Source organism: Methylobacterium thuringiense (assembly GCF_022179645.1).
GTDB lineage: Bacteria > Pseudomonadota > Alphaproteobacteria > Rhizobiales > Beijerinckiaceae > Methylobacterium > Methylobacterium thuringiense.
Map to the genome: position 1 here is coordinate 1 of NZ_BPRA01000006.1, position 226466 is coordinate 226466.

The following is a 226466-nucleotide window of genomic DNA, read 5'->3' on the forward strand; positions in this document are numbered from 1 at the left end:
GGCCCGATCGGGCCCCTTCATCGTTCAAGCTGCCGGCCGCCACTGGCCTGGTTTTACTCCGCCACAGCGGCCTGGAATTGGTCCGCCCTTTACAAGAGCCGGACAGCGAGAACGCCGAAGATGCTCGCGCCGAAGCAGAAAGCGCCGCTCTGCGAGCCGTGGACGCCGCGGCAACCCTGCAGGCCGCGATACTCGGGTAGCGCGTAGCGGGCGGTAGCGCGGTCGATCGCTGTTCGCTTCTCGGTTTGACCCTTAGTGGAAGTCCGGGATGTCCGGTTTTGGGCAGGGGCTAAGTAGCTTGCGGCTTCGAGCTTGGCTGAGAGATGCAGGTTCGAACAGGACGGGATCTACTCCCTCCAGCAACAGGTCGACGATTTCGAGACCGCAACCTTGCCAAGGTTGGGGTCGAGGGTTCGAATCCCTTCGCCCGCTCCAGTTTCTCTTTTGAGACGAACGATTTAGAGGCCACCTCCGGGTGGCCTTCGTCGTTTTCGTTGCTTGCGGAAGCAGATCGGAAGCAGTCGATGACGTGGCCGCTATCGATCGACGACAACGTGCCCTCACTGCACTCCGCACTCGAGACGTAGGATCACGGCATGCCGATCAGAGCGCTCAACGACCGCAAGAAGCTGTCGAGCGATTTCAACGAGGCCAACGATGCCTTCATCGACGAGGTGTTGGGCGCGCTTCAGGCCGGCCGGATCCCCGTCGACCTTGCCCGTGCCTACCTCGCGCATCCCGTCGCGATGATGCACTCGGAGGGCGCCCAGGCCGTCGCCGGCTATTTCGACCGGATGCTGGCGCAGCGCCCGAACATCGATTGGACGCCGGGGGAGTAGGTGCTGGGTGGGCCTACAGGGGGCGCTAAGTCTCACATCTGCCGCCACCGCCCCGGTCGAGCACCTGAAGGCGAAGGGAAATTTGAAGTGAGCAACGTTCGATTGGTCACCGCGACCGCCCTGTTGTTGATCGGCCTGCCGATCGGTGAGGCCACGACTGCTTCAGCGGGTCCGGCTCAGTCTTACCAGTTCCGTGAGAAGCGTTTCAGCAACACCTGTCGCCCACCACTGAAGTTTGCCGCTGGTGCTTGCGTGCGCAGGTGCCCAGCCGGCTTCCAGGACAACGGCGGTTACTGCCGTCAGCGTTCGATGCGGTATTAATCTAGGGGGCCATTTTCCGTCTCACCGCCCCTCCGCCCTATTCAAACCGCAGCGCCGCGATCCGCTCTGTCTGCTTCGCGGAGGCGGCGAGTTTGGTGTCGCGTATTACCGGCTAGACTCGGACCATGGCGTGGGCGGCCAAGACGATTTGGCTTTCGGCGGAGGTGGCGGCAGTGGCATCCAGTGGGTCGCGCCCAGCAGGATGAGCGTTCCGCTGTCCATCTCCCAAAAGACCTCTCCCGGGCGATTGATGTAGCGGCCGATGCCGTTCACTTTCTCGCCGCTCGCGACAAGAACGCGAGTGCCGTCCCTAGGCGCGGTCTTGATCGGCTGCCAGATGCCGAATGCTGGCGCTTCGGTCATGAGGAGGGTTCCAGGGCCGCGGGCGGCTCAGGCAGGTCGCGCCAGTGCGTCGGACGGTTGTCTTCGATAACAACGACCTCGCGGTTCGCCAAGGAGACGCTCAATCGCATCCGCGCCTTGCTGCTACCCAAAGAGTCGATCAGTGGGTTTGTGAAGATGGCCGTTGAAGCTGTGGTGGGCAAGCGAGAGCGCGCCGCCCGCAAGCCGAAGGACTGACGCCTCGTGAGCATCTACTGCTTTTTCAAGGATTTCGGCGGCCCGCTTGCAACGGTTATCGGCACTATAGCGGCCGTGACTGTTACGAGTATTTTCGCTCACAGTCAGGCCACAACGGCCGAAGCTCAGGCGCGGACGGCAAGCAACAAGCTAAAATTTGATTTATTTAATCTGCGCTTTGCGGCCTATTCTTCAGCTTAAAAGGTATCTCAGGCGGCGCTCTATCAGCCGCCTTTCGATGAGGATACGTGGAGAAGCTGGCGCCAAGCGTCAATAGCGATTGAAGAGAGTGAATTCTTTTTCAACAAGGACAATCATCAACGCCTCAAGAAAATTCTCGGTTTGCCCAACAACTTGATTGCAATGGACGAAGCTCACAAACGGCGCAATGCGAATTACCCAGGATTTGATAAATCTATTGAAGAGCTAGACCGTATCCGAAGCGATTTGCTTTCTTTGACGGCGTCTATGCCTCATGAATTCTCCGACGACCTCAGCCTCGCTTTCCCTGCGGAGGCCATCAAGTCCTAGCCCGATTGACTCTTCGTTAACTCCCCTCCGCCTATCAAACCTCAAGCGAGGACAGCCTCCCGCTCTCACTTTAGCCCCGCAGCTTCACGGCTCGCGGGGTTTTTCGTGCTCGGGCTGATTTGGTGCAACGGGGGCTTCGGCCTCGCGCGCCAGCCGAGCTGCTTTCAATCGCACGGTGGTCTCGTCGCGACGCTTCTGCTCATCGCCGACTTCGGCCCAAACCTCGTCGGCGGATTTCTGGCGGTCAGCTCGCTTGGCAAGCTTGGTATCGAATCGATCCAGATGCCTGCGGGGGTCCAGCGCCATTGGTCGTCCTACGGGTTCAACGCGCCGCTTCGTACCTCACATTGGAATAGAAGGCGCAGCGTCAATTTCGCCCGCCTTTCCGCAGATCCACGCATCAATCCAACCCTATGAAGGAAATGCATCCAGGGTGCTCAGTGTCGGATATCGCACCGAGATGCCGGTGCGCGCAAAAGGCAGGCAGAGATAGCGTGCATATGCATTAGCAATGGTGGCCAATCTTCAGCCGGGGCGGCGAGCCGTACGGCTGGATGAACAGGCTGTCTGCCGTGCCCCATTACTTTTTCGATATTCATGACGGCATTCACGTCATTGACGAGATTGGCCAGGATCTTCCTGGCCTAGAAGCCGCCAAGGCAGAGGCCATAAGAGTTGCCGGGGGCTTCGCGACGAGGCCGGCCATGATGGGCGGGGATGGCGGCGCGTTGATCGTCGTTATCCGCGATGGTCCGGACTCGGTAGTGGTGAACGTGCGCCTGGTGTTCAATATCGAACAGCCGCCGAAGCAGCGTGAGCGAGTGCCGGTTACGCCGGCCGCATAGGTCTCCCGTAAGCAGCCGATGAGGCGACTAATGTCCGCATCGTATGAGGAGCCTTGGCGACCAGCGAACTACCGGGCGGTGCTATTGCGGGCGGATGGTTCGGTCGTTTTTACCAGCAATTTGAATGCTGCCGACGACGACGAAGCCCTCGGCTTTGCGCAGGCTATGGTGGATGGGCATGCCGTCGAGCTGTGGGATGGCCTGCGCTTCATCGAGCATTTCCCTTCAATCGACTGAAGCTGGCTGCACAATACCGTTGCACCGGCCTTATGGAGCAAATGCACCAAGGGCCGGACGTCTGATGCGCGATGGGCTATGGTCCGTACTCCAACTGCATTGCGCGCAATCTAACGGCAGGGCATAGCGCTCTCGCATGCTCAAGCTTTGTGAGGTGCTGATTCGCCGAACAGGTTTACGCCATGCCGCAGCAGACTGAGATCGAATACGGCCCATTGCCGGGCAGCAATAGCGCCGAGCGCCCGAGCTACCGGGTCGTGCTTTTTGATCGGAATGGTCGAGTGCATTCGATCACTCCACTGCTGGTGACTGAAGACGCTTCGGCTAAAATGTCTGCTTGCCGTATGGCTAATGGATTAAGCGCCGAACTCTGGGACGGCCTTCGCTACATCGATCGATACGACGGCACGGAATAAGCTCACCCTGCCTGCACCGGCCCATGCAGAGTCTGCCGGTTAGGTTGTGCGTCGGGTCAGTCGGCTACCTCACAGAAACTTCACAGCACGTACGCGATTGTATCGCGATGCCACGCTATTTTCTGCACATCCGCGAAGGGGCGGAGCTGATAGAGGACGCGGAAGGAATGGAGCTTCCAAGCCTCGAAGCCGCCAGGGCAGAGGCGCTTGAAAGCGCACGCTGCATCCTGGCTGATAGGGTACGTAACGGGCGACCGATCGGCCGTGGGACGGTAGAGGTCACTGACGAAACGGGAGCGGTGCTCGCCTATCTTCCCTTGCGTGCCGCGCTGGATCTGTCGTGAGCGCCTAGGCCGGCAGGGCCGAGACTCGACGTGGATTTACTTGCTATTTTTTGCCACCACTAATGCCACTGCTACCATAATTTGGTATGCCGCGAACATCTTTATTATTTGTCGACCGCGGGATCGGTGCATTACGCTGTGCAGCTATTCCAGTTGCTAAGGGCAACGCAGCAGTTGCAAAATCTAGCAATCCTTTAACTCCCGAAGCAGCCGCGCCCAAGGTATCAGCTTCATCCGAAACTGATGTTGTACTTTGGATAGGCTCGGATTGAGTTGAGGGTAGCAGCGTTCCGTCACGCCGTATTCCTTGCCCGCTATCCGAACTCATATAGCTATCGTAAGCGTCCTGATCACTGCGATTCACGCGAGAAGGCTTGCTGGGAAGCACAGGTGCGGCTGCCGCTCTCCTTCGCGAACGCACTGGCTCGTCACTTTCGGTGCGACCATAATTATAACTGGCTACAGCAGTGCTCTGACCATCGTCATCGTCTGGAACCTCGAAGCTATAGCTCGACTCGCATTTGTAGGATCTATCTTCTTGCTTATAGCAATTTTGTTCTATATTTCTTAAATCAACGCCTTTAGGCGCCTGCCTTTTAGCCAAGTTATATGCAATAATCTTTGCTTTAGGCTCAATTACCGACTCTCCTTGTGAGTTGATCACCCGCTCAAATGCAGCGGATGGACCAGCCATGGCGACTAGGAGATAAGCAAAGCCGCTAAATATTACTGAACATCGAATTTTTAACATATCGAGTTTCCTGGCTCTCTCATAATCTAATGGAGAAACGAAGCCTTTCGACTTCAATTGCTGTCGTCGACCCTAGAACCAGCTTTACAAATTAGTGTTTGATTGCGGCAGCGAAGGAAAATTTATATCGCTACAGCGACTGGTATTGGTCATAACTTATACAAAATCTCACCGTCGAATCTGTGATCAAAGAGACACGCTCGGCAGCAGAATGAGTTTGTGCACCCGCGCCTAAGACTTGGGTCTGGCTCTAATTCCAATGCCGGCGACGGCGTTCACAAGCTCATGTCACCGCATCAGGAGGCGAGTGACCTCGACGCAGCCGTGCGCTTCGCCCTCAACTGGGCTAAGGACCGTCGCAGCATCGAGGGCGATCCGTCCGATCGCTCGCCCTGGCCGCTCGACATCGTCCAGAGCCAGAAGCCTTTCTATCCTCAGCCGGAGGTCGCGCTCTACCATCTCGATGACGTTCAGCCAGACGAATGGGCGAAGAGCTAAGCGATGCCCTGGTGGGCGTAGTCGCCTGGGATGGCGCATCTGGTTTGACACCAGGTGGTCGTAAAGTTCGAATTCCGGGTGGGGGATTCGAACCGATGGAGCTGGATGAACAATGGCTGCACTGACACCCGATCGCGAACTTCAGTTCTCTCCCCTTGGCGGCCGTGTGACCCAACAAGGCATCACGGTCATCGTCTTTATCTACCGATTTGCTGATGCTCCGAACGATCCGTGGCAGCTTGAGGTCGTCGACCACGACGGCGGCTCAACGGTCTGGGATGAGACTTTCACGACCGACGACGACGCTCTCGCCGCTTTCGCCCAGGCTGCTCAAGTGAATGGCATCGGTGCATTTGCCGAGTTGGAAGCCGATAAGAAGCACTAGCTGGCTCACCGAGCACGTGAAGGCGAAAGGCTATCTAAAATGAAGCGCATGCTGGTCGGCCTGATACTCGGCTTCATCCTCGTGCCGGCGATCGGCCACGCTGATCCGGCGCAAGACGAGAAGAGAGACGAGAAGGTTGTGGGTCTCGCCCGCGTTGTCTGCGCCCAGGCCGGCATCGTCCTTCACTGCGGCAAGCTCTACACGCTGGACGATCGGCTTTCCGAGGGGTTGGCGCGGACCGCCCGCCAAACACTCGATCGAGCGCTTGGGCCACAGCCGGCGGCCAATCTCATCAGTGACGAAAGCGATCGGGTGTCACGCGAGATCGCGGATGTGGGCGAGGATCAATGGTGCGCCGATCAGCGCGACATCTTGAACGCCGACGGTGCGAAGGTATTCGTAGATTGAAACTATCAGCTGATGAGACCGCCGGTTAAGAGCGTGTCGCCACCGTGAAGGCCCCGAGGGGGCAAACTGAGGAACGTGTTTTGGCTGACAACCAGAGCAAAGAGCGAATGACGGCCGAGGCAGCATTCGCCAAAACGCAGGGTCGTGCCGGCGGCCGCGCCGCCGAGCCAACGGCCAGCCCCGCGGATCAGAATACGGCTCGTCTTAAAGCTGCACGCCTCGAACGAGATGCCTCGAACGAGCACCTGAAGGCGAAGGGCTATCTGAAGTAGGCCGCGCTCGGCCGCAGCCCCGAGCTATCGCGAGCCCGACCGACGACATGCAACCACATTGACGCCAGCGGGCCGTAAGGTCGGCAAGGCTCTATCATTGAGCTGCACTAGTAAGCCTGTACCAGTGAGCCGTGCGAAAGAGCGTGCTAATGCACCCACTGGCAAAGGGCCGACAGAAATAAAAAGCACGGGGGTAGCGCCATGCCTCGATATTTTTTTGAGTATTACAACGATCGCGCTGTGGAATTTGACGAGACCGGCAGCGAATGCGCGGATCGCTATGAGATCGAACAAACTGCCAAGCAACGATTGCTGGGGTTCCTCGCAAGGCATTCCGGCAAGCCGACACCGTTTTGCATAGCGGTCTTTGCCGCTTGCGGCACCGTCGTGATGACAGCGACTGGCATGGCTCCAGACGAGTTGCGCGAGTTCTGGCGCTAGGCGTTTCTCGATTGCGGTAAAATCCGGACGCACCAGTTGATTGCCGTCAAACTGATGGCAAACTCACCCGCGATCAAACGGCGGGTTCGATCTGGCTTACGCATCGAAGTTGAAGGGCAGCCGCGATGTGGCGGCGCGATGGATCGTATTGTCGGCGCGGCTGCAAGTCCGATTCCCAACGCACGCGAACGGCTCCTTTAAGCCACCCGTGGGCGCTCATGATGATTCCGCCATTCTCTTCATAAACAACAACGGTAGAGGGAAGACTTTCTGCGCCGCGAACTGCCTGTCTCGTACAGGCTTCTTCGATTAGCATGAGAGCATGCCGCTCAATCTCGGAGCGGTCTTTGCACTCCAAATCTTCATCTTCCCACTCGGCATCATCGCCTTCATTCACATCGAATATATATCTATACATAATTAAGTTCACCTAAAATGACAAATTACGGCGCGGCTTGCACATGAGCATTTCGGATTAATGAATCCACAGCGGATAGTGATTTTCAAGGGCCAAAAATACCATAAGTAGTTCAATTTCCCGGGAAACTTAGATGTGAGCCATCAAACGAGATTAGATCGGACTGCTGTATAATAGCGGATGTTTTGCCGGCGTCTTTCCGAGACCGCCGAATATGTCCCCTTCAATGCTAGGTGGGCGCCCGTGCCTGTCAGACATTCGGTCGGACTGCATTGTCTCAGGCTCACGCCGACGATTTCCGCGCCGCTCCGCGGCAACGCGAGCTTGAAGCAGCGCCTCACAGCGCACGAGCCATACCAACCGATAGGTAGACGTCACGAAACCAAACAGTCTAAGAGAAATGTCGCATACCCGACTGTTGTGCGATCTTGCATCCGGAAGACGGTCCCATGCCTCGCTACTTTTTCGATGTGAACGACGGCGCTGAACTGCAGGACGACGTTGGGCGGGTCTTAGAAAGCGGCGCACCCCTTCGAGCTGAAGCTATCCGCACTGTCGCGCTGCTTTTGGCCGCCGAAGCCGACAACGCCAAAGACACCGCATTGGTCCTTAGCGTGCGGGACGCAAATGGCGCTATTCCGCTGAAGGTGCGGATGGCCTGTCATGTTGAGGAAACTTAGCGCTTGTTTTCATCAGTTCTATCAGAGTCATTTCCAGCAAAGTCCTAAGGCGAAAGCTGCCACGATGCCCCAAGGCATCTTTAGCTTGCTGGATTAGTTCTCCTATTTTCTGAGCGTCTGCCTGCTCACTCGACATTTCCAGCCCCGCCAGCGCTCATAAGATGACCACCCGTGAAACGGGCTGAATCATTACGGTCGAGGCGGGGAAAAGTTTCTAGATTTTGGAATAATCAGCCTGCGTCAGAATCGTAGGTCGAATGAATGCTTAATATGTCTCCCTACTAGTAGGTCGACTAAGACCTACTACCGTGTAGAGTTGGGCTATGTCCGAGGCTCGGGGTATTCCACCCAACGGTATGGAGTAGGAGCTTTTTAACTTGAGAGAATTTGCTACCTAATACCGTTCTGGCGGAATTGGGTAGTAAACTCAACTAGGGTAGGAGGCGAGACAGCAGAATCCCATAGCCTTCCGTGACAATTGCACCAAGGCTTCGCAATTTGAGCTAGCCGCCCTAATTCAGTAGTATTGCTGGCCGTATCCCAGGCGCTCGCGACAAGAGACAGATGTGCTCCCGCCTGAAGACCGGATTCGCGCATTGCCTCACTATTATTTTGACATCCACGACGGCATTCACATTACCGACAGCCTGGGCCAGACGTTGCCCGACCTTGAGGCGGCCAAGACAGAAGCAACGCGGATTGCCAGCGGTTTCGCAGCACGCACCGCAATGCTCGGCAGTGATGGCGGCGCGCTTAACGTTATCACTTGGACCGCGCCCGGCGTAGTTGTGATGAAGGTCCGGCTCGTTTTCAACATAGAGATACCACGATAGCCGATTGATCGGCGCGCAGAGTATCCGAACGAAAGAGCCCCGCGAGCGAAGACCGCTGCGGTGCAATGGTGCCTTGAGAGACGCGGCAAATTGCCAAGCCTTGGACGCATGCCATGCAAGACAGCCATGCGCGAAACTAATATGGATTAATGGAGTTGGCCGACCGTGCAGGTCTACGCGCCTGAAGGTTCAGAGCCATGGTGTAACGATGCCGCGCTACTTCTTCGACGTGAACGACGGCACCGAGCATCGCGATGAAATCGGACGCGAACTGAAAGGCTGCGCGGACATGAAATCTGAAGCCCTGCGCGTCATTGCGGCGCTCTTGGCCGCGGAAGCCGAGGATGCCAAAGACGCAATGCTCGTCTTGAGTGTCCGCATTGCGACTGGCGCTATCACTTTGAAGGTTCGGATGGCGTGTCAAGTTGAAGAGATTTAATTACTTCTCTCTGTAGCTCTATAAGAATCATTTCGATCAAGACATGAAGGCGGAAACTACCGCCTTCACCAAGGCAGTTTCTTGCTTGCTGGATAAGGAACAGCGTTTCTTCAGCATCGTTTGGTGGCACTGGCATATATGCCTCGCTGATCCAGCTAACTGTTACCCACCAGGGTCTGCAAAGTCCTTATGGGCCAAAGTGGCAAAAAAGTTGCCATTTTTCTGGAACGGCAACGAGTTTTGTATGGCAGCCGACGGTTCGCAAATACGTTGCTAGCTCGGACGATCCGTGTTGGTTCTGGCGCTAGGCGTTTATCGCGTGCAGCGTCTGCCGGTTAGGTTGGGCGTCGGGTCGGTCGGCTATCTCACAGAAACCTCACAGCCCGTTCGCGATTGTATCGCGATGTCACGCTATTTTTTGCACATCCGCGAAGGGGCGGAGCCGATAGAGGACGCGGACGGGATCGAATTGCCGGACCTCAATGCTGCAAGGGCAGAGGCCCTAGAAGGCGCACGCTGCATCCTGGCTGACAGAGTTCGCAACGGGCGCCCGATTGGACGCTGAACGGTAGAGGTCACCGACGAAACGGGAGCGGTGCTCGCCTATCTTCCGCTGCGCGCTGCGCTGGATCTGACGTGAGCGCCTAGGCCGGCAGTGCTGTGAGATGCCCGACGGCCGTCTTGGTCAAAGATGACTGAGATACCCGAGTTACTCGCAAAGGTCAGCCAGTCTGAAGGGACGACGAGTAGAGTGACTGCAGGAGCGCGGCTCCCAACCGCGGGCCCAAAGGACGCGGACGCTACCAGTGGCCCAGCCATGGGCGCTCATGACGATCTCGCCGTCCTCTTCGTAGACAACGACAGTTGACGGGAGACTTCCGCTACCGCGAGCGGCCTGCCGTGCGCCGGCCTCCTCAATCAGTCTCCGGGCATGTTGCTCAATATCGGCCCGACTGCCGCATTCGAAGTCTTCGTCATTCCACTCGGAAGAGTCGCCTTCGTTCACGTCAAAAATGTATCGAGGCATGGACGTTTCCGCAGCAGTAGCTGAAAAATGATGCAATTTCACCCACCGAAATCTGAATTTCTTTTCTGAAAGATGCCCGATGTTATTAAAAGATTGGTAAGCAAACAAATTGGGAAAAATACCGAAGGTAAAGTCACCCTCCTAACTTCCAAGTGAGATCAAGTCGGCCTATTGTGTAGATGTCGACGATTCGCCGCCGACCTTCCGCGCCCGCTATACCTGACCCCCTCATGGTAGAGGCGGGCGCGGACTGCAGCCCTCGTACCTTGGCTGGTAAGCAACTTCTAGGCTTACGAACCGGCGCTGAGCCACATTACCGGGGCGATGCAAGTCGCCTGCTGCCGCACAAAATTTTAACTGGCCGCCAGCGCTCATGTCGGGGCGTTTTCTGCATGCTTGCAGCCCGCCGCGCCGACGCCGTCAGTCACTCGTTTCCAGTCCAGACAGCAGCTATCCCAGGCTGTCCCTGTTTGGAGATGTGTATGTTCACGCACGTCATGATCGGCAGCAACGACCTGGAGCAGGCCAAAGGATTCTACGACGCCACGTTTGTCGCGCTGGGAGGCGATCCCGGCGTGATGGATGCTCGCGGTCGGCTGATCTATGCCCACGAGGGCGGACGGCTGATGATCACGAAGCCGATAGACGGGAATCCAGCCACTGCAGCGAACGGTGGGACGATTGGCATTGTCGCTGCAAGCCGCGACCATGTTCTTGCGTGGCACATGGCCGGCACCAAGCATGGTGGTACAGCGATTGAGAGCCCGCCCGCAGAGCGCCCAAATCGATCTTTCGTCGCTTACCTTCGCGATCCCGATGGAAACAAGCTCACTGCACGGACCTTGCCCACGAAGTGACGCGAGCCTCCGTCCCGCGCGGAGCCGGTCATGCTCGCACGGTGCTACGGTTCCGTAGCGTCTGCAGAGCGGTATCAATCTCTGATGGGGTAACGATCGCAGATCGCCTCATCAGCCCTCCGGTCGGGCTGGACTGAAGCCTTCTCGCTTTGCGGCTCGACGATGCCCGGCTGGGCGTCGAACTGCTGTCTTGTCCGATCCGGCCGCTGCCATGCAGGTTGGGATCTCGCTCTCGATAGTCGATGTGACGCAGAGCCGGTTGGCGCAGCACCATGTCACCCCTTCGATCCGATCTAGCACCGGACCCGAGCGGCATCGGCAGTCATTGCCGTGTGAGCGATCTGGCTCACGGAAGACGTCACGATGGATGGGTCTGCAACGATCGCTGATGGCATGCTCGGCCGCCCGCACGTTCGAGTTGAGGGGCGTTCCAAGGTCACGGGAACGGCAGTCTATTCCTCCGATACCCGCGAAGGGCCCGTGGCTCACGCCGCGCTCGTCACCAGTGCCATCGCGAAGGGACGCATCTCCGGTTTCGACCTCACTGCGGCTGAGAGCGTCCCAGGCGTTCTTGGCATCTTCACACATCGCGACTTCGCCGGGGCCGTCGCTCCTGTGGCGCACCTCATGGACGGCGGCTACGCCAACAGTTCGCATCGACCGCTGTCGTCGGACCGCGTCGCCTATGCCGGTCAGATCGTGGCGCTTGTCATCGGGCGGACGCTTGAGGTTGCCGAACAGGCCGCTGCACTGGTTGCTGTGAGCTATGCGGCCGAGCCGGCGTCCGGGACCTTCGATGATCCCGGCGCCGAGACCGTGCGGCTCGCCGATCTCAAACAGCATCACGAGGAGGTATCAGTCGGCGATCCCGAGGCGGCCTGGACAGCAGCAGCTGCACAGGTTGCAGCGCGCTACGAGACCCCGATCCAGCATCACAACCCGATCGAGTTGTTCACCACCCGCTGCGCCTGGGATGGCGAGAGGCTGACCGTGCATGAACCGACCCGCTACATCGGCGCCGTCCAGCACGGGCTCGCCGCACAGCTCGGCATGGACCCAATGAACATTCGGGTGGTCTCGGGTCTGATCGGTGGGCACTTCGGATCGAAGTTTGCCCTGTCTCAGCACACCGCTCTGGTCGCGCTCGCGGCGAAGCGCCTGGGCCGCGCGGTCTCGCTGGTGCCGACGCGTCGCCAATGCTTCACCATCGCGAACTACCGACCGGAATCGCGCCACGACATCCGGCTGGCCGCCGACCGCGACGGGCGGTTCACGGCCCTCGTCCATGAGGCGGAGGTCGTAACGTCGCGCTTCGACCCTTTCATGATGGAGGGGACGGATGTCACAGCCAGCCTTTATGCCTGCCCGGCGATCCGCACCGAGGAGCGGGCGGTCCGGGTCGATCGCAACACCCCAGGTCCGATGCGAGCGCCACCGGAGGTGCCCTACCTGTTCGCCCTCGAATCCGCCGTCGACGAGATGGCGTTGCTGCTTGGCGTCGATCCGATCGAACTGCGCCGACGCAACGACACGGCTCGAGACCCGGTGACGGACAAGCCGTTTTCGAGCCGGCCGCTAATGGCCTGCTTCGATGCGGGTGCAGCCGCCTTCGGCTGGGAACGTCGCTCGATAGAGCCCAGGTCGCTACGCGATGGGCCCTGGCAAGTCGGTCTCGGCTGCGCATCGTCCGTGCGGCCGGTGAAGTCCGCCGCGGCGACAATGCGGCTGCGATTGCTCCCGGACGGCTCCGTGGAGGTTGCGACCGCCCATCACGAGATCGGCAACGGCATCACCACGCTGCTCGCCATGGGCGTCAGCGAATGGCTGGGCGTGCCGGTCGGGCGCGTAAGGGTGCTGCTCGGCGATAGCGATCTGCCGCCGTCGAGCCTCTCGGGGGGATCCAGCACCACAACGAGCTTGATGAGCACGCTAGCGCTCGGCTGTGATCAGCTCCGGACTAGGCTCGCGCAGGCGGCGACCGCTACGGGATGGTCGTTCGAAGGCTACGATCCGAACGGCCTGCGGGTCTCTGAAGGCCGGCTGCTGGCAGAAGATGGCCGCGCCGTGCCGCTCGGCGAAGCGGCTGCCCTGGTCGGACCTGCCGGTGCAGAGACCCTCGCCGAGTTCGTGCCGGCTGGCGCACCGGAGAAGGCGCTCGAATCGTTGCGCGCCGGGCGAATCGGCCTGTCCCTCGGCGGCGATGCCCTGTCCTGGGGCTTCGGGGCACAGTTCGCGGAGGTGCACGTCCATGGCGAGACCGGCGAGATCCGGGTCGCGCGTCTGACAGGGGCTTTTGCAGCAGGTCGGGTTCTCAACCCGCTCACCGCTAGAAGTCAGCTCGTCGGCGGCATGATCTGGGGGCTCGGCTCGGCGTTGCTCGAGGAGACCGTCCTTGACGGCGCGACCTACCGGAACGCGGACCTTGCCGAGTATCTCGTTCCCACTTCGGCGGACGTCGAGGCGGTCGAGGCCGTGCTCGTGCCGGACCCAGACGAGATCGTGAACCCGCTCGGCGTGAAGGGCCTCGGCGAGCTCGGCATCATCGGGGTCAACGCAGCCATCGCCAATGCCGTGCATCATGCCACCGGGCGCCGCATTCGCAGCCTTCCGATCCGGGTCGAGGATATGATCTAACAACCTACTGCTTTGCTCGACGGCGCCCGTCATCCGACGGCCATGCACCGGCCCTTCGTCGCCTCAGTGTTCCTCAGCGCATCGGCGAAGGCGGGTGCGGCACTCACGGCACCCGGCTTGTTCGAACCTCGGACCAGCGGCTGCGGTTGTGCAGCCATGTCCGATCAAACCCCCACGTCCGCCTCCGACCAGATCATCGATGCGCGTCGCCGCGAGATGGCGATCGAGCATCTGCTGTTCGGCACGATCCGATTTGTTGCGCAGCGCCACCCCGATCTGCTGGATGATCTCGACGGCAGCCTCGACCACCTCTGGGACAAGGCCCACGGCGAGGAGAAGGACGACGAGGCGGTGCGGGACATCGCTCGGCGCTTCCTCGGGAGCCTGCGGGCCGAACGCTAACATGGGCCGGCCGAGCCGGGCGATCGGGGCGCAATGCGAAGCAGCCAGACGACATGAGCGCACGCAGGGTGCTGGTGGTCGGCGCGTCCCGTGGCCTCGGCCTCGGGCTCGTCGCCAGGTTTCTCGAACGCGACTGGGACGTCACCGCCACCGTGCGCCGACCGTCCGCTGCCCTGGCGAATTTAGCTGCCAGGGGGCGTCTACGGATCGAGGCGGGGGTGGACATCGACGACGACGAGGCCGTGACGGCACTGCGGGTGGCCCTCGCGGATGCGCCGGACTTCGATATCGTCTTCGTTGTGGCAGGGGTCGCCACGCAAGCCGGCACACCGGTCACCGCCCTACCGCGCGCGGTAGCCGGCGCGATGTTCCAGACGAACGCCATCAGCCCGATCCGTTTCGCCGAAGCGTTTCAGAAACGCGTCGCACCCGGTGGGCTCATCGTCCTGATGACATCGAAGCTCGGCTCAGTGTCGCTGAACCGCGGCGGCGGTTGGGGCGGCTACCGAGCGAGCAAGGCGGCACTCAACACCGTTGCCCGCTCGTTCGTGGGCCAGCATCCGAAAGCGCACTGGGGTGTCCTGCTGATGCATCCCGGATGGGTTCGCACGGATCTCGGTGGCCGACGGGCGACACTCGACGTCGAGACCAGCGCTCGGGGCATCGTCGCCGTTCTGGAAGGCCACCTTGGGCAGTCCGGATGTGTCTTTCTCGACTACGCGGGACAGCCGGTTCCTTGGTAAGCCGAGGACCCGAGACCGGATGCACCTGCTTCGTCTTCGTCATTCGTTGGCTATGTTGCTCCTCGCCCTCGCGCTGTGTCTGCCCTGCTGCATCTTGCTTCTGACGGCTCTGCTACGGTTCCGGTAGGCCCAGGATCACACGATGCTCACCCTCTCCTCGATCCTCGCGCGCAGTATCCTGATGATTGCAGCCGTTGGCGGTCTCACGGTCCTTGCAGACGGAGCTGTGCGGTCTCAGCTCGAGCGGGCCGTGCGAGGCAATATGATGTCCACGGAGCCCAGTCCGGTGCCGGTGCACGTCGTTCGGCGGGACGACCACTACGTCATAAAGGGTCTCGACCGCGCCCGTCTCAACGCCACCGTGTTGATGGTCGGAGTCGAGGCAGCGGAGTAGTCGCGTAGGGGGCAGCGAACTCGACGGGTTTCAGGCCCTGCCGTTTGGCCTCAACTTCACGTAGATCGGGTAATCGGCAGGGTCCATTTCTTCGTGCCTCACAGCATTGCCAGCGCCTCGCGCCGTTCCTTCTTGGTCAGCAATGCCTCGCAGGTCCGAAGCCGATCGCGAGCGACATCAGGCGCTCTGGCGGCCCAGTCGATTCCGTAGCGCCGCGTGAGCGCCCGGTAGACGAAAGCGGCCTTCTCCTTCGTGTCAATCACGTCGGTGTTCACCGCGTTCAGTGCAGGAGCGAGTTTGTCGATCACGATCTCACCACTCTCTCAAAAGGACCCAGTGGCTATAGCTTGGCATCCTGCTGCCAGCTTTGAGAACTCCCACATGTCGACAGTGGCCGCCATGCTCGACTGTCGTGTCAGTCATCCTAAGGTTTATCGCGTTTGAACGCCCCACAAACCCTTCCGCCCCGCGTAAGCCTGAGCCCGGCCGAGATCCGTTCGATCCTGTTCGGCTTGATCGCGGCGATGCTGCTCGCGGCCCTCGACCAGACGATCGTCGCCACGGCCATGCCGACCATCGGGCGGGAACTCGGTGACGCAGAGAACCTGCCCTGGATCGTGACCGCCTATTTGCTGGCGTCGACGGCCGTGACGCCCCTCTACGGCAAGCTGAGCGACATTCACGGGCGACGCGTCATGCTGCTGATCGCCATCGCGATCTTCAGCATCGGTTCGCTAGCCTGCGCGCTTGCCCCGACGATGGTGACCCTAGCGCTGGCTCGAGGCCTCCAGGGCGCCGGCGGCGGTGGCCTGATCGCCCTGGCCCAGACCATCCTGGCCGACATTCTCTCGCCGAAGGAGCGGGCGCGCTATCAGGTCTATGTGGCGAGCGTCTTCGTGGTCTCGTCGCTCGCCGGTCCCCTGCTTGGCGGCTTCCTCGCCCAGCACCTGCACTGGTCCGCGATTTTCTGGATCAATCTGCCGATCGGCGTCGTCGCCTACCTTCTCACCAATTCGAAGCTGAAGCTTCTGCCCCGCAACGAGCGCCAGCATCGGTTGGACTATCTGGGAGCCGTCCTGCTCGTGCTGGGATCGAGCGGTCTGATGCTGGCATTGAACTGGGGCGGCGTGCGCTATCCCTGGGTTTCGGCGCCCGTCCTGGGATTGCTCGTGCTGTCCGCGCTCATCAGCGCCGGCTTCGTGGTGCGCCTGCTCACGGTCTCGGAGCCGTTGATCCCTCTGGACGTGTTGAAGGACCAGGTGGTCTACAGCGCGACGCTCAGTGCCTGCTTTGCGATGGGAACGCTGATCGGGCTCACGATCTATGTGCCGATCTTCCTCGAGGGTGTGATCGGGCTCAACCCGAGCCAGTCCGGCATGGCGATGGTGCCGCTCATGGTCGGCACGGTGATCGGCGCCACGCTGTCGAGCCGATCGATGATGTATTTCAAGCACTACAAGCGCGCGCCCCTCGCGATGATGGCGACGAGCCTCGCCTGCTGCATGATCATCGCGGCTCAAGGGGACAGGCTGCCGCTCTGGCTCATGGAAGGGCTGTTCGTACTCCTGTCCATCGGTATCGGCACGGTTCTGCCGCTCTCGACCATCGCCATCCAGAACACCGTGGAGCGTCATCAGCTCGGTATCGCCACCGCAGCGATGAACTTCTTCCGGTCGCTGGGGGGCGCGCTGATCGTCGCCGTCTTCGGCACGATCGTGCTTGGCAGCACAATGGGAGGCGACGTCGGGGCGGGGCACGACATCGGGAGCCTGATACACGGCACGAACGCCGCCCTCCTCGCCGGAGCCTTCCGCTGGGTATTTCTGGCAGCGAGCGTCGGCCTCCTTCTGGCCCTCGGCTTTCTCGCTGCGATGGAAGAGCGTCCCCTGCAGTCCTCACTTTGAGCGTAGCTGATCAGCGTAGCGCAATCGCGCCTTAGCCAATCAGGATCTGCGGGATGTCCTTAAGCTCGACGTTTCTTGTCAGATGCCGATGCGACCAAGCCCGGGAAGCTTGAGGCCGGGACGGCGGAAATCGAGGCCTGCAACCGCTCCAATGATGTTAAATTCCAGCCCTTCAATCCAGCCGATCGTCAGCCCGAAATAGCCGCCGAGATTGACCCGAAAGCCAGTCCTTGACGGAGTCGAGCCGATTCAGCGGCCGTCATAGGGGTAGTCCTTGCCGATCGCTGTCGCCGGCAGGCTCGCCCGCATCTCGGGCACTGAACTCATCACCGCGGCCACGAACGTGTTCGAGTTCGGGCCCGGGCAGAGCTGATAGTCGTCGATCTTGAAATAGCGGTAGTAGGCGATGGTCGCCTTCATCGACGGCAGCATCCGTGAAGACCACGTCCGGCGCGCTACCGAACCAGTGCCCGTCCGGGACGAACCGGTCGATCCAAATCGGCATGCCTCAAGCCGTGTATTCAAATCGCTGATAGGCGCGATCGTCGGCGCCCTTCACGACGATCCAACTGTGACTGACGTTGATGCCGCGCCAGCTTACGGTTCGAGCCGAAAACACCCGCACGTCGGCCTCGGGATGCTTCGCTGCAGGCGGCAGCAGCCCTGCACTCGACCGATCAGCCGTTCGCCAATCGGCGATGTCATTCCTCAGATAATAGAAAGCCGCCGACGCAGCGATTGGGGCAAGAAACACGAGCACGAAGGCGAGCAGGGCAAAATGGAACACGCGGGTCTCATACGGGGCAGGCAGGAGCCGCATAAATCTAGGATCTGCCGCCAAATTCGAGCAGAGCGGTGCGGCGTCAGGTGCCACGGCCTTCGCCATCTAGGACGATCATAGCCGCATCGATGGCATCGAGCTCGACCCCGACGCCCGATCTGATCACGGGTCGACGGAGGATGTCGACGATCTCACCAGCGGGTCGAGCCTGATACGCAACGCGGCTCTTAAGTAAGGATACCGGCTGCTAGTTAGCGCGGGCTCAATGCCCCACCGCCAATCGGTCCCGAAATCGGAAGCACATGCGTCGAAGACAGCCAGGAACGTCCTGTCCCGACAACGGTTTCCATGTGTGGCCTCGAGGAAATATACATTGTCGGTCAAGACTGGCGCAGCTCTATTTGCTCTGGCGACGACTATTGCGTCGCCCATGGCGGCTTTCGGCCAGGGTGGCGGCGGCCCTGGCTGCACCAATCTTCCAGAATATAACCGAGCCCTTGGTGCCCTACAGGGCATGACGAGCGCCTGCGATATGACCTTGGAGGAAGCCTGTCGGATCGTTGCAGCCAGAGGCACCCCAGCCGCGGCGTGCCAGCAGATTGCGCTGAAGCATTCTAAGCGGCGGCGAGGATCCGGCCTCTCATCACAGTGACCAACGACCCCAGGTCCCTCACGGCCAAGTTTGGCGCATTTGCTCCTGGCGGCCGGATTCGTCCGCGCCAGAGATCCACAGTTCGCTCGGCGATCTCGCATCCTTCCGCTTTCGATCATTCGTGCGACTTGAGACCAATGCCGAACGCGCACACCGATGCGGTCGGTTCGAGCTTGTCGCGCTCGGCTTCGCGCCTCGGGATAAATGTGGGGACCGTACGCCTTGAGCATGTGCGAGGCATCGTCTTCAGCGGCCTGCCGGCGTCGCTCAGGGTTTCCGAGGTCAGAAAGCCAACGGCACTGCCGCGTCGGCCATTTCACGCCCCGTCGCTCTTCTTGCCCTTCGCCACGACATTCAGCGCGCCATCGGGCAGCGGCCGTTGAAGCGCTGAGGCTTCGGACCAATCGGCGCGGAGCCAAGCGTCGCGCTCCTCGTCCGTGGTCAGGATCGCCGGCATGGCCTTCGGGTGGATCTCGCCGACCTCCGCGTTCGGATCGGTCGTCAGGAAGGCGTAGAGGTCGTCGGTGGTCTCGCCGTCCTTGAGCTTGCGAACGGACGTCCAGCCTTCGAGCTTGATCCCTGCGAAACAGGCCAAGGGCCGGCCTTCACTGAGCGCGAACCAGATGTCGCCGCCGGCCGCCTTGTTGTGCTCCGAGAACGACGTCAGCAGTACGAGGCAGCGGTGTTCCGGTGAGAGCCAGCGCCGCCAGTGCGGCGACTTGGTGTTGCGGACGTTGGTGACGCCCGGATCAGTCTTCTTGTCCTTCAACGCGAACTTCGGCGAAGGCATGCCCCAACGGTACATCGAGAGGGCGCGCTTGCCGTCGAGCACGTGCACGATCGGCGCCGCGTAGTTCGGGAAGATGCCGGGCAGCGAGGGCAGGTTGCCGGTGCGATCGGTCTCGACCTTGAAAAGGTCGCGGATCGCGGCTTGGCCCTTGGTCAGGCTGTAGAGATTGCACATCTCGGCACTATTCTGTCGCGGCGACCATCGTCGAGCCGGCACGTTACCGAATGCTGCATGAGAGACCCCAATGACAACCGATCCGCGCGAAGCCGGGCCGAAGCCCCCCTACCCGGGCGACCAGCAGCAGCCGCGGCCCGGTCTGTCTTCCAAAATGACGCCGGCGCCTGACCACGGCGAGACGAGCTATGTCGGCAAGGGGCTGCTCATCGGGCGCGTGGCCCTCATCACCGGCGGCGATTCCGGCATCGGTCGGGCGGTGGCCATTGCCTATGCGCGGGAGGGCGCCGACATCGCGATCTCCTACCTCGACGCTGAGCAATCCGACGCCGAGGAGACGCGGCACTGGGTCGAGAAAGCCGGACGGCGGGCGCTGCTGGTGCCGGGCGATCTGCGAAGTGAGTCGCATTGCCGGGTTATCGTCGAACGAACCGTCGCGGAACTCGGTGGTCTCGACATCCTCGTCAACAACGCCGCGGCGCAGACAGTCAACGAGAGTCTCGACGACGTCACCAGCGAGGATCTGGAGGGCGCCTTCCGGGCGAACGTCTTCGCGATGTACTACCTCGCCCAGGCCGCGGTGCCGCACATGAAGCCGGGTTCGGCAATCGTGAATTCCACGAGCCAGCAGGCCAAGATCGCCGACAAGACGATGCTGATCTATGCCGCCACCAAAGGCGCGATCGCGAGCCTGACCATTGGCCTGTCGAACCTACTGGCGCCTAAGGGCATCCGGGTGAACTGTGTCGCGCCCGGCCCGATCTGGACACCAATTCAGCCGATTGTGAAATCCCCCGAGCAGCTCGAAACCCTGGGCTCCGACACGGCCCTCGGCCGCGCCGGTCAGCCGGCGGAGCTCGCCCCGGCTTACGTGCTGCTGGCGTCGCGCGAGGGCAGCTACATGAGCGGCGCGCTGATACCGGTAACCGGCGGCACGCCGATGCTTTGACGGGTAGGTTTTACGTGGGGAGGGTCAGGCTGGATCGTCAGGCAATGGCAACCGGCAGCTCGCCGATCTGCGTCGTGTAGCGCGGCGTCCGCATCTCGAACTTCGTCGACCACCCCGTGCGGGTTCGCTCCAGTCCCACACGCGCGGGCACGACAGCTCCGCGGCCGAAGCGGGCGTTGCAGGCGTCCAGTGCCGCCATCAGGGCGGCACCCTGTTCGCGGTCCAGTTGGCCGATCAGCGCCCGTTGGCTTGCGACCAGAGGCACGAGGTCCACGGTGATGACGCCGGCCTTGCTGTAGCGCCAGGGCGGATCGCCCTGCGGGCGCCACGTCTTCGCAATGCCGTGCAGCGCCGCCTTGATCAGCACGAGGCTGTCGTTCGACGCCTCGGGTAGCGTCACCACCGTCGAGACCGAGCGCTGCGGGTGGTCACGGTCGTGCTCGGAGGTATGGAAGAAGACGGTGACGTGGTCAGTGCCGAGACCCTCGCGACGGAGCTTCTCGCCAAGCCGCGTCGCATGGGCGGAGACCGCCTGCGCCAGGCTGGCCCGATCCTCGACCCGGCTGCCGAATGAGCGGGTGACGGCGCAACCCTTACGCTGGGCCGGCATCAGGCCGAGCGGCAGGCAAGACACGCCGCGCAGCTCGTGGATGATGCGCTCGCCCACCACCGTCATCGCCTTGCGCACTGGCCGGGGATCCAGGTCACGCAGGTCCGCCACGGTATCGACGCCCATGGCCTCGAGCTTCGCGAGCGAAGCCCGGCCGATGCCCCAGACCTCACCGACATGGATCCGGCCGAGCCAATGCGCATAAGCGTCCGGGTCCGTCAGGTCGCAGACGCCGTCGAGCGGCGCGATCGACTTCGCGATGTGGTTGGCGAGCTTGGCCAGCGTTTTGGTGGGGCCGATGCCGACACAGGTCGGTATGCCGGTCCAGGCCCGCACCGTCGCTCGGAGATCTCGAGCGAGTTCGACGCGGCGGTCGGGGCGCACGTCGGTGAGGTCGAGGAAGCTCTCGTCGATTGAGTAGATCTCGATGGCCGAAGCGAACCCTCGGTAGACCGCATTGGTGCGGGCGCTCATATCGCCGTAGAGCGTGTAGTTCGAGGAGAAGACGCGAACGCCCTGTGCCCGGCAGAGGTCGCGGATCTTGAAGTAGGGATCGCCCATCTTGATCCCGAGGGCCTTGGCCTCGGCGGTGCGGGCGATGGCGCAGCCATCGTTGTTGGACAGCACAATCACGGGGAGGCCGGCGAGCTTCGGGTCGAACGTCCGCTCGCAGGAGCAGTAGAAGCTGTTGCCGTCGATCAGCGCGATGGCACGCCCGCCGCCCGACTTGTCGTCAAGGCGCGGTTTCGGCTGGGTCACGACAGCCGCCCACGCGCCAAGTGCCAACGGATCGAGAAGCGCAGTACGCCCCAGATCTCCACCTCGCCGTACTCATCGACGCCGAAGGCCGGCATGTCCGGGTTGTCGAAGTCCAGCCGGGCGCCATTGCCCACGATCCGGTAGCGCTTGCACGAGAGCTGCCCGTCGACCACCGCGACGACGACGCTGCCGTTCTCGGCCCGCAGGCTGCGGTCGATGCACGCCAGATCGCGGTCGTGGATGCCGGCACCGCGCATCGAATCACCCCGGATCTGCATTAGAAAGGTCGCCGGCGGGTTCGGTACCAACCAGCGCGGCAGCTCCAGCGCCCCTTCAATAAAATCGTCGGCAGGGCTCGGAAAGCCGGCGCATAGCGCTTGCCCGATCACGGGCACCCGAACCGCGTCAGAGCTTCCGAGGATCAGTTCGTCGACCGCAAGCGGACTCACTCGGCCGTGCCTGCCGCCTTGGACACGCTACCGCGGATGTAGCCGTACGAGATGAGCCGGTCGCGCTGCGCGGTCCGGCGCTCAACCTCACTGAGATCTGTCAGCGCATCTTGGACGGCTTGGACCAATGCCGCCCAGGTGTCGCCGCGCGCGGCCCGCCGGTAGGCGAGCGCGATCGTCTCGGCTTCTGTGAGCCGGATCTCCACAGGCGGTTCATGGGGGTGGGCGTGCATCGCGGCTCTTGCTCTGAATAGAACATAACATGAACAATCCTATCGCGGACGCGCGGTTCGACGGTGGCGGCCAAGTTCGAGACCGTGACGGTGGACGCCTGTGGAGCGCGGAGTAAAGCATCAATGCCGACGCGGCTTTACCGCTTCCACTGTACCGACGGCCATGACCTGGTCGCCGATCTGCGGGGCAAGCGGCTGCCGACGGTGGCGCTCGTGCGCATGCATGCCGAGAGGGTGGCGCTCAAGCTCATGCGAGGAGGCGGGAAGCTGGACTGGTCGGCGTGGCAGGTCGACGTCTATGACGCGACGGGCCGACCGGTGACGTCGAAGCCGTTCACGGATTTACTTCGGTGAGTGGAGGCTTGTGGACCCGGTGTGCCGAAGGGGGCGAAGACCGGACGGTACCCGGTCTTGGATCAGCTACCGCCCTCGTGACGGTTCGGGCGGATCGCACATGCCGACTTGGCCGACTTCAACGTCTGGGACATCGCGGCTAAGGCCTCGGTCCGGAAGGCCATCGTCCGTCAAAAAGGCAGCAGCAACCCCGATCGGCAAGGTCAAGAATCGTCCAAAGCCGGCCCGCGCGTCGCGTCCAATCCAGCGCTTGTGCCGGCCAATGGACCGACTGGGACCACAGTCCCCGTGCGGGCGGCCTCATAGATCGCCTCCATCAAAATCTGATCCTGCAGACCCTCCTCACCGGGCGTACGCGGCCGGCGGTCCTTGAGAATGCACTCGGCCATGTGGTCGAGTTCAAGGGCGAACTGATTCTGCGGTGCGATGACGACCTCATCTCGCTGCCCGCGCTTGCCCTCTCGGTGCGAAACCACCAGCCGCTGCCCTCGATAGGCGAAGGCGTTCTCGAGATCGATGTCGCTCTTCTCGGTATGCACCTGGAGACGCCGACTCTCGTAGACTCCGTAGCTCGTCGTGCACTGGGCAATGGCGCCGGAAAGAAAGCGCAGGGTGAAGACAACGCTCTCCTCGACTTCGGCAAAGCGGCGCTCGCCCTCGGGCGAATAGGTCTGAGCCTGCACCGAAACCGGCTCCTCGCCGAGCAGCGCCCGCACACCGTTGAGGCAGTAGAGGCCGATATCCGGCAGTGCGCCCCCGCCCGAGAGCGCGCGCTTCAAGCGCCATTGCTCTGGCAGACCCGAGGTTTGGCCGTTGAACGCCTGGATCAGTCGGACCCGGCCCAATTCGCCAGATCGCGACAATCGCGCAACCTCACGATTGTAGGGTTCATATTGACAGCGATAGGCGATCATCAGCCGACGTCCCGCACGTGTGCAGGCCTCGACCATGTCGCGGGCCTCGGCCGACGAAGTCGCCATCGGTTTTTCGCAAAGTACGTGCTTGCCGGCGCCGGCTGCGGCGATAACCTGATCACGGTGCAGGGAGTTCGGGGTGACAATGTAGACAGCCTGGACCGTCGCATTTGCCTTGAGACGATCCCACTCCTCGTAGCTGTAGATCGCCTCGGCGCCGATGCCGTACTGGGCGGCGACGAGCCGCGCCTTCTCGGGCGAGCCCGATACGAGGGCCACCGCACGCGCGGACTTTGCAGCAGCAAACGCCGGAAGAATCTCTTCGAGCGTCAGCCGGCCAAGGCCTACGATGGCGAAGCCGACCCGCTTGTCTGGTGGCATCGGGGCCGGAGGCGGTGGTGGCGGCGTGTCGCCCTCGCCCCGCCAGTTCGGAAATTGGATGCGGCCGCCCTGAACCGCGCCCGTGTCCGCCGGGATGCTGGGGCCCGTTGCGCTGGCGGCGGGGCCTGAAATGCTCAGCGCCGCACCGGTGACGACCGCTCCGCCCGTCTGGAGCAGGTTGCGTCGCGAAAATCGTCTGTCTTCGTGCAAAGTATGCCTCGTCGCGCAGCCTGAACGGCGTTCGAGGAACCGCACTCTTCAGGTACAGTTCCTCGAACGCCGTCACGACGGGGGCCAATGACGGAAGGCATGACACGTGTTGACGGCCTCGAATGGACGGAAAGTCCGTAAGAGAGAGGCGAGATCGTCTGCGATGCGACCGGGGCCTCATCGTCGTGCGCAACGAGGCGTCACTGTCGGATTTGAGGCCGAGCCGGCCCTGACTTTCTGCGATCCCGCAGGAGACGGAAACTTAATGTGAGCGGCGGACCCGGCCGGCCGTCAGCAGCATCGTCGCCGCTGACCGAGAACGTAGATCAGCCGGTAAGACACCCCCCGGTGGAGGATCGGACATGACTCATCCCCGTGCCCCCATCCTAACATCGCCCCTCACGCCCCACTGGGCATCGCCTCCGCGACACCCTCGAACACCGCGACGACAGCCCGCGCATTGGCCTCACGAATCGCTTCCGCATCGGCCGCGTCGGCGTCCGGAATGACAACCTCGCCCATCTGCTCGCTGAGGCTCTGCCCGAGCGAGCGCACCCGCTCCGGCGACAGCCCGCTTTGCCCGAACACCAACACCGCTAGCGTCTGCACGAGCACTTGCTGAGCCGATGCCTCGGCAAGCTGCGCCACCACTTCCTGTTTGATCGCCATCAGCCCCTCCCACCCTTAGGCGTGGCCATGCCCGATCCATCCTCGTCCTGGCAATCGAACGATCCGTGCGGCTCGGCGCGAAAAATGATCGCGTAAGCTGAAGCCGTCGGCCGCCACTTCATGCACGTGCCTCAGCCGGCAGCGTCTCAGTTCCGCGCCGCCATCAAGTCGTGAGACAGAACGGCGAGCTTGCCGATCAGGCTGGTGACGTCGGAGCCCGTACTCGACCATTGGGTCCCGATCGCCGCTCCATCCGTCGACACGGAGACGATCGCCACAGAGCGCACCTTGCCTTCCCGTGCCAGCGCAAGCTGATCCTGAAGCACTGCGATCACCGAGGCGGTCGACTCGTCAGCCGCCGCCGAGACGGCCCGGGGGCGGAACGGCAGAACTGCTGCGTTCTTGGATCGATCGTTCATGCCGGCGACTTCCGCTGCGTCTATCGAGACAGTGGCAGTGCACGATGCGTAGGCGCACAGTGTGGCAGCTTATCCGTATCCAACCTTCAGCTGCGTCGACGATCGGTGCGCCCCGCACGGTTCAACGGACGTGCGGCATCACTGAACTCGGTCCAAGGATCAGTCCATATAGCGCGTAGGCGACTGGCGAGTGTCTCGACGGTGAACCGTCCACCCGAGCCAAGCGACGGCAACTCGTCCCAGGTCACCGGCACCGACACCGGCGCACCGGGCCGGGCGCGTGTCGAGAAGGCGGAAACGGCCGTCGCGCCCCGCTGATTCCGGAGATAGTCGAGGAAGATCCGGCCCGGCCGCGCGGATTTGGCCACCGTGGCGACGTAGAGGTCGGGGGCATCCTTCGCAATCTCCGTCGCCAGACGCTTGCTGAATGCCCTTGCCTCCGCCCAGCTAGCTTCGGGCTCGATCGGCACGACGACATGCAGACCCTTGCCGCCGGTCGTTTTCACGAACGCGGCGAAGCCTAGCGCGTGAAGGCGCTTCCTGACCTCGTTGGCGCCGGTGACGAGTTGCTCCCAGCCGACGCCGTCCCCGGGGTCGAGGTCGAACACGAGCCGATCCGGCTTATCGGGATCGACCGCAGTCGCGCCCCAGGGATGGATCTCGAGGACGCTCGACTAAACCAGGGCCATGAGCCCGTCTCGGTCCCTGATCACTACGACGTTCTCGGAGCCGGCCTTCACGGTGTAGAGGTGGCTCGCATCCATGCCGGCCCAGCCGCGCTTCTGGTAGAAGCAGGAGCCGATGCCCTCGGGGCAGCGCAGCAGCGAGAGCGGGCGGTCTACGACGTGCGGCAGAATGTGATCGGCGATCTCCGCATAGAACTCGAACAGCCCCTGCTTCGTCAGACCGACGTCGTTCCACAGCACTCGGTCCGGATGAGTCAGCGTGACGTCGCTTGTCGGGCCGGTCTTCGAACAGGACCTGGACGGCCTGGGGGCGTCACCGCGGATCACCGCCTGCGGGTTCACGTCGGGGCGTAGCGTCTTGAACGAGGCGTGGCGCACCTGACCGTCGCCAGTCCAGCCGCGAAGGGTCACCTCGCAGACGAGCGTCGGCTCGACCCACTTGGCATTCCGCCTGGCGAGCGGCGGAAGGGCCTCGCAAAATGGCGCAGCCTCGGCCCGCAACGGATCAAGTTGTTTCCACAGCGCGCGCGAGACGGCGTTCGTAAATCCCGTCCCGACCCGCCCGACATGGACGAGGTCGTTGCCGTCATAGACGCCGAGGATGAGCGAACCGACCGCGCGCGGCGCGGAGGTCGACGGCATGTAGCCGGCGATCACGAATTCCTGCGAGGACGTGCACTTCACCTTGCGCCAGTAATCGCTCCGCCCGGATCGGTACGGTGCACTCGCCTTCTTGGCGATGATGCCCTCCAGGCCGAGCCGGCAGGCATGCCGGGCCATGGCCTCGCCATCCGCGTCGAGATGCTCGCTGAACCGGACGCGGCTCTCCGGGCCGGCATCGTCGACCGCCTGCTGAAGCAAGGCCTTTCGCTCGGTAAGAGCCAGGGTGCGAAGGTCGCGTCCATCGAGGTAGAGCAGGTCGAAGGCGTAGAAGACGGCCTGACCGATATCCCCGGTGGTCAAGGCCTGTTGGAGCGCCGAGAAGCTCGAGATGCCGCTCGCCGTTTCGACCACGATCTCGCCGTCGATCAGGGCGGAAAGCAGCTTCAGGGCCTTGAGCGCCTGCGCGATCGGCTTGAACTTCGCGGTCCAGTCCAGCCCGGAACGGGTCAACAGCTTGACCTTGCCACCATCGATGCGCGCCTGCATCCGGTAGCCGTCGTGCTTGATCTCGAACAGCCAGTCCTTCCCGCTCGGTGCAGCCTGGACCAGCGTCGCGAGGGCCGGCTCGACGAAGGGCGGGAGGATGCCTTTCCGGCCCGGGGTTGATGTCGTCGCCTTCTGCTTCGAAGGCCGTTTCGATGCGACGCGTTCACGCGCGGCGTGGTCAGCTCTGATCGTCCCGGTGGCGGCGAGATCCTTGTTCGTCCGGCCCGACAGCACCGACGTGTCGTGCTCGCCGAGGATGTCGCCGTCACCGGCGCCGCGGGCGTGCTCGTCATCGGCCTTCATCAGGAGCCAGGGCTCCTTCTTGTCGCTGCCGCGGCCCTTCATGCGCACGAGATGCCAGCGGCCCTTCAGGCGCTCGCCCTGCAGATCGAACTCCAGGTGACCCTTCGCGAGCGCCGCGGCGAGGTCGCCGACCGGTTTCCAGTGACCAGTATCCCAGACGATCATTGTGCCGCCGCCGTACTGGCCCTTCGGGATCGCTCCCTCCCAGCCGAGATAGTCGATCGGGTGGTCTTCGGTTTGGACGGAAAGACGCTTGTCGCCGGGCACGAGGCTCGGCCCGCGGGTCACCGCCCAGCTCTTGAGGACACCGTCGATTTCGAGGCGGAGGTCGTAGTGCAGGCGCCGGGCGTCGTGCTTCTGGACGACGAAGCGCGCCTTCTTGATGCGGCGGCCGCGACGTCCACTCGGCTCCGCTGAGACGGCGAAATCGCGTTTCGCGCGATAGGAATCGAGGAGCTTGGCCATCGTTGTGGAAGAACCGCGGCCCCCATTCGCAGTTCCGTCAGCATGGCTTCAAGCCGGACATCGATCGGCTTTCTCCAAGTTATCCACAGCATCGAATCCTAAGGAACGAGTCGAACGAGACTCCGGTTGAGTCGCAAGATCGCCGACGATTCGGCTGTATGCCTGTCGATCGCGTCAATACTTCGTCAAGAACTGGAGAAATCGGTGGCTGCTCGCGCAAATTGGAAAGGCCACCTGCGTTTGTCCTTGGTCTCCTGCTCCGTCGGCTTGTATCCGGCGGTGAGCTCCTCGTCTCATCTCAAGTGTCATACGATCAATCGCGAAACGGGAAACCGGATCAAGCAGCTCATCGTCGACTCCGTCACGGACGAGCCCGTCGACCGCGAGGACCAGATCAAGGGCTGCGAAGTCGCCAAGGATGACTTGGTCCCGGTCGAGGCCGACGAACTCGACGAGATCGCGCTCGAGAGCACGCACACGATCAACATCGAAGCGTTCTGCCAGCGCGACGAGGTCGATGAACGCTACCTCGACCGCCCCTACTATCTCGCCGCCGAGGATAAGATCTCCCGCGAAGCCTTCGCCGTCATCCGCGATGCGATGAAGAAGAAGGGCATGGCCGGGCTCGGCCGCCTCGTCATCTACAAGCGCGAGCGCATCGTGTTGCTGGAGCCCTACGGCAAAGGCCTGCTCGCGACGTTGCTGCGCTATCAGGACGAGATCCGGTCCCCCACCGCGTATTTCGAGGATATGCCCGACGGCAATACGACCGACGAGATGAGATCCCTCGCCGAGGAGTTGATCGATCGGGCGACCAAGAAATTCGATCCAACCAAGTTTGAGGATCGCTACGAAGGCGCGCTCATCGCCCTGGTGCAGGGGAAGGCGACGAAGCCCGCGAAGGGTCAGAAGGGCAGCGGGACAAAGTCTCGGCCGCAGAAGTCCGGCAACGTCGTGAGCCTGATGGAGGCCCTGAAGCGCAGCATCGATTCCGAGAAAACGAGCAAACCAGCGAAGGCGGCGACCGGCAAGGCCGCACCAGCCAAGCGGTCCACATCCAAGTCGACCGGTCGCGCCACGAAGACCACCGGCCGGAAGGCGCGGAAGGCGGCATGATAATCTCAAAAGCGGCTCCCGAACGCGCGCTCGTGTTGGTGGCCAACGCCGACCAGCGCGATCAAGCCTGCGCGCGCCTCAGCCGAGACGGCTATGAGGTTCTGGGCTTTGCCGACTGCGAAAACGCGGTTGCTTGGCTGGAAGAGGAAACGCCGACGATTGCGGTGATCGACGGAGACCTCATGCCGGGCTGCAGCGGCGTACTCAACGTCCTCGGCGAGCGCGGCGTTCTCCTGGTGTAGACGTGGGAGCAGACGCGCCGGGCGAGCTACGCCGCCCAACTGATGGGCTGCTCACGGCAAACCATTGCCGCCCGCCGAACCGTAGACCTGAGCCGTGTCGTAGCTGCCTTCTGCGGAGGCGAGCTGCAGCTAGATCCCGGCGAGTTCCACCAGCTGTCCCAGCCGGCCGAACCGCGTCTGGGCGTCGAACTTTCCGATTTTCTCTATCGAGGCGCCGCCTGATACCTGGAGCGGCGTTCAGATCGGCCCCGGCGCAACCCCGTTCACCCGAATCCCCTTCTGCGCCAGTTGCTTGCCTAGGAAGCACACGAAGTTCGTCGTCGCGGCTTTGGTCTGCGCGTAGGCGTAAAGGTCCGGTGTCGGGTCAGTAGCCTGCTCGGACGTGCTCGCGATAATTGTCGAGCCGGGTTTGCCCCGCGAAACGCCCCACTCGAAGCGGATCGAGGTCATCGGCGGGATCAAGCCCACGACTGTCGCTGGGACCATGCCAGCATCGCCTTGAGCGAAGACACGGCCGCGCCACAGTCTGTCGTCTCGCGCGCTGATATGTGCCAGTCCCCGGAATGCGCTTGTCCGCCGGCACGGTCGCTCATAGCTCCCGACCATGACCGCGATTCCCTTCGACAACAGCTACGTCCGCTTGCCGGACCACTTCTTCGCCCGCCGTGCCCCGACTCCGGTCGCAGCCCCACGCCTGATCCACTTGAACCGCGCCCTGGCGGCTAACCTCGGCATCGACCCGGATTGGCTCGCCGGCCCCGCCGGGGTGGGAACGCTCGCGGGAAACGAAATCCCGGACGGCGCCGAGCCGATCGCCACGGCCTATGCCGGGCACCAGTTCGGCAACTTCGTGCCGCAGCTTGGCGACGGGCGTGCCGTCCTGCTCGGCGAGGTCGTCGATCATGACGGGCGGCGGCGCGACGTCCAGCTCAAGGGCTCGGGTCCGACCGCGTTCTCCCGCCGCGGCGACGGCCGGGCGGCGCTCGGGCCGGTGCTGCGCGAGTACCTCGTGAGTGAGGCCATGGCCGCGCTCGGCATCCCCACCACCCGGGCGCTGGCGGCGGTCGCCACCGGCGAGCCCGTCCTACGCGAGACCCGGCTGCCCGGGGCCGTGCTCGCCCGCGTGGCGGCCAGCCACATCCGGGTCGGCACCTTCCAGTATTTCGCCGCCCGGGGCGACACCGAGGCGGTGCGGGCGCTCGCTGACCACGCCCTCGCCCGGCACGATCCCGAAGCATCCTCCGCGGAGCACCCCTACCGGGCGCTGCTCGACGGCGTCGTCGCCCGTCAGGCCGACCTCGTGGCGGCCTGGCTTCTCGTCGGCTTCGTCCACGGGGTGATGAATACCGACAACATGTCGGTTGCCGGCGAGACGATCGACTACGGCCCCTGCGCTTTCCTCGACGCGTACGACCCGCGCACCAGCTTCAGCTCGATCGACGCGCACGGACGCTACGCTTACGACCAGCAGCCGGGGATCGCCCTGTGGAACCTGACCCGTCTTGCCGAGACCTTAGTGCCCCTATTGGCCGATGACGAGGTGGCGGCGGTCGAGGCGGCCGAGACGGCGCTCGCCGGGTTCAGGCCGCGCTTCGAGGCGGCCTATCACGGCGGTCTCGCGCGCAAGCTCGGGCTGTCCGGAGATCGGGACGGCGACACCGCGCTCGCGGAGGACCTGCTGGCGCGCATGGCGGACAACCGGGCGGACTTCACTCTGACCTTCCGCCGCCTGTGCGATGCGGCCGAGCGACCGGAAGCAGACGCCGGGGTGCGCGACCTCTTCGTCGACCCGACCGCGTACGACGCCTGGGCCGTGCGCTGGCGGGAGCGGTTGGCCGAGGGGGGACGGAACCCCGTGGCGACGGCGGCGGCGATGCGCGCGGTCAACCCGGCCTTCATTCCACGCAACCACCGCGTCGAGGCGATGATCTCGGCGGCGGTCGAGCGCGGCGACTTCGGCCCGTTTGAGGAGCTGTCGGCGGTGCTGTCTCGGGCCTACGACGACCAGCCGGACTACGCCCGCTACGCCGAGGCGCCCAAGGGCGGCGGGGCGGGCTACCGCACATTCTGTGGCACGTGACCGTGCGCCGGTATCTGCATCACCCGGCGATCGTCACCCGGCCCTGTTCCCCGGAAACCAGTTCCCGTGGAAGCCCGGCGGGATCCGGTGCTGGAGATGAACCGTGGCGACAGGCGGCGCCTCGAAGGTCCGCGCGTCGAGCACGGTGAAGTCCGTGGTGTCGCGCGCGGTGTCGATGACGAGCCCGACGAGCCAGCCCTCGTCCTCGCCGGCCTCCGGCCCCGCCGGCACGAACACGAATTCTCCCGGGACGCGGTCGGCGCCGAATTCGTGCACGCGCCGCTCCCCCCTTGCTAAGTCGTGCTTGTAAATCTGCGTCGCGCCGACGAGTTGCGTGTTGCCGTCGGCGGGGATCGAGACCGAGTAGACGTAGCGGTGCGGCCTCCCGAAGCGTCGCTCGTCGATCCGTGGGAACTCCTGCGCCGCGGGGTCGATCACCCGCCGGTCGACCCGCCCCGTCGCGAGGTCTGCGGTCCAGCGCTCTAATCGGCCGGGCGCGTCGAGGCCGCCGCCGGGCCTGGTGAACACCGTTTCGTAAGCGACGACGTCGAGAACCACCCGCCCGTCCGCGTCGTCGAAGGCGTTGGCGACGTGGAAGACGAAACACGGCTCGACCGCACACCACACAATGTCGGCGGCCGTGCCGTGCCGGGGGAGCAGGCCGACGCGGGCTTGGTGGGTGAGGTTCCATCGAAACGGGAAGCGGTGGCCGGCGAGCAGCGCCCGCATCGAGAAGGTGAGAGGCAGGTCCAGCACGACCGCGAAACGCGCCGTCATCGCACAGTCGTGGATGCAGGGTCCGTGCTCGACCGGGATCGGCACGGCGCGCACGACCCGGCCCGCGGGTGAGAGGACGACGTGGCGGACGCTGTCCCAGACGCGGCCGTCGTAGGCGACGGCATGCGTCTCCCCGGTCTCCGGGTCGCGGTGTGGGTGCCCGGTGAAGGCGCCGGTGAGTGTGCCATCGAACGGGTCGTAGCGCTGCGTTTCCAGGTCCTCCGACAGCGCGACGGGGTAGCTGCCGGCCTCGACCACCGCGAAGGTACGACCGCCGATCTCGACGACATTGGTGTTGACGGTGTCATCGCCCCGTCGCGGCCCTGGGGCGGCGGGTCGGCCGAGCGCCGCGGAGGCCGCGCGCGAGCCGATCCAGCGGTTGCGGTACCACAGGGCCTTGCCGTCCTCGATGCAGAGACCGTGCACCATGCCGTCGCCCAGGAACCAGTCGTGGCCGCGCGTCGTCGGGCGGGCGGGGTTGGCGCCCATCTTGAGGTAGCGCCCGTCGAGCCCCTCCGGGATCTTCCCGGTCACTGGCAGATCCCGCAGTGTTACCTCCTCGCGCATCGGTGTATGTACGCCAACGACGAAGGGGTGCTGCGTCCCCGGCAGACGAAGTCGGTTGCAGGCCGCTACCAGCGAGACGAGGCCCTCGGCGGCTGCACGCAGGGTCCACTCGGAGGGATTCGGCATCGGTTGTGTTCTCGGGGCGCTGCGGGCGAGGGCCGTCGTGAAGCGGGGCGCTCCCGGCCCGCGGACGATGACAACGGCCTTACTCACGTGGGTCAAATCGGCGGTCTGGCCGACAATGTATCTTCCAACGTCGACCCAGGCGATCAGACCGTTGCACCACGTCGACGGGTTAATCAGCCCCGGTAGCGGCGCGCGGCGATGGCTCGGCCAGGGCGCGGGCGTCTTCAATGAGCGAGTAAGGACTTCCCTCAGGGCATCTCCCCCGTGACCCGAACCTGCGCACCGCCGAACACGACGGCCTGGCGCAACGGCGGCCGCGACAAGCCGTAGATCAGGCGTGGTTCTGCCGGTGCGCTGACTGCATCCAGCGCGGCGCGATGCTCCGGGGAGAGTACGAGATCCAGCGCGGCGATGTTGTCGGCCACCTGCGCCGGCCGACTTACCCCCATCAGCGTGGAGGCCACACCGGATCGCCCGACGACCCAAGCGAGCGCGACGCGCGCCGGCGATTGCCCGACCGCCTCCGCCACCCGTCGCACCCCCTCGACGATGTCCCAGTTGCGCGGGGTGAACAGGCTGTCGCCGAACGGGTTGGCCCCGTCGAGTCGCTTGTCGTTGGCGGGGCGCGCCTCGCCTGACTTCGCCGCGTCTTTCGGCAGGCCGCCGGCACGGGGACCGGCAGCCTCCACCGTCGCGCGGTCGTACTTGCCGCTCAGAAGCCCGTAGGCGAGCGGTGACCACGGCACCACACCCATGCCGAACTCGGCGGCGAGCGGGACGTGCTCGTCCTCCACCTCCCGGTTCACCAGCGCGTAGAAGTACTGCAACGCGATCGGCCCCGGCAGGCCGCGCAGGGCGGCCAGTGTCGCGAGCTTGGCGACGTACCACGCGGGCGTGTTCGAGAGACCCCAGTACCGGACCTTCCCGGCGCGCACGAGACCGGCCATGGTCTCGAGCAACTCCTCGGCCGGCGTGATCCCGTCCCAGACGTGCACCCAGTAGAGATCGACATAGTCCGTCCGCAGGCGGCGCAGCGAGCCGTCCAGCGCCGTATGGACATGCTTGGCACCGTTGCCGCCTTCGTGCGGCCCCTTGCCCGTGGCGAAGCCCGACTTTGTCGCGAGGACGATCAGGTCGCGCAGGCCGCGCTCGCCGATGAAGCGGCCGAGCATCGCCTCACCCTGACCGCCCGCATACACATCGGCCGTGTCCACGAAGTTGCCGCCCTGCTCAAGGTAGGCGTCGAACACGGCGCGGCTGCCGGTCTCGTCCAGCCCCCAGCGCGCGGTGCCGAAGGTCATGGTGCCGAGCGCGAGCGGACTGACCGCAAGGCCGGAGCGGCCGAGCGTGCGGTAATGCGTGAGGTCCATTATTGAATATCCCTGCTGATACCGCACAGGGTAGCGCTGCCGATCGTTGAGGATTAGCCCCAAACATCGGCAAGGGCTTGTGAGCGGAGTTCAGGAATGCGACGGGGCACGCTCAAAGGGTCGACACCGGACCGCTGCCTATCAGCAAGTGAATGTCCGCTTCCGGCCGGTGGGTTGGTGTCCGCTCATGGCGCAACGGCGAAGGGCCTTATCAGATGCGTCGTAAACCTACGGTCGTGGCTTGCTTCCGACCAGTTAGAGGCTTTCAAGCGATCGCCTAAACCGTTAGTTTTTGCATATGGGCCTCGGCGTTTTTATCCATCGTCCTGATTCGGTCTACGATGACAGCCCGGCCGAGCGCTACCAGTTCCCCCAGCAGTACTTGACCCGCGTCCAAGCCTGTCTTGGCGACTGGATCGTCTACTACGAGCCACGCAAAATCACAGGCACACGCGGATATTTCGCGATTGCAAGAGTCCAGGATGTCATCCCAGATCCTTCGGCTGCGGGCATATTCATCGCAGTCATTGAGCCAGGCAGCTACCTGGATTTCGCGCGTCCTGTGCCGTTTGCTGATGAAAATGGTGTCCTGGAGCGAGGCGTTCTGAACGAGCAGGGCCGGATCTCGGGACGTGCGCAGTCCGCTGTTCGACCGATCTCACCGGCTGATTTTGATCGTATCCTCAGCCTCGGCCTGAACGAACGACATGCTGTGCTGCCGCGAGAAGACGAGCGAATCGCTGATCCCGGTTTTGTTGAGCAGCAAGCGCCCTTCGCATTCGAACAGGTGCGGGAGCGTGTGGCCTTCATCACCTCGCGGATCATCCGAGATCGCGTTTTCCGACGGGTTGTTCTCGGTGCCTACGATGAGCGTTGTGCGCTGACGGGACTGAAGTTGTTGAATGGCGGTGGGCGCGCCGAGGTCGCTGCTGCCCATATCCGGCCTGTCGAAGCGAGCGGTCCGGACATCGTCAGCAACGGCATTGCCTTATCCGGTACCGCGCATTGGATGTTCGATCGCGGCCTGATCACCCTGTCTGACGGCCTCGAGATCCTGATTTCGCGTCAGGCGAACGACCCCGATGGGATCCGCGGTTTCATCAATCGGACCGGTCGAGCCTTCACACCCTTGAGGCCGCACGACAGACCGCATCCGCATTTCCTCGGCTGGCACAGGGAAAACTGCTTCAAGCAATGAAATCAATACGGAAGCGCCAGCTTGAGAGAGGAAGCTGGCATTCTGAGCCGGCGCCACGCGCCACCGTCCTCGATTCCTCGTCGCGACCCACTCTGTAACCACCGTGTAACCACGGCCCTCAAAGAGGCTTACGAGCGGCATTCAAGGAATCGAAAAGCCTTGTCTTTCGAAGGGGATAGAGTTCTAGGGCGTCACATATGTCGCGACCGCGACCCCTGCAATGACAATGACTTACACGGACCTCAGCCACGAAGGATCCTACCGAAGGTCAACAAAGCCCTGATTTTGGCTGCCTTCCGTCAGCAAAGTTCCTACCGATGAATGGGCTGAGACGGCCCTAGGTGCCCGAGCCAGGCTTCGCTCCCAAGGGAGCCTGCCCGCAGAGATCAAGAGCCCGCTTGGCGTCTCCCGCTGCATGCGATGGCGGTCACTTGTACGCTGGGACCTCTATCGGTTGAAATGTGCAGGCCGTTCTTCTAAGCCCGGTACGGGGATGGAGTCCCCCGTACAACCGCCCTGATGGCTGATGACTCCTATCGCTAAACTCTGCGGTAGGAGTGCGCTTTGCGTCATCTACAAGCCTGCGGCCAGGACTGGCTTTCGTGCCAGATGCGACCCGTCCCCCATGAGAGGGTCGAGCTGCCGCACCGGGGGCAGCGGTCATGAACCTCGCCACCATTCCCTTCGGCAGCGATGCGCCGCAAGAAGTCAACGTGCTGATCGAGGTGCCTGTAGGCGGCTCGCCCATCAAGTACGAGTTGGACAAAGCATCAGGTGCGTTGTTCGTCGACCGTTTCCTCTACACGCCGATGTTTTACCCCGGGAACTACGGATTCATTCCGAACACGCTTTCGGAGGACGGCGACCCCTGTGACGTTCTCGTGGCCAACACGCGCGCAATCATACCGGGCGCCGTGCTTGCCGTACGGCCCGTCGGCGTCCTGCTCATGGAGGACGAGCACGGCCCCGACGAAAAGATCGTCGCCGTTCCCGCCATGCGGCTGAGCCGTCGGTACGACCACGTTCAGGACTACACGGACGTGCCGGAGGTGACCCGGATGCAAATCCAGCACTTCTTCGAGCACTATAAGGATCTCGAACCCGGTAAGTGGACCAGGATCTCCGGTTGGGGCGATGCGGGAACGGCCAGGAAGCTGATCGATCAAGCACGTTCCCGGTTCCTGTCACGGGCGGAAAGGCCATGAGGGACATGGCTCCCGCGCCACGACGCCGGCTCGTGCTGATGCGTCACGGTGAAAGCGAGGCGAATTCGGCGGGCCTGTTCACAGGACGGCTCGACCCGCCCCTGACGTTCGACGGCGGCGCGGAGGCCGATGCGGTCGGCCGCTACCTGATGGAAAAAGGCTGCCGCATCGATTTCGCAATATCGTCTCCCCTGCTTCGTACGGTCGACAGCTGCAGGCGCGTGCTGGCCGCCGCCGGAATGTCCGACGTCCGCATGCGGCTTTGCTCCGGTATCGTCGAACGCGATTACGGGGATCTCAGCGGGCTGAGTAGGGCGAGCGCCTCCATCCGGTGGGGTGCCGACCAAGTCGACCGGTGGCGCCGGTCCTACACCGCGGTCCCCCCGGGTGGTGAAAGCCTCCGCGATACGGTTTCCAGGGTCGTCCCGGCCTACCTTCGCGAGATCCTTCCCTGCGCCATGCGGGGCACGACGCTCGTGGTCGGGCACGGCAATTCGCTGCGCGCGCTGATCATGGCCCTTGAGGACCTCACCCCGGAGCAGATCGAGGACCTCGAACTGCCACCGGCGGGGATCCGGTCCTACGACCTCGCGGACGACACGACCATCGTCGTGTCCGGGCCCCTTGGCGAAGCGGCCCCGGCGCGGGTCGCGACCGGGCACTGAGCAAGCGTCGTCGTTCGGCGGGCCGCGTCGGCTCCCGATGGCCGCCCAAGAAGGCAAGACGACGATGCTTCGAAAATCCCATCCGAGAACTCGGGCCCGGCCGTCGGTGGCCCTCATCCCCCCGCTCATCCCAGGAGACAATCCCATGTCGGAAGCCACGTTGATCAAGCATCTGACCGCGCTCGAAATCCTCGATAGCCGAGGACATCCAACCCTGCAGGTCACCGTAATACTGGAGAGCGGCATCCATGCGACGGCGTCGGTGCCGTCCGGGGCTTCGACCGGCCTTCACGAAGCCGCCGAGTTGCGCGATGGGGGTGCCCCCCACGGAGGCCGAGGCGTCCGCAAGGCGGTCAGCCTCGTCGAGGGCGAGATCGCGGATGCGTTGAGAGGTGTCGATGTTACCGGCCAAGCCGGGGTCGATCAGAGGCTGATCGACCTCGACGGCACCCAGAACAAGTCTCGGCTAGGCTCCAACAGCATCCTGGGTACGTCGATGGCGGTCGCCCGGGCCGCCGCCCGGTGTCGTCGGCAACCGCTCTACGCGTCCCTCGGAGGCGATAGGGCAACGTTGCTTCCCATGCCGTGCATGAACGTCCTGAACGGCGGCAAGCACGCGGACAGCTCCTTGGACTTCCAGGAGTTCATGATCGTGCCCGTCGGCGCTCCGAGCTTCCGGGAGGCGCTCCGATACGGAGCCGAGGTCTATGCGGCCCTGCGTTCGCTGCTCCAGCAGCGCAACCTGTCGACATCGGTCGGGGACGAAGGCGGTTTCGCGCCACGCCTGGACGGGAACGAGGCGGCATGCGCGCTCATCGTGGAGGCCACCGAACGCGCCGGATATCGTCCCGGCCGCGACATCGCCATTGCACTCGATCCGGCGGCCTCGTCGTTCGCCACGGCGGACGGCTATGCATTGGACCGCTCCGGGGGCGGCACGTTGGATCGGGCGGCCCTCCTTCGCCTGTACGACCGATGGCTCGGCCTGTGGCCCATCGTGTCCATCGAGGATGGCTTCGCCGAGGAGGATTGGGACGGGTTCGTCGCCCAGACCAGCACGCAGGGAGACCGCATCCAGATCGTCGGCGACGACCTGCTGGTGACCAACCCGCGCTTCATCGAGAGGGGCATCGCGGCCCGGGCGGCCAACGCGGCCCTCATCAAGCCCAACCAGATCGGCACCGTCACCGAAACCATCGCCGCGATCAGGCTTTGCCAGGAGGCCGGCTGGGGCACGATGATGTCTCACCGGTCGGGTGAAACCACGGATTCCTTCATTGCGGACCTCGCGGTCGGACTGGGCTGCGGGCAGATCAAGGCCGGTGCCCCCTGCCGCGGCGAGCGATTGGCGAAGTACAACCGCCTCCTTGCAATCGAGGCCGAGCTCGGTGCCCTGGCGCGCTTCGGGAACCCGTTCAGGCCCCGATAAACCGACTTCCAATCGTAAGGAACGGAGGCCGCCGAAGAGCTGGTCCTCGGCATCGCGTAGGCCCCTGAGGCGGGGGCCGACCTTGCGCTTGCGGGGCTTCGCGAAACCCGGCCGCGACGGTCGTGGTCCCGACGCCGGCATCAAGGCTCGGCATCACGTAGGATCGGCTGGAGTTGCCTGATCGCGCTATCGATCCCGATCAGGCAAATCACGGCCCGCCGAAGGCAATTACATTGTCCTTGAACGCGCTTGTCGGCTTTGGCGGTGCCGTCGATGCAGCCTATCGCACGGCCTGCGACCAATCCGTCGGATAGTCGAACACGCCGCCCCATAGTCCGGCACGCCGCCCCCAGGCATGGTCGCGCGCCTGCCTGTACGACGCGGGAGCGTCCCCGGCGGGCATCGCGTAGCCATGGCTGATCATCCAATCGCCGAGATCGGCTTGACCGACCTGACACATCACCTTTGCCGGCCGATCATTCGGGCGTTCCCGCCGTTCGCAGATAAGCGCTTCCGACCCGATGCGCGCCGTCAGCTCGGCGCTGACCTGCCGGCCGCAGGCATATGGCGCCTCGCGGGCATCCCAACATGTCGCATCCGATGCGGGCGTGACGATCCCGAACAGCGTCACCGGAACACCGTCGATCACTAGGGAGGATCCGTCGATGACCGTCGCGCGCCCCTTGAGGAGATCTCCCCCACTTGCGCCGCCCGCCGCGACCGCCGGACTTGCGGCCGAAACCACGACCAGCACGAGGCCGGGTAGTCGGGTTCGGTTCGTGCGTGGAACGGTTGGAGCAAAGTACAGTATGGCGCCGGCGAGCGCGCCGGCCAGGACGACGACGTAGGCGAGGGGCATGGGGCGACGCGGCTCCGCAAGCGACGAGTATGCGGAGCGTTCTGCCGGATCACGAACCCGCCGCCCTGACTGATCCTGTCAGCCTCCCTTCAGGGGCACCCACCCGAAGTACCCGTTCCCAAACCCTCGCGCGGCGATGTCGCCTTCGTCCCACCTCCCATTCGGATGCGGCGGTTCCGTAATCGGCCGAACTCGGTCGAACCGTAGGATCCGGCACGATGTCAGCTTGCGGGCAGACGGAAAAATGGCCTGGAGGGCGAGGCCGCTCCGAGCGTGGGCGGCACGAGGCGTCAGGTTCCTCAACCTATACGCGGCGAACGGCGCCCACTGAGGCGCTGGTCGTCAGCATGGCGTAAGCCCTCAGGGCGGGGCTGACCTTGCGTTTGCGGGGTTCCGCAGGCGCCCAGCCGAGCCGGTCCTGGTCGCGGCGCCGGCGCTCTAGCTCGGCATCGGGCACGACCAGCTGGATGCGCCGGTTCGGAATGTCGATCTCGATTCGGTCTCCGGTTTCGGCAAGCCCGATCAGGCCTCCCTCCGCAGCCTCCGGCGACACGTGCCCGATCGACAGTCCGGACGACCCGCCCGAGAAGCGACCGTCGGTGACCAGGGCGCAGGCCTTTCCGAGTCCCTTCGATTTCAGGTAGCTCGTCGGGTAGAGCATTTCCTGCATGCCCGGCCCGCCGCGTGGCCCCTCGTAGCGGATCAGCACGACCTCCCCGGCCGCGACGCGGCCGTTGAGGATGCCGTCGACGGCCGCGTCCTGGCTCTCGAAGACGTGGGCGGTGCCCGAGAACGTCAGTACGCTGGCATCGACGCCGGCCGTCTTCACGATGCAACCGTCCTCGGCCAGGTTGCCGTAGAGGACCGCGAGGCCCCCATCCCGGGAATAGGCATGCGCCGCATCGCGGATCACGCCCCCCTCGCGGTCGACGTCGAGCTCGTCCCAACGGGCCGCCTGGCTGAACGCCGTCTGCGTGGGCACGCCGCCAGGCGCCGCCCGGTAGAAGCGATGCACGGTGTCGCTGTCGGTCCGGCGCACGTCCCAGCGCTCCAAGGCATCGTGCAATGTCTCCGCGTGGACGCTGCCGACCCCCGTGTTCAGTAGGCTAGCCCTGGCGAGTTCGCCGAGGATGGCCATGATCCCACCGGCCCTATGGATGTCCTCCATGTGGACGTTCGGAACCGCCGGCGCGACCTTGCAGAGCACGGGCACGCGTCGCGAGAGCCGGTCGATGTCGGCCATCGTGAACGCGACCTCCGCCTCGTGCGCCGCCGCTAGCAGGTGCAGCACCGTGTTGGTCGACCCGCCCATGGCGATGTCCAGCGTCATCGCGTTCTCGAACGCCGCGAACGTGGCGATGCTTCGCGGCAGGACGCCGACGTCGTCCTGTTCGTAGTACCGTCGCGCCAGGTCCACGATCAGATGCCCCGCCTCGACGAAGAGGCGGCGACGGTCGGCGTGGGTCGCCAGCATCGAACCGTTGCCGGGCAGCGACAGGCCGAGCGCCTCGGTAAGGCAGTTCATCGAGTTGGCCGTGAACATGCCCGAGCACGAACCGCATGTCGGACACGCCGAGCGCTCGATCACCGCGACGTCCTCGTCCGAGACCCGGTCGTCCGCCGCGGCCACCATCGCATCGACCAGGTCGAACTTGCGTGTGACGCCGTGCATCTCGACCTTGCCGGCCTCCATCGGGCCACCGGAGACGAACACGGCCGGGATATTCAGGCGCAGGGCCGCCATCAGCATGCCGGGGGTGATCTTGTCGCAATTCGAGATGCAGACCATCGCGTCGGCGCAGTGGGCGTTGACCATGTACTCGACGGAGTCGGCGATGAGCTCCCGGGACGGCAGGGAGTAGAGCATCCCGTCGTGGCCCATGGCGATGCCGTCGTCGACGGCGATGGTATTGAACTCCTTCGCGACGCCGCCGGCCTGCTCGATCTCGCGCGCGACCAGCTGCCCGAGGTCCTTCAGGTGCACGTGGCCAGGGACGAACTGCGTGAAAGAGTTCACCACGGCGATGATCGGCTTGCCGAAGTCGGCATCCTTCATGCCGGTCGCGCGCCAGAGGCCGCGGGCCCCGGCCATGTTGCGGCCGTGTGTGGTGGTGCGGGAGCGATAGGCGGGCATGTCAATACGACGGGGTTGGCGAGAGGGTGAACCGCCCGGATGCCCGAGCGATGCGGAGGGCCTCATTGCGATGGGAAGGGACCGGTCCATAGCGAAGGACGGCCGCGACGACCACCGTCACGGGGGGCGACCACCCGGGTGACGGCCGTGGCATCCCGGATAGGCGCGACCGCCGGCTCGATACACGAAGGCGGCGACCCCCTTTGGGTTGGCCTACGCCGTCGACGGCATCCGGAGGTACGATCCCTCCGGATGCCGTCGAGCGGGAATGTCGCCTTCCAATACGAACTCTGCGGATACGTTGTTGGCCAAACGAATGCCGGCGCGGTCTCCCGCGCCGGCATCGTCTCAAGCGTTAATGCCGGTCGGCAGGTTACTGGTTGCCGGGCAGCGAGAACACCGTGAGCTGGCCGCCGAGGTTGGTGTAGCTCGACAGGGCCGCGTAGCCGCCGACGGCGCCGAGGCCGGCGTTCGGGTCGGTCAGGCCGGCCGCGAGGCCGATGCCGGCCCAGCCGCCGACGCCCGACAGGATGCCGATGAACTGCTTGCCCTTGTGCTCGTAGGTCATCACGTTGCCGATGATGCCCGACGGGGTCTTGAACTTGTAAAGTTCCTTACCCGTCTTGGCGTCGACGGCCTTCAGGTAGCCTTCGAGCGTGCCGTAGAAGACGATGTCGCCGGCCGTGGCAAGCGCGCCGCCCCAAGCGGAGAACTGCTCCGGATCGGACCACACGATCTTCCCCTTCACGCCGTCCCAGGCGATGAAGTTGCCCATGCCGCCATGGCTGTTCGGCGCAGGATACATCGACAGGGTTGCGCCGACATAGGGCTGACCCGGGGTGTAGGAGACCTTGAAGGGCTCGTAGTCCATGCAGACGTGGTTGGTCGGCACGTAGAACAGGTTCGTCTTCGGCGAGTAGGCCGCAGGCTGCTGGTCCTTGGAGCCGAGGGCCGCCGGGCAGATGCCCTTGGAGTTGACGTCCTCGCCGTTCTGCTCCGTCGAGTATTTGGCGACGCCTTCCGGGCGCCCCGTCTTCATGTCGACCTTGGTGGCCCAGTTCACGGCCGGATCGAACTTCTCGGCGACGAGCAGTGCGCCGTTCTCGCGGTTCAGCGTGTAGCCGAAGCCGTTGCGGTCGAAGTGGGTCAGCAGCGGCGTCTCCTTGCCGTCGACCTTCTGGTCCGTGAGGATCATCTCGTTGATGCCGTCGAAGTCCCACTCGTCGTGGGGCGTCATCTGGTAGACCCACTTGGCGACGCCGGTATCGACGTCACGTGCCCAGACTGTCATGGACCACTTGTTGTCGCCCGGGCGCTGCTTGGGGTTCCAGGTCGAGGGGTTGCCCGAGCCGTAGTACATCAGGTTGAGCTTCGGATCGTAGGAGTACCAGCCCCAGGTGCAGCCGCCGCCGGTCTTCCACTGGTCGCCTTCCCAGGTCTTCAGCGACGAGTCCTTTCCGACGGGCTGGCCCAGAGAGGTGGTCTTCTCCGGGTCGATCAGCATCTCGTTGTCCGGACCCATGGAGTAGCCACGCCAGACCTGCTTGCCATCCTTCAGGTTGTAGGCCGTGACGTGGCACCGAACGCCGAACTCACCACCGGACACGCCGACGATGACCTTGTCCTTCACCGGCAGCACGGTGGCGGTGTTGGTCGCGCCCTTCGAGGGGTCGTCGTTCTTGACCGACCAGTTGACCTTTCCGGTCTTCGCGTCGAGCGAGACGACGGTGGTGTCGGCCTGGTGCAGGATGATCGCGCCGTCGGCGTAGGCAAGGCCACGATTGACCGTGTCGCAGCACATCACCGGGATCACGGCCGGATCCTGCTTGGGCTCGTACTTCCAGACGATCTTCGACTGCTGGTCGAGGTCGAGGGCGTAGACGATGTTCGGGAAGGGCGTATGCACGTACATCATGTTGCCGATGACGAGCGGCGCACCCTCGTGGCCACGCAGGACGCCGGTGGAGAAGGTCCAGGCGACCTGGAGGTTCTTGACGTTCTTGGAGTTGATCTGATCGAGGGTCGAATAGCGCTGGTTGGTGTAGTCCTTACCCGGGAACGCCCATTGCTTGTCGTCCTTCATCATCTGCTGCAGCCCGTCGTTGGCGGCAGCCGGCAGCATCGTGGCGGCGTAAGCCACGGATGCCAATAAGAGCATCTTCCTCATAGGTGTTCCTCCGCAGCGATCCCGGCCGCCTGATCGTTCTCGCCAAGTCGGCTTCGTCGCGTTGCACTTCCGATCTTTCGACCGGTTCAGGCCGTCGGTCCGTGCGCGATGCCGAACCGATGATGATCCTGTGCCGAGTACCGTTCGGGCAGACGGCAAGATCACCGGCGCAATTGATAGCCCCACTCCAAATAAACACAATAAGATTTTTCTAAGTGCGGCACTTTTTCCAGTATGCGTAAAACATATATATAATATAGGCATGCCAATGCATCCCGAATAATCCTTAGATTAATCAGGGTAAGAGCAATACTGTTTAAAAAAATGAAAGGAAATTGGTTTTTTTCTCAGAATTTCTCATCAGTTTGATGATTGACTCTGAAGCTTTCCAGTTTATCTTTCACCTTGTTTGCGACTGACTGATCTTAGTCATTTCATGGCGACAATATTGCCGCTCTCAAGAAGTTGCCATGAGGCAAGACGAGATCGTTGGCGGAGTCGAAAGACTCCGCCTTTTTTTGACCGGTACTGATTCGGGTTCAGCTCAAAGCTGATCCCATGCGCGGCGATCCGGGCATGGGTTGCGGGCGTCAGAACTCGGGGGAGGAATGGATCATGGGCTACGGCTCACGTTTGACCCCCTCGCGAGGGCTGTTGACGATGGTGAGCGTGCCGGAGAGGGGATGGACAAAAACAGCCCTACCCGCGCCGGAGGCGCTCGGTAGAAGCTATCGTCCAGGTCGTAGGGACCTGGCAGTTGTCGGGGAGCTTCATCCCCATCCCACGTTGGGGAACGTGAACTAATCCGTCGATGGCGTCAATCGCGACGGCGAGGCGTCTTCGAGAGTTCAGCGGTATGGCGACAAGCGAGGGCCGGAAGTCCATGGGGCGGCAGCCGATTTCGGTCCTGGTCCAACGGCGCTGGGCGTCCAGGCGGCCCTTCGGGGATTATTCCGACGAGGCCTTGCATCGAAAGCTGGAGACCGAGGCGTTGAAGCCCTGGGCCCAGATCCTGGCAAGGAGGGAGCTCAAGTCGCGAACGGAACAGTCCGGACTACCCACCCACCACCGCCTGCGACAGGAATTGGCCGCCCTCTCCGGCGACGGCGGAGGCGACGATGCCGTCCAGGTCAATGGAGGGTATGTTTCTCAGGACGCCGGTGGCACCGAGCGCTAGGCTCAGCCCGCCAACGAGGCCTATTCCCATCAGGACGCCTAGGACGGCGGTTGGTGCCGCGCCCCCGGGAGCCGTGGCGGGCGGAGCCGCCAGCACTCCCAATCCTTCGAACGGCAGCGCCCGGCCGGACATGACGTATCCGACCGTATGGAGGGGCTGGATCAAGCTCGCCCTGGCCTGGAGCGGGAGCGCGCGATCATCGCAACGTGCGATCCCGTCGACGGAGAAGTAGGTGAACCGTCGCCTGGTCCGAAAAGAAGCAATGCGGACACCCCGTCGAACCAGCGGAGAACGACTGGAGACTGTACGCCCTGAAGCCCCGCCGATAGCCCCGCGACGGCTAGCACGCCCAGGGCTGAGCCGGACGCCGCGCTGCGCCAGCCGAACCGGAAGGCCATCGCCGTGAGGATGGTGACGCCGGTGAGGACGGCGGCGAATTTCGCCTGGAAGGCCAGGACGGCCATGACAGGTTCGCCACGGGCATCGTGGTCAGCCCCGGTAGGCGACGAGCGCCGCCCCGGCTGCGATGAACGCAACGCCCACCCAGTTGGGAAGCGACAACCGTTCGCCGAGGAAGATGACGCCGAAGATCGCGACGAGGACGACGCTCAGCTTGTCGATCGGCGCGACCCGCGCCGCGTCGCCGAGCTTCAGAGCCCGGAAATAGCAGAGCCACGAACCGCCGGTGGCGAGGCCCGAGAGCACCAGGAAGACATAGCTGCGTGCGGATACGGATTCGAGCGGTTGCCACTGGCCGGTCCCGAGCAGGATGGCTCCGAGCGTACAGAGGATCACGACGGTGCGGATGAAGGTGGCGAAATCCGAGTTGACGTTCGCGATGCCGACTTGGCGAACACCGCGGTCAGCGCTGCGAAGGCGGCCGAGAGCAGCGCCCAGAATTGCCAGGAAACCAGGAGCGGCCTCAAGCGCCGCCTCCATCCAGCATGCTCCGCAGAATGGCCAGGGCGGCGAAGAGCGCCGCTACGGACAGTATGACCGAGGCGAGGACGTAGGCCACGGCCGCGCCCAGCTCACCCCGCTCGTAGAGCAGCGCGGTTTCGAGGGAGAATGCCGAGAAGGTGGTGAAGCCCCCGAGGATGCCCGTCGTCAGGAACAGCCTCCACTGCTGCGGCAGACCAGAACGGAGGGCGAAATACTCGGCGACGAGGCCCATGAGGAAGGAGCCGAGCACGTTGATGCCCAGCGTGCCGTACGGAAACGTGCCCGATCCGAGGAGACGCAGGGCGGCCAGGTTGACGCCATGTCGGAACGCACCGCCGATCCCGGCCCCGAGAAACACGATCAAGAAACCCACGTATTCACCTCACATCGTTCGTTTGCGGGCTGGATCCCGTCGGTACGTCCTCGCCACGTTTCCGGAGCCGGCCAGCATCCGTCCAGCGCGGCGGCGTCCAGCTGCCACCGACACATCATCCGGCCGGTACGTCGGTCGGATATCGGACGCCCGGATACAGGCGGCCCGGACCGACCGGGAGGGTCGGGAGTACGGCCGTCCCCATGACGTGGACCATCGTCCACCGATCCGGTCTGGTGCGCGTCGGTAGGGCGGCCAGGGTCAGGAACATGATCGTCGACATGGCGGCGTGACCGCTCGGGAAGCTCGCGGCGGATATCCGGACGGAAGAACGGATGTGCGGACGTGGCCGGTCGAAGGTCGGTTTGAGCAGGATGCCGATGACCGCGCCACCGAGTGCGGCGGCGACCGTCAGGATGGCGGCGGCGCGGGCGAGGAGCAGGTAGCCGACCACGGCAGCAAACCCGAAGCCGAGGAAGCCGAAGCTTCCGAGCGCGGCCATGTCACGCGCCAATTCTCCGAGCCAGGGCGGTCCGATGGGATTGGGGGGATCGCTGCGGGACCGAAATGCCGTGAGCGCCGCCGGGTCGAAGCCGGCGGTCACCGCCAGTGGCACCCCTCCGGCCAGCAGGCCGAAACCGAGGGTCGGGGCCGCGACGACGAACGAGGCGGCGACGGAGTCGTTTCCTTCCCCAGCCACCTGGGCCGGGCACCGGACGAACGGGAACTTGCAAGGTCTGGCCGCCATCTTGCCCTTCGTCATACGACCGGAAGGCAACGAAAATCCCGCCTATGCGGCGGGTGGCGTCTGGGCGCACTCCCACCGCGGCGAGGTCATTCGCGACCTCTCGCAGCAGGAGCCATCAGCCTCCGTGGAGGCGGTTGTCGGGGAGCTCCATCCCCATCGCGGTTCCAGGACCTAGCTCAGGGAGCGGTCGGACGTCAAAACCTTTCCCCCGCATACCGCGGTCCCCGAGCCCGCGTCCGGTTGCGGCTTCGTGTCGGCCGGTTTGACACTGGTTCTGGAAATCCAACACGCGGTACCCGTCCCGGACGTCCCGGACGTCCCGGACGTCCCGGCAGGGTGGAAAGCGGCCTCGGCAGGGTGCACCCCTTGAGTGGCGAGCTGACCCAAGCCGGGGTCATCGCGTCCGGGTGACAATCGGCTCATAAGGCATCATCACTGGCTTCGGTCCCGGCCGCCAGTGCCTGAGAGCAGCGAGCGCTCCCGCCCTGATCACGCGGAGAACGTCTGTGTCTGACAGCAGACCTTTGGCTATCCTCATCGCAGAGGCTGACCAACTCGTGAGTATGGTCACCGCCGACATGCTGACGGATGTTGGTTATCAGGCCATGGAGGTCAGCACCGCCGCCGAGGCCCTGGCGGTGCTTCGAGGACCGACCACTGTGCGCATGCTGATCACGGGGCGCAGCATTGTGGGCGATGGTGTTGCCCTCGCCCACCTCGTCCACCACCGTTGGCCCGGTGTCGGCATCATTGTCACCTCGGGCGCCGGAGCCGAGCTTAAGCGCGAGTTGCCGCCGGGTACGCGCTTGCTCAGAAAGCCGTACAGGTTTGCGGACCTGATCCATGAGGTGGAAGCCGGCCTCGCACAGGTACGGGACGAGCCCGCGCCAGCGCCCGTATTGCCGGTCGGCGTACCGCCCCATAGGGGACTGGACCTGGGCCACGGCGTGGGCGCCATTGCCGCTCCCTCGACCGAGCCGGACAAGACGTGATCTCTGTCTCCACGACGATTGGTCCGTTTCCCCAACCGGCGGGACGAGTCTGGTGAGCTTGGCGTCCTGATCGACAGACCCAAGGCACAAGGGTCCGCCATGGGCCGCGGGCGGCCCCTCCTGGCAGGTATCAAGCGTCGGAGTCCGACCGCTAGTGCTCAAAATCTGACGGATGGAACCCATGGCCTGGGTCCGCAGCCGACCCTTCTAGGACCCTCGGAAGGTCCGGTTTCAGGCTCTGGATGCGATCGGCGTGTCTAGCGGCACCATGAGTGCGATCTGGATCGTTCTGGGCACCATCCTGGTCGCCGCGCTCGTCGCTCTCGCCCCCGCAATGCGCTGATTCCTGACGAAGGCAACTGCGTTTCATCGATATGATCGATGACAATGTTCATATCGTTCTGTTGGATTGAACTGCGTGGATGAGGAATTGTGGCTCTTGAGTTCTGGAGTCGTCCGATGATCCCCACCACGCCAACCCGCTTCGCAATGATCTCCGCGGGAGCTCGCGCCATTCTGCCGGGCCTTGCGCTCTGCATCGCGGTGACCGCCATAGCCCTGGCGCTGGAGGCGGCGGAAGAAGAAGCCTTCGGCCGTGCCTGGCTCGAAGCCCTGGTGCTGGCGATCCTGCTCGGGAGCGCGATCCGCACCGCCTGGACTCCGTCGCAGCGGTTCTTCCCCGGCATCGCCTTCGGGGCGAAGACCGTTCTGGAGATCGCTGTCGTGCTGTTGGGGGCGTCGCTCAGCCTCGCGACGATCCTCGCCGCCGGTCCGGGCCTACTCTTCGGCATCGCCGGCGTCGTCGTGGTCGCGATCCTGTCGAGCTACGGCATCGGCCGGGCGCTCGGGCTGCATCCGCGCATGGCGATCCTCGTCGCATGCGGGAACTCGATCTGCGGGAATTCGGCCATCGCGGCGACTGCGCCGGTGATCGGCGCCGATGGCGAGGACGTCGCTTCGTCCATCGCCTTCACGGCGGTGTTGGGCGTGCTCGTCGTTCTCGGTCTACCCCTGCTGGTTCCGCTGCTCGGTCTCTCGCCGATGCAGTACGGGGTGCTCGCCGGACTCACCGTTTATGCGGTTCCCCAGGTGCTTGCCGCCACCGCGCCGGTCGCGGCGCTCAGCGTCCAGGTCGGGACGCTGGTCAAGCTGGTGCGCGTGCTGATGCTCGGCCCGGTGGTGCTGGCGCTCTCCCTCAGCGCGAGCCGGCTGCGCGAGGAGACGGACGCGGCCGCACCTCGCGTCACGGCTGGCGACCGGCCGGCCGCCGGCCGTCTCGCGATCCACCGGCTCGTGCCATGGTTCATCCTGGCCTTCCTGGCGGTCGCCGGCCTGCGCTCGGCCGGACTGATCCCGGCCGTCGCTCTCAAGCCGATCTCGCAGACGGCCAACCTCCTCACTATCGTCTCGATGGCCGCGCTCGGCCTGGGGGTCGACGTGCGCAGCGTCGCCAAGGCCGGTGCCCGTGTGACCCTGGCGGTGGTCGCCTCGCTCCTCGCCCTTGGCGCTGTCAGCCTCGGCCTGATCCGCGTGCTCGGCCTCGCCTGAACCTATCGGCTAGGGCGAAGCCGGATCAGGCCCCGGCAAGGCAGGGCGAGACGAAGAGCTCACCGCGATAGGCCCCGCGCAAGGTGCGCACGGACACGACCAGCCAGAGCAGGGTCAGCAAGCCGACGAGGCCCGCTCCGAGCCAGGCGAAGCCGCTCAACTCCGTCACTTCGCCGATCCGCAGGGTCGCCAGGGCATAGACCCCGAGGGGGAAAATGTAGCCCCACCAGCCGAGGTTGAACGGAACGCCGGCGCGTAGGTAGCGCACGGTGACGGCGAGCGAGAGCAGGAACCACCAGGCACCGTAGCCCCAGAGGATCAGCGCGCCGATCAGGCCCGTGATCCGGAGGATCTCGGGCGCACCGGCAAAACCGCCCGCCGCGAGGATCGGGCCACCGGCCTGCCCCAGCACGAGCAGGCCGAGCGCCCCGGTTCCGAGCGGACCGAGGGAGAGCCAGCTTGATGCGGCCATCTCTCGCGGCGGCAGGTTGTGGAGCGCCATGCGCAGCACCAGGATCGCCAGGATGCTCAGCGCGAGCGGCACCGAGACGCCCCAGAGCACGAAGCTCGTGACGATGACGGCGAGTTGCTGGCTCTCGCCGCTCAGGGCCGGCGCGAGCAGGCCACCGGAGACGGCCACGACCTCGGCGGTCACCACCGGCAGGAGCCACACGGCCGTCATCTGGTCGATGCGGTGCTCCTGGCGAGTGAACATCAGGTAGGGGATCGCCACGGCACAGATCAGGGCGAGCGCCACGTCGAACCACCACAGCGGCAGGGCAATGCGGATAGTCTCGGCGCCGAGATAGGGCGGCCCGAAGATCAGCAGCCCGTTCAGCAGCGTCGCCAGCGCCATCGGGATCGCCCCGAAGAACATCGACACCGTCGAGTGCCCGAAGATGCGCCGGGCGCCGTCGAAGAAGAAGATCCAGCGCGCCCCGTAGAGCAGGCAGAACGCGGCGAAGAGAATGACGGAGCCGAGCCAGAGACCGAGCGGGACCGGGGCCAACAGGGCATGCGTCGTGGGCAGACGGTCGAGGGCCAGGGCGACCACACCGGTGCCCATCACCACCGTGAACCAGTTCGGCGTGAACTGCCGGATCACGTCGCGCGGATGCTGGAGGCGCGAGAGCGGCTTCAGGCCGGTGCTGATCGCTAGCAGACTGGACTCGGACACGGGGCGCGCTTCCGGGCTTCGAGGAGAGGTAGGACGGGCTCTAGCACAACGCCGCATCGCGCGTCGTCGCGATGGACAGCGGCTCGAACGCCACGATAAAACATCGAAAGAAACGATGAGAATAAGCTAATCAAACTATTGGAATGAATGGTTTCCGGCCGCTACCTTCTCGTCATCCCGAACCGACGTGACGACCCCACCAGAAGGATATCGACCATGACCCGTACCATCGCTGCCCTCGCTCTTGCCGCTTTCGCCCTCGTTGGAATGACGGGCCTCTCGCAGGCCCAGGGTCTCCGCGCTCCGCAGGCCCGCTCCATCAGCAGCCCATCCGCACTGGTCTACGGCGACACCGATGGCGCCAACGCCAAGAACCCGGCGCTTCCGGCCTACGCGCGTGGCCGCGGCCAGGAAACCGGTGGCCCGGCGCGCCAGCTGATCGGCCGCTGAGAGCGCCACCCCAGCCGCCGGCCACATGTCCGGCGGCACGAGAGGCATGAACCACCCGCTCGACAGGAGATCGATCATGACCCGACCCACCATCGAGACCATCGACGAGGCCCGGCAGGGCGAGACCAGCGGCCATATGCGCTGGGTCCTGTTCTGGACGGTCGCGCTGACCATCGCCGCCATCTGCACCGCCTGGCTGGCGATCATTTGACCGGTCGCGGATCGTCGATGGAGATCGAAAATCTCCCGATGATCTATATCGTAGATCGTTGTGATCTTCAGCTGTCGTTGGATGGAATAATCGTCTCACCGTAGTATCTCGTCCTGAGGAGGACGCCTCCTCGCCATGATGTCCGGGACCGACGATTCGAATTTGCGATGGCGAAACCGAACCATCGTGCTTGACGCCAATTCCATCCGCCGCCGGCGAGGCCGAATCCCAACGACCGGCCGACGTGGCCCAACAGACGATTTTAGGGAGACATCATGCGCCACCTGCACGAACCGATGAACCGCCGCCTTGTCCTGGGTGGGCTCGGGCTCGGCAGCCTCGGCGCCGCAATGCCGGCCTGGGCTGCAGGCTCGGTGAAGCTTCCGCTGCCCGGCGGCCCAGACGAGCGGGCGCTGACCACCGCATTTCCGGGCAAGGGCGAGATGATCCTCCAGCGCACCCATCCGCCGCTGCTGGAGACGCCGTTCTCGGTGTTCGACGAGGGCGTGTTCACCCCCAACGACCGCTTCTATGTGCGGTGGCACTGGGCCTCGATCCCGACCGAGGTCGATGCCGACGCCTTCCGGCTCAAGGTCCACGGGCATGTCGACAAGGAACTCTCGCTCTCGCTGGACGCCATCGCCAGCCTGCCGCGCTTCGAGATCGCTGCGGTGAACCAGTGCTCGGGCAATTCCCGTGGGTTGTTCGAGCCGCGGGTGCCCGGCGCGCAATGGGCCAACGGCTCGATGGGCAACGCCAGATGGACGGGCGTGCGCCTCAAGGACGTGCTCGCAAAGGCCGGCATCAAGCCCGGCGCCGTGCAGGTGCGCTTCGACGGCCTCGACGCGCCGGTGGTCGACGATGCCCCGGACTTCAAGAAGTCGCTCGATCTCGACCACGCCAACAATGGGGAGGTGATGATCGCCTACGCCATGAACGGCGAGCAGCTGCCGCTGCTCAACGGCTTCCCGCTCCGCCTCGTGGTGCCGGGCTGGTACTCGACCTACTGGGTCAAGATGCTCTCCGACATCGAGGTGCTGGACAAGCCAGACGACCAATACTGGATGAAGACCGCCTACCGCATCCCGGACGTGCCGGGCGCCAACATCAAGCCAGGTCAGACCGGCTTCAAGACGGTGCCGATCAACAGGATGGTGCCGCGCTCCTTCGTCACCAACCTTCAGGACGGCGCCAAGGTGGCGGCCGGATCGCCGGTGGCGTTGCGCGGCATCGCCTTCGGCGGCGATTGCGGGGTGAAGGCTGTCGAGTTCTCCGGAGACGGCGGGGCGACGTGGTTCCCGGCGCAGCTCGGCACGGACGAGGGTCCCTACAGCTTCCGCCGCTTCGACGGCAGCCTGCCGGCGCTGGCCGCCGGGACCCACACGGTCAGGGTCCGCTGCACCAACACCAACGGCGTCGCCCAGGGCATGGACCGGGTCTGGAACGCGGCCGGCTTCATGCAGAACGGCATCGAGGCCGTGTCCTTCCAGGCCGCTTGAGGAGAACAGCCATGACCCTTATCCGCCCTGCGGCCCTGATCGCCACGCTCATTCTGTCTCCTCTGATGGCGCTCGCAGCGCCGGCTCCCGAGCCGATGCGCTTTACCTCGCAATCCATCGAGATGCCGACCTCCGACCGGATCTTCCCCGACGGGCCGGGGGTGGAGGCGGTCAACAACAACTGCCTCGCCTGTCACTCGGCCGGGATGGTTTTGACCCAGCCCAAGCTCTCGAAAACGCAATGGACCGAGACCGTGAACAAGATGGTCCACGTCTACAAGGCGCCGATCGATCAGGCCGACGTGCAGACCATCGTCGACTACCTCACGGCGTTGAAGCCCACGCCTTGAGGCCGGATCCTGTCGGGGGATCAACCGGGCCGGGTGCCTTCTCGGCTTCCGGTGCGTTCTCGATGTCGCTACGTCACAAACGATGGACAAAGACCCCATGCTCGGCCTGTTCCAGCGCAAGGACCGCCTCATCGTCCACGGCGAGGCGCCCTACAACGCCGAGCCGCGGCTCGATCGCCTGCGGGCGTCCTTCCTCACCGACCAGGCCGACTTCTACGTCCGCAGCCACGGCAACATCCCGGACATCGACGCCGACGACTACCGGTTGACCGTCGACGGGATGGTCGCCACGCCGCTCGAACTCTCGCTGGCGGATCTCAAGGAACGCTTCGCGCCCGTCACCGTCACGGCGGTGATGCAATGCGCGGGCAACCGCCGGGCCGACATGCTGGCTGTGGCCCCGGTTTCCGGCGACCCGTGGGCGCCCGGCGCCATCGGCAATGCGGAATGGACCGGGGTGCGGCTCGCCGACGTGTTGCAGGCCGCCGGATGCGAGGCTGGCGAAGAGCGTCATGTCGCCTTCGAGAGCCACGACCGGATCGCGGAGTCGGACACACGCTTCGGCGCCTCGATCCCGTTGGCCAAGGCGCTGGCACCCGAGACGCTGCTTGCCTTCGCGATGAACGGCGAGGCGCTCGCCCCCGAGCACGGTCACCCCTTGCGCGTGGTGGTGCCGGGCTTTGCCGGCATCCGCAGCCCGAAATGGCTTGCCCGCATCACGGTGCAGGATCAGCCCTCCGACAACCCGATGCAGGCCGACGACTACAAGCTGTTTCCGCCCGACGTGACGGCCGAGACCGCCGACCCGGCCGCTGGCCACACCATCGAGGCGATGCCGCTCAACAGCGCGATCTGCGAGCCCGCCCGCGGCGCAGCCCTGAAAGCCGGTCGGCACTCGATCCGCGGCTACGCCATCGCCAGCGACCGCGCCGTCGCCCGGGTCGACGTCTCGCCCGATGGCGGCCGTAGCTGGGCCCAGGCCCGGATCGAGCACGACAGGCGCGCTCCCTTCGCCTGGACCTTCTGGGAGATCGACCTCGATCTCGGCACAGGCGAGCATGAAGTCGCGGTGCGCGCCTGGGATTCCGCCGGCCAGACCCAGCCGGCCGCTCCCGACGATACCTGGAACTACAAAGGCTATCTCAGCGCGGCCTGGCACCGGGTGCGGGTCACCGTCGCCTGAGCCCCAGCCCCAGCGCTCAGGTCCAGAGCAGAGCGGTCGCGGCGAAGCCCGAGATCGCGATCAGCAGGATGGCGATGCCGACGGTTAGGACACGCGGCATCATCGGGATCTCGGCCCCCGCGAGGCGCGTGCGGATGGCCCGGTCGCGCCAGGCCGCCCCAGCGAACGAGGCCAATGCGCAAACGATCAGCGTCAGCGAGAGCACCTTCAGCGGCCAGACCGGTAGCACCTCTCGCAGAAAGCGCTGCGCGGCGAGGCCGCCGCCGAGGAAGGCGAGCCCGGTCCTCAGCCATGCCGCGAAGGTCCGCTCGGCGGCGAGCACCGTCCGGTCCTCGGCGAGCTTCACGCGCGGATCGTCGGGCGCGATGTCGCTCATCGGGGCGGCATCCCAATGAGATCGAGGAGCGCGTCGGCGACCCGGCTGCGATAGCGCTCCTTGTGACGTAGCACCCGGAACGGCCGCGTCGGCAGCGCGAAAGCAGCCTCGACCAGGGTTCCGGCCCGCAGAGATGCAGCGACCACGGTCTGCGACAGCATGGCGGCACCACCTCCGGCCTCGACCGCCGCGCGGACGGCCTCGTTGGAGGGCAGTTCGAGCATCACCTTCAGCCGGGCCGGTGCGACTCCGACTGCGGCGAGTGCATCCTCGAAGACCGAGCGCGTTCCAGACCCCGCCTCTCGCAGGACCCACTCGGCCTCCGCCAGATCCTCGGGCGAGAGCGCCCCGGCGGCTGCGAAGGGATGATCCGGCGCGACCACGAGGACGAGCTGGTCCTTGGCGACAGTGGTGCTCGCCAGCGTGGGATCCTCGACGCCGCCCTCGACGAAGCCGAGTTCGGCGATGCCCTCGCGTACGGCATGGGCCGCCTCGGCGGTGTTGCCCACCGATAGACGAACCACGATCTCCGGATGGGCCCGGCGGAAGGCGACGAGGTGCCGGGGCAGCCAGTCGCTGGCGGTGGTCTGGCTGGCGAACAGCGATAGCGTCCCGCGGCGCAGGCCGCTCAGATCGGCCAGCACCAGTTCGGCGGCCTCGGCTCGCGCGAGTACGGCCCGGGCCTCGATCAGGAAGACGCGGCCGGCCTCGGTCAGCTCGATCCCCCGCCCGACCCGGTGGAACAGCTTCGTCGCGTGCCGCCCCTCTATGTTGCCGATCGCGGTGCTGACGGCCGACTGCACGAGGTTCAGCGCCTCGGCCGCCCGCGTCACGTGTTCGCGCTCGGCCACGGCGACGAAGATGCGGAGCTGGTCGAGGGTCATGGCGCAGCCGATCCGGCGGGGCGGGCGGGCGCGAGCCCGCGCACCTGTGCATCCACAGCCTCGGCGACGCCGAGGAGGCGCGCCTCCGGCGTCCGCGCCGTGACGACATAGGCCATGCCGGCATCGATCCAGGAGAAGGCGGCGACGTCCCCCTCGCGGGCGAAACGGAAAATCGTGCGGCCCGCATCTGTGCCGGCACGGCTGTAGAGCGTCAGCCGGGTGCCCTTGTCGTCGTCGTACATCAGCAGTGCCGCCGGCTCCGAGCCCGCCGGCAGCAGGCGACCACCCATCAGGCGAAAGCCGAGCCCGCGCAGGTCCGGTGCCACGAGGCGGCGGCCGAGCCGCTGGGACAGCCATTGCACCAAGTGAGGCATCTCATTGGCACGGACCTCGACGGGATGAACGGTTTCCGAGACGAAGGTCCTGAAGGCCGCCACCGCATCCTGCGTCGCCGGCTCCGCCGCCAGCAGGATCGGGGCGGACGGATGAACGAGACCGCGCCCGATCCAGCCGGCGCCGGCTCCGAGGGTCAGGAACACCAGCGCTGCCGCTGCGAACGGACGCCAGCGCGCGACACGGAAGGCGTTCGGCCGCGTCAGGTTGGCAACGCGCAAGCGGGCCGGGATCGGCTCGTCGGCGACCGGCGCGAGCCGGGCGAGCAATTGCTCGCGCATCGCCCGGTCGGCGGCGATCCGGCCGGCAGCCTCGGGATGCTCGGCGAGCCAGGCCTCGACCATCGCACGGCGCGGCGTATCCAGCCGGCCGTCGACGAACGCATGCAGATCGTCCTCGCCCACCGGCCGCGGATCGGGCCCGCTCATTTTACCCTCCGCAGAAAGCCGGTCCGGCCGGTCTCGAGGAAGCCGCGCATCCGCTCCCGCGCCCGGCTCAGGCGCGACATGATCGTTCCAACCGGCACCCCGAGGACGCTCGCCGCCTCGGCATAGGACAGATCCTCCACCGCGACGAGAAGCAGGACCGAGCGCTGCTCCTCTGGCAGGGTGTCGAGCCCGGCCAGGATGTCGCGCAGCCCGAGGCCCGAAGCCGGATCGGCGCTCGTGTCCGGCACCTGGTCCAACAGGTCCGGCCCAGCCCGCGGCGCGGCGCGCTTCGTCCGGCGCAGGCCGGCGAGAAACAGGTTGCGCTGGATCGTGAACAGCCAGGCCCGCAGGTCGCCGTCGCACCGGCGTTGCGACCAGCCGGCGAGCGCCCTCTCCAGGGTGTCCTGAACCAGGTCGTCGGCGGCCTCGCGCTCGCGCAGCAGGGCATGGGCGTAGCGCCGCAAGCCCGGAATCTGCGGCTCGATCAACGCGGCGATCTCGTCCAAGCGCTCTCCCTTTGCAACGGCCCCTGTCGCGAGAGAGATGCCGGCGCCACGCATCTATTCCCTCGCACGATCCGAATTCGCGATCACGGACGCGGGACCGGATTTTTTTGCAAGGTCGCGGAATGAAAAGTCGCGGGCGGCATCTCTCCTTTCGAACACCGGCAATCGAGGTTTGGAGCGATCATGCGCGGAGCACAGGCATCCCTGGCGACCATCGCCTTGATCGCGACGGGGCTCGTCGGCGGATCGATGATGCGCCCGAGCCGGGCCGAGCCGGCACCGATGGCCGACAAGGCCGGCTTCGACGCGCTGATGCGCGAGTCCATGGAACGGATGCATGCCGAGATGGCGGTGCCGCCCTCCACCGATCCCGACCGCGATTTCGCGGCGATGATGATCCCGCATCACCAGGGCGCGGTCGACATGGCCAAGGCCGAACTCGCCTATGGCCAAGACCCGGTCCTGCGCCGGCTCGCGCAGGGGATCATCGTCGAGCAGCAGCAGGAGATCGAAGTCATGCGCCGGGCGCTCGCCGAGAGGCCGCCCGCAACGCCCGGCGCCGCGCCGTCGGCCGCCCACAGCCATCACCACTGACCGGCGGCCTACCCGCCCACCAAACAGGTATGAAGTTGCGATGAGACAGATCCTCCTGCCCACGCTGACGATGCTTCTGCTCGCAGGGACGGCGCTCGCCGGCCAAGCTCCGGGACCGGCCTCGGCGCCGGACGTGCCGGTCAGCGCGAAGGACCGGTTCTACACCTCCGACCAGTTCTCCAACACGGTCTCGGTGATCGACCCGGCCGCGAACTCCCTCCTCGGTGTGATCAAGCTTGGCGATCCGACGCCGATGAACCTGAGCCCGCTCTACAAGGGCCAGCTGCTCGTCCACGGCATGGGCTTCTCGCCCGACCGCAAAACCCTGCTCGCGGTCTCGATCGGCTCGAACTCCGTAAGCTTCATCGACACGGCGACGAATGCGGTGCGCCACACCAGCTATGTCGGCCGCTCGCCGCACGAGGCTTTCTTTACGCCGGACGGCAAGGAGGTCTGGGTCAGCGTGCGCGGCGAGGACTATCTCGCGGTGCTCGATGCCAGCACCGGCAAGGAGACCGGCCGCATCGCGGTTCCGAACGGGCCGGGCATGACGATTTTCTCGCCGGACGGACAATACGGCTACGTCTGCTCCAGCTTCAGCCCCGAGACCGTGGTGATCGATACCAAGACCCACGCCATCGTTGGCCGCGTGAAGCAGGAGAGCCCGTTCTGCCCCGACATCGCCGCGACGCCGGATGGCGAGCAGGTCTGGTTCACCCTCAAGGATGTCGGCCGCACTCAGGTGTTTGAGGCCAAACCGCCGTTCAAAGCCCTGAAGACCATTGAGACCGGACCGATCACCAACCACGTCAACATCGTGCGCACCAAAACCGGCCAGTTCGCCTACGTCACCATCGGCGGCCTGAACTTGGTCAAGGTGTTCCGCACAGATGACTTCTCGCAGATGGCGACCATCCCAACCGGGGCCCTGCCTCACGGACTCTGGCCCTCAGGCGATGGCAGCCGCGTCTATGTCGGCCTTGAGAATGCCGACAAGGCCGCGGTGATCGACACCGCTACCAACACGGTCGTCGCCGAGGTGCCGATTGGACAGGGCCCCCAGGGCGTTGCCTATGTGCCGAACGCCGTGCCGGAGGGCGACGGCCGGCAGAATCTCCAGCCTCTTGGCGCCGCGGGCAAGACCAGCGCGCTGACGCTGAACGGCACGGACGGAAAGCCGGCGACGCAGATCACCCTGTTCGACCAGGGCGTTCTCCAGACGCTGCAGGCCGCCGTCACCGGTCTCCCGGCGAAAATGCCGTTCGTGCTCGCGCTGTCCGACGATCCGAAGGGTGCGGGTATGATCGAGCCGCTGGCCGCCTTCATGACCAATCCGGCCGGCGCTGCCATCGTCAACGCCATCGGCCCGATCCGTCAGGTGATCCGCACCGATGCCGGTACGGGCCGCCGCTACTTGGTGGTGGCCGAAGGCAAGCCCGGCGAACTCGGCGGCGTCGTGCAGGTGCAGACCAAAGACTGATCAGGCGGCGTCGCGGATCGGGAGGGCGTAAATCCAAGTGTCGACCGAACCTCCCATACGGCTCCGGCCCCCGAGACCGCCGGACCCGCCGCCGCATCCTACCGTGCCCGAGGCGCGCAACGCCCCGGACGCGTCACGGTAAGACCACCGCTCAGCCGAACCATCCGCCGGTCCGGCGTGCCCGAAGCCGGTACATGGCTTTGTCGGGTGCGTGTACGACGACGTGTCGGGTGCAGGACCGGGCCGTCGGTCAACTCGTGCCCCAGCGCCGAGCATTGATCAGGATGCCGGGTTCGTCCCGGCCCAACTCGCGGCCGTCGATCAGGGCTTCGAGCGCCGCGGTGGCCTCGTCCCAGGTCAGGTAGGCTTGGGCCTCGGAGAGATCGGGTCCGTAGGTGCCGTCCGCCGCCCGATAGTAGATCGCCCCGTCATGGCTGACGTAGATGTGGAACTCGTCGGGTGTCGATTGCCTCGTCTCGCTCATGGGTACGCCTCCGCTTGGGTGGGGGAACTCGATCCCGCCGGTGGGTCCGGTCGGGGCGACCGGCCTGATCGGTCCGGCAGCTGCGCCCGGGACCGACGCCTCGGGGGGAAGGCGCTTCGAAACAGTTCAGTCGCGGCCGCGACCTGGGCGAGGAGGTCCGGCCAGGACTTCGGTTCTGGCAGTCGTGGCATGGGGATGCGAAGGGTGGCCCGCAGCCGACCCTCGCATTGCCGGACGTGGAGCCTGCCCTCCGTCGCCGCGTGGGCGAATCGGATCTGGGCGTCGAGTCCGCTTCCCCTGGCGCAATACCGGGACAGGTCGAGGACGACGGCTTGCTCCGCCCCGTGGATGGTCACGTACAGGGCGAGGTCGCCCGCCGTGCTGATGAGTGCGAGCCGCCCGGCCCGGCCGTTTCTCCGGAAGGAGCCGATCCTGCCGAGCTCTTGCAGCAGGGCCGCCTCGAAGGCCCTGGCGCCTCCGCCCTCCGGCGCGTCGGGATCGTGTGGGAGCCCGAGCACCGTCCGTGCACTCGCCCGGTCGACCATGTAGGCGGCGTAGCCGTCGGCCAGGGTCAGGCGCCTCACGGTGACGCCGAGATCCTCCAGGCGGCGCCCCGTCCTCCGGTCCCCGGCCTTGAGGCCGAGTGCGTCCCGATAGGTCTCCGCCGCAGCCCAGGTCGCCCGGAAGCCGGCGACGGAACGGGGCTCGACCCTCCGTGTCCCGGACGGGGCGGGTGCGATCAGGCCGGCATCCAGCAAGGCGTCGACCGTCCCGACCTGGCATCCGATGAGGCTGGCGGCGTCGTACCGGCTGATCGACGCGGGTGCGCGCCTGGGCGGGTTCTCCGCGGCGACGGCCTCGGGCGTGCCGGACTGCGCCCGTTCCGGCAGGAGCAGGTCTCCGACCTTGGGGCCGAGCCGGGGGATCGAGGCGCCGCCCTCGTCGAGCAGACGGGTGATGAGCCTGGCCGGATCGCGCCGATGCGTCCTCTCCAGCGTCGCGAGCCGCACCAGTCCGTCCGGTGCGGCCGCGACCGGCGTCGAGGCCGACAGGAGCCGCCGGGCGAGCGCCGCCACGTCCTCCGGCCTGAAGTGATCCTTGTGGCGCCACCGCCCGATTCCGGCGAACGGCTGCAGCAGGCCCGCCCCCACCAGGCCGTCGACGAGGCTTCGGGCAACCCCGAGCGATGCGGCCGCACCATCGCGGTCGACGAGGGTCAGGACGGTCCTTCGGACGAGGTCGGTCTCCTTCGCGAGCAGCATGAGGTAGCGGTTGCGCATGTGCTTTTCCGGCTCGGCATGGATGCCGAGCGCCTGCGAGACGCGTCGCAGCCTGCCCACCGGAAGCCCGAGTTCGGAGGCGAGGCGGGCGAGGGGAACCCATCCCTCGGCGCGATCCGGCTCGTTGCCCCGCCGCCCGTGCTCCGAACGGTTGCGCTCGACCAGGACGCGGTCGAGCAACCCCTCGAAGAGTTCGCCGTGCGATCCTCGCTCTTCCCTCCAAAGCGCGTCGGGGATCCAGCCGAAGCAGGATTTCTTGACGCGGCCGGCGTCGGTCCCGACCCGCGCGTCGGCGACCGAATGCAGGAGGGCGAGCGCGCCCGGGACGCCACGCACGGCGACGGCGTAGCCGACGCGCATCACGTCCACCACGCCCTTGGAGCCATCGACGTCCAGGGCGGGGCGGGACCGCTCCTCGCCCCAGAGCGCGATCCGACCCAGCAGGCGGATCGCGTCGAGGGCATCGCCGAGGGTCGCGAGCCGGTCGAGGATGGGAACGCCCTCGGCTTCGACGGCTCCCAGGCGGCCTAGGATATAGGCCTCGACCGACGACCTCGGACGCTCCCGTCGCGGTATGCCGAAGCGCGCCAGCGCCAGGCCCGAGGGCGAGCGTTCGAACGACGGCGACCACCAGGGAAGCGGACGGCCGTTCCCGTCGCGGTCGAGGAGGTCGAGGTCGTGGTGGGGGCAGCGCCGGAAGTCCGGCAGGTCCCACCAGGTGCGGTGGTAGGCGTCCTCGGCGAGGCAGGCCGGGCAGAAGCGACGTAGGTCGATCTGCCATTGGCGCCGGCGGACGACCTGGCCCATGAGCGTGACGCCGTCGGGCGAGACCGTCGGCGTGGCGTGCACGAGCGCCTCGTGTCCCTCGAACGGGATGGACAGCGCGAATTCCAGGCATTCGTGGGGTTGCGGGTGGCGGCCGTTGAGCCCGTGGCCGATCAGCATAGTGCGGACGCTCGACCTGTGATTGAGGCCGGCATGCCGCACGACGAAGCCATGCGCGGGCTCGCCGGGCCGGGGACTCCTCCAGGTGGGCAGGGGCGGCTGGTCGGGATGGTAGGGGTCGCAAAAGGTCGCCACCGGTCAGCCCCCCGCGCCGGCGGACGCGCGATCCGCACTCGGGCCGGAAGGTTGCGGACGCGCGAGGGCGCTGGCCCGGGGGGCGGTCGACATGGCGTCCCGGAAGGGGCTGAACGTCATGCCGACCGGCCGGATGCGGCTCCAGACCAGGTCGCAGTGGTCCGTCGTGATCCGCGGCGATCCGTCGTTGAGCGCCTCGCAGCCCGCGGCGAATACGAAGTCCTTCAGTCCGCCGATGATCCCGTCGGTGACCCAATAGAGGGAGTGGGCGAAGCCTTGCTTCCCGAGGCCAGATTTCTCCAGGAACGGCAGGCGGTCGTCGATGTAGTCACAGAGCAGTCGGAAGACGCCGCGTTCCTCCTTGTTCTCCCACTCGTACGGCGTGACGATGAAGTGGGGGAGCAGGCCCCGCCCCTTGAGCTGGCGGTCGGATTCCATCATCCGGTAGGTCTCGACGAGGCCCGCCGCGACGACGTTGAGCGTGCGCAGGTTCAGGATCTTGCGCACGACGCCGTTGCATTGCTGCACGGCCCTGGAGTCCGCCTTCACGAACGCTTCCTGGTATTCGTCCAGGATCAGCAGCTGGACCTCCTGCTCGCGCAGGGCGTTCAGCACGGATGCCTCGACGTCGTCCTCCCGGACCGTGGGATCGCGGCCGGCGTTGAGCGCGACCGCGATCCTGTCGAGCATGCTGCGGCGGCGGCAGCCGATGGGCATGTCGACGTAGACCACGGGGCGCAGCAGGCCGTCCTTGCCCCGTACGACGGGGTACCGGTCGGCGTAGCGTTCCAGGGCGTGGCTCTTCCCGGTGCGGGGGTCGCCGGCCAGGGCGAAGAGGGAGCCGACGTCATGGACGCCGCCGTTCACCGGCATGTGGAAACGGGCGATGGCGTCGGTCGTCTGCTGGAACCTGTCGTGGTCGACGAACAGGTTCTTGAGGATGTTCTGGCGTTCGGCGGGAGGCTTGCCGGCACGTTCCGCGCGAACCTGGGCGTCCTTGTCACTCATCGCTGCTGCTCCATTGCTTCAGTGCCCTCAGGACGGCGAGGTCGTCCTCGGCATCCTCACCGTCGATGTCGGTCAGGGGAGGCGACACCTCCTTCGGGACGGGCTCCGACGTGGGTTCGGGAGGCATCGGCCCGACCCCGTCGAGGACGGGAGCCGCGGGACGGCCGGATCCCCTCGCGACCGTCAGCGGATCGAGGTGGGCCGCGGCCGTGGCGGCCATCTCGGGGGCCTGCCCCGTACGGACCTCGCTCGCGAGGCGCCGTACGCCGTCGTTGTGGATGAACCGGGCGAGCCGGCGCCGCGTGCGCTGCCGGTCGGGATTGGCTCGGGCCTTGGCGGCAGCCTCCCCGAGCATGTCCATCGCCCGCATCAGGCCGTCGAAGTCGAAGGCTCCCTTGACCATCCGGCGCGCCTCCACGACGGCAAGGTCGTGGTTGTGGCGGTGACGCCCCTCGGCATAGGCGCGGTGGGCCGGGCAGGCTGGGACGACGAGGATGCGTCCGTCGGGATCGTAGGGGTCGACGACGTAGAGACGGCCGAGATCGGACGGGTCCCGGACGCACTTGTACCGGCTGCCGCTGCCGTTCTCCCGCGCGTTCCTGTGCTTGGGATTATTGACGAGGGCGATCAGCGCGGCGCCCTCGTAGGTGATGTAGTCCCAGGTGATGCCGTCGTTCTGGATCGTGCGGAGCTCCCATTCGCCGCACAGCGCGATGAACAGCTCGGGTGGCGGCAGCGGACCGCTCGGATGCCGGCTTGCCTTCTCGTTCCAGACCCGCAGCGGAACGTCGCCCATGCCGCGCAATAGACCCAGCCCCTTCGAGACATGGGCGTTGGCGACCTCGCAGATGAAGAAGGTCAGGAGGGCATCGAACTCGGAAACGCGGACCTTGGCCCGATCCAGCCTTTCCTGGTCGACTTCCCTCCTGTCGACGACGTTCGAGAGGGTCGTGCCCGGGAGGAGGTGGACGAGCCCGGTGTTGAGGAACCCGAAGAAGCGCTCCAGCGCGCCCTTCATCCAGGGGCTGCGGGCATGGAACCTGGGCTTGTTGATCTTCAGCTCGCGGGCGGCCGACTCGATGTCGTCGCCGATGAAGTGCAGGGCGTTGTCGACCCAGAGGTTCTCGATCCGGCCGAAGCACGGCCACGGCCGGCGCACGGCCGGGTACCGCCCCATGTCCTTGGGGTACATGGCGTGCCGCAGCCCGGCGACGAAGCTGGCGTAGCTCGGCGCCTCGTAGCCGAGACCGTAGCCGATCACCATGCCCGTCGCGCGGTCGCGGAACACGATCAGGTCCGGCCGGCCGAGGACGAGGTCGGTCTCGTCGTCGACCAGGAGGAGGTCGAGGGTGCAGTGGTCGACCTCGACGTCCTCGTAGGGCCGGTCCGGCAGGGCCTGCCGGGCATAGGTCCGGTCCATCCTGGCCGCATAGGCCGAGCCCATCCGGTAGTAGTCGCGCGTATATCGGTCGACGGTGTTGCACCGGCGCCCGAAGGTGCTGGCCGAAGGCGTCTCGATCAACGCGAGCTCCTCCGACGGCATGTGCCGGCCCAGCTTGCGCTTATAGGCCTTCACCCTCGCGACGACCTTGGCGTAGGCCATCTTCTTCGACATCTTCGGGCTGAGCCATCGCCGGATGCCGCTTTCGAGCGCGACCTCGCCCACGTGGCCGAAGTGGGAGCGCCTGTTGCCCTTGTGATTGTGGCGCTCGACCAGGCACGCGAGGCCGTGGACGTCGCCGAGCGCCATCCACCGGTCGAACCAGTCGAGCACCGTGGTGAAGTGGGGAGCCCTGTCCCCCGCGAGCGCGGCGGCCCTCGCGATGATCGGCACCAGGGCCTTGGATCGCCTGAAGGCCCAGCAGCCCCTCGGTTCCTCGCCGTCGAGGCAGCCCCTGATGCAGGCGTTGACATAGGCGAGCTTGCGCCTGGCCTCGGCTTCCTGCTCGGGCGTCATCTGCAGGCGGTTCGGGAGCGGGCCGCGCGGGTTCCCGACCAACGACGGCGCGCTGATGAACCGCGCCGCCCCGGTGGACGACATGAAGGCGAGCTTCATGTCGGTCAGGAAGATGACGTCCTTGTCGGCGACCTGCAGGAACTGCAGCTTGCCGTCGAGGCGCCGCTCGAATTCGGCCGTGCGCCCGGAGATGGTCAGCACGTCCCCCTTTCGGAGGTCGAACCGCAGCGTCGCGGACTCGGTTTCGGTCTCGCGGGGATCGAGCGGGGACTGGCTGCCCGGGGGGATGCGGAAGGGTGCATTCACGGCTGGGCGTTCTCCAGGATGGCCGTTCCGAAATTGAAGGGCTTGGCGAGGTCGAGCCGCACCTCGCCCGACAGGGCGAGGTTCATCACCGCCGAGTAGGCGCGGCACTCCGGTGGTCGGTCGACGAGGCCGGCCTTCCGGACCACGGCGGCGATCGTCGTGGGCAGCCCGAGTTCGACCAGGGACCGCCGCACGCGGGCCATGGCCTCGTGGTCGGGTGCGATGAATCGGTGCCGCTCCATGATGCGGCTGTTGTCGAGCCTGGGCTGCGCGCGGATCTCGTGCTCGGTGATGACGACGAACGCGACGCCGTGGTCGATGCGGTACGCTTCCCGGATGTGGGCTTCCTTGAACGTCCAGCCCGGGAGCGTGGCGAGGTAGGCGGCCTTCGCGTCGATCACGACGACCTCGCCCGACCGATACCGGCAGACGACGTCGGGCGTGTATTGGTGCTTGGCGAAGCCGCCCTTGCCGTCGGGCACGAAGAATTCGAGCGTATGTGGTTCGACGGCGTAGTGGGCGATGGCCGGGTTGGCGCCGAGCAGGGTCCGCAGGTCGCGTTCGTTCAGGGAGCGGAAGGGCGACCTTCCGAGGGCCTTGTGGTCGGCGCCGTCGCCGCCGATGGCGCGCAGCGCGTTGCGGCGCGGCACGGGGCGGACGACGGGCGCGCCGGGGAACAGCCCGAGGTTCGCGGGATCGGCCGATGACTTCTTGCGATGGGGTGGGTCGGTGTCGCTCACGCATGTCTCCGAAGGTGAGGGCAGACCGTGCCGGGGCCGCCGGCACGGAAGGCGAGGTCGGGTCGCGACGATCAGGCGAGCGGACCGCGCCGGATGCCGGTGTCGCCGCCGAAGGGCCGGTCGAGGTCGAGGCCGATCTCGCCGGCCAGTGCGGGGCCGAAGAGGCAGCGCAGGGCTCGCCCGGCGCCACCGCTCACCGGGAGGCGGGCCCGGCGGCGCAACTTCTCCACCGTCGTCGGCAGTCCGAGCAGGGCGAGGGCGTCCCGGACCTTTTCGACGTCGCGCGTCCGCTCGTCCTCGACCCGGTGCCGCAGCATCGCGCGTCGGTTCTCGCGCGCCGACTTGGCGAACGTGAGCGTCTCCGTGAGGACGACGAACTTCACGCCCTGCTCACGGTAGGCTCGCCGCAGGCTGCGCTCGGTCGCCTGCCACGCGGGTTCCGCGCGGTCCCACGTGAAGCGGAACGCATAGGCGACGACGCCCCGGTCCCGGCACAGCGCCACCGCATCCGGCACGAACCGCAGCCAGGCGTCCCCGACCCGGTAGCCGAGCGTGTGTGCCCTCGGCACGACCCGGGTCAGGGTCGGATCGCACAGCAGGCCGAGCAGGCCGGCGGCCTCCAGGGCGCTCGTACTGACGTAGGCGCCTCCAGGCAGCTTGGGCGAACGCAGCGATTCCGGCACGAGCGTCCGAATTCGGGGAGCCGGCACGGGGGACGGGGCGTCGCCGAGGCCGAGATCCGCCGGCACGACGAAGGATCGGGGCAGGCCCGATGGCTCCGGATCGAGCGCGATCATCAGCGCGGCCCGGCTGACGGCGACGGTGGTGGTGGCGATGGCGTTCATGGGTGTCTTCCCTCAGCGGATTGCGATGACGTCGGCGTCGATGACGGCACCGGTCGCGGGATCGACCCGGACGCGGATCCAAGGGCGGCGGAGCACGCCTGCATGGGACACCAGGATGTCCAGGCGCTCGTCCTCGGCGTGCGGTTCGCACCCCTCCGCGTCGAACGCGTCGGGTTGCCAGCAATCGGCCGTGGGCTGGTTCGAAACTGAGGTTAACCGTCTCATGACAAAGCTCTCCCGTTGGGCCGCGACGGCATCCCGTCCGGCTTGTGGTCTCGACTTCGTCGGGCTAGGTTTGAGGGCGTGCGAGATTGCCCAAGGCGGTATGCCGGAGGCCTGCGCCAGGCCCGAATTCTGGCGCGTGCATCCCGGCACCGAGGCTGCCGACTGGCGTTCGGTCATCGACCGAGCGTCATGCGAAGGCCCGGAGTGCTGTCGTCCCGGTCGGATTGGGGCGGCTATGGAAACGCTGCGTTGGGACTGCGCGGGACTTCCCAGTTCCGTTGCGATGGGGGCGCAGTCGTTGCAGCGCTGCGTCCCCATTTCCCTTCACCCCGATCCGACCGGTGAGCACCCCCTTTCATGAGCCGGCCCCGGGACAGGGCCGGCGTTGGTCGTGTCGGGTCGGGCCGCGGCCGGTCGGGACGGTCGCCCTCCTGCCGGGCCCGGCAGGGAGAGCGACGCCTTCGCGGCATGCGGGACCAGCCCGGCAGGTAGCGACTGCCTTACGGGAGAGACCGCGAGGTCTCGTTCCGGGCGCTATCGGTGGTTGCGGAGTATGGAAGGGCCAGGGTCGCGCTTAGGCGGGCAGCCTCTGGAGACTGCCGGCCCGGGCGCTGGGGCCCGTCCGTATCCGCTCGCACGCGAGCGCGTATTTGGCAGTCGTTTCCATGGCTATAATGTAGTCCAACTGACGGTATTTGTCACGCACTGCAAAGCTTTGGCTCGATAAAACATCGGCTTTCCATGGTGCTTTGGTTAACGCCGTCCTTGCAGAAATTTGCTTCCTGGCCTCGGTATCGTTCTTTCCCAGATCTCTACAATTGTCTTGATTGAATTAGGTCCATCGATATATTTTCGGGGTGCTGTCATGATGTTCCCCGAAGCAACGCGTCGGGGCTCTTCGAGAGGCAGATCGGCATTGGCCGGTCGGATGCCTTCCAGTCGTCGAGGAACCTGGCGAGGTGCGGCCGGTGGGAGCCCTCCGAGTGCAGGTACCTCACGAGGTCCCCCATGGAGGCGTCGTGGCCCCGCTCGTCGGACCGGCCGCTCGACAGGCAGAAGCGATAGTAGAGGCCGAGGGTGTTCAGGACATCGGTCTCGCAGTAGGCGCGGACGCGCCCGGCCTGGCCTTGGGCCAGTAGCGCCTCCACGTTCGAGCCATGCTCGCCGCCCTTGCCGGGCAGGCCCATGGCGAGCGCCATCTCGTCGAGTCCCATCCTGGCCGCGGCGCCGTGATGGGACATCAGGTCCATGACGTCGGCGTGGTGATCCTGGTCGTAGCGCTTGCCGTAGCCGGACCAGCGGTCGCCCCTCAGGTGGTAGGCCCCGGTCGGGATGCCATGGATGAAGGCGCGGGTGAGCAGCACCGGCACGTCGAACGACCTGCCGTTCCAGGTGACGAGCCGGTAGGAGCCGGCGGCGAAGAAGCGCCAGAATCCTTCGAGGAGTTTTCGCTCGGTCCACCCGGGTTCGCCGCCGCTCCTGCAGGTCTCGATGGCGTAGCTTTCGAGGCCCGTCTCCGGATCCTTGTCGATCCGCGCGACTGCGAATGCGATCGACACGATCTCGTGCCAGGCCGGCTTCGGGAACTTCTGGCGGTCCCAGTCGCGCGGAAGGAGGGCCTCGTCAGGCACCGACTCGATGTCGAGGCAGAGAAGCTTGGTCGGCCGTGCCGGCGGCGGGGTCCGCAGAGGGGGACGGCGGCCCGTCGTCGCCCTGGCCTTGCTGGCGAACGGCATCTCGGATTGCGTCTCGGCGTCCATTCTCAAGCTTCCACGATGAGGGCCGGGTCGAAGGTGGACGCGCGCCGCGGGCGGTCGCGCGGATTGGCGACCACCCGGGTCCTGCCGATCCGGTAGTCGACCGGGTCGGCGACGTGCCCGTGGGCCCAGAGGGTCGGGCCGCTCCAGGCCGTCATCACGTCCTCCAAGTCCGAGGCCTGCGCGGCGGAGATCCATTCCTCGTAGGCCTCGGCCCCCGGTCCGGTCAGGACGGAGCGCCGCGATGGCGCGTGGTGCGTGACGACGGCCGCGCGGTCGCCGGGCCTGACGTCCCCGACGAGGGCGACCGGCGACAGGCCGAAGCCCTCGGCGGCGACCTTCACCGAGGCGAGGCAGTCCTCGATGAAGGCGCGGCTCCGGGCATGGGACCCGGCCGCATCGTGCGGCAGGTGCCGCGCGCGCGAAAGGTTGATGCGACGGCAGTCGTGGTGGCCATGGCGGGCGTATCCGCGGGCGAGGGAGGCGCGTTTGCGTCCGTGCAGGCTCCAGTCCGTCCAGAGGGTGGCGCCGATCAGGTGGACGCCGACGCCGGCCGCGTCCTCGAAGCGCACGGCTGCGTCCGAGAGCAGCGTGATGCCGAGCTCGGCCGCGAGCGAGCGGCCGCGGTCCAGGGCCTCGCCGCGCGGGACCCCGTCCCAGAACTCGGCGTTTCCCGGCACCAGGACGACCGGACGCCCGGCGCGTCGTTCGCCGAGGGCGTCTGCGAGCCAGAGCAGCGACCGGTGCAGGCTGTTCGAGAGATTGCCCGCCGCGACCAGGACGTCGAAGCCGGGCAGCGCTTCGGGCAGCTCGAAGGGGGACCTGTCGATCCGCAGGTCGCTCAGCAGCAGGATGCGAAGGCCCGGGCACCGGTGGCCGTGCATGGAAGGCAGCGGGTCGGCGGGGTGGACGGGAACGGCGACGTTCATCATCGGCGGTCTCCGCTTGCCCCGGCGATCAGCCGGCGAAGCTCGTCGCCGTCCACGATCCTGTTCCTGACCAGCCGTTCCGCGACGTCCTCGACGACGTCCCGGAACCGGGAGATCAGGCGTTCGGCCTCGGAGTGCAGGCGGTGCAGGTCGGCCTCGACCGCCGCCCGCAGGACGGAGTCTTGCCGCAGGCCACCCGCCACCTCCGACGGCTGCCCCAGGTAGACGAGGCCCTGCCCGAGCCCGAGCGAACCGTGCAGGCCGGCCAGGAGGGCGCTGGCCCGGGCGAGGTCGGAGTCGGCGGATCCTCCGGATCCGCCGCACGCCTCGCCCAGGATCACGACCTCGGCGGCGCGGCCGCAGAGAAGCGATACGACGAGGCGCTCGACGTCGTCCCGGAGCGGCATGATCGGGAGCCGCGGGCGCATCGCGGTCGACCCGCCGTTGCCGTTCCTGGCGATGATGTCGACCTGGATGACGGCGCCTGCGCCGACCACCTGTGCGCCGAGGCCGTGACCCGCCTCGTGGATGGCGCCGCGGCGGATCTCGGCGTCGGTCCGCGTATCGGGCGGGGCGACGCACCGGAGCAGATCGTCCAGGGCCAAAGGCCGCCCGGCGGTTTGAGCCCGTGACCGAGCCTCCTTGACCCAGCCTTCGACCTCGGCGCCGGTGGCCCCGAGCCCGAGCTCGCCCAAGGTGCGAAGGTCGGCGCCGGGCAGGTCCGACCCGAGATGCTGGCGCGCGATGCCCGAGATCGCCTCCGCGCCTGGGCGGCCGATCTGGATCACGCGGGTCAGGCGACCGGGTCGGATCAGGGCCGTGTCGAGCCGGTTTGCGTAGTTCGTCGCGCCGATCAGGCAGACCTTGGCGTCGGGATCGTTGTTGAGGCGGTCAATTCTGAGAAGAATATGCGTACAGACAGGGTTCCACCACGAACGAGATCGATCATCCAGCGAATTTCTATCCGGGATACTGTCAATTTCATCCAAAAATAACAGTGATGGAGACGTATAGCGAGCCTGATCGAAGACAAGATCGATGTGCTTCAATACGCCATCCAGATATCCATTGGAGGACGTGAACCACGATGAGACCGAGCTGATGGTCAACGGCAGTTTCGCCGCCTTGGCCAGCGCCCGCACCATGGTGGATTTTCCAAGTCCCGGCTCGCTTGCTAGGACCGCGCATCGGTCGGCCGGGAACGCGGTGCCGTTGCGGCGCCAGTCCTCGATCCCGCGCAGGAGTCTCGTTCCCCATTCGTGCGCCGCGCCGAAACCGAGCAGCGACGCGAACGGCGGGGCCGTGGCCACGGCGGGGTCGATCACGGTCTTCGCCCGCGAGGCGGCCGCGAGGCGTTCGAGGCTGGCCTTCGACGTTCCCCTGATGCAGGCCGCGAGGTCCCAGTAGGACAGGCCGGCCGCGGCGCCGTCGGGAAGGTCGCGTACGGCTCGACCCGTGACGGCGCGGATGACCTGTCCGACCAGCTTGTTGTCCGGCGGCTCGATCCTGACGTTGATGTCGGCGGATGAGAGGGCTGACGGCAGGTAGGCATGGCAGTCCTGCGAGACGCCCAGCACCGCGCCGCCCTGGCCGACGGTCCTCGCGACCTTGTCGTTGCCGCGTGAGGGCATGTCTTCCCTGGAGCCGGTCCGCGCGAAGACCGCATCCCAGGGCCTCAGGCGTTCGCAGGCGCTACGGATGGCGTCGACCCATTCCGCCGCGGGGACCTGTACGACAAGAACATTGTTCGGATCGCGCGCGATCCGCCGCCTCTGCGCGGGCGTGAGCGCGGCTTCCAGGGCAAGCCGGGCAAGGGCTGCGGAGGCCGTCTCCCGCAGGGGGCGCCCTCCACCGACCGTGGCCTCCTCGTCGGTATCCTCGCGGAAGAAGGCTAGGTCGGATCTCATGGTGCTCCTGTCGTCCGATGGGGCTGGGGGCGGGGTCGCGGCGGCTTCGGGTGCCGATCTCGAAGCGGGGGAGGTGATCGGAGGCGGGACTCCCGCCGCCGCATCCAAGCGGTTCGGTCCGATCCGATGGTCTGGGGGAGTTCCGGCCGTGCCCGTGTCACCGGAGGTCCGGTCGCCCGGTCCGGACGGGGGCTTCGAGGATCGAGGCGAAGTCCGGGCTCGGCGGATCGCCCGGGCCGGCCGATGCGACCGTGTCGGCGACCGCGACGACATCGACGCCTTTGCACGGCGCCGATTGCGGCGGCCGCGCAGGGCGGGCGAGGTCCCGATGCGGGCCGGACAGGAACGGGATCCTCACGTTGGGCAGCTCCCTGGGCTTCGCGACCTTCGCTGGCTCCCGGTCGGCCTGGGCCTGCCGTCACCACGGCGGTCGAGCCTTCCCGTGGCGTGGTCGAGGACGAGGATGGCGGCCGGGTCCCGTGCCGCGGCGTGGAGGAGGAGCCGGCTCATCGCGACGTCGGTCGCGAGCGAGCACGGCTGCCCCCGAGGGAGGCAGTCGATGGCGACGGCGATTGCCGCGGCGGCGTCGCCGCGGAGAGCCTCCGGCCAGCGGCGATGGTGCAGCAGGGGGGAGCCGGCGAGGGCGACCCGCACCCGTGCCAGCGCGGCCGGGCCGAGACGCCCCGGATTTGCGCGACGCCACGTTGTCAGCGCAGGGACGCCTGTCTTCCCCCTTCCGCTACCGGCCGCGTCCATCCCATGCCTCCCGCTTCGGTCAAGGCTTCGCCGGCCCGGTCGCGCGGGTGGTCGATGCCGGGTTGTTTGGGCTTCAGTGCCGCGAGCGTCCGTCACGCCGGTCGGCGCGATGGCCGAGCAGGTAGTATCGGGACAGTGTCCTGGCCCAGGTCTCGCCGTCCGAGGCGTAGAGGTCGCTCGTGGTGATGTGGCTACCGTCAGGAAGGACCGGATGCGCGAAGACGGTGCCCGAGACGACTCGGACTGACCGTTTGTCTACCGTCCAGTCCTCCAGCCGCGGTGCGCCGGCCAGGTCGTCGTCGGTGGGCTTGGTACCCTCCGCGATCCCGGCGACCTCGTCGGCGAGTTCGTGGAGGCGTTCGCCGGCGTCGCGCTCGTCGGGCAGGGTGTTCCGTCCGGTCGTTTCCAAGAGGAACCGTGCGAAGGTCTCGGGGTCGGCATGCGACGCTTCCGGCATCGCGGCCACCATCCGCAGCGCGGCGGCGATGGCAAGCCCCGCGCTCAGGGTGCGGGTGGTTCGGTCCCCGTCGGCGACGCGCTGGGCATCCCGCCGTCCGAGGGCCGGAAGGGCCGCCGGCAGGATCCGGCTCGGCTGCCGCGCGGCCAGCGCGGCGGCCTGGAGCCCGACGTTGCGGCCGAGGGCCGCCACCGTGGCGGAATTCCCACCGCCCCCGCAGGCGAGCAGCCAGGGTGGCGCGACCGGTCGGAGGCCGGCGTCGGCCCTGGCCGGAAGCGATGCGATCATCGTGGCGGCCTCGTATTCGGAAAAGGCGCTCGTTCCGACCGTGGCGACCGCTACGTCGATCCGGGCCAGGACGCCTGCGTCACGCAGGCCGGCGGGAGGTAGATCGAGGATGACCTGCGCATCGGTGGACGTGGCTCCGGGCAGTTCCCCGTCAAGCGCAGGGCCGATGGCATTCGCGTCCTCGATGCGGCGTTCCACGACGGTCAGCAACTCGGAGACGACGCTTCGCAGGGGGAACTGGGCCTCGTCCGGTAGCGTGAGGCGTAAAAGGGTCACCGGCTTTCCGATGACGGTGAACGCGTCCGCCACGATCAGGGCGGCGTGGGCGGCATCGGCGCGCGCGGAGAGGCCGAAGAAGGCATGGATCAAGCGCTTCCTCCGTAGGCAGACGGGCACGCCGGACCGAAGGGAGAAACTCCCGAGCGGTCGGCGTGAGGTCGATTGTGTGAAGGACCGAATTATAGCGCAAAAACCTGCAGAATTGCAATAGATTGGTCAGTTAGGCAAATGAATCAGTGAATCATGGTTAATTTTATACAGCTTCACGTCTGCGGCCGCCGTGCTGTCGTCAGCAGAAGCGGGCGTCGTCGTCTTCCTCGTGCAGCAGTCGAAGGGCGACTGCCATGGTCGTGCGAAGGCTGACCGAGGCGTCGTCGGCATCGAATTCCTCGTCCAGCAGGCCGGTCAGCGATGCTTCTTCGTCGTCTGGGAAGTCCGAGGCAGCCGTGACCGGATCGGCGGCGATGCCGCGCCGGGAACGGTCCCGGGCCAGTACGGAGGGGTGGCGGCGTCCGAACCTTGGCTGTTCGGCGAGGCGGAAAGGGGCCGGGTTCGGCCTGGGGGTGGCGTTGCGTTTGTTCATGGCGGAGATCCTTCAGCGTCCGGCCGTGTAGGCACAGTGTGGTTCGTGGATCGCGGCGGAGGACGCGGGCCGGCGATGGACGGAGCTGCGGGTGCCTCGGGCCTGCGTACGTCGGCGGCCAAGGCTGTTCATCCGCCGACTGGGCGCAGATGTCGGAGGACCGTCGGCGAGGTCTGTGGCCAGATCGAGCAGATCGTCCCTCAGGCCCGACGCGTGGATCCCGGATGCGGACCAGGCTCCGGGCGGGGCCAGGAGTTCCGCGACTTCCGCCGGGTCGACGGCGTCCGCGTAAGGGTCCTCGGCGGCGATGCGCAGGGCGGCGGCGAGGCCGAAGGCGAGCCGATGCAGGCGGCCGCAGTGGCAGCCGGCGCGTAGGGAGACGGATTCCCTCAGGGTCAGCGGCGTTGGCGTGCCGGGTAGTCGGCGGATGGTAGCGTCGGTAGCGGCGTCCGGACCGGCCAGGAGCCAGGCCGGAGCGACCGGTGGCCTCGATTGGCGTGCGTCGAAGGCGACGGCACGCCGTGCGATGGCCTGGCAGACGGGGCTGGGTCCCGCCGTGACGACGGCCAGATCCATGCGGGCGCGCAGGACGACGTCATGGATGCGGGCGAGCGGGAAGGCGACCATGAGGTCGCGCCCGTCGACCCTGGCCGCATCGAGGAGGGCCGGGATGGAGCCAAGCACGTTTCCCGAACCGCAGGCGACTTCAGGCTCGCCTGGGCGATGTCGGTTGAAGGCCGTATTGGCGAGGAGGGCGGCTTGTGCGCCCGATCTGTCGTCTGAGAAGAACCCGATACGCATGGTTGAACCCCGGATTGGTCCACTGGTTTTCCAGTAAAGATAGTATACCCCATGGGGGTATATTTACTCAAGATGGTGGGGCGGATCACCAAGACCGGTGGTCAACGATTCCCTGGGCTCGGCATTAGGATCCTCGCGAGGGATAGCCCTGAACGGGGCTCCGGGGCTCCGGGGCGGCTTGGGCTGGTTGCTGGCGGCTGTGAAAGCGTGACTCCTTGGGCCATAGTAACGGATAACGTGATCCGTGATGCGTTACCTTCGGCGCCGGAATCGTTAACCTTGTTCCGTAAGGTTTCGTTATTCGAGGTGGGGCGCCGTCGCGGGATGGACGATGCAGACGAACATCAGGCGGGCAGCACCGCGGATGCGGCGCGACAGGTGTCTCGGTTGCGGCGCATCGAGGGACAGGTCCGCGGACTTCAGCAGATGGTCGAGGCTGGTCGGTCCTGCCCGGACGTGACGGCCCAGGTCGACGCGGTGATCGGTGCGCTGCGCCGGGTTCGGTCGGACCTGATCCGCGGTCACCTTCAGGGCGCGGTCAGGGCGGCCGTCGCCGGAGACCTATCCGCCGACGAGCGGCGTCGCCTGGCGGACGAGCTGGACGCTATGGTGTCCAAGGTCGTCTGATGCGGGATTGGAGATCAGGCGGTGGCTGCGACGAGGCGCGGACGGGCAAATCCTGCGACGGAAGCCGACGTCGGGGCGCCGTGTAGGCACCGATCAGGCGTAACGCTTCCGAACGTCTGGGTGCCGGCGGTGGTCAGGTAGCACGATCTTCAGAACCTCCATGGATGATGGCCTGGAAGCGTACGGGGCGCGGGTCATGGTCGACAGGGCTGAAGTCTTCAAGGAAGCCGACAGGCTGCGCGCCCAGCGCGGCAAGGAGGCCGTCCGGGTCTCGGTTCGCCGCGTCCGAGAGCGTTTGACCAGGGGCGGATCGTTCAGCGACGTCGCCCCGGTGCTTGCGGACTGGAAGGCGTCCCGCAACTACCAGCCCGTCATCGAACTGATGGAACTGCCGATTGCCTTGCAGAGGCGCCTCGGCGAGTTCGGCAAGCTGGTGCTGGACGAGGTCCAGGCGAATGAGAGCAAGATCCGGGATCAGGAGCGGGCGAACCTGGACATCGAGCGCAGGTCCTACCAGGACCTGCTCGACGAGGCGTCGCTGACGGTCGACGCGCTGGAGGCGCGGGTTTCGGAGCTGACCGCGGAGGTGGGGCGCCTGCGAAGGTCTGGCGCCACCGAGGCGGGGGCGGTCGAGGGGGCGAGGGTCGGAGCCCCCAAGCCGGTGGAGAAGCCCTCGAAGTTCGGCCAGTTCGTGGGCGCGCTGCACGCCCGCGGCCTGGAGCGGAAGGCTACGGTCACCGAGCAGGACGACTTCTGGCAGGCGGTGGAGGCCGAGGCGCTGGCCTTGATGCGCTTGCGCGGGCCCATGTATGCCGGGGACATCTACGTGGCCCTGCCGCGTCATTTGAGCGAGCGGGGAATGCAGGTCGAGATGCCGTTGTCGGTCGGATGGCTGCGGTACCGTCTTCGTGCCGCCGCCGCGGCGGGGGCAGGGTTCGTCGAACGGGAACTGCGCTTCTTCCCGGTCGATGGGGCCGGTTCCGATCAGGCGGCCGGGTCCGAGACGGGGAAGAAACCCTTGCGGCCACCCGTTCCCTGACGTCCGACGAACGTCGTCACGCGCGCCGCGTCCCCGAGGTCGAAGGGCGGCGCGTCGTTCTCAATGACGATGAACTGAGCCGTCTCGGCGAGACCGAGGAGGTGCCTGTAGAAGTGGGCGTTCAGCCCGCTCTCGGCGACCTGCCTCTCGTCGGCGCCGACGGCGCCGTACCGCGATGTCAGGGCATCCCGGTAGCTGAGCAGGGGGCTGTCGAGGGCGATGATGCCGGGATGGGGAAGGTCCTTCGACCTGCAGTGCAGCAGCACGCCGATCTTGAAGGCGGCGTTCATCAGGGCCCGCACGCCCTTGCCGTTCGCGCGCCGGTCCTTGCCGTTGATGAGGATGTCGTGGCTGCCGGGATCGAACGACACGGTCGGCAGCCCTGGGAACCGCCAGGCATGGAGGACGGACTGGATCGTCGTGGCCAGTTCGTGGCCGACGACGCCGCCGATGCCGACGCTCACCGACCCCCTCGCCACGGCGGTTGGCTTGAAGGCGGCAAGACGGGAACGTCGGGCCCGCAGGGCCTCGATGGACTGCAGATGGGCCAGCCCCCGGCGAGCCTCGTGCCGGGCGCGGTCAAGGCTTTCGTAGGCGAGGCGGCTGGACGCCTCCAGCGGCTTGGTCGCCTCGATGGCCTTTCCGAGCTGCGCCACCTCGGCGGCGAGCCGTTCCGCACGCCTCGACAGTCCCGCCCGTTCCGCCTCCAGCGAGGCCACCGCCTTCCGGAGGTCTGAGCGTTCGAGCCTGATCTTGGCGATCTCGGCGCGCGTCGCCTCCTGCGTCACCTCGATCTCGTCGAATCCGTGGGCGTGCCGCTGGTCGTCGGGGTCGGCTCCGCAGAGCGGGCACGTCCGGCGCGCGCCGACCAGCAGCGCGGCGCCGCCTTCCTCAAGGGCCTGTAGCCTCGCGACGTCGCTCTCGTACACGGCATCGAGCAAGGCGAACCGGTCCAGGGTGATCGCGATGTCGGAGCGGCGCTCCTGCGCCTCCGTCGCTGTCTCGACCGCCGCCCTTCGATCCCTCCGGAGTTCGTCGAGCCGAAGCTGATGCGCGGACAGGGTTTGCTGGAGCCCCCCGATGCTGTCCGCGATGCGCTCTTCCTGGCCTTCCAGGTCCGCACTGTCCGGCCAACGCCGGGCGAGCTCGTCCTCGGCCGCGGCTATCATGTCGTCGATCAGCTCGATCTTGCCGAGGTTGGCCGTCCTCTGCGCGTCGGTGCTGCGCGTCGTCTGCTTGGCGCTGTCGTCGACGCCCGTGACGATGAACTTGAGGACGTTCCTGTCGAAGGTATCGCCGCTCTGGGCCGAGATCCGGGTCGGGCTCCACTCGCCCATCATGTTCGTCTCTTCGGTGAACACATACGGCGCGAAATGGCGGAACGTGAACGAGCTCTTCTCGGAATTCTGGTTCCGCGCGATCCTTCGGTCGACCACGTCGAGTTCCGACAGGAGGAAGCTGGAGAGGCTTTCCCCCTTCGCACGATGGTCGGCGGCGAGGGTTCGCGCGGGCTCGGCGTCGGGATCATGTGCGATCCCGGCCTCGTACGATCCGAACGCCCCGCCCGAGACCGACCGGACGAGCGTGACGCGCCCGCTCTTGGGCAGGTCGATTTCCAGCCACGCCCTCTCGTAGCCTTGGATCTCCTCGATGTCCGGCAGAGGGGAGCCGGCGCCCGTCATGAAGTCCAGTGCCTTCATGATGAAGGTCTTGCCGGCGTTCGACGCGCCCCAGACGACGTTGACGCCGGGGACGAAGCCGATCTCGGCCAAGGGGACGCGCGGTCCCGTCAAGGACAGCCGCCTCAGGACGAAGCGCGGTGGATCGGACGCGGTCATCCGAGCCGGACCCCGCCGTCGACGGGCCCGAACGCCTCGTTCCAATCGCCGATGTGGTCGCGCATGCGCGCCTTGAAGCTTGCCTTGTCGGTCAGCCTGATCTCGCACGCGATCCATCTGGCGCAGGCCTTCAACCGCTCGGAATACGGCGTCTCCAGGAGCTCGACGTAGGACGCCGCCTCGTCGGACGCGCGGTAGAGGATCCCTTGCGGAACGCTGTCCTGGCATACGAGGTGGCATCGCCGCATCAGATCCAGGCTCCGCTCGACCAGGCGCCTTCGGACCAGGAGCTCGCCCTTCCGTCCCGGGACCTCGGGGTGGAGGCTGGGCGGCCCTCCGACGTCGGCGGTGTGGACGACGACGTGGTCCAGCAGCACCATCTCGGACAGGTCGACGCGCTCCGGGCGCAGGTGTTCGAGGACGACCACCGCCCTGATGCCGGCCTCAAGCGGGGAGTTGAACAGGCGGCCGAACGTATCGACGCTCACGGCACCCACTTCATCTGCCCCTCGTTGGCGAGGTGGTGGCACATGCCCTGCCGGACGGGAACCCGTGCGAGCTTCCCCAGGATCGCGCTCGGCATCGTGGCGGCGTGCCGCATGACGGCGGCGACGCGGTCGAGCCGGCTCTGATGGACCTGCCGGTAGACCTCGATGACGCCATGGTAGATCTCGGCCTCGAAATCCCGGAGCGCCTCGACGGACGTGTTGTCCCGGTGGAACAGCCTGAACGACCTCGCGTCGAAGAACCGCGTCCGCTGCTCGCGGAGGTGGTCGCCGTGCTCGCCGTCCGCCAGCACCGCGTCCGCCGTCGCGAAGGGGGCACCCCTGGCCTCGCCGTAGACCCGGCGTAGCTGATCGACGTATTCCATCTCCTCGGCCAGCAGAACGGCGGGGACGCTGCCCGCCGGTGCGTCGCCGGGAGGTTCCTTGAGGACCATGGTCAGGGCGGTGCGGGCGGCGGGGTGCTTGGCAAGCCCGGTTGCCGAGAGGTGGCTGATCGAGCCGAAGTCGTAGGCATCGATCAGGGTGCGGAGGGCCGGCGAGAGCGGTATCCGCCGCCGCCGCGTGATCGACCCGGCGCAATGCTGGTCCCACTGCGCGATCAGCACCGCCTTCAGGTCGGAGGGATTGAAGATCAGGTCCTGCAGCGGGCCGGCGACGCCGCGGGGAGCGACGAAGAAGTACCGCTCCGGCAGGGTCCGGTAGGCTCCCTCCCGGTGGTGGTGGAACACCTTGCCGAGTTCCGATAGGGCCTCGGGCACCCCGAGGGCGCTGCGAAGCGTCTTCCGCTTGCATTGGTAAAGGTGCCAGGGTCCCTCGTGCTTCACCGGGGTCATGAAACCGATGACGTCACGGCCCTTGTCGTTAGCCTTGCCGATGCGCTCGACGAGGTGGTAGCCGGCGCCGAGCCGCTCGCACCAAAGCTCGACGAACTCCTCCAGCTCGTCGTCGTCGAGTTCCTTGAGGCGAATGGCGACGCTGGTCACGCGACCCGTGCCCGTCCTTCGAGGGGAGGTGGGGAGGATCGGCGACGTGCCGGTGCCTGGCCACGCCGCGACCATACCCCGTGCGGTCGGCGCGGCCAAGGTTGTACGGCGTCCGGATGCCGCCCGATGCACCGCTCTCCCGCGGCCGTATCCTGCCTCTTGCCGCGTTCACGGTCCCCAGCGCGAGACCTCGTCGGCCGTCGCCTCGTCATGCATCCGCGTCAGGGTGTCCATGAAGCGGGCAAGCTCGCCCTCGGCGAGGCAGGGAGCAGGCTTCCCCTCGACGAGGAAGTTGCGGATCTCGAAGGTCTGGCCTTCCAAAGCGGCCTGGCCCGTCAAGGCCTTCGCGTCTCCCAGGCTGGCCATGAGCGTGCGGGCGAGGGGCCGGGCATCCCTCTCGACGCTTGCGGCGATCGCATCGGGCGGCAGGAATCCCTTGCGGAGGTGTGGGAGTCGCCCCCGGATCGCACCGACCAGGCGTTCGGCGTCGTCCGGATGGATGAACCAGCGCTCGTTGGCGTGGACGTGGCCGCGTCGCAACTGGATGTCGAGCCCGGCGATGCGGGCGAACCCCGCGTAGGCCGTACCCTTGGTCAGCGCGCGCCAGGCATCGGCGAGCACGTCGGGATCGACGTCACGGCCGGCCCGCTCCGAGGCCTCCTCCAACGTCAGCCAACCCTCGGGCCGCGTCGGCCATCGGCGTTCCCTTTTCTGGGTGTATGGGGCGAGAAGGTGAATGTCCTCGCTATGGGCGCACCAGCGGTCGAAGCCGCTGATGCGGCAGGCCGCCATCCTGACGGTGACGTCATGCACGGTCGTCGGCTCGCCACGCGCCGCGGCTGATACTAGGGCCTGCCAAGCCCGCCTGAAGTTCGCGGTTTCCTTCGTGGTGCCGATGGCGGCCGCGGCATCGTCGATGGCCAGCCATTCCTCGGACTTGCCGATGGCGCCGGGAATGCGACGTGGCATCCGCGCCCAGGCCGCCGCGATGTTTCTCGAACGATCTCGGGTTCCGGCTTCCGGTTCAGGGAGGAGCATGATCGATTCTCACGTTTGGGTCTGCCAAGCGTGCGGTCTGACCAAGCAAGCCACCAGCGCTTACGCTTCGGCATTGCGGATGGGCGCGACCCGGGGTCGGCGTATCGCTCGCCGCGGGCCGAGCTCCCGAGCCGTACTCTCGACGTCGATCAAGCGCCCGTCGCGAAGCGAACCCGCTGCGGCAGGGCCGCCCGGCCCGGAACGTCGGTGTTCACCATCGGTTCGGGTCCCGGAGCGCCAAGGCCTTGCATTCACTGAGGACCGTCATTCGTTTCATCGTGGTGGAGGGCAAGCCACCCGATGCCCGCACGGAGCGCCGGGAGAACGTCGGGCGCTCCTCCGGCGAGACATTGAACCGCCTCACGCCGAGTGCCGTCTGCCACCGCATCATGCCAGCCGGTACGGAGTGCGCCCTTCCTAAGGGTGAGAGCCTGGCCGGGTACGATGCCGTGTCCCTGTCGGGCTCGCCCATGTCGCATCGTCGTCCCGTAGGTAAACGGACCCGGTCATTGCACGCGCCTGGGACGCGGACGTTTCGAATGCCGGATCCACAGGTCCTCCCCGGGCGGTCCGCATAGGTCGGCAAGCCGGGTGCCGATGGGGCTTTTCCACCCGCCGGAAAGATGGCACCGTGTTCGGGTGACGTTCTGGCTCGCCCTCCGGCGGCTGCTTCCGCTTCTCGCGGTCCTCAGCCTCGCCCTCGCGCCGGTGACCGCTTCTGCGGCCGCCGCGGGTATGCACGTCCCGATGGCGATGAAGGGTCACGTCATCGCCATGCCCGACGAGGCCATGGAAGACATGGCCGGCATGGCGATGGACGACATGCCGTGCTGTCCGAAGGAGCGATCCGACCTGCCGGACTGTTCCAAGGACTGTCCGCTGATGGCGCTGTGCCTGGCGAAGGTGGTGACCGGCCTGCCGGGCGTACCTGGAATGCCGTCACGCGTGGCCGTCATCCAGGGAGCGTCGTGGGCCGTGACCGCGTCCTTCGACAGCCTCTCGCACGGGCCGCCCTCCGAGCCTCCCCGAGCCTGAACCCGATGCCGCCGGCGCTTGCGCCGGCACGGTGACGCGCGCCCGCGCGTGGCCATCAATCGCGTTCAGGAGACGACCACAGTGACCAAGAACCCTTTCGCGCGCGCCATGACCGCCGCGCTGCTCGGCCTCGCCCTCACCTCGGCCGCCAGGGCCGACATCAAGGACTACGCGTTCCAGCTCGTGAAGGACGAAGCGAAGCAGGGCGAGGCGATCCTCGACGTCCGCCTCGTGGACAGGCGCACGTCCAAACCCGTGTCCGACGCCGTGATCTTCGCCAAGCGCATCGACATGGCTCCGGACAGCATGGAGGAGATGACCTCCAAGATCGAGCAGATGCCGTCGCCGGAGCCGGGGACCTACCGGTTCAAGGCGAAGCTGACGATGGCCGGCGGCTGGCGCCTCTCGCTCGGGGCCAAGGTCCCCGGCGAGAGCGGCACCGTCGAAAGCAAGCTGGTGTTCAAGGCCACCAAGTGAGCCGGTCGGCCTGGGCCGCCGGGACCCTCGCCGCGCTCGCGGCGGGGGTTCTGGGATTTGCCGCGGGGCGCGAGGGCAGCGCCGTGCCGACGTTCGTCCAACAGGCGCGGACCGGGATCGCCCACTGGCTGCCCGGCGCGGGGGCGGCGTCCTCGCTGCCTTTGCCGGTCAAGGCCACGGGGCCCGTGGTCTACTACCAGGACCCGGACGGGAAATCGGACTACGCCTCCGAGCCGAAGCGAACCGCGGACGGTCGCGACTACCGCGCCGTCCGCGCGAGCGAGGACGTGCGCTTCGACGAACCCGACGAGGCGGAGGCAATGCCCGACGCCGGGCACGGCGACATGGCCATGGCTCAGGCCACGCCCCCTGCAAGCGCCCGCAAGGTGCGCTTCTACCGGAACCCGATGGGCCTTCCGGACACCTCGCCGATTCCGAAAAAGGACTCGATGGGAATGGACTACCTCCCCGTCTACGAGGGCGAGGACACCGACGACGACACCGTGAAAATCTCGCCCGGCAAGCTCCAGCGCACCGGGGTCCGGACGGCGGTCGCCGAGCGTCGCGTCCTGTCGATGCCGGTTCGCGCGCCCGGGGCCATCGAGGAGGACGAGCGCCGGATCTCGGTCATCGCGATGCGCACCGATGCCTTCATCGAGAAGGTCGAGGCCGTCACCACCGGCGACCACGTGCACAAGGGCCAGCCGCTCCTGCGCCTGTTCTCGCCGGAGATGAACGCGGCTGCCGCGCAGTACCTCACCGGCATAGGCTACGAGGGCGCCCGCCGGCGCCTGGAGAACCTCGGCATCCCGCCCGAGGTCATCGACGAGATCGAGCGCACCCGGAAGGTGCCTTCCACCATCACGTGGTCGGCGCCCCGCGACGGCGTCGTGGTCGAGCGCAACGTCTCCGACGGCATGCGCGCGAAGTCCGGCGACACCCTCTTCAAGCTCGTCGATCATTCCAGGGTCTGGGTCCTGGCCGACGTGACCGAACGCGACCTAGCCGCTGTGGCCGAAGGCCAGACGGCGACGGTGCGCGCCCGGACGTTCCAGGACCGCGTCTTCACCGGCGCGGTGACCCGGATCTACCCGCACCTCGCCATGGCGACCCGGACCGCCCGCCTGCGGATCGAGTTGCCGAACCCGAACGGCGACCTGCGCCCGGGCATGTTCGCCGACGTGACGATCGCCACCGGCAGCGACAAGCCGGTGGTCGCGGTGCCCGATGATGCCGTCATCGATACCGGCACCAGGCAGGTCGTGCTTCTGGACAAGGGCGAGGGCCGCTTCGAGCCGCGACCGGTCATGCTCGGCACCCGTGGCGACGGCTTCGTCGAGATCCGCGACGGCATCGCCGCGGGCGACCGCGTGGTGACGTCGGCGAACTTCCTCATCGACGCCGAGAGCAACCTGAAGGCGGCGCTGCAAGGGCTCTCCGAGCCCAAGCCCGATCCCGGCCCGCAGGCCGCCGCCCAAGGGAAGGCGCCATGATCGCCCGCCTCATCGCCTGGTCGGCCCGGAATCTGGTGCTGGTGCTGATCGGGACCGTTTTCGCGGTCGGAGCGGGCCTCTACGCCCTGAAAACCCTGCCGCTCGACGCGATCCCCGACCTCTCGGACGTCCAGACCATCGTCTACACCGAGTACCCCGGGCAGGCGCCGCAGGTCATCGAGGATCAAGTCACCTACCCTCTGACCACCGCGATGCTGACGGTGCCCCGGTCGAAGGTCGTGCGCGGGTTCTCGTTCTTCGGGGTCTCGTTCGTCTACGTCATCTTCGAGGACGGCACCGACCCGTATTGGGCCCGCAGCCGGGTGCTCGAATACCTGAACACCGTGGCCAAGCGCCTGCCGGCCGGTGTCACCCCGACGCTGGGACCGGACGCGACGGGGGTGGGCTGGGTCTACCAGTACGTCGTGGTCGCCAAGGAACGCACGCTGGCCGAGCTCCGCTCGCTCCAAGACTGGGTCGTCCGCTTCGGGGCGTCCCGGGCCGAGGGCGTGGCGGAGGTCGCCGGCGTCGGCGGCTTCGTGAAGCAGTATAACGTCGTGGTCGATCCGAACCGGCTCCGGGCGCAGGGCATCACCCTGTCCAAGCTCCGGGAGGCCATCCGGTCGAGCAATGCCGACGTCGGCGGCCGCACCGTCGAGCTCTCCGAGTTCGAGTTCGTCGTCCGGGGGCGGGGGTACCTCAAGAGCGTCGCCGACATCGAGAGCATCGTCCTGAAGGCCGAGGCGGGCACGCCCCTCCGGGTCAAGGACGTCGCCAAGGTCGAGCTCGGCCCGGACGAGCGCCGCGGCATCACCGAGATGAACGGGGACGGCGAGGTCGCCGGCGGGATCATCCTGCAGCGCTTCGGTGCCAACGCCCTGAACGTCATCGAGGGCGCTAAAGCCCGGCTCGCCGAGGTCGCCGCCAGCCTGCCCAAGGGCACGGAAATCCTGCCGGTCTACGACCGCTCGCACCTCATCGAGGCGGCCATCGAGACCCTCAAGGGCACGCTGATCGAGGAGAGCGTCATCGTCGCCCTCGTTTGCGTCGTGTTCCTGCTCCACGTCCGCAGCGCCCTCGTCGCAATCCTCATGCTGCCCGTGGGCATCCTGATGGCGTTCGCAGGCATGAAGGCCCTGGGGCTCGGTGCCAACATCATGAGCCTCGGCGGCATCGCCATCGCGGTGGGCGCCATGATCGACGCCGCCATCGTGATGATCGAGAACGCCCACAAGCACCTGGAGCGGGCGGCCCCCGGCAAGTCTCGGGTCGAGATCCTGATCGAGGCGGCGAGCGAGGTCGGGCCGTCGCTGTTCTTCTCGCTCCTCATCATCACGGTGAGCTTCCTGCCGATCTTCACCCTGGAGAGCCAGGAGGGGCGCCTGTTCGGTCCGCTGGCCTTCACCAAGACCTTCGCCATGGCGGCGTCGGCGGTGCTGTCCCTGACCCTCGTGCCGGCGCTGATGGTCCTCTTCGTCCGTGGCCGGATCATCCCCGAGCACCGCAACCCAGTGAACAGACTCCTGATCTGGCTCTACCGCCCCCTCATAGCAGGCGTCCTGCGGGCACGGGTGCTCACCATCCTGCTGGCCGTGGTCGTCCTGGCGGCGACGGCGTGGCCCGCGAGCCGGCTCGGCTCGGAATTCATGCCCGACCTCGACGAGGGGACCTTGATGTACATGCCCACCACCCTGCCGGGCATCTCGGTGACCAAGGCCGGCGACCTGCTTGCGACCCAGGACCGGATCATCAAGTCGTTCCCCGAGGTGGCCTCGGTCTACGGCAAGGCCGGACGGGCCAACACCGCGACCGATCCGGCGCCGAGCGAGATGTTCGAGACCATTGTCAACCTGAAGCCGAAGGTGAATTGGCGTCCCGGGGTCACGACGGCGAGCCTGAAGGCCGAGATGGACGCCGCACTACAGTTCCCAGGGGTCTCGAACGCCTGGACCCAGCCGATCCGCGCCCGGATCGACATGCTCTCGACCGGCATCCGCACGCCGGTCGGGATCAAGGTTCTGGGGACGGACCTCGCGGAGATGGAGAAGGTCGCCCGCCAGGTCGAGGCGGTGGTGAAGGCGGTCCCGGGCACGTTGAGCGCCTACGCCGAGCGCGTCCAAGGCGGCTACTTCCTCGACATCACCCCCGACCGCGAGGCGCTCGGCCGGTACGGGCTGACCGTCGGCGACGTGCAGGACGTGATTGGGATGGCGCTCGGCGGCGAGAGCGTGACCAATACCGTCGAGGGCCGCGAGCGCTACACCGTGAACGTTCGCTACCCGCGCGCCTACCGCTCCGACCCTCGATCCATCGCGGACGAGGTGCAGGTCCCGATCCCGGGCGGGGGGACAGTGCCGCTCGGCGAGGTGGCCAAGGTGCAGTTGAACCGCGGCCCGACGCAAATCCGGACTGAGAACGGGCAGCTCGCGGTCTTCATCTACGTCGACGTCGCGGGCCGTGATCTCGGTGGCTACGTCGCCGAGGCCAGGGCGGCGGTCGCCAACGAGGTGAGCCTGCCGCAGGGAACCCTCGTACAATGGAGTGGGCAGGTCGAGTACCTCGACCGGGCGACGGCCCGGCTCAAGGTCGTGGTGCCCCTGACGCTGCTGATCGTTTTCCTGCTGCTCTACCTCAACTTCCGTAGGCTCACTGAGACGCTCATCGTTATGCTGTCGTTGCCCTTCGCCCTCGTCGGCGGGGTCTGGCTGATGTGGTGGATGGGCTTCAACCTGTCGGTGGCGGTGGCGGTGGGCTTCATCGCGCTGGCCGGCGTCGCCGCGGAGACCGGCGTGATCATGCTGGTCTACCTCGACCACGCGCTCGCCGAGGTGCGCGCCGATTGCGAACGCGACGGGCGGACGTTCACCCGCGACGACCTGCGGCGGGCGATCATGGTCGGCGCGGTCGAACGGGTGCGCCCGAAGATGATGACGGTCGTCGCCATCATGGCCGGGCTCCTGCCGATCCTGTGGAGCACCGGCTCGGGCTCCGAGGTCATGCAGCGGATCGCCGTGCCGATGATCGGCGGCATGGTCTCCTCGACCGTGCTGACCCTCGTGGTGATCCCGGCGGTCTACGGGCTGGCGAAGGGATGGGGCCTGTCCGGAGCCGGGATGCCGACCAAATCCGTCGAACGTATCGAAACACCCTTGGCGGTGGAGTGAGACAGATGGATCGTGTCCTCGACCAGGCCTCTCCAATCCGATGTGGAAGGCACGCTTGGCACGACCTGCGTGATCGGGTTCCGGAGCCTTGGGGCGGAGGACGTCCGAAACGATGAGGGGCCCCGAAGGGCCCCTGGACGATCACATGCGGTGGTGGCGATGGCCATGGCCGTGGCGCATCATGTGCCCGCGATGATGGTGATGGTGGCGCATCATGTGGCCGCGATGGTGGTGATGCCGCATCCCATGGCCGCGGTGGCCGTGCATGTCGTCCATGCGGACGTCCACGACGTTGGTGGTGGCGTCGACGGCGCCGATCATGCCGGGAGCGGCCGAGGCGGGTGCGGCGATGCCGATGGCGCCGAGGGCGGCCAGGGCTGCGACGGCGAGAAGGGACTTCCTCATGGGGGGCTTCCTCGTGCTTTGTTGGTGGCCTGGATCAGGTCCGGGACCGATCCGGCGACATCGGGGAACGGCCATGCTTCCAGGACCGTTCCCCGGGGTGCGTACTTCCAAGCCCGGCATGGATAAGGGAACGTTCATCCCGAGGTCGCCTCGGATCGGTCAGGAACCGCCTCTACCTCTGATCGCCGTCTTCCCCATCGATGAGGCGTCCGGCATGGACGTTCGCCGGATGGCCCGTCGTGGAGGCGTGCGCGCGGGAGCAGGCATCGTAGCGTTCGCCGCGCGAGAGCATCACCAGCCGACTGCTGCCGGGTCCGGGCTTGCCCACGGCGAGCAGCGTGCGGCCATTCGGCCAGGCCACGGTCTCGGAACGGGTATCCGACCGGGGCGGCCCGTTGCGGCGGGTGCCTTCCCGGAGGATGGCGTCGTAGCGCGCGGGCAACTCGGCGGCGGAGAGGGGCCGACTCAGCCAGACGACCTGCTGCAGCCCCTCGTCCCTGCACACTTCCAGGATGACCCGGTCGGTGTCTGCGCCCGATGCAATGGGCTTGTCGTGGAGGTAGGTCAGCGCCGTGACGTTCGCCTCCCGGTCAACCATCGAGGGCCTCGGAACGTCCGTCACGGGCCCCCAGGCGAGGCCGAAGGGCGCCTCCTGCGCGGCCGCCGCGGTCGCCCAGGCCGACAGGAGAAGCGGCCCGAAAACCCTCGCGTCCATGACACGCTCCTCCGGAACCCGGCTACTCGGCGGCCTGCGGCAGGACGGGATGAGACCGTGTCCCGACCTCCGCCGCCACGCTCTTCGCCGGTGCGATGGCCGCCGCGAACCTGGCGTAGAGCGCCGGCAGGACGACGAGGGTCAGCAGGGTCGCGCTGATGAGACCGCCGATCACCACCGTCGCCAGGGGGCGCTGGACCTCGGCGCCGGTCTCGGTCGCGAGCGCCATCGGCACGAACCCGAGGGACGCCACGAGGGCGGTCATCGCCACCGGACGGAGCCGGGTCATGGCGCCTTCCAGGATGGCCTCGCGCCTGGGCCGACCTTCCGCGATGAGCTGCTTGATGTAGGTCAGCATCACCAGGCCGTTGAGGACGGCCACCCCGGATAGGGCGATGAACCCAACCGCCGCCGGCACCGAGAACGGCATGCCGCGGAGCCATAGGGCGGCGATGCCCCCCGTCAGGGCCAGCGGCACCGCGCTGAACACCAGCAAGGCGTCCCGCGCCGAGTTCAGCGCAGAGAACAGCAATAGGAAGATCAGGAAGAAACACACCGGCACCACCACCATCAGGCGCTGTCGGGCCGAGGCCAGGTTCTCGAACTGGCCGCCCCAGGTCACGTAGTACCCGGCCGGGAGGCTGACCCCAGACCCGACCTTGGCCTGGGCCTCGGCCACCAGCGAGCCGATGTCGCGACCGCGGACGTTGGCGGTCACCACGACCCGACGCCGCCCGTTCTCGCGCGAGATCTGGTTCGGGCCCTCGGTCACCGAAAAGCTCGCGACCTGCTTCAGGAGCACCGAGGCGGCCCGACCGTTCAGGCCCGGGGGCAACGGCACGGGGATGTTTTCCAGGGCCTCGCGGTCCTCGCGCACCTTGTCGTTCAGGCGCACGACGATGGGGAAGCGACGGTCGCCCTCGAACACCATGCCGGCCTCGCGGCCGCCGATGGCCGCGCCGATGACGTCCTGGATCGCGGAGGTGCTCAGGCCGAGGCGGGCGGCCTCCGACTTGTTGATCTTGATCTCCAGGAACGGCAGCCCCGCCGTCTGCTCCACCTTGACGTCGTCGGCCCCTTCGACGCTGCGCAGGATGGCCGCGACCTGGTTGGCCGCCTTGAGCATCGGCTCGAACTCCTCGCCGAACACCTTCACGGCGAGGTCGCCGCGGGTGCCGGCCAGGAGTTCGTTGAAGCGAAGCTGGATCGGCTGGGAGAACTCGTAGACGTTGCCGGCGAGCGCCCCGAGAGCCTTCTCGATCCGCTCCTGCAGCTCGCTCTTGGACAGGTCCGGGTCGGGCCACTCCTCCTGCGGCTTCAGGATGACGAAGGTATCCGACGAGCTCGGCGGCATCGGGTCGGAGGCGACTTCCGCCGTGCCGGTCTTCGAGAAGACGTAGGCGACCTGGGGGAATCTGCTGATCGCCTGCTCGACCTTCAGCTGCATCGCCTGCGACTGGGTCAGCGAGGTCGACGGGATGCGCTGGGCGTTGAGTGCGATGCTCTTCTCGTCGAGCTGCGGGATGAACTCCTGGCCCAGCCCCCTGAATAGGAGCCCGGCGCCGACGAGCAGCACCAGGGCGACCGCGACGAAGGTCATTGGGATGCGCAGGGCCGCCCCGAGGACCGGGCGGTAGGCGGCCTTGATCCCGCGGATGAGGACGTTGTCCTTCTCCGTGACCTTGCCGGTGATGACGATGGCGATCATCGCCGGCACGAAGGTGAGCGACAGGACGAAGGCCGAGACGAGGGCGATGATGACGGTGAGCGCCATCGGCTCGAACATCTTGCCCTCGACCCCGGTGAAGGTGAGCAGCGGCACGTAGACGAGGATGATGATGGCCTGCCCGTAGAGGGACGGCTTGATCATCTCCTCGGCCGAGGCCCGTACGGTGGCGAGGCGCTCCTCCAGGTCGAGCTTGCGACCGAGTTCCCCCTGGCGCTCCGCGAGGCGGCGCAAGGCGTTCTCGGTGATGATGACGGCACCGTCGACGATGAGGCCGAAGTCGAGCGCCCCGAGGCTCATCAGGTTGGCGCTGATGCGGCCCTGGACCATCCCGGTCATGGTCATCAGCATCGCCACGGGGATGACCAGTGCGGTGACGATGGCCGCACGGATGTTGCCGAGCAGCAGGAACAGGATGACGATGACGAGGGCGGCACCCTCGGCCAGGTTCTTGGCCACGGTCCGGATGGTGGCCTCGACCAGCAGGGTCCGGTTAAGGACGGTCTGGACCTCGACGCCGGGCGGGAGCGTGCGCCGGATCACCGTCATCCTCGCGTCGACGGCGGCCGAGACCGTCCTGCTGTTCTCGCCGATCAGCATTAGAGCCGTGCCGATGACGACCTCACGCCCGTCCTCGCTGCCCGACCCGGTGCGCAGGTCGCGCCCGATCCGGACCTCGGCGATGTCGGAGATGCGCACCGGGACGCCGCCGCGCGTGGTGACGACGACCGAGCCGATGTCCTCCATGGTCTCCAGGCGGCCGGCGGCGCGCACGACGTAGCCCTCGCCGTTGTCCTCCAGGTAGCGGGCACCCTGGTTGGCGTTGTTAGCCTCCAGCGCCCGGCCGATGTCGGCGAAGGACAGGTCGAGGGCGGTCAGCTTCATCGGGTCGGGCTGGACATGGTACTGCTTGTCGAAGCCGCCGATGCTGTCGACGCCGGCGACCCCGGGGACGGTCTTCACCTGGGGGCGGATGATCCAGTCCTGGACCGTGCGCAGGTAGGCCATGCGTTCGAGCTCTGTCGCAAGCCGCTGGCCCTCGGGGGTCAGGTAGCTCCCGTCGCCCTGCCAGCCCGGCTTGCCGTCCGGGGAGACCTTACGATCCTCCGGCTTGGCGTAGTGGATCGACCACATGTAGATCTCGCCCAGGCCCGTGGAGATCGGGCCCATGTGCGGCTCGGCCCCCGGCGGCAGGGTCGACTTCGCCTCGCCGATCCGCTCGGCGACCTGCTGGCGGGCGAAGTAGATGTCGAGCTTCTCGGAGAAGACGGCGGTGACCTGCGAGAAGCCGTTCCGCGAGAGCGAGCGGGTGTATTCGAGGCCCTTGATCCCGGCGAGCGCAGTCTCGACCGGGTAGGTCACCTGCTTCTCAATATCGACCGGGGAGAGCGACGGGGCCGTCGTGTTGATCTGCACTTGGTTGTTGGTGATGTCCGGCACCGCGTCGATGGGCAGCTTCGTCAGCGAGAACACGCCGAAGCCCGCCGCGAGCAGCGACAGGAGCACCACGAGCCAGCGCTGGTGGACGGAGAAGTCGAGGATCTTCGAGATCATGGTCGCCCCCCTCAGTGGTCGTGGTCGGCTTCGGCCTTGCCGAGCTCGGCCTTCAGGACGAAGGAGTTGGCCACCGCGACCTCCTCGCCGGGCTTGAGACCGGTCAGGATCTCGAAGGCGTCGTCGTCGGCCTTGCCGATGGTCACGTCCCGGCGCTCGAAGCCCTCCTGGGTGCGGACGAACACGACCTTCTCGCCACCGATGGTCTGGATCGCGGACTTTGGCAGCCGCACCCTCACCGGGTCGCGGGCGATCTCGACCTCGGTTGTCACGAAGGTGCCCGGCCGCCAGGCCATGTCCTTGTTCGGCAGGGCGACGATGACCCGGGCCGAGCGCGTCTCGGCGTTGAGGATCGGGCTGACGAAGACGACCTTGCCCTCGCCGCGGGAAGCGTCGTCGCCTCCGACGATGGTCACCTTGGCGCCCTCCCGGACCTTCGAGAGCTCCGTGGTCGGGACGGAAAGCTCGATCCACACGGAGGACAGGTCGGCGACGGTGTAGACGTCGGCCGGATCGCCCTCCTTGCCGACGGCGGTTCCGACATCGACCTTACGCTCGACCACACGGCCGGCGAGCGGGGACTTGAGCTCGTAGCGGCGCAGCGAAGATAGGTTCGGGGTAGTCTCGTCCTTCTTGGCGGACGTCGCGACCTCGGCCGCGTTGAGCCCCAGGGCCGATAGCTTCTGGCGGGCGAGATCGACCCGTAGGGTCGCTTCGGAGTAGGCGGCCTTGGCGTTCAGGAATGCGGACTCGGCCGAGATCCGCTTGTCCCAGAGAGCCTGCTGGCGGTCGAAGTTGGTCTTCTCCAGGTCCGCCTTGACCGTCGCGGTGAGGAAGTCGCTCTTGGCCTCGGCGACCTCACGGCTGTCGAGGATGGCCACGACCTCACCCTTGGCGACCTCCTCGCCGAGGCGCTTGCGCATCTCGGCCACGGTTCCGACGACCCGCACGGGGACGCGGGCGATCCGGTCGGCGTCCTGGGCGATGGTGCCGGGCACCAGGAGATGTCGCGAGAGGATGCCACCCTCGACCGTGGCGAGCTTGATGTCCTGCTCGGCGGCCTGCTCGGCAGTCATCTTGATATTACCCTCGCCCTCCTCGTCGTGGCCGTGCGCCTCGCCCCCGGCATGCTTGTGCTCTCCTGCGGCATGCTCGTGGCCATGCTCGCCATGACCCTGGCCATGATCGGCTGCGGGTGTCGCCGGCTTGGTCATGGCTGCGTTGGTGGGCGGCGCTGCCCGGGCGTTCGTCAGGCCGGCGGCGGCGAGCGCGCCCTGCACGACCTCGGACACACGGGGGAAGGCACCGCCAACGGCGATGCCGATGGCCAGGAAGGCCACGGAGAGGAGTGCACGCATGGAGGAAGGCCATTCGCCTGGGATCCGGCGAGCCGGTCAAGCGGCTTCCTGGATCCGGTTCGGATCACGCTCGATGAGGAAGCCGGCATCCGCAAGGATGGACGGCAGGCAAGCGCCACGGTCGTGGCGATGCGGCCTCAGGCGCGAGGCGGCCTCGGTAAACGGTCCGGTGAGATGGACCCGATGGCGGTGGTCACGGTCGCGTACAGAGCACGCCCGGTCGCCGGGGACGGCAACGCAGGTGCCTCGTCGACCCCAAGAGCCTGATGGCAACCGCAGTTGGCGTGACAGGCCGGGCAGGCATCGCCGTGGCCGGTGCCGGCCGCCTCGGTCGGGGCGGACACCGACAGTCCATGGCTGGCCGGGCGATGGGCCTCGGCGGAATGGACCGTGCCGGGGACGACGAGCGACAGGACCAGGACGAGCGACAGCACGCGGACGGTGGTCGCCCACCAGCCGCGCATCGTCTCGTAGGCCCTGATCCGGGGTCCCGTGGTCATGGTCGCCTTATGAACGATTCAGGGTCACGCGTACATGCCGGGTGAGCCACGACGAGGACGGAACCTCAATAGTCGTCGTGATGATGGTGGTGCCTGCGCTCGCCGTAGAACCGGCGCTCGCCATAGTACGCCCGGTCGCCGTAATCCCGGTGCGGTCGGTGGATGACGACGTCGTCATGGTCGCCATGGTGGTAGCGGTCGACATGGACGTCGCCGCGCCGGTCGAAGTCGCCGCCGTAGTATTGGGCGGACGCCGCGGCCGGGGCGAGGATCAGGCTGACGGCGACCAAGGCCAGAATGCGGACACGCATGGCTCGTTCCTCAAGGGATGATGCCGTCAGGATCGGCTTCGACGGTTGAACTAGGCCTGAAACCGCCGTTCATCCATCGGTGGCCGGAAGCACCGAACCGATGTCTCGCGACACGGATACAGGGCTCCTCCGGTCGCACGGGTTGAAGGCATCCCCTTACGGTCGGGCAAGTTTCCGATGGCTCACACGACGTGGGCGGGGGGAGGGCGCAGGCGGTGTCGGCGCTCGTCTCGACCTGCAGGGTGGTGTGGCCGATGCCGAACCGTTCCCTGATCCCGGCGGCGGCGTCCATCAGGAAGGCGTCGTCTGGTCGGCCGCCGGGCATCAGGAGATGGGCGGTGAGGTAGGTCTCGGTGGTGCTCATCGCCCAGACGTGCAGGTCGTGCAGGGCGGCGACCCCGGGCAGTCCTTCGAGATGGCTTCGGACCGCGTCCGGATCGATGCCCGGCGGGACGGCGGCGAGGGACAGCGTGAGGCTGTCGCGCAGGAGGCCCCAGGTGCTCCAGACGATGACCGCCACGATGGCGAGGCTGACGACGGGATCGAGCCAGGTCCACCCGGTGTAGAGGATCACGAGGCCGGCGATGACGACGCCCGCCGAGACGGCGGCGTCCGCGGCCATGTGCAGGAAGGCGCCCTTGATGTTGATGTCGCCCTTGGCCCCCGAGGCGAATAGCCAAGCGGTGATGCCGTTCACTAGGATGCCGATCGCGACCACGATCATCACGGTCTTGCCGGCGACCGGGACGGGCTCGCCGAAGCGCTGGATAGTCTCCCAGGCGATGGCGCCGACGGCGAAAAGCAGGAACACCGCGTTGAACAGGGCCGCTCAGCAAGTAGGTCACGGTACGCGCGGAGGAGTTCTGAGACCGAGTTATGGCCGAGGTGCCCGAGATGATGGCGGTCGGCGGCACGCGGCCGCTGGAGGAGATCCTCGTGGCCTGAGGGAGTCGGTACATTGGGGCGCGAGGCTGCATAAGGAGCCGCTCGACGTGGACACCCTGAGGACGAAGATGATCGGCCGAAAGGAACACGGGAAGTATTTTGAGAAGGCACCGGACGGCACCCCCGTGCGCAAGGCCGGGTGAAAGTCAGGTGGCCTTCTCGGGTTTCGGATCGCGCCTCGTCGTCGAGGCGGGTTGTTTGAGGGGCCACGCCGCCTTCCTGGCGAGCACCGTGCAGACGAAGCGCTCGCCGTAGGTGGCTGCGGTGTGCCGCACCACGAGGAACTGCAGCAGAAGGCAGCCAAGGTAGACCATCAGGACCGTGGGCGGCTCGATCATGACGGCTGCGGCCGCACCCAGCCCGATCAGGCACAGCGCCGCGAACCCCGTGTAGTCGCGGGTGAAGAGGTACTCGCCATGGCTGTAGAGGACGGCCGGATCGTTCGCGCTGTCCTTGAAGAGCCGGTACCACATCCGGTTCTCGGCCACGGGGTCGGTCGGCCAGTCCTTGCCCAGCAGCTTCCTCAGGCCGTCGAGGTCGATGCGCGGATCGGAGACTGCGAACACGCTGAAGGCCCGATGGCCGGGTAATGCGTGCGTCCACCGCAGGAAGACCAGCCGGGTCTTGGTGGGGTCGCTCAACAGGCCGTTGGCGACGGTGGTGAGGATGAGGGCCAAGGACAGCGGGACGAGGCTCGTGGCGCCCGCGACCACGCCCTTGAGCCCAACGGTGGAGGCGGCTTGGTATTGCGAGAAACCGTAGAGGACGGCGACGTTCGCGGCGATGGTCGTCCAGAGCTTCGGCCGGTTCGCGTCCTTCAGGGCCTTGGACGTGGCTTCCTTGCTCACGTGTACTCCTCCACTCGGGAGAAGAACGGCAACGGCTGCGCGGCCGAGTATCCGGGTCTGGCGGGAAAGCCGCCCCAATGCACCTTGGACACGCCCTGGGTGGCGGTGACGTAGCCGCCGCGCCGGGTGAAGGCGTTGAGCACGATGTTGCGCGGATGCTTGCTGTCGTCGGTCGGGGCCGAAACGTAGGCATGGAACCGCGTCGGGCCGTGCTGGGGCTGGATCGGGCCCAGGATGCGGTCCAGCATCGTCGGACCGGAATTCCGGCGGCTGCCGTGATGGGGAACCTGCACCATCTGGAAGCCTTGCAGCGGGAGCCCCAACCGAACGGCTTCTTCCGCCGCCCATCCCAGCCCGCGATTGCCGGCATCCCCCGTCAGCAGGGCCGGGCCGCCCTCGAACGAGCCGTACAGGACTACGCTCGACTCGTTGCTGGCGCTGGTGATGCCGCCGTCCCTGAGACGCTCCCGGTCCCATGTCTCCGTCGTCCAGCTCTGCAGGGACGCCTTCACCGACTCGAACAGGCGGCTCGCCGGGCTGGCCTTGCCGATCCATAGGCCCTGTCGCTCTATGGCTCGCTGGTCGGGGTCCGGCGTCTTGTCGAACTGGGGCAGCAGATGGAGGTAGGTCCGCATGCTCGGCGACAGCACGCGGAAGGGCCCGATCTGGTAGCCGGCGAAGGCGGCGTGCACGTAGCATCGCTGGGCGACCGCGAGATCGCATATGTCCGAGATGATGTCGTAATTGCTCTTCAGCGTGCGGGCGAGACCGTCGACGGTCATCGTCTTGTTGGCGAAAAGCGGCAGTGCATCGGCGGCGTGAAGCCACGGAGCGTGAAGCCAGAGGTTCGCGACGCGGATGGTCTTGAGGACCGTGGGCAGGCCGTTGGCATGGTCGCCGTCCGAGTGGGTCAGAAGGGCGTGCTCAAGGGCGGCGTCGGGGCCGAAGTTCTTCCTGAGATGGGCGACGATCCGATCCCCGGTCTCGGCATGCCCGCCGTCGACCAGCATCAGCTTGTAGTCGTAGGGCTCGCCGTACCGGATGACGATGGCGTCACCGGCCTTCGACACGTCGCCGACCGGCAGGAACTCGATCTCGCACTTCATCGGCTATCCCCGACGACCGTCGACCGCTCGATGCCTCGGCTCGAAAGCTATTCACGCAAAGTCGTCGGCCGATGGCAACTTCAGCCGAATGCTGTCAGTTAAGGGTTCTGAACCCGTTTTGTTCCTCAAGCTTGATCCGTCGGGGCGCCATGAGAACAGCTTTCAGGTGGATCGAGCGGATCCTGCTTTGGGCGGGCGCCGCGGCCGCGCTCCTCGCCCTGGTCGCCGTCGCGGTGATCGTCGCCCGCCCCTCGGAGAAGGGCGGCACCCAACCGAACTTCGCCGGCGCGGACCTCCAGCAGAAGCGTCTCGTCGTGTACCTCGACGGCACCTGGAACAGCGTCGACAGCAACACGAACGTCTGGCGCATGCGGGCGCTCACGGCGTCCAAGGGCAAGGACGGCCGACCGCAGCTTGTTTACTACGGCCTCGGCGTCAACGGTTTCCTGGGCGGGGTTTTTGGCCATGGCCTCGATGACAACATCCGCCTCGCCTACGAATGGCTGATCGAGAATTACAACGAAGGGGATGAGATCTTCATCTTCGGCTTCAGCCGCGGCGCGTTCACGGCCCGGAGCCTCGCGGGACTCGTCGCAATCGACGGCATCCTGAAGGCGGGATCGCCCATAGGCACCTCGGAACTCTTCAGGCGCTATCGGAAGGGCGACGAGGAGAGCATCTGGAAGTTGAAGGAGGCCGAGCAGGCGGGGGACACCGGCAGGCTCACCGATCAGGAGAGATGGCTTCTCAAGTATTCCCAGCCGGCCAACGTGAAGATGATCGGCGTCTGGGATACGGTCGGCTCGCTGGGCCTGGCGACGGGCAAGATACCGGGGGTCAGCCGCTCGTCGTTCGACTACCTGCAGACGGGGCTGCGCATTCACATCCTGAACGGCTACCATGCCCTGGCGATTGACGAGCACCGCGAGGATTTCGCTCCGACGCTGTGGGACGTTCACCGGTCCAACAACGATAAGGCCGTCTTCGCGACGCCGCGAACGCTGTCCAGCGTCGAGCAGCGCTGGTTCGTCGGCGCCCACGCCAACGTCGGCGGCGGTTACGAGACCGACCTCCTTGCGCAGGCCCCCCTGCGGTGGATCATGGAGAAGGCGCATTCGCACGGCCTTGAATTCCGATCCGAGGTCGAGCTCGACGGCGACGCGCTCAAGGCTCCGACCGTCGACTCCTACGGCCTGTTCGGACGCGGATTCTACAAACTCATCTCGTCGCCGCTGTACCGCATGATCGGGCGAGAGCCGGAACAGCGCCCGGACGGTAGCCACACCAACGTCAACGAGACCGTCGACGTGTCGGTCTTCGACCGCTGGCGTGCCGATCCGGAATACCGTCCCAAGAACCTGGCCGAATGGGCCGAACGGAAGAAGGTGGACCCTTCACATGTCCGGTCATCGGTCCGAGCCGACGATCCGAAGGTCGCCGTGCCCGAGTAGGGCGCACGCCGGAGACCCTTCATGGCGGCCCTTGGGCTTGGGGATTCGCGACTCCGAGGGCAGCGCATAGCGGGACGCGCGTCCCGTTGCCCGCTTCCGGAGTCAACGGCCCGTAAACCATGACCGTCTGGCCCGGGATCGTGCGTCACGATCCGCCGCCGGTCCCCGGGATGGTTACAAGAGTCTCCTGACGAACCCGATGTCGGCGGCGACGGCCTTGAGCCGATCCGTTTCCCGCTCCTTGCGTTCCGAGTAGCGGTCCACGAGGTAGTCGGATCGCTCGCGGGTCAGGAGCGTGAACTTCATCAGCTCCTCGCAGACATCGACGACCCGGTCGTAGAGCGGCCCGGGTTTCATCCGGCCGGCCTCGTCGAACTCCTTGTAGGCCATCGGCACCGAGGACTGGTTCGGGATGGTGACCATCCGCATCCAGCGCCCGAGCACGCGCAGGCCGTTGACGGCGTTGAAGGACTGCGAGCCGCCGGAGACCTGCATCACGGCCAGCGTCCGCCCTTGGGTCGGGCGCACCGACCCCTCGGACAGGGGCAGCCAGTCGATCTGGCTCTTCATCACCCCGGTCATGGCCCCGTGTCGCTCCGGGCTGACCCAGACGTGCCCTTCCGACCAGATCGAGAGGTTCCGGAGTTCCTGGACCTTGGGGTGATCGGCGGTTGCATCGTCGGGCAGAGGGAGGCCGTGCGCGTCGTAGATGCGGACCTCGCCGCCCATCACCTCCAGCAGGCGCGTGGCCTCGTAGGCGAGGAAGCGGCTGAACGAGCGCTCCCGGAGCGAACCGTAGAGGATCAGGAAGCGCGGGGCGTGGGCGAACGGCGTCGCCACCTCCAGGTCGGCGCTCGTCGGGACGACGAAGTGTCCCTCGCTCAGGTTCGGCATTCCATCGGCGAAGGGCTGGAAGGGCTTGTCCAAGACGTTTCGTTCCTCTACGTTTCAACAATGGTTGAAATGTTGACATCATGATGGACGAACGGCAAGCCGTCGCTGCCTTTGCGGCCCTCGGCCAGGAGCATCGGCTGCGCATCGTGCGCCAGCTCGTCACAGCGGGGCCTGACGGGATGGCGGCCGGCATGCTGGCCGAGGCGGTCGGCGTGTCCGGCACCAACCTGTCGTTCCACCTGAAGGAACTCACGCATGCCGGGCTCGTCGGTTCCCGCCGAGAGGGCCGGTCGATCATCTACAGCGCCGCCTACCCGGACCTGTCGGACCTGATCCAGTTCCTGATGCGCGATTGCTGCCAGGGACGTCACGAGGTCTGCGCCCCCGCCGTCGCCGCGCTCGCCGCCTGTTGCACCCCCACCGGAGACGACTCCCATGCCTGACCGCGTCCACAACGTCCTGTTCCTGTGCACCGGCAACTCGGCCCGCTCGATCCTTGCTGAGGCGATGCTGGCCAAGGACGGACACGGGCGCTTCCGTGCCTTCTCCGCCGGCAGCGGTCCCAAGCCGGATGTGAACCCGATGGCGCTTCAGGTCTTGCGCGAGAGCGACTACCCGACCGAGGGCATGCGCTCGAAGTCGTGGGACGAATTCTCCGGTGCCGACGCCCCGGTCATGGATTTCGTGTTCACGGTCTGTGACGCCGCCGGCGGCGAGGCCTGCCCGTTCTGGCCCGGCCAGCCTGTGACCGCCCACTGGGGCATCGAGGACCCGGCCGCCGTCGAAGGCAGCGAGATCGAGCGGAAGACCGCGTTCGTGACCGCCCAGCGCTACCTGAAGAACCGGATCTCGGCCTTCCTCGCCCTGCCGGTGTCGAGCCTCGACGAAGTCACCCTAACCGCCCAGGTTCGTGAGATCGGCCACCAGGCCGGCGCCACCTCGCCCCGTTCGGAGGTCGCGTGATGGACGTCGTCATCTACCACAACCCAGATTGCGGAACGTCCCGCAACACCCTGGCCCTGATCCGCAACGCCGGCATCGAGCCGCACGTGGTCGAGTACCTCAAGACGCCGCCGAACCGGGTCATGGTCCGCCAACTCGCGGAGCGTGCCGGCATCACCGTGCGCGACCTGCTTCGGGAGAAGGGGACGCCCTACGCCGAGCTCGGCCTCGCCGACACGTCCCTGTCGGACGACCAGCTTCTGGATGCCATCTTCGAGCACCCGATCCTGTTGAACCGCCCCCTGGTGGTGAGCCCCAGGGGCGTCGCCCTCTGCCGACCTTCCGAGGCCGTCCTCGACCTCTTGCCGACCCAGCGAGGCGAGTTCGTCAAGGAGGACGGCGAGCGCGTCGTCGACGAGCACGGGCGCCGCGTCGCCACCGCCTGACCGGTCCTGAAAGCACGAGAACAAGAAACGGTCCCGATGCTCGCGCTCGCCATCTTCGTCGTCACCCTCGTCTTCGTCATCTGGCAACCCAAGGGCCTCGGGATTGGATGGAGCGCCCTGATCGGCGCCGCCGTGGCCCTGGCGGTCGGGGTGATCCATCCCGGCGACATCCCGGTGGTCTGGCACATCGTCTGGGACGCCACCTTTACCTTCGTCGCCCTGATCATCATCTCGCTGCTGCTCGACGAGGCCGGGTTCTTCCACTGGGCGGCGCTCCACATCGCCCGCTGGGGCGGAGGCAGGGGCCGGCTGCTGTTCCCGCTGGTGATCCTGCTTGGGGCGGCCATCGCGGCGGTGTTCGCCAACGACGGGGCGGCGCTGCTGCTCACCCCCATCGTCCTCGCCATCCTCGTCCGCCTCGACTTCAGGCCGGCGGCCGCCATGGCCTTCATCGTCGCCTGCGGGTTCGTGGCCGACTCGACCTCCCTGCCGCTGGTGATCTCCAACCTCGTCAACATCGTCAGCGCGAACTTCTTCGGCATCTCGTTCGGCCGCTATGCGGCGGTGATGGTGCCGGTGAACCTCGTCTCGCTGGCGGCGACCCTGGCGGTCCTGTGGCTGTTCTACCGGCACGACGTGCCGGCGACCTACCCGGTGAACGACCTCGAATCACCGCGTTCGGCGGTGAGGGATCCGGTCGTGTTCCGGGCGGCCTTTCCGCTGCTCGCCATGCTTCTGATCGCCTATTTCGTGACCGCGCCGTTCGAGGTTCCCGTGTCGGTGGTCACGGGAACCGGCGCCCTCGCGCTTCTCGCCCTGGCCGGGCGCTGGTTGCCCGGCGGCGACGGCGGCGTCATCCCGATCCGAAAGGTGCTGTCCGGCGCCCCCTGGCAAATCGTCCTGTTCAGCATCGGCATGTACCTCGTGGTCTACGGGCTCAAGAACGCCGGCCTGACCGACCATCTCGCCCATGGTCTCGCCTGGCTCGCCGGCCACGGCCCCGTGGTGGCCACGGTTGGCACCGGGTTCGCCGCCGCGGTCATCTCCTCGGTGATGAACAACATGCCGAGCGTGCTGCTCGGGGCGCTCTCGATCCAGCAGGCTCCCGATCTGTCGCCGCTGATGCGCGAGATGATGGTCTACGCCAACGTGATCGGCTGCGACCTCGGCCCGAAGTTCACGCCCATCGGCAGCCTGGCGACCCTGCTGTGGCTGCACGTGCTGGCCGGCAAGGGCCAGAGGATCGGCTGGGGGCAGTACATGAAGGTCGGCCTCGTCATCACCCCGCCGGTACTGCTGGTGACGCTCCTCGCGCTCGCCGTCTGGCTTCCGATCCTCGGACCGCAATGACGGTGGGAGAACTCGGGGCACGGCCTGACGAGCAAGCCCTATCGGACTTGCGCACGACATCCCGAACATCGAACGACGCTTACTAGGCTCGTGACCAAGGACGGAGCCTCTGGCTAAGCCGCTCGATTAGCGTTTGTCGGTCGGGGCTTACATGACGTTTGGTAGGATCTTCGTGACGCTAGTCGGACGTTATGTGACGTCCAAGAAGAGTGGTGCCGGTTGCGGGACTTGAACTCGCGACCTACCGCTTACAAGGCGGTTGCTCTACCAGCTGAGCTAAACCGGCATCGGGCCATTGGGCTACCAGCCGTTTCCGCCCCATGCAAGCCGGTGCGAACTGTCTCCGTGGGCGATGCAGGCGATCGAGCACTGCCCTGCCAATCTTCTGGCGGGTCGGGAGGCTGGCGCGGGTTTCCTGGCATGGGCAGGCGAAACGTCAGGCCGCCAACCCGAACCGCCCGGTGAAGGCAGTACCCTCGGTCAGGATTACGGTGAAGACGCCTACGAAGGTGTCTCCGACCCCGATGGTCTCCACGGCGTTCGCCATCGCGGCGCCGGTTGAGCTGGGGAGATGCGTGGGACTCTGGTGACGAGATCGGCGTCGATCGTTCCGGGCACGAAGAGCAGCGCTGGAGCTTCCGGCCTGTGCCTGGATGAAACGAAGGTTCCTCGAAGGCGATCAGCTCCTGCGGGAAGTACGATGAAGGCAACGTTCCGATTTCAATGCGCAGGTCTCAACGAAGCTTGACTATAAGCTGCGGATTTTCATGTTTCCGAACGGTTTCTGCTTATTGAAGGCCAACTGAATACATACTTCAGAACCGGTTAAATCGCTGCTCTCTATCACATGCCTCCTCAGCAAAAGCCGCGTCCGGCTGGAGCGCAATCCCTCTCAGGGCGACTGCACTCCCGGTACCGGCCAGGGCCGCGCGGCAGGGATGATGACGGGGAATGATGAGCGACGATCGGCGCGACGGCGAGGGGGCCACCCCTTCCGATAGACCGAAATCCGGCCCGGATACGGCCGGGATGCTCACTGGCGGCATCGGCGCCGACGACCGCCGTCGCATAGGGCGCAACCTCCGTCTCCTCTACGGAAGCGTCCTCGACCAGCCACTCCCCGAGAGGTTCACGCGGCTCATCGACGAACTGGCCGCCGCATCGAAAAACAGTGAGGGCTCATGATGACCCGGACCGCAGCCGCGATGGTCATGCCGACCGGCACACCGCTCGGGGCCGATTCCGAGATGCGGGATCTGCTTCTCGGAGCGATTCCCGCGCTCAGGGCCTTCGCCTTCTCCCTGACCTACGATCTCGATCGCAGCGACGATCTCGTCCAGGACACGCTGATGCGGGCCTGGGTGAAGGCCGACAGTTTTACCCGCGGCACCAACCTCACGGCTTGGCTGTTCACCATCCTGCGCAACCTGTTCTATTCGGAGCAGCGCAAGAAGAAGCGTGAGGTCGAGGACGCCGACGACGTCATGGCAGGCAAGCTCACGAGCCTGCCCGAGCAGGAGGTTCGTCTCGAGCTTCGTGAATTCCGGGAGGCGCTCGACCTGCTGCCTTACAGCCAGCGCGAGGCGCTGATCCTGGTCGGTGCGCAGAACTTCACCTACGAGGAAGCGGCCGAGATCTGCGGCGTGGCGGTCGGTACCATCAAGAGCCGGGTGAGCCGTGCCCGGTTCCGGTTGACCGAGGCGCTCGGCATGAAGGGCTGCGTCGATATCGGCGCCGACGCCGTCACGCGCGCGGCGCTCGATCGCCCGTGACGGCCTCCACCACACGATTCGTACCTATCGATCATCCGAACGGAACGCATCGAAATCGATGCTGATCGACGCGACCGCCTTCCCGTCGAACGCTTGCTCGACCGTTATGTTGTCTTCACACTCGCCTTTTCGGCGGGCCGCGAGGGAAGCGAACCGTCAGATCGACGTTCCCAGAGGATTTCGTGCCGAGCAGCAACCTGACATGGCAGGCGTTCCAGCCGCGTGAGGCGCGGTGGTCGCTCCTCGGCCAGAGGCCTGCGATCGCTTGGCTGACGGGTTTTTCGGGATCGGGAAAATCGACGATCGCCAACGCTGTCGATCGGGCGCTCGCCAGCCAGAAGCGGCACAGCATGGTGCTCGACGGCGACAACCTCCGCCATGGCCTCAACCGCGATATCGGCTTCAGCGCCGAGGACCGGGCCGAGAACATTCGCCGTGCTGCCGAGGTCGCCCGCCTCATGGCCGAGACCGGGCTCATCGTCATCGTCTCGCTGATCTCGCCCTTCGGCGCGGAGCGCGATGGCGCGCGGCTCGCAGCCGGCGACATCCCGTTCCTCGAAGTGTTCATCGATACGCCGCTCGCCGTCTGCGAGGAGCGCGATCCAAAGGGCCTCTACGAGAAGGCGCGCGCCGGGAGCATCCCCGACTTCACCGGCATCTCGTCGCCCTACGAGATTCCTCGGGTGCCGGATCTGCGCATCACGACGCGCGTCGAGACCGTGATGGAATCGGCGCAGCCGCTGATCGCAGCACTGCTGAAGCTGTCGACCGTGCCGGCCTGAAGCGGATCGCTCGCGACGTCAGACGTCCCGCAATTCGTCATCGAGAAAGGCGCGCACGTCGGCCGCATCGATGCCGGGCGCGATGAAGCTCCGGCCGATGCCGCGGGCGAGGATGAAGGTCAGTCGTCCCTCGCGCACCTTCTTGTCCTGCGCCATGGCGTCGAGAAGTGCCGACGCGTCACCGCATCCACCCGGCACCTGGGCCAGCCGCGTCGGCAGGCCGGCCAGCGCCAGGTGGTTGGCGACGCGGCCCGCATCCTGTCCCGGGCAGAGGCCGAGACGCGCCGAGAACCGGAAGGCGAGGGCCATTCCGATCGCGACGCCCTCGCCATGGACGAGCCGGGCCGAATCGTAGCCCGTCAGGCGCTCCAGGGCGTGTCCGAAGGTGTGGCCGAGGTTGAGCAGGGCGCGCTCTCCGTCCTCGCGCTCGTCGCGCACCACGACGCCGGCCTTCGAGCGGCAGCAGATCGCCACCGCCTCATCGCGCTCCGGTCCGCCGGAGAAGATGCCGGACCAATTCGTCTCGCACCAGTCGAAGAAGCCGGAATCGTTGATCAGGCCGTACTTGGCGACCTCGGCATAGCCCGCCCGCATCTCGCGCGCGGACAGGGTATCGAGGGTGCCGGTGTCGGCCAGCACGAGGCGCGGCTGGTGGAAGGCGCCGATCAGATTCTTGCCGAGGGGCGAATTGATGCCGGTCTTGCCGCCGACGGAGGAATCGACCTGGGCGAGCAGGCTCGTCGGCGCCTGGACGAAGCGCACCCCGCGCCGGAGCGAGGCCGCCGCGAACCCGGCGAGGTCGCCGACCACGCCGCCGCCGAGCGCCACCACGAGATCGCCGCGCTCGATCCGGTGCCCGAGCAGGCCGTCGCAGACCTGGGCGAAGGTCGCGTAGCTTTTCGAGGCTTCGCCGGGCGTGACGCTGACGATGCCCGAGCGCAGGCCCGCCGCCTCCAGCGCGTCCCGGACGCGCTCGGAATAGAGGGCGGCAACCGTGTCGTCCGTGACGATGGCAGCCGCCCTGCCGCCGAGCGCCGCGATCCGCGCACCGGCTTCGTCGAGCAGCCCGCGGCCGATGACGATGTCGTAGTCGCGGCCCTGGTCGAGGGGCACGTGGACGATCAAGCGTTCGCTCATTCTCTCAACTCACTGGCCCGAATGGCCTATACAATGATGCGGGAAAGCAAAATCCGGTTTTCCGAAAACATCATGCGATAACAAGAACCTAGAGCGTTCTGCTTCCTTGAAGAAGCAGCACCCTCTATTGCGCGGCGACGCGGTGGGCCGGCGGGTTCAGGCAGACGTCGAGGGCTTCCAGCACGTCCTGCACCACGCGGTCGTGCGAGACCTCGCGGGAGAGCACCATGACGTCGGCCTGCCCGTAGACCGGATGGCGCACCGCCATGAGTTCGCGCATCGTGGCTTCGGGGTCGGCCGTCTGCAGCAGGGGACGCGTGTTGCGTTTCTTCACGCGCCGCATCAGCACGTCGAGCTCCGCCCGAAGCCAGACCGAAACGGCGCTCTCGGTGATCCGTTCGCGGGTCGTCTCGCGCATGAAGGCGCCACCGCCCGTGGCGAGCACCATGGGACCCTGGCGCAGAAGCCGGGAGATCACACGCTCCTCGCCCTCGCGAAAACTCGCCTCGCCGTAGATGGCGAAAAGATCGGTGATGGTGAGGTTCGCGGCGGCCTCGATCTCGGAATCGGCGTCCTTGAACATCAGGCCGAGGCGGCTGCCGAGCCGTCGCCCGACCGTACTCTTGCCGGCGCCCATCAGGCCGACGAGCACGATGGAGCGCGCGCCGAGGGCGCGGCGGATGCGCGCCTCGATCGGGTCTTCGGCATCTGAGCCCGTGGCCTCAGGGTCGGTCATTCGGCGGTCATAGACGGTTTTCGAGAGCGGGCGAAGCGCCTCGCCAAGCTCTGCTGTGGCTTCCTGGACCTTGCCTTCCCGGGCGACGCATGGGACCAGAACTCCCTGGTCCGAAACGCGCAACCGGCTCTGCCGGGCGCGATGGTGAGTTCGTCCGAAAGGTTCGCACGACGTGCCGTCCCTGTTCCGTTTCCTCGCGATCCTGGCCATCATCGCGGGCGCGATCTTCGCAGCCGTCTTCGCCCTGGCGACCTTCGTCGAGCCGACGCAGCGCGAGATGAGCGTGTCCATTCCGAATTCGAAACTCCAACCGGGCAACAAGTGAGCCCGATCCGTCCGGGAGCGTCACGGCCAGGCAGGCGCCCGGCGGCGGCTCCCTCGGCGGGCACGCGGGCTGAAGTTGCTACGGAAGCGCTGCCGGCGGACGCCGCGCAGCCGTATCTCGACATGCTGGCGGCCGAGCGCGGTGCCGCGGCCAACACGCTGGCGGCCTATCGGCGCGACCTCGACGACTATCTCAGGTATCTCTCGGACGCGGGCATCGATCCTGCCGAAGCCGAAGCCGCGACGGTGCGCGCCTACATCGCCGATCTCGAACCCCGTGGTCTGAAGGCCTCCTCGGCTGCGCGGCGGCTCTCATGCGTCCGCGGCTTCCACAAGTTCCTCTACGCGGAAGGATATTCGGAGGCCGATCCGAGTGCGCCGGTCGCCGGGCCACGGCGGGCTCAGACTCTGCCGAAGGTGCTTTCGATCGCCGAGGTCGACGGATTGCTGGCGGTCGCCCGCGCGCGTGTCGCCGCCGCCGAGAGCCGCATCGACGTGGCCAAAGCCAACAAGTTGCTCTGCCTGCTGGAGCTTCTCTACGCCACGGGCTTGCGCGTCTCGGAACTGATCGCTCTGCCGCGCTCGGCGGCCTCGACCCGCGAGCGCTTCCTCGTGGTGAAGGGCAAGGGCGGCCGCGAGCGGCTGGTGCCGCTCACCGACGTCGCCCGCGAGGCCATGCGTGAGCATCTCGCCCATGTGCCGGGGGAGGGGCCCTGGCTGTTTCCCGCCGACAGCGAGAGCGGGCATCTCACCCGGCAGGCCTTCGCGCGCGACCTCAAGGTGGCGGGGGCGGCCGCCGGCATCCGCGAGGACCGGATCTCGCCGCACGTACTGCGCCATGCCTTCGCCAGCCACCTGCTGCGCAACGGTGCGGATCTCCGTATCGTGCAGGAATTGCTGGGACACGCCGACATCTCGACCACGCAGATCTACACCCACGTCCTCGACGACCGCCTCAAGGGGATGGTCCGCGACCTGCACCCGCTGAACGACGGGTAACGGCGTGCCGCGAAGCGGCCGATCGCGGGAGCGCCTATGGCACCGGCGCCATCCTGCGATGATACCCGGAGCTTGAGCGGATGGCTGGAGCGGGATAGGCCGGCGCCAGCCACCGACATCTCGAAAAAACATGACCGCGTGGAAACAGGCCGTCGCGCGGGCCTTCGATCGTGCGCAGGACTACGACCGCGCCGCCATCATCCAGGCGAGCGTGGCCGAACGCCTCGCCGCGACCATCGCCGACGAGCCGCTGGCGCCGTCGCCCCGGACGCTCGAGATCGGTTGCGGCACAGGACTGCTGACAGAGGCCCTGCGCCAGCGTGTGGCAACCGGCTCGATGCTCGTCACCGACATCGCCCCGGCGATGCTGGCGCGCTGCCGGATGCGGATCGAGCCGGCCCACGGCCTTCGCTTCGCAGTGATGGACGGCGAGCGCCCCGCCGTGAATCCGGGGTTCGATCTCATCGTGTCGAGCCTTGCCGCGCAGTGGTTCGTCGATCTGGAGGGTGCGTTCGAACAGCTCGCCGGTCTGCTGCGGCCGGACGGCCTCCTCGCCGTCACGACGCTCGCCGCCGGCACCTTTCGCGAGTGGGAGCAGGCTCAGGGAGGCTCACACGGAATCGTCGCGACACCGGCCTATCCGACCATCCCTGCGTTACGAAACATGCGCTTCGCGGGCTGCCTCACCGAGATCCGGCTCGACACCCTGCACGAGGACCATGAGGACGGCGCGGCCTTCCTGCGCGCACTCAGGACGATCGGCGCTCAAACGCCGGCCGATCGCGCCGTGATCCGCTCCCCCGGTGCCCTGAGACGGGCGTTGCGCACCTTCGAGGCGCAAGGGTCGAGCGTTACCTACGCGGTCGCAACCTGCCTGATTCGTCGGATCGACCGCCCTGCGGGATAGAGCCGCCAACGCCTTTGCCGCGCCGTGAGGCCGGTTCGAGCCCCTGCGACGCCTCAACCTTCAATAGCTGTTTCTTGGCCAATTCACCGACAGATGGTGAAACCCCGCCAATCTCACGTTGCGTAAACGCATTCTTCGCTGTTGAGGAACAACAATCCCGGCAACGGACCGCCCATGGTCGGTGTGCAACGGACAGGCCGCGCCGGATGCGTCTCGATACGCCGACCCTCTTCCTGATGACGGTGGTCGTGACCTTCATGGTCGGCGTGCTCTTCCTGCTGTCGTGGGGGCAGTCCCGGCGGACGCGCGCGCTCGCAATCTGGGGCGTCGCACATCTCGGCGGAGCAGGAGCTTCGGCGCTGCTCTGCCTGCGCAACAGCATCCCCGACAGCCTCTCCGTCGGCTTCGGCAATGCGATGATGCTGGCGGCCTACGGCCTGATCTGGAGCGGGGTACGCGCCTTCGAAGGGCGGAAGCCGGCCTATCTCGTGGCGGTGTCCGGTGGCGTGCTCTGGGGCGCCGCCTGCTTGGTGCCGGCCTTCTACGGCTCGCTTGCGGCCCGCATCATGCTCGCCTCCTCCGTCGCCGGGCTTTTCTGCGCCCTTTGCGCCGGGGAGATCTGGCGCGGGCGTCGCGAGCCGTTGGCCTCTCGCTGGTCGGCGATCGTACTGATGGCAGCCTATGCGCTGCTCTATTGGGTGCGGGTGCCACTCGCCGTGTTCGCGCCGCTGCCGCCCTCGACGCGCTCGCAGGATTCTCCCTGGCTCGCCATCCTGTGCTTCGCCGGCGTGCTGTTCACGATGGCCATCGCGTTCGTGTTCATGGCGATGACCAAGGAACGGGCCGAGCTGAAGCAACGCCTCGCCGCCGAGACCGATTCCCTCACCGGGCTCGCCAACCGGCGCGCCTTCGTCGGCCGGACGCAGATCCATCTCGGAGGCCGGGTCCAGCCGGTGGCGCTGATCCTGTTCGATCTCGATCACTTCAAGACGATCAACGACACCTACGGTCACGCCGTCGGCGACGGCGTGCTCCTCGCCTTCGGCCACGCCGCCAACGCCGTGCTGCCGGCGGGCGCCCTGCTCGGACGCATGGGCGGCGAGGAATTCGCCTGCGTCCTCGTCGGTTGCGAGGCGGAAGCGGCCGCACGGGCCGCCGAGCAGGTCCGCACCACCATCGCCAAGATCGCGCTCGCCGCCTATCCGCGCCTGAAAATCCGCGTCAGCGCCGGAGTCGCCGTGACACAGCCGGGCCAGGCCGGCAGCTTCGACGACCTGATGCGCCGGGCCGATGCCGCGCTCTACGGGGCCAAGGATGCCGGTCGCGACCGGGTCGTGACGGCGCTGGCGCTGGCGGCCTGAGCCTCCCGGCAGGCCTCGCGCTGGCCCGCTTTCATCTGGCAACGACAAAGAGGCAGCAGCAGGTCGAAATCCGGCAGGAAGTCCGTGTCGTGGGATACATCACAAATATCCGGCGCCGATGTCATCGGCGAAATTAGACAGTTGGAATTGCAAACTGTAAAAATCTGAATCCGATTGCCATATATCGCGCCCCGTACCGATAGATCCGGGAGTTATTCCGGCTAAAAATCGGAGCTTTCTCAAATTACGGATGCGGTTTCACCGCGACACGGTGTTTGCGCCGGGGGCGCGCGTTCCCGCTTCCTGTGCCCCTTCACCCTCGCTACAACCTCCCTCCAGGGCCGAGCTTGGGCGGGGGACGGCAATGGCGGGCAGGGGTCACACTGGCGGGACGACGGGCTCGGGCCAAGGTCTCGAACGCAGTCTCGAAAACCGCCATATCCAGATGATGGCGCTCGGCGGCGCCATCGGCACCGGATTGTTCATGGGCTCGGGCAAGACCATCTCGGTCGCCGGCCCCTCGATCCTGCTGGTCTACCTGATCATCGGCCTGATGCTGTTCTTCGTGATGCGGGCGCTCGGCGAGCTCTTGCTCTCGAACCTCGCCTACAAGTCCTTCACGGATTTCGCCGACGACCTTCTCGGGCCCTGGGCCGGCTTCTTCACCGGCTGGACCTACTGGTTCTGCTGGATCGTGACGGCCATCGCCGAGGTCGTCGCCATAGCGGCCTACGCGAAGTTCTTCTTTCCCGACCTACCGAGCTGGATCCCGGCGCTGGTCTGCGTCGGGCTGCTGCTGAGCCTCAACCTCGTCAACGTGCGGGCCTTCGGCGAGCTCGAATTCTGGTTCGCGATGATCAAGATCGTCGCGATCCTGGCGCTGATCTTCGTCGGCATCGCGCTGGTCGCCACCGGCTTCACCGCGCCCTCGGGGGCGAAGGCGGACCTCGCCAACATCACCCGAGACGGGCTGTTCCCGACGGGAATTTCCGGGTTCTTCGCCGGGTTCCAGATCGCGGTCTTCGCCTTCGTCGGGATCGAGCTCGTCGGCACCACGGCGGCCGAGACGCGCGATCCAGAGACGACCCTGCCGCGCGCCATCAACGCGATCCCGATCCGCATCCTGCTGTTCTATCTCGGCGCCCTCGCCGTGATCATGGCGGTGACGCCCTGGAAGACGCTGAGCGCCGACAAGAGCCCCTTCGTCGAGCTGTTCGTGCTGGCCGGGCTGCCGGCGGCGGCGGCCTTCGTCAATCTCGTGGTGATGTCCTCGGCGGCCTCATCGGCCAACAGCGGCATCTTCTCGACGAGCCGCATGCTCTACGGCCTCGCGGGAAAAAGCGATGCGCCGGCCGCCTTCGGCAAGCTGTCGTCGCAGCGTGTGCCCTCGAACGGTCTCTACTTCACCGGGCTCTGTCTGCTCGGTGGCGTGCTGCTGGTCTACCTCGTGCCCGATCTCGGCACCGCCTTCACGCTGGTCACCACGCTCTCGGCCGTGCTGTTCATGTTCGTGTGGGCGATCATCCTGTGTTCGTATCTCGCCTACCGCCGGACCAGGCCGGCACTGCACGCCCGCTCGGCCTACAGGATGCCCATGGGCGTCGTCATGTCCTATGTCTGCCTTGCGTTCTTCGCTTTCATCCTCGTGCTGTTGACGCTGGAGAGCGATACCCGGATGGCGCTGCTGGTCTCGCCGGCCTGGTTCGCGGTGCTGGGCGGGGCTTGGGCAATCCAGCGTTCGCGGCGCGCCGTTCCGGCCTGAGCACTTTCCGGCGGGAAATCGGCGTAATTCGACCACGCTGCACGGCGAATCTGCTCGATCGAAGACGCAACCCGGCATAAAGCCGCGGACGATCGACGGGGGAATGACCATGCGGGGCAGAACGGCGCGGTTCGGCGGTCGGGTGCTGGCAGCCGCCCTGTTGGCGTGTTTCGTCACATCGCCCCGCGCAGAGACGACCGACGCGCGCATCGAGGCACTCCTCGAAAAAATGACGCTGGAAGAGAAGGCGGGGCAGCTCAACCTCGTCTCGCTCGAGCCCGGATTCGACCCCGAGAGCGTCCGGCGCGGCGAAGTCGGCGCCGTCATCAACTTCTCCAACCAGAATCTCGCCTCCAATATCGATGGCTATGCCCGCACCTCACGGCTCGGCATCCCGCTGCTGATCTCGCTGGATATCGTCCACGGCTACCGCACGGTGTTTCCGCTGCCGATCGGCATGGCCGCGAGCTTCGATCCGGATCTCGTCCGGCGTGCGACGGCAGCCGCCGCCCGCGAGACCCTGGCAGCCGGCATCAACTGGTCCTTCGCGCCGATGGCCGACGTCGCCCGCGACCTGCGCTGGGGCCGCATCGTCGAGGGGCTCGGTGAGGATACCTGGCTCACCGGCCAGCTCACCGCGGCCCAGGTCGAGGGGTTTCGCGACGGTGGCGTCGCTTCGACCCTGAAACATTTCGCCGGCTATAGCGCCGTCTATGGCGGGCGCGACTACGACGTCACCTGGGTGGCTCCGACCGAGCTCTACGACACGCATCTGCCGCCGTTCCGCGCCGGCATCCGGGCCGGGGCCGATTCCGTCATGACTGCGCTCACCGCCCTCAACGCCGTGCCGACCACTGCCGACGGCCACCTCATGACGCAGATCCTGCGCCGCGAGCTGGGCTTCAAGGGCGTCGTCATCGCCGATTGGGAGGCCGTCGCCAGCCTGATCAAGCACGGCGTCGCCGCAGACGGCGCCGAGGCGACCCGCAAGGCGTTTGCCGCCGGCGTCGACATGGACATGACCAGCGGCCTGTTCGTGAAGCACCTGCCCGAGGAGGTCCGCGCCGGACGAATCTCGCAGGCCTCCCTCGACGATTCCGTGCGCCGCGTGCTGCGCCTCAAATTCGGTCTCGGGCTGTTCGACCGGCCGGTGCTCGACCCAGTCACCGCGGAGGGTCGCCTGCTGACGCCGGAGACACGCGCCGTCGCCCGCGAAGCGGCGCGCGGCAGCTTCGTGCTGCTGAAGAACGAAAAGAACCTGCTGCCGATCGACCCGAAAATCGTAAAGCGCATCGCGCTGGTCGGCCCCTTCGCCGACGCGCAATGGGACCAGGTCGGCCCGCACGAGGGCAATGGGCAGGTCGGCGACGTGATCTCGATCCGCACCGGCCTGACCGAGCGCGCGGCCAAGGCCGGGATCGTCCTCGACTATGCCCGCGGCTGCGACCGCACCTGCGCCGACCGGTCCGACTTCCCGAAGGCGATCGAGGCGGCCAAGGCTGCCGACATCGTCGTCGCCGTGGTCGGCGAAGGCCGCGACCAGTCCGGCGAGGGCTCGTCGCGAGCCTATCTCGGTATGCGCGGTGTGCAGCAGGACCTGATCAAGGACCTCGCCGCCACCGGCAAGCCGCTGTTGCTGCTCGTCTTCGGCGGCCGTCCGGTCGAGTTGCACGAGGCGATCGACCGTGCGCAGGCGGCGATGATGATCTGGATCCCCGGCACCGAGGGCGGCCCCGCAGTGGCCGAGACGCTCTTCGGCGATGCAGACCCCTCCGGAAAGATGCCGCTGAGCTGGCCACGCACCGTCGGCCAGCTGCCGCTGACCTACGACCGCCGCGCGGGAGGACGCCCGCATATCGACGGCGCCCGGTGGACGCTGGGCTACAACGACGAGACCATCTCGGCCCGTTTCCCCTTCGGCTACGGCCTGACCTACACGAGCTTCGCCTACGGTGATCCGGAGGTGCTGACCCCGAAGGTCGGCGTCGGCGACCGCTACGAGGCGGCGCTGGAAGTGAAGACAACTGTGACCAACACCGGCACCCGGTCCGGCCGCACGGTGGCGCAACTCTACCTCAACCAGCCCGTGGCGAGCCGCAGCCGGCCGCTGCGCCTCCTGAAGGGCGCGGTGCCGCTGGTGCTGGCGCCCGGAGAAACGAAGGTCGCAAGTTTCCGTATTCCCTCGCGCAATCTCGGCTTCCACGAGGCCGACGGCACGCTGGTGGTGGAGGCGGGCGGCTACCGCGTCTTCGTCGGTGAGGATTCGGATGCCGCGAAGAGTGCGGATTTCGCGGTCGAGACCGGCTGGCGCGGGCCGCCCGGCAATGTCGAGGCGAGCAGTCGATAGCGCAGCGGCCGGGGCTGGAGACGCGCGCGCGCGTCTCCATATTCCTTGGATGACCGACAGACCCGATCCCAAGACCGATGCCAGCGCGGAGGGTGCACGCGCCCGCGCCCACGGCCGCCCGAAGGATTCGTGCCCTTATCCAGCCGAGTCACCGGAGCGCCGCTCGTGGTTCGAAGGCTACGACGGCCTGCCTGCCGACCGCGCCCCGGACTTGCCGCTCGAAAACGGCTGAGTACGTTTGTGAACGACCTCGGCCGTTCGACGCTTGACGCCCCCGATTCGTGCGAACTAAAAAGAACAAATAGCGAACATACGAATCACGGAGAACGGCCATGCGGGAAGAGCGACTGAGGACGCTGGACAGTCTGCGCAGCACTCCGGCCATCACCTTGAGTGCTTGGCGCGGCCGGTCCGGCCGGCGCTACGTCGTCGGAATCCACGATCTGGCCGAGCCGGACCTGATGGAGATGGACGATGCCGTGGTGATCGCCGTGCGACGCGACGGCGCCGGTATCGCCCAACCCGTGTCGGTGACGAGTTCCGGAATCGGCCCGCGCGAGCGGCTCATGCAGGGCTGGCTGGCCCATGTGGCACGCAGCGGCGCCACCGAGATGCATATCCATCGTTTGGCCGAGGGTGAGGACGGGCGCCGCGCCGTGATCGAGGATCTGGACATTCGGCCGGTCACGCAGAACTGATCGGCCGGCGTCACGACGGACGGTCCGCTCCGGTCCTCGCCCTTGCGCCAACGGGCTCCTGTCTCCAAAGACGGGCCGCCCGCGACGCGGGGTACGCAGCGAGGGACAATGATGGCGCAGGGACCGCACCCCAGGACGGAGCCGACGCAGCCCATCGGCAAGCGCCGCTCGCGGCTTGGATTGTTTCTCCCCTACATCCTGCTGCTCACGTTGGCGCTCGTCTGGTCCGCCGGCTGGTATTGGGTTCGCGGCAAGGCCGCCTCCGAGATGGATGCGTGGCGCGCGCGCGAGGCGGCGGCCGGGCGCAACTGGACCTGCGCCGACCGTTCGATCACCGGCTATCCGTTCCGGATCGAATTGCGTTGCGCCTCCTTGAAATTCGCGCGCTCCGATGGCGGCTTCAGCCTCGGGCCGCTGACGGTGCTGGTGCAGGTCTATCAGCCGCGCCACGCGATCCTGGAGGCGACCGGGCCTTTCCACGTCGAGCAGGGCGATCTCATCGGCGATGTGAACTGGACTGCACTGGAAGGCAGCTTCCATGGCGCATCGGACGGATTCGTGCGGGCCTCGCTCGTCGTCGACGGGCCGAAGGGCAGCATAAGCGGGGGCGAGCCCGGTCCGATCGACTTCGCCGCGAAACATCTGGAACTGCACGCACGGCCGACTCCCGGCCGCTTCGAATCCGACGGTGCCGTCGATCTCAACCTGCGCCTGACCGACGGGACGTTTCCGCAGCTCGATCCGCTGTTCGGCAACGCCGATCCGGTGGAGGCGTCCCTCGACGCCACCTTGGAGCGCGCCACCGTGCTGCGCACCCGCGCCATCGAGAAGGAACTCGAAGCCTGGCGGCTGGCCGAGGGGCAGCTCGACATCACCGCACTCTCGCTGGTGAAGGGGAACCGCCGGCTTCAGGCGAAGGGCGAAGTCGGGCTGGACGAGGCGCATCGGCCGGAAGGTCAGTTCGACGTCCGCGCCGCCGGGCTCGGCGACCTGATCGGCCAGATCATGGGCAAGCGCTTCGGCAACGACCGGGGCGCGCTGATCGGCAACCTCGTCGGCCAGTTCCTCGGCGGCATGAAGCGGCGCGATCCCGAGGGTGAGGCCGGGCCGGGGCAGGGGGACGCCTCCCTGCAGCCGCTTCCCACCGTGAAGCTCGCAGGCGGCCGCCTCATGCTCGGCCCCTTCGCGATCCCGAACGTGGCGCTGCCTCCGCTCTATTGAGTGCTCGCCGACCGGGCGGATGCGGGTTCGCCGTCGGAAAACGCGACGCGGATCCGAGTTCAACCAGGGTTGGCGGCGTCTTCGTCGGAGCGTAGACAGAGCCCAGTCCGCGGATCTCCAAACAAAGTCTCATGAGCCGAGAAGACCAGGCCGTCGCCGCCAGCAATCGGCGCTCGCCAGAGCCGCCCATCCATGGCCCGGAGGATTTCGAGGGAATGCGCCGCGCCGGCCGACTGACGGCGGAAGCGCTCGACATCCTCGTCGAGGCGACCCAGCCCGGCGTCACCACCGAGCATCTCGACAGACTCGCCTATACTTTCGCGATGGATCACGGCGCCTATCCGGCATCGCTGCTCTATCGCGGCTATCCGAAGTCGATCTGCACCTCGATCAACCACGTCGTCTGCCACGGCATCCCCAACGACAAGCCGCTGCGCGACGGTGACATCGTCAACCTCGACATCTGCCTGATCCTCGACGGCTGGCACGGCGATTCGAGCCGCATGGCCTATGTCGGCGAGGTGCCGCGCAAGGCCCAGCGCTTGTGCGAGATCACCTACGAGTCGTTGATGCGCGGCATCCGGGCGATCCGGCCCGGCGGCTCGACCAACGACATCGGCCACGCCATCCAGTCCTACGCGGAGGCCGAGCGCTGCTCGGTGGTGCGCGATTTCTGCGGCCATGGCCTCGGCCGCGTCTATCACGACGCGCCGACCATCCTGCACTACGTCGAGGCGAGCTACGACGTGCCGCTGAAGCCCGGTCAGTTCTTCACCGTCGAGCCGATGATCAATCTCGGCCGGCCCGCCGTGAAGGTGCTCGCCGACGGCTGGACCGCCGTGACCCGCGACCGTTCGCTGTCCGCCCAGTTCGAGCACACCGTCGCGGTCACCGAGACCGGCTACGAGATTTTCACGCTGTCGCCGAAGGGGCTCGACCAGCCGGTTCCGCAGGACTGATCGTCTCCGATGACGCGCCGGCCGCCGCTGCCCGATCTGCTGGCCCCGGTCACGGCCGAGGAGCCGCATTACCACGGCCACCGCGACCGCCTGCGCGCCCGCTTCGCCGAGTCCGGGGCCGATGCGTTGGCCGATTACGAACTGCTCGAACTCGTCCTGTTCCGTGCGATCCCGCGCCGCGACGTCAAACCGCTCGCAAAGGCGCTGATCAGGCGTTTCGGTTCCTTCGCCGAGGTCATCGGCGCCGAGCCGTCGCGGCTCGCGGAGATCGACGGGATCGGGCCTGGCGTGATCGCAGACCTCAAGCTAATGGAAGCGGCCGGCCGCCGGCTCGCGCGGGGTGCCATCGCGGAGCGGCCGCTGGTGACCTCCTGGAGCGCCCTCATCGAGTACCTGCGCGCCACGATGGCCTTTTCGGCGCGGGAGGAATTCCGGCTGCTGTTCCTCGACAAGCGCAACCATCTCATCCGCGACGAGGTGCACGGGCGCGGCACCGTCGACCACACGCCGGTCTATGTCCGTGAGATCGCCCGCCGCGCCCTCGAACTCTCGGCCACCGCGGTCATCCTCGCTCACAACCACCCCTCCGGCGATCCGACGCCGTCGGGGGCCGACATCAGGATGACCCGCGAGATCGTCGCCGTCCTCGACCCGCTCGGCATCGTCGTGCACGACCACGTCATCCTCGGCCGCGAGGGTCACGCGAGCTTCAGGGGACTCAAGCTTCTCTGACCAAGCTTCTCCGTTAGTGTCGGTCTCGGGCCCTTTCCATGGCCTGCCTCTTGCCTAGGTGAACGGCGAGCCAAGCGATCGCGCGTCGGCATGCCAACGCGTCGTCCGATCGGCTTTTTGTCGTGTCGCAGGTTTCTGTCGGAAAGCCGCGGGGCACCTTTCCGGAACCTGCTGAGGGGAGACTTAGATGGCGCTGGCGAAAGCCTTCGACGAGATGACCGGGCCGGGCGATGCGCTCGCGGGGGCCGCCGTGCGCGACGCCTACGACGCCCTCAAGTCCTGGCTCGACACCACGCCGCCGGAGCATTTCAACACGCGCCGCAGCCAGGCCGAGATGCTGTTCCGGCGCATCGGCATCACCTTCGCCGTCTACGGCTCGAGCGATTCCACCGAACGGCTGATCCCCTTCGACATCATCCCGCGGGTGCTGACCAAGCCCGAATGGAGCTTCCTGGAGCGTGGGCTGAAGCAGCGCGTCACCGCGCTCAACATGTTCCTGAACGACATCTACGGTGCGGAGGAGTGCATCAAGGCGGGCGTGATCCCGGCCGACCTCGTCTACCGCAACCAGCACTACCAGATGGAGATGCGCTCCTTCCGGGTGCCGCACGACCTCTACGTCCACATCGCCGGGATCGACATCGTCCGCACCGGCGAGAACGACTTTTTTGTTCTGGAAGACAACGCCAGGACGCCGTCCGGCGTCTCCTACATGCTGGAGAACCGCGAGGTCATGCTCCGGCTGTTCCCGGAGCTGTTCTCGCGCCACCGCGTCGCACCGGTCGAGAACTATCCGGACGAGCTTCTGGCGACGCTCCGCAGCCTCGCCCCGCAATCGGCCACGCGCGATCCCACCGTCGTGCTGCTCACCCCCGGACGCTACAACTCGGCCTTCTACGAGCATTCCTTCCTGGCCGACAAACTCGGCGTCGAACTGGTGGAGGCGACCGACCTCTTCACCAAGGACGACGTCGTCTACATGCGCACCACCGAGGGGCCGCGCCGGGTCGACGTGATCTATCGCCGGCTCGACGACGACTTCATCGATCCGCTGGTGTTCCGCCCCGATAGCGTGCTCGGTGTGCCGGGGCTGATGAACGCCTACGAGCGCGGCAACGTCACGTTGTCGAACGCGGTCGGCACCGGCATCGCCGACGACAAGGCGGTCTACAGCTACATGCCGGAAATCGTGAAGTTCTTCACCGGCGAGGAGCCGATCCTTCACAACGTGCCGACCTATCGCTGCCGCGAGAAGGAGGCGTTCTCCTACGTCATGGACAACCTCAAGGACCTCGTGGTGAAGGAGGTCAACGGCTCGGGCGGCTACGGCATGCTCGTCGGCCCGCACGCCACGCGGCGCGAGATCGAGGAGTTCGGGCGCCGGCTGAAGCACGCCCCCGACGGCTTCATCGCCCAGCCGACGCTCTCGCTCTCGACCTGCCCGACCTTCGTCGCCTCCGGCGTCGCCCCGCGCCACGTCGACCTGCGGCCCTTCGTGCTCGCCGGCGCCGACGAGATCCGCATCGTGCCCGGCGGTTTGACGCGCGTCGCGCTCAAGGAGGGTTCGCTCGTGGTGAATTCCAGCCAGGGCGGCGGCACCAAGGACACCTGGGTGCTCGACGCTTGAGCAGCCCGCGGCCTTTTCGGGCGCCCAGCCGCCGAGCGCGCAGTTCTCATGCGCGAATAGCCGGCGAGTGCACATTTTGCGAGCAGGCGTGCGTCGCAGAGGTGGCGATCCCCGCCGTCTCTTGCGATGACGCCACGCTCTTCCCCTTCGACGCCGGCCCGTTTCGGCCGGAAGCGACCGTGATCTGAGCCATGCTGTCCCGTACCGCCGACAACCTCTACTGGCTTTCGCGCTATGCCGAGCGCGCCGACTTCGTCGCGCGCATCCTCGACGCCGCGCACCGTCTCGCCGCGCTGCCGTCGAGTTACGGCGGGCGCGAGTCGAACGAGTGGGCCTCGGCGCTGGCTTCCACCGGCGACGCCGACGAGTTCAAGAAGCACTACGATGCGGTCAACGAACACACGGTCTGCGACTTTCTCGCCTTCTCGCGCCATAATCCGTCCTCGATCCGCTCCTGCATCGAGACGGCCCGCGAGAACGCCCGGTCGATCCGCACGGCGCTCACCACCGAGATGTGGGACGCGATCAACGGGGCGTGGCTCGAGCTTCGCAACTACGAGGGCCGCGATCTCACGCGGGACGAGTTTTCGCATTTCCTCGACTGGGTGAAGCAGGTCTCGCTGGCCTTCGACGGCTCGGCCTACCGGACCATGCTGAGGAACGACGGCTATTGGTTCACGCGGCTCGGTACCGCGATCGAGCGGGCCGACAACACCGCCCGCATCCTCGACGTGAAGTACCAGATCCTGTTGCCAGCCTCGGAACGGATCGGCGGCAGCCTCGACTACTTCCAGTGGACCACGATCCTGCGCGAGGTCTCGGCCTTCAACGCCTATCACTGGGTCTATCGCGAGAGCATCAAGCCACTGCTGGTCGCGGATTTGCTCATCCTGAATAGACAGATGCCGCGCTCGCTCACCAACTGCCTCGGCATGCTGGTGGAACATCTCGACTTGATCGCCGATTCCTACGGTCGTCGCGGCGAGAGCCAGCGGCTCGCTAGCAACCTGCGCGCCCACCTCCTCGGTGCGGATATCGACCGGATCTTCGCCTCCGGCCTGCACGAGTTCATCGAGCACTTCATCGGCGAGAACAACAAGCTCGGGGCCGCGATCAGCGAGCAGTATCTGGTGTAGATTCGTTCGCGATTCGTCTCTCGCTTTTCCTTATCGACGCATCCGGGACCAAGGCATGCGCATCCGCGTCCTCCACGACACGATCTACACCTACGAGCAGCCTGCCCGTGGCCTGATCCAGGTGTTGCGGCTGACCCCACGCGACCATGACGGCCAGCACGTGCGCGAATGGCGCATCGAACCGTCGGTCGACGGCCGGCTGACCGCCCGCGAGGATGGCTTCGGCAACATCGTCCACTGGTTCACCGCCGACGACGCGGCCGAGGCCCTGACCGTGCGCGTCACCGGCGAGGTCGAGACCTTCGACACCAGCGGCATCGTGCGTGGCGGTGTCGAACGGCTACCCGAACCGTTCTACCTGCGCGATACGTCGCTCACCCTGCCGAGCGCCGAAATCCAGGCCTTCGCGGGCAAGGCCACCGCGGGCGGCGACCAGTCGAGGCTGTCGGTCCTGCATCGGCTGCTCGAAGCGGTGCACGAGCGCATCGAATTCGAGCCGGGGCCGACCAGTGCCAGCACGACGGCCATGGAATCCTTCGAGGTCGGCAAGGGCGTTTGCCAGGACCTCGCGCATATCTTCATCGCGGCGGCGCGCCACCTGGAAATTCCGACCCGCTACGTCTCCGGCTACTTCCTCCATGACGACGACGGCGAGGATCCGAGCGCAGGCCATGCCTGGGCCGAGGCACTGCTGCCCGATCTCGGTTGGATCGGCTTCGATGCGGCCAACGGCGTCTCGGCGACCGAGGCGCATGTGCGTGTCGCGATCGGCCTCGACTATCTCGGAGCGGCCCCGATCCGTGGCAGCCGCGTCGGCGGCGGTACCGAAAAGCTGGAGGTGCGGCTGAAGGTCGACGAGCCTCAGCGGGGCCAGAGCCAGACGCAGAGCCAAGGCACGCAGAGACAGTCGCAGGGCTGAGGGGCAGGGCCGGATCGGCCCTCCACACCGCTTGAAACGGCACATTGCGAAAGATCGCCTTGCGTCGCGGCGGCACGACATGCGAACGGGACGCCCGCTTACCCCGTGACGAGGTCTCTCTCGCGATGACTTACTGCGTCGGAGTCCTGGTCGAGGACGGTCTCCTCATGATCGCCGATACCCGCACCAATGCGGGCCTCGACGACATCTCGACCTACCGCAAGCTTCATCTGTTCAATGCGCCGGGCGAGCGGGTGATCATGCTCGCCTCGGCCGGCAACCTGTCCGTGACGCAGACCGTCGTGAGCATGTTGCGTGAGGGCGTCGACGACATCGAGGGCGAGGAGCCGGAGAAGCTCGCCGACGCGCCGACCATGTTCAAGGCGGCTCAGCTCGTCGGCCGTGCGATCCGGCAGGTCCGCAAGATCGAGCATGACGGCTTCGAGCAGGCCAAGATCCGCTTCGAGGTGTCGTTCCTTCTCGGCGGCCAGATCGGCACCGACGAGATGCGGCTGTTCATGGTCTACTCGGCCGGCAACTTCATCGAGTGCGGGCACGACTCACCCTTCCTGCAGATCGGCGAGCACAAATACGGCAAGCCGATCCTCGACCGGGCCGTGACGGCGAAGCTCGATCTCTACGACGCCCTGAAGGTCGCGCTGGTCTCGATGGATTCGACCATGCGGTCGAATCTCGGCGTCGGCCTGCCGATCGACATCGCCGTGGTGCGCCGCGACGCCCTGACGCTCGAAGTCGACCACCGGATCGAAGCCGGCGAGCCCTACTTTCACGATCTTCGCGAGCGCTGGTCGGCGGCGTTGCGCGCAGCGCACCGCGCGATCCCGCGCCCGCCCTACGGACCGGCTGCCGTCAAATAGCCGGCGGCCTTTGATCTCCGACGGGCGAGGGCGCATACCGGTCGCAACGGATGCAACCGGGATCGGGAGGGCGGGACGGATGGTGACACGGGGCTTTTCGGGCCGCCCGCCGGCGGCCGAGATCGCCGAGCGCCTGCCGCCGGGCCAGTACCTCACCGACGACTTTCCGGTCCTGCAGCTCGGCCCGACTCCGCGGGTCACCGAGGAGACCTGGAGCTTCACCCTTCGCGACGGTCCCAAGCCCCTCAAGCGCTGGACCTGGAGCGAGTTCGCCAAGCTGCCGCGTACGCGCTGGAAGGGCGACATCCATTGCGTCACCAAGTGGTCGAAGTTCGACACCGCCTGGGCCGGCGTGAGCGTCGACGACATTCTGAGCGATGCCGGCGTCACTGCGCCCACCGCCTTCACCCTGTTCGAGGGCTTCGACGACTACACCACCAACGTTCCGTTCGCCGATCTCACCGGTGGCAAGGCCATTGTCGCGACCTCCTATGAGGGCAAGCCGATCCCGCCCGATCACGGCGGCCCGGCGCGCCTCCTCGTGCCGCACCTCTATTTCTGGAAAAGCCCGAAATGGGTGAAGGGCCTGCGCTTCACCAGGAAGGACGAAGGCGGTTTCTGGGAGCTGCGCGGCTATCACATGTACGGCGACCCCTGGCGCGAGCAGCGCTTCACCGGAGATTGACGCGTGGCCGCCGAGAAGATGCCCTGGCGGACCGCCCGGATCGGCGCGATCGCGCCGGTGACGCCGCGGGTGAAGAGTTTTCGGTTCGAGGGGCTGGAGGGCCGGCACCGTGCCGGCCAGCACGTCGAGGTGCGGCTCACCGCGCCGGACGGCTACAGCGCGCAGCGCAGCTACTCCATCGCCTCAGCACCCGGCGACGCCGCCGGCCTCGAACTCATGATCGAGGGGCTGGAGGAGGGCGAGGTCTCGAGCTACTTCGCCGGCATCGCGGAGGTCGGCGACGAGGTCGAGTTGCGCGGGCCGATCGGCGGATCGTTCGTCTGGTCGCCGGAGGACGAGGGCCCCGTGCTGCTTATCGGCGGCGGTTCCGGCGTGGTGCCGCTGCTCTCGATGCTGCGGGCACGTTTCTCGGCGCGCAGCGAAACGCCGATGCTGCTGATCTATTCGGTGCGCAACGCCGCCGAGGCGATCGCGCGTGAGGAATTGCAGATACGGGCGCGCGACGAGCCGGGCTTCGATCTCACGCTCCTCACCACCCGCGAAGGTGCCACCGCCGGGCGCCGGGTCGACCGGGTCATGATCGAGACCGCACTCGACCACGTCGGCAAGCCGCGCCACGTTTTCGTGTGCGGCAGCAACGGTTTCGTCGGATCGGTGTCGGACCTTCTGGTGGATGCCAGCGTGAAGCCGTCGATCATCCGGACGGAGCGGTTCGGCGGCTGAGGTCTTCAGCCTTCCAATCGCCGAGCCACATCCTCCGCGAGCGACAACGCCGAAGTCAGCCCCGGGCTCTCGATCCCGAAGAGTTGGACCAGCCCGGGCATGCGATGCTCGGCCGGCCCGTCGACGAGAAAATCCGCGGCCGGCTCGCCCGGGCCGCTGAGCTTGGGACGGATGCCGGCGTAGTCCGGCGTCAGGCGCCCGTCGGGCAGCGCAGGCCAGTAGCGCCGGATCGCCGCCTCGAACATCGCGGCCATCTCGGGCTCGACCGCATAGTCCGGCATCTCGACCCAGGCGACGTCGGGACCGAAGCGCATGCGGCCGGCAAGATCGAGGGTGAGGTGGATGCCGAGCCCGCCCTCGACCGGGGCCGGATAGATCAGCCGGGTGAAGGCGGGCTTGCCGGTGCAGCCGAAGTAGCGGCCCTTGGCCAGCACCTGCCGCGGCACGCGCTCGGGCGGATAGCCTTCGATCCCGTGCGCCACGGACTGCGCGCCGAGTCCGGCCGCGTTGACGATCGCGTCGACGTCGAGGGTCCCGGGGCTGTCTCCGCCGAAGCGGACCCGCCAGCGGCCGCCCTCCCGGCCTGCCGATTCGATCGGTGTGCGCAGGGCGAGTGCGCCGCCGACATCCTCGACCGCGCCGAGCAGCGACAGCATCAGGGCGTGGCTGTCGACGATGCCGGTGGCCGGCGATTCCAGCGCGGCGACACAGGCGAGGTTCGGCTCGAGGCGCCGGGCCTCGCCGGCCTCCAGCAGCCTCAGGCCCTCGACGCCGTTGGCGATGCCCCTGGCATGGATCGCCTCGATCCCCGCACGCTCCTCCTCGCAGACCGCGACGATCAGCTTGCCGCAGGCGCGGTACGGCACGCCGTGGCGCTCGCAGAAATCGTAGAGCAGCCGGCGTCCTTCGACGCAGTGGCGGGCGCGCAGGGAGCCGGTCGGATAGTACATCCCGCCATGGATCACCTCAGAACTGCGCGAGGACACACCGGTGCCAAAGGCCCCCTCGGACTCGGCCACGATCACCGCGTGCCCGCGCAGGGCCAGCGCCCGCCCGATGGCGAGACCGACGACGCCTGCGCCGACGACGAGCGTGTCCATGGTTCTAGATTCGCATCATGTTCGTCCGCGCAAAGCGGGACCCTTCGCGGAACGATGCGGGATCACGGGGCAAGGATCAACGGGCCCAGCGGCTCGGCGAGGGCCGGTCGGCAAGCCAGCCCTGGATAGCCACGGTGAACACCGCGATGCTTGACCGGACGGGCACCATGCGCAGCACCGATCCCACCCGCTCCCGCGTTCCGTCAGACGAGAAACGACGGTCCCCGGCGCGACGAGCGGACAACGCCTGCGCGCAGTCATCCGGCGGCGTCGCCGCGCCGGAGCGTTCCGCACCGCAAGAGCGCCATGCGTTGCAGGGCGTGGCGTTTGCACGCGCTTGCGGGTACGAACTCCTCTTGCTTCTCGTTCGAGACCGGCTCGCGGCCGGAGGAACGCCGACGCGACCCGCGCCGTGTTCCCCCACGATCCCGCCCCCCGCTCTCCAAGGTCGATTGCCCGTGCCGTTTCCGACGCTTCCAGCCCCGCTTGCGCGGACGCTTGCCGCACGTGGCTACGAGGAGCCGACGCCGGTCCAGGAGGCCGTGCTCGATGCCGCCTCGCAGGGGCGCGACCTCCTCGTCTCGGCCCAGACCGGTTCCGGCAAGACCGTCGCCTTCGGCATCGCCGTGGCCGAGCGCCTGCTCACCGAGGAGGGCACGCTGCCGCCCCCCGGCGCCCCGCTCGCGCTGGTGATCGCGCCGACGCGCGAATTGGCGCTTCAGGTCGAGCGTGAGATCACCTGGCTCTATGCCGAGACCGGCGCCCGCGTCGTCTCCTGCGTCGGCGGCATGGATCCGCGCCGCGAGGCCCGCGCGCTTGACGCCGGCGTCCACATCGTCGTCGGCACGCCGGGGCGCCTGCGCGACCATATCGAGCGCGGCCGTCTGAAGACCGAGACGCTCGAAGCCGTCGTGCTCGACGAGGCCGACGAGATGCTCGATCTCGGTTTTCGCGACGACTTGGAGTTCATCCTGTCCTCGGCGCCGACCACGCGCCGCACGCTGCTGTTCTCCGCGACGCTGCCGAAGCTCATCACGGCTCTGGCCGAGCGCTACCAGCGCGATGCGCTCCGCCTCGCGGTGGCCGGCGCCTCGCGCGGCCACGCCGACATCTCCTACCGCGCCGTGCGCGTGCTGCCGCGCGAGATCGAGCACGCCGTCGTCAACATCCTGCGCTACGTCGATGCGCCCACCGCCATCGTCTTCTGCAACACCCGCGAGGGCGTGCGGCACCTGCAGGCCTCGCTGATCGAGCGCGGCTTCACCGCCGTCGCGCTCTCTGGCGAACTCGGCCAGGGCGAGCGTAACGCGGCACTCCAGGCGCTGCGCGACGGCCGGGCGCGCACCTGCGTCGCCACCGACGTTGCCGCCCGCGGCATCGACCTTCCCGGCCTCGACCTCGTCATCCACGCCGACCTACCGCACGACGCCGAGGTGATGCAGCATCGCAGCGGGCGCACCGGCCGTGCGGGCCGCAAGGGTACCAGCGTGCTCCTCGTCCCGGCCTCGCGCCGCCGCCGCGCCGAGCAGATGCTGCAACTCGCCGGTGTGAATTTCGAGTGGAGCGGTCCGCCCACCGCCGAGGAGGTTCGCGCGCTCGACCGCGACCGCATGCTCGACGACCCCTCCTTCGCCGAAGAGCCGAACGAGGAAGACCGCGAGTGGGCGGACGCCCTGCTCGCCAAGCTCCCGCCGGAGAAGCTGGCCGCGGCCCTGGCGCGCGCCTACCGCGCCCGCATCCCGGCCCCCGAGGATGTCAGCGACCCGAATTTCTCCACCGATTCCCGGCAGAGCCAGCGCAAGGCGACCCAGGGCGAGCGCGGCACCGTGCCGGTCGGCGCCCCTCGCGTCGGCGACGACGGCCCTTCGGTCTGGTTCCGGCTGAACATCGGCCGCCGCGATTCCGCAGATCCGCGCCGCCTCCTGCCGATGCTCTCGCGTCGCGGCGGCATCGGGCGCGGTGACATCGGCGCGATCCGAATCTTCGATCGCGAGACGAAGTTCGAAATCCGCGCCGCCGCGGCCGCCGACTTCGCGGCCGCCTTCGCCGAGCGCGGACCGCCGGACGTCGCGATCGAGATGCTGGCCGGGGAGGGCGTCGCGCCGCCGAAGCAGCACAGCCCCCGCGCCGCCAAGCACCGCCGCGAAGTCGGCAAGCCGCCGAAGCGCCAGCGGGGCTGACCGGCCCTCGGACGGACCGTTCGCGGCATCGAACCTGCGGGCTGGACCATCCGGTCGCGGGTCGATCCAAGGCTTTGTCGCATCGCCACGTTCGGGCTGACGCCGTGCTCGGCGCAGGTCGAGGCAGAGCCCCGCTACCGATAGCCCTTACGTCTGACGCCTTTGCCGCCCGCCGCATGCGCGGCGCGCGCATCGACGTACGCCAACCGTCGGCGGCTTCGAGAATCGAAGCCCGCAATGTTGAGATGTCATACCGTTTCCGGTCGATTTCTTCGGCTTACTACGCACGCCCCCGTCCCTGGACGGGCGGAGCGTCAGCGGAACCCGATCCGGGGCCCAGCATAAGGACGTCGCGAAGCGTCGAAACGTCTGCGCCGTTCGTATCGAGCCGCTGGCGCGGCCCTTGTCACGCTGGGTCCCGGATCACCGTCCACTGCGTTCCCGGCGTCTGGGAAAGGGGCGCGGCATCGAACGGATCAACCGGAAACGGTATCAATCGTCCTTGCCGTCGCCGCCGAAGAGGCCGCCGATCGCCTTGACGCCGGCGCGGAACTGACGGGCGCCGGGGATGTCGGATTCGTCCGAGGCCGCGCTCTTGGCAGAGGATGCGGCAGCTGCCGGCTCCGGATCGGAGGCATCGGCGACTGTCTTGCTCGTCGGAGCTTTCCGCGCAGCCGTCTTTTGCACGGGCGGCTTGGCGGCGACGGGTTTGCGGGCGGGCTGAGCGGAAGCCGTTGCCGTCGATGTCGGCTCCTTCACCGGCTCGTGGGTCTCGCTCGGCGCGACCGATGCGACAGCATTGGTCTGAACCGGCTTCGCCTTGACGGTCTCGGTGCGGGCCGGAGCGATCGTCGCCACGGTGCGGGCCGGTGCGGCGACGGTCGCGACCGTGCGCGTCTCCGGCAACGTCGCCGCGTTCTGGATCGGCGGCGGGGTTTGGCCGGTGCGCAGGGCCGGAACCTGCGGCTCGCTGACGGCAGCCTGTACGACCGGGGCGGGTTTAGCGACCGGAGCAGGCTCGGCAATCGGTGTCGAGACGGCGGCGTGCTCGACGGGAGCCGGCTGCGCTGCTGCCGACTCGCTGACGATGGGCCGCGGAAGCTTGAGGGTGGCGGCCTTCGGGGGCGCAATCGCCTCGCCGTTGACCAGCGCCGGCATCCCGTCCTTCAGGTCGGGCATGGAGGCCGCAGCCTGCATCGGGCGTGGGGTGCGGGCACGAGGATCGGCCAGCGTCGAGAAGAACGAAAAGGCGCCAACGGAGAAGGCGAGCAGTCCTGCTCCCCCGAGACCGCCGATCAGCACCGCACGGGTCGGAAGCCGAAGTCGCGGCTTCGCCGTCGGCTGCGTGGTGGAGGTCCCGTGACGGACCTCGGACGGATCGATGTTCACCGCCATCAGGTCGGACTCTCGAACGTTGTACGATGGCAACGACCCGACCCCGACATTGCGGCTACAAGATGACTGGAATCGTCGAGGCAGTCGTCGCGCCTCGGGATTCACAGAGAAACTGATATAGATTGGTGCGATTAACGAAGGGTCACCGATCAGCACTTGGGTCGCATCGGGATGCGGACGAATGAGATTCTTCGCGGCGACTCCCGGTCCCCCTCTCGACTCTGCGTATCGTCAGGAAACGCGGACGCGTGGGACGGCACTCTGGCTGGCGATGCACGACCTCGTGTTTTCCTTAAGAGAATCATCAGTGCATCCGGCCGACCCGCAACATGGACTTCGCCGAAGCGATCGGCGAGGTTGCGACCCAAGTCGAAACAGCAAAGATTAAAGTCGCTTATCCGATGGCCGGTTGCCGAAATATCCCGTTCTCCGGGGCGGCGCAGACACATGCGGCGGTGGTCTGAGCATTTCGCCGATGACCATGATGCCGAAGACGACGCAGTTCGACAGCCCCCCCATCGCGCGGGCCGGGACTTCCGGCCGCGCCTCGATCTGGGCTGCCCTCCCGACGCGCACGCGCCTGATCCTCGTGGTGATCTTCATCGATCTGATCGCGGCGATCGTCTCCTGCGGCGTGATGGTGCTGAATGCCCGCTCCGCCGTGAAGGTGGAGATGAACGCGACCCGTGCGACCGTCGAGCCTCGGGTTGCCGACACCATCCGCATGGCCCGTAGTCCGACGCCGGAGAGCCTGCTCCACACCCTCGACCTGCGCTTCCAGACCCTTCGCCACGTCCGCGTCGCGGTGTTCGATGCCAGCGGTGCGCGCACCGGCTCCGTGCTGTCGGACGGCCGGCGCGACCGGCACGTCGCCCCGGCCTGGTTCGTCGCGCTGATCGCACCGCCGCCCGAGCAGCACGAGTTGCCGATCGTCGCCAACGGCGAGCGGATCGGCAAAGCGGTCATCACCGAAGAGCCGCTCGACGAGATCGACGAAGTCTGGGGCTACGCCGTATCCCTGTCGCTGGCAGGCCTGCTGCTCAACTTCGCGGTCCTGGTCGCCCTCGCCATCGCCTTCGGGCGCGTGCTGCGGCCCCTCGAACGCCTCGCCGACGGACTGACCCAGCTCGAGCGTCACGATTACACCGCCCATCTCGATCCGCCGGCTTCCCGCGAACTCGCGGTGATCGCCGAGCGCTTCAACAGTGTCGCCGGTGCGCTCGGCGAGGCGCGCGCAGCCAACGGCCGCCTCAACCGGCAACTCCTCACGGCGCAGGACGACGAGGGCCGGCGTATCGCGCTGGAACTCCACGACGAGTTCGGCCCCTGCCTGTTCGCGTTGGAGGCCAACGCCGCCTCGGTCGCGCGCATCGCGGAAGGGACGAATGCGCCCGATCGCGCCAAGCTCGCGGCGCGGGCGGCCGACATCGGCGGCATCGTCGGCCAGGTCCAGACCCGCAACCGCGAGCTGCTCAACCGGCTGCGCCCGCATGCGCTCGGCCAGGTGCCGCTCGCCGAATGCCTCAACCTGCTGCTGGCCGATTTCGGACGGCGCCATCCCAACACGCGTTTCTCGGGCAGCTTCGACGGGCTGGCGCGGACCTACGGTGATCTCGTCGATCTCACCGTGTTTCGCTGCATCCAGGAAAGCATGACCAACGCCGTCCGGCACGGCAGCGCGACCGATATCCGCGCTGAGGCGCGCGCGAGGCGCGAGCCGGATGGTTCGGATACGGTCCTCCAGGTCAGCGTGCGCGACGACGGCGTCGGACTTCCGCCCGATCACGGCACCGGCCTCGGTCTGTCGGGCATGCGCGAGCGCGTCGAGGCCCTCGACGGCGTGTTCGAACTTGACAACGCCGCTCCCGGGGCAGTTGTGCGGATCGCGATCCCCATCGACCCCGAGAGAGGCGAGGAGGCACGGTCCGCCGATCCGCCATCCCCGCCCTCGTCCTGAACGCTCCCTGACCATGAACGCCCAGACCAGACCCGACCCCACCCGAAGCCGCGCCGTGCTTCCGGTCCTCGTCATCGACGACCATCCCATCGTCCTGCAAGGCTGCCGTCGCGTGCTGGAGGATGCCGGCATCGAGACCGTCGTCGAGGCCACCGGCGTGGTCGCCGGCTACCGTGCCTTCTTCCGCCTTCGGCCGCCGGTGGTGATCTGCGACCTGACCTTTCAGGGCAGCGGCCTCGCCGGCCTCGGTTTGATCCGGCGGATGCGGGCCGTCGAGCCGGCGACGCGCATCTTGGTCTTCTCGATGCACAACGACCCCGTCATCGTCTCGCGGGCGCTGGAGGCGGGGGCGCTGGGCTACGTGCTGAAGGATCACGCCTCGAACGAGCTGTTCCAGGCCTTCGAGCAGGTGCGCAAGGGCGACGTCTATCTTGACCGCCGGCTGGCCACCGAGGTTGCGATGCTGCGCGCCGATCCGCGCCGCACGCCCGAGACGCAGTTGACGCCGCGCGAGCAACAGATCCTGGCGCGGCTGGCGCAGGGCAAGTCCTACGGCACGATCGCGTCCGAACTGTCGGTCAGCTACAAGACCGTCACCAATGCCTGCTCCCAGATGCGCCAGAAGCTCGGCGTCCGCACCCTGGCCGAGCTGATCCACGTGGCGGTGACGCAGGCACAGCGTCAGGGCTGATCGTTTCCGGCGGATCAGGCACGCGGGATCGCATGCGATCCCGCGGTCGAGCGGCGTCTCAGGTTCCGCCGCCGTCCTCTCCCGCGAAGAACCCGAACTGCGTGCCGGGATCGCGCCGCGGTTCGGCGAGGCCGATATGACGGAAGGCGTGGGCGGTCAGCACACGCCCGCGCGGCGTGCGCTGCACGAAGCCCTTCTGGATCAGGTAGGGCTCGATGATGTCCTCGATCGCGTCGCGCGGCTCGGACAGCGCGGCTGCGATGGTCTCGATGCCGACGGGGCCGCCGCCGAACGATGTGGCGATCATCGTCAGGTACTTGCGGTCCATCACGTCGAGCCCGGCCGGGTCGACGTCGAGGAGTTGGAGCGCCCGATCGGCGACGGCGCGGCTGACGCTGCCCGATTCCGCGACCACGGCGAAATCGCGCACCCGTCGCAGCAGCCGGCCGGCGATGCGCGGCGTACCGCGCGCCCGCTTGGCGATCTCGTTGGCGCCCTCCGCCGACATCGGCAGGCCGAGCACCCGTGCGCCGCGGGCGACGATCAGCTCCAGCTCGTCGATGTCGTAGAATTCGAGCCGGATCGGAATCCCGAAGCGGTCGCGCAGCGGCGTGGTCAGCAGGCCTGCGCGGGTGGTGGCGCCGACGAGGGTGAATTTCGGCAGTTCGATCTTGACCGAACGGGCCGCCGGCCCTTCGCCGATGATCAGGTCGAGCTGGTAATCCTCCATCGCCGGATAGAGAATCTCTTCCACCGCCGGATTGAGCCGGTGAATCTCGTCGATGAAGAGGACGTCGTTCTCCTCGAGATTGGTGAGCTGCGCCGCGAGGTCGCCGGCCTTGGCGATGACTGGGCCGGAGGTCGAGCGAAAATTCACGCCGAGTTCGCGCGCCACGATCTGCGCCAGCGTCGTCTTGCCGAGGCCCGGGGGCCCGACGAAGAGCACGTGGTCGAGGGCGTCCTTGCGCGCCTTGGCCGAATCGATCGCGAGCTTGAGCTGCGCCCGGCCTGCCCGCTGGCCGATGAACTCGGACAGGCTCAGGGGCCGGATCGACTGGTCGGAATCGTCCGGCCGCTTCTCGGGCGTCAGGAGCGGGTTCGGCGTCGGATCGATCTGGATCTCCTCCAGCGGAGGCCCGGATGCCCGACGGGGAGGAGACCTGCGCTTGCTCAACGGAACTCGCTCGGGGATTTTTCGGGTGCTGCCGCAGCGATCGAAACGCGAAGGGGCCGGGGCGCGGGCGTTGCCCGATGTCGCATACCGGGACCGATCGCGCTACACTTCGCGACGACGGCCACCAGTCGCTACGGACGAGGCCCGACCATGGGCTACCGACATCGCGAATTCGACCACCTTGCCCTCGACGACTTCGAGGAGCTTTTTGCCGATAAGCCGCGCGACGAACGCTGGGAACTGATCGGCGGTCGCTTGGTGTGCGTGCCGGCCGGCACGCGTTGGGAGCATGCGCGGATTGTGCGGAACATCGCGGATGGGCTGGACAACGGGTTTGCGGCGTCCGGGTCGCCCTGCCAGAGCTTCACGGAAACCTTCTACCTGAAGAGCCGGCAACTCGACGTGGCGATGCTGCCCGATGTGATGGTCGTCGATGGCGATCTCGAGCCGGGCGCGACCTCGGTCGACGATCCGCTCGTGCTATTCGAGGTTTTCTCGCCCGGCACCGAAGCGCGCGACAGGGTCGAGAAATGGCATCTCTACCAGCAGCTCGAATCGCTGCAGCATTACGTCCTGGTCTCTCGGGACCGTCCGCACCTCGAAGCTTTCGATCGCATCGATGGCGTCTGGAGCCGGTGGCGACCGCTCGAAGGTCTCGATGCGGTCCTGACGCTTCCTGCTCTCGGCGCCTCTCTGTCTCTCGCCGAAATCTATCGGCGGGTCATCTCCGTTTGAGCGCGGGGCCGACGGCGCTTCGCGACGCGCAGCCGGCCCTCGCACGTTATGTCAGCCTTCCTCGGGCGGGACCTGCTCCAGGCCACCGACATGCTTCTGCGCGTAGAGCGGCAGGCCGATCTGGCCGATCAGGTCGAGCTGGGTCTCGAGGAAGTCGATATGGCCCTCCTCGTCGGTCGCCAGGGCCTCGAACAGGATCTTCGTCACGCGGTCGTTGATCGAGTCGCAGTACTGCGCGGCTTCCAGGTAGAGCGCGCGCGCCTCGGTCTCGGCGGCGAGATCGCACTCGATGATCTCCTGGACGTTCTGGCCGATCCGCAGCGGATCAAGCTCCTGGAGATTGGGGAAGCCGTCGAGGAACAGGATCCGGTCGACGAAGCGATCGGCGTGCTGCATTTCCTCGATCGATTCCTTGCGCCAGAACTTGGCGAGGTCGACGTAGCCCCAGTCGTTGAGCATGCGGAAATGGAGCCAGTACTGGCTCACCGCGGTCAACTCGCTGCGCAGGCCCCGGTTGAGATACTCGATGACCTTGGCATCGCCCTTCATTCGCTACTCTCCTCTTGTGTCCGAGGGCCGTAGCGAACCGACGATGCGTCCTAGGCTGCGACCTCTTCGAGGTCTTCTGTAGTTTGGAATTGTACCAAACTGCAAGGGGTAGAGCAGCTGGTCGCGCATGAGGCATGCGCATCGCCGCCGGCTTCCATCAGGGCGTTCTGCATGATGGAGCGGATGGTGCGGGCGCAGCGCCCGCATTTCGCGCTGCATCCGAGGCAGGCATAGACCTGGGCCGGGGTCCGCGGACAACCGGGGCCCGGCGTGATGCAGCCGCGGACCTGGCCGTCCGAAAGGATGTTGCAGGAACAGACGATCATGCGTGCAGTCGCGGACTCGTCGGGGTGGGAGCGGAGTGTGGGCGCCCTTCGAAAAGCACCATTCCATCGCCTTCGCGCGATTTCATGGCGGTTTTCGGCCGACGCCTCATGGAGCAACCGCAGTTTAGAATTCTTAAAAACTTTAGCCTTATCAGCAGTTTAGAGTGCGAATGACCCGTTTGCAATGGCGGGGCGGTACCGATCCGAGGGCGCAGCCGGCGCGTGTGTGACCCCGCACCTCAATGGGCCATCAGCACGGGAATGGCGGCGTGCGAGAGGATGTGGCTCGTCGGTCCTCCGAAGATCATCTGGCGCAGGCGGCTCTGGGTGTAGGCCCCCTTGATGAGCAGGTCGCAGCCGAAGGTCGCCGCCTCGTCGAGATAGACTTCTCCGGGCGTGCGTCGGCCTGCGGGCAATGCCTTGTGGAACGCCTCGATGCCCTCGCAGGCGAGCGCTCGCGCCACGTCCTCGGCGCTTGGTCCGGGCACCATGCCGCCGTCGGCGCTGAGCACCAGGATGCGGCGGGCGCGGCGCAGGAACGGCATGGCGAAAGCCACGGCGCGCGCGGTCTCGGTGGAGCCGTTCCAGGCGACGACGATCGCCTCGCCGAGCGAGGAGGGTGGCTTCGGCGGCGCCAGCAGGATCGGGCGGCCGCTCTCGAACAGCGCCGTCTCGACGGTGGTCATGCGCGGCGACGATTCCTCCGAGCCGGGCCGGCCGACGATGGTCGCCGCGAAGAGCCGGGCGTACTGGCCGAGGAAGGCGTCGCCCGGTGGCACGTCCGGCCGCCAGCGGAAGCGCGGGCCGGCGCTCATTGCGGCCTCCGGCGCGCAGGTGCCGACGGCATCGCGGCGCGGCAGACCCGCAGCCTCCATGAAGGCGATGAAACGGTCGCCTGCGGCCTCGGCTTCGGCCCGGTCGGCCTCCTCGTCGCGCAGCCATGTCATGCCGCCGACCATGTCGACGGGCACGTATTCCGCGAGCGCCGGGCGCAGCGAGACGCCCTCGATCAGGCTGCCGAAGCGTTGGGCGACGAGCAGCCCCGTCTCGAACACCGAGGGCAGGGCTTCGTGCAGGGCGACCGGAACCAGCAGAGTCTTCACGACGCAGGACCCTCCATAGAGCGCTGTCCGACGTGGCGGATGCCGGTTGGTCGGAAAGCGCCTCGCAACACGGATCTGGAACCGCCGGCCGGATGCAATCCGGTCGGTCACGGTTCCAGGACCGGGGCGAGGCTAGATCCGTTTCGGCTCGGCGGAAACGTGAGGGCCCGCCTCCTCAAGAGTTTTCTCGTCGCCCGGCCGCTCATGATGGCCGGGGTCGAGCAATCTGCGTGCCCTTCGCGTCAGCGGCCGCTCGACCACGCGATAGACGACGAGCGATACGACAACCGCCAGTCCGACCATGAATACGAGGCTGCCCCAGGCCCCGAGATGCTGTGCGAGCCCGGCGCGCAGGATCGCCTCGCGCGTCGCGCGCAGCACGAAGGGGTGGACGAGGTAGAGCGCGTAGGAGGCGTCGCCGAGCGCGGCCGCCGCGCGGACCGGGAGGGACGGCGCGCCGTCGCCGCGGGCCGCCGTATCGCGCCCGAGGGCCGCCGCCGCGACGAGCAGGGCCGACGGAATACCGTAGAGGATCGGGTGAAGCGCCGGGCTCGGCTCCGGCACGAGCATCAGCAGGCCGATCCCGACGGCCAGCAACAGACTCCGCACCGGCCATCCGATGCGCACGCCCTCGGCGCGGGCAAGGCCGAGCGCCGCACCGAAGGCGAATTCGAGGATGACCGGGCTCGCCCAGAAGGCCAGCGGCATCGGCATGTCCGGAAACGCCGCGCGCGCCAGGGCGAGGATGCCCAGCGTCGCGACGAGCCACACGACCGCCGCGCGGCGTCCCCAGCCGAGGCCGATCGCGAACAGCGCGTAGAAGAACATCTCGCAGTTCAGCGTCCAGCCGAGGCCGTAGAGCGGCAACGCCGTGCCGTCCGACCGCAGCATCGGCCAGAACAGGAACGAGGCGGCAACATAGACCGGATCGAGACCGGCCGCCGCAACGTCCCCGGTGAGCATTCCCGGAACGGCGAGGGCGATTGCGAGATAGGCGGCGCTCACCAGCCAGTAGAGGGGCACGAGCCGCGCCACGCGATGCGCGAGGAAGCGCCGTCGCCCTCCCGGCCGGCCGTAGAGCGAGCCGGAGGCGTAGACGATGATGAAGCCGGAGATCACGAAAAAGACATCGACGCCGGCCGGCCAGGGCAGCAGCGTACTCGGTCTGAAGCCGAGATCCGTTCGGTTCGCGAGCGCGGCCGTTTCGAACTGGGCGTGGTGCATCACCACGAGCAGGGCCGCGACGGCCCGCAAGGCCTGGACGAGAACGAGCTTCACGCTGGGAGCCCTGCATGCGGGCGGAAAACCCGGGCGGGTATCGATCCCAGGGTCCGGCCGGTCAAGGTCGGGTCCAGGCACGGCTTGCCGTGCAGTGCAAGTCACCGTGGGATCTATCGGCGCTCGCCACCGACCTTGGATTCAAGATCGGCATTCGTGCCGATCAAAGCTTTACTGTATTCAGTGTATATCCTGGTCGGGCATTCAAGAACAATAAGTGTGTTAGATTTGTAACTTATACTCGATATAACTCACAGAAATACACATAGGTTAATGTTTTTCTCGTGTCTTAGGCTGTAGTCGAAGACTTGATTGAACAGGGTTGCGAACTAACTCAAATGGCTGCCCGCACCGCGATGGCCCTGTTGAGGAACCCGGGAGGAAATTCTGAATACGGCGGAATGCGAGAGGATCGAGGCTGTCATCGAACTCTGTCGCGAGGCGCGGGAGCGGCTTCAGCCCGATACATCGTTCCGCTTGCGGGTCCTGATCGACATGGCGCTGCTGGAACTCGGCAAGGAACTCGCGCGGTTGAGCCTGGGCCGGCAGGCCTGAGCCATCCAAGCACATCGCAGGGTGCCCAGCCGAAGCGGCGTGCATTCCGGCTGAGCGGGCATCGTGGAAAAGAAGTCGCAGCCGCCCCTGTTTGCAGGGCGGCCGGACGGAACGCGACGCATCGAGCGGTGTCAGACGCGATGGCCTCGGGTCGGCTACGGAAAGGTTCTCGCCTGCCGCCTGCTTTGTCGAGCCGTGGGCATGCCCTGCTCGAACAAGGATCTCAAGCTTCCGTGCAACCGATCAGGGCCGAGGTCTTGAGCTTCGTGCCATCGCTTTCCACGACGGAATGGAACTCCCCCGTCTTCGGATCGCGGATCCGCAACTCGCCCTGCTCGATACCGAAATGTGCGCCGTGCAGGTGCAGCTCGCCGGCTTCGACACGTTCGCGCACGAAGTCGAAGGTGAGCAGATTCTCGAGGCTCTGGGCGATCGAGGCGTATTCGAGCCGGGTCAGATAGCCGGGCTTCTCGACCGAATCTCCCTTCTCTTCGAGGGTCTTGGAGGCCGGCTCGACCAGCGAGACCCACTGTCCGATGAAGTTGCCCTGCGAAAGGGGTTTGGCATCGGTGGCGTAGGCTTTGATGCCGCCGCAGGTGGCGTGGCCGAGCACCACGATGTGCTTCACCTTGAGACCCTGGACCGCGAATTCGATGGCCGAGGACGTGCCGTGATAGCCGCCGCCGTCCTCGAAGGGTGGGACGATGTTGGCGACGTTGCGGATCGTGAAGATCTCGCCGGGGCCGACATCGAAAATCACCTCGGGGGCGACGCGGCTGTCGCAGCAGCCGATCAGCAGGACCTCCGGCTTCTGCCCGTCGGCGAGTTCCTTGTACTTCTTCTTCTCCTCGGGAAGGCGCTCGCCCAAGAAGCTGCGGTAGCCTTCGGTCAGGACATCGGGAAACATCGTTCGTTCGCTCCGTTTGTTCATTGGGGGATCGTACGCGACAGCAACGGTTGGAAGGCGATCAGGCTCCCCGCCACATGAGCGTTTCCGGGGTCTCCGGTACCTCACCGCGTGCGATCCGGCACGCGAGATCGGTGAGGCCGGCCGGCTCGATGCGGGCGTCGGTGGTCGCGAGCTCGTCGAGCGGCCACCAGCGCGTGCCGATCACCGGGTTGTCTTCGGTCTCCGCGAGCATGTGCGTGTCGATTCGGTCGTCGGGCAAGCGCACGACGAAGTAGCGCTCGCGGGCATCGCGCGACTTGTCGAACAGGTGGAACGGCCCGTCGCAGAGTGCGACCTGCGGTCCGATCGCGGCGTCATGGACGCCGATCTCCTCGCCGAGCTCGCGCCGGCAAGCCTCTTCGTGCGTCTCGCCGGGCTCCAGCCCGCCGCCGGGCATGAACCAGAAGTTCTTCGCCTCCGGATTGGCGGGCGCGGGCCTCACCGCCTCGTATTCGATCAGCAGCAGTCGGTTGGCCGGATCGAACACTAGGGCGCGGGCGATGTGGCGGATCGTCAGGGGCTCTGAGGTCGTGCGAAGTTCTGAGGTCATGGCCGAGACCTATCAGGAATGATCGGCCGGTGCCCAGATCACGATCGGTAAGCCGTAGGCGTCGTGCTCGATGGCCGCCGGCAGCGGGACCGCACGGCCCGCGGTGATGTCTCGGGCGACGACGAGCGCCGCCATCGCATCGAGATGGTCGTCGCGCCCGACCCCGCGCGGTGGAGGCGAATGTACCAGGGCCTCGGGGAGCCCCGCGCCGATCAGGAGATCGCGCCGCTCCGCCAGCCCTTCCTGCCGGCGCGGCCCCTTCTTGCCCGCCTGCAGCCGGCGGTCGCCGTTGAGTCGGAAGAACGCGACCTCGGGATGAACCTCGTGAACGCGCGCGCGCAGGCCCGGCCGCGCCCGCAAGAGCGTGTCGACCGAGCGCACGGAGCGCAGGATGTTCCAGCACTGGATCGAGGGCGCGAAGGGCGGATCCGAATACGCTCGCGAGAGCGCCTTCGCCTCTTCGTAGTCAGCGGCGTAGACGGCCACGCGCGGCGGCACAGGAAACACGCTGGATCGCCCGGAGCCGAGGAACAGGCGCGCCGCGCGGTCGGCCGGCCGGCCCTTGTCGACGACGCGGTCGGGAAGCCCGATCGGTACGTCGATGCCGACGACGGCCGGCGCCTCCGGCCCGTCCACGACATCCTCCACAGTCGCGAACAGGGCCGAGCGGTGCCGTTCGGGCGCGTCGAGATCGAGCAGCACGCCGGCCCAGGCGCCGCGACATCCGTCGAGACCCGCGATCCATCGCGGCATGGGTCGATCCTTCCGGCGGCGCCGTTGCTTGTCGGACGGTGGCATAGGACGGTATCGCCACGGCGGTCGATGCCGGGAGAGATCAGCCATGTCCTCGATGCGCCTTCCCTGGGCGGCAGTCTGATGCGGATCGCCGTCCGGCTGCTTGATCCCCGGCTCCGGGACTGGGGGTTTCCGCGCCGCGGCTCGGCGCATTCGGCCGGCCTCGACCTGTTCGCCTGCCTCGATGGGCCGTTGGCGATCGCGCCGCAGGCGCCGGCGATCCTGATCCCGACCGGGCTCGTCGTGATGATCCGCGATCCGGACTGGTGCGGCCTGGTGCTGCCGCGCTCCGGCCTCGGCCATCGCGAGGGCCTCGTGCTCGGCAACGGCACCGGCGTGATCGACGCCGACTACGAGGGCCCGCTCATGGTTTCGGCCTGGAACCGCAACCGGGCGCCGGCCGACGGCGAACTGCCCGCCCACATCGTGATCGAACCGGGCGACCGGATCGCGCAACTCGTCGTGGTGCGCGTCGCGCAGCCCACCTTCGAGATCCTCGACGATGCGGGCGCCGACGACCGGCCGGCCGGCGGGGGCGCACGGGGCGGTGGAGGTTTCGGGTCGAGTGGCCGGCGCTGAGATCCGTCGCCGAACGAGCCGATCCGGTTCGCTTGCCCGAAGGTGCCACATGCCGGCACCCGAACCGATCTCACGCATGCGTGCCGCGCGACGTTCGGCGGCGCGGACTTTCAACCCCGATTAACGGCTATCGGCTAGGTTTCGCGAGTCGTTGGGGTGCTGGGGGGCATCGGCTCGACAGTGACGGGCCGGCAGGACGACGGGCAGGACGACGGGAATGTTGGAAGCCACGCGTGCGGAGACCGGCAACGCCCTCGTGGCGGTCGTCGCAGCCAAGACCCCGATCCAGCTCGTCCTGGCCCTGCGCGGCTTCGACTGCACCACCCATGTGATCCAGAGCGCCCATGCCGCGCTCGCCGACCTCCCCGCCCAGCCGCCCGACGTTCTCGTGATCGAGCACGATGCCGGCCTCGACGCGTTCGGCCTGACCCGGTCGCTGCGCGCCGTTCCGGCTCTCGTCCGGACGCCCATCCTGATCGTCGCCGTCGGCGAGGGACGCACCGAGCGCCGGGCCGCCCTCCAGGCCGGGGCGACGGACCTGATGCTCAAGCCCGTCGACACGCTGGACCTTCAGATCCGCCTGCGCACCCTCATCGAGCTCGCCGCCGCCCGCCGGGACGGCGAACGGCAGAATGCGGCGATGAACCGGCAGATCGAAAACGCCGTCGCCGAGGTGTCGGCCCGTGAACGCGAGATCGTGCGCCGCCTGATGCTCGCCGCCGAATTCCGCGACGACCAGGCCGGGGATCACCTGACGCGCGTCGCCGGCTGCACCATCGCCGTGGCCGAAGGGCTTGGGCTTTCGGAGCCGGAAGCCAACGACATCGCGCTCGCCTCCACCATGCACGACATCGGCAAGATCGGCATTCCCGACGAAATCCTGCTGAAGCCGGGCCCGCTCACGGAGGCCGAGCGGGAGGAGATGAAGCAGCACGCCCTGCGCGGCTACCGGATGCTGCACGACAGCCCCTCGCGCCTGCTCCAGCTAGCTTCCGAGATCGCCCTGACCCATCACGAGCGCTGGGACGGAAACGGCTACCCGCAAGGCTTGAAGGGCGAGGAGATCCCGCTTGCGGGCCGCATCGTCGCGGTCGCCGACGTGTTCGACGCCCTCATCTCCGCCCGCGTCTACAAGCCGGCCTGGCCTCTGGAGCAGGCTCGCGCGCATCTCGAGGCCCAGGCCGGCACGCATTTCGACCCGGCCTGCGTCGCGGCTTTCGTCTCCCGCTGGGAGGACATCGTCGCCCTGGTGCAGGATCGCCCGGCGACGTCCCACGCCGCCTGACGCGCCGCGCGCACTGCCGTGTGCTTGGGCGATTTGATCGCGCATCGGGCAATTGCGCGACTTGAATCGGCACGATGACCGCGTATTGAGCAGGCGCTCGACCGTGGCCGTTCCGAAGGCTTTTCTTGATGCGCTGTCTCGCCCTGTGCGGCTCGACCTGTTTTGGGCTGGTGCTGCTCGCCACGCCCGCGCTCGCTGCCGCGCCCGTGATCGATACCGGCCATACGGCCTGGATCCTGACCGCCTCGGCTCTGGTGCTGTTCATGACGCTGCCGGGCCTCGCGCTGTTCTACGGCGGCCTGGTCCATGCCCGGAACGTGCTCTCGGTGCTGATGCAGTGCTTCGCGATCTGCAGCGTCGCCTCGGTGCTTTGGGCGATCTGCGGCTACAGCCTCGTCTTCGACGGAACCGGCGCTCTGATCGGTGGCCTCGGCAAGGCGTTCCTGACCGGCCTCGATGCCGTCCGCACCCCGACCCTGCTGCCGGAGAGCGCCTTCGCGCTCTACCAGATGACCTTCGCGGTGATCACGCCGGCGCTGATCGTCGGCGCGTTCCCCGAGCGGGTGACGTTTCCCTTCGTGGTGCTCTTCTCCGCCCTCTGGCTAATGCTGGTCTACGTGCCGGTGGCGCACTGGATCTGGGGCGGCGGCTGGCTGTTCGGCCTCGGCGTGCTGGATTTTGCCGGCGGCATCGTGGTGCACACCACGGCAGGCATCGCGGCGCTGGTCCTAGCGGTGATGATCGGCAAGCGCCGCGGCTTCCCGGCCCAGATGACGCCGCCGCACAGCCCCGGCATGACCATGGCCGGCGCCGGCATGCTCTGGGTCGGCTGGTTCGGTTTCAACGGCGGCAGCGCGCTCGCCTCGGACGCCAGCGCCGCCAACGCGATCCTGGCGACGCACCTCTCGGCGGCGGCCGGCGCCATGGCCTGGACCGCGGCCGAGTGGATCAAGATCAGGAAGCCCACCTCGATCGGCATCGTCACCGGCGCGGTGGCGGGGCTTGCCACGATCACGCCCGCGGCCGGTCTCGTCGCCCCGGGTGCCGGCATCCTCATCGGCTTCGCCGGCGGCATCGTCTGCTTCTACGCAACGCTGTACGTCAAACAGCGTCTGCAGATCGACGATTCCCTCGACGTCTTCGCCGTCCACGGCGTCGGCGGCATGCTCGGCTCGCTGCTGCTCGCGGTCTTCGCCCTGCCGGCGCTCGGCGGCATCGGGCTCGGCGAGAGCGGCACGGTCTGGACCCAGCTCGGCGTACAGGCGCTGGCGATCGTCGTGACCATCGTCTGGTCGGGCGTCGTGACCTATGGCCTGACGCGGGCGATCGGCCTGCTCACGCCCATCCGCGTCGACGCGGAGGCCGAGTACGAGGGCCTCGACCTCACGTCCCATGGCGAACGTGCGTACGAGTACGGCTCGTAGCCGGACGGATCCGCACCGCCGCGTGATCGATCCGCACGGAGCTGCCGAACCCGGCTGAAACCGGCCGATCTTGCTCGTCGCCGCCGCCCGCTCTGCGGGTCATCAAGGACGCATCGAAACGCAAGACTCCGGCTCCTCCGGAGGCAGGAGGCGACGATGCAGCAGAGTGTTCGCGAGCCGACCATCCGTCCGTATCCGGGCACCCGCCCGATGGCGCTCCTGGTGCTAGCCTTCGGCGTGGCTATCGGCGGCGCGCTTGCCGGGACGCCCGTGCGGGCGATCGACCCGCCCGATCTCGCCCCGGCCACTGTGCCGTCGGGCACGCTCGCTGGTCTCGCCGATGTCGTTCGGAAGCCGGTACGCATGATCCCGCTGCCCGTCCGCGACGAGCCTCAAACCGCCGGCCATTGAGCCGTGGCGATGCGCGCGCTTAGGTCGTCATCCGTGATCCCGCTTTCAGGATGACGCTCCAAGTTCCTGTTTTGCGTCGGTTTTTCCGAAGACCGGTGACCGCTTTCGAGCCCGATACCTTAGCAAGGCACGTAGACAGGGCCGCCGTAGCACGACTTCGATTGGTTGGGATCGCGGGACAACGCAGTGCCAAGACCCGGGCTTGGATCACGCGTATTCATCGACGCGCAGCCGGACGCGAGGCAGGCAAGGATCAAGGCCGAAATGAGATTCTTGCGCATCGTTTCCCCCTCTTTCCGCGCCGAGTATCAACCCGGCATGGGGGTGAGTCTGCTGCAGGCCGAGCACAGGTGCGAAGATTGTTGAGGGGGGCTGATATGTCTCCGAGAGCTACGACAAGCACGCTATCGCAGCCTTAATCTTACGACGATAGCTTGGCGTCACGAAACGCCAGCGCCCACAAAGCCTTGGATCTACTCGAATCCTAGGGTGTCACCTTGGATATTGTATCCACGATAGGGCTCGGCGTTGCCGAGTTGCATCGGATATGCGGAAAAACAGCGACCGCTCGTCGGGTCGATGCTCTAATGATCGCCCATGACGCCGGCCTCGTCCTGTGCCTGCAACACGTCGGGGCGCGGCATCGAGATAATGTTGTAGCCCGAATCGACGAAGTGGACCTCGCCGGTGACGCCGCTGGAGAGGTCCGAGAGCAGGTAGAGGGCCGAGCCGCCGATATCGTCGAGGGTCACCGTGCGCCGCAGCGGCGCATGCGCCTTCTGGTGGTTGAACATCAGGCGGGCGTCGGCGATGCCGGCACCGGCCAGCGTGCGCATCGGTCCGGCCGAGAGGGCGTTCACGCGGATGCGGTCGGGTCCGAGGTCCATGGCGAGGTAGCGCACGGAGGCCTCGAGGGCCGCCTTGGCCACGCCCATGACGTTGTAGTTCGGCATGACGCGGGTCGAGCCGCCATAAGTCAGCGTGAGGAGCGAGCCGCCGTTCTTCATGCGCTTGGCTGCGCGCTGCGCGATCTCGGTGAAGGAGAAGCACGAAATCGTCATCGTCCGCGCGAAGTTCTCACGCGTCGTGACGTCGACGTAGCGGCCCTTGAGCTGGGTCTTGTCCGAGAAGCCGATGGCGTGGACGACGAAATCGAGCTGGCCGTCGAAACGCTCGTCGAGGGCGGCGAAGGTGGCGTCGACCGATGCGATGTCCTCGACATCGCAGGGCAACACGATCCCGGAGCCGATCGAGGCAGCGAGTGGAGCCACGCGCTTTCCCAGGGCATCGCCCTGATAGGTGAAGGCGAGTTCGGCGCCCTGGGCATGGAGCGCCTGGGAGATGCCCCAGGCGATGGAATGGTTGTTCGCGACCCCCATGACGAGGCCGCGCTTACCCTTCATCAGACCTGTCATGAGACGCTGCCTTGCCCGACCTGCACGCTCGTCGGGCTCGAAGACCCGATCCTGAACGGGGACGCTTAGCGTGCGAGCGGCAGCCCTGTCCACGTGCGAGGGTTCCGGACAAACAAAAGCCCCGCCTCGATCTCGGTCGCGCGACGGGGCTCAAGCCAGATACGCTGCCTGGAAACTGAGCGCTTAAAAGTAACCCTTGGTTGCCGACTGGGCATCCTCGATCAGGCTCTGCTTGGCAATCACGGCTGCACCGGTCGCCAGGGCCAAGCCTCCGAACGTGATGAACGCGATCCAGACCATGAGCGGTGTTGTCCTGCTATCCGCAAGCTCAACGCAAGTCGGCAGGAGCAGTTCCGCAACGGCGATTGCCGGTCCGTCGAGGTTACCTTGGCCATTCATCTCGCAATCGCGAGATGGATGACCGCAGAAGCGAGAATTTACGTCAAGTCCCGAGCGAACAATTCTCGACGACCGTCCCTCAGGCGTCGACGTTCTTGAGGATCAGCGTCGCATTGGTGCCGCCGAAACCGAAGGAATTCGACATCACGTGGCCGAGCTCCACGCCGTCGCGACGCTGCCGGAGGATCGGCATGTCGGCGAAGGCCGGATCGAGTTCGTCGATATGGGCGCTCTCGCAGATGAAGCCGTTGTTCATCATCAGCAGCGAGTAGATCGCCTCCTGAACGCCGGTGGCGCCGAGGGAATGGCCGGTGAGCGATTTGGTCGCCGAAATCGGCGGACAGGCGTCGCCGCGGCCGAAAACCTCGCGGATCGCCTCGATCTCCTTGTCGTCGCCGACGGGCGTCGAGGTGGCGTGCGGGTTGATGTAGTCGATCTTCGCGCCCTTCACGGTTTCCAGCGCCTGTCGCATGCAGCGCATCGCGCCTTCACCGGACGGGGCGACCATGTCGTGCCCGTCCGAGGTCGCACCGTAGCCGGCGATCTCGCCGTAGATGCGGGCGCCGCGTGCCTTGGCATGCTCCAGCTCTTCCAGAACCAGCACGCCGGCGCCCCCGGCGATGACGAAGCCGTCGCGGTTCTTGTCGTAGGCGCGCGAGGCACGGGCGGGCGTGTCGTTGTACTTCGAGGACATCGCGCCCATGGCGTCGAACAGGACGGAGAGCGTCCAGTCGAGGTCCTCGCAGCCGCCGGCGAAGATGACGTCCTGACGACCCGCCGCGATGATCTCGGAGGCGTTGCCGATGCAGTGATTCGAGGTCGCGCAGGCGGAGGAGATCGAATAGTTCACGCCGCGGATCTTGAACCACGTCGCGAGCGTCGCGGAGGCGGTCGAGGACATCGCCTTCGGAACGGCGAAGGGGCCGACTCGCTTCGGTCCCTTTTCGCGCGCGATCGCTGCGGATTCGACGATGACGCGGGTCGAGGGGCCGCCGGAGCCCATGACGATGCCGGTGCGGTCGTTCGAGACGTCTCCGGCCTCCAGCCCCGCATCGCGAATGGCCTGGTCCATGGCGACGTGGTTCCAGGCGGTGCCGCCGCCGTGGAAGCGCATGGCACGCCGGTCGACCAGCGACTCGGCATCGAGGTTCGGCGCCCCCGAGACCTGGCTGCGGAATCCGTACTCCGCATAGGAGGCGTCGCGGGCGATGCCGGAGCGCGCCTCGCGCAGGGAGGCCAGCACCTCCTGGGTGTTGTTGCCGATGGATGAGACGATGCCCATCCCGGTGATCACGACGCGCCGCATGATGGCCTGGCTTCTCCGCCGCGGCGCTTCGAACCGCACCGCGAGACGTCACCTAGGATGATGCGCGTCCAATCTCAACAGCAGGACACCCATACGGCTCAGCTGTTCAGGACTGGAACAGGGCGACGCGCAGATCCTTCGCCTCGTAGATACGCCGTCCGTCGGCTTCGAGCCAGCCATCGGCGATGCCGAGGACGAGCTTGCCGGTGCGCATCCGGCGGATGTCGATGCCGTAGACGACCTTCTTCACGGTCGGCAGCACCTGCTCGGAAAACTTGACCTCGCCGACGCCGAGCGCCCGGCCGCGTCCGGGGGCGCCGGACCATCCGAGGAAGAACCCGACGAGCTGCCAGAGGGCATCGAGGCCGAGGCAGCCCGGCATCACCGGGTCACCCTTAAAGTGGCAGGGGAAGAACCAGAGGTCCGGCCGGATGTCGAACTCGGCGAGCACGTGGCCCTTTTCGTAGGCGCCGCCCTCGGTGCCGATCGAGGTGATGCGGTCGAACATCAGCATCGGCGGCAGCGGCAGCTGCGCGTTGCCGGCCCCGAACAGCTCGCCGCGCCCGCAGGCCAGCAACTCCTCGTAGGAATAGCGCGAGGCGCGCGCCGGCGCGCCCGTGCCCTCGGCGGAGGCGTTATCGTGATCCGATGGGGTGGTCGCGTCAGGCGGCATCGGCTGAATGTCGTGTCCTGGTTTCCGGGGTCGTAGTCCCGTCCGGCGCGTCCGGTGGTAGGCCGGTCGCGATGACGGCGGAGCGGGGAAGTCGGCGTCTCGTTAACACAGGGCCGAGGCGCCTCAAAGCCGCGTGCAGCTTGGAAGGAGGGTCACCGCGACCGCATCGCGCGGTACCCTATCGCCACCTCACGAACAGGGCGACGGCCAGGATCGCAAGCAGGGCGACGAACCAGGTCGTCCCGGAACTCAGCGCGTAGAGCAGCGCGGCTGCGAAGCCGATCATGATGATCGCCATCGTGGCGAGGGCGACAGGATTCATGGGTGTCGGCTTACGCGCGCTACAACTCGGCCCTCATGAAATGACAGGCGAATCGGAGCAGTTCCAGACTTTACCGAGGGCATGCCGGCGATCCTGCGCCATGACCGTGCCCGGCGCGTTCTCCGCCATTGGGAACGGCCCGGATTTCTCGGTGGTGTCGGAACTCTCGTCGGCCGCCGGGTCATAGCCCCTCGGGGGTCAGGGCAGCGTCTTCCCAAGCCGTTCCGTTCCAGAGCCGTACGGTCACCGTCGCGGCGCCGTTCTCGACGACGATGCGGTTATAGGCGTTCGGCTCCATGCCGCGCAGGCGCGTCGAGGTGGCGGAGCCGGCTTGGACGGCGAGCAGGCGGTGTCCGGACGCAGCATCGCAGGCATCGGTGCGCACATCGCTGCCTTCGACGAAGCGCGAATAGTGGCGGTGGAGATGTCCGGCGAGCGTCAGGCCGACCCGTTGCCGTTGGAACGCGGCCAGCGCCGTGTCGGCCCGTCCGACGCGCCGGGCCTTGGCGTTCCAGGGCGGCGCGATGAAGGGGTGATGGCCGACGACGATGCGGAAGACGTTGTCCGGAAAGGCCGCGAGCCGCGCTTCCGCCCGTGCGATCTGGTCGTGACTCAGCCGGCCCTGCGACCAGTCCGCATCCCATGCCCAGCTGCGTACGGTGTTCAGGCAGACGACGCCGATCTCGTCGTCGACGAAGGTCGGTTCGGTCCGCGCGTCGATGAAGCGCCGGTAGCGCCGGAACGGCCGGAAGAATCGGGTCGGCAGCGCGAAATAGGCGATGTCGTGGTTGCCTGGCACGCCGATCCAGGGCGAGACGAGCCGGTCGAGGAAGGCGCGCGCCTGCACGTATTCGGCCCGCCGCGAGCGCATGGTGAAGTCGCCGGACGCGATGATCAGGTCCGGCCGGTCCGCGTTCAGTTCCGCGACCAGCCCGTCGACCACCTCGGGGTTCGTGCAGCCGAAATGCAGGTCCGAAATATGCGCGATGCGTTTCAAAAGGCGGTCCGGAGGCGGGATGGAGAGGGCTCAGCCGCGTGGCGGCCGGCGCCCGGCGATGCGGGTCTGGAGCCAGTCGCGTATCAGCTCCCGCTCGTAGGTGAACGCGCTGCCGCCGAGGCTGCGGGCATAGCGCGAGAGGAAGTTGATGTCGCTTACCGTCTCGTCTGCCGAGAGCACGGTGCGCCCGCGCTCCTTGAGGACGTAGCGCAGGCGGAACCGCGGCGGCCCGACATCCGATACGATGCGCAGGCCGCCGGGACCGGCCAGGCCGGGACGCTCGTAGCCCGCGAGGTCGATGTCGAGCACGGTGATGGCGAGGCTCTCGCCCGGTCGGAGTACGCGGTCGCCGAGTTCCGTGAACAACCGCCGGATCTCGGCCAGGGTGACACGCAGGGTGAGGCCGGATCCGAAACGGCTCTCGGCGTCGGTGTAGCGCTCGGGATCGACGAACGTGACGCTGACCTGGGCCGTCGCCGGCAGGGGCGCCAGCAGCAGGCCGGCGAGGACGACGGCGCGGGACGCCCTCATGCGCAGGCCCGGGTCATTGCTGCGCGCGGTTGATGATCGCCTGGAGGGCGCGGGCGACCGGCTCGGTGACGGTGCGGCGGTACTTGCGATGGACGAGCTGTCCGTTGTGGTAGACGTCGTGCTCCACGTAGAGGCGATCGCCGTCCCACCGGACGATGTTGTCGGATTCGCTCGTCTCCTCGACGCCCAGGTCCGAGCGCAGGGTCGGCGCGCCGGCTGTGGTCTGCATGGGGTGCCTCAACTCTCAGATCTCTGCCCCGTCCTTCTTACGAAGTCGGGAGGCCGTGCACCAGAGCGTGGGCGATGCGAATGCGTTCGCGCTTCGGCCCGGAAAGGGGCCTCCGGTTTTCGGGAAAGCCGATGCGGCACAACAATTTGGAGCCTCGTCATCGATGCAATATCCAGGGCGACGCCCTAGCGGACCGTCACCTGGTCCTTGATGCGCTGGTAGATCGCGCGGCTGAGCACGCGCTTCGACAGCAACTGGTCCGTCGATGCGTAGGGGCGATGCTGGATGATCGCGCGACCGATCGCGCCGCCGCCCTTCAGGCCGTTGAGTTCGGCGAGCGAGCCGGTGTTGAGGTCGGCGAGATCCACCGCGCGCGGGTCTGCCGCTTCGGCTGCAGCGATCTCAGCCTCGCCAGCTTCCGGCCGATCGGCGGCTGGCATCGGTGATGCAGGAGCCTGTGGCGGCGGCCGAACCGGAGGGGGATTGGGCGCGAAGGCCGAGGACGCCGTTTCAGGGGACGCGACGACGGCCGGGTCTGGCGTCCGCATTGCCGGACTCGGTGCGGGTTGGGCACTTGGCGCCGGTAGAGCACTTGGCGCGGGTTGCGGGCTCGGCGCCGGCTCCGGCGGGGACGCCGGTTGCGGCGCGGGGGCAGGCGGCCGGGCCGGTGCCGGATCAGCCCTGCGTACGGGCGTCGTCCTGGCAGGGGGGCGTGGGGCCACGGCCGATGCCTCCGGCGGGCTGTTGTCGAGGATCCAGTAGTGCTGGACGAGCCCGGTCAGGACAGCTGCGGCGATGACCACCAGGAAGACGCGCAGGAGCGCCGGTCCGTTGAGCATGCGAGGGCCCTTCCCCCAGAGGTTCCGGGGCGTCCCTCGTATCCGGCCGCACCTTCCGCCGTTCCCTGACGCTCAAGCATGGCAAACATATGTTGATTCGAAGGGCTTAACCCACGTTCCGTGAGTGCTGCGGTATCCACGGGGTCGGCCTGAGATGAGGCCGGAATGCAACAGGAGCTCGCATGTGCAGCCGAGGCCTCGAAATAGTCAAGCTTATGAAGGAACGAGAAACGGCCAAGCTCGTTTCGTGGAAGCTGAGCCATTGGTCCGGACATTTTTCGCCATGCCGTTGCCGTCCCGTCTGAGGGTCCTTCGCGCCGTCGCCGGGCTCGCGCTCGTCTTCGGGGTCGCAGCGTGTTCGTCGCTACCTCGGACACCCTACACGGCGCAGCAGGCCTCGCTCGCCACGTTACCCGGCATGGGGCCGGTGCGGGCCTACGCCGATGCCACGGCCTCCGAGATCGCGACGATCGCGGAGCGGCCTGAGGGGCGCCGCAACGGTTTCAATTATCTCGCGCTCTCGGGCGGCGGCGGCGACGGGGCCTATGGCGCGGGCGTGCTGAACGGCTGGAGCGCGTCCGGTAAGCGGCCGGACTTCGCCATCGTTTCCGGCGTCTCGACCGGCGCGCTGATCGCGCCCTTCGCCTTCCTCGGCTCGGGCTATGACGGCTACCTCACGGACTTCTACACGAGCGGCATCGCCGAATCCCTGGTCCAGGCGCCGAGCATCACCAACGTGCTGTTCGGCTCCGGCCTGTTCGGCGACGGCAAGCTGCGGGAGATCATCGGGCGCTACGTCACGCCGGACCTTCTCGCGGCCGTCGCCGCCGAGCACGCCAAGGGCCGCCGCCTCTACGTCGTGACGACGAATCTCGATCAGCAGCGCGCGGTGATCTGGAACATGGGCGCCATCGCCGCCAGCGGCGCGCCGAACGCCGCCGACCTGTTCCGCGACGTGCTGACCGCCTCGGCGAGCGTCCCGGCCGTGTTCCCGCCGCAACTCGTGGACGTCCAGGCCGAGGGCCGCACCTTCCAGGAGATGCATGTCGACGGCTCGGTGGTGATCCCGGTTTTCACTCTGCCCCAGGGGTTCCTGCCGCGCACACGCGCCGGACGCGGCCAGGCGGACATCTACGTGGTGATCAACGGGCGGCTCGAGCCGGAATTCGACGTCACCCAGAACAACACGCTCGCCATCACCGGACGCTCGTTCACGACCGCAAGCCGTGCCCGCACCCGGGCGACGCTGTCGGCGACCGAGACGGTGAGCCGCAGAAGCGGCATCGGCTTCAACCTGACCTATATCGACGAGACCGGGCCGACCGCTACGGCGGGGCGCGGCTTCGACACCGCCTACATGCGCAACCTCTACGATGCCGGCTACGAGAAGGGGAAAACCGGCCGCTTCTGGCAGCACTCCGTCCCCGGCGCGCCGTCCACGGTTCTCGAAGCCTCCGTCGTCCACTGACGGACACGAAGAAAACCGCTTCCGCGTGGGCGGAAGCGGCAGGATCGTTTCGTCAGCGGCGGACGTGAACGCCGAAGAACTACTTGCCCAGGATCTTGGTAACTAGGCGGCCGAGCGGCGTGCTCGAACTGGCGTTGCGGTCGTCGCGTACGACCTGGCGGTTCTCGTTGCCGAGGATCTTGGTGACGATGCGTCCGATGAGGCTCATGGCCGTACTCCGTAGAAATCCGTGACGCCGCGAACGGTGCAGCTTTCACGTCTTCAACGGAGAAGCCGCTCGACCTGTTCCGGCGGCGCAGGCCGATCGGCGCCCGGCCGGCCGCGCAGGATGTTGACGCCGACGATGACGGCATAGGCCGCGAACATCGCGAACAGCGTCCAGGCGAAACCCTGCGGCACGACGAGGTCCATGCCGGCCCCGATCATCGGCGGCCCGACCATGAGGCCGGCGCTGTAGAGCGCGACGAAGGCCGCGTTGGCGCCGGCGAGATCCGGTCCGCGCACGCTCGCGCCGAGATGGGCAAGGCCTACGGTGTAGAGCGTGCCGGCGACGCCGCCCCAGAGGAAGAGCAGCCCGACCAGCACCGGCAGCGAAGCGCTCGCCGCCGGGATCAGCGCCGCACCGAGCGCGCCGACGATGCTCGCCGCAAGCAGCACCAGGCCGCGATCGGTCCGGTCGGCGAGCCAGCCCACGGGGATCGCAAACAGAACGTTGCCGAGCGCCACCGCGCTGACGAGGCCGGCGGCGGTCTGCGCATCGAACCCGACCTTGAGCCCGTAGAGCGGCAGGATCGCGAAGCCGCCGGTCTCGACGGCGCCGTAGATGAAGGCGGCCAGCGTCGCCGCCGGTGCGAGCCGGAGATAGGCGAGGAAGCGCACGCTTCCGCCCTCACGCGAGATCGTCGGCGAGACGCCACGCGCCAGCACGATCGGCAGGGCCGCCACGACGAACAGGGCGGCGCCGGCGAGATACGGCGCGAACCCTTCCGTCCCCAGCAGCACAAGCAGTCCCGGCCCGATGGCGAAGCCGAGCGCCAGCACGGTGGCGTAGATGCCCATCACCAGCCCACGGCGCGCCGGCGCAGCCGCCTGGGTGATCCAGAACTCGGATAGTACGAACAGCGCTCCGAGCGTCGCCGAGAAGAACAAGCGGAGCGGAAACCACCAGGCGAGGTCGTAGAAGGCCTTGAAGCCGACGAGCAGCGCCGCCCCGAGCCCGATCGAGAACAGCAGGAGCGGCAACACGCCGACCCGCGCGGCGAGCCGCGGCACGAACGGCACCGTGAGGATGCTGGCAAATCCGCCCACCGCCGTGTTGAGGCCGATCATCGCGCCGGAGGCGCCCATCCGCTCCATCTCGAGCGAGAGCAGCGGGATCGACAGGCTGAGGCCGATCCCGACCACGGCGACACATGTGATCGCGGCGGCGATCGCGGTGAAGCGGTCGCGGTCGGATGGCGGGGAAGGGGCGAGCATCGACATGTCGGGGGTTTTCGGACGGGCGCGGCGTGTGCTGGCGCCGACGGCAGGGCCGTCACATCGGCGCGATGGCGCCGGGTGTCGAGGGCGCTATCGCACCTTGCAACCCCCTCTGCCTGGACGGGCCCTGCCCGTCAGGCCGCGTGCCGGTCGGCCTCGGCGCCGAAATGGCCGATGTAGCGGGCGGCGATGGCCTCCACCGGCAGCACCACGAAGACGTCGGTGGTGCCGAACTGGCGGTCGATCACGGCGCCATCGCCGAAGGTCGCGCCGATGCGCAGGTAGCCCTTCATCAAGGGCGGCAGGCTCTGGAGCGCCACCTTCGGGTTCACCGCCTCGGGTGCGAGCCTGTCCATCGCGACGAAGCGGTCGGAGACCGCCCGCGCCCGCCACGCTTCGGGGGCGCGGGCATGGTGGTGGAGGAAGCTGAGTTGCAGGGCGAGCCGGTCCGGATCGGTGCCTTCGAGGCTGGCGCAGCCGAGCATCGCGTCGATGCGGTGGTGCAGCACGTAGGCCCAGATGCCGTGCCAGAGCAGCTCGACCGTGCGCTTGGTGCGGTAGGGCTTGAGCACGCAGGAGCGGCCGAGTTCGAGAAAGCGCTTACCCGGGTGACGGTCGAGCAGCGGCCCGATATCGAATTCGCCCGCCGAGTAGAAGCCCGTGCCGCCCTCGGCCCGGTCTCCGCGCAGCAGCCGGTAGGTGCCGACCACCTTCGGTCGCGGCTTGCGGAAGGGTTTGGCCTTCACCGCCGCGTGGTCGATCACGAGCAGGTGGTCGCAGATCGGATCGTAGGCGTCGATGTCGCGCCGCTTCAGCATCGCGAGCCCCGATGGAATCGCCGACATCTCCTCGTAGAACACCTTGTAGCGCAGGCGTTGCGCCCGTCGGATCTCCGACTTCTTCGTCGCGAGCCGCACTTCGAGGCTGCCGATGCGGCCGAGGCTCGGGCCGAAGTCCGGTGCCGGTTTCGGCATCCGCGATTTCAGCAGGATCGGCGCGCCGCCCGGCAGCGCGAGGCCCGGAATGCCGCCCTCGAAGGTCTGCTTGAAACGGGCGAGGGGCGCCTGGACGTGAGTCTCCCAGCCGGTCTTCCACGCCGCGGACGCGTCACGCCCGGAAAAGTTCGGCACCATCGTTGAGCCTGCCCCGCGAGGCCGATCCGGCCTTGACCGGCGCACATCATCACGAAGGGCGCACGCTTTTATGACATCGGAAGGCGTGGCGGGACAGGGGTTTAAGGGTCAGACACCGTTGCTTGTGTGGGTTCGGCCCAGGCCGTCACATTCGTAGCCGTCGAACGAAACCGGCTAAGGATGCCAGGGGGTTAGGGGCAGCCTGGTCGCTGCGAAAACCCTCTCCCGCAGAGGAGAGAGGGTTTTTCTTCGCCTCACACGAACTGGCTCACCCCCGGGATCGCGCCGATGATGCGGCCCATGGTGTCCTCGCCGGCCTTTTCGCGACCATAGGCGAAGAGTTCCTGGCCGAGCGGCTGCATCTGGCCCATCGAGACGCCGGACGACATCAGCTTCTGGCCGAGAGCCATGACGCCGCCGCCCATGCCGCCGAGCATGCCGAGCAGACCGCCGCCGCCCTCTTCGGCATTCGATTCGGCGATGGCCGCATCGGCGCCCGGCAGCTTGGCCAGAAGCTGCGCCACGTCCTGGGGCGGACCCTCCTTCTGCAGGAAGGCGAGGATGTGCCCGATCGCGGCCTTGGCGGTCTCGGCATCGACGCCCGTGCGGGTGGTGATGCGGGCAATCAGCTCGTCCATGGGGTGTCCTCTCCTCGTTTCGGCCCGTCCTTCCGACGGGCGAACGCTGAAATCAAGGCCACGGCGATCCGGCCTCGCCGCCGAGCCTGGAAAACGGCCGCGCTCCCGGAGTAGAGTGAGGTCCTATCGAGAAGGAATGCACGGCATGGCGGGCGACGGCACGATCCTGGTCGGCAAGAGCACGGGCAAGACCCCGAAGCCGGAGGTGCTGGCGCTCAAGCTCGCCAACCGGCACGGCCTCGTCGCAGGCGCCACCGGCACCGGCAAGACCGTGACGCTGCAGGTGCTGGCCGAAGGGTTCTCCAATGCCGGCGTCCCGGTCTTCGCCGCCGACATCAAGGGCGACCTCTCAGGGCTTGCCGCGGCCGGCGAGGCGAAGCCGCACTTCGTCAAGCGCGCCGAGGAACTCGGCATCACCTACGAGCCCGACCGCTTCCCCGTGACTTTCTGGGACCTGTTCGGCGACCAGGGCCACCCGATCCGCTGTACCGTCACCGAGATGGGGCCTCTGCTGCTCGGACGGCTGCTTGAACTCAACGACACCCAGGAGGGCGTGCTCAACATCGCCTTCCGGGTCGCCGACGAGAACCAGTGGCCGGTGATCGACCTGAAGGACCTGCGCTCGCTGCTGACCTTCCTCTCCGAGAACTCCAAGGAACTCGGCGCGAAGTACGGCAACGTTTCCGCCGCCTCGATCGGCGCGATCCAGCGGGCGCTGCTCGTGCTGGAGAACCAGGGCGCCGACAAGTTTCTCGGCGAGCCGGCGCTCGACCTGAACGACTTCATGCGCACCGACCGCGACGGGCGCGGCGTGATCAACATCCTCGCCGCCGACAAGCTGATGCAGCGTCCGCGCCTCTACGCCTCGTTCCTGCTCTGGATGCTCTCCGAGCTGTTCGAGCAGCTTCCCGAGGTCGGCGACCTCGACAAGCCGAAGCTCGTGTTCTTCTTCGACGAGGCGCACCTGCTGTTTTCCGACGCCCCGAAGCCGCTGCTCGACGCCGTTGAGCAGGTGGTGCGCCTGATCCGCTCGAAGGGTGTCGGCGTCTACTTCGTCACCCAGAACCCCCTCGACGTGCCGGAGACCGTGCTCGGCCAGCTCGGCAACCGGGTGCAGCATGCGCTGCGCGCCTTCACCCCGCGCGACCAGCGCGCCGTGCGCGCGGCGGCCGAGACGTTTCGGCAGAACCCGGATTTCGACGTCTCGAAGGCGATCACCGAGCTTGCCGTCGGCGAGGCCCTGGTCTCGTTCCTCGAGGCCAAGGGCACGCCCTCGATGGTCGAGCGGGCGCTGATCGCGCCGCCGCAGGCCCGCGTCGGGCCGCTGACGCCGGCCGAGCGCGCCGACCTGATCGCCGCGAGCACGATCCGCGGCAAGTACGACGAGGCGATCGACCGGGAGAGCGCCTACGAGATGCTGGCCGCGCGCAAGAATCTCGACGGCGAGACGGCCGAGGCCGCCCACCAGTCCGAAGGCGGACTGGGCGGACTGCTCTCCAGCCTCGGCGGCCTTTTCGGCGGCGGTTCCTCCGCGAAGGAAACTCCGAAGGGGAGGGGACGTGCCAAGCCGTCCCTCACCGAGCAGGTGATCGGCAACGCCGCCCGCTCGATGGCGCGCACTGTCGGCACCCAGGTCGGCAATGCGATTCTTCGGAATGTGCTGGGCGGCCTGACCAAGCGGTAGGCCGTCTCCAGACGCCGTGACGCGCGGTGTCGAACCCGGGACCGGCCCGCGTCGTCCGGGAAGCCGGGCGCCACGAATTCGGGCGCCGGCGCAAGGCGTTGAAGCGACGCCGATCCGAGATTTCGCAGAATGGCTTAAAGCTTCATTATCTCTGCTCGGAAGAAGCCGGGTGCCGGCACGCCGTGTGGCATCTGAAATAGTGATTCTTTACCGAGACCCGATACTCACCGGAGCGGACAAGACCGCTTTCGGGACCGCATCCCATGTTCACCAAGGACCAGTCGGGCAGCGTCGCGCTGCTGTTCGCGCTGATGCTGCCCGCGCTGATGGTCGGCGTCGGTGGCGGCATCGAGGTGTCGCGTGCGGTCGACTACAAGCAGCGGCTGACCTCGGCCGCCGACCTCGCTTGCCGCCAGGCGGAGGTTTACGTCGAGAGCTTGCCCGGCCCCGTCATGCCGCTGGATTATTCCATGAAAGTACGGGACTACGGGACCATGAACCTAGTCGAGCGTGCGCTGACCGACACGGCACAAATTGCGGCGACGCCGACCGTGTCGAAGACGGCCCTCGGAATGCCCCTGCTCAATCTCCGTCCCGGTAACATTCATGTCGTCGCGACCGGTACGGTCGATCTCGTTTTCAAGAATTTCCTCAGCAAGAACAGCTTAACGTTCACGGTGACACGTGACTGCACTGTGACGGCGAACGCATCATCTGGCCCGCCGACCCTGCTCATGTCCGAGTCATTCGAAGATTACGCCGTTAAGAACGGCTGGGCGCTGTACGGAACGCTCGGAAAAGCGAACTGCGTGGGTTCTGCGTGCCCAGGCAAATTTGGTACTACAAATGCTGGCGTCGAAATCGACCAATTGTCAGCTATTGAAACGGGCGACGGCGTGCAATATGGTCAGCAGTTTGCTGAGCTAGACAGTGATTGCACTGCAGATCAGCGGATCGGTGCAGTCACCGATCCTCAAAAAACCGCCTGTAGTGCAAATGGGCAAACAACTAACTCGTCAATCAATATGCCTTTTAACGATCTTAAAGTGGGCGTTTACGAAGTTCGGTATGTCTATAATGCACGTAAAAATATTCCAGGTGTTTACGAATATAATGATAGCGTTATTTGTTCAAGTGTTCCGGGTACAGATGGATTAACTCGAAATTCCGATGTAGCGAAGAACGCTGCAGGGGTGAGTACCACCTCTCTGGATTATCAAACTCGCCGAATCGAGCTGTGGGTCGAGCCAGAAAGTAGCGGCTACTTGTCCGACAGCCAGAGCTTAACGGCTACATCGAATGCGTCTTACATGCAGAAATACATGGTTGATGTATGCGTCTGGTCTAAAGTATGGACCGAGCGGTCTTATCGATTTACTGTCACAAAGCAGCAAAATTATAGAGTTTCCTGGCGGGCGGCCGGACGTGATGATAGTTACGGTGGTTTAATTGACTATATCCGGATATGCAGAAACGCCTGCCCATGATTTTACGAAATCTTGCTGTTCAGGAGTATTCGGTGATGCTGGTTCCTTCGGAGTGCCATTTGCCAAAAGACACCCTTTTTCAAAGTGGTGCTAATCATAAGAGCAATAAAAAACTAGCGCATATTAAAAAAAATATACAAATCAATATTCGAACTGGCCGGCACGACGAACGGGGTGCGTCTGCCGTCGAATTTGCGCTAGTCTTGTTTCCTTTCCTGATCCTTTGCCTCGGTGTACTACAGTTTGTCTTCCTGAATTATACCCAGCAAACGCTTAGCGACGCATTGTATAGCAGCGCCTCGAACCCTGAAAGCGAGCTGATCTCAGGGGATAGGTCGGGATACAGAGCTCGAGTGTGCGCCAAAATGCCATTCCAGACGGACTGCCTCAATTTGCTGACGGGCATCAAAATCGAGATGATGCGGCTGGACGCCCTGCCGACGGCAACCACGGCAATCACCGGATCCGACTTCCTTCCCGGTACGAGCGGCGACGTCTTGGTCTTGCGGGCGACGATGCCGGCGCCGCAGGTCGTCGCGTTCATCCCGCAACTGACGGCGAAGGATTCGGTGATATTCCGTCGCCCTTAGAGCGCTTTCCGACCGAGTGGATACCGGTCGCTCGAAAGAAAGCGCGTCATAACAACAACCTAGAGCCGCCGGCCTGATGCAATCACATCGGATACGGCTCTAGCCGCCGGTAGGATCGCTGTGCGGTCGGGCGCAACTCCGCGCCGTCGGGCGAGCCACGCGCTACGGCACCAGTTCGGTGTCGCGAAAGACATTGAAAGCTCCGGTCCTGTCGAGACGGGGTCGAAGACAGTGCCACGAACTGCTAGGACTTCAGCGCATGCGTTTGCACTTTCGACGCTTCCGCACCGAGCAGTCGGGCCTTGCGTCCATCGAATTCGCCCTGCTGAGTACCGTGCTGCTGCTACTATTCGCCGGCGGCTTCGATCTCGTCTTCATGGTGAGCGCTAAGCGCGACGCCGATCGGGCCTCGACGCTGATCGCACACGCGATGGCGACCTGCCCGAATTCGAGTTGCATGTCGGCGCTGATCAACAGCTACTCACCGCGCCAAGCGAACGCGCTGGTGCGCTACCCGAACGCGGCGATTAAGTTGTACATGATCCAGAACCAGAGCGGCACGATCAAGCCCTGCTCCGGAACCGACACGACGTTGACCGACACCAAAATCATCGCTTCGGCAAAGAACATCCTGCGGGACGACGACGTCGGGTCGGCAGTGATGCTGACGACCACCTACACATCGATCTTGCCGAAGGCGCTCATGAGCTACATCAGCGCGACTGGCGCGACCTATACTGGCCGCACCGTCGACGTGATGAGCAATATCGGCGCCGTGTGCTGACGGGACCAGGTCGGCCTTCCAGCCGTTCCAGCGCAGCCGTTACCTTCTGTCGCGGATAGGACCGGCGCGTCGCGCCGCTTCATTGACATCCGCCGGGTTCCCCCCTATTCGCCCATCACGGCGCGCGGCTTCCTCGACGAAGTCCGCGCGTTTCGCGTTCGCGGCCCTTGGGCTGCGGATGACCTCAACAAGAAGACGGCCCAGGCGCTTCGCGGCGCGGGAGGCCGGCAGAGAACACGAGAGCCAACGATGTTCGCAGTCATCAAGACGGGCGGCAAGCAGTATCGCGTTGCCGCCAACGACGTCATCACCGTCGCTACGATCGAGGGCGAGGCCGGATCGGCCATCAACTTCGGCGAGGTCCTGCTGTTCACGGACGGCGATGCCATCCAGGTCGGCGCCCCGCTGCTCGAGGGCGTCACCGTCTCCGGCGAGATCGTCGATCACGGCCGTGCCAAGAAGGTCATCGCCTTCAAGAAGCGCCGCCGGCAGAACTCGCGCCGCAAGCGGGGCCACCGCCAGCACTTCACCACCGTGCGGATCACCGAGATCGGCTTCGGCGGCAAGTCCACGAAGGCCGAGCCGCGCAAGGCCAAGGCGTCTTCCTCCGAGGGCGATGCTCCGGCGGTCGTCTCACCCGCCAGCGCCTGATCGCCCTTTCGCAGACCCCTTTAGAGATCCTGGAGTAGCCCTATGGCTCACAAAAAAGCAGGCGGCTCGTCCCGCAACGGCCGCGACTCGGCCGGCCAGCGCCTCGGCGTGAAGAAGTTCGGCTCGGAAGCCGTGATTCCGGGCAACATCATCGTGCGCCAGCGCGGCACCAAGTGGCATCCCGGCGTCAACGTCGGCATGGGCAAGGACCACACGCTGTTCGCCCTGATCGAAGGCCGCGTCGAGTTCCAGACGAAGCGCGGTCGCGCCTTCGTCGCGGTGGTACCGGTACAGGTCGCCGCAGAGTAACGGCGGACGCCTCGTAACGCGTCCCGCCGGTGTCCCACACCGAACCGGCGGACCGGCGCACGACGCGAGACGCGGACAGCGCAGATCGGAACGCCGGGGAGGATGGGATCCATCCTCCCTTTCGTCATTCCAGGGAGCGGCTTCCGCACGGAGGCGCCCGAGGAGCGGACGCGATGTTCCCCGATCTGACCCGAGACGACGTCTTTCGCATCGAGACCCGGCGGCTCTGGCTGCGCTGGCCGCGGGCCCGCGACGCGGCGGCGATCGTACGGCTCGCCGGCGAGCAGGCGGTCGCCGAGATGACGGCGCGGATCCCGCATCCGATCGAGCCGCTCGGAACCGACTCTTTCGTCATTGAGGCCCGGCGCGCAAACGCGGAGGGCGAGTCGCTGACGATGGCGCTGGCCCTGCGCTCCGCACCGACCGCGCTGATCGGCATCGTCTCGATCCACGCCGATCCGGACGCGTCCGGTCCGCATCTCGGCTACTGGCTCGGCGTTCCGCATTGGGGCGCGGGCCTGATGAGCGAGGCGGCAGAGACGCTGGTGAACGCCTATTTCGCCTATGCGGGCGGGACCGAACTGACCTCGGCGGCGATCACGTCCAACGCGGCCTCGCGGCGGGTGCTGGAGAAATGCGGCTTCGTACGGCAGGGTTCGGCCCGGCAGTCGTTCCCCGCACGCGGCGGCGAACGCGACGTCGACCTGTTCCGGCTGACACGCGCCGGATGGTCGGCCACACGGAGCGACGGGTGATCGGATGAGGCGGCTCGGCATCATCGGGGTAGGGATTGCGGCCATCGCCCTGGTGGCGGCTGCAGCGTTCGCGCTTCGCCCGCATCGGGACGTGCCGGCTCCCGATGCCGCCAAGCCTGAGGCTGCCCTATCGGATGCCGCGAAGCTGGAGGCGGCCGCCAGGAAGGGCGCGGTGCCGACGCTTTATTGCGAGTTCACGAATTTCGCGGACCGGACGCCGCTGGTTGGCTTTTACTTCACCATCGAGGAGGGTGGCCCGAAGCCCGTCTACGCGCAGGTCTTCCAGCGCGAGCAGGACGGGACGCAGGACGATTTCGGCGGGGCCACCGCGCCGCGCCCGGAATGGTCCTATGACGGTAGCGAGAGCCCGGCCGTCATCCATTCGCCCGACGACGCCATGCAGATCAACGTCTACGATTACGACCCGTCGAAGCCCGGCACGAACTGGTTCGAGGCCGGCCTTCGCAGCGTCCGGTACCGCAACCTTGGCGGCAAGTGCCGCCACAGCACAGCATAATGTGGGTGGCCCTCGATGCTGACGCCTCGAGGGCCGTCCGCCGCATGAGCGGCCACGCGCAGTCGCGCTTGCCAATGGCCAGCGACTGGAAAGCTCGGGCCGGATGGCCATTGGTATGAAACGAGAACAGCCGTGAAATTCCTCGACGAAGCCAAGGTCTATGTCCGCTCCGGAGACGGCGGGCGCGGCTGCGTCGCGTTCCGGCGCGAGAAGTTCATCGAGTTCGGCGGCCCGAACGGCGGCGACGGCGGGCGCGGCGGCGACGTCTTCGTCGAATGCGTCCAGGGCCTCAACACCCTGATCGACTACCGCTACCAGCAGCATTTCAAGGCCAAGAAGGGCGAGCACGGCATGGGCTCGAACTGCCACGGGGCCAAGGGCGCGGATACGGTGCTCAAGGTCCCCGAGGGCACGCAGATCATCGCCGAGGACGGCGAGACCTTGATCGCGGACCTCACGCAGGTCGGCCAGCGCGTGCGCCTCGCCAAGGGCGGCAACGGCGGCTTCGGCAACGCCTACTTCACCACTTCCACCAACCGCGCGCCGAAGCACGCCAATCCGGGCCTCGAAGGCACGGAGATGTGGATCTGGCTGCGCCTCAAGCTCATCGCCGATGCCGGCCTCGTCGGCCTGCCCAACGCCGGCAAGTCGACGTTCCTGGCCAGCGTCACCGCCGCCAAGCCCAAGATCGCCGACTACCCGTTCACGACCCTGCATCCGGGTCTCGGCGTGGTCCGCTCGGACGAGCGCGAGTTCGTGCTCGCCGACATCCCCGGCCTGATCGAGGGCGCGCACGAGGGCGTCGGCCTCGGCGACAAGTTCCTGGCCCATGTCGAGCGCTGCCGCGTGCTGCTGCACCTCGTCGAAGGCACCTCCGAGCATGCCGGCAAGGCCTACAAGATGGTGCGCGGCGAGATCGAGGCCTACGGCCACGGCTTGGCCGACAAGCCGGAACTCGTCGCGCTCTCCAAATGCGACGCCCTCGATCCGGAGACGCTGAAGGAGCAGAAAGCCCGGCTGAAGCGGGCCTGCAAGAGCACGCCGCTGGTGCTGTCCTCCGTGTCAGGGCAGGGCGTCCAGGATGCTCTGCGGGCGATCCAGGCCACGATCGGCACGCACGAGGCCCAGCTGGCAGAGGCCTCGCCGGCACCGGCCTGGGAGCCGTGATGGACGGGTTTCAGTCGTCCTTGGTCTGCAGGTAGGTCCGGCTAGCCTCCGTCTTGAAACTGGCAGCCGCGAGGTCGATCCGGTCGCCCGGTTCGTCGGCCGCATCGTAGGCTTGGCTCGCCGTCGCCTCGATCACCTCCCGAAGCGTCTCGAAATCGGCGAGCGGTTCGAGCCGGCTCTCGCCGAATTCCGAGCGCATCACGGAGAGCGGCAGGTTCACCGTGACCATCCGGTCTCCTGCGGCCATGGTGAAGCGGATCGAGGTGCCGTCCTCCGGCGGGATATGCGAGCCGCCGTCGAGATGTCGCTGCAGCGGCATGGTCACGTCCTGATGAGATCGGCCCCCGAGCAATTCGGCGGCGTCCATCGAAAATAGTCGCGCTGTTCTCGACAACAATCGGCCGCGACACCGACGCCGCCGATCGCTGCGTCATTTCGATGCGACGACCATGCGCCGCAATCGGGGAACGCCGGCTCTCGCGAGAGCTTCCCTCGCCGCGTCGGCTGCCGTCGCAGCCGACTTTTGGAGCGTTGTTCGATGCGGATTTCCTACCTGTTGCCGGCTTGTCTCATGCTCGGCGCGACGACCGCGCCAGCCCTGGCCATCTCGTGCAAGGAGGACATCAGCACGATCGAGCGGCGTCTGGACAGCGCCGGTGCCGAGAAGGTCACGGGCAAGGAACCCGCAGGCGGTGCCACGTCTTCGAACTCGCCCAAGGCGCTCGACAAGGCTCCCGACGGCAAGCCCTCCGATCCCACCACGCAGTCCACGGCCGGCGGCGTAGCGGAGGCCCGCAAGCTCCTCGACACGGCCAAGGCCCAGGACAAGGCCGGCGACGAAAAGGCCTGCCAGGACACGATCACCCAGGTGAAGGAGAAGGCCGGCGCGCTGCCGTAGTGCGAACCGGAACTTTCGCTCACGCCTGAGATAGAAGTGGCGATCGGCGCTCGTCCGGTCGCGCTTCCGGCGCCGCCGCCGCTTTCAAATCGCCGGCCGTACGATGTCCGCTAGACCCATCTTTTGGCCACCGCGGACGATTCCGCGATACTGAAATCGATCCGGTACAGCACGAGCCCGGTATGGTCCGTGACCTCCAGGCGCCACTCGTTGCCGAGCTTGGTTCTGCGGCCTTCGTCCACCATCAACTCCCCCGCGAGGCGAATTGCCATCGTGCGGGCGGCCTCGTGATCCTCCAGTTCGGTGCCGGCGTCGTCGCGGGCGGTGTAGCCGTCATAGATGTTGAAGTGAAAACGAGGCATGGGGCGCAGGGTTGGGAAAAGGCGAGAGCCTGTCGCCCTCCGCCGCCGACGCCTCGGGATTGCCGGCCGGCGATGTGCATCAATCGGATCGCAACCGGGCGGTTCCTGTATTTTTCCCGACAGAACCGCTGTCGTGTCTCGAGAGTCGGACGGCTATACGACGAGCGGTCTAGGGCTCACGGAGCCCTGGCGGCGTCTGTCGGCCCGTCCAGCGCCGAGAGGATTTTGTGCGCGGCCTTTACGCGGTTTGGGATCGGATAGTTCCGGTTCGCCAGCATGACGAGCCCGATCCGCTTGGCCGGCACGAAGGCGACATAGGCGCCGAAGCCATTGGTCGAGCCGGTCTTGTCGAGCAGCATGCCGGGGTTGGGTGACAGCGGCGGATCGAGCCGCACGACCGGGTTGGCTTCGAGGATCACCCCAGCCGCATTGCCCGCGAGCAGAGTGTCGAGGTCGGCCGGATCGGCATACATCTCCCAGCCGAGGCCCTGCACCATGCCTCCGAGCTTGAAATAGCCGGTTTGCGTCGTGCGGATCGCGCGTCCGAGCATGTCGTCCAGTCCAGAGGGATCGATGTTCGCTTCGACGAAGCGGAGCATATCGCCGGCCGTCGTCTTGATGCCGTAGGCCTCGGAATCCAGCATGCCCGGCGCCACCCGGACGGGCTTGTCGTCCTTCGCATAGCCGTAGGCGTAGTCTCCCATGCGAGCCGGAGGCACCGTCACGAAAGTGCTGCTTAGCCCGAGGGCCGGGAACAGCTTGCCCTCCAGGAGTTCGCCGAAGGGCCGGCGCATGCTCGCGGCGGCGATGAAGCCGAACAGGCCGATACTGGTGTTGGCGTAGAGCCGGTGCGTGCCGGGGGCGTAGCGCGGTCGCCAGCCCCGGTAGAAGGCGATCATCCCGTCATGGCTGGTCACGGCGTCGGGAAACTGCAGGGGCAGGCCGCCGGCCGTATACGTGCCGAGATCGAGCAGGCTGATACCGTCGAAGGCGCTGCCTGCGAGCGCCGGCAGATGCTTGCTGGCCGCCTCGGAGAACGACAGGGCGCCGGTCGCCTGCGCGTAGGCGGCGAGGGTCGCCGTGAAGGTCTTGCTGACCGAGCCAAGCTCGAACAGCGTCTCGCCGGTGACCGTCCCGCCGGTTTCCTTGTTGGCGACACCGAGGTTCACCACGTGGCGGCGGCCCCCCACCACGACCCCGACCGCCATGCCCGGAATGGCGTTCTCGGCCATGAGCGGACGGATGACGTCGGTGACGATGCGCCGGATCCGATCGCCGTCGGGACCGTCGGCCGAAGCCGCGTTGACGCTGCCGAGGAGGCAGGCGGCGGCGATCAGCGCACGCCGTGCTGCCAGGATGAGGGGGAGGCCGGCAGCGTTGCGCACCGCGCCTCCAATGGTCCGCGGGCTCGACCGTTCTTTCGCGCGTGTCATGATGAAAGAGTAGCGGCTCATGTCGGATCGCCGCGTGCGATCCCTCACGAACGAAAAAGGCCCCGGCAGCGCTGCCGGGGCCTTTCGATGTTTGGCTGCTTCGCAGGGATCAGCGACGGTCGCCGAGCAGGGAGAGCAGGAACTGGAACATGTTGATGAAATCCAGGTACAGCGTCAATGCGCCGTTGACGGACATTTTCGCCGCGCCTTCGGCATCCGCGCCGCTGTAGAGGTACATCTCCTTCAGCTTCTGGGTGTCGTAGGCGGTGAGGCCCGCGAAGATCAGCACGCCGAGCACCGAGATCGCGAACTGCAGGGCCGAAGAGGCCAGGAAGATGTTCACGACCGAGGCGATGATGATGCCGATCAGGCCCATGATCAGGAACGAGCCCATGCCCGAAAGGCTGCGCTTCGTGGTGTAGCCGTAAAGGCTGATGCCCGCGAAGGTGGCCGAGGTGATGAAGAACACCCGCACGACGCTGGCGCCCGTGAACACGAGCATCAGGGTCGACATCGAGGCGCCCATCACCGCCGCGAACGCCCAGAACATCGTCCGCGCGGAGGCGGCCGACATCCGGTCCATCCGGAAGGAGAAGACGAAGATGAAGGCCAACGGCGCGAACATCAGCACCCACTTGAAGGGGCTGGTGTAGAGGAACTGGCCGAACGGCGTCAGCAGGGGCTTGGAGCCCTGGTAGCTCGCGACGGCGGCCATGTTGATGGCGAGCGCCACGAGACCGGAGATCCCGAGGCCGACGACCATGTTGTTGTAGACGCCGAGCATGAAGCTACGCAGGCCCTGGTCGACCTCGACCTGCGGCGCCGCATAGCCCTGGGGCTGGGCGCCCTGGCGGAACGGAGAGTTTTCGAATGCCATGAAAGTTTCCTTTGGAAGCCTTCTCAGCGTGGGATGGAGGGCCGCACGCGATACCTGTGGCCCCTCGCAAGGGCCTCATGCTGAAATATGTTCCGTTGCACTGCCATAAACAAGAGCCCCGTCGAGCTTGCCCGCGCGAAATCCGAGCACGGTTCGGCCCAGGTTTTCATCCCGAACAACAGCGTTAAGACTTGATTTCTCGACGGCTGACCAAGTTTTCGCGGAGGGGGGCGCCCGATCTCGCAAGACCGTCCTCGACCTCTCACCGCTGCCGGTCGATCGGTTCGGTCGATGAAGGCGCTCTCCTCCCCACAAGGGGGAGGAGAGGACATGCGTGGCCCGTTTCGATCGACCGGAAACGGTATGCGAGGGGGAGGATAGTGTCCGTATCGACCGTCGCGATCGATCACGTAAGACTCAGAACTGACGCAGGTACGGCGCCGGTTTCTGTCCGAGGATGCGCCAGGTACCGGCGAGCCCGATCGCGACGGAGAGGATCACGGCGCTCGCCGCAGCGACGAGAGCGCCGCTCAGGTCGAGGCCGAAGTCGAGACGCATGACCTTGGTGACGATGACCCAGCCGGCGAGCGTACCGGCCAGCAGCCCGAACAGCGCAGCACTGAGCCCGAGCGCGCCGTACTCGATCCCGTAGGCGATCATCAGCCGACGGCGGCTTGCACCCAGCACCTTCAGCACCACGGCGTCGTAGAGCCGCGCCCGGTGCCCGGCCGCGATGGCGCCGGCCAGGACGAACAGACTCGCCAGCACCGCCACCACGCTCGCCCCGCGGATCGCCAGGGTGAGCTTGTGGACGAGCCGGTCGATCGTCTCCAGCGCGTCCTTGACCCGCACACTCGTCACCGAGGGGAACGCCTTGGCCACGTCCCGCAGGACTGTTGCCTCCAGCGCCGGATCGGGGCCGCCCGGCAGCGTCAGCGTAGCGAGGTCCGAATGCGGCGCCCCGCGAAACGTGCCGGGCGAGAACACCATCACGAAGTTGATGCCCAGCGAGCGCCACTCGACCTTGCGGAAATTCGCGATGGTCGTGGTCAGCGTCCGGCCGAGCACGTTGACGGTGACGGTGCTGCCGATCTTGAGCCCGAGCGCCTTGCCGAGGTCGGCCTCGAACGAAAGCTTCGGGGTCTTGCCCTCCTCCTCGGTCCACCACTGCCCGTCGGTGAGTTTCGAGCCATCGGGCAGGCTGTCCGCGGTGGTGATGCCGCGGTCGCCGTCGAGCACCCAGGCTGCGTCCTCCGGCGGCTTGATCTGCTCCACCGGCACGCCATCCAGCGCCGTGATGCGCCCGCGCAGCATCGGCACCCGCTCGAGCTTGGCCGCCGGCGCCTTGCCCTGGAGGAACCCCGTGAACGCGTCGGCGTCGCGCGAGGGCACGTCGAGGAAGAACAGGTTCGGCGCCTTGCCCGGCAGGGTGTTGGTCAGCGCGCGGGTGATGTTGGCGTCGATGACGCTGAGCGTCACCAGCAGCGTCACCCCAAGCCCCAGCGACAGGATGATCGCCGGGGTCAGCGCGCCGGGGCGGTGCAGGTTGGCAAGCGCCATCCGCGGCCCTGCCGCCCGCGGATGCGGCAAGCGCCTTGCCCCCGCCATCAGACCGATCGCGACGAGGCGAAGAAGCCCGAAGGCGAGCGCTGCCGCTGCCATGAAGATCAGCGCGATCTTCCGGTCGAAGGCGGTGGCCAGGGCCAGTCCGGCCAGCGCCAGCAGGGCCGCCCCCAGGATCGCCTTGTAGCGCAGCCGCGTGCGCTGCGCCGACGGGTCGACGGTGTCGCGAAACAGGCCTGAGACCGGGATGTCGTGAGCGCGGCCGAGCGGCAGGATCGCGAAAGCGAGCGCCGTCAGTAGGCCGTAGGCGGCGGCCAGCGCGAGTTCGCCGGGGGCGAGCGTCGGCTCCAGAGGCAGCGGCAGGGAATCGCGAAACAGCGCGTCGATCAGGAACGGCATCGCCGCGCCGATGCTCAGCCCGATCGCTATGCTGAAGGCGGCGATCAGCATCACCTGCGTCAGGTAGAGCACGACGACCTGCGAGCCCGGCGCGCCGACGCTCTTTAGTGTCGCGATCGAGCCGCGCTTGCGCTCGACGAAGGCGCTGACGGCGTTCGCCACACCGACGCCGCCCACGATCAGGGCGGTGAGCCCGACCAGCGTCAGGAACTGCGTGAAGCGCTCGACGCTCTTGGCGAAGCGCGGGTCGGCATTGAGACGCGAGCGCACCTCCCAGCCGGCATCGGGTAGCGCCTTGCCGATGGCGTGGCTCGCAGCCTCCAGCTCCGGGTCGGTGGCGGCGGGAAGCTGGAGCCGGTAGCTCCAGCGGTTGAGGCTACCCGGCTCGCCGAGGCCGGTCGCCCGCAACGCCTCCATCGCAACGATCAGGCGCGGGCCGAAGCCGATGCCGGCGGAGATGGAGTCGGGTTCCGTCACCAGCGCGGCCCGGATCTCCAGCGGCTTGCCGGCCACGGTGATGCGATCGCCGACCTTGAGGCCGAGGCGGGTGAGCAGGACGGGGTCGGCCACGGCGCCGAAGACGCCGTCGCGCGTCGCCAGCAAATCGGCCACGGGTGCCGCCGGGTCGGTGGCGAGGCTGCCGACGGCCGGATAGCCCCCATCCACCGCCTTCAGCTCGACGAGGGCCGCACTGCCATCGGTCGCCACCGCCATCGCCCGCATCGTCGCGACGACGGAGACGCGCCCTTGGCCCTCGAGGATCGCGGTCTCGGCGGTCGTCGCCTCGCGGTTGATCAGGCTGTAGGTGAGGTCGCCGCCGAGGATGCGCCGGCCCTCGCGGCCGAGGCCGTCGCCGAGCGAGCGCGAGATCGAGGTCACGCCGGCGATCGCCGCGACGCCGATGGCGATGCAACTGATGAACACGACGAAGCCGGAGAGGCCGCCGCGCAGTTCGCGCAGTGCGAGGCGCAGCGTGAGGGGCAGGCCGGAGAGCGGACCGCGCAGGGGGCGGCCGGGCTGTGGCGATGGCAGGGTGCCATGCATGGCGTCGGCCCTCACGCGATCCGCTGGAATGGACGCCGCATCACGCCGCCACCGGCTCCTCGACCCGGCCCGCCCGCAGGCGGACCGTCCGGTCGCAGAGGCGCGCGAGGCCCGGATCGTGGGTCACGAGCACCAGGGTCGCGCCGCGCTCGCGCTTCAACGTGAACAGCAGGTCGACGATGCCGCGGCCGGTCGCCTCGTCGAGATTGCCGGTGGGCTCGTCGGCGACGAGGATCGCCGGATTCGGCGCGAGCGCGCGGGCGACGGCGACGCGCTGCTGCTCGCCGCCGGAGAGCTGGGCCGGATAGTGATGCAGCCGGTGGCCGAGGCCGACGGCGTCGAGTTCGGCGGCGGCGCGGGCCTGGGCGTCGGGTGCGTCGGCGAGTTCGAGCGGCAGCGCCACGTTCTCCAGCGCCGTCATGGTCGGCACCAGGTGGAACGCCTGGAACACGATGCCGATGTTGCGGCCCCGGAAGCGGGCCAGCGCATCCTCGTCGAGGCCGCCGAGATCGGTGCCGGCCACCGTGATCCGTCCGGAATCCGGCCGCTCGAGCCCGGCCATCACCATCAGCAGCGTGGACTTGCCCGAACCCGAGGGCCCGACGAGACCGACAGCCTCGCCCTTCGCCACGTCGAGCGCGATGCCGCGCAGCACATGCACCCGCGAGGGGCCGCGCCCGAGGCTGAGATCGATCCCGGACAGGATGACGGCCTTGTCGCTCACGACGGGACGACCGATGTGTGCGCGGATGGGGAAAGCATCATCGGCGAAAGGCTGGGTCCAGTGGGAGTTGCTTCGGGAATCGTCCGGCGCCTTGTGTCACGCATCGCGGACACGGGCGAGGCCTCCATGCCCCGCGAGGCTCCGCATGTGGGGTGGCGGCCTGGCCGCCGCACGGCCGCGCTGGCACTCCTCTTTGCCGCAGTCACGCTTGGCGACCCGATGAGCAGCGCCCGCGCCGCCCGCCCGCTCAAGCTCGTCGCCCTCGGCGACAGCCTCACCGCCGGTTACATGCTGCCGGCCGAATCCGCCTTCCCGGTGCTGCTGGAGAAGGCGTTGAAGGCCCGGGGCCACGATGTCGGCATCGCCAACGCCGGCGTCTCGGGCGACACCTCCACCGGCGGCCTCGACCGCCTCGACTGGTCGGTGCCGGACGGGACCGACGGCGTCATCCTCGAACTCGGCGCCAACGACATGCTGCGCGGCACCGATCCGGCCGTCACCCGCAAGGCGCTCGACACGATCATCGCGCGGCTGAAGCAGCGCGGTATCCCCGTGCTGCTTGCCGGCATGCGCGCCTCGACCAATCTCGGACCGGACTACGTGCAGACCTTCGACGCGATCTATCCCGATCTCGCCGGCCGCTACGGCCTGGTGCTCTACCCGTTCTTCCTGAACGGCGTCGCGGGCGATGCCGCCCTGGCCTTGCCGGACAGGCTGCATCCGAACGCGAAGGGCGTCGCGCGGATCGTCGAGAGCATCCTGCCATCGGTGGAGAGCTTCTTGGCGCGCCTCCAGCCGGGCGCACACTGAGTGCCGCGGCTGTTCACGGGGCTGGAGATTCCTGCAGACGTCGTCGATCGGTTGAGTGCGTTCTGCGGCGGGCTGCCCGGTGCGCGCTGGGTCGACGAAGACGACCTGCACATCACCCTGCGCTTTCTCGGCGACGTCGACATCGACACGGCGAACGCGGTGCATGCCCTCTTGGAAGAGGCGCGTCCCCGCGCGCCGATCGCGATCGAACTCGACGGCCTCGCGATCTTCGGCGGGACCAAGCCGCGCGCCGTTTACGCGTCCGTCGCCACCAACACCGAACTCGCCGACCTGCAGGCCGAGCACGAGCGCATCGCCCGCCATGCCGGCCTCGACCCCGAACCGCGAAAGTTCACGCCGCACGTGACGCTGGCCCGGCTCAACCGCAGCACGGGGGCGGAGGCCGTCGCCCACTACCTCACGCAGACCGGCATCTTTTCGCGCGTGAGCTTCACGGCCAGGCGGGCGGCGCTGTTTTCGGCGCGGGCCTCGCGGGGCGGCGGCCCGTACGTCGTGGAGACGGCGTATCCGTTCGTTCTCGGCGAAGCCTAGAGCGCTTTCCGACCAAGCGGATACCGGTTGGTCGAAAGAAATCGCGGCAAAACACAGCCTTACAGACGCCGAGCCGATGCAATCGGATCGGATACGGCTCTCGATCGCCTGCGTTCATCGCTTTTCAGCGGCGCTTGCCCGAAGCTCAGGGGCAGTAGCGTAGCGGGCGGCCGAAAGGGTCGTTGCGGCCGAGGCCGGGACGGAAGCCGTAATAGCTCGGTTTGCCGAGGCCGTATTCCGAACCGACATAGCTCGGATCGTCCGGCGCATCGGTCGGCACCGGGACACGCCAGGGTGCGCAGCCGGCGAGGCGCCGCCGGGCCGGTCGCGGCACCAGGACAGCGGCATCGGCCTCGCCTTCGCCGCGCGGGAAGTACCGGGGGCCGGGGGCGGCCAGCGGTTCGTCGACGAAGTCGGGGAAATCGGCAGCCAGCACGCTGGCGCTGAAGCCGAGCGACACGCCGAGCGTGAACGGCAGCAGGGCGCGGCCGGCGGCCCTCCATCGTGCAGCGTGCATCGTCGACTCCGTGCCAGAGCGCGCGACCCTGCCACGGCATGGTGAACGCAAAGTTACCGGCTGCGCCCGTAGCGACTACAGGTGTCGCCGAAATACAACACGGTCTGGCGCTTGAAAAGTACGGCGGATGAAGGCCGCTCCGGCAACGTCAAACCTTTGATAGCCACGTTGCATCGACACGTCGGAGCCGAAAAATCATCCGCCGCCGTCCGGCCGTTTCCCGATCGACCCTGCGGTTCCGATTGCGGCTGTGCAATCTCCACTCAAGCAGGTGAAGTATTTTTGTGACTGTCTCCGCAAGAATCAAATTCTGCTTTTGCACGTCAAGTAAAGAATAATTGTCTTTCCACTTGTTTACGGATCAAGTCCTCTTGATTTGCCTACAAGATCCCGATTAATACCGATTTTGTGCGCAGATCGCTCATGCGTCTTCATGCGTTGAGGATGTATGAGTACGTCGTGTGGCCGGTCGAGGGAGCGTTGCGTTCGTTTCGGCTCGCCGAGCTCCACGCGATCGTATCATCGGCGCCGAAAACAGCATCGATACGGAGTCGCTTCGCGGCGTCCGTGTGTGGAGTCTATCTGTGACCCGTCTCACCTTGTTTGCGGCTCTCTTCGGAGCGCTCGTTCCATCCGCCGTGTCGGCCCAAGCCGTGTCCACTCAAGACGCGCCGGTAACGACCCCCGCGGCAGCCGGCGCGGCACCGCGAGCCAAGGCAAAATCGGTCAAGGCCGCGTCCGCCAAGGCCGCGTCCGCCAAGCCGGCGGCGGTTCCGGCCGCTCCGGGTCAGGCCCTGCAGCTCCGGCCGTTCTTCGCGCTCTACGAGGCCCTCGGCAAACCCGACGGCTGGAAGATCAACGGCTCGCTCCGGCCGCGGTTCGAAGGCCTCGGGGGACAGTTTCGGCCCTCGCCCGTGCCCGGCACCAACGACGTGTTCACGATGCAGGCGACCCTGTTCGCCGAGTACGACACCGGCCCGGTCCGTATCGGCGGCGAAATCTTCGATAGCCGCGCCTACTTCCAGCGCCGCAATTCGAACTCCATCGCCACCACCGAGGTGAATGCGCTGGAATTGGGTCAGGCCTATCTCGGCTTCGACCTCGAAGACGCCGTGGGCGCGGGCACGACGAGCACGTTGCAGGTCGGCCGCTTCACGCAGAACATCGGATCGCGCCGCCTGATCGCCCGCAACCAGTTCCGCAACACCATCAACAGCTTCACCGGCGTCGCCTACGACTGGCAGAATGCGGACAAGGACCAGCTTCGCCTGTTCTACACCCTGCCGCATTTCCGCGAGCCCAGCGACCGCGCCGGCATCCTGAGCAACAGCGTCGCGTTCGACCACGAAGGCTTCGATGCGCAGTTGTTCGGCGGCATCTTTACGAAGGCGAACGTGCTCGGCGGAATCCTGGAGGCCTACGGCTACGGCTTCATCGAGCGCGACGAGGGCAGCCAGCTCGAAGGCATCCAGACGCGGGACCGGCGCCTGTTCACGCCGGGCTTCCGGCTCTATCGCGCCCCAAAGGCCGGCCAGTTCGACCATGAGCTCGAAGCGATCTTCCAGACCGGCGTCGCCCGCAACACGGCGGCGATCACGGACGTCACCGACGTGCCGGTCAAGGCCTACTTCGTTCATGCCGAGGCCGGCTACACCTTCGACGCGCCGTGGGTACCGCGGATCTCGGCCGTTTACGACCACGCCAGCGGTGACGGCAGCAATCCGAACAGCAACAACCGGTTCGATACGCTGTTCGGCGCACGGCGCTTCGATTACGGGCCGACCAGCCTCTACGGCCCGGTGCAGCGTGCCAACCTGATCTCGCCGGGCATCCGCTTCGAGATCGCGCCGGACCCGGTCTGGGACGCCTTCGTCGCCTATCGCGGTCTCTGGCTGGAGGACCCGACCGACAGCTTCGCCGCAACCGGCATCCGTGACCGCACCGGCCAGTCGGGAAGCTTCGCAGGCCAGCAGATCGAGGCGCGCCTGCGCTACTGGGTCGTGCCGCGCTCGATCGTGATCGATACCGGCGCAGCCTACCTCATCAAGGGCGACTTTTTGCGGAACGCCCCCAACGCGCCGAACACCGGCGATACGATCTACGGGTATCTGACGACGACGTTCTTCTTCTAAGCGGACGCGAAGGTATTCAGCGACCACCTGCCGTCATCCCGGGGCTCGCCGCGCAGGCGAGAACCCGGGATCCACCCGGGATGCACCGTTGGAGCAAGCCGTCGAGGCAAGTTTTGGGTTCCGGGTCCCGCTTCGCGGCCCCGGAATGACGTGGAAGGACGCGGCCCGCCGGCTCAGCCGAAATGGCTGGCCAGGATCTCGCGGACCCGCTCGACCATCTCGGCGACAGGCACCGAGACCTGGGCCGGCCGGGCGGCCTTCCACTCGGCGTTGCTGGCGATGCTCTCGGCGGCCTTGGCGCCCGCGATCAGATCCTTGATCTGGATCTCGCCGGCCTCGCGCTCGTTCGAGCCCTGGATCAGGGCGATCGGCGAGCGGCGGCGGTCGGCGTATTTCATCTGCGCCTTCATGCCCGACGCACCGAGATAGAGCTCGGCCCGGATGCCGGCGTTGCGGAGTGCCGCAACGTGGGCCTGATATTCGGCGATGTTTTCGCGATCGAGCACGAGCACCACGACGGGACCGGGCTTCGCGGTGCCTTCGAGCAGCGGGCTCTTCACGAGTTGCAGCGCCGAGAACAACCGGGAGACACCGATGGAGAAGCCCGTGGCCGGCACCGGCTCCGAGCGGAAGCGGCCGACCAGCCCGTCGTAGCGGCCGCCGCCCGCGACCGAGCCGAAGCGCACGGTCTGGCCGTCCTCGTTCTGGACCGGGAAGGTCAACTCGGCCTCGTAGACCGGGCCGGTATAGTATTCGAGACCGCGGACGACGGAGGGGTCGGCGCGGACGCGGTCCTGCCCGTAGCCCGCCGCCGTGCAGAGCCGCATGATCGTGTGCAGTTCGGCGATGCCCTCGCGGCCGGTTTCGGAGTCGCCGACGACATCCTGCCAGGTGCCGAACAGCTTTTCCCAGAAGGTCATGCGGTCGCCGCCCTCGTGCGGCGCGGCCTCGAACGAGACGTAGGCGAGGATGCGCTCGATCGCGTCGGCGCCGAGGCCCGCGCCCTTGGTGAAGTCGCCGCTCTCGTCCTTGCGGCCGGAGCCGAGCAGCAGGCGCACGCCGTCGGCGCCGAGCCGGTCGAGCTTGTCGATGGCGCGCAACACGGTGAGCCGCTGGCCGGCCTTGTCCGCGCCGGCGAGCCCGCAGGCCTCCATGACGCCGTCGAGCACCTTCCGGTTGTTGACCTTGACCACGTATTGGCCGGCCAGGCCGAGCCGGTCGAGCGTGTCGGCCATCAGCATGCAGACCTCGGCATCCGCCGCGACCGAGGCCGCGCCGACGATGTCGGCGTCGAATTGCATGAACTGGCGGAAGCGGCCCGGACCCGGCTTCTCGTTGCGGAAGACGTAGCCCGCCCGGTAGCTGCGATACGGCTTCGGGATCGCGTCGAAATGTTCGGCGACGTGGCGGGCGAGCGGCGCGGTCAGGTCGTAGCGCAGGCTGAGCCACTGCTCGTCGTCGTCCTGGAACGAGAACACGCCCTCGTTCGGCCGGTCGAGATCGGGCAGGAACTTGCCGAGCGCCTCGGTGTACTCGACGAACGGCGTTTCGAGTCCTTCGAACCCGTAGAGTTCGAAGGCCTGCTTGATCGTCTCCAACATGCGGTGCTGGGCGACGATCTCGGTTTCGCTGCGGTCGAGAAAGCCGCGCGGCAGCCGCGCCTTGGGTTTGTCGCCCGTCATGTGGATGTCGATCGTTCTGGAGGCCGGAGGCTGGACCCCGGCTCTATCGCAGGGGCCGGTCCGGCGGCAAGCGAAGGCGGAGTCGGACCAGCGCCGGCCCCATCATCGCCGCATGGCGATGATCATCAGGCCGGAATAGGCGAGGGCGGCTGCCATGAGGGACAGGGGCGCGAGGCCGAGGAGCAGGATGTCCATGCCCACCATGAACGCCATCCGCAGCTGTGTCGTCGAGCCGACGTTCGGTCGCTGCGTCACCGCTACCCACGTCGGGAGAGCGATTCCGAAGGGCGACGAGCCCTGCTCATCGCCCTTCGGCTGGCCCTTTGCGTACGCGACTGCGCGGCGGCGGCCATCTGCCGAAAGCGTCGATCGCGACCAGCGGTCGGGATCGAGGCAGGCCGGTGTAAGCCACGGTTAACCATGACGACCGAACCTCCCTACCTCCGGAGACAGCCGCGAGGGCGTCGCGTGCGCAGTCTGCTTTTCCTGGTTCTCGCCGGCTCGTCCTTGGTCGCGCCGCCGGCCTTCGCCGAGGAACCGCTGTTCCTGCGGATCCGCCCGAGCGACGACGACGCGGCGGTCGCGGCGCGGGCGCGGGCCTTGCGGGAGGCGGTTTGGGCGCGTAGCGACCGTCGCGCACGCATCGCCATCGCGTCGGTCTGCACCGGATGCCTGAAGCCGCTTCCGTCCGCTCCTCCGGGAGACCGCGACGGCGCCACCGCCGGATCGATCGCCGACCCGCCTTCCGCCCCCGCCACAGCAGGTGACCCATGACGCAGTCCCATCCGACCACCGGCGCGGAACCCGACGTGGATTGCCCCGTCTCCCTGGAGCTGCTGGGCCAAGTCTACCGGGCCGACGATTACGACCTGCCCTATATCCTGGAAGAGATTCAGCCGCTGCTGCGCGCCCGGCTCGCGGGTTATCTCTACAGCAAGAGCCACATGCACCAGCTCGGCCTCAAGGTGGCCCGCTCTTGCGAGCGCGACGACCTGATCCGCGCGATGGGCGAGATCGGCTCGGTCATCCACGGCCAGGCCTCGTTGAAGCCCGCCCCCGTGGCCGTGGACCCGAAAGCGCCGCCGCCGCCGAAGAAGATCAGCCTCGGCGGGGCGCAGGCGAAACCCCCGGCCAAGAAGATCAGCCTCGGCGGTTCGGCCGCCAAGGGCCGCAACTTCGACTTCGATTGAGGCGCACGGATTGAGGCGCACGGCGGAACGTATCGGGCCAAGCGGGACTTTAGAGCCGTACCCGACCCGATTGCATCGGGCCGGCGTCTCTAAGCCTTCATTGTGACGCGCTTTCTTTCGACCAACCGGCAACCACTTGGTCGGAAAGCGCTCTAACCAGCCTCGATCGCAGGAGCCCTTCGCATGTTCGGACCGTGGTGGACGCTCGGCATGGACACCGCGATGCTCGCCCTCGAATCGCAGGCCGTGATCGGTCTGCGGATGGCGAAGCTCGCGGCAGGTGGTGCGGGCGCCCAGGCCGAGATGCAGCGCATGGTCAGCGAGAAGGTGCTCGCGGCCGGTGAGACCGCGATGCTGATGGCGACCGGCGGCACGACCCAGAGCATCGTCTCCGGCTACCGCAGCAAGGTCCGTGCGAACCGGCGCCGGCTGTCGGGACCGCAATGAGCGATGGGTAGCGTGTCCCGGATGTGACGCGCAGCGGTTGTACCGATCCCGCGCATGTTGCGGCGCACGCCCGTTAACGCCCTCTTAACCATGGCCTTCCATCGTCCGACTTGGACGGACCACAGGAGAGCTTCATGGACGTGATCGAGCACCGGGTGCGTGAGCGCGCCTACTACATCTGGGAAGGCGAAGGCCGCGTCGTCGGCCGGGCGGACGCCCACTGGTTCCAGGCCGAGGCCGAGTTCGCCGCCGAAGCCGTCCCCGTCGCCGAGGTGAGCGTGGGCAAGGCCGCGCCGGCCGCCCGCGCCAAGGCTCCGGCCAAGGTTGCCGCGCCGAAGCCGGCCAAGGCTGCAGCGAAGGCCGCTGCCCCCAAGGCTCCGAAGGCCGTCGCTGCCAAGGCGCCCGCCAAGCCGAAGAAGTCCCCGCCTGCCGCCGAGGTCGGCCTCTCGCTTCACTGACGCGGACCACCGCCCTTCGAGGCCCGCCGCCCGTAACCCGGGCGGCGGGCCTCGCGCGTTTCGGAGGAACGCGGCGGCAGCTTGGCCGTTGACAAAGCGAGCGCGCGACGGCGCGACCGAGGACGAGATCGATGCGACCCCTGTTTGTGCTGCTCGGCGCCATCGCGCTGATGCCCGTTCCGGCGTCAGCGGTGCCCTCTGGCCGCGACCGGCAGGATGCTCCGGTTCTCGTGGGCCAGCCGATCGGTTCGCCCGGAGGCCGGGCCCCCTGGAGCAGGCCCTGGGAGTACGATTCCGGCAGCGGCAACGACCGCCGTCCGGAGCTGCCCTACTACCAGCAGGGCCGCGGCCAGCAGACCGGCGGACCGGCGCGTAACCTCCTGCCAGATGACGGCCTGCAGCTGTTTCCGCGCTGACGCGGCCGGCGTCCGACCCCGGACGTGGCTGCATGGCGGCCTTGCATGGAGCCGTTCCAAGCTGTGAGCAGCCTGGGGATAGTCGGCAAAGCTATGGCGTGACGCGCCGGAAGGCCGTAAAGCGCCGCGTCGAGACACGCCCCAGCGGATCCTGATCATGCAGATGACGGCCGAGCCGAGTTCCATGCTGGCGACCCAAGCGCTCCAGCAGCAGGTCGCCGACGCCATGGGCAATAACGCCCTCCCGATCAGCAAGCTCCTGCGTCTGATGTGGGCGATCGAGGCCGAATCGAGCCCCACCAAGGAGCGCCTGCGCGCACAGCTGCGCGCCCGCATCGGCGCGCCGCTCTCCAGCTGAACGGCTCTAGATCACGCTGCGTTTCGATCGAATCGATCAAAACGCAGCGTGATCGATTCAAAAGGTTAGAGCAGGCTTCGCGCGAAAAACCGTTGCCACTTTTTCGCAGCCTGCTCTAGCGCCGGCGCTGCCGGCGCTGCCGGCGCGTCTTGGCGTGGCGGGCCGGCCGCGTCGAGCGCTTCATGCAGCCGAAATAGAGCTGCTTGCCGATCTCGCGCAGGCCGAGATTCAGCGGGTCGGGAATCGAGAACACGCGGGCCTTGGCCTCGGCGCGGCAGGCGGCGTCCTGCAGGCTGGTGATCGGAGCCTCCTGCGCCCGCGCGGAACCGGCGAAGGCCAGGCCGGCGAGAAGCAGCGTCGCGCCGAGGCATCGGGACGGGACGGGCCGGGAGGCCCCTCGCGGACGCACGGCGTGACGCTGCATCGAACTGTCTCCCCAAAAGATCTGATTCCGCGCGCGCATCGACTGGCAACGGCCACGCGCTTCGTCTGTACGACGGCCCGCGCACTCTGCAAGAGGGGCGGACGACTGACGTGTGAATGGTGACGGGCGCCGCATCACGTCCAGTTCATGCAGAGTGGGCGCCGATGCTCTGCCGTCGCGCTTTTGTCGACTTGCTGACCGAGCGTCGCCACGGCGATGCAGGCAATAGGGTCAGTCTCGTCGACCGCGGCGAGCAGATCTCGACTGCGATCGACTGCCGAAACCGTCGGCCGCCGCTCAGGGCCGCACCCACAGGCACGGGCCGTCCTTGAGGCTCCGGCACTCGTAGGGCGCGTCGCCGATCATCGCGCGCTTCTCGACCTCGCCCACTCCCTCCGCCGGGATCGCCCGGCATCCGCCGAACTCCGCAGGGATGGTGTCGCCCTCGGGCTGCTGCACCATCAGGCGGCGCAGGGTCACGAGGTTGTCGCAGGCGATCACCGCGGGCTGGGCGGGGGCCGTCTCGGCGGCCGCTCCGGTGCAGGCGAGGACGAGGCAGGCGATCAGGGGCAGTCGCAAGGCACGGTCTCCGACGGTTCGAGGCGTCGCCGGAAACTAGGCCGCCTGCCGGATTTTCCCATGCCCGGCCGCGAAGATCGGCAGCGGCGATCCGGTTCTCGCTCTCCGTCTCAGCGCTTGGGCTTCCCTTGCGGCGGAGCGGCGGGGGCAGGGCGGACCGGCGCGGCCGTCGCCGAGCCGGCCACGGTCCAGTGGCAGATCGCGGTGCCCTGAAGGCTCAGGCACTCGTAGGCCCGGCCGTTCAAGGCCACGAAATCGGCGACCCCCGTCACGGCCTTCCGGTCGAGCACGCTGCAGCCGAGGTCGGATTTCGGATCGGTGATCGCCGGGATCGCGGCGGCGGCCTCGTCCTTGGCGTCGCGCAACACGGTGCGCAGGTTCGCCAGGGACGCGCAGGAGATCACCGGTGGCATCGGGTCGGCCGGCCGCGGGGGCGCCTGCGCCGCGGCCGGCAGGGCCGCCGCGAGAACGAGAGCCGCGATCGAGAGACCGGTGCGCATCGACCCATCCGTGCGAGATCGTCCGCGCTCTAGAGCATCGCCCCGGAGATCGGATCCGGGGCGATGCTCCAGGTTTTCGTGTTGCATCGGCTTTTTCCGAAAACCAGCGGCCACGTTTGGGGCCGATGCTCTAGCACAGCGCTTCAAGAAGGATCGACAGCCCTGTCCCCGGTCACGGCGTCGCGCGCTTCAGCTTGGCGAAGCGCTTCAGGGCCCGCTCCCGCCGCAGCCGCGTCAGGCGATCGATCCAGAAGATGCCGTCGAGCTGGTCGATCTCGTGCTGGAGGCAGGCGGCGGCGAAACCCTCGGCCGCTTCCTCGTGCGCGCTCCCGTCGAGGTCGCGGTAGCGCACGCGGATCCGCTCGGCGCGCTCGACGGATTCGGTGATGCCGGGCATCGAGACGCTGCCCTCCACCTGCGAGGCCCGCTCCGCCGAGGCCTCGACGATCTCTGGGTTCACGTAGACCGTATGCGGCATGTCGGGCTGCAGCCGGATCACGACGATCCGCGCCGGCTCGCCGATATGCGGCGCCGTCAGCCCGATCGCGGAGACGGCGCGCAGCGTGTCGAGCACGTCCCCGGCGAGGGCGCGAAGGCCCGGATCCCAGGTCTCGACCGGCCGTGCCGGCAGCTTCAGGCGGGGGTCGGGAAACAGAATCAGATCGCGCGCAGGCATGTTGGGTTCGAACCGGACACTATTCGCTTCGGGAGGTAGGGATGAGGCGGGCCGACGATCAGTCGATCCGACAGGAACGGACCTGCCGGCATTCTCACGCATTGGAGAAAGAATTTCTAAGCGGGCGGCCGTGTTGATTTTATCGGAACGAAGCCCGTTGCCATGGGTTGGCCCCGCAATCTGTAGCATGGGAAAGGAGGTCTCATCGTGAAGACCGCAAAAATCTTGCTCGCCGGCGCCGTCCTGGCCGCCACCCTCGGCGCCACCATCCCGGCCTCCGCGCAGCGGCTGACCATCGGCCCCGACGGTCCAGGCATCGACCTTCGCAACAGGAACCAGCGCCAGCGCGACCGTGAATGGTCCCGCCGCGACCGCGAGGACGGCTATTACCGTCAGCAGCGCTACCGCGACCGCGACCGTGGCTACCGCCGCGACTACGATTACTGAGTTTTACGGCAGCATCGCTGTCGAGGGGCCGGGCAACTGGCCCCTTTTTCGTGCGTGCTCGGTCGATTGTGCGTCCGCCGGATTCGTTTCGACGCGATGGCGTCGGGCCATAGGGGCTCGAATTTTGTTTTGGAATTCCGTCTTTCGACCAAGTGATGTTTCCTTGGTCGAAAAGCGTTCGCCTGATGAGGATCAGATGCTCGGCATCTATTCGAACGTCCGCCCAAGGTGGAAAGCAGCCGTAAGACCAAGGGGCAATTGCTCTCAGGCACCGAGCACCCTGGGGTCGTTCGGATCGCGCCAGAAGCATTGAACGGCACGCAGGCTGATCGGCACGAGCCGTAGCCATACAAGTGGACGGTGGATCAGTGATACCGCCTGTATCCGAGCACGTACGAGTTGAGCTTCGGCAGGGATGTGCCCCAAGGCAACAGCCCGCCGCCACGCCGCGATTGCTTGATCCATGTCCCTCGGCGTGATCCGACCGGCCCGGTAGTGCCCGCCGAGCGCGTAGGCTGCGGGCGGGAACCCTTTGTCCGCCGCATCCCGCAGCAAATCCAGCACGCGCTCGACTTGGCCCATCGCATGAAGAAACGAGGCGAAGCGGTAGCTCGCCTCCGGGTCGCCGCCTGCTGTCGCGCTCTCCAACCAGCGAGAAGCGAGGGCGAGATCAGGCGCGATAAACTTACCTTCCCAGTATGCCCAACCGAGCCACATCTGGTCTGCGACGCCACCTCTCTCGGCCGCGCTGACATAGCCGTGCAGTTCGACATCCGACCACTTGCTCATACGACGGTTATGCGAGGGGTTGGGGTGTATGTCTGCAAACGGTGGAAAGCGGATGCGCCTCGCCGGTGCCGGACGTCGGACGCCCTTCACCAGAACGGGCAAGCCCTCACCGTCATCGCGAGCATAGCGTTGCGATCCGGAGCCGGTCCCGCAACGGTTCGGCGTTTGCGGCCCTAAATCGCTGCGCTCGCGATGACGGGAACGGCCTTCTACCGCAGGTCGCGAACCGCCCCTACCACTCCCATTCCGCGCCGACGCCGAGGGAGGTGCGGCCGTCGCTGCCGGCTTCGCCTTTCAGCTTGATCCGGCGGGTCACGTCGTAATCGACGGTGGCGGCCGTGTCGGCGGGCTTGGCGCCGGCCTTCACGCCCACGCTCAGATCCTTGGCGAGGTAGCGGGAGGCGCCGATGGCCGGGCCGCCGCTCGCGCCGGTAGACACGTCGAGGCTGTCGAGCCCCAGGCCCTTGCGCGCCGCCTCGAACGCATCCGGGCCGCCGGCCGCGCCGGAGAGCTGGGCCGCGGCCTGGGCGAGCTGCAGCGCCTGGAACGGCGACAGGTTGCCCGACGCCTTCTTGAACAGAATGCGCGAGAGCACCTCGTCCTGCGGAAGGGCCGGATCGGAGGTCAACGCGAAGACGGGCTGGTTGGCCGGGCCGCTCACGGCCACGCGGGCGGTGACGTCCGAGGCCTTGGTCTCGGCGACGAAGTCGAGGTCGGGCGCGGTGACGTCGCCGGCGAAGTTCAGGCGGCCGCGGGTGAAATCGAGGCGCTGGCCGACGATGCTGATGCGGCCGCGCCGCATCTCGAAATCGCCGACGGCGCGCGGATCGCGCGAGGAACCGGTGACGTGCAGCTCGCCGCCGAGCTCGGCATCGATCCCCCGTCCGCGCACGAAGATGCGGTTCGGTGCGCTGATGACGAGGTCGAGGGTGGCGTCGAAGGGCGCGGCGCTCTTGGCCTTCCCCTTGCCCTTGCTGCCGGCTCCGGCGACCTGCGCCTTGCGGTCGGCCCGCTTGGCGAGCCTTTCGCGGATCTCCGGCGTGGTGTTGACGCGGCGGATGCCGGGGAGCGGCTGCACCGTGGCGGGGAGGCGGTCCGGCACCGCGACGTCGATCGTGACGACGTCGACGCGGCCCGAAATCCGCGGCGTGCGGGCGAGGGGGCCGCTCAGCGCGAGGTTGAGGTTCGTCACCGCCGTCATCAGCGGGCTCGAGACCAGCTCGGCCCGGTCGGCGACGATGCGCAGGGTGCCGGGGAAGCCCGAGGCCGGCTGCAGGGCGACGCGGCCGTCCACCGAGACGCGGCCGCCGTTGCGGGTCGCGGCAGTGAGCCGTTCGAGCACCAGCGTCTCGCCCTGGCCGGTGACGCGGCCCTGGATGTCGGTGAGGCGGATGCCGTTGAGCGGATCGCTGACGCTGCCGCCGGAGAGCGTGGCCGAGCCCTCGACGCGGGGTGCGGCGAGCGTGCCCGAGACGCCGGCATCGAGGGCGACCCGGCCGCCGACGCGCTGGCCGCCGGTGCTGAGCAGCGAATTCGCGAGTGCCGCGTCGAGATTTCCGCGCGCCCGCAGCGCCAGCGCGCCGCCCGGCTCGATCGGCAGCGAGCCGGTCACGGTGATCTCCGCCCCGCGCCCGGCCGAGACGCGGCCGTCGATGCTGGCGCTGCCGTCACCGAGCGTGCCGCTCGCCTTCGCATCGATCGGCGGCAGACCGGCCTTGCGGGTCTCCGGCGCGACGAGGCGCGAGACCGTGAGGGCGTAGCGCCCCTCGGGCCGCTCCGCGGACCCGTGCAGGTCGGCGTCGCCGTCGAGGGTGCCGGAGAGCGCGAGGCCGGGCGAGGCGATGCGGGCCAGCGCCAGGGGCAGGGCGCGGATGCCGATCTTGAGGTCGAGCGTCTGTCCCGCACGGCCCTGGACGGTCACGCGGCCCGTGCCGGCGGCGAGGCTCAGGCCGTCGATGACGGCCGCGCCGTCCGCGATCGTGACGCTGGCGGGGCCCGTGAGCGCGACCCGGTCGCCGCCGCGCGCCGCCGAGAAGCGCTGCAGCTCGATCCGCGTGGCCTCGCCGGGGACGAGCCGCGCCGCGCCGTCGAGGGCGAAGCCGCGCGCCTGCGCCGTCAGGGTCACGTTGCTCGCCTGCGGGGTGCCGGAGGCGGTCAGCCGGACGGTGTCGACGGTCTGGCCCACTGCTACGAGGCGGTCGGCGTTGAGCCGGCCGTCGATCACCGGGCGCGCGAAAACGTCCCGCGAGGTCAGGTCCGCATCGAGCCGGGCAAGGCCGTAGCGGTCGTAGCGCAGCGACTCGCCGGTGGCGCGGATCGCGGCGTCCTGCCGTCCGCCGTCCCGCGAGAGCGTCACGGCGGCGTCGAGGCTGCCCCCCATCGGCGCGAGCGCCAGGGCCGAGAGATCGTCGAGGTTGCCGGCGCGGACCGTCAGCCGGCCCTCGCTCAGCAGCGTCCCGGCATCGACCGCCGCCCGGCCGTCCACCGCGACCGATCCGAGGGCGAAGGCGAGGCTGTCGAGGGACCAGCTCTGCGGGGTCGGGCGGGCGATCCGCGCCGCGCCGGTCAGCGGTTTGCCGGCGACGCTGCCGCTCATGCGGACGTCGCCGTTTAGCGCGCCGGTGAGATTGGCCAGGGCCGCATCGACGCGCAAATTCGTGATGGCCTTGGCGCTGGCCGTGGCATGCGGCACGGCAAGCGCCAGGTCTATCCGTGGCTCACGGAGCGAACCGGTGAGATGGGCGTCCAGATTCGCGCGGCCGGCGAGCCGTTCGTCGAGGGCCGCGAGGTCGGTGAGATCGACCCGTCCGGTGACGTCGGCCCGCGTCGCCGTGGCCTGACCCTGCAGCGTCGCCGTCATCGCCGCACCGGCCAGCTTCAGCGCCTCGAAGCCATATCCATCAAAGGCTTGCGACACGCGGCCGGTGACGATGGGCGCCCGTCCGAGCAGGTTGTCGGCCGCCTCGATCCCGAGGACGAGATCCCGGCCGCGCAGGTCGAGGTCGGCGGCGACGGACTTGCGTGCCGGGTCGCCGCTGAGCGCCGCCTTCGCATCGAGACGCCCCGCGAGCGCCCGGCCGGCCACTCCCGAGAACACGCCGACATCCGGCAACGCCGCCTCCAGATTGCCCGTCAGGACGTTCTGCCCGACGCGTCCGGCGTATTTGAGGTTGGCCGTCTCGGCGTCGAGCACGAGATGTGCGACATCCAGGTTGCCGTCCGTCGTAGATGTCGCGCGCAACGTGAAGGCGGCGCGTGAGCCGATCGCGCGGCGCAAAGCCGGGTCCGCAAGGCGCAAACCCTCCATCTTCGCGTCCGCTGTGAGGGCGAAGCGGGTCGCTTTCGGATCTGTGCCGACTGGTTCGGCGCCGATCCTCGCCTCGATCCGGTCGAGCGACGAGTCCTTGGTGCGCAGGCCTGCCGCGTTGAGGGTGCCCTTCACCACCGGTGAAGCGATGGGGCCCTTCACGCTGCCGTCGAAGACGAGCGTCTGCAGCTCGGTCTCGGCAGCCTTGGTAACGCCGCCTTCCGTGGGGACGGCACGGGCCTGGATCGTCAGGTCGGCGACGCGATCCGCGGTGATGCCGCCGCCAAGGTTAAGGCGGGCCGTCCGCGAGGTCAGGTCGAGACGGTCGATCCGAAAAGCGCCGCTATCGGAAAAGCTTAGGCCTCCTTCGAGCTTCGTGGTGCCGGAAAAGATCGCAGCCGCCGGGCCGGGGACGAGCCCCTCGATGCGCGAGGCGAGGTCGAGGCTGAGGCGCCGGTCAGTGCCGATGCGCGAGATGCGTGCGCCGCCCTTGGCGCCGATGTCGGGGCCGGCATCGAAGTCGAGCCGGGCGTTCCAAGCGTCGAGCGTACCGCGCCCGTCGAGGTCGAGATTGATCGGCGGCTCGCCGGGCAGATTGCCGGCCTTCGAGAGCAGGCCGCCAGCCGGCTCGACGAGGCTGGCTTTCAGTTCCAGCGTTTCACCCTTCGGCACGAAGAGCAGCTTGGCGATGAAGCGTCCGGCCGCGTCGAGGCGGCGGGCATCGACGTTGAGGTCGAGCCCCTCGGACGGATTGCCGAGCTTCACCTTGCCGTCGGCCGCGAGCCTGGCAGCCTGTCCGGCGATGCTCTCGCCCAGCACGAGTTCGGCGAGCTTGAACGCTTTGATCTCGACCTTCACGGGAAGATCGGGAAGGAGCTTGCCGTCCGGCTCCTCGACCGGCACGGCGGTCGGGTCGGGCAGCGGCTTGCGCAGCACGTCGAGGCGGCCGATCTCCAGGCTGTCGACTTCGAGCCGGCCCGACAGCAGGGCGAGGCGGCTCCAGACCAGACGGGCGCGGTCGAGCTTCAGCCAGATTCCGTCGCGGTCGCTGATCGTGACGTCGCGGATCGTCGAATCCGAGGACAGCGCACCGTCTACGGCACCGATCGAGACTTTCGACGACGAGGTCGAGAGCGCCTTCGACAGGAGGCCGCCCAGAACCGTCTTCTCGCCGTCGGCCGCCCGGCCCAGACCGGCCGGGATCAGCACGGCCAAGATCACAAAGGCGAGGGTCAGGGCGCATAGAAGGGCCGCGACGGCGCGGCGTCGTCCCGTCCCGGCAACCACCATCAGAATGCCTGACCTAAGCTGATGTACAGGGCGACCGGGCGCTCGCGGTTGCCCTTGATCCGGTCGAGGGGGAAAGCGAGGTCCACGCGGATCGGCCCGATGCCGGTGTAGTAGCGAAGACCGAGGCCGACTGCCTTGCGGATACGCTCATCGAAATCGGGCAGGGACGAGGCGAAGGCCGTGCCGGCATCGAAGAACGGCACGATGCCGATCGTGTCGGTGACCTTGATGCGGGCCTCGAGCGACGCTTCGAGCAGGCTGCGCCCGCCGATCGGCAGGTTGAACGGCCCACGCGGCCCAAGGGTTCGGAAAGCGAAGCCGCGCACCGATCCGCCGCCGCCGGCGAAGAAGCGGAAGTTGTCGGGGATCTCGGCGAGGGAGGCGCCGGAGACCGAGCCGAACCCGATGCGGCCGGCGAGCACCGTGTTCGCCTCGTCGTCGAGGGCGTAATAGGTCGAGCCCTGGGCCTTGGCGACGAAGATGCCGGGGTCCGAGCCGAGGAAGCTCGGATAGGGTGTCGCCGAGGCGAGCACGCGAAACCCCTGCGTCGGGTCGAGCAGGCTGTCGGTGGAATCGTAGGTCACCGAGACCGGAACGCCGATGAGCCGGTAATCGACCTTGCCGAGCGCATCCTGCGATCGGCCGACTTGGCCGTCGAGCCCGACCTGGGCCGAGAAGGTGTCCGAGAAGCGGTGGCGCAGTCCCACCGACGCCCCGGCCGCATCGACGAGATAGCTCTGCTGCACCTCGCGGGTGACGAAGACGTTGGCGAGCAGGTCGTTGCGGCTGCCGTCAAACGCCGGCTTGACGAAGGTCGCGGACAGCCGGCCGCCGAGGCCGGACGTGTCGATGCCGGCGAGCTTGCGCTGCTGCGCGAACGGATCGAAGCCGAGACCGAGATAGTAGATGTCGGCGTCCAACCGGAAGGTCTCGCCACCGCCGAACAGGTTGCGGTTGGCGTAGTAGGCGCGCACGCCCGGACCGTCGACGGTGGAGTAGCGGGCCGATACGCCGAGCAGGTTCTGCTCGCGCTCGCCGAGCTCCACGAAGACCGGCAGGTTGCCATAGGCATCGAGGCTTTCGCCCTCGCGCACGCGGACCGATCCGATGCCCTCGACCTTCGCGATCGTCCGGCGGATGTCGGCGATAGCTTTCGGCGAATACGGATCGCCCGGCTCCGAATAGATGAACGAGCGGATCACCGCCGGATCGATGCCCTCGGCGCCCTTCACGGCGACCTCGCCGATGCCGGCCTTCGGGCCGGGATCGACGGTGAAGGTCACGTCCATGACGTGGGCCGCGTCGTCGACCACTGGATCGCGGGAGACAGCCTTGGCGAAGGGGTGGCCGAGCGCCCGGAAGCGATCGACGATCTTGGCTTCGCGGGCGAGTACGGTCGCGGAGCGGGCCGGCACGTCGTCGTCGGTGCGGGTGAATCGCTCGGGCAGCACCTCGGTCGAGAAGGCTCGTCCGGCCCGATCGCGCACGGCCACCGAACGCACGGTGTAGGCCGGGCCCAGATCGACCACGATCTTGACCGGCACCAGAGCCTGGGCACGCGAGCCCTCGGCCGCGCGGGCCGCCGCATTGAGCGAGGCTTCGCCGGTGACGGCGATGTCGTCGACGCGGATCGTGACCGTTCCCTGGTAGTAGCCGTAGCCGGAGAGGACGTCCGTCAGGCGGCGCAGGTCGGCGTCGGCCCGGCGCACGAGCCCTTCGCCGTCGGGCGGTGCCTCCTGGCGCAGACGGTAGAGCGTCGAGGTGTCCTGCAGTGCCTGGACGACGTCGCTGTCGTCGACCCCGGTGATGCGCACGCTGTAGGGGAGGGCGGTGGCGGTCGGCTGTGGTGGCTCCTCCTCGGAGCCGAACAGCCCGAACAGGTCGAAGGCCTGAGCCGGCTGGGGCACGGCCATGGCGAGGCCGCTCGTCGCCAGCAACGCATAGGCGAACCGGCGCACGAGACGCCGGCCATGATGATTGGGGGCCCGGAGCAGGGTCAGGACTGGCACCTAATCGCGGGAGCTCATCCGGCCGAATGCGACCGCACAACGAAGCTGTGCCCGCAAATGTCGAACGAACCGTCTACCATCTGCGCCACCCCTCGACGGATCGGCCGCTTGGCGGCACGGATGGAGCGGGAAGGCTCAACCCGCGCGCTGCATCGCAGCCTTTGTTGAGTCCAAGCCTAGCCGCAAGGGGATACCCGGGGCAACCTTGGCCGCCGACCGCTCCACCTTCGCGAAACCCTGACGGCGGCGCCGACCGGCCGCGGACTCTTGTCGCTCGCCAAGGGGCGACCTACCTGACTTTTCATGACCCGACCCCGTCGGCCGCATTTCCCAGGCTCCGTCCGTGTGACGGCAAGTCGCGGCCAGACGACCTCTTCCACATCGACGGCGGCCCCGGCTTCGGACCGGCGCCCGGACACCCTTTTTCCGGAGAGGGTCGACCAAGCGGAGATGAACGCATGCAGACAGGCACCGTCAAATGGTTCGATGAAATCAAAGGTTACGGCTTCATTGAGCCGGATACCGGGGGGCGGGACGTCTTCGTCCATGTCTCGGCGGTGCAGGCCGCGGGCCTACGCGGCCTCGCCGAAGGCCAGAAGGTGAGTTTCGACGTGGAGAACGACCGCCGCAGCGGGAAACCCGCCGCCATCAACCTTCAGGCAAGCTGATCGTCCGGACAGCCGTCGCCGTCGTTTCCGTCGGGCAACGGTCCCAAAAAATCGCTTCGGTCCCCGATCGACAGCAACGGTCTTCGTTGATCGTTCACGTGACGTCGTGCATCGGCTGCGCGCGTCAGCAACCCGGCCTGTTTCGGCCGTCCACGAGCCCACAGAAGGGGCGCTTCCACCGGACTGTGCAGCAACACGGCTCCGGAGGGTCACTGCGTTACGACATGAGAAAGGTCAGATGAGCGCATTCGACTATCGAAATTTCGACGATCGCCGCCAGCACTCGCAAAATGCCAGGGCGGCCCTGCTTGAGAAGTTCAAGTCCCGGCCTTCCTTCGACGATCCGGAGATGATGGCCAAGGCCAAGCACCGCCAGGAAGTGGCCCAGGCCCGAGACGACCGCGCCCGCGAGCGGGAACGTGTCCGGGTCGAGGCCGAGCGCAAGGCGGCTGAGGAGAAGCGCCTGCGTGAGGAGGCTGAACTCAAGGCTCAGATCGAGCGTGAGGAGGCTGCCGCGGCTGAACTGGCTGCGCGCAAGGAGGCGGAGACGGCAGAACGGAAGGCGCAACGGGATGCGCGTTATGCCGCCCGTAAGGCCAAGGTGAAGATCCGACGATGACCGATCCGGGCGCCGATGCGTCGGCGCCTCATCGTTGAAGAATGTGAATCGACCCGAGCCGGGCTCCTCGCGAGCCTGGCTCTTTCGTTCTACATTCGTCGCCGAATCCGCGTCGTTCGTGCTGCGGAACTGTGTCTCGGGAGAGTGGAATGGCCAGCGTCGACGTCAACATGGTGAAGTGCGCCTGCCCCGACTGCGTCTGCGTGGTTTCGGTCGAGAAGGCCGTGAAGCGCGACGAGAAGGCCTTCTGCTGCGACGAATGTGCCGACGGCCATCCGGATCATTCCGGCTGCGACCACGCCGGCTGTGCCTGCCACGGCTGACCCGGCCCGCTCGGAGCCATGAAAGGCGCGTCCCCGCGGGCGCGCCTTTTTCGTTTCAGAACCGTGCCGTCAGGGTGAGCCGGACGTTCCGGCCCGGCAACAGGATCTCGTCCTTCTTGAAGGAGGCCGAGTTGCGGAAGTCGTCGTTGAGCAGGTTGCGACCCTGCAGGCCGAGCGTGACCTCGCTGACGCCGTAGATCCCCGGATCGAGGGGCTTGGTATAGGCGACCTCCGCGCGCAGATCGTTCCAGCCGGGCGTCGTCGTCTCGAACGGCGCGACCTCGGTGTGATCGAAGGCGTGGAGGATGTTCACCCGCGCGAACCAGCCGTCCGCCCGCACGAAAACGCCGCCGCCGAGACGGTGAGGCGGGATGCGCGGCACGTTGCTGCCGTCGTCGAACTGCGCCCGCACGAAGTCGTACTGCGCCTCGATCCCGGCCCAGCCGTTGCCCACCGGGATCGCGTCGAGCTGTGCCCCGATCTCGGCCCCGTAGAACGTGGCGTTCTGCTGCGAGTAGACGATCTGGCGCAGCTCGTCGTCGCTGCCGCAGGAGCCGAAATCGTCCCCGCAGCGGATGCCGGTGTCGCGCTTGAAGATGAAGCCGGTGTAGCGCGTGTAATAGCTGGTCGCGTCCAGCCGCAGCGGTCCTTCGGCCCGGCGGATGCCGACCTCTACGGTCCGAGCGCGCTCGAGCCGCAGGGTCGGGTCGCCGATTTCGAAGGTTGCGGTCGCGTCGTGCGGTCCCTGAGAGAACAGCTCGTAGCCGGTAGGTGCCCGCTCGACGTACGAGCCGTTCAGGCTGGCGACGAAGCCGTATGGCAGGTCCTGCAGGGCGCCGAGGCTGAGACTCTTCGGGGGGAAACGGCGCGTCAATGCATAGGCGGCCGGGTCTTCGCCGGCGACCGGCAGGTAGTCGCTCGGGAATTGCCGTGCGGTGCTGTTCAGACGGTCGCCTTCGATCCGGCCTGCCGCCTGGAAGCGCAGGCCTTGGACAGGCGTGAGCTCCTCGAACAGGTAGACCGCGTTCGCGCGTGATTCCGTCGGTGGCAGGAAGCTCTCGCCCTGCGTGTTCAGCACGCGCCGGCCGCTCTGGAGGCCGAGCGCGCCGGTGAGCGTTCCGAGCGCGGTCGTCACCGGCACGTGCTGCAGCTCGACCCGGCCTTCCGCCTCGCGGTTCTTGAAGGTCGCCTGGATGCCGTCGATCCCGTCGCCGCCGATGCCGATCTCGTCGTGGCGGTAGACCGAAGCGCCGGCCCAGTATCGGATCACTTCGAACGGTCCGTCCAGCGGCCGGTACTCGCCGCGGGAGAGCACGCGGTCCTGGCGCGGATCGAGCCGGGTGCGGTTCTCGGCCGCCTCGCCACCTGGGATCTGGTAGAGCGAGTCGTAGTGGCTGAACGAGACGCCGACGAAGCCGCGGTCGCCGATGGCCGAGATGCCGACGGAGCCGCCCTGCGATTCGTTCGCAGAATTCCGCTGGATGCCGGCCGGGGTGTCGTAGCTGTCGGCCGCCGACCGGAAGCCGTCGGCATGAACGGCGAAACCGTCACCGCCGGCATCCACCGTGGCGGCCCCGAGCCGTCCGTTATCAACGCTGGAAAAACCGCTGGTGACCTGTCCCTGGACACCGTTGGCCGGGATGAAGGTCGGGACGCGGTTGTTTTCCGCCGAGACCACGCCGCCGATCGCACCGGAGCCGTAGCGCAGGGTCGCGGGCCCCCGGATCACCTCGATCCGGTCCGAAACCAGCGGGTTGATCGGGACTGCGTGATCCTCGCCGAGCTCCGACACGTCGCCGCTGACGACGCCGTTCTCCTGGATACGCACACGGGCATTGTCGAGACCCCGAATGATCGGCCGCGAGGCCGCACCGGGTGCATAGCTCGACGACGACAGGCCCGGGCGATCGAACAGGGCGTCGCCGAGGCTGGTGGGCTGGTTGCGCGAGATCTGGTCCTGCGTGACCACCGTCACCGGGGAGAAGGTATCCGTCACCACCGGCAGCACGCCGGTCGGAACGCGCGAGCCGGACGCGCCTTTGGTCTGGACCGGACTGACCGAGGTCACGCTGAGCTCTTCCAGCGTCGCTTCCGCCTGCGGTGCGGCGATGGCACCGAACGGAAACAGGCCGAGGGAGAGCACTGTCCCGGTCAACAGGGCACTTCGCCCAGATACGCTCCGTCGTCCGGCCCACGTCACGCCACGCATCATGCCTCACAGATAAACGTTACAACGTTTCATCGCGTGACTGTGATAATGTTACAAGCGATGAATCGAGAACGCTGATCGTGGCCTTGCAGGTGTGGCCGAAGCGCATCGTTTCGAGCGCCGGCACCGTGCCGAAATCAAGACGACCTTGCGGTTGGCGACGCGACGTCTGCCGAGATCAGACCGGCCCGGTCGCCACGGGGCGAGACTCGTCGGAGCCCCAATCCGCCCAGGATCCGTCGTAGAGCGCGCGGGGCGGCCGGCCCAGCGTCTCGAGGGCAAGCGAGACGATCGCGGCCGTCACGCCCGAGCCGCAGGTCGTGATGACCGGACGGTCGAGGTCCACGCCGGCCTCGGCGAAAGCGGCCCTCAGCGACGCCTCGTCCTTGAGCCGGCCGTTGGCCTGCAGTGCCGCGTAGTGGACGTTGCGCGCGCCCGGCATATGCCCCGGTCGGACGCCGGGGCGCGGTTCGGCCTCCTCGCCGCGAAAACGCGGGCCGGAGCGGGCATCGACCACCTGGGCCGCGTTTCGATCGAGGGCGCGCGCCACATCGCCCGTATCGGCGACGGAGCCGTGGTCGAAACGGGCGGTGAAGTGGCGGCGCTCCCGAGGGCGAACCTCGCCATCCTCTGTCGGGTAGCCAGCCGCGATCCAGGCCGGCAAGCCGCCTTCGAGGATCGCAACATCGCGCACCCCGAAGGTTCGTAGCATCCACCAGACGCGGGGGGCCGAGAACAGGCCGAGCCCGTCATAGACGATGATCTGTGCACCATCGCCGATTCCGAGGGCTCGCATGCGCGATGAAAACACCTCGGGATGTGGCAGCATGTGGGGTAATGGCGAGGTCTCGTCGCTGACGGCGTCGATGTCGAAGCGGATTGCGCCGGGAACATGCGCCGCGCGAAATTCGGCCTCTGCGTCGCGCCCCTGTGCGGGCAGATACCAGGAAGCGTCGAGCACGACGATGTCGGGCGCGCTGAGGCGTTGATGAAGCCAGTCCGGCGTGACGAAGGGCTTGGTCGCCATGATTGCTCTCGTTCGTCGCCTTCGCCGTGGGAGTGAAACACATCCAACCCGAGCATGCACCCCGCGTGAGGACGCAAATGCTCCACGCGGCGGCGTGGACGTCACGGGGGTGTACGCTGCTATCGGCTTGATGCCAAAGCCCTCGCATCCGGCAAGAGAGGCCCCGATGGCTTAGTTGCCGAACGTTCTATCTCAGCCACCGACACGCCCATGGGAGCCGCCCGGCCTTTGACCGTTCGCGAGACCTTTCACATCGAACTCCTCGGACCCGACGACGGTACGGACGCAGCGCCCGTACAGCAGCGCGTTTCCGTGCGGGTGAGCGACCTGGAAGTTGCTACCGAGCGGGCGCTGCGCCTGTTCGCGCGGGCTCGCGCGCCGCAGCGCTCGCAGGCACGCGCCGAAGCCGTTCGCGTGATCGACGGTGCCGGACGGGAGGTGTTTCGCTGGAGCCGGTTCGATGAGCCGGGCGGTTGAACTCCGGACCCGCCTATGCGGGCCCGCCCGTGCGCAGGCGGCTCGCCTGCGCACGCAGACCTTCCAGTGAGGCGGCGAGCCGAAACAGCCGGTCGCCGCCTCCGGCCTCGATCAGTCCGTGCGCAAGCCGGCGCCGCTCGCCCCAGAAGGTCTCGATCAGCGGAAAATTCGGAGGCGCACACGAATCGGCCGTCTCGATCCGGTTGTCGGCGAGCAGCGATCGGGTGACCCGCTCGACGAGTTGCGCGCCGGGAGAGTTCTTGGCCTCGGCCTCATCGTAGGAAATCTTGAGGAACCACAACGTCGATGCCGTCTCCAGCGCCAGGGACGACGCGAGGCTGCGGCCGTCCCGGCGCAGGCGATCGATGCGCACGCATCCCCGCTCGCCGTACGACGCGATCAATCCGTTCAGGAAGCCGACTTCCGCCGGCCGCCGTCCGACCGCCGTGCCGGCCCGCCCTTTCCAGCCCGCCGTTTCGAGCGTGACGTAGTCGGCGAGCGCCTCCGTAAGCGCCCGTGGATCACGGACGATCTCGTGTTCGACCACGCCGCCTGCCGACATCCGCCGGAAGAACCGGGCAAGTTGGGCCGCCTTGCGGGGGGAGACATTCACATCGAGATAATTCTTACGCGCTGATGCCTCGTTGCCAGAGACGTCGAGGAAGCCCCGCTCGTGGCTCCAGAAATCGGTCCGACGCTGCCTGGTCTCGCTTAGCGTCCGATCGAGCAGAGCGGCGAACGGACCGTCGAGCGGCAGGTAGGGCATCAGGAGACGGCGCGGCAAGCCGAGGGCCCTCGGCGCATCGAGCAACCCCTTCAGGCCACGTTCGGCCTCGTCGCGGGCGAGGAGGGGAGCCCCGAAGATCGAGAACCCGTGCGTCCAGCCCATCAGAGCCGGCAACGGAACGCCCCAGCGGTGGACGATGCGACAGGGCCAGAGCGCGAGGAGGCGTGCTCCGGGCTCGTCCGGCGGCCGGTCGCTGACGGTCACGATGCGGATACCCGCCCCGAAGGCGCGGGCTGCCGACATGGCGAAGTCCGCCTCGAAGAACAGGTTCTCGACGAGGGCAGCATGGCCGAGATCTCGCCAGGCTCCGAGCATGGGCACGGCTTGGTCGAGCGGACGGATCGAGACGATGACGCCGTCGGGCGTTCTGCCTGTGCGGGATTGGCCTGACGCGGTCCGCATCAGGGCGCACGCCGTACCCGGCGCGCGATGCCTTCGGCGAGGCCGATGATGTTGAAGTGCCAGACCGCTCCGACTGCGAAGAGGGCGATCACCATGACCTTGAGCGCGAGCAGGGCCGGGCTCTTGGTGCCGAACATCAGATCGATGCCCGAATTCGCAGCAGAGGCTACGAGGGCGCAGGCCGTGATCAGCAGAATGTCGAGGATCGGCACCGGCATTCGGATCCGGCCGTTGGCTCCGAAGATGTAGACGAGGCAGGCCAGCGCCTGACCGGTCGCGAGTGCGATCGCCGCACCCCTGACCCCGTGAAGCGGGATCAGCGCCAGCGACAAGCCGCCCGTGGCGACGAGGAGGATCGTCGAGGCGATGGCGTCGAGCGTGCTCGATCCCGTGAAGTAGATCACCTGCCCGAAGTAGTAGGCCCTGAACATCATGCAGACGCTCGCCGCGATCAGGAACGGGGCCACGGTCATCGCGGAATCGCGGTAGGCCGGCCCGAGCAGGATCGAAACGATCGTCTCGTCGAAGGTCAGGAAGAACACGGCGCCGAAGGCTCCGATCAGCGTCAGGGCGCGGGCGGCATCGCGCAGCACTGGAACTGCCGACTCCATGCCTCCGTCGCGTGCATCGCGCTTGGCGATCGAGATCATGGACAGTGCGATGCTCTCGCCGAACACGACGAAGCTCTGGCGCAGAAAGTCGCCGATCGCCCCGTAGGCCCCAAGGTCCTCCGTGCCGACCGTTTTGCCGATGATCAGCCGGTCGATGGTCTGGGCCAGGGCAGCGATGCCGAATGAGAGCACCAGCGGCCAGCCATAGGCCAGGAGCCGTCGCGCTTCCGTGACGCTGCCCTTGCCGTGCCGGACCAGCGGCCAGACCGATAGCCCGGCCGGGATCGCGGCCAATGCGTTGGCGAGCCCGACTGCGAGAACCAAGTCGCGGGCATCGCCCTCGTAGGAAAGAGCGAGGCTGCCGAGCCCGAGCACCAGTGCGCCCCGCGAGACGACGGACACGGCGACCGTCTCGGCGGCGAGCCGGGTCCGCGCGATCTCGAGAGTGCCCTCGAAGATGGTGGTTCCGGCCGTCGCAGCGATCACCGCTGCCGCGAAGCGGGCCTCCACGAAGCCGAGGCCGGCGGCTGCTGCCGTGGCGAGCGTGGTCAGCGCGAGCAGGCCCACGAGAATCCGCACCAGGGTGCCGATCTGTTCCGGCGCACGCGCATCGTCGTAGAGCGCGAAGAACGCGAATTTCGGCCATTGGCAGGTCGCGCCGTAGAGCACGATCGCCCAGGATAGGATGAACAGGTAGGTGCCGAAGGTGTCGACGGGTGCAAGCCGCGTGAAGACGGCGAGCGAGGCCATGTTGAGGGCCGCGGCCACGGCGCGGGACCCGACATAGGTGAGGGTATGGCGCGCGATCATCCCGGTCCCCGGCGCATGCCTGACCGACCCGGGACTGACCCCGTGCGTCGAAGCGCCTTCGGCTTGGGTAGCATAAGATATGTTACGGTCCCGCTTCCGCACGGCCGCCCGCGATCGCGACGTGGATCGCGTTGCGATCGTGTCATGTCGAAACATCCGCTGCCGCTTCGTGTCATTCAGGCATGTGCAGTGCACTCGTCATGCCGCAAGGCCACGCTTCGCCATCCTGTGGCGCGCTACTCGCGAGTTCGATGCATGGCGAGCGTTGACTTTGCGCTGCGGTATGCGCATATCGCGGTTGCAGCGTCAGCGACCGAAACAGGGTTCGCTTGAGAGGGCTGCGTGACGGTCCATGTCCGCGCATCGCGTCGGACGCGTTCCGGCCCCTCTCTTCATAACGTGCATGCACCCTGACTGCCCCATCACGCGGGCTGTCCCCGAGACACCGGACCCACACAGATCTCGCGCCCGAGAACGGCTGTCGAGAAGCGGTCCCGCTGCCCGAAAGACACCACTTGACCCAGTTTACCGATTTCGGCCTCGCCCAGCCCGTGCTGAAGGCGCTGGAGGAGGCCGGCTACACCACGCCGACCCCGATCCAGGCCCAGGCGATCGCCCCCGCCATGGAAGGCCGCGACATCTGCGGCATCGCCCAGACCGGCACCGGCAAGACCGCAGCCTTCGCGCTGCCGATCCTGCACCGCCTCTCCCTGAAGCGCACCCGCGCCCCGCGCCGCGGCTGCCGCGTGCTGGTGCTGTCGCCGACGCGTGAGCTCGCCAGCCAGATCGCCGAGAGCTTTGCGGATTACGGCAAGCATCTTCCGCTGACGAGCACCGTAGTGTTCGGCGGCGTGACCATCAGCCGGCAGGAGCGGGCGCTCGCCAACGGCGTCGACATCCTCGTCGCCACGCCGGGCCGCCTGATCGATCTGATCGAGCGCCGCTCGCTGACCCTCGAAGGCGTCGAGATTCTCGTCCTCGACGAGGCCGACCAGATGCTCGACCTCGGCTTCATCCACGCCCTCAAGCGCATCGTGAAGATGCTGCCGAAGGAGCGGCAGAGCCTGTTCTTCTCGGCCACCATGCCGAAGAACATCGCCGGCTTGGCCGACCAGTACCTGCGCGATCCGATCCAGGTCGCCGTGACCCCGGTGGCCACCACCGCCGAGCGCGTCGACCAGCAGGTGATCTTCGTCCATACCGGCGCCAAGCAGGCGCTGCTGAACCACATCCTGCGCGATCCGGACTACGAGCGTGTGCTCGTCTTCACCCGTACCAAGCACGGCGCCGACCGCGTCGTGAAGGGGCTCGAGAAGGCCGGCGTCAACGCCTCCGCGATCCACGGCAACAAGTCGCAGCCGCAACGTGAGCGGGCGCTCGCCGCCTTCAAGGACGGCTCCTGCCGGGTGCTCGTGGCCACCGACATCGCCGCCCGCGGCATCGACGTCGAGTCCGTAAGTCACGTCGTGAATTACGATCTGCCGAACGTACCGGAGAGCTACGTCCACCGCATCGGCCGCACGGCGCGTGCCGGCAAGACCGGTCTCGCCGTCTCGTTCTGCAATGACGAGGAGAGGGCTTACCTGCGCGACATCGAGCGGATCACCCGCCAGAAGGTGCCGGTCGGCGCCTTCCCCGAGGGCTTCTCCGCTCCGTCACGCCAAGAAGCGGCCGAGACCGCCGCCGACGAGGCACGGCGTCCGCCGCGCCAGCCGCAGGGCCGTCCCGGCCAGCGCCAGGGCCGTCCCGGCGGCGGGGCCCCGGGAGCGGGCCGCAACAACGGCCGTCCGGCCCGTCGCGACGGTGCTGCCGTCGTCAATCGTGCCACGACCCAGGATGGCCGCCCGGGCGACCGCCAGGACCAGCGTCCCGCACGCCCTGCCGTTCGCCAGGGTCAGCGCACGGACACCCGCAACGACGCCCGTCCGCAGCAGGGCCGCAATCCCCGCCCGGCGGGCGGTGGCGGTGGCGAAGGCCGCAACATCGGCTGGCTGGACCGCGCTCCGCGCTCCTGATCCGACCGACACGATTTGATAGGGGCCGTCGGCTCCGGGCGTTGTCGCCCGGAGCTGGCGGCCCCATCTTTTTGGCCAAGGCCATGGCGGCTTGGAGTGTCAGCGCATGCGGTTCGAATTGTATCGGGATGCCGGCGGCGAATGGCGTTGGCGGCTGCGTGTCCAGAACGGCAACGTCGTCGCGGATTCGGGCGAGGGCTATGTCCGCCGCGAGGATTGCGAGCACGCCATCGGCCTCGTGAAGGCCAGCGGCGAGGCTCCGACCGTCGACATGACGGCGCAGATCGCCTGAACCGCTTCGGGAGGCGCAGCGAACCGGCGCTTCCCGAACCGCCTCATCCTGCACTATACTGCGTCTTCGGCCGTCCCGCGTCAGATGGGATGCCCAGGAGGTCGCCCATGGATGAGACCCTCACGCGCGCCGCGCGCGCGGCGGAACCGTCGCCCGCGCTTTGGACGTCGCTCCCGCTCGAATTCATCCTGTCCGCCGTCGCGATCCTTCTGGCCGCGGGATTGAAGCTCGCGGGCGTGATGCCGTGATCCGCGGCAAGATCGCCTGACGGCGCCGACGAAGCGCCGCTTTGATCTCTCCGGCGGCAGCTTGTGAGAGTCGAATCGCGATTCATGCACGTCTTCCGCAAGACGGGGACTAAATCGCGACCGGTCCCGCTCGTCCTATGGATATGGACCTGAGCGAGAAACAGCGGTTTTTGTTGCTGGCATTGCGCCGCAACCCCATGACCTTCACGGGTCAGGAGCCACAGGACGAACACCTGGCGATGCTCCAGCTCTGGATGCAGGGCCTCGTCGACCGGGAGGACGATGAGCAGCCCGGCCCGATCAAGTGGCGCATCACCAAGCGCGGTTCGGCGGAGGCGTCGCAGCTTTTACGCTGAGACGCGTTTCGATGGTTCGAGCATCGAACCCGGTTTGGACTCGATCCGACCCGATGGAATCGGACCGGATTCTTCATGCTTCTGCCACGAATAGCTTTCCTTCGGCCGGCTGGCATCCACTCCGCCGGACAGCGTCCTAGGACAGCGAAATCAGGACGATCCCCCCGATCATCAGGGCGGCACCGCCCAGACGCGAGGCTCCGGCCTTCACCTGCTTCATGCCGAGCCAACCGAAATGGTCGAGCGCGATCGAGGTGAGCAGGTTGGCCGTGATCAGCAGACCGTTGAAGGCGCCCGCGCCGACCTTGTCGACGAAGAGCAGGCCGCCGAACACGGCGACCGCGCCGGTGATGCCGGCCAGCGGCATCCACCAGCGGATGCCGGCGATGTCCTGCTTCGTCGGCAGGGGCGTCGGCCGAATCAGGAAGACGAAGACGAACACGAAGACGACCGGCAGGAACGAGACGGTCGCCGCCAGCCACGGGTTCACCAGCGCACCGCGCAGCTGCGCGTTCCAGACCACGCCGATCGCCTGAAGAGCGCCCGCGACGACGATGAAGGGATAGAGCAGCCGTGGGTTGAGGCCGTGCCCCTCATCCTTCTCCGCGCCCTTGTCCGGGGTGACCCGCGCGATGAAGGCCACGCCGACGGCCATCAGCAGGCCGCCGATCCAGGGCATCGGCTTGAAGCCCCCGCCCTGCAGCCCGAACAGGCCGAAGCTGTCCATCGCCACCGAAGTCAGGATGTTGGCGGTCAGCGTCAGGCCGTTGAACGGCCCGGCCCCGACCTTGTCGATGAAGGCGAGCCCGCCGAACACCGCCACCGCGCCGGCCACGCCGCCGAAGGGCGCGTACCACGGCATCGCTGCGAGGGTGTCGAGGGTCGGCAGCGGCGTCGGCAGCGCGAGAAAGATCATCGTGAAGACGAACACGATCGGCAGGAACGACACCGAGGCGGCGAGCCACGGGTTGATCAGCCGCCCCCTTAGCTGCGCGTTCATGGAGTTGCCGAGCGCCTGGAGGCAGCCGGCGATGATGATGAAGGGATAGAGCAGCGAGGCGTTCACGGAGGTCTCTTGCGAAAGAAGGGCGCGGATCAGACGAGCAGGAGGCCGGCGAGCGCTAGCAGCAGGGCCGGCGGCATCACCAGGAGGCCGAGCTTGAGGAAGCGGAAGGCGCCGACATCCTCGCCCTCGCGCCGGATCGCCACGATCCAGAGGATGGTGGCGAGCGAGCCGGTGACCGAGAGGTTGGGGCCGAGGTCGACGCCGATCAGGATCGCGCCCGCGATCTTCTCGCTGACGTCGGCGGTCTGGACGGCGGCGCCCGCGAGCAGCCCGGCCGGCAGGTTGTTGACGAGGTTGCACAACACGGCGACCAGCACGCCGCCGCCCCAGGCCGTCGCCTCCGGCGCGCTCTGCGCATAGGCCTTGAGGGTGTCGGCGATCGTCTTGAGCACGCCGGTGGTTTCCAGCGCCTCGACGAGCACGAACAGCCCGGCCACCAGCGGCAGCACGCTCCACGACACGTCCTTCATCACATCGACGAGGCCGCCGCGCTTGATCGCGAGCACCAGTAGAGTCGCCGCGACACCGGAGATGAACGTCGGCAGGCCGAGATCGAGGCCGTAGGCCGAGGCGCCGAGCAGCACGAAGGCGGTGGCGACGATGCCGAAGCCCGCGACCTTTCCAGTCGCCGAGAGCGTGACCTTCTCGATGTCCGTGGCGACCTGCGTCTGCTTCAGCGCGGAATTCTGCGTCATGCGCAGCACCGCGTAGGTGGCGACGATGGCGAGCAGCGACGGCAACGCGAAGCGGGCGAGCCATTGCAGCAGCGGCGGCATGTGCGTGGCGTAGACGACGAGGTTCGCCGGGTTCGAGATCGGCAGCACGAAGCTCGCCGCGTTGGCGATGAAGGCGCAGATGAACAGGTAGGGCAGTGGGTTCTCGACCTTCGCGGCCTTGGTCGCGGCGTAGACCGCCGGGGTCAGCACCACCGCGCAGGCGTCGTTCGACAGGAACACCGTCACCAGCGTGCCGACGCCGTAGACCAGCAGGAACAGGCGGGTCGCCGAGCCCTTGGCGTGGCGCACGGCGATGCTCGCGAGCCAGTCGAACAGGCCCTCCTTCCGCGCGATCTCGGAGAGCAGCATCATGCCGATCAGGAAGAGGTAGACGTCTGCGCCCTTGAGGACGCCGTCGAGGGCGGAGTGCCACGACAACAGCCCGAGCACGACGAGCAGCACGGCTCCCGCCACCGCCCAGATCGCCTCGGGCCATCCCATCGGCCGGAGGATCACGCCGAGCGTCGCGAGCCCCGCGATCCCCCAGGTCGCGAGATGAGGTGTCAGCGTCAGCGCGCCCATTATTGCTGGTCTTTCGCGAGGATTCGGGTTCGGTCGGCGAAGGCGCGCGGCCTCACCACTTGCGGCCGTTCTTGTTCGGCCCGAGCTGGTCGCCGCGTACGCCCTTCTGCAGCCAGGGCCCGAGCGCGAAGGCGTCGCTGCCGGGTTTGCTCGGCATCGGGCAGGAGGGCAGCGGTGGATCGGGGAAGCCGATCACCGGCTCGATCACGTCGGTGTCGACGTAGTCGGGGCCGTGGCCCGGCCAGCGCCGGTCGACCGCCTCGACCTGGATGCTGCGGCCGTCCTCCGGCCAGGGCAGCCGAGCCTCGTAGCAGCGCGACTCCGTCAGCTCCATCAGGACCCAGGGGCCGGTATCGACCCGGCAACGGCAGTAGTCCGGGGGCTGATCGGACAGCACCAGGGCGCGAACCGTCACGCGGCCCTTGCCGTCGAGTTCCATGCCTGCGGCGACGCGGCCGAGGGGTTGCATGGCGACGCGCCGGTCGGCCGGGCTCGTGATCATGACGAAGGGCCAGGTCCGGTCGAGCGCCCGGAAGCGCCAGCTCGTCACCGGGCCGTCGATGGCGGCGACGGCGTAACCGGCTGACCCGTCCTCGTTCTGCCCGACCGAGCGCGCGGTCGCGTAAAGGGTGCGGCCGTCATGGGCGAGTTCGTTGTAATGGGTGTGCCCCATCTCGACGAGGCGGACGCGGGTGCTCCAGAACAGCCCCGCGATGTCCAGGCGGTCGTAGGGCTCGCGAAGGTCGTCGGGATAGCCGTGCATGAACACGGCGCAGGGCGTCTTCGACTCTGCGGCGGCCGCGAGTTCCGAGCTCAGCCATTGCGTCTGACCGGCGCCCAGACGGAAATCGAGCCCGATGCCCTTGCGGCCGAACCCGGCGCTGATCACGTCGAGGAACAGGCATTTCACGCCCGCATGCATCTCGCCGTAATAGTATTGGTGGACGGGCTGCTTGTCCTCGGGCTGTGGCAGCCGGTTTTCGATCGGCGCGTGGCCGCCGCCGCGTTTGCTTCCTGCAATCTCGATGAAGACCCTCTCGAAGTCTTCGATATCGCCGTGCTGCTTGTCGTGGTCGCCTGGGATCAAACGAATCGGCATCGAGGGATGCGCGCGGAGTGCATCTCTCAGAATGTCGTACTGCGCGGTGGTGCCATCCTCGGCGAGGTCCCCCGGCAGGTAGACGAAGTCGTAGACATGCCGGGGCAGTTGCCCGAGCTGGTCGAGGATCGCGCGCAGGTCGCGGGCGCTCGGCGCGTCGGCGCCGGTCAGATGCAGGTCGCCGACATGCAGGAGCACGAGCGTACCCTGCCCGCCGTCATTGCGGCGTGCGTGTTTCCTGGCCATGGCGACCGTCTCCGCTCGCTCAGGCGCCGACGGGAATTGCGACGGCCGAGGCCGGCGGCGTCTGCACGCCCGGCGGCTCGTAGCCGCGCGTCTCCGGCATCAGCGTGAGATAGACCACGAAGCCCGCCGCCGAGATCGCCGCCAGCACGAGGAAGGCCGTCGAGAAGCCGGCCCCGACGATGATGACCCCGGCAAGCGTCGCGCTGAACGAGGCCCCGACGCCCTGCGCCGTCGCCACCGCGCCCTGCGCCACGTTGAAGCGGCCGGTGCCGCGGGTCAGGTCCGCCACGACCAGCGGAAACAGCGCGCCGTAGATGCCGGCGCCGATGCCGTCGAGGCATTGCACCGCCACCAGCCAGAACGGATCGTCGGAGAAGGTGTAGAGCACGCCGCGGATCGCCAGGAAGCCGAAGGCGGTGAGGAAGATCGGCTTGCGGCCGATGATGTCGGCCTTGGCGCCGACGAAGACCGCGACCGGCACCATCACGAGCTGGGCTGCCACGATGCAGAGCGCGATCAGCGAGGTCGCGTGATCCTTCCCCGAGATCTTTGTCAGCAACTGTCCAACGGACGGGAGCATCGCCGCGTTGGCGAGGTGGAAGGCCGCGCACAGACCCGCAAACAGCATCAGGTGCTTGTTCTGCAATAAGGCGCCGATGCCGGATGGCTGGTCCGCGCCTTCGGCCACGGTCTTGGTGTGATCCATGCCGCGGGCGAGGTCGTCGTCGATCGCGTCGCCCGGGATCATCAGCGTCGCGGCGATCGAGACGAAGGCGAGGATCGCCATCAGCCAGAACACCACGATCGGCCCGAAGAAATAGGCGCTGCCGCCCGCGATCATCGCGGAGGCCGCGTTGCCGGCATGGTTGAAGCCCTCGTTGCGGCCGACCTGCCGGGCGAACATCTTCGGGCCGACCACACCGAGGGTGATCGCCGCGATCGCCGGCGGAAAAATCGCCCCGGCGATGCCGGCGACCGATTGTGTCGCCGCCACGACGTAGAAGTTCGAGACGAAGGGCAGGGCGAGGCAACTCAGCGTCACCGCCACCGCCGCGGCGATGACGACGCCGCGCTTGTTGTTGGTCCTGTCGATCAACGCCCCGGCCGGCGTCTGCGCGATCAGCCCGGCAATTCCGGCGATGGTCATGACGAGGCCGATGGTCGCCTCGTTCCAGCCCTGCTCGGGGCCGCGCACGGCGAGCAGGTAGATCGCGAGATACGGTCCGAGTCCGTCACGGACATCCGCGAGAAAGAAGTTCATGGCGTCGAGGCCGCGCAGCGAGCGTGCCGATGGCAGACGCGTCGGGGCTGCCGGCGCATCGGTCTGCTGCGTCATCGTCGGTCTCCGGAGCGGGAAGCTGCCGTCACGCCCGCAAAGGGCCCCGTCCGGCAAGGCCAAGAATGCACCGGGGGCCAATCGGTTCCGGGTTGAGGATTATACTTGGCTCGATTTCGTGGCTCTGTTGCACAACGGCCTCAAGTCACGGGAATGAATACAGAATCGCGCTCCTTTGGCATCGGCGCGCGGGAACGGCCGTCGGCCACGTCCGAGCCGGGCTACGGAGCCGAGGTCCACTGCGCGGAAAAGCGTGGCTTGACGGGAGTGCGGGCGGCTGTGAACGATCGCATGACGGCTTCGGCCGGTATGTCGGACGGACGGGGCGGCCGTCGCGAGGAGAACGAGATGGGGTTCTTTCAGGACGCGCTGGTCCGCATCAACCGGGCCGTCATGTCCTATGCGGGCGATGCCGTGTTCATGCAGGCGGCGGTGGCGGCGGCCGCAAACGTCATCGTCGCGGACGGCGACACCGACGAGGAGGAGATCGAATCCGCTCTCGTCAGCATGCGCGCCAACCCGATCCTCGAGAAATCCTACGACACGCTGACCCTCGAGAAGGAGCTGTTCGAGGCTCTGGCGCGGGCCGAGCTGCGGGCCGGGCGGCTCGAGAACATGACGCTCGTCGCCGCCATCGCCGACCGGCCGCTGGAACACCGCCAGCACGTCTTTCTCATCGCCGCCGACGTGGCGGACAAGGGCGGCGTGACCGAGACCGAGCACAAGGTGCTCGAGGCGCTGGCCGAAGCGCTCGCCGTCGACAAGGCGGCGCTGCTCGGCTGACCGAGCGTGCCGTTTCCGAAGGGGATCGCTTAGGTCCGGGGGACCCTTCGGTTCAGACTGCCCGCTTCTGGTAGTCCTTCACGTCGGTGAACCGCACCTTCTCCCAGCGCTCCTCTTCGTAGCGCAGGGAGAAGGCGGTGGTCGCCATGAAGACCGGGGCTCCGTCGAGGTCCTTGGCCATGGCCGAGCCGTGCGACTCGACGAACCTGTCGATCTCGATCTCCGACTCCGATTCGATCCAGCGGCAGACCGAGAACCGGGTCTGGTCGTAGTCGATCGGCAGGCCGTACTCGGCCTGGAGACGCTCCTTCAGCACGTCGAGCTGCAGCGCGCCGACGACACCGACGATGGCCTGGGAGCCGTCCTGCGGCACGAAGACCTGGACCACGCCCTCCTCGCCCATCTGCTGCAGGGCTTCCTTGAGCTTCTTGGCCTTCATGGCGTCGCCGAGCTTGATCCGGCGCATGATCTCGGGCGCGAAGCTCGGCACGCCGCGAAACACGATCTCCTCGCCCTCGGTGAGGGTGTCGCCGATGCGCAGGGTCCCGTGATTCGGGATGCCGACGACATCGCCGGCAAAGGCCTCGTCGGCGATGGCACGGTCCTGCGCGAAGAAGAATTGCGGCGCGGTCAGCGGGATCGGCTTGCCGGTGCGCACCAGTTTGGCCTTCATCCCCCGCCTGAGCTGGCCCGAGCAGACCCGCATGAAGGCGATGCGGTCGCGGTGGTTCGGATCCATGTTCGCCTGGATCTTGAACACGAAGCCCGTCATCTTCGCCTCGGTCGGCTCGACGCGGCGCTTGTCCGCATCCTGGCCTCGCGGCGGCGGCGCGACGCGGGCCAGCCCGTCGATCAGGTCGCGCACGCCGAAATTGCGCAGTGCGCTGCCGAAGAACACCGGCGTGAGATGCCCCTCGCGAAACGCCGCGAGGTCGAAGCGCTTGAGACCGCCCTCGGCGAGCTCCGCCTCCTCGCGCCAGGTCGCGGCCTCGCCCTGCTCGGTGAGCAACTGGTCGAAGAGCGGATCGCCGATGCCGGTGACCGGCACGGTGCCGGCATCGTCCGCCGCGTCGAGCCGGCGCACGCGGTTGTTGCCGAGATCGTAGGTGCCGGCGAACGAGCGCCCGCGCCCGATCGGCCAGGTGACGGGCGCCACGTCGAGCGCCAGCGTCTTCTCGATCTCGTCGAGCAGTTCGAACGGGTCGCGCGCCTCGCGGTCGAGCTTGTTCACGAAGGTGACGATCGGGATGTCGCGCAGCCGGCAGACCTCGAACAGCTTTCGCGTTCTGGCCTCGATGCCTTTCGCCGCGTCGATCACCATCACCGCCGAGTCGACGGCGGTCAGGGTCCGGTAGGTATCCTCCGAGAAGTCCTCGTGGCCCGGCGTGTCGAGCAGGTTGAAGACGCAGTCGCCGTACTCGAAGGTCATCACCGAGGTGACGACCGAGATGCCGCGCTCCTTCTCGATACCCATCCAGTCCGAGCGGGTCGAGACGCGGTTGCGCTTGGCCTTGACCTCGCCGGCGAGCTGGATCGCGCCACCGAACAGCAGCAGCTTCTCGGTGAGCGTGGTCTTGCCCGCATCCGGGTGCGAAATGATTGCGAAGGTCCGCCGCCGCGCGACCGGGTCGGCCGTCTTGGCCGCCGCCTCGGCGCTCGCGGGTTTCGGATCGGTCTGCATCAGCATGAATGGCACCGGCCGCCGGTGGGCGGCCGCTCTGAACGAGGTCCTACGGGTAGAGCCCGCTCTCTACGCGTTCCGTTTCGCGCACGCAAAGACCGGCGCGCTCAGCCCCGGCCGACGAACGGCATCGTCGTCGCCATCACGGTCATGAACAGCACGTTGGCCGCGAGCGGCAGCCCGGCCATGTAGACCACGGCGTCCGCCGCGTGGCGGGCCTCCATCACCGCTTCCGGCTTCATCGTGCCGTCGGCCTGCCGCGCGCCGTGCTGGAAGCTTCGCGTCATCTCGGTCTCGGCATTGCCGATATCGATCTGGCCGCAGGCGATGTCGAAGGCACGGCCGTCGAGGGCCGTGGAGCGGGTCAGCCCGGTGATGGCGTGCTTCGTCGCCGTGTAGGGCGCGGAGTTCGGCCGTGGCGCCGCGGCGGCGATCGAGCCGTTGTTGATGATGCGCCCGCCCCGCGGCGACTGCGCCTTCATCTGCCGGAAGGCCGCGCGTGTGCACCAGAACGCGCCGGTGAGGTTGGTGGTGACGGAGGCGAGCCAGTCCGCATCGGCGATCTCATCCACCGGCACGGCCGGCGTGAAGATGCCGGCATTGTTGAACAGCAGGTCGACCCGGCCGAAGCGCTCCACCGCCTGCGCGAACAGCCGGTCGACGCTACCCGCATCGCCGACATCCGCCGGCACGCAAGCCGCCGCGCCGCCGGCCGCGGCGATCTCCCGCGCCACCGCCGCCAGCGGCTCAGGCCGCCGCCCGGACAGCACGACCCGCCACCCCGCCGCGGCGAGCCCCAGGCTCACGGCCCGGCCGACGCCGGACCCGGCCCCCGTGATGATCGCGATCCCGCCCATCCGGCCCATCCCCTTACCGAAACACGCCCGCGCCGCTGTCGCGCCCCACGCCACCAGTTGCAAGCGCCCCGGCGGCCGTCTAGACACGCCCGGCCGAGCGCGATGGGGCGTCGCCAAGTGGTAAGGCACCGGTTTTTGGTACCGGCATTCGGAGGTTCGAATCCTCCCGCCCCAGCCAGGCTTCGCGCATGCCATTGATCGCGCTTCGTTTTTACCTTGAGAATTCGAAGGTTGCACATGTCTCTATAGCACATGACTGTACTACAGAGCGTGCCCGATGCCTGCCATCGCCCTTGACCCGTGTGTCATTTGCTGCCCAGATATTCTATAAATGGCTTGAGGATTTGGATGACCGAACCCATTAACAAACATTCAGCGGGAGCGCTTTAAAGATTGAGAGCGAGCGACGCTTTGGATTCACGCTGGTATCGTCGTCCAACCTAAGAAGGCTTGCGTGTAACTGCTGGGTAGGAGCTGCGGTAAGGAGAGGCGAGCGCCCCAAAATGCGATGGCGATTCTCAACGGAAAGCGTTCTGACTGAACTTAGATTTTGTCGCTGACCACGTAAACCTAAGAATTCAAATTGGAATTTTGATGATGAATAATGATATAGTATTTTCCTATTTTGTTACTTCTGATAAGTTTTATAGGCTTGAAAAATCCATATCAGAACAAATCAAAATTGGGCTGGGAATTTCACAAAATTCATATCTGATTACCGACGGCGTGCCGAATGAGTTTCCAGATGTTTTGAGGGATTTCTTTGGAGATCGCATTTTCTCAATCGAATCTTATGTCCTGGATCGTGAAAATAATAAAGCTTTTTCATTTTCCAAACTAAGGAACGGTGCAATTCAGGCCGCTAGAAACTCCACAAAATCGTGGATGTTTTTTTGTGATGCTGATACCGTTATTACGAAAATTTCTTTGCCGAATAGTGGTACTAAGTATGCTTTACCGTATGTCTATTGGCAAAAGGAAGCCGATGAATCGGTTTGGGAATCGGTGCGCGCGATTGAAAAAGGCGGAGAAAGCGCATTTTCTGAGGGAAATTCCTGGTTCGTGATCCATCGCGATGTTTTTGGCCAATTAGATTTTAATGAACAGATAATTGGCTATGGTTGGGAAGATCTCGAATTTTCTGTTCGGGTTCAGGCAAGCGGGTTTGCTGTTGGACGATGTGATACCCACGTTGTTCATCTTTTTCATACGCAGGAAGAACGCCAAGTTCATTGGCAACAATTTCAGCGAAATCAAAAAATATTTGAAGCTGTTCAGCTTGGAACGCAAAATAAATATCTCCCCGATTGGAGAAATTCAGAATTGTTAGAGGCAAGGCATCACGAGTGGGTTGCAAATTTATATTTAGACTACACTGCAGAGATGGTTGTAAACCTTCTGAGTAAAACGGCAAATCCATTTAGTGTCATTGATGAAAATATCGTAATACGATGGAACGACTGGCCGGCCGAGCTTTTCAGGCGTGACGGCGCTTGTCTACAATATGTCGGTCCTCATTAAGAACGCAGCTATGGATGTCCGTCTGATGAGACGGATTTGATATTGATCTGTCGCGAACTGTGTGGCGGTGGCTGGTCGGGTTCTCTGATCAATCCGACTGTCGCGATAGGCTCGAATATGACATCCATTGCAGGCGGTTGTCGAATTCGTAGTAACTGTCGTCTGACGAAGATTTGTCGTATTTTGCTATTTTATACAAGAAAATTGGGTGTTCGGTAATGTCTATGATCTGTTTCTTGGGAAGGGTTGGTTCGTATTTTTGCGCTGAAGACTTGTAATAGCCATTTTCCTATGGCCTGTTTGGACTGATGGGACACAGTTGACCCGCCATGGCCACCCGAAGAGTGTCTGGTGGGAAAGGACGGTGGGGATTGGCACCGCCTGCGCTGGATCGTAGAGCGTCGGAATGATCGCAGCCCAGGCCATGAGATGCCTTCCCGATCTGCTGGCTCAACGCTCGCAGGGCTTCGGAAGCCGCAATTACGCATTCAGCACGACGGGCGAGACACGGCTGGGATTTAGTCAGGCTTCGGCTGCGTCCGGACTCGATGCGCCTCCGGTGGCCATGGCGATCCGGTCGCGCGTGGATGCCTTGCTCGCCTCAAATCGCGGGCAGACCGTATCACATTGCGAACAGAGCCTGCTGTCCGTCCTTGTCCTTCTCGATATGATGACCTCGAACGAAACGCGACGCCTGGTTCTTGCCGGACGCGATACGCCATCGCTGGCAGCGTATGGCATGTCCTACGATCTCGACGTTCGGCTTCTGCCTTCAAGGGAGGGTGAAGCCTGCCCGGCCATGGACGACGAACACACGCTCCTTGCCGTCGGCCTGCCACTGCACACCGTGGCCGAACACGCTCGGAACCCTTGGGCGGTGAGGGGGATCGTCGTCTCGGCCATCATGGATGCCGAGGCAGCGCGCGCTTTTGCTTTGCAGCTTCCGGGTGCAGCTGACGAAATCGCAACGGGCGTCGATTTCGGCGAGGGCGAGTTGGTCGCCTGGCTTTGGCCACGCCTGTGACATCCGCCCTCACACGCTCGCAGTGCTGCTCGTGATGACATCCCGGCTCGTCACCGAACTCCCGCTCGGCTCACTCTGCCTGCTGCCATCGGACAGGGCGGGCTGGCATGAGTTCGGCTCAGCCAAAGCGATCGAGATGCCGTCGCCATCGTTTCTCGGCGGTGCGGGCGGGCTCGATCTCTTCACACGTTTTGCCGGGCGAACGATGACGATGCCGGCTCATGGTTGCGCCGTGCTGACCGATGCGTACGCCTACGGCGACGGCTTGGCTTTCATCGACGATCATCTTCTGCTCGAACCGTCGGTGACAGCATCGCCGATCGATATCGGCGCCTGGGGCTTTTTCCGCGATGTCGGCCCTCTCGATGGCGGCAAGCGCCGCATCGACAACTGGTCGGAGCATCCACACCGGCTCGGCGAGGCCGTGCTCCTCGCCCGTCGCAGCGACTTCGTCTACGGCCATTGGCTGCTCGAGACGCTGCCACGGGTGCGGCTCGCGCTACGCTTGTGCAGCGATCAGGCGGCTTTCGTCGTCAGCGCGTCGATCGCAGATTACCAGATCGAGATGCTGGAGCAGCTCGGGGTCGCGCGGGAGCGTCTGTTTCCCCTCAATCCCGGCACGGCCGTTCACTGCGACCGGCTTATCGTTCCGAGCCTTGCCCATTGGAGCAGCAACGTCGTTCACGACTTCGCTTGCGAAACCTACGACACGCTCATCGCGGACTGCATCGCCCGTACCGGTCAAGGTCGAGCCCATGACAGGATTCTCGTGACCCGGAGCTCGCGCAAGCGCGACCCTCGGCCGCTCTTCAACCTTGCCGAGGTCGAGTCGGTGACGCGACGGCACGGGTTCGTGACGATCGATCCTGGAGCCGTGCCGTGGTGGGAGCAGATTGCGATCTTCGCGCAGGCCTCGACCGTCGTCGGCCTGTCGGGATCGGGGCTTCACAATACGGTCTATACAGGGGATCGCAGCCATGTCCTCGTTCTGCAGCCCAACCACAGCCGCAACTTCCTGCAGACGTCCATCGCGGCGATTCGGCACCACCGGATCTCCTATCTGTTCGGGGAGTCGCTCTCGGCCTTCGACCGCGACGGGTCTGAATGCGGCTATGTGATCGACGTCGATCTGCTCGATCACATCCTGCCGACGATCGTCTGAGCCGATCGGACGATCGGCCGCCTGCAGGGAGGAGGATCGCTGTTTGCAACGAAGCGATCAGGCTGCGCGCCCTCCGTCCGGTGAAACTCTTGCCTCGGCTCTTCTCCGCCCCTACCGCCCAAGGCTCTGGAAAAATTGATAATCTGCCGTCACAGAACTGGATCGGTAGACGGCAGGCGTCGACGCACCCGCACATCTGCGGGCTTATGCGTCGGGCAAGGCGCTCAAGCGAAAGCGTGGCTCGCTGCGGCGGTATCGTTTGATGACAAAGACCGCACTGCCGCCTATGTGTCCCACTCGATCTTCGATGGTGCGGTGCGGGAGCATCGCATGCGACTGGAACGATCCGAGCCAGAGATACACCGTCTGTGAAAATCCTCCTGGACTTGCAAGGGCTCCAGTCGTCGAGTCGTGAGCGCGGCATCGGGCGGCTGACCCGGCAATTGGCGCTCGCGATGATCGCGGAGGGGGGGCACGAGTTTCATGTGCTCTTCGGAGAAGATCTTTCCCATGAGATCGATGCCGTCGAAACGGAGTTCCGGCGCCTGCTGCCGCCGGGGCGGATCCACACCTTCGGACCCTATGGGCCGACGGCCTGCGTGCATGAGGCCAATGTCTGGCGTGCCCGCGCGGCCGCCCTGTTGCGCGAGGCGCGTATCGCTCAGATCGCTCCCGACATCGTTCATGTCGGCTCGCTGTTCGAGGGCTTCGTCGAGGACTTCATCACCTCCGTCGGGCTGCTCCAGGGCGACCACGCTACCGCGGTGACGTTGTACGACCTGATCCCCCTGGCCGATCCTGACCGCTATCTCGGATCCCCCGCCTACAAGAGGCACTACCTGCGCAACGTGCAGGATCTGAAGCGCGCCGACCTGCTGCTCTCGATCTCGGAATACTCCAAGCGCGAGGCGATCGATCTCTTGCAATTGCCGGAGGAGCGCATCGCGGTGATGTTCGCCGGCGTCGGCGATCATTTCCGCCCCGTCTCCCTGTCGGCACCGGAGAAGGGCGCGTTGCTCGGCCGATACGGCATGAGCCGGCGCTTCGTCCTCTTCGTCGGCGCCGCCGATCCGCGCAAGAACATCAAATTGCTGGTCCGCGCCTACACGCAGCTGCCCGCGGCCTTACGCGCCGACCTCGATCTCGTCTTCGCAGGCAAGCTCGTGGCGCACGAGAAGGACGCCATTGCAGCGGCGGCCGAGCGTCACGGCGTGCCGCCCGAGCACGTGATCTTCACGGGCTACATCGCCGATGCCGACCTGATCGCCTTGTACGGCTTGTGCGACGTCCTGGTCTTTCCGTCCACGCACGAGGGTTTCGGGCTTCCGCCGCTCGAGGCGATGGCCTGCGGTGCGCCGGTGCTCGTCGCCGACAACACCAGCCTTCCCGAGGTGGTCGGCCGGCAGGACTGCCTTTTCGACCCGTTCGACGTGGAGTCGCTGCGCGAACGGCTGCTCTTCGCCCTGGGCAATCGCCAGTGGCGCGAGGCCATGCGCGCCTACGGCCCGCAACGGGCGAGGATGTTCACGTGGCGGGCGGCGGCTCGGCGCGCACTCGACGCCTTCGAGGAGCTTCACGCACGCCGAATGCGCGAGCGCGCCGAGATCCGGTTCCCGGAGCGTCCGACGCTGCCTGCGCCGACGCGCCGGCCCCGTATTGCGTTCGTCTCGCCCCTGCCGCCCGACCATTCCGGGATCGCCGACTACAGCGCCGAGCTGTTGCGCGAACTGCTCGACCATTACGAGATCGATCTCGTTCATCCGGACGGCATGACCGAGGATCCCTGGCTCGCCGGCAACTGCGCGGTGCGGGACATCGCCTATTTCGAACGGCACGCGGGCGGCTACGACCGCATCGTCTATTCCTTCGGCAACTCGACCTTCCACACCCACATGTTCCGGCTGCTCGCGCGCTTTCCGGGCACCGTCATCCTCCATGACGCCTTCCTGTCGAATCTCGCGATCCACCTGATGCACGTCGCCGGCAAGCCTGCGGACGTGATCGTCGAGGAAATCTACGCGTCACACGGCATCACCGGGCTGCGCCTGTTGGCCGACGAGGGATATGACGGCGTCAGCCGCGAACTGACCATGAGCGGCGCGATCTTCCGCAACGCGCACGGCGTCATCGTGCATTCCGACTTCGCCCTCGGGATCGCCGAAGCGGCTTTCGGGCCGACGGTGCGGCCGATGATGACGGTCGTGCCGCATCTGCGCTCCCTGCCGAAGCCCGGCGCGCGCGACGTGGCGCGGGAGACGCTCGGCATCCCGCAGGACGCCTTCGTGATCGCAAGCTTCGGCATCGTCGATCCGCGCAAGCTCAACCTGCTGACGGCCGAGGCGTTCGTCGCGAGCGGCCTCGCCGCGGACCCCGAGAGCCGCCTCGTCTTCGTCGGCCCCTATCATGAACCGTATGCGGGCGAGGTGCTGGCCGCCGTCACCGGTCGTCATCCCGATGCCGTGGTGGTTTTCGCTGGCCGCCTCTCCGACGCAGAATACGGGCACTACATGGCGGCGGCGGATGTCGCCATCCAGCTTCGGACCGAATCCCGCGGCGAGACTTCGGGCGCCACGCTCGGCGCCATGGCCTACGGCCTGCCGACGATCGCGACGGACCTCGGACCCGTGGCCGAGTTTCCGGACGATTGTCTGGTCAAGCTCGCGCCCGATGCGGATGCCGAGGAGGTCGGCGCCGTCCTGCTTCGTCTCCGCGAGGATCGCGAGGAATCCCGTCGCCTCGGCGAGGCGGCGCGCGCTCATCTCGCCGTCGCGCATGCGCCGAGAGCCATCGGCCGTCGCGTGCGGGATATCGTGGAAGGCTTCGCGACGACCTCCGGGCGTGTCGGCGAACGCGTGCTCGTCGACGCCGTCGTCGACATCGCTACCGAAACACAGCCAAGTTCGGCCGACCTCGGGCGTCTCGCAGACCATGTGCGGGCGCTCTATCCACCGCCGCGCCGCCGGCAGATGTTCTACGACGTATCGGGTGTGGCTCGCGAGGACCTGCGCACAGGCATCGAACGCGTCGTGCGGGCCGTCCTCGAACGCCTCATCGTGACTCCTCCCGACGGCTTCCGCATCGAGCCCGTCGTCATTCGCGATGGAATCCCGCATTACGCGCGCTCCTTCGCGCGGGACCGGCTCGGCCTTCCGACCGGCGCGCTTGAGGACGCTCCTGTCGTATTCGGGCCGGGCGATCAGTACCTCAGCGTCGATTGGGTGCCGGATCGTTTGCCCGACGCCGCGCTATGGCTCGGCCGCTTCCGGCGTGCCGGCGGAACGGCGACCTTCGTGGTCCACGACCTCCTGCCGCTTGAGATGCCCCAGTACTTTCCGGACTGGCTCGAGGACATGGATCGGCGCTGGCTCGATACCATCACGACCTGTGCAGACCGCCTTGCCTGCAATTCGGTGACGACAGCCGAGAGCGTGATCCGGCTTGCCGACCCCGAGGTGATTGCCAAGCGTGCCAGCCCCCTCGAGATCGGTTGGTTCCATCTCGGTCATGACCTCGCAGTGAGCATGCCGACCACCGGCGTGCCGGAGGACGGCGAGGCCGTGCTGGCGGCGATGGGCCGGCGGTCCACCTTCCTGATGGTCGGCACCGTCGAGCCCCGTAAGGGCCATGCCGATGCGCTCGACGCCTTCGACACCCTTTGGGCGGAGGGGGGCGACGTCGCGCTCGTCGTGGTCGGCAAGGAGGGGTGGATGGTTCAGGAACTCGCCGAGCGCATCCGCGGCCACCGGGAATACGCGACACGTCTCGTCTGGCTGCCGAAGGTGAGCGACGAGTACCTCGACAGGCTCTACGGTGCCGCCACGGCGGTGGTCGTCGCTTCGCATGGCGAAGGCTTCGGCTTGCCGCTCGTCGAAGGGGCGGCACGGGGCACGCCGATCATCGCGCGGGATCTGCCGGTCTTCCGGGAGGTCGGAGGGACGAGCGCGGACTACTTCGACAGCCGGCCCGGCGGCCTCGCTGCCGCGATCCGATCCTGGCTCGCCGCCCGGCAGAGCGGACGGATCGCTGCGCCTGCACCGGTGACGCATTTGACCTGGGCCGATTCGACTGAGCAGCTTCTGGCCGTGATGCGCGGAGAGCGGGTCTATCGCACGTTGGATCCCGACGAGATGTCCACGGGCCGCGCGCGCCTCATCGGAGCCGCCTCATGAAGCGCTTCGTTCGCGGGACATGGTATCGGATCCGGCGCTTCCGTCGGTCGATGCGGTCCGACGCGGTCACGGTTGCGAGGCTCGCCGAGATCTTCGACGCCGCGTGGTATTTGGAGCATTATCCCGATGTCGCCGCCGCCGGGGTCGACCCGTGGCGCCATTTCCGTGATCACGGCATCGACGAGGGTCGGCGACCGAACCGCTTCATCGACCCTGACTGGTACGCCCGCTTCTATAAGGACGTCGGGTCGCAATCGGCGTTGCTTCATTACGCGCGCATCGGCCGCCGCGAGCGGCGGGATCCTGGGCCGGAATTCGGCGTGGGCGCATATCTCGCGGCCAATCCGGATGTCGCCGCCGACGGCATCGAGCCGCTGCAACACTACATCCGGCACGGCAAGACCGAAGGGCGCCTCGCGTTCCGGTCGCCGCTGGCCGCCGACCGCAGGACGACATCCCGTTCCGTGGAGGCGCTCGTCGCCCGCTTCGCCTCCGACGAGCGGGAGGCCGGGTTCAGCCTTCACGTGCCCGACGAAATCCTCCTGCGGATCAACGAGGCCGTCCTGCGGCGCGGGACGCGCGTCGCGGATTGATAACAAACCAAACGCGGTCAGCCGCCGCGTTCAGGCTGCGATGCCAGCCGAGCGGAATGATCCATCCCGTCATCCGGGGCTGCGTAGCGGAACCCGGATGACGGGCGCGCAGAGCGTTTCATCCAAGGCCGGCCGCAGCGTGTCGGGCGGATCCCGGGTTCCCGCCTTCGGCGAGCCCCCGGGCCGACGGCATGGGGATCAGTAGTCGATCACGTCTTCCAGCGCGTAGTGCTTCACCGTCTTGCGGTTGGCGATCAGCTCGTCGATCGTCGGCTCGCCCTTCATGGCGCGACCGATGGCGAGCTTCGTGGCTTCGTAGTTGGTGCGGTAAAGGTCCTTGCGATCGACGTTCGGGTCGCTGCCGCAACGCTCGTCGAGCCAGATCATGATGATCATGCACAGCTCGTCGAGGCCGTCCTTCGGCAGGATGCCCTCGATCACGCAATCGACGATGGCGTCGCCGGTGGCGGCCTGGACCACGCCGCCGAGGAGCTCGGCGTATTCCGCGGTGTGGATCGTGACCTTGGTGGTCATCATGGTGGAGGGACGCACGAGCTGGTTGAGGTTGCGCACTACGAACATGCGGGTGTGACCCTGGACCTGGCCCATCATGCCGGCGAAGGCTTGGCCGACGGGGCCGCGGGTCGAGCCGATCAGCACTTCGGGCATGGCGTCGGTGTACTGACCTTCGGCGGCGAGCACCGTCGCCTCGCCCGTGCGGAACCAGATCTCGGCCATTGTCGTCGCGTCCTGCGTGAAGGGAGATGCGCCGGTGAGCGGCGCGAGCCGGCCGCAGACACCATCCCGCACACCGCTCGTCAATCGTCTTCGACGCATCGCCCACTGGTCTCCGGCGCACCGATCGGTCATGCAGGCGGGGGTGGAGGAAAAGACGATGAGCGGGCCGGGCGGCGGCAGATCTTCGAGCGGAGAGCGCGGCTGGAGCCTGTCGGCCCGTGCCGAGGGCGATGGCGTGCGGCTCGAACTCGGCCTGCCCGATGTCGGCGGTCAGCCGGTGACCGCCGTTCTCAGCCTCGACCGGACCGAAGCGCGGGCGTTCGCGCGGGCGCTGCTGGCGGCGGCGGGGGACGCGACGGAGCGGACCTTTACGTCGCCGGCGGATGACGCCTGAGCGTCGTCCGGCCGATCACATCGTCCCGACGCGGCCGCGGCTCGGCAGGCGCGGGGTCTTGGTGCCGCGGCGCTCGATCGGCGCCTCGCAGGTATAGGCGAACTCGGTCTGGAGATCGGCGAACACCGTCTCGCCGGTGATCCGGCAATCCTCGCGCACGGTCTCGTCGAGGAAGGCTCGGGCTGCCGTGCGGAAGCGCTCGGCGCGGGACGCAGCCGGATCGCGTCCTTCGTTGCGCTCGCCGATGCCGCAGCCCGTGACTTCGCGCAGCGAGTTCGAGACGACGAGCATGCGCCGACGCTGGCGGTTGTCGTAGACCTCGTAGGGCTCGTTGCAGCCGATCGTCACCACCTGGGAGGGCAGGGCGACATAGGTCTTCGAGATGTATTCGAAGCCGGTGCAGCCGGAGAGGACGGTGCCGAGGCCGAGCAGGATCGCGAACTGCTGCATGTCGTCGCCTCCTGCGCCCAATCCCAAATGCGGGCGCATTGAAACAGCTACGCTTGTGCGGTCAAGCCCGACGCGGGCCCCCGGCGGCGTGATTCGCCGGGTGCTGTCTTTGAGGTGACTCCCGAACGGCCGTCGAATCCTGTAGCTCTGCCGGGACTTCTTGCCCGAAGCCACTGGCCAGCCACCGTTTGTACCTCCTCACCGACATCGCGCTCTCGAACTGGTATCTGATCCGCCGCCAGCAGATCCAGATCCGGGGCGCCGCCGCACTGGTCGGGCCGACGGGCGCCGGCAAGTCGACGATCTTCGACGCGGTCGGCACTGTGCTCGCCGGCAACAATGCCAGCCGCCTCGCGCTGAACGCCTCGGCCTCGGGTCGCAGCTCGCGCACGGTACGCGATTACTGCCTCGGCTGGATCAGCGACCCCGCCGAGGGCGGGCGTCCGACGCGGGAATCCTGCGAGACCGTCATCGCGCTCACCTTCGAGAACGAGGCGAGTGGGCGCATCGTCTCGGTCGGGTTGGCGCTCGCCGCACGCTCCGACGAGCAGCGCGAGGAGACGATCTCGCGCTTCGTCGCCGTCGGGCACCGTTTCGAGATCGCCGACTATGTCCGCGAGACCGACCGCGGCAGCTTCGTCGCCCCGTGGAGCGAGATCGCCGCCGATCTCAACCGCCGCGCCGAGCGCTTCGAGCAGTTCCGCTCGTCCGGCGAGCGCTTTACTGCCGAGGTGCTGGCCCTGATGCGCGAAGGCGCGCCGGCGCCCGAGCCGCGGCACTTCCTGCGCACCTTCTCCAATGCGGTCGCGTTCAAGCCGATCTTCGACCCGAGTGCCTTCGTGAAGAGCTTCGTGCTGGAGCCGGCGCCCCTCGACGTCGCCCGTATCCGGCAATCGGTCGAGAACTGGCGCCGGCTCTGCGAGACCATAGAGGAGCTGGAGACGCGACTCTCGCATTTGCGCCGGATCGTCGGGCGCTACGAGACCTGGGCCGAGTCGAGCCTCGCGGCCGCCCTCGACGAGATGCGGGCGGCGAGCGCAGAGCTTCGCCGCCGCATCGTCGACTGGACCAGCGCCCGCACGCGGCTCGTCGAGACCGGCGACGCGCTGCGGATCGCCCGCGAGAGCGTCGCCACCAGCCAGGGTTTCGTGCGCGAGATCGATTCCGAGATCGCCCAGCGCAAGGCCCTCGTCATCGGCAGCGCGGCAGAGGGCAAGCTGGCCGCTTCGAATGCCGGCCTCACTATTCTCGCCCGCGACCGGCGCGACCTCGCCGCCCGCGTCGCCGAGCTCGTCGGGCTGGTGCAGGAGGCCGGACGGCTCTCTACCGTCTCCGCGACGATCCGCGCCAGCGCACCGGAGGCCGCCCGCCTGATCGAATCCTGCGCCCGCTCGGGCCTGCGCCGCGACGCCCCGCCGGAGGAGACCCTGCGCGCCGACGGGGTGCTCGGCCGGCTCGTTGCAGGCCTCGCCGACCTGCCCGACATCGCGGCCGGCCTCGACGAGGCCGCCGAAGACCTCGCCATCCGTGCTCGTACGGGAGAGAAGGAGGCGCAGGCGCTGTCGGCCGCCTTCTCCTCGGGCCACGGCAGCGCCGGGCGACTCTCGCCCCACACGCTGGCGTTTCGCGATGAACTCGCGCGCATCGGCATCGACGCGACACCGATCTGCGAGCTCGCCGAGATCACCGATCCGGCCTGGGGGCCGGCGCTCGAAGGCCTGCTCGGCGGCGCCCGCGAGGCGCTGGTGGTGGACCCGGACCGGCTGAACAAGGCGTTCGGCCTGCTGGAACAGCAGAAGGCCCGGTTCTACCGCTGCCTTTTGGTCAAGACGACCGACACTGCCCGCCGCACGGCCCGTCGCTTCGACGACGGCCCGCTCGGGCTGATCGAGACGGACAGCGACCACGCCGAGGCTTTCCTGGCCGCGCGCCTCGGCGGCTACGACCTCGCCCCGAACGACGCGGCGCTGGCCCATATGAGCCGCGCCGTCGCGCCAAGCGGCCGCTCGACCTCCGGCATGGCCTACTCCGTAGTGCGCCCCGTGCAGCTGATGATGACCCGCGGCCAGCGCGGACCCACGGCCGAGGGCCGCCGCAACCTCGAAACCGCCGTGGAGGACGCGCGACGCCTACGCGGCGAAGCCACGGTGATGCGGGAGGCCGCCCGCATAGCCGCCTCGCTTCGCGTCCGCCTCTCCGCAGCGAGCCTCGATGTCGCCGCCCTGCGCGAAGAGGCCGACACGATCGAGGGCCGGCGTCGTAGCCTCACCACCGAGCACGAACAGCTCAAGCAGGCCGATACCGGTGCGCTGGAGGCCGAGATCCGCGAGCTCACCAAGGAGCGCTCGGCCTATCTCACCGAGCTGGTCCAGGTGCTGGAACCCAAGCGCGACGGATTTTTGGCCGAGGAAGCGGGACTGAAAGCGAAGCTGAGCTCCGCTCGGGACGCCGCCCGCGCCGCGTTGGGTGCCCGTCGTACGGCCTATGCCCGCTGGGCCGGCGGCGATTCCCTGCGCATTCGGATGGCGCGCGCCGAGGGGCTGGATCCGGCGTTGCTGCGCGAGATGCGCGCCGATCTCGCCGGTTTCGATTCGAAGGAACTCGCGGCTGTCGCAAGCGCCGCTCGTACGTCCGCCCGCTCAGAACTCGAGACCGCCCGCACCGAGGGTCGGGCCGCCGAGCGCGATCTCGCCGAGTACTGCGTGCAGCGCCGCATCGACAATCCCCTCGGCCGCGATGAGGCCACCGCCGCCTTCGGCTATGCCTGGGCGCGGCGCGAGCACGATTCGGTCGAGGGGCACGAGCTGCGCCGCTACCGCGACCAGGCGGAGCGGGCGAACCGCGAGATGCGGCGCCTGATGACCGAGGACCTGCTAACCCGCCTCGCCGACCGCTTCGAGCGCGTGAAGACCCGGCTCGACGCGCTGAACGAGCGTCTGTCCTCGCAAAAATTCACGGGCCAGACCTATGCCTTCGAGGCGGTGGTCGACAGGCGCTACGCCGCCGTCCACGCGCTCGCCACCGAGGTTGCCCGCTCGCCCGACGCCGCGCAGGCGGTGCTGCCGGAGGTCGAGGACGGTCCGTTGTCGGCCGCGATGGAAGAGATCACTGCGCTGATCGCCGGCGAGGAGAGCGCCGCGCGGCTCGCTGACTACCGCAACTACTTCGTCTACGAGATCGGCATGCGGGACGGGGCCGGCAACCGCACCACCCTCTCGAACCGCGCCACCCGCGGCTCCGGAGGCGAGGCGCAGGCCCCGTTCTACGTCGCCATCGCCGCCTCGCTCGCCTCCGCCTACTACCCCGGCGACCGCCCCGGCCACGAGCATCCCGGCCTCGGTCTCTGCCTGCTCGACGAGGCCTTCTCGAAGCTCGACGTGCGCAACTCTCAAGCGCTGGTCGACCTGTTCCACGCCTGGGGGCTGCAACTCCTGATCGCCGCGCCCGAGGACAAGCGCACCACCCTCACCGAGGTGATGGACACCATCGTCACCGTCTATAAGAGCCCCGACCTCGCCTCCGTCCGCATCGAGTCGGAGCATCCGCTTGAGGCGGCGAAACGCGCGCTCGCGGCGATCAATCCCGAGCGGCGGGGGATCGAGGCTTTTCGGGTGACAGAGCCGGCGTGAGCAACACGCGTCCTGCCCATCGGACGAGCCCGTCGATCAATTGATTATAGCAAATTGCTATAGATTCGGCTTCCCGATCCTGCTAAAGATCCATCGTGAGGCAGATCGCTTACAGCAAGGCGGCTTTGAGGACGCTGAGCCGGATTCCGGCGAACACCTCGAAACTGATCCGTTCGAAGATCGAGCAATACGCGAGCGACCCGCTTTCGTTCGTCAACAACGTCAGGACGCTGAAGGGTGAGGAAGGCGTCCTTCGGCTTCGCGTTGGTGATTGGCGTGTGCTTTTCACCGAAAGCGGCGAGATCATCGCCGTGATCCGCGTCGCTGCCCGAGGCGATGTCTACGAATGAGAGCGGTCGAAAAGGCCCAGGCCATGAACGCACAGACCATCGTCACGCCGGCCGGCGAACGTCTCGTCATGCTGTCCGAGGCCGATTTCAAACTCCTAGCCGAGGCCGCCGAAGACAATGCGGATCGCCTCGCCGTTCAAGAGTACCGTCGCAGGCTCGCGGCGGGGGAGGAGGAGTTGGTCCCGTCCGAGATCGTGGATCGCCTGCTCTCCGGCGAGAGCCGCATCCGCGTCTGGCGCGAGCATCGTGGCATGACCGCCAAGGTGTTGGCGGAGGAGGCCGGCATCGCGCAGCCGTTCCTCTCCCAAATCGAGACGGGCAAGCGCGAGGGTACCGTCGATACGCTGAGAAGCTTAGCAGACGCGCTTGGGGTCACGATCGACGACCTCGTCGGATAGTCTTTCAAAGCGCGAACCCATCGATCTGCGCCAAAAACCCGGCCTCGTCCTCCAGCGTCCGCAGGTCGAGCCGCAGCGCCCCGTCGCTGATCCGGCCGATCACCGGCATCGGCAATCCCCGAAAACGCTCCGACAGCCGCTTCAGCCAAGTGCCTTCGCCACGCGCGCTCTGTTCGGGCGGGTGGAAAGCGAGGCAGGCGCTCGGCAGGGTCTCCACCGGCAGCGCCCCCGAACCGATCTGGCTCATGCAGGGTTCGACAGTGACCCGTGCCCCCGCGCGGATCCGCGTTGCGACCTCCGGCAGCAGCCGTCGCGCCTGCGCCTCGATCTCCGTCGTCTTGCGGGTGAGAAGCCGCAAAGCCGGCAGCCGCTCGTGCAGGCGTTCGGGGTGGAGATAGAGACGCAGCACCGCCTCCAGCGCAGCGTAGGTCATCTTGTCGACCCGCAGCGCGCGTTTCAGCGGGTTCTTGCGGATGCCGGCCAGCAGCTCGCGCCGGCCGGCGACGATGCCGCATTGGACCGCGCCGAGCAGCTTGTCGCCGGAGAAGGTGACGAGGTCGGCGTTGGCGACCGCCTCGCGCACGGTCGGCTCCGGCGGCAGGCCGTAGGCCGCGAAGTCGATCAGGTTGCCGCTGCCGAGATCGACCGCGAACGGGATCGCACGCTCGCGGCAGAGCTTTCCGAGCGCCGCCTCCTCGACTTCCGCCGTGAAGCCGCGGATCTCGTAGTTGCTCTGGTGGACCTTCATGACGAGGCCGGTTTCGGGGCCGATCGCCTCGGCATAGTCGCGCAGATGCGTGCGGTTCGTGGTGCCGACCTCGCGCAGACGGCTGCCGGCCCGCATCATCACGTCCGGTACGCGGAACGAGCCGCCGATCTCCACGAGTTCGCCGCGCGAGACGATGGTCTCGCGGCCCATGGCCAGCGCGTTTAGCACGAGGAGCACGGCCGCCGCGTTGTTGTTGACGACGAGCGCCGCCTCCGCGCCGGTCAAGCGGCAGATCAGCGCCTCGACATGGTCGTCGCGCTCGCCCCGCTCGCCGCGGGCGAGGTCGTATTCGAGGTTCGAGGCCTGCAGCATCACCCGCGAGACCGCCTCCGCCGCCTCCGGCGGCAGCGGCGCCCGGCCGAGATTGGTGTGCAGCACCGTGCCGGTGAGGTTGAAGACCGGACGCAGCGAGGGCCGGTTGTCCTGAACCAGACGCGCATCGACGCGGGCGAAGATGGCTATCGGGTCGACCAGGGCTTCCCGGCCCGTGCGCCCGTCCGCCAGCACCGAGCGGATCGCGTGCAGGACGGCGCTGCGGCCATGGGCCGTCAGGCTGGCTGCGGCCTCGGGTGCGGCGAGCAAACGTTCGACGGAGGGCGGCCGGGCAGGGGCTGCCGAGGCCGGCGGCGGGGCGTTGGCGTTCATGGCCTCAACATAGCAGAACCAAACGATGCGGTGATCGCGAGCCGGCTGCGCTTCCGCGTCGCCACGCCCTGATCTAGGCTCCCGGAATGAACGACGACCCTTTGCGCGAATCACGCCCGCAACTGATCCTCATGGCGCTTGCCGTGGCGGCGGTTCTGGTGTTCGGCGCTGTGACCTTGATCGCGCAGATGGGCTGAACCGAACCATGACCGTCCTGGCCGATCACTCCGCGATGGTCTTGAGGTGCTGGTCGAAGCTCTCGAGCGCCTTGGCCTGCTCCGGATCTGGATTCGGGCCGCTGACATAGGCGAGCGTTACGCGGGCGATGCGCAGGGCCGTCGCGAGGTCGCGCCCTTCGAGGCGTGCCTGTTCGATCACGGCGGCGACATCCGCCATGATCTGCGCATTGGCTGCATAGCCCTTCATGGCGTCGCGCGCCCCTGCACCGGATCTCGTCTCCGCCGCGCCGATCGCGGGTCCGTTGTCCGTATCATCGCGGCTCTGGCGCTGGAAACCCGCATCCGATGCCGACCGTTCCCAGGACCAGCTCGACCCTCGACCGCGCGCGGCAAAAATTGCGCTTCAGATTGGATTTAATCCCGAAAATTCTTCTACCCGGATCAGGCTCGTGTGGAAATGCACCCTGCGTCTGAGTTGAACGGATTAGAATCTGAGTATTGTTTGGTGATAAATCGCACTGATATTCAAGTAATATTGAAGTAGGCTGTCGATGTGCCGCGGGATTCGGACTCCGGCGGCGACCGAATTCAAAATAGAGAGTACGTCCCATGAAGAGCCTTGCCGCCTGCGCTATTCTCGCCGGCACCCTCGTCCTGCCGATGGCCGCTCAAGCCGAGAGCAGCGGCGGAAGCCGTCAGGCCGCCGGTGGCGCTCACATGAGCTCCTACGTCAGCGACCCGTACCACGATCCTCGATCGGCTCACTCGCAGCACCACAGCACGGGTCAGATCCTCGGCCAGCCGATGGTTTCCGAGAATGCCGGGGCGCACAACGTCCGTAGCCGCCTGGTCGAGCCGCATTGGGCCGCCGGCACCACCGGCCGCCGCGCCCGCTGATCCGCATCGGCGCTATGCCGGGCCCGGATGGCGGACGCCATGCGGGCCCTTTTTGTGTCGATCAGGCGCTCGGCACCGGGGCAGGGGTCTCGTCGGTCAGGGCGTAGAGGGCCGGTAGGCGTCCCTCCTGCACGTCGGCCGTGCCGGCGCGGGTGGTGCGGAAGCCGTCTGGCAGGTGTCCGGCGAGGAGGCGCACGACCTCGTCGGAGGCGGCCAGAGCGAGGTTCTCGGACTTCGCCTGCGCTTCGAGGCGGGCGAGCATGTTCATGGCCGGCCCGAGTACGGTGAACTCCGCCCGCAACCCGTCGTCGAAGACCCCGGCGAGGACGTGGCCGGCATGCAGCGCGATGGTGATGGCGAGCGGCGGCAGCTTCGCCTCCCGTCGCTCCCGGTTCAGCGCGTCGAGGCGCGTGCGGATCGTCCGCGCGGCATCGAGCGCGGCGCGCGCCTGACGCTCCGGCGATCCCACCAGGAAATGAGCCAGCACCCCGTCTCCGATGTACTTGTCGACGATGCCGTCGTGTTGCGTGACGCTGGTATGGGTCAGGGCGCGCACGTCGAGGAGCGCACGCACGACCTGCTGGGGCGGCTGTTCGCGCGTCAGAGCGGAGAAGCCGCGGATGTCCAGCGCGAACAGGCAGGCATGCCGCTCCCGTACGCTGCCGAGGCCGCCCTCGCGGGCGAGTTCGACGGCGACGCTTCCTGGGACGAAGCGGGCGAGCATGGTGCGTTCGTGTTCGAGGCGGAGCGCCATCGTCACTGCGCTGCGCAGGCGGCGGACGCCGTCGACGACGACGAGGCTCGCGGCAATGAAAGTCAGGAGCGTCGGCGCCTCGTCCGACAGGCTGACATGTGGACCGAGCAGCGCCTCCTCCCGGACGGCCAGGAGGATGGTGCCGCTCCAGGCCAGCGTCACGGCGCCGGCGAATGCGACCGTGTGCGAGACCCGCATGGTCAGCCCGGTCTGCAGCAGGAGCAGGAAGGCCGGCAGCTTGCTCACTGCGCCGGCCGCGTCGTCGAAGCCGGCATTCGCGCCGACGAGGAGGTGTTCGACCTCGACATAGATCGCGACGCCCGCATTCAGCGCCGTCGAGGCCCAAGCCAGCGCCTCGGCGCGGCGGCTGGCGAAGCTCACGCCGTTGCGCGTCTCGCCGCTCCGGTCCCGGCGTTCGGCGAGGCCGAGCCCAAGCGAGCAGATCGCGTAGGCGACGAGCACGATCCAGTGGCTGATCGGATGGATCGAGCCGTCGTAATTCTGGGCGGTGGCGAGTAGCACGACCACGATGAGCGCGTGCATGGCGAGAAGGCGACGGCCGGACGCCGCCTGCAGGAGCCGCAGCGCGCTGGCTTCGCCGTTGCCGTTCGTCCCGGCCGTCCGAGAACCGTCGCGGTCCTGCTCCATCAAAATCCCGTGTCTCCCTGGGCCGAGGTTCTTACACGCCGTACCCGTTCATCGCGATGGCTACGGCATGGTGCTTGACGCACGTGCTCGGTGCACGGCAAGCGGGCCGGCAATGACGTCGCCTTCCTCCACCGGCTTGGCGCTGTTTCGCAACCGCGATTTCAGGCTTTTCGGCGCAGCGCGCTTCCTGACCAGTCTGGCCAGCGAGATGCAGGTCGTCGCGGTGGGCTGGTTCGTCTACGATCTCACCCGCAGCCCATTCGCCCTCGGCCTCACCGGGCTCGCTGCCTTCCTGCCGGCGATCCTCGCCGCGCCGATCAGCGGTCACGTCGCCGACAGCCATGACCGGCGTCTGATCGCTGCGGGCGCCTGGAGTCTGGCGACCCTCGCGCAAGTCGGTCTGTTCGCTTTCGCCCTGCTCGGCGGCCACTCGGTCTGGCCGATCTATGCCCTCGTCGTGGTGATGGGGATCGGTCGCGCCTTCGCCAGTCCGGCGCTGAGCGCGCTCCTGCCGACCCTGGTCCCGCGCGAACACTTCGGCACCGCCGTGGTCTGGGTGTCGTCGTTCTGGCAGAGCGCCGCGGTGATCGGGCCGGCGCTCGGCGGCGTCCTCTACGTGCTCGGGCCGACGACGGTCTTCGGGGTTTCGGCCGCGATCTATGCGCTTGGCAGCCTCCTCGTCGCCGCGATCCGCTTCCGGCCGGAGAAACCGGCCGCGCGGGGCGCGATCACCTGGGCGAGCCTGTCGGCGGGGTTGTCCTACATCCGTGCGCAGCCGGTGGTGCTCGGCGCGATCAGCCTCGATCTCGTCGCGGTGCTGCTCGGCGGCGCCACCGCCCTGCTGCCGATCTTCGCCGCCGAGATCCTGCATGTCGGCCCGCTCGGGCTCGGCGCGCTGCGCAGCATGCCGGCCGTCGGCGCTGTCGCGGTGGCGATCTGGCTCGCCTACCGCCCGCTCACGCGCCGGGCCGGGCCGAAACTCCTGATGGCCGTGGCCCTGTTCGGCCTCGCGACGGTCGTGTTCGGCCTCTCGCACGATTTCTGGCTCTCGATGGCGAGCCTCCTCGTGGCCGGCGCCGCCGACATGGTCTCGGTCTATGTCCGCCAGAGCGTGG

228 protein-coding genes, 2 tRNA genes, 6 pseudogenes and 3 riboswitches (1 of these 239 running past the window's edge) are annotated in these 226466 nt (G+C 67.0%); of the genes and pseudogenes, 123 read left to right on the top strand and 113 right to left on the bottom strand.

All coding sequences use genetic code 11. From position 1 onward, the window contains the following. From MFF07_RS06550 to MFF07_RS06565, 4 genes are all read left to right on the top strand, one after another. Positions 1–200, top strand: a 200-nt coding sequence (locus MFF07_RS06550) for a hypothetical protein (protein WP_238231170.1), incomplete at its 5' end; no start/stop codon positions are given. 396 nt (positions 201–596) lie between these two features. Next, the gene (locus MFF07_RS06555) at positions 597–839 is read left to right on the top strand and encodes a hypothetical protein (RefSeq protein ID WP_147817660.1); all 243 of its coding nucleotides are present in this window, start codon (positions 597–599) and stop codon (positions 837–839) included. Between the two features lie 102 nt (positions 840–941). Next, positions 942–1160, top strand: a complete 219-nt coding sequence (locus MFF07_RS06560; RefSeq protein ID WP_147817664.1) for a hypothetical protein — start codon at positions 942–944, stop codon at positions 1158–1160. Between the two features lie 585 nt (positions 1161–1745). Beyond that, a complete protein-coding gene (locus MFF07_RS06565; RefSeq protein WP_147817659.1) occupies positions 1746–1940 on the top strand; it encodes a hypothetical protein in 195 nt (64 codons plus the stop codon). A 414-nt stretch (positions 1941–2354) separates the two neighbouring features. On the opposite strand, the gene MFF07_RS06570 is transcribed toward MFF07_RS06565, so the two are convergent. Beyond that, the gene (locus tag MFF07_RS06570; protein WP_147817658.1) at positions 2355–2576 is read right to left on the bottom strand and encodes a hypothetical protein; all 222 of its coding nucleotides are present in this window, start codon (positions 2574–2576) and stop codon (positions 2355–2357) included. A 248-nt stretch (positions 2577–2824) separates the two neighbouring features. Between MFF07_RS06570 and MFF07_RS06575 the strand changes: the two genes are divergently transcribed. The 4 genes from MFF07_RS06575 to MFF07_RS06590 all read left to right on the top strand — a co-directional run bounded on the left by MFF07_RS06575 (position 2825) and on the right by MFF07_RS06590 (position 4112). Next, positions 2825–3115 (top strand): DUF6894 family protein, encoded by a 291-nt coding sequence (locus tag MFF07_RS06575; protein WP_147817657.1) that lies wholly within the window; start codon positions 2825–2827, stop codon positions 3113–3115. Between the two features lie 30 nt (positions 3116–3145). Beyond that, positions 3146–3352: a hypothetical protein gene (locus tag MFF07_RS06580; RefSeq protein ID WP_147817656.1), complete on the top strand. Its 207-nt coding sequence runs from the start codon at positions 3146–3148 to the stop codon at positions 3350–3352. Positions 3353–3534: 182 nt separating this feature from the next. Then, positions 3535–3768, top strand: a complete 234-nt coding sequence (locus tag MFF07_RS06585; protein ID WP_147817655.1) for a hypothetical protein — start codon at positions 3535–3537, stop codon at positions 3766–3768. Between the two features lie 107 nt (positions 3769–3875). Further along, positions 3876–4112: a DUF6894 family protein gene (locus tag MFF07_RS06590; RefSeq protein WP_147817654.1), complete on the top strand. Its 237-nt coding sequence runs from the start codon at positions 3876–3878 to the stop codon at positions 4110–4112. 43 nt (positions 4113–4155) lie between these two features. Here MFF07_RS06590 and MFF07_RS06595 read toward each other — a convergent pair whose 3' ends face one another. Next, a complete protein-coding gene (locus MFF07_RS06595; RefSeq protein WP_238231172.1) occupies positions 4156–4920 on the bottom strand; it encodes a hypothetical protein in 765 nt (254 codons plus the stop codon). Between the two features lie 228 nt (positions 4921–5148). On the opposite strand from MFF07_RS06595, the gene MFF07_RS06600 reads away from it, so the two are divergent. The 5 genes from MFF07_RS06600 (at position 5149) to MFF07_RS06620 (ending at position 6867) form a co-directional block, all read left to right on the top strand. Next, positions 5149–5361: a hypothetical protein gene (locus MFF07_RS06600; RefSeq protein ID WP_147817652.1), complete on the top strand. Its 213-nt coding sequence runs from the start codon at positions 5149–5151 to the stop codon at positions 5359–5361. Positions 5362–5473: 112 nt separating this feature from the next. Next, a complete protein-coding gene (locus tag MFF07_RS06605) occupies positions 5474–5746 on the top strand; it encodes a hypothetical protein (RefSeq protein WP_238231174.1) in 273 nt (90 codons plus the stop codon). 39 nt (positions 5747–5785) lie between these two features. Next, complete coding sequence (locus tag MFF07_RS06610) at positions 5786–6154, top strand: hypothetical protein (protein WP_147817650.1); 369 nt, start codon at positions 5786–5788, stop codon at positions 6152–6154. A gap of 80 nt (positions 6155–6234) precedes the next feature. Then, positions 6235–6426, top strand: coding sequence for a hypothetical protein (locus MFF07_RS06615; RefSeq protein WP_147817649.1), 192 nt, complete (start codon positions 6235–6237; stop codon positions 6424–6426). A gap of 201 nt (positions 6427–6627) precedes the next feature. Next, positions 6628–6867: a DUF6894 family protein gene (locus MFF07_RS06620; protein WP_187272545.1), complete on the top strand. Its 240-nt coding sequence runs from the start codon at positions 6628–6630 to the stop codon at positions 6865–6867. Positions 6868–6940: 73 nt separating this feature from the next. Here the strand turns inward: MFF07_RS06620 and MFF07_RS06625 are convergent, their stop codons facing one another. Then, a complete protein-coding gene (locus MFF07_RS06625; protein ID WP_373322261.1) occupies positions 6941–7285 on the bottom strand; it encodes a DUF6894 family protein in 345 nt (114 codons plus the stop codon). A 449-nt stretch (positions 7286–7734) separates the two neighbouring features. Here MFF07_RS06625 and MFF07_RS06630 point away from each other — a divergent pair, with 449 nt between their 5' ends. From MFF07_RS06630 to MFF07_RS22660, 4 genes are all read left to right on the top strand, one after another. After that, positions 7735–7965, top strand: a complete 231-nt coding sequence (locus tag MFF07_RS06630) for a DUF6894 family protein (protein WP_147817646.1) — start codon at positions 7735–7737, stop codon at positions 7963–7965. A 566-nt stretch (positions 7966–8531) separates the two neighbouring features. Beyond that, a complete protein-coding gene (locus MFF07_RS06635) occupies positions 8532–8798 on the top strand; it encodes a DUF6894 family protein (RefSeq protein WP_147817645.1) in 267 nt (88 codons plus the stop codon). Positions 8799–9006: 208 nt separating this feature from the next. Continuing rightward, positions 9007–9237 carry a DUF6894 family protein gene (locus MFF07_RS06640; protein WP_147817644.1) on the top strand — a complete coding sequence of 77 codons (231 nt, stop codon included), beginning with the start codon at positions 9007–9009 and terminating at the stop codon, positions 9235–9237. Positions 9238–9640: 403 nt separating this feature from the next. After that, positions 9641–9802, top strand: a complete 162-nt coding sequence (locus MFF07_RS22660) for a DUF6894 family protein (RefSeq protein ID WP_373322281.1) — start codon at positions 9641–9643, stop codon at positions 9800–9802. Positions 9803–9946: 144 nt separating this feature from the next. Here MFF07_RS22660 and MFF07_RS22665 read toward each other — a convergent pair whose 3' ends face one another. After that, positions 9947–10264: a DUF6894 family protein gene (locus MFF07_RS22665; protein ID WP_373322262.1), complete on the bottom strand. Its 318-nt coding sequence runs from the start codon at positions 10262–10264 to the stop codon at positions 9947–9949. A 482-nt stretch (positions 10265–10746) separates the two neighbouring features. Between MFF07_RS22665 and MFF07_RS06645 the strand changes: the two genes are divergently transcribed. The 5 genes from MFF07_RS06645 (at position 10747) to MFF07_RS06665 (ending at position 15294) form a co-directional block, all read left to right on the top strand. Then, the gene (locus MFF07_RS06645) at positions 10747–11121 is read left to right on the top strand and encodes a VOC family protein (protein WP_147817643.1); all 375 of its coding nucleotides are present in this window, start codon (positions 10747–10749) and stop codon (positions 11119–11121) included. Between the two features lie 393 nt (positions 11122–11514). Next, positions 11515–13755, top strand: coding sequence for a xanthine dehydrogenase family protein molybdopterin-binding subunit (locus MFF07_RS06650; RefSeq protein WP_283206813.1), 2241 nt, complete (start codon positions 11515–11517; stop codon positions 13753–13755). A gap of 12 nt (positions 13756–13767) precedes the next feature. Next, positions 13768–14157 (top strand): hypothetical protein, encoded by a 390-nt coding sequence (locus MFF07_RS06655; protein ID WP_238231178.1) that lies wholly within the window; start codon positions 13768–13770, stop codon positions 14155–14157. Positions 14158–14210: 53 nt separating this feature from the next. Further along, complete coding sequence (locus tag MFF07_RS06660; RefSeq protein ID WP_147817641.1) at positions 14211–14900, top strand: SDR family NAD(P)-dependent oxidoreductase; 690 nt, start codon at positions 14211–14213, stop codon at positions 14898–14900. 142 nt (positions 14901–15042) lie between these two features. Then, positions 15043–15294: a hypothetical protein gene (locus MFF07_RS06665; RefSeq protein ID WP_147817640.1), complete on the top strand. Its 252-nt coding sequence runs from the start codon at positions 15043–15045 to the stop codon at positions 15292–15294. 98 nt (positions 15295–15392) lie between these two features. Here MFF07_RS06665 and MFF07_RS06670 read toward each other — a convergent pair whose 3' ends face one another. Further along, positions 15393–15602, bottom strand: a complete 210-nt coding sequence (locus tag MFF07_RS06670; protein WP_147817639.1) for a hypothetical protein — start codon at positions 15600–15602, stop codon at positions 15393–15395. 132 nt (positions 15603–15734) lie between these two features. Here MFF07_RS06670 and MFF07_RS06675 point away from each other — a divergent pair, with 132 nt between their 5' ends. Further along, on the top strand, positions 15735–17198 hold the full coding sequence (locus MFF07_RS06675) for an MDR family MFS transporter (RefSeq protein ID WP_238231180.1): 1464 nt from the start codon (positions 15735–15737) through the stop codon (positions 17196–17198). A 78-nt stretch (positions 17199–17276) separates the two neighbouring features. Here the strand turns inward: MFF07_RS06675 and MFF07_RS06680 are convergent. After that, a pseudogene (locus MFF07_RS06680) lies at positions 17277–18018 on the bottom strand (DUF3750 domain-containing protein). A gap of 929 nt (positions 18019–18947) precedes the next feature. After that, positions 18948–19595 (bottom strand): SOS response-associated peptidase, encoded by a 648-nt coding sequence (locus tag MFF07_RS06685; protein ID WP_147817637.1) that lies wholly within the window; start codon positions 19593–19595, stop codon positions 18948–18950. Positions 19596–19665: 70 nt separating this feature from the next. On the opposite strand from MFF07_RS06685, the gene MFF07_RS06690 reads away from it, so the two are divergent. After that, a complete protein-coding gene (locus MFF07_RS06690; RefSeq protein WP_147817636.1) occupies positions 19666–20544 on the top strand; it encodes an SDR family oxidoreductase in 879 nt (292 codons plus the stop codon). Between the two features lie 37 nt (positions 20545–20581). On the opposite strand, the gene MFF07_RS06695 is transcribed toward MFF07_RS06690, so the two are convergent. Genes MFF07_RS06695 through MFF07_RS06705 form a run of 3 tightly spaced genes read right to left on the bottom strand, consistent with a single transcriptional unit; the run spans position 20582 to position 22595 of the window. Next, on the bottom strand, positions 20582–21913 hold the full coding sequence (locus MFF07_RS06695; RefSeq protein WP_238231181.1) for a Y-family DNA polymerase: 1332 nt from the start codon (positions 21911–21913) through the stop codon (positions 20582–20584). After that, entirely contained in the window at positions 21910–22362 is a 453-nt protein-coding gene (locus tag MFF07_RS06700; RefSeq protein WP_147817634.1) for a LexA family protein, read from the bottom strand. The genes MFF07_RS06695 and MFF07_RS06700 overlap by 4 nt, the downstream gene beginning before the upstream one ends. Continuing rightward, complete coding sequence (locus tag MFF07_RS06705) at positions 22359–22595, bottom strand: hypothetical protein (RefSeq protein WP_147817633.1); 237 nt, start codon at positions 22593–22595, stop codon at positions 22359–22361. The genes MFF07_RS06700 and MFF07_RS06705 overlap by 4 nt, the downstream gene beginning before the upstream one ends. Before the next feature lie 63 nt (positions 22596–22658). Between MFF07_RS06705 and MFF07_RS06710 the strand changes: the two genes are divergently transcribed. Further along, a complete protein-coding gene (locus MFF07_RS06710; RefSeq protein ID WP_238231182.1) occupies positions 22659–22949 on the top strand; it encodes a DUF6894 family protein in 291 nt (96 codons plus the stop codon). 203 nt (positions 22950–23152) lie between these two features. On the opposite strand, the gene MFF07_RS06715 is transcribed toward MFF07_RS06710, so the two are convergent. The 4 genes and pseudogenes from MFF07_RS06715 to ligD all read right to left on the bottom strand — a co-directional run bounded on the left by MFF07_RS06715 (position 23153) and on the right by ligD (position 28145). Beyond that, the gene (locus MFF07_RS06715; RefSeq protein ID WP_238231183.1) at positions 23153–24454 is read right to left on the bottom strand and encodes a Gfo/Idh/MocA family protein; all 1302 of its coding nucleotides are present in this window, start codon (positions 24452–24454) and stop codon (positions 23153–23155) included. A 399-nt stretch (positions 24455–24853) separates the two neighbouring features. Beyond that, positions 24854–25123: a hypothetical protein gene (locus MFF07_RS06720; protein WP_147817631.1), complete on the bottom strand. Its 270-nt coding sequence runs from the start codon at positions 25121–25123 to the stop codon at positions 24854–24856. 146 nt (positions 25124–25269) lie between these two features. Continuing rightward, positions 25270–25542: a hypothetical protein gene (locus MFF07_RS06725; RefSeq protein WP_147817630.1), complete on the bottom strand. Its 273-nt coding sequence runs from the start codon at positions 25540–25542 to the stop codon at positions 25270–25272. 86 nt (positions 25543–25628) lie between these two features. Then, positions 25629–28145: pseudogene (gene ligD, locus MFF07_RS06730) on the bottom strand (DNA ligase D). A 204-nt stretch (positions 28146–28349) separates the two neighbouring features. Between ligD and ku the strand changes: the two are divergent. After that, positions 28350–29261, top strand: a complete 912-nt coding sequence (gene ku / locus MFF07_RS06735; RefSeq protein WP_147817628.1) for a non-homologous end joining protein Ku — start codon at positions 28350–28352, stop codon at positions 29259–29261. Between the two features lie 32 nt (positions 29262–29293). Next, entirely contained in the window at positions 29294–29503 is a 210-nt protein-coding gene (locus MFF07_RS06740; RefSeq protein ID WP_147817627.1) for a hypothetical protein, read from the top strand. 51 nt (positions 29504–29554) lie between these two features. Here the strand turns inward: MFF07_RS06740 and MFF07_RS06745 are convergent. Then, positions 29555–29914 (bottom strand): annotated as a pseudogene (locus MFF07_RS06745) (SDR family oxidoreductase); the annotation flags it as partial. A gap of 193 nt (positions 29915–30107) precedes the next feature. Between MFF07_RS06745 and MFF07_RS06750 the strand changes: the two are divergent. Further along, positions 30108–31583: a protein adenylyltransferase SelO gene (locus tag MFF07_RS06750; RefSeq protein WP_147817626.1), complete on the top strand. Its 1476-nt coding sequence runs from the start codon at positions 30108–30110 to the stop codon at positions 31581–31583. Between the two features lie 33 nt (positions 31584–31616). Here MFF07_RS06750 and MFF07_RS06755 read toward each other — a convergent pair whose 3' ends face one another. Both MFF07_RS06755 and MFF07_RS06760 read right to left on the bottom strand, forming a co-directional pair. Further along, complete coding sequence (locus MFF07_RS06755) at positions 31617–33053, bottom strand: 8'-apo-carotenoid 13,14-cleaving dioxygenase (protein WP_147817625.1); 1437 nt, start codon at positions 33051–33053, stop codon at positions 31617–31619. 248 nt (positions 33054–33301) lie between these two features. Continuing rightward, a complete protein-coding gene (locus tag MFF07_RS06760; RefSeq protein WP_147817624.1) occupies positions 33302–34423 on the bottom strand; it encodes an aldo/keto reductase in 1122 nt (373 codons plus the stop codon). Positions 34424–34721: 298 nt separating this feature from the next. Between MFF07_RS06760 and MFF07_RS06765 the strand changes: the two genes are divergently transcribed. From MFF07_RS06765 to eno, 4 genes are all read left to right on the top strand, one after another. Next, the gene (locus MFF07_RS06765; RefSeq protein ID WP_238231184.1) at positions 34722–35621 is read left to right on the top strand and encodes an HNH endonuclease; all 900 of its coding nucleotides are present in this window, start codon (positions 34722–34724) and stop codon (positions 35619–35621) included. 480 nt (positions 35622–36101) lie between these two features. Continuing rightward, positions 36102–36164, top strand: a riboswitch (Fluoride riboswitch). Between the two features lie 119 nt (positions 36165–36283). Further along, positions 36284–36826 carry an inorganic diphosphatase gene (gene ppa, locus MFF07_RS06770; RefSeq protein ID WP_238231186.1) on the top strand — a complete coding sequence of 181 codons (543 nt, stop codon included), beginning with the start codon at positions 36284–36286 and terminating at the stop codon, positions 36824–36826. Between the two features lie 5 nt (positions 36827–36831). Continuing rightward, entirely contained in the window at positions 36832–37491 is a 660-nt protein-coding gene (locus tag MFF07_RS06775; protein ID WP_373322263.1) for a 2,3-bisphosphoglycerate-dependent phosphoglycerate mutase, read from the top strand. A 145-nt stretch (positions 37492–37636) separates the two neighbouring features. Then, a complete protein-coding gene (eno, locus tag MFF07_RS06780) occupies positions 37637–38920 on the top strand; it encodes a phosphopyruvate hydratase (protein WP_238231188.1) in 1284 nt (427 codons plus the stop codon). A 280-nt stretch (positions 38921–39200) separates the two neighbouring features. Here eno and MFF07_RS06785 read toward each other — a convergent pair whose 3' ends face one another. From MFF07_RS06785 to MFF07_RS06810, 6 genes and pseudogenes are all read right to left on the bottom strand, one after another. Further along, positions 39201–39779, bottom strand: coding sequence for a thermonuclease family protein (locus MFF07_RS06785; RefSeq protein WP_238231189.1), 579 nt, complete (start codon positions 39777–39779; stop codon positions 39201–39203). Positions 39780–40083: 304 nt separating this feature from the next. Next, the gene (ilvD, locus tag MFF07_RS06790) at positions 40084–41913 is read right to left on the bottom strand and encodes a dihydroxy-acid dehydratase (protein ID WP_238231191.1); all 1830 of its coding nucleotides are present in this window, start codon (positions 41911–41913) and stop codon (positions 40084–40086) included. Positions 41914–42286: 373 nt separating this feature from the next. Then, a complete protein-coding gene (locus MFF07_RS06795; RefSeq protein ID WP_283206814.1) occupies positions 42287–44080 on the bottom strand; it encodes a methanol/ethanol family PQQ-dependent dehydrogenase in 1794 nt (597 codons plus the stop codon). A 715-nt stretch (positions 44081–44795) separates the two neighbouring features. After that, a riboswitch (Fluoride riboswitch) is annotated at positions 44796–44867 on the bottom strand. Between the two features lie 879 nt (positions 44868–45746). Then, positions 45747–46183: pseudogene (locus MFF07_RS06800) on the bottom strand (EamA family transporter). After that, complete coding sequence (gene crcB / locus MFF07_RS06805) at positions 46180–46572, bottom strand: fluoride efflux transporter CrcB (protein WP_238231193.1); 393 nt, start codon at positions 46570–46572, stop codon at positions 46180–46182. Before crcB ends, MFF07_RS06800 begins: the two are co-directional and overlap by 4 nt. A 115-nt stretch (positions 46573–46687) precedes the next feature. Then, positions 46688–47272, bottom strand: a complete 585-nt coding sequence (locus MFF07_RS06810; RefSeq protein ID WP_238231195.1) for a phosphatase PAP2 family protein — start codon at positions 47270–47272, stop codon at positions 46688–46690. A gap of 147 nt (positions 47273–47419) precedes the next feature. Next, positions 47420–47484: riboswitch (Fluoride riboswitch) on the bottom strand. A gap of 342 nt (positions 47485–47826) precedes the next feature. On the opposite strand from MFF07_RS06810, the gene MFF07_RS06815 reads away from it, so the two are divergent. Then, entirely contained in the window at positions 47827–48312 is a 486-nt protein-coding gene (locus MFF07_RS06815) for a hybrid sensor histidine kinase/response regulator (protein ID WP_238231197.1), read from the top strand. 459 nt (positions 48313–48771) lie between these two features. Beyond that, a complete protein-coding gene (locus tag MFF07_RS06820) occupies positions 48772–49860 on the top strand; it encodes a YeiH family protein (protein ID WP_238231200.1) in 1089 nt (362 codons plus the stop codon). A gap of 25 nt (positions 49861–49885) precedes the next feature. On the opposite strand, the gene MFF07_RS06825 is transcribed toward MFF07_RS06820, so the two are convergent. Then, positions 49886–51037, bottom strand: a complete 1152-nt coding sequence (locus tag MFF07_RS06825; protein WP_238231202.1) for a TDT family transporter — start codon at positions 51035–51037, stop codon at positions 49886–49888. Positions 51038–51253: 216 nt separating this feature from the next. Here MFF07_RS06825 and MFF07_RS06830 point away from each other — a divergent pair, with 216 nt between their 5' ends. From MFF07_RS06830 to MFF07_RS06845, 5 genes are all read left to right on the top strand, one after another. Continuing rightward, positions 51254–51487, top strand: coding sequence for a hypothetical protein (locus MFF07_RS06830; protein WP_238231204.1), 234 nt, complete (start codon positions 51254–51256; stop codon positions 51485–51487). A gap of 76 nt (positions 51488–51563) precedes the next feature. Further along, entirely contained in the window at positions 51564–51698 is a 135-nt protein-coding gene (locus MFF07_RS22485; RefSeq protein WP_283206815.1) for a hypothetical protein, read from the top strand. 275 nt (positions 51699–51973) lie between these two features. Continuing rightward, complete coding sequence (locus MFF07_RS06835; RefSeq protein ID WP_238231206.1) at positions 51974–53197, top strand: molybdopterin-dependent oxidoreductase; 1224 nt, start codon at positions 51974–51976, stop codon at positions 53195–53197. 11 nt (positions 53198–53208) lie between these two features. Next, entirely contained in the window at positions 53209–53547 is a 339-nt protein-coding gene (locus tag MFF07_RS06840; protein WP_147816880.1) for a c-type cytochrome, read from the top strand. Between the two features lie 97 nt (positions 53548–53644). Continuing rightward, entirely contained in the window at positions 53645–54730 is a 1086-nt protein-coding gene (locus tag MFF07_RS06845; protein ID WP_238231502.1) for a sulfite oxidase, read from the top strand. 16 nt (positions 54731–54746) lie between these two features. On the opposite strand, the gene MFF07_RS06850 is transcribed toward MFF07_RS06845, so the two are convergent. Genes MFF07_RS06850 through MFF07_RS06865 form a run of 4 tightly spaced genes read right to left on the bottom strand, consistent with a single transcriptional unit; the run spans position 54747 to position 57317 of the window. Beyond that, positions 54747–55106 (bottom strand): YidH family protein, encoded by a 360-nt coding sequence (locus tag MFF07_RS06850; protein ID WP_238231207.1) that lies wholly within the window; start codon positions 55104–55106, stop codon positions 54747–54749. Then, positions 55103–55990 (bottom strand): LysR family transcriptional regulator, encoded by an 888-nt coding sequence (locus tag MFF07_RS06855; RefSeq protein ID WP_147816883.1) that lies wholly within the window; start codon positions 55988–55990, stop codon positions 55103–55105. Before MFF07_RS06855 ends, MFF07_RS06850 begins: the two co-directional genes overlap by 4 nt. Beyond that, positions 55987–56811 (bottom strand): anti-sigma factor family protein, encoded by an 825-nt coding sequence (locus tag MFF07_RS06860; RefSeq protein WP_238231210.1) that lies wholly within the window; start codon positions 56809–56811, stop codon positions 55987–55989. The genes MFF07_RS06855 and MFF07_RS06860 overlap by 4 nt, the downstream gene beginning before the upstream one ends. Then, on the bottom strand, positions 56808–57317 hold the full coding sequence (locus tag MFF07_RS06865; RefSeq protein WP_238231212.1) for an RNA polymerase sigma factor: 510 nt from the start codon (positions 57315–57317) through the stop codon (positions 56808–56810). The genes MFF07_RS06860 and MFF07_RS06865 overlap by 4 nt, the downstream gene beginning before the upstream one ends. Positions 57318–57500: 183 nt before the next feature. Between MFF07_RS06865 and copM the strand changes: the two genes are divergently transcribed. Beyond that, positions 57501–57911: a CopM family metallochaperone gene (gene copM / locus MFF07_RS06870; RefSeq protein WP_238231213.1), complete on the top strand. Its 411-nt coding sequence runs from the start codon at positions 57501–57503 to the stop codon at positions 57909–57911. Positions 57912–57951: 40 nt separating this feature from the next. Then, entirely contained in the window at positions 57952–59391 is a 1440-nt protein-coding gene (locus tag MFF07_RS06875; RefSeq protein WP_238231216.1) for a YncE family protein, read from the top strand. Positions 59392–59641: 250 nt separating this feature from the next. Here the strand turns inward: MFF07_RS06875 and MFF07_RS06880 are convergent, their stop codons facing one another. From MFF07_RS06880 to MFF07_RS06945, 14 genes are all read right to left on the bottom strand, one after another. Next, positions 59642–59875 carry a hypothetical protein gene (locus MFF07_RS06880; RefSeq protein ID WP_238231219.1) on the bottom strand — a complete coding sequence of 78 codons (234 nt, stop codon included), beginning with the start codon at positions 59873–59875 and terminating at the stop codon, positions 59642–59644. After that, positions 59872–62235, bottom strand: coding sequence for a TniQ family protein (locus tag MFF07_RS06885; RefSeq protein WP_238231221.1), 2364 nt, complete (start codon positions 62233–62235; stop codon positions 59872–59874). Before MFF07_RS06885 ends, MFF07_RS06880 begins: the two co-directional genes overlap by 4 nt. Before the next feature lie 3 nt (positions 62236–62238). After that, positions 62239–63243 carry a TniB family NTP-binding protein gene (locus MFF07_RS06890; protein WP_238231223.1) on the bottom strand — a complete coding sequence of 335 codons (1005 nt, stop codon included), beginning with the start codon at positions 63241–63243 and terminating at the stop codon, positions 62239–62241. Continuing rightward, positions 63236–65506 (bottom strand): TnsB C-terminal domain-containing protein, encoded by a 2271-nt coding sequence (locus tag MFF07_RS06895; RefSeq protein ID WP_238231226.1) that lies wholly within the window; start codon positions 65504–65506, stop codon positions 63236–63238. Before MFF07_RS06895 ends, MFF07_RS06890 begins: the two co-directional genes overlap by 8 nt. After that, complete coding sequence (locus tag MFF07_RS06900) at positions 65503–66246, bottom strand: hypothetical protein (protein ID WP_238231229.1); 744 nt, start codon at positions 66244–66246, stop codon at positions 65503–65505. Before MFF07_RS06900 ends, MFF07_RS06895 begins: the two co-directional genes overlap by 4 nt. Positions 66247–66317: 71 nt before the next feature. Further along, the gene (locus tag MFF07_RS06905; protein WP_238231231.1) at positions 66318–67091 is read right to left on the bottom strand and encodes a hypothetical protein; all 774 of its coding nucleotides are present in this window, start codon (positions 67089–67091) and stop codon (positions 66318–66320) included. Between the two features lie 12 nt (positions 67092–67103). Then, positions 67104–67493 carry a hypothetical protein gene (locus MFF07_RS06910; RefSeq protein ID WP_238231233.1) on the bottom strand — a complete coding sequence of 130 codons (390 nt, stop codon included), beginning with the start codon at positions 67491–67493 and terminating at the stop codon, positions 67104–67106. A gap of 686 nt (positions 67494–68179) precedes the next feature. After that, positions 68180–69076, bottom strand: coding sequence for a 3'-5' exonuclease (locus MFF07_RS06915; protein ID WP_238231235.1), 897 nt, complete (start codon positions 69074–69076; stop codon positions 68180–68182). A gap of 2 nt (positions 69077–69078) precedes the next feature. Next, positions 69079–70005: a metallophosphoesterase family protein gene (locus MFF07_RS06920; protein ID WP_238231238.1), complete on the bottom strand. Its 927-nt coding sequence runs from the start codon at positions 70003–70005 to the stop codon at positions 69079–69081. Continuing rightward, a complete protein-coding gene (locus tag MFF07_RS06925; RefSeq protein ID WP_238231240.1) occupies positions 70002–71909 on the bottom strand; it encodes an AAA family ATPase in 1908 nt (635 codons plus the stop codon). The genes MFF07_RS06920 and MFF07_RS06925 overlap by 4 nt, the downstream gene beginning before the upstream one ends. 157 nt (positions 71910–72066) lie before the next feature. Beyond that, positions 72067–72267: a hypothetical protein gene (locus MFF07_RS06930; protein WP_238231243.1), complete on the bottom strand. Its 201-nt coding sequence runs from the start codon at positions 72265–72267 to the stop codon at positions 72067–72069. A gap of 471 nt (positions 72268–72738) precedes the next feature. Further along, positions 72739–73779 (bottom strand): DUF6634 family protein, encoded by a 1041-nt coding sequence (locus MFF07_RS06935; RefSeq protein WP_238231245.1) that lies wholly within the window; start codon positions 73777–73779, stop codon positions 72739–72741. Positions 73780–73978: 199 nt separating this feature from the next. Continuing rightward, positions 73979–74272 (bottom strand): hypothetical protein, encoded by a 294-nt coding sequence (locus MFF07_RS06940; RefSeq protein ID WP_238231246.1) that lies wholly within the window; start codon positions 74270–74272, stop codon positions 73979–73981. A gap of 12 nt (positions 74273–74284) precedes the next feature. Beyond that, positions 74285–74956, bottom strand: coding sequence for a hypothetical protein (locus MFF07_RS06945; protein WP_238231248.1), 672 nt, complete (start codon positions 74954–74956; stop codon positions 74285–74287). A 354-nt stretch (positions 74957–75310) separates the two neighbouring features. On the opposite strand from MFF07_RS06945, the gene MFF07_RS06950 reads away from it, so the two are divergent. Next, positions 75311–75700 carry a metal-sensitive transcriptional regulator gene (locus MFF07_RS06950; protein ID WP_238231250.1) on the top strand — a complete coding sequence of 130 codons (390 nt, stop codon included), beginning with the start codon at positions 75311–75313 and terminating at the stop codon, positions 75698–75700. 160 nt (positions 75701–75860) lie between these two features. Then, on the top strand, positions 75861–76739 hold the full coding sequence (locus MFF07_RS06955; RefSeq protein WP_238231252.1) for a DNA-binding protein: 879 nt from the start codon (positions 75861–75863) through the stop codon (positions 76737–76739). Here MFF07_RS06955 and MFF07_RS06960 read toward each other — a convergent pair. From MFF07_RS06960 to MFF07_RS06975, 4 genes are all read right to left on the bottom strand, one after another. Beyond that, the gene (locus MFF07_RS06960) at positions 76685–78532 is read right to left on the bottom strand and encodes a coiled-coil domain-containing protein (RefSeq protein ID WP_238231253.1); all 1848 of its coding nucleotides are present in this window, start codon (positions 78530–78532) and stop codon (positions 76685–76687) included. The two genes, MFF07_RS06955 and MFF07_RS06960, sit on opposite strands and share 55 nt — an antisense overlap. 41 nt (positions 78533–78573) lie before the next feature. Beyond that, complete coding sequence (locus MFF07_RS06965; protein ID WP_238231255.1) at positions 78574–79065, bottom strand: ABC-three component system middle component 2; 492 nt, start codon at positions 79063–79065, stop codon at positions 78574–78576. Further along, positions 79062–80066, bottom strand: a complete 1005-nt coding sequence (locus tag MFF07_RS06970) for an ABC-three component system protein (protein ID WP_238231257.1) — start codon at positions 80064–80066, stop codon at positions 79062–79064. The genes MFF07_RS06965 and MFF07_RS06970 overlap by 4 nt, the downstream gene beginning before the upstream one ends. 168 nt (positions 80067–80234) lie before the next feature. Beyond that, positions 80235–81035, bottom strand: coding sequence for a hypothetical protein (locus MFF07_RS06975; protein WP_238231259.1), 801 nt, complete (start codon positions 81033–81035; stop codon positions 80235–80237). Between the two features lie 708 nt (positions 81036–81743). Here MFF07_RS06975 and MFF07_RS06980 point away from each other — a divergent pair. The 4 genes from MFF07_RS06980 (at position 81744) to MFF07_RS06995 (ending at position 87273) form a co-directional block, all read left to right on the top strand. Further along, positions 81744–82139, top strand: coding sequence for a hypothetical protein (locus MFF07_RS06980; RefSeq protein ID WP_238231261.1), 396 nt, complete (start codon positions 81744–81746; stop codon positions 82137–82139). 81 nt (positions 82140–82220) lie between these two features. Further along, positions 82221–82616: a FixH family protein gene (locus MFF07_RS06985; protein ID WP_238231263.1), complete on the top strand. Its 396-nt coding sequence runs from the start codon at positions 82221–82223 to the stop codon at positions 82614–82616. Next, the gene (locus tag MFF07_RS06990; RefSeq protein ID WP_238231265.1) at positions 82613–84109 is read left to right on the top strand and encodes an efflux RND transporter periplasmic adaptor subunit; all 1497 of its coding nucleotides are present in this window, start codon (positions 82613–82615) and stop codon (positions 84107–84109) included. Before MFF07_RS06985 ends, MFF07_RS06990 begins: the two co-directional genes overlap by 4 nt. Further along, positions 84106–87273 (top strand): efflux RND transporter permease subunit, encoded by a 3168-nt coding sequence (locus MFF07_RS06995; protein WP_238231267.1) that lies wholly within the window; start codon positions 84106–84108, stop codon positions 87271–87273. Before MFF07_RS06990 ends, MFF07_RS06995 begins: the two co-directional genes overlap by 4 nt. Positions 87274–87414: 141 nt before the next feature. Here the strand turns inward: MFF07_RS06995 and MFF07_RS07000 are convergent, their stop codons facing one another. The 9 genes and pseudogenes from MFF07_RS07000 to MFF07_RS07040 form a co-directional block, all read right to left on the bottom strand. Beyond that, positions 87415–87678, bottom strand: a complete 264-nt coding sequence (locus MFF07_RS07000) for a hypothetical protein (protein ID WP_238231269.1) — start codon at positions 87676–87678, stop codon at positions 87415–87417. A gap of 172 nt (positions 87679–87850) precedes the next feature. Then, entirely contained in the window at positions 87851–88393 is a 543-nt protein-coding gene (locus MFF07_RS07005; RefSeq protein ID WP_238231270.1) for a threonyl-trna synthetase, read from the bottom strand. 22 nt (positions 88394–88415) lie between these two features. Further along, positions 88416–91673, bottom strand: a complete 3258-nt coding sequence (locus tag MFF07_RS07010) for an efflux RND transporter permease subunit (protein ID WP_238231271.1) — start codon at positions 91671–91673, stop codon at positions 88416–88418. Positions 91674–91684: 11 nt separating this feature from the next. After that, positions 91685–93031, bottom strand: a complete 1347-nt coding sequence (locus MFF07_RS07015; protein WP_238231273.1) for an efflux RND transporter periplasmic adaptor subunit — start codon at positions 93029–93031, stop codon at positions 91685–91687. A 137-nt stretch (positions 93032–93168) separates the two neighbouring features. Next, positions 93169–93531, bottom strand: a complete 363-nt coding sequence (locus MFF07_RS07020) for a hypothetical protein (protein ID WP_238231275.1) — start codon at positions 93529–93531, stop codon at positions 93169–93171. Between the two features lie 65 nt (positions 93532–93596). After that, a complete protein-coding gene (locus MFF07_RS07025; protein WP_238231277.1) occupies positions 93597–93842 on the bottom strand; it encodes a hypothetical protein in 246 nt (81 codons plus the stop codon). A 196-nt stretch (positions 93843–94038) separates the two neighbouring features. Beyond that, a pseudogene (locus MFF07_RS07030) lies at positions 94039–94671 on the bottom strand (cation diffusion facilitator family transporter); the annotation flags it as partial. Between the two features lie 262 nt (positions 94672–94933). Next, on the bottom strand, positions 94934–95635 hold the full coding sequence (locus tag MFF07_RS07035; protein ID WP_238231278.1) for a hypothetical protein: 702 nt from the start codon (positions 95633–95635) through the stop codon (positions 94934–94936). Next, positions 95632–96741 (bottom strand): MBL fold metallo-hydrolase, encoded by a 1110-nt coding sequence (locus MFF07_RS07040; protein WP_238231281.1) that lies wholly within the window; start codon positions 96739–96741, stop codon positions 95632–95634. The genes MFF07_RS07035 and MFF07_RS07040 overlap by 4 nt, the downstream gene beginning before the upstream one ends. Before the next feature lie 314 nt (positions 96742–97055). Between MFF07_RS07040 and MFF07_RS07045 the strand changes: the two genes are divergently transcribed. Beyond that, complete coding sequence (locus tag MFF07_RS07045) at positions 97056–98192, top strand: T6SS phospholipase effector Tle1-like catalytic domain-containing protein (RefSeq protein WP_238231283.1); 1137 nt, start codon at positions 97056–97058, stop codon at positions 98190–98192. Positions 98193–98366: 174 nt separating this feature from the next. On the opposite strand, the gene arsH is transcribed toward MFF07_RS07045, so the two are convergent. Next, positions 98367–99119 carry an arsenical resistance protein ArsH gene (gene arsH, locus MFF07_RS07050; RefSeq protein WP_238231285.1) on the bottom strand — a complete coding sequence of 251 codons (753 nt, stop codon included), beginning with the start codon at positions 99117–99119 and terminating at the stop codon, positions 98367–98369. Between the two features lie 50 nt (positions 99120–99169). Between arsH and MFF07_RS07055 the strand changes: the two genes are divergently transcribed. Genes MFF07_RS07055 through MFF07_RS07070 form a run of 4 tightly spaced genes read left to right on the top strand, consistent with a single transcriptional unit; the run spans position 99170 to position 101824 of the window. Further along, complete coding sequence (locus tag MFF07_RS07055) at positions 99170–99529, top strand: ArsR/SmtB family transcription factor (RefSeq protein WP_238231504.1); 360 nt, start codon at positions 99170–99172, stop codon at positions 99527–99529. Beyond that, positions 99522–100049 (top strand): arsenate reductase ArsC, encoded by a 528-nt coding sequence (locus tag MFF07_RS07060; protein ID WP_238231287.1) that lies wholly within the window; start codon positions 99522–99524, stop codon positions 100047–100049. Before MFF07_RS07055 ends, MFF07_RS07060 begins: the two co-directional genes overlap by 8 nt. After that, positions 100049–100474: an arsenate reductase (glutaredoxin) gene (gene arsC, locus MFF07_RS07065; RefSeq protein ID WP_238231289.1), complete on the top strand. Its 426-nt coding sequence runs from the start codon at positions 100049–100051 to the stop codon at positions 100472–100474. The genes MFF07_RS07060 and arsC overlap by 1 nt, the downstream gene beginning before the upstream one ends. A gap of 36 nt (positions 100475–100510) precedes the next feature. Further along, positions 100511–101824 carry an arsenic transporter gene (locus MFF07_RS07070; RefSeq protein ID WP_238231291.1) on the top strand — a complete coding sequence of 438 codons (1314 nt, stop codon included), beginning with the start codon at positions 100511–100513 and terminating at the stop codon, positions 101822–101824. 210 nt (positions 101825–102034) lie between these two features. Here the strand turns inward: MFF07_RS07070 and MFF07_RS07075 are convergent. Beyond that, positions 102035–102110 (bottom strand) — tRNA-Thr (locus tag MFF07_RS07075). 665 nt (positions 102111–102775) lie between these two features. Between MFF07_RS07075 and MFF07_RS07080 the strand changes: the two genes are divergently transcribed. From MFF07_RS07080 to cysC, 3 genes are all read left to right on the top strand, one after another. After that, positions 102776–103009, top strand: coding sequence for a NepR family anti-sigma factor (locus tag MFF07_RS07080; protein ID WP_147817793.1), 234 nt, complete (start codon positions 102776–102778; stop codon positions 103007–103009). Continuing rightward, positions 103006–103596, top strand: coding sequence for a sigma-70 family RNA polymerase sigma factor (locus MFF07_RS07085; RefSeq protein WP_373322265.1), 591 nt, complete (start codon positions 103006–103008; stop codon positions 103594–103596). Before MFF07_RS07080 ends, MFF07_RS07085 begins: the two co-directional genes overlap by 4 nt. A 182-nt stretch (positions 103597–103778) precedes the next feature. Then, a complete protein-coding gene (gene cysC / locus MFF07_RS07090) occupies positions 103779–104378 on the top strand; it encodes an adenylyl-sulfate kinase (protein ID WP_238231293.1) in 600 nt (199 codons plus the stop codon). Positions 104379–104396: 18 nt separating this feature from the next. Here cysC and aroB read toward each other — a convergent pair whose 3' ends face one another. Beyond that, positions 104397–105515, bottom strand: coding sequence for a 3-dehydroquinate synthase (gene aroB / locus MFF07_RS07095; RefSeq protein WP_147817791.1), 1119 nt, complete (start codon positions 105513–105515; stop codon positions 104397–104399). 124 nt (positions 105516–105639) lie between these two features. Next, positions 105640–106251, bottom strand: coding sequence for a shikimate kinase (locus tag MFF07_RS07100; RefSeq protein ID WP_147817790.1), 612 nt, complete (start codon positions 106249–106251; stop codon positions 105640–105642). A gap of 172 nt (positions 106252–106423) precedes the next feature. On the opposite strand from MFF07_RS07100, the gene MFF07_RS07105 reads away from it, so the two are divergent. The 17 genes from MFF07_RS07105 to MFF07_RS07185 all read left to right on the top strand — a co-directional run bounded on the left by MFF07_RS07105 (position 106424) and on the right by MFF07_RS07185 (position 123529). Continuing rightward, positions 106424–106576, top strand: coding sequence for a histidine kinase (locus tag MFF07_RS07105; protein WP_147817789.1), 153 nt, complete (start codon positions 106424–106426; stop codon positions 106574–106576). 89 nt (positions 106577–106665) lie between these two features. Beyond that, positions 106666–107574, top strand: coding sequence for a site-specific tyrosine recombinase XerD (locus MFF07_RS07110; RefSeq protein ID WP_281407169.1), 909 nt, complete (start codon positions 106666–106668; stop codon positions 107572–107574). Between the two features lie 130 nt (positions 107575–107704). Next, a complete protein-coding gene (locus tag MFF07_RS07115) occupies positions 107705–108481 on the top strand; it encodes a methyltransferase domain-containing protein (protein ID WP_147817788.1) in 777 nt (258 codons plus the stop codon). Positions 108482–108687: 206 nt separating this feature from the next. Further along, a complete protein-coding gene (locus MFF07_RS07120) occupies positions 108688–109842 on the top strand; it encodes a GGDEF domain-containing protein (protein WP_147817787.1) in 1155 nt (384 codons plus the stop codon). Between the two features lie 364 nt (positions 109843–110206). Then, positions 110207–111604, top strand: a complete 1398-nt coding sequence (gene cycA / locus MFF07_RS07125) for a D-serine/D-alanine/glycine transporter (protein WP_147817786.1) — start codon at positions 110207–110209, stop codon at positions 111602–111604. A 109-nt stretch (positions 111605–111713) separates the two neighbouring features. Next, complete coding sequence (locus MFF07_RS07130; protein ID WP_147817785.1) at positions 111714–113951, top strand: glycoside hydrolase family 3 N-terminal domain-containing protein; 2238 nt, start codon at positions 111714–111716, stop codon at positions 113949–113951. A 49-nt stretch (positions 113952–114000) separates the two neighbouring features. Then, positions 114001–114183 carry a ribosome modulation factor gene (locus tag MFF07_RS07135; protein WP_147817784.1) on the top strand — a complete coding sequence of 61 codons (183 nt, stop codon included), beginning with the start codon at positions 114001–114003 and terminating at the stop codon, positions 114181–114183. A gap of 100 nt (positions 114184–114283) precedes the next feature. Then, the gene (locus MFF07_RS07140) at positions 114284–114649 is read left to right on the top strand and encodes a hypothetical protein (protein WP_147817783.1); all 366 of its coding nucleotides are present in this window, start codon (positions 114284–114286) and stop codon (positions 114647–114649) included. Between the two features lie 111 nt (positions 114650–114760). Continuing rightward, entirely contained in the window at positions 114761–115870 is a 1110-nt protein-coding gene (locus tag MFF07_RS07145; RefSeq protein WP_147817782.1) for a DUF2125 domain-containing protein, read from the top strand. A gap of 131 nt (positions 115871–116001) precedes the next feature. Next, complete coding sequence (gene map / locus MFF07_RS07150) at positions 116002–116829, top strand: type I methionyl aminopeptidase (protein ID WP_147817781.1); 828 nt, start codon at positions 116002–116004, stop codon at positions 116827–116829. A gap of 9 nt (positions 116830–116838) precedes the next feature. Next, complete coding sequence (gene radC / locus MFF07_RS07155; RefSeq protein ID WP_147817780.1) at positions 116839–117561, top strand: RadC family protein; 723 nt, start codon at positions 116839–116841, stop codon at positions 117559–117561. A 187-nt stretch (positions 117562–117748) separates the two neighbouring features. Beyond that, a complete protein-coding gene (locus tag MFF07_RS07160) occupies positions 117749–119188 on the top strand; it encodes a circularly permuted type 2 ATP-grasp protein (RefSeq protein WP_147817779.1) in 1440 nt (479 codons plus the stop codon). Positions 119189–119379: 191 nt separating this feature from the next. After that, positions 119380–120324: an alpha-E domain-containing protein gene (locus MFF07_RS07165; RefSeq protein WP_147078114.1), complete on the top strand. Its 945-nt coding sequence runs from the start codon at positions 119380–119382 to the stop codon at positions 120322–120324. A 55-nt stretch (positions 120325–120379) separates the two neighbouring features. Next, positions 120380–121243 (top strand): transglutaminase family protein, encoded by an 864-nt coding sequence (locus MFF07_RS07170; RefSeq protein ID WP_147817778.1) that lies wholly within the window; start codon positions 120380–120382, stop codon positions 121241–121243. Positions 121244–121368: 125 nt separating this feature from the next. Then, the gene (locus tag MFF07_RS07175; RefSeq protein ID WP_147817777.1) at positions 121369–122121 is read left to right on the top strand and encodes a proteasome-type protease; all 753 of its coding nucleotides are present in this window, start codon (positions 121369–121371) and stop codon (positions 122119–122121) included. A 79-nt stretch (positions 122122–122200) separates the two neighbouring features. Beyond that, on the top strand, positions 122201–122806 hold the full coding sequence (locus MFF07_RS07180; protein ID WP_147817776.1) for a sulfite oxidase-like oxidoreductase: 606 nt from the start codon (positions 122201–122203) through the stop codon (positions 122804–122806). Between the two features lie 18 nt (positions 122807–122824). Next, positions 122825–123529, top strand: a complete 705-nt coding sequence (locus MFF07_RS07185; protein ID WP_147817796.1) for a ferredoxin reductase — start codon at positions 122825–122827, stop codon at positions 123527–123529. Positions 123530–123534: 5 nt separating this feature from the next. Here the strand turns inward: MFF07_RS07185 and MFF07_RS07190 are convergent, their stop codons facing one another. Then, positions 123535–124629, bottom strand: coding sequence for an NAD(P)/FAD-dependent oxidoreductase (locus MFF07_RS07190; RefSeq protein ID WP_238231298.1), 1095 nt, complete (start codon positions 124627–124629; stop codon positions 123535–123537). 458 nt (positions 124630–125087) lie between these two features. Between MFF07_RS07190 and MFF07_RS07195 the strand changes: the two genes are divergently transcribed. Continuing rightward, the gene (locus MFF07_RS07195; protein ID WP_147817774.1) at positions 125088–126809 is read left to right on the top strand and encodes a DEAD/DEAH box helicase; all 1722 of its coding nucleotides are present in this window, start codon (positions 125088–125090) and stop codon (positions 126807–126809) included. A 492-nt stretch (positions 126810–127301) separates the two neighbouring features. Here MFF07_RS07195 and MFF07_RS07200 read toward each other — a convergent pair whose 3' ends face one another. Continuing rightward, entirely contained in the window at positions 127302–128204 is a 903-nt protein-coding gene (locus MFF07_RS07200) for a hypothetical protein (RefSeq protein WP_238231300.1), read from the bottom strand. A gap of 329 nt (positions 128205–128533) precedes the next feature. Between MFF07_RS07200 and MFF07_RS22490 the strand changes: the two genes are divergently transcribed. The 3 genes from MFF07_RS22490 to MFF07_RS07210 are packed head-to-tail and all read left to right on the top strand — an operon-like array spanning position 128534 to position 130852. Beyond that, complete coding sequence (locus MFF07_RS22490) at positions 128534–128668, top strand: hypothetical protein (protein WP_283206816.1); 135 nt, start codon at positions 128534–128536, stop codon at positions 128666–128668. Positions 128669–128688: 20 nt separating this feature from the next. Then, entirely contained in the window at positions 128689–130161 is a 1473-nt protein-coding gene (locus tag MFF07_RS07205) for an ATP-binding protein (RefSeq protein WP_373322282.1), read from the top strand. A gap of 13 nt (positions 130162–130174) precedes the next feature. Beyond that, on the top strand, positions 130175–130852 hold the full coding sequence (locus MFF07_RS07210) for a response regulator (RefSeq protein ID WP_147817772.1): 678 nt from the start codon (positions 130175–130177) through the stop codon (positions 130850–130852). Positions 130853–130910: 58 nt separating this feature from the next. On the opposite strand, the gene ruvB is transcribed toward MFF07_RS07210, so the two are convergent. Further along, positions 130911–131972: a Holliday junction branch migration DNA helicase RuvB gene (gene ruvB, locus MFF07_RS07215; protein ID WP_283206818.1), complete on the bottom strand. Its 1062-nt coding sequence runs from the start codon at positions 131970–131972 to the stop codon at positions 130911–130913. 204 nt (positions 131973–132176) lie between these two features. Here ruvB and MFF07_RS07220 point away from each other — a divergent pair, with 204 nt between their 5' ends. Next, entirely contained in the window at positions 132177–132761 is a 585-nt protein-coding gene (locus MFF07_RS07220; RefSeq protein ID WP_238231306.1) for a Uma2 family endonuclease, read from the top strand. 51 nt (positions 132762–132812) lie between these two features. On the opposite strand, the gene bfr is transcribed toward MFF07_RS07220, so the two are convergent. The 7 genes from bfr to MFF07_RS07255 all read right to left on the bottom strand — a co-directional run bounded on the left by bfr (position 132813) and on the right by MFF07_RS07255 (position 138824). Next, positions 132813–133310: a bacterioferritin gene (gene bfr, locus MFF07_RS07225; protein WP_147817770.1), complete on the bottom strand. Its 498-nt coding sequence runs from the start codon at positions 133308–133310 to the stop codon at positions 132813–132815. Between the two features lie 50 nt (positions 133311–133360). Beyond that, entirely contained in the window at positions 133361–133636 is a 276-nt protein-coding gene (locus MFF07_RS07230) for a (2Fe-2S)-binding protein (protein WP_238231308.1), read from the bottom strand. 239 nt (positions 133637–133875) lie between these two features. Beyond that, entirely contained in the window at positions 133876–134739 is an 864-nt protein-coding gene (locus tag MFF07_RS07235) for a universal stress protein (protein ID WP_238231310.1), read from the bottom strand. A 132-nt stretch (positions 134740–134871) separates the two neighbouring features. Beyond that, entirely contained in the window at positions 134872–136017 is a 1146-nt protein-coding gene (locus tag MFF07_RS07240; RefSeq protein ID WP_238231311.1) for an acyltransferase family protein, read from the bottom strand. A 778-nt stretch (positions 136018–136795) separates the two neighbouring features. Continuing rightward, positions 136796–137479: a carbonic anhydrase gene (locus MFF07_RS07245; protein WP_147817907.1), complete on the bottom strand. Its 684-nt coding sequence runs from the start codon at positions 137477–137479 to the stop codon at positions 136796–136798. Positions 137480–137540: 61 nt separating this feature from the next. Beyond that, complete coding sequence (locus MFF07_RS07250) at positions 137541–138071, bottom strand: NUDIX hydrolase (protein ID WP_238231313.1); 531 nt, start codon at positions 138069–138071, stop codon at positions 137541–137543. 12 nt (positions 138072–138083) lie between these two features. Continuing rightward, positions 138084–138824 (bottom strand): DUF429 domain-containing protein, encoded by a 741-nt coding sequence (locus tag MFF07_RS07255; RefSeq protein ID WP_238231316.1) that lies wholly within the window; start codon positions 138822–138824, stop codon positions 138084–138086. 69 nt (positions 138825–138893) lie between these two features. Between MFF07_RS07255 and dut the strand changes: the two genes are divergently transcribed. The 4 genes from dut to MFF07_RS07275 all read left to right on the top strand — a co-directional run bounded on the left by dut (position 138894) and on the right by MFF07_RS07275 (position 142565). Then, positions 138894–139445 (top strand): dUTP diphosphatase, encoded by a 552-nt coding sequence (dut, locus tag MFF07_RS07260; RefSeq protein WP_373322268.1) that lies wholly within the window; start codon positions 138894–138896, stop codon positions 139443–139445. A 217-nt stretch (positions 139446–139662) separates the two neighbouring features. After that, positions 139663–140730, top strand: coding sequence for an HD-GYP domain-containing protein (locus MFF07_RS07265; RefSeq protein ID WP_238231318.1), 1068 nt, complete (start codon positions 139663–139665; stop codon positions 140728–140730). Between the two features lie 128 nt (positions 140731–140858). Then, positions 140859–142154, top strand: coding sequence for an ammonium transporter (locus MFF07_RS07270; protein WP_238231320.1), 1296 nt, complete (start codon positions 140859–140861; stop codon positions 142152–142154). Positions 142155–142310: 156 nt separating this feature from the next. Further along, entirely contained in the window at positions 142311–142565 is a 255-nt protein-coding gene (locus MFF07_RS07275; RefSeq protein ID WP_238231322.1) for a hypothetical protein, read from the top strand. A gap of 584 nt (positions 142566–143149) precedes the next feature. On the opposite strand, the gene fabI is transcribed toward MFF07_RS07275, so the two are convergent. From fabI to MFF07_RS22615, 9 genes are all read right to left on the bottom strand, one after another. After that, entirely contained in the window at positions 143150–143980 is an 831-nt protein-coding gene (gene fabI / locus MFF07_RS07280; RefSeq protein WP_147817901.1) for an enoyl-ACP reductase FabI, read from the bottom strand. A gap of 183 nt (positions 143981–144163) precedes the next feature. Further along, positions 144164–144379 carry a hypothetical protein gene (locus tag MFF07_RS07285; RefSeq protein ID WP_238231324.1) on the bottom strand — a complete coding sequence of 72 codons (216 nt, stop codon included), beginning with the start codon at positions 144377–144379 and terminating at the stop codon, positions 144164–144166. Between the two features lie 79 nt (positions 144380–144458). Beyond that, positions 144459–145685 (bottom strand): beta-ketoacyl-ACP synthase I, encoded by a 1227-nt coding sequence (gene fabB, locus MFF07_RS07290; protein ID WP_147817899.1) that lies wholly within the window; start codon positions 145683–145685, stop codon positions 144459–144461. Positions 145686–145791: 106 nt separating this feature from the next. Then, positions 145792–146358 (bottom strand): 3-hydroxyacyl-[acyl-carrier-protein] dehydratase FabA, encoded by a 567-nt coding sequence (gene fabA / locus MFF07_RS07295; RefSeq protein ID WP_147817898.1) that lies wholly within the window; start codon positions 146356–146358, stop codon positions 145792–145794. A gap of 178 nt (positions 146359–146536) precedes the next feature. Beyond that, positions 146537–146680 carry a hypothetical protein gene (locus MFF07_RS07300; RefSeq protein WP_187272570.1) on the bottom strand — a complete coding sequence of 48 codons (144 nt, stop codon included), beginning with the start codon at positions 146678–146680 and terminating at the stop codon, positions 146537–146539. 181 nt (positions 146681–146861) lie between these two features. Continuing rightward, positions 146862–147677: a metallophosphoesterase family protein gene (locus MFF07_RS07305; protein WP_147817897.1), complete on the bottom strand. Its 816-nt coding sequence runs from the start codon at positions 147675–147677 to the stop codon at positions 146862–146864. A gap of 30 nt (positions 147678–147707) precedes the next feature. Continuing rightward, positions 147708–148208 (bottom strand): DUF3016 domain-containing protein, encoded by a 501-nt coding sequence (locus tag MFF07_RS07310; protein ID WP_238231326.1) that lies wholly within the window; start codon positions 148206–148208, stop codon positions 147708–147710. 13 nt (positions 148209–148221) lie between these two features. Continuing rightward, positions 148222–148437, bottom strand: a complete 216-nt coding sequence (locus tag MFF07_RS07315) for a hypothetical protein (protein ID WP_147077164.1) — start codon at positions 148435–148437, stop codon at positions 148222–148224. Between the two features lie 185 nt (positions 148438–148622). Further along, entirely contained in the window at positions 148623–148877 is a 255-nt protein-coding gene (locus MFF07_RS22615) for a ComEA family DNA-binding protein (RefSeq protein WP_306424631.1), read from the bottom strand. 682 nt (positions 148878–149559) lie between these two features. Here MFF07_RS22615 and MFF07_RS07325 point away from each other — a divergent pair. Then, a complete protein-coding gene (locus tag MFF07_RS07325) occupies positions 149560–150744 on the top strand; it encodes a patatin-like phospholipase family protein (protein WP_238231330.1) in 1185 nt (394 codons plus the stop codon). A gap of 79 nt (positions 150745–150823) precedes the next feature. On the opposite strand, the gene MFF07_RS07330 is transcribed toward MFF07_RS07325, so the two are convergent. From MFF07_RS07330 to MFF07_RS07345, 4 genes are all read right to left on the bottom strand, one after another. Beyond that, complete coding sequence (locus tag MFF07_RS07330) at positions 150824–150952, bottom strand: TFIIS helical bundle-like domain containing protein (protein WP_147817893.1); 129 nt, start codon at positions 150950–150952, stop codon at positions 150824–150826. A 53-nt stretch (positions 150953–151005) separates the two neighbouring features. Next, positions 151006–152220, bottom strand: coding sequence for an MFS transporter (locus MFF07_RS07335; RefSeq protein ID WP_238231332.1), 1215 nt, complete (start codon positions 152218–152220; stop codon positions 151006–151008). A gap of 137 nt (positions 152221–152357) precedes the next feature. After that, the gene (gene olsB, locus MFF07_RS07340) at positions 152358–153356 is read right to left on the bottom strand and encodes a l-ornithine N(alpha)-acyltransferase (RefSeq protein WP_238231334.1); all 999 of its coding nucleotides are present in this window, start codon (positions 153354–153356) and stop codon (positions 152358–152360) included. A 254-nt stretch (positions 153357–153610) separates the two neighbouring features. Further along, positions 153611–153994 (bottom strand): DUF2267 domain-containing protein, encoded by a 384-nt coding sequence (locus tag MFF07_RS07345; RefSeq protein ID WP_238231336.1) that lies wholly within the window; start codon positions 153992–153994, stop codon positions 153611–153613. Positions 153995–154139: 145 nt separating this feature from the next. Here MFF07_RS07345 and MFF07_RS07350 point away from each other — a divergent pair, with 145 nt between their 5' ends. The 9 genes and pseudogenes from MFF07_RS07350 (at position 154140) to obgE (ending at position 161938) form a co-directional block, all read left to right on the top strand. Further along, complete coding sequence (locus MFF07_RS07350; RefSeq protein ID WP_238231338.1) at positions 154140–155678, top strand: helicase HerA-like domain-containing protein; 1539 nt, start codon at positions 154140–154142, stop codon at positions 155676–155678. 263 nt (positions 155679–155941) lie between these two features. Further along, complete coding sequence (locus MFF07_RS07355) at positions 155942–157165, top strand: TadE/TadG family type IV pilus assembly protein (RefSeq protein WP_238231341.1); 1224 nt, start codon at positions 155942–155944, stop codon at positions 157163–157165. Next, positions 157144–157755, top strand: a complete 612-nt coding sequence (locus tag MFF07_RS07360) for a TadE/TadG family type IV pilus assembly protein (RefSeq protein ID WP_238231342.1) — start codon at positions 157144–157146, stop codon at positions 157753–157755. The genes MFF07_RS07355 and MFF07_RS07360 overlap by 22 nt, the downstream gene beginning before the upstream one ends. A 259-nt stretch (positions 157756–158014) precedes the next feature. Further along, positions 158015–158539 (top strand): TadE/TadG family type IV pilus assembly protein, encoded by a 525-nt coding sequence (locus MFF07_RS07365; protein ID WP_147817886.1) that lies wholly within the window; start codon positions 158015–158017, stop codon positions 158537–158539. Positions 158540–158788: 249 nt separating this feature from the next. After that, a pseudogene (gene rplU / locus MFF07_RS07370) lies at positions 158789–159091 on the top strand (50S ribosomal protein L21); the annotation flags it as partial. Between the two features lie 141 nt (positions 159092–159232). Then, positions 159233–159499: a 50S ribosomal protein L27 gene (rpmA, locus tag MFF07_RS07375; RefSeq protein WP_147817884.1), complete on the top strand. Its 267-nt coding sequence runs from the start codon at positions 159233–159235 to the stop codon at positions 159497–159499. Between the two features lie 173 nt (positions 159500–159672). Continuing rightward, positions 159673–160254 carry a GNAT family N-acetyltransferase gene (locus MFF07_RS07380; protein WP_147817883.1) on the top strand — a complete coding sequence of 194 codons (582 nt, stop codon included), beginning with the start codon at positions 159673–159675 and terminating at the stop codon, positions 160252–160254. A gap of 4 nt (positions 160255–160258) precedes the next feature. After that, on the top strand, positions 160259–160771 hold the full coding sequence (locus MFF07_RS07385; RefSeq protein ID WP_238231345.1) for a hypothetical protein: 513 nt from the start codon (positions 160259–160261) through the stop codon (positions 160769–160771). Between the two features lie 132 nt (positions 160772–160903). After that, the gene (obgE, locus tag MFF07_RS07390) at positions 160904–161938 is read left to right on the top strand and encodes a GTPase ObgE (protein WP_238231347.1); all 1035 of its coding nucleotides are present in this window, start codon (positions 160904–160906) and stop codon (positions 161936–161938) included. 10 nt (positions 161939–161948) lie between these two features. Here obgE and MFF07_RS07395 read toward each other — a convergent pair whose 3' ends face one another. Then, on the bottom strand, positions 161949–162257 hold the full coding sequence (locus MFF07_RS07395) for a hypothetical protein (protein ID WP_238231349.1): 309 nt from the start codon (positions 162255–162257) through the stop codon (positions 161949–161951). 219 nt (positions 162258–162476) lie between these two features. On the opposite strand from MFF07_RS07395, the gene MFF07_RS07400 reads away from it, so the two are divergent. After that, complete coding sequence (locus MFF07_RS07400; RefSeq protein ID WP_238231351.1) at positions 162477–162836, top strand: hypothetical protein; 360 nt, start codon at positions 162477–162479, stop codon at positions 162834–162836. 110 nt (positions 162837–162946) lie between these two features. Here MFF07_RS07400 and MFF07_RS07405 read toward each other — a convergent pair whose 3' ends face one another. The 5 genes from MFF07_RS07405 to MFF07_RS07425 all read right to left on the bottom strand — a co-directional run bounded on the left by MFF07_RS07405 (position 162947) and on the right by MFF07_RS07425 (position 169238). Beyond that, positions 162947–163198, bottom strand: a complete 252-nt coding sequence (locus MFF07_RS07405) for a DUF6894 family protein (protein ID WP_147817878.1) — start codon at positions 163196–163198, stop codon at positions 162947–162949. Positions 163199–163374: 176 nt separating this feature from the next. After that, positions 163375–164652: a class C beta-lactamase gene (gene ampC, locus MFF07_RS07410; protein WP_238231353.1), complete on the bottom strand. Its 1278-nt coding sequence runs from the start codon at positions 164650–164652 to the stop codon at positions 163375–163377. Positions 164653–164740: 88 nt separating this feature from the next. Further along, positions 164741–165508, bottom strand: coding sequence for a Bax inhibitor-1/YccA family protein (locus MFF07_RS07415; RefSeq protein ID WP_238231355.1), 768 nt, complete (start codon positions 165506–165508; stop codon positions 164741–164743). A 417-nt stretch (positions 165509–165925) separates the two neighbouring features. Continuing rightward, on the bottom strand, positions 165926–168514 hold the full coding sequence (locus tag MFF07_RS07420; RefSeq protein WP_238231508.1) for an ABC transporter permease: 2589 nt from the start codon (positions 168512–168514) through the stop codon (positions 165926–165928). A 40-nt stretch (positions 168515–168554) separates the two neighbouring features. Then, positions 168555–169238: an ABC transporter ATP-binding protein gene (locus MFF07_RS07425; protein ID WP_147818680.1), complete on the bottom strand. Its 684-nt coding sequence runs from the start codon at positions 169236–169238 to the stop codon at positions 168555–168557. 126 nt (positions 169239–169364) lie between these two features. Here MFF07_RS07425 and MFF07_RS07430 point away from each other — a divergent pair, with 126 nt between their 5' ends. Then, entirely contained in the window at positions 169365–170048 is a 684-nt protein-coding gene (locus MFF07_RS07430; protein WP_373322269.1) for an arylesterase, read from the top strand. Beyond that, positions 170049–170600 carry an RNA 2',3'-cyclic phosphodiesterase gene (thpR, locus tag MFF07_RS07435; RefSeq protein WP_238231357.1) on the top strand — a complete coding sequence of 184 codons (552 nt, stop codon included), beginning with the start codon at positions 170049–170051 and terminating at the stop codon, positions 170598–170600. A gap of 145 nt (positions 170601–170745) precedes the next feature. Here the strand turns inward: thpR and MFF07_RS07440 are convergent, their stop codons facing one another. After that, positions 170746–171117: a hypothetical protein gene (locus MFF07_RS07440; protein ID WP_238231359.1), complete on the bottom strand. Its 372-nt coding sequence runs from the start codon at positions 171115–171117 to the stop codon at positions 170746–170748. Between the two features lie 584 nt (positions 171118–171701). Here MFF07_RS07440 and MFF07_RS07445 point away from each other — a divergent pair. After that, the gene (locus MFF07_RS07445; protein WP_373322271.1) at positions 171702–173249 is read left to right on the top strand and encodes an alginate export family protein; all 1548 of its coding nucleotides are present in this window, start codon (positions 171702–171704) and stop codon (positions 173247–173249) included. A 173-nt stretch (positions 173250–173422) separates the two neighbouring features. Here MFF07_RS07445 and hisS read toward each other — a convergent pair whose 3' ends face one another. Together hisS and MFF07_RS07455 are read right to left on the bottom strand one after the other, a co-directional pair. Beyond that, positions 173423–174931 carry a histidine--tRNA ligase gene (gene hisS / locus MFF07_RS07450; protein WP_238231363.1) on the bottom strand — a complete coding sequence of 503 codons (1509 nt, stop codon included), beginning with the start codon at positions 174929–174931 and terminating at the stop codon, positions 173423–173425. A gap of 102 nt (positions 174932–175033) precedes the next feature. After that, positions 175034–175186, bottom strand: a complete 153-nt coding sequence (locus MFF07_RS07455; RefSeq protein ID WP_238231364.1) for a hypothetical protein — start codon at positions 175184–175186, stop codon at positions 175034–175036. A gap of 213 nt (positions 175187–175399) precedes the next feature. Between MFF07_RS07455 and MFF07_RS07460 the strand changes: the two genes are divergently transcribed. The 6 genes from MFF07_RS07460 to MFF07_RS07485 all read left to right on the top strand — a co-directional run bounded on the left by MFF07_RS07460 (position 175400) and on the right by MFF07_RS07485 (position 177800). After that, positions 175400–175705, top strand: coding sequence for a hypothetical protein (locus tag MFF07_RS07460; RefSeq protein WP_238231365.1), 306 nt, complete (start codon positions 175400–175402; stop codon positions 175703–175705). Then, entirely contained in the window at positions 175702–176121 is a 420-nt protein-coding gene (locus tag MFF07_RS07465) for a hypothetical protein (protein ID WP_238231367.1), read from the top strand. Before MFF07_RS07460 ends, MFF07_RS07465 begins: the two co-directional genes overlap by 4 nt. Before the next feature lie 183 nt (positions 176122–176304). Continuing rightward, positions 176305–176568: a hypothetical protein gene (locus MFF07_RS07470; RefSeq protein ID WP_238231370.1), complete on the top strand. Its 264-nt coding sequence runs from the start codon at positions 176305–176307 to the stop codon at positions 176566–176568. Positions 176569–176702: 134 nt separating this feature from the next. Further along, a complete protein-coding gene (locus tag MFF07_RS07475) occupies positions 176703–177026 on the top strand; it encodes a DUF2934 domain-containing protein (protein ID WP_238231372.1) in 324 nt (107 codons plus the stop codon). Positions 177027–177157: 131 nt separating this feature from the next. Beyond that, positions 177158–177442 (top strand): hypothetical protein, encoded by a 285-nt coding sequence (locus MFF07_RS07480; RefSeq protein WP_238231374.1) that lies wholly within the window; start codon positions 177158–177160, stop codon positions 177440–177442. Positions 177443–177599: 157 nt separating this feature from the next. Then, a complete protein-coding gene (locus tag MFF07_RS07485) occupies positions 177600–177800 on the top strand; it encodes a hypothetical protein (protein ID WP_238231376.1) in 201 nt (66 codons plus the stop codon). Between the two features lie 115 nt (positions 177801–177915). On the opposite strand, the gene MFF07_RS07490 is transcribed toward MFF07_RS07485, so the two are convergent. From MFF07_RS07490 to MFF07_RS07505, 4 genes are all read right to left on the bottom strand, one after another. After that, positions 177916–178224 (bottom strand): hypothetical protein, encoded by a 309-nt coding sequence (locus MFF07_RS07490; RefSeq protein ID WP_238231378.1) that lies wholly within the window; start codon positions 178222–178224, stop codon positions 177916–177918. A 297-nt stretch (positions 178225–178521) separates the two neighbouring features. Further along, entirely contained in the window at positions 178522–178803 is a 282-nt protein-coding gene (locus MFF07_RS07495) for a hypothetical protein (protein ID WP_238231380.1), read from the bottom strand. A 110-nt stretch (positions 178804–178913) separates the two neighbouring features. Then, a complete protein-coding gene (locus MFF07_RS07500) occupies positions 178914–179303 on the bottom strand; it encodes a hypothetical protein (protein ID WP_238231381.1) in 390 nt (129 codons plus the stop codon). 172 nt (positions 179304–179475) lie between these two features. Further along, the gene (locus MFF07_RS07505) at positions 179476–179979 is read right to left on the bottom strand and encodes a peptide deformylase (protein ID WP_238231382.1); all 504 of its coding nucleotides are present in this window, start codon (positions 179977–179979) and stop codon (positions 179476–179478) included. Between the two features lie 207 nt (positions 179980–180186). Here MFF07_RS07505 and MFF07_RS07510 point away from each other — a divergent pair, with 207 nt between their 5' ends. Then, positions 180187–180426, top strand: a complete 240-nt coding sequence (locus MFF07_RS07510; RefSeq protein ID WP_238231383.1) for a hypothetical protein — start codon at positions 180187–180189, stop codon at positions 180424–180426. 264 nt (positions 180427–180690) lie between these two features. On the opposite strand, the gene MFF07_RS07515 is transcribed toward MFF07_RS07510, so the two are convergent. The 3 genes from MFF07_RS07515 to MFF07_RS07525 form a co-directional block, all read right to left on the bottom strand. After that, complete coding sequence (locus MFF07_RS07515) at positions 180691–181215, bottom strand: tetratricopeptide repeat protein (RefSeq protein ID WP_238231385.1); 525 nt, start codon at positions 181213–181215, stop codon at positions 180691–180693. A 232-nt stretch (positions 181216–181447) separates the two neighbouring features. Then, a complete protein-coding gene (locus tag MFF07_RS07520) occupies positions 181448–185812 on the bottom strand; it encodes a translocation/assembly module TamB domain-containing protein (RefSeq protein WP_238231387.1) in 4365 nt (1454 codons plus the stop codon). Further along, entirely contained in the window at positions 185812–187725 is a 1914-nt protein-coding gene (locus MFF07_RS07525) for an autotransporter assembly complex protein TamA (protein ID WP_238231513.1), read from the bottom strand. The genes MFF07_RS07520 and MFF07_RS07525 overlap by 1 nt, the downstream gene beginning before the upstream one ends. Before the next feature lie 554 nt (positions 187726–188279). Between MFF07_RS07525 and MFF07_RS07530 the strand changes: the two genes are divergently transcribed. The 3 genes from MFF07_RS07530 (at position 188280) to MFF07_RS07540 (ending at position 189431) form a co-directional block, all read left to right on the top strand. Continuing rightward, complete coding sequence (locus MFF07_RS07530) at positions 188280–188489, top strand: cold-shock protein (RefSeq protein WP_238231388.1); 210 nt, start codon at positions 188280–188282, stop codon at positions 188487–188489. Between the two features lie 238 nt (positions 188490–188727). Then, complete coding sequence (locus MFF07_RS07535) at positions 188728–189108, top strand: DUF6481 family protein (protein WP_238231390.1); 381 nt, start codon at positions 188728–188730, stop codon at positions 189106–189108. 149 nt (positions 189109–189257) lie between these two features. Beyond that, positions 189258–189431, top strand: a complete 174-nt coding sequence (locus tag MFF07_RS07540; protein WP_147077238.1) for a metallothionein — start codon at positions 189258–189260, stop codon at positions 189429–189431. Between the two features lie 55 nt (positions 189432–189486). Here the strand turns inward: MFF07_RS07540 and MFF07_RS07545 are convergent, their stop codons facing one another. Together MFF07_RS07545 and sseA are read right to left on the bottom strand one after the other, a co-directional pair. Next, positions 189487–191640 (bottom strand): TonB-dependent receptor, encoded by a 2154-nt coding sequence (locus MFF07_RS07545; RefSeq protein ID WP_238231392.1) that lies wholly within the window; start codon positions 191638–191640, stop codon positions 189487–189489. Positions 191641–191818: 178 nt separating this feature from the next. Next, entirely contained in the window at positions 191819–192667 is an 849-nt protein-coding gene (gene sseA / locus MFF07_RS07550) for a 3-mercaptopyruvate sulfurtransferase (protein ID WP_238231394.1), read from the bottom strand. Positions 192668–192895: 228 nt separating this feature from the next. Here sseA and MFF07_RS07555 point away from each other — a divergent pair, with 228 nt between their 5' ends. Then, complete coding sequence (locus tag MFF07_RS07555) at positions 192896–193144, top strand: hypothetical protein (protein ID WP_238231396.1); 249 nt, start codon at positions 192896–192898, stop codon at positions 193142–193144. Positions 193145–193157: 13 nt separating this feature from the next. Here the strand turns inward: MFF07_RS07555 and MFF07_RS07560 are convergent, their stop codons facing one another. Then, complete coding sequence (locus tag MFF07_RS07560) at positions 193158–194246, bottom strand: GNAT family N-acetyltransferase (protein WP_238231514.1); 1089 nt, start codon at positions 194244–194246, stop codon at positions 193158–193160. A gap of 86 nt (positions 194247–194332) precedes the next feature. Beyond that, the gene (locus tag MFF07_RS07565) at positions 194333–195754 is read right to left on the bottom strand and encodes a lipopolysaccharide biosynthesis protein (protein ID WP_238231398.1); all 1422 of its coding nucleotides are present in this window, start codon (positions 195752–195754) and stop codon (positions 194333–194335) included. 515 nt (positions 195755–196269) lie between these two features. On the opposite strand from MFF07_RS07565, the gene MFF07_RS07570 reads away from it, so the two are divergent. From MFF07_RS07570 to MFF07_RS07585, 4 genes are all read left to right on the top strand, one after another. After that, complete coding sequence (locus MFF07_RS07570) at positions 196270–197769, top strand: DEAD/DEAH box helicase (protein ID WP_238231400.1); 1500 nt, start codon at positions 196270–196272, stop codon at positions 197767–197769. 106 nt (positions 197770–197875) lie between these two features. Beyond that, positions 197876–198061 carry a YegP family protein gene (locus MFF07_RS07575; RefSeq protein ID WP_238231402.1) on the top strand — a complete coding sequence of 62 codons (186 nt, stop codon included), beginning with the start codon at positions 197876–197878 and terminating at the stop codon, positions 198059–198061. 107 nt (positions 198062–198168) lie between these two features. Continuing rightward, complete coding sequence (locus MFF07_RS07580) at positions 198169–198309, top strand: hypothetical protein (protein WP_238231405.1); 141 nt, start codon at positions 198169–198171, stop codon at positions 198307–198309. 137 nt (positions 198310–198446) lie between these two features. Continuing rightward, positions 198447–198665, top strand: a complete 219-nt coding sequence (locus MFF07_RS07585; RefSeq protein WP_238231406.1) for a hypothetical protein — start codon at positions 198447–198449, stop codon at positions 198663–198665. A gap of 136 nt (positions 198666–198801) precedes the next feature. Here MFF07_RS07585 and MFF07_RS07590 read toward each other — a convergent pair whose 3' ends face one another. From MFF07_RS07590 to MFF07_RS07605, 4 genes are read right to left on the bottom strand one after another with little or no spacing between them, the layout of a single operon-like run. Continuing rightward, positions 198802–199731: a DMT family transporter gene (locus MFF07_RS07590; RefSeq protein ID WP_238231408.1), complete on the bottom strand. Its 930-nt coding sequence runs from the start codon at positions 199729–199731 to the stop codon at positions 198802–198804. 29 nt (positions 199732–199760) lie between these two features. Further along, a complete protein-coding gene (locus MFF07_RS07595) occupies positions 199761–201029 on the bottom strand; it encodes an arsenic transporter (RefSeq protein ID WP_238231410.1) in 1269 nt (422 codons plus the stop codon). A 52-nt stretch (positions 201030–201081) separates the two neighbouring features. Next, a complete protein-coding gene (locus MFF07_RS07600; RefSeq protein ID WP_238231412.1) occupies positions 201082–202374 on the bottom strand; it encodes a metallophosphoesterase family protein in 1293 nt (430 codons plus the stop codon). A gap of 19 nt (positions 202375–202393) precedes the next feature. After that, the gene (locus MFF07_RS07605; RefSeq protein ID WP_238231414.1) at positions 202394–203710 is read right to left on the bottom strand and encodes an MFS transporter; all 1317 of its coding nucleotides are present in this window, start codon (positions 203708–203710) and stop codon (positions 202394–202396) included. Positions 203711–204058: 348 nt separating this feature from the next. Between MFF07_RS07605 and MFF07_RS07610 the strand changes: the two genes are divergently transcribed. Next, the gene (locus MFF07_RS07610) at positions 204059–204493 is read left to right on the top strand and encodes a tellurite resistance TerB family protein (RefSeq protein ID WP_147818336.1); all 435 of its coding nucleotides are present in this window, start codon (positions 204059–204061) and stop codon (positions 204491–204493) included. Positions 204494–204545: 52 nt separating this feature from the next. On the opposite strand, the gene MFF07_RS07615 is transcribed toward MFF07_RS07610, so the two are convergent. Beyond that, positions 204546–206180: a peptide chain release factor 3 gene (locus MFF07_RS07615; RefSeq protein ID WP_238231416.1), complete on the bottom strand. Its 1635-nt coding sequence runs from the start codon at positions 206178–206180 to the stop codon at positions 204546–204548. A 101-nt stretch (positions 206181–206281) separates the two neighbouring features. Further along, positions 206282–207031, bottom strand: a complete 750-nt coding sequence (locus tag MFF07_RS07620; RefSeq protein WP_238231420.1) for an SDR family oxidoreductase — start codon at positions 207029–207031, stop codon at positions 206282–206284. A gap of 103 nt (positions 207032–207134) precedes the next feature. Here MFF07_RS07620 and MFF07_RS07625 point away from each other — a divergent pair. The 6 genes from MFF07_RS07625 to MFF07_RS07650 all read left to right on the top strand — a co-directional run bounded on the left by MFF07_RS07625 (position 207135) and on the right by MFF07_RS07650 (position 215500). Beyond that, a tRNA-Gln gene (locus tag MFF07_RS07625) sits at positions 207135–207209 on the top strand. Between the two features lie 416 nt (positions 207210–207625). Next, complete coding sequence (locus MFF07_RS07630; protein ID WP_238231422.1) at positions 207626–208552, top strand: galactosyltransferase-related protein; 927 nt, start codon at positions 207626–207628, stop codon at positions 208550–208552. A 406-nt stretch (positions 208553–208958) separates the two neighbouring features. After that, on the top strand, positions 208959–209576 hold the full coding sequence (locus tag MFF07_RS07635; RefSeq protein WP_238231424.1) for a hypothetical protein: 618 nt from the start codon (positions 208959–208961) through the stop codon (positions 209574–209576). A 22-nt stretch (positions 209577–209598) separates the two neighbouring features. Beyond that, a complete protein-coding gene (locus tag MFF07_RS07640) occupies positions 209599–210738 on the top strand; it encodes a glycosyltransferase family 61 protein (RefSeq protein ID WP_238231425.1) in 1140 nt (379 codons plus the stop codon). 368 nt (positions 210739–211106) lie between these two features. Next, complete coding sequence (locus MFF07_RS07645) at positions 211107–214907, top strand: glycosyltransferase (RefSeq protein WP_238231427.1); 3801 nt, start codon at positions 211107–211109, stop codon at positions 214905–214907. 50 nt (positions 214908–214957) lie between these two features. Beyond that, complete coding sequence (locus MFF07_RS07650) at positions 214958–215500, top strand: hypothetical protein (RefSeq protein ID WP_238231429.1); 543 nt, start codon at positions 214958–214960, stop codon at positions 215498–215500. 198 nt (positions 215501–215698) lie between these two features. Here MFF07_RS07650 and fae read toward each other — a convergent pair whose 3' ends face one another. Next, positions 215699–216238: a formaldehyde-activating enzyme gene (gene fae, locus MFF07_RS07655; protein ID WP_238231515.1), complete on the bottom strand. Its 540-nt coding sequence runs from the start codon at positions 216236–216238 to the stop codon at positions 215699–215701. Positions 216239–216395: 157 nt separating this feature from the next. Between fae and MFF07_RS07660 the strand changes: the two genes are divergently transcribed. After that, a complete protein-coding gene (locus tag MFF07_RS07660; RefSeq protein ID WP_147813740.1) occupies positions 216396–216632 on the top strand; it encodes a hypothetical protein in 237 nt (78 codons plus the stop codon). Positions 216633–216647: 15 nt separating this feature from the next. Here the strand turns inward: MFF07_RS07660 and MFF07_RS07665 are convergent, their stop codons facing one another. Further along, a complete protein-coding gene (locus MFF07_RS07665) occupies positions 216648–217082 on the bottom strand; it encodes a hypothetical protein (RefSeq protein WP_238231431.1) in 435 nt (144 codons plus the stop codon). Between the two features lie 188 nt (positions 217083–217270). Here MFF07_RS07665 and MFF07_RS07670 point away from each other — a divergent pair, with 188 nt between their 5' ends. The 3 genes from MFF07_RS07670 to MFF07_RS07680 all read left to right on the top strand — a co-directional run bounded on the left by MFF07_RS07670 (position 217271) and on the right by MFF07_RS07680 (position 221459). Next, a complete protein-coding gene (locus MFF07_RS07670) occupies positions 217271–220711 on the top strand; it encodes an SbcC/MukB-like Walker B domain-containing protein (RefSeq protein WP_238231433.1) in 3441 nt (1146 codons plus the stop codon). A 95-nt stretch (positions 220712–220806) separates the two neighbouring features. Then, the gene (locus tag MFF07_RS07675) at positions 220807–221061 is read left to right on the top strand and encodes a type II toxin-antitoxin system RelE family toxin (RefSeq protein WP_238231434.1); all 255 of its coding nucleotides are present in this window, start codon (positions 220807–220809) and stop codon (positions 221059–221061) included. A 23-nt stretch (positions 221062–221084) separates the two neighbouring features. Further along, positions 221085–221459: a helix-turn-helix domain-containing protein gene (locus tag MFF07_RS07680; RefSeq protein ID WP_147814000.1), complete on the top strand. Its 375-nt coding sequence runs from the start codon at positions 221085–221087 to the stop codon at positions 221457–221459. Positions 221460–221463: 4 nt separating this feature from the next. Here the strand turns inward: MFF07_RS07680 and selA are convergent, their stop codons facing one another. Together selA and MFF07_RS07690 are read right to left on the bottom strand one after the other, a co-directional pair. Beyond that, positions 221464–222873, bottom strand: coding sequence for an L-seryl-tRNA(Sec) selenium transferase (selA, locus tag MFF07_RS07685; protein WP_238231435.1), 1410 nt, complete (start codon positions 222871–222873; stop codon positions 221464–221466). 222 nt (positions 222874–223095) lie between these two features. Next, on the bottom strand, positions 223096–223299 hold the full coding sequence (locus MFF07_RS07690; RefSeq protein WP_147813747.1) for a hypothetical protein: 204 nt from the start codon (positions 223297–223299) through the stop codon (positions 223096–223098). Positions 223300–223661: 362 nt separating this feature from the next. On the opposite strand from MFF07_RS07690, the gene MFF07_RS07695 reads away from it, so the two are divergent. Beyond that, positions 223662–223949, top strand: a complete 288-nt coding sequence (locus MFF07_RS07695) for a hypothetical protein (protein ID WP_147813749.1) — start codon at positions 223662–223664, stop codon at positions 223947–223949. 61 nt (positions 223950–224010) lie between these two features. Here the strand turns inward: MFF07_RS07695 and MFF07_RS07700 are convergent, their stop codons facing one another. After that, positions 224011–225351 carry an adenylate/guanylate cyclase domain-containing protein gene (locus tag MFF07_RS07700; protein ID WP_238231436.1) on the bottom strand — a complete coding sequence of 447 codons (1341 nt, stop codon included), beginning with the start codon at positions 225349–225351 and terminating at the stop codon, positions 224011–224013. Between the two features lie 112 nt (positions 225352–225463). On the opposite strand from MFF07_RS07700, the gene MFF07_RS07705 reads away from it, so the two are divergent. Continuing rightward, positions 225464–226466, top strand: partial view of an MFS transporter gene (locus MFF07_RS07705; RefSeq protein WP_147813751.1) — the 5' portion only. It continues 224 nt past the right edge of the window; 1003 of the gene's 1227 nt are visible here — the first part of the coding sequence; the start codon lies at positions 225464–225466; the stop codon falls past the right edge of the window.

Bases quoted from the DNA above. Each gene is read 5' to 3' on its own strand.
- MFF07_RS06555 (WP_147817660.1), top strand. From the start codon at position 597: ATGCCGATCAGAGCGCTCAACGACCGCAAGAAGCTGTCGAGCGATTTC.
- MFF07_RS06570 (WP_147817658.1), bottom strand. From the start codon at position 2,576: ATGGCGCTGGACCCCCGCAGGCATCTGGATCGATTCGATACCAAGCTT.
- MFF07_RS06575 (WP_147817657.1), top strand. From the start codon at position 2,825: ATGAACAGGCTGTCTGCCGTGCCCCATTACTTTTTCGATATTCATGAC.
- MFF07_RS06580 (WP_147817656.1), top strand. From the start codon at position 3,146: ATGTCCGCATCGTATGAGGAGCCTTGGCGACCAGCGAACTACCGGGCG.
- MFF07_RS06585 (WP_147817655.1), top strand. From the start codon at position 3,535: ATGCCGCAGCAGACTGAGATCGAATACGGCCCATTGCCGGGCAGCAAT.
- MFF07_RS06590 (WP_147817654.1), top strand. From the start codon at position 3,876: ATGCCACGCTATTTTCTGCACATCCGCGAAGGGGCGGAGCTGATAGAG.
- MFF07_RS06600 (WP_147817652.1), top strand. From the start codon at position 5,149: ATGTCACCGCATCAGGAGGCGAGTGACCTCGACGCAGCCGTGCGCTTC.
- MFF07_RS06605 (WP_238231174.1), top strand. From the start codon at position 5,474: ATGGCTGCACTGACACCCGATCGCGAACTTCAGTTCTCTCCCCTTGGC.
- MFF07_RS06610 (WP_147817650.1), top strand. From the start codon at position 5,786: ATGAAGCGCATGCTGGTCGGCCTGATACTCGGCTTCATCCTCGTGCCG.
- MFF07_RS06620 (WP_187272545.1), top strand. From the start codon at position 6,628: ATGCCTCGATATTTTTTTGAGTATTACAACGATCGCGCTGTGGAATTT.
- MFF07_RS06625 (WP_373322261.1), bottom strand. From the start codon at position 7,285: ATGTATAGATATATATTCGATGTGAATGAAGGCGATGATGCCGAGTGG.
- MFF07_RS06630 (WP_147817646.1), top strand. From the start codon at position 7,735: ATGCCTCGCTACTTTTTCGATGTGAACGACGGCGCTGAACTGCAGGAC.
- MFF07_RS06640 (WP_147817644.1), top strand. From the start codon at position 9,007: ATGCCGCGCTACTTCTTCGACGTGAACGACGGCACCGAGCATCGCGAT.
- MFF07_RS22660 (WP_373322281.1), top strand. From the start codon at position 9,641: ATGTCACGCTATTTTTTGCACATCCGCGAAGGGGCGGAGCCGATAGAG.
- MFF07_RS22665 (WP_373322262.1), bottom strand. From the start codon at position 10,264: ATGCCTCGATACATTTTTGACGTGAACGAAGGCGACTCTTCCGAGTGG.
- MFF07_RS06645 (WP_147817643.1), top strand. From the start codon at position 10,747: ATGTTCACGCACGTCATGATCGGCAGCAACGACCTGGAGCAGGCCAAA.
- MFF07_RS06650 (WP_283206813.1), top strand. From the start codon at position 11,515: ATGCTCGGCCGCCCGCACGTTCGAGTTGAGGGGCGTTCCAAGGTCACG.
- MFF07_RS06660 (WP_147817641.1), top strand. From the start codon at position 14,211: ATGAGCGCACGCAGGGTGCTGGTGGTCGGCGCGTCCCGTGGCCTCGGC.
- MFF07_RS06665 (WP_147817640.1), top strand. From the start codon at position 15,043: ATGCTCACCCTCTCCTCGATCCTCGCGCGCAGTATCCTGATGATTGCA.
- MFF07_RS06685 (WP_147817637.1), bottom strand. From the start codon at position 19,595: ATGTGCAATCTCTACAGCCTGACCAAGGGCCAAGCCGCGATCCGCGAC.
- MFF07_RS06690 (WP_147817636.1), top strand. From the start codon at position 19,666: ATGACAACCGATCCGCGCGAAGCCGGGCCGAAGCCCCCCTACCCGGGC.
- MFF07_RS06705 (WP_147817633.1), bottom strand. From the start codon at position 22,595: ATGCACGCCCACCCCCATGAACCGCCTGTGGAGATCCGGCTCACAGAA.
- MFF07_RS06720 (WP_147817631.1), bottom strand. From the start codon at position 25,123: ATGGCGATCAAACAGGAAGTGGTGGCGCAGCTTGCCGAGGCATCGGCT.
- MFF07_RS06725 (WP_147817630.1), bottom strand. From the start codon at position 25,542: ATGAACGATCGATCCAAGAACGCAGCAGTTCTGCCGTTCCGCCCCCGG.
- MFF07_RS06750 (WP_147817626.1), top strand. From the start codon at position 30,108: ATGACCGCGATTCCCTTCGACAACAGCTACGTCCGCTTGCCGGACCAC.
- MFF07_RS06755 (WP_147817625.1), bottom strand. From the start codon at position 33,053: ATGCCGAATCCCTCCGAGTGGACCCTGCGTGCAGCCGCCGAGGGCCTC.
- MFF07_RS06760 (WP_147817624.1), bottom strand. From the start codon at position 34,423: ATGGACCTCACGCATTACCGCACGCTCGGCCGCTCCGGCCTTGCGGTC.
- MFF07_RS06765 (WP_238231184.1), top strand. From the start codon at position 34,722: ATGGGCCTCGGCGTTTTTATCCATCGTCCTGATTCGGTCTACGATGAC.
- ppa (WP_238231186.1), top strand. From the start codon at position 36,284: ATGAACCTCGCCACCATTCCCTTCGGCAGCGATGCGCCGCAAGAAGTC.
- MFF07_RS06775 (WP_373322263.1), top strand. From the start codon at position 36,832: ATGGCTCCCGCGCCACGACGCCGGCTCGTGCTGATGCGTCACGGTGAA.
- eno (WP_238231188.1), top strand. From the start codon at position 37,637: ATGTCGGAAGCCACGTTGATCAAGCATCTGACCGCGCTCGAAATCCTC.
- MFF07_RS06785 (WP_238231189.1), bottom strand. From the start codon at position 39,779: ATGCCCCTCGCCTACGTCGTCGTCCTGGCCGGCGCGCTCGCCGGCGCC.
- ilvD (WP_238231191.1), bottom strand. From the start codon at position 41,913: ATGCCCGCCTATCGCTCCCGCACCACCACACACGGCCGCAACATGGCC.
- MFF07_RS06795 (WP_283206814.1), bottom strand. From the start codon at position 44,080: ATGAGGAAGATGCTCTTATTGGCATCCGTGGCTTACGCCGCCACGATG.
- MFF07_RS06820 (WP_238231200.1), top strand. From the start codon at position 48,772: ATGATCCCCACCACGCCAACCCGCTTCGCAATGATCTCCGCGGGAGCT.
- MFF07_RS06830 (WP_238231204.1), top strand. From the start codon at position 51,254: ATGACCCGTACCATCGCTGCCCTCGCTCTTGCCGCTTTCGCCCTCGTT.
- MFF07_RS22485 (WP_283206815.1), top strand. From the start codon at position 51,564: ATGACCCGACCCACCATCGAGACCATCGACGAGGCCCGGCAGGGCGAG.
- MFF07_RS06835 (WP_238231206.1), top strand. From the start codon at position 51,974: ATGCGCCACCTGCACGAACCGATGAACCGCCGCCTTGTCCTGGGTGGG.
- MFF07_RS06840 (WP_147816880.1), top strand. From the start codon at position 53,209: ATGACCCTTATCCGCCCTGCGGCCCTGATCGCCACGCTCATTCTGTCT.
- MFF07_RS06845 (WP_238231502.1), top strand. From the start codon at position 53,645: ATGCTCGGCCTGTTCCAGCGCAAGGACCGCCTCATCGTCCACGGCGAG.
- MFF07_RS06850 (WP_238231207.1), bottom strand. From the start codon at position 55,106: ATGAGCGACATCGCGCCCGACGATCCGCGCGTGAAGCTCGCCGAGGAC.
- MFF07_RS06855 (WP_147816883.1), bottom strand. From the start codon at position 55,990: ATGACCCTCGACCAGCTCCGCATCTTCGTCGCCGTGGCCGAGCGCGAA.
- MFF07_RS06860 (WP_238231210.1), bottom strand. From the start codon at position 56,811: ATGAGCGGGCCCGATCCGCGGCCGGTGGGCGAGGACGATCTGCATGCG.
- copM (WP_238231213.1), top strand. From the start codon at position 57,501: ATGCGCGGAGCACAGGCATCCCTGGCGACCATCGCCTTGATCGCGACG.
- MFF07_RS06875 (WP_238231216.1), top strand. From the start codon at position 57,952: ATGAGACAGATCCTCCTGCCCACGCTGACGATGCTTCTGCTCGCAGGG.
- MFF07_RS06880 (WP_238231219.1), bottom strand. From the start codon at position 59,875: ATGAGCGAGACGAGGCAATCGACACCCGACGAGTTCCACATCTACGTC.
- MFF07_RS06890 (WP_238231223.1), bottom strand. From the start codon at position 63,243: ATGAGTGACAAGGACGCCCAGGTTCGCGCGGAACGTGCCGGCAAGCCT.
- MFF07_RS06905 (WP_238231231.1), bottom strand. From the start codon at position 67,091: ATGAACGCCATCGCCACCACCACCGTCGCCGTCAGCCGGGCCGCGCTG.
- MFF07_RS06910 (WP_238231233.1), bottom strand. From the start codon at position 67,493: ATGACCGAACGCCAGTCGGCAGCCTCGGTGCCGGGATGCACGCGCCAG.
- MFF07_RS06915 (WP_238231235.1), bottom strand. From the start codon at position 69,076: ATGGACGCCGAGACGCAATCCGAGATGCCGTTCGCCAGCAAGGCCAGG.
- MFF07_RS06920 (WP_238231238.1), bottom strand. From the start codon at position 70,005: ATGATGAACGTCGCCGTTCCCGTCCACCCCGCCGACCCGCTGCCTTCC.
- MFF07_RS06925 (WP_238231240.1), bottom strand. From the start codon at position 71,909: ATGAGATCCGACCTAGCCTTCTTCCGCGAGGATACCGACGAGGAGGCC.
- MFF07_RS06940 (WP_238231246.1), bottom strand. From the start codon at position 74,272: ATGAACAAACGCAACGCCACCCCCAGGCCGAACCCGGCCCCTTTCCGC.
- MFF07_RS06955 (WP_238231252.1), top strand. From the start codon at position 75,861: ATGGATGATGGCCTGGAAGCGTACGGGGCGCGGGTCATGGTCGACAGG.
- MFF07_RS06975 (WP_238231259.1), bottom strand. From the start codon at position 81,035: ATGCCACGTCGCATTCCCGGCGCCATCGGCAAGTCCGAGGAATGGCTG.
- MFF07_RS06995 (WP_238231267.1), top strand. From the start codon at position 84,106: ATGATCGCCCGCCTCATCGCCTGGTCGGCCCGGAATCTGGTGCTGGTG.
- MFF07_RS07000 (WP_238231269.1), bottom strand. From the start codon at position 87,678: ATGAGGAAGTCCCTTCTCGCCGTCGCAGCCCTGGCCGCCCTCGGCGCC.
- MFF07_RS07005 (WP_238231270.1), bottom strand. From the start codon at position 88,393: ATGGACGCGAGGGTTTTCGGGCCGCTTCTCCTGTCGGCCTGGGCGACC.
- MFF07_RS07010 (WP_238231271.1), bottom strand. From the start codon at position 91,673: ATGATCTCGAAGATCCTCGACTTCTCCGTCCACCAGCGCTGGCTCGTG.
- MFF07_RS07015 (WP_238231273.1), bottom strand. From the start codon at position 93,031: ATGCGTGCACTCCTCTCCGTGGCCTTCCTGGCCATCGGCATCGCCGTT.
- MFF07_RS07020 (WP_238231275.1), bottom strand. From the start codon at position 93,531: ATGACCACGGGACCCCGGATCAGGGCCTACGAGACGATGCGCGGCTGG.
- MFF07_RS07025 (WP_238231277.1), bottom strand. From the start codon at position 93,842: ATGCGTGTCCGCATTCTGGCCTTGGTCGCCGTCAGCCTGATCCTCGCC.
- MFF07_RS07040 (WP_238231281.1), bottom strand. From the start codon at position 96,741: ATGAAGTGCGAGATCGAGTTCCTGCCGGTCGGCGACGTGTCGAAGGCC.
- MFF07_RS07055 (WP_238231504.1), top strand. From the start codon at position 99,170: ATGGACGAACGGCAAGCCGTCGCTGCCTTTGCGGCCCTCGGCCAGGAG.
- MFF07_RS07060 (WP_238231287.1), top strand. From the start codon at position 99,522: ATGCCTGACCGCGTCCACAACGTCCTGTTCCTGTGCACCGGCAACTCG.
- arsC (WP_238231289.1), top strand. From the start codon at position 100,049: ATGGACGTCGTCATCTACCACAACCCAGATTGCGGAACGTCCCGCAAC.
- MFF07_RS07070 (WP_238231291.1), top strand. From the start codon at position 100,511: ATGCTCGCGCTCGCCATCTTCGTCGTCACCCTCGTCTTCGTCATCTGG.
- MFF07_RS07080 (WP_147817793.1), top strand. From the start codon at position 102,776: ATGATGAGCGACGATCGGCGCGACGGCGAGGGGGCCACCCCTTCCGAT.
- MFF07_RS07085 (WP_373322265.1), top strand. From the start codon at position 103,006: ATGATGACCCGGACCGCAGCCGCGATGGTCATGCCGACCGGCACACCG.
- aroB (WP_147817791.1), bottom strand. From the start codon at position 105,515: ATGAGCGAACGCTTGATCGTCCACGTGCCCCTCGACCAGGGCCGCGAC.
- MFF07_RS07100 (WP_147817790.1), bottom strand. From the start codon at position 106,251: ATGACCGACCCTGAGGCCACGGGCTCAGATGCCGAAGACCCGATCGAG.
- MFF07_RS07115 (WP_147817788.1), top strand. From the start codon at position 107,705: ATGACCGCGTGGAAACAGGCCGTCGCGCGGGCCTTCGATCGTGCGCAG.
- MFF07_RS07120 (WP_147817787.1), top strand. From the start codon at position 108,688: ATGCGTCTCGATACGCCGACCCTCTTCCTGATGACGGTGGTCGTGACC.
- cycA (WP_147817786.1), top strand. From the start codon at position 110,207: ATGGCGGGCAGGGGTCACACTGGCGGGACGACGGGCTCGGGCCAAGGT.
- MFF07_RS07130 (WP_147817785.1), top strand. From the start codon at position 111,714: ATGCGGGGCAGAACGGCGCGGTTCGGCGGTCGGGTGCTGGCAGCCGCC.
- MFF07_RS07135 (WP_147817784.1), top strand. From the start codon at position 114,001: ATGACCGACAGACCCGATCCCAAGACCGATGCCAGCGCGGAGGGTGCA.
- MFF07_RS07140 (WP_147817783.1), top strand. From the start codon at position 114,284: ATGCGGGAAGAGCGACTGAGGACGCTGGACAGTCTGCGCAGCACTCCG.
- MFF07_RS07145 (WP_147817782.1), top strand. From the start codon at position 114,761: ATGGCGCAGGGACCGCACCCCAGGACGGAGCCGACGCAGCCCATCGGC.
- map (WP_147817781.1), top strand. From the start codon at position 116,002: ATGAGCCGAGAAGACCAGGCCGTCGCCGCCAGCAATCGGCGCTCGCCA.
- radC (WP_147817780.1), top strand. From the start codon at position 116,839: ATGACGCGCCGGCCGCCGCTGCCCGATCTGCTGGCCCCGGTCACGGCC.
- MFF07_RS07160 (WP_147817779.1), top strand. From the start codon at position 117,749: ATGGCGCTGGCGAAAGCCTTCGACGAGATGACCGGGCCGGGCGATGCG.
- MFF07_RS07165 (WP_147078114.1), top strand. From the start codon at position 119,380: ATGCTGTCCCGTACCGCCGACAACCTCTACTGGCTTTCGCGCTATGCC.
- MFF07_RS07170 (WP_147817778.1), top strand. From the start codon at position 120,380: ATGCGCATCCGCGTCCTCCACGACACGATCTACACCTACGAGCAGCCT.
- MFF07_RS07175 (WP_147817777.1), top strand. From the start codon at position 121,369: ATGACTTACTGCGTCGGAGTCCTGGTCGAGGACGGTCTCCTCATGATC.
- MFF07_RS07180 (WP_147817776.1), top strand. From the start codon at position 122,201: ATGGTGACACGGGGCTTTTCGGGCCGCCCGCCGGCGGCCGAGATCGCC.
- MFF07_RS07185 (WP_147817796.1), top strand. From the start codon at position 122,825: ATGCCCTGGCGGACCGCCCGGATCGGCGCGATCGCGCCGGTGACGCCG.
- MFF07_RS07190 (WP_238231298.1), bottom strand. From the start codon at position 124,629: ATGGACACGCTCGTCGTCGGCGCAGGCGTCGTCGGTCTCGCCATCGGG.
- MFF07_RS07200 (WP_238231300.1), bottom strand. From the start codon at position 128,204: ATGGCGGTGAACATCGATCCGTCCGAGGTCCGTCACGGGACCTCCACC.
- MFF07_RS22490 (WP_283206816.1), top strand. From the start codon at position 128,534: ATGGACTTCGCCGAAGCGATCGGCGAGGTTGCGACCCAAGTCGAAACA.
- MFF07_RS07205 (WP_373322282.1), top strand. From the start codon at position 128,689: ATGCCGAAGACGACGCAGTTCGACAGCCCCCCCATCGCGCGGGCCGGG.
- MFF07_RS07210 (WP_147817772.1), top strand. From the start codon at position 130,175: ATGAACGCCCAGACCAGACCCGACCCCACCCGAAGCCGCGCCGTGCTT.
- MFF07_RS07220 (WP_238231306.1), top strand. From the start codon at position 132,177: ATGGGCTACCGACATCGCGAATTCGACCACCTTGCCCTCGACGACTTC.
- bfr (WP_147817770.1), bottom strand. From the start codon at position 133,310: ATGAAGGGCGATGCCAAGGTCATCGAGTATCTCAACCGGGGCCTGCGC.
- MFF07_RS07230 (WP_238231308.1), bottom strand. From the start codon at position 133,636: ATGATCGTCTGTTCCTGCAACATCCTTTCGGACGGCCAGGTCCGCGGC.
- MFF07_RS07245 (WP_147817907.1), bottom strand. From the start codon at position 137,479: ATGTTTCCCGATGTCCTGACCGAAGGCTACCGCAGCTTCTTGGGCGAG.
- MFF07_RS07250 (WP_238231313.1), bottom strand. From the start codon at position 138,071: ATGACCTCAGAACTTCGCACGACCTCAGAGCCCCTGACGATCCGCCAC.
- MFF07_RS07255 (WP_238231316.1), bottom strand. From the start codon at position 138,824: ATGCCGCGATGGATCGCGGGTCTCGACGGATGTCGCGGCGCCTGGGCC.
- dut (WP_373322268.1), top strand. From the start codon at position 138,894: ATGCCGGGAGAGATCAGCCATGTCCTCGATGCGCCTTCCCTGGGCGGC.
- MFF07_RS07265 (WP_238231318.1), top strand. From the start codon at position 139,663: ATGTTGGAAGCCACGCGTGCGGAGACCGGCAACGCCCTCGTGGCGGTC.
- MFF07_RS07270 (WP_238231320.1), top strand. From the start codon at position 140,859: ATGCGCTGTCTCGCCCTGTGCGGCTCGACCTGTTTTGGGCTGGTGCTG.
- MFF07_RS07275 (WP_238231322.1), top strand. From the start codon at position 142,311: ATGCAGCAGAGTGTTCGCGAGCCGACCATCCGTCCGTATCCGGGCACC.
- fabI (WP_147817901.1), bottom strand. From the start codon at position 143,980: ATGACAGGTCTGATGAAGGGTAAGCGCGGCCTCGTCATGGGGGTCGCG.
- MFF07_RS07285 (WP_238231324.1), bottom strand. From the start codon at position 144,379: ATGAATGGCCAAGGTAACCTCGACGGACCGGCAATCGCCGTTGCGGAA.
- fabB (WP_147817899.1), bottom strand. From the start codon at position 145,685: ATGCGGCGCGTCGTGATCACCGGGATGGGCATCGTCTCATCCATCGGC.
- fabA (WP_147817898.1), bottom strand. From the start codon at position 146,358: ATGCCGCCTGACGCGACCACCCCATCGGATCACGATAACGCCTCCGCC.
- MFF07_RS07300 (WP_187272570.1), bottom strand. From the start codon at position 146,680: ATGAATCCTGTCGCCCTCGCCACGATGGCGATCATCATGATCGGCTTC.
- MFF07_RS07310 (WP_238231326.1), bottom strand. From the start codon at position 148,208: ATGAGGGCGTCCCGCGCCGTCGTCCTCGCCGGCCTGCTGCTGGCGCCC.
- MFF07_RS07315 (WP_147077164.1), bottom strand. From the start codon at position 148,437: ATGCAGACCACAGCCGGCGCGCCGACCCTGCGCTCGGACCTGGGCGTC.
- MFF07_RS22615 (WP_306424631.1), bottom strand. From the start codon at position 148,877: ATGCCAGCCGCCGATCGGCCGGAAGCTGGCGAGGCTGAGATCGCTGCA.
- MFF07_RS07325 (WP_238231330.1), top strand. From the start codon at position 149,560: ATGCCGTTGCCGTCCCGTCTGAGGGTCCTTCGCGCCGTCGCCGGGCTC.
- MFF07_RS07330 (WP_147817893.1), bottom strand. From the start codon at position 150,952: ATGAGCCTCATCGGACGCATCGTCACCAAGATCCTCGGCAACGAGAAC.
- MFF07_RS07335 (WP_238231332.1), bottom strand. From the start codon at position 152,220: ATGCTCGCCCCTTCCCCGCCATCCGACCGCGACCGCTTCACCGCGATC.
- olsB (WP_238231334.1), bottom strand. From the start codon at position 153,356: ATGGTGCCGAACTTTTCCGGGCGTGACGCGTCCGCGGCGTGGAAGACC.
- MFF07_RS07345 (WP_238231336.1), bottom strand. From the start codon at position 153,994: ATGGACGAGCTGATTGCCCGCATCACCACCCGCACGGGCGTCGATGCC.
- MFF07_RS07350 (WP_238231338.1), top strand. From the start codon at position 154,140: ATGGCGGGCGACGGCACGATCCTGGTCGGCAAGAGCACGGGCAAGACC.
- MFF07_RS07355 (WP_238231341.1), top strand. From the start codon at position 155,942: ATGTTCACCAAGGACCAGTCGGGCAGCGTCGCGCTGCTGTTCGCGCTG.
- MFF07_RS07360 (WP_238231342.1), top strand. From the start codon at position 157,144: ATGCAGAAACGCCTGCCCATGATTTTACGAAATCTTGCTGTTCAGGAG.
- MFF07_RS07365 (WP_147817886.1), top strand. From the start codon at position 158,015: ATGCGTTTGCACTTTCGACGCTTCCGCACCGAGCAGTCGGGCCTTGCG.
- rpmA (WP_147817884.1), top strand. From the start codon at position 159,233: ATGGCTCACAAAAAAGCAGGCGGCTCGTCCCGCAACGGCCGCGACTCG.
- MFF07_RS07380 (WP_147817883.1), top strand. From the start codon at position 159,673: ATGTTCCCCGATCTGACCCGAGACGACGTCTTTCGCATCGAGACCCGG.
- MFF07_RS07385 (WP_238231345.1), top strand. From the start codon at position 160,259: ATGAGGCGGCTCGGCATCATCGGGGTAGGGATTGCGGCCATCGCCCTG.
- MFF07_RS07395 (WP_238231349.1), bottom strand. From the start codon at position 162,257: ATGCCGCTGCAGCGACATCTCGACGGCGGCTCGCATATCCCGCCGGAG.
- MFF07_RS07400 (WP_238231351.1), top strand. From the start codon at position 162,477: ATGCGGATTTCCTACCTGTTGCCGGCTTGTCTCATGCTCGGCGCGACG.
- MFF07_RS07405 (WP_147817878.1), bottom strand. From the start codon at position 163,198: ATGCCTCGTTTTCACTTCAACATCTATGACGGCTACACCGCCCGCGAC.
- ampC (WP_238231353.1), bottom strand. From the start codon at position 164,652: ATGAGCCGCTACTCTTTCATCATGACACGCGCGAAAGAACGGTCGAGC.
- MFF07_RS07415 (WP_238231355.1), bottom strand. From the start codon at position 165,508: ATGGCATTCGAAAACTCTCCGTTCCGCCAGGGCGCCCAGCCCCAGGGC.
- MFF07_RS07420 (WP_238231508.1), bottom strand. From the start codon at position 168,514: ATGCATGGCACCCTGCCATCGCCACAGCCCGGCCGCCCCCTGCGCGGT.
- MFF07_RS07430 (WP_373322269.1), top strand. From the start codon at position 169,365: ATGCCCCGCGAGGCTCCGCATGTGGGGTGGCGGCCTGGCCGCCGCACG.
- MFF07_RS07440 (WP_238231359.1), bottom strand. From the start codon at position 171,117: ATGCACGCTGCACGATGGAGGGCCGCCGGCCGCGCCCTGCTGCCGTTC.
- hisS (WP_238231363.1), bottom strand. From the start codon at position 174,931: ATGACGGGCGACAAACCCAAGGCGCGGCTGCCGCGCGGCTTTCTCGAC.
- MFF07_RS07465 (WP_238231367.1), top strand. From the start codon at position 175,702: ATGACGCAGTCCCATCCGACCACCGGCGCGGAACCCGACGTGGATTGC.
- MFF07_RS07470 (WP_238231370.1), top strand. From the start codon at position 176,305: ATGTTCGGACCGTGGTGGACGCTCGGCATGGACACCGCGATGCTCGCC.
- MFF07_RS07475 (WP_238231372.1), top strand. From the start codon at position 176,703: ATGGACGTGATCGAGCACCGGGTGCGTGAGCGCGCCTACTACATCTGG.
- MFF07_RS07480 (WP_238231374.1), top strand. From the start codon at position 177,158: ATGCGACCCCTGTTTGTGCTGCTCGGCGCCATCGCGCTGATGCCCGTT.
- MFF07_RS07485 (WP_238231376.1), top strand. From the start codon at position 177,600: ATGCAGATGACGGCCGAGCCGAGTTCCATGCTGGCGACCCAAGCGCTC.
- MFF07_RS07490 (WP_238231378.1), bottom strand. From the start codon at position 178,224: ATGCAGCGTCACGCCGTGCGTCCGCGAGGGGCCTCCCGGCCCGTCCCG.
- MFF07_RS07500 (WP_238231381.1), bottom strand. From the start codon at position 179,303: ATGCGCACCGGTCTCTCGATCGCGGCTCTCGTTCTCGCGGCGGCCCTG.
- MFF07_RS07505 (WP_238231382.1), bottom strand. From the start codon at position 179,979: ATGCCTGCGCGCGATCTGATTCTGTTTCCCGACCCCCGCCTGAAGCTG.
- MFF07_RS07515 (WP_238231385.1), bottom strand. From the start codon at position 181,215: ATGAGCAAGTGGTCGGATGTCGAACTGCACGGCTATGTCAGCGCGGCC.
- MFF07_RS07520 (WP_238231387.1), bottom strand. From the start codon at position 185,812: ATGGTGGTTGCCGGGACGGGACGACGCCGCGCCGTCGCGGCCCTTCTA.
- MFF07_RS07525 (WP_238231513.1), bottom strand. From the start codon at position 187,725: ATGGCCGTGCCCCAGCCGGCTCAGGCCTTCGACCTGTTCGGGCTGTTC.
- MFF07_RS07530 (WP_238231388.1), top strand. From the start codon at position 188,280: ATGCAGACAGGCACCGTCAAATGGTTCGATGAAATCAAAGGTTACGGC.
- MFF07_RS07535 (WP_238231390.1), top strand. From the start codon at position 188,728: ATGAGCGCATTCGACTATCGAAATTTCGACGATCGCCGCCAGCACTCG.
- MFF07_RS07540 (WP_147077238.1), top strand. From the start codon at position 189,258: ATGGCCAGCGTCGACGTCAACATGGTGAAGTGCGCCTGCCCCGACTGC.
- MFF07_RS07545 (WP_238231392.1), bottom strand. From the start codon at position 191,640: ATGCGTGGCGTGACGTGGGCCGGACGACGGAGCGTATCTGGGCGAAGT.
- sseA (WP_238231394.1), bottom strand. From the start codon at position 192,667: ATGGCGACCAAGCCCTTCGTCACGCCGGACTGGCTTCATCAACGCCTC.
- MFF07_RS07560 (WP_238231514.1), bottom strand. From the start codon at position 194,246: ATGCTCGGAGCCTGGCGAGATCTCGGCCATGCTGCCCTCGTCGAGAAC.
- MFF07_RS07565 (WP_238231398.1), bottom strand. From the start codon at position 195,754: ATGATCGCGCGCCATACCCTCACCTATGTCGGGTCCCGCGCCGTGGCC.
- MFF07_RS07575 (WP_238231402.1), top strand. From the start codon at position 197,876: ATGCGGTTCGAATTGTATCGGGATGCCGGCGGCGAATGGCGTTGGCGG.
- MFF07_RS07580 (WP_238231405.1), top strand. From the start codon at position 198,169: ATGGATGAGACCCTCACGCGCGCCGCGCGCGCGGCGGAACCGTCGCCC.
- MFF07_RS07585 (WP_238231406.1), top strand. From the start codon at position 198,447: ATGGATATGGACCTGAGCGAGAAACAGCGGTTTTTGTTGCTGGCATTG.
- MFF07_RS07595 (WP_238231410.1), bottom strand. From the start codon at position 201,029: ATGGGCGCGCTGACGCTGACACCTCATCTCGCGACCTGGGGGATCGCG.
- MFF07_RS07600 (WP_238231412.1), bottom strand. From the start codon at position 202,374: ATGGCCAGGAAACACGCACGCCGCAATGACGGCGGGCAGGGTACGCTC.
- MFF07_RS07605 (WP_238231414.1), bottom strand. From the start codon at position 203,710: ATGACGCAGCAGACCGATGCGCCGGCAGCCCCGACGCGTCTGCCATCG.
- MFF07_RS07610 (WP_147818336.1), top strand. From the start codon at position 204,059: ATGGGGTTCTTTCAGGACGCGCTGGTCCGCATCAACCGGGCCGTCATG.
- MFF07_RS07615 (WP_238231416.1), bottom strand. From the start codon at position 206,180: ATGCTGATGCAGACCGATCCGAAACCCGCGAGCGCCGAGGCGGCGGCC.
- MFF07_RS07620 (WP_238231420.1), bottom strand. From the start codon at position 207,031: ATGGGCGGGATCGCGATCATCACGGGGGCCGGGTCCGGCGTCGGCCGG.
- MFF07_RS07630 (WP_238231422.1), top strand. From the start codon at position 207,626: ATGATGAATAATGATATAGTATTTTCCTATTTTGTTACTTCTGATAAG.
- MFF07_RS07635 (WP_238231424.1), top strand. From the start codon at position 208,959: ATGATCGCAGCCCAGGCCATGAGATGCCTTCCCGATCTGCTGGCTCAA.
- MFF07_RS07650 (WP_238231429.1), top strand. From the start codon at position 214,958: ATGCGGTCCGACGCGGTCACGGTTGCGAGGCTCGCCGAGATCTTCGAC.
- fae (WP_238231515.1), bottom strand. From the start codon at position 216,238: ATGGCCGAGATCTGGTTCCGCACGGGCGAGGCGACGGTGCTCGCCGCC.
- MFF07_RS07660 (WP_147813740.1), top strand. From the start codon at position 216,396: ATGAGCGGGCCGGGCGGCGGCAGATCTTCGAGCGGAGAGCGCGGCTGG.
- MFF07_RS07665 (WP_238231431.1), bottom strand. From the start codon at position 217,082: ATGCAGCAGTTCGCGATCCTGCTCGGCCTCGGCACCGTCCTCTCCGGC.
- MFF07_RS07680 (WP_147814000.1), top strand. From the start codon at position 221,085: ATGAACGCACAGACCATCGTCACGCCGGCCGGCGAACGTCTCGTCATG.
- selA (WP_238231435.1), bottom strand. From the start codon at position 222,873: ATGAACGCCAACGCCCCGCCGCCGGCCTCGGCAGCCCCTGCCCGGCCG.
- MFF07_RS07690 (WP_147813747.1), bottom strand. From the start codon at position 223,299: ATGAAGGGCTATGCAGCCAATGCGCAGATCATGGCGGATGTCGCCGCC.
- MFF07_RS07695 (WP_147813749.1), top strand. From the start codon at position 223,662: ATGAAGAGCCTTGCCGCCTGCGCTATTCTCGCCGGCACCCTCGTCCTG.
- MFF07_RS07700 (WP_238231436.1), bottom strand. From the start codon at position 225,351: ATGGAGCAGGACCGCGACGGTTCTCGGACGGCCGGGACGAACGGCAAC.